Here is a 215,826-nt window from a genome sequence, read left to right as displayed (position 1 = left end):
CCATTATTACAATCGAATCAGGCTGCACAGTCACAATGGCTACCGAACTCCGGTGGACATGGAAGCCCTGGCGGCATGAAAAAGGGTAAAACCCTATAACCGTGTCCAGTATCGTTTGACCAGATCAGGTCGGCTCCCTCTCCCATTGGGAGAGGGCTGGGGTGAGGGAAAGGGGCCAACACCGTTACAACTGATAGTTCTTCAACTCCCGCGCAATCACCATCCGCTGAATCTCGCTCGATCCTTCATATATCTGGGTAATCCGCGCATCACGGTAGTACTTCTCGACTGGGTAATCCTCCAGATACCCATACCCGCCATGAATCTGAATCGCCGACGAACACACCTTCTCGGCCATTTCCGAGGCAAACAGCTTGGCCTGCGACGCTTCTGACAAACACGGTTTACCCGCCGTGCGCAGCCGCGCCGCATGCAGGATCATCAAGCGCGCCGCGTTGATTTGCATGTGCATGTCGGCCAGCAGGTTGGCGATGCTCTGATGTTCGTTGATCGGTTTGCCGAACTGGATGCGATCGCGCGAATACACCAACGCCGCCTCAAACGCCGCCCGAGCAATACCCAGAGCCTGCGCGGCGATGCCGATGCGTCCGCCTTCAAGATTGGACAGGGCAATCGCCAGGCCTTTGCCGCGCTCGCCGAGCAGATTGGCCTCGGGAATGCAGCAGTTGTTCAGCGTCACCGCGCAGGTGTCGGAGGCGCGGATGCCCATCTTGTGTTCAGTGCGATCAACGATAAAACCCGCAGTATCGGTCGGTACCAAAAACGCCGAAATACCTTTCTTGCCCAGATCCGGGTCAGTCACGGCAAAGACGATCGCCAGCTTCGCCCGTTTGCCGTTGCTGACAAATTGCTTGGCGCCGTTGATCACCCATTGACCGTCACGCAGTTCGGCGCGGGTGCGCAGGTTGTGGGCTTCGGAACCGGCCTGCGGTTCGGTCAGGCAGAAGCAGCCGATGGTTTGCCCACTGGCCAGATCCGCCAGCCAGGTCTGTTTCTGTGCTTCGCTGCCGTAATTGAGTACCGGGCCGCAGCCCACCGAGTTGTGGATGCTCATGAAGGCGCCGGTCGCGCCGTCACCGGCAGAAATCTCTTCCACGGCCAATGCATAAGCGACGTAATCGACGTAAGTACCGCCCCATTCTTCAGGCACCACCATGCCAAGCAAACCGAGCTCACCCATCTTCGCAACGAGCGCATCGTCGATCCAGCCAGCCTTTTCCCAGGCCTGCGCGTGCGGCGCGATTTCACCACGGGCGAAGTCCCGGGCCATGTCGCGGATCATCACTTGTTCTTCAGTCAGTTCGAGATCGTGCATGGCTCAGCTCCCGCTCTCAGGAAAACCGTGGAAGAAACTCGCGACATGCGCAGCGTCCAGCGCAGCGAGGGTCGGCGGGTTCCAGCGAGGTGTCTTGTCTTTATCGATCAGCAGGGCGCGTACGCCTTCGATCAGGTCGCCGCGGGCGAACCACTGGCGATCCAGATGCAACTCCAGTGCGAAGCACTGTTCCAGGCTCAAGTGCCGGCCGCGACGGAGCATTTCCAGGGTCACGGCCATGGCCAGCGGCGAACGGGTTTCCAGTAGATCAGCCGTGGTGGTCGCCCATTCGTGGCTGTCGGCGACGGTCACCGCGCGTAACTGCTCGACCATGCTCGGTACGTCCGGCAGGGCGAAGAAATGGTCGATGGCCGGGCGCAAAGCCTCAAGTGGCGCATCGGGCAAGGTTTGCACGGCGTGTTTGGCCAGCAGGTTTTGCAGTGCTTTGAGCGGCGTGTCCTGCCATTCCATCTGATCGAGTTTTTCGTCGAGCAGCGCCAGTTTGCTGCTGTCCAGATACCAGTCGGCCAAGCCGCAATACAGCGCATCGGCCGCGCGGATCTGCACACCGCTGACGCCGAGATAAATCCCCAGTTCACCGGGAATGCGCGGCAGGAAATAACTACCACCGACGTCCGGGAAATAACCGATCGCCACCTCCGGCATCGCCAGTCGGCTCTTCTCGGTGACCACGCGCAGATCGGCGCCTTGCACCAGGCCCATGCCGCCCCCGAGGACGAATCCGTCCATCAGCGCCAGTACTGGTTTGCGGTAGTGATGAATCGTCAGGTCGAGGGCGTATTCCTCGACGAAGAAATCTTCGTGCAGCGTGTCGCCGCTTTTGAAACTGTCGTATAGGGATCGGATATCGCCACCGGCGCAGAAGGCTTTTTCACCGGCACCGCGCAGGACAACGGCGTGGACATTGGTGTCAGTTGCCCACGCATCGAGCTGCTGTTGTAGCAAACGCACCATGTCGAGGGTAATGGCGTTGAGGCCGGCGGGGCGATTGAGGGTCAGGTGACCGATATGATTGCGAACGTCGGCCAGCACTTCGTTTTGCGTGGCATCCATGGACGGTGTCCGCTGGGATGAAGCCTGAGCTGTCATCAGTAACTCCCTGCTTTTATTGTCTTTATTCGAGAAGCTCGCGCGCGAGCGTTACCGGATCGTAACAGTGCAAATTTGCCGTGTACAACCGGGATATTCGCAGGGGGAGTTTGCGTTTTTACCTTGGTCGAAAATGTGCGCGCTCATGTAGGAGCTGCCGCAGGCTGCGATCTGTTGACCGTTAAAAAGCAAGATCAAAAGATCGCAGCCTGCGGCAGCTCCTACACAGAGTCAGCGGAAGGTTTGGGTAATGCTGCGGCGCTTGGCGTGCAGTTCGCTGGCATGGATCAGTTGTTCGAGATCCTCGGGGGTGATGTCGATGAAGGCTTCCATATCGGCCAACGCGAGTTTGAGGTCTTCTGCGGTGATTGCCTGACTGTCGACCGGGGCAACCATCGGCGCTGGTTCAGCGGGGCGTTTCGGGTAACGGATACGGGTCAGGTTGTTGTAGGCCAAGGCACTGAGCAGCATGCACGCCGCGCCGAGCATCACCGGTTCCATGGCTTTCCAGTCCATCGCGATGGTCGCTGGATCGGCCAATACGAGCGTCAATGCCAACGCCCCGGCCGGCGGATGCAGGCAACGCAGCCAGCACATCAGAATCAGCGCCATGCCCGCCGCCAGGCAGGCGCTGCCCAGAGTTCGGCCGAGCACGTGAGCCACCAGCAACGCCACAACGCCGGCACACAAATAACCACCGAGAATCGACCAGGGCTGGGCGAGGGCGCCGGATGACACGGCGAACAGCAACACCGCCGATGCCCCCAGCGGGCCAATCAGGTGATAGGCGACGTCGTGACCGAACACCTGCGCGCACAACCACACGCTGAACAATGTGCCCAATGCCATGCCGATGGCGGCGCGGCTCCATTCGGTCGGGCGGGTATTGATGGCGGCGGGCAACCAGCGAGCGAGCATGTAAATCCGATCCTTGCAGCAAATTCGAGGCAAAAAAAAGGACTTGTCCGGCATATCCGGAAAGCCCTCGAAGTGTTCCAACATTGGGGGAGGAACGTGCACAGTGTGCCGGGCAAACTCGATGCTGACAAATTCATATTAATGAAGATTTAGTGCATTAATTTTGCATTGAAGCGACGCGACGGCCACTGACGAAGCACAAGTAGCCGCCCACAGCCGCCAGTGCGCTCAAGGCATAAAACATGCTCGGCGCCGGTGTGTGCATCAGCAGAAATCCGCACATGACTGGACTGGCCGCACCACCCAACGCCGCCAGATTCTGCGCGCCGTAGTAGCTGCCGCGCAGTTCTTCCGGGGCGAGGGTGTCGACGAACAAAAAGTCGGCCGGGTAAATGATCATCTCGCCCAAGGTGAAGATAAACATCGCCACGCACCAGCCGAGCAGACTGTCGGCCAGACTGAAACCGATCAGCCCGACGATGAACAACGCAGTGCCGCCGGCAATCCAGTGACGCAGGTGTTCTCGGCTGAGCAGGCGGCCGATCTGGTACTGCAACAGGATCACCGTGATTGCATTGCAGGCGAGCAGGGCGGCCATGGTCTCCAGCGTCTGTTGCTGGGTGTGGGTGACCAGCAGGTATTGCGACAGGTACAGGGTGAAACGCCCGTGCACCAGCGTGCTGAGCAGGCAGCCCAGGGTAAACAGGATCATCGTGCGGTCGTTTTTCAGGATGATCAGGGTTTTCAGAAAGCTGGGTGGCGCAGCGACTGGAGCGATCTGGCTGGCTTCCCGGGCGGCGCCGAGCAGCAAAAATATGCTGCCGATGGCAATCGCACCGGCAACGATGAAGGGCGCCGAAGGCTGCACCCCGGCAATCACCACGCCGATCATCGGGCCGACCGCATAGCCGATATTGGTCAATGTGTAGTTGAGGGAAAACGCCTTGACCCGCTGGCCCACCGGCAGGTTTTCACTGAGGATGGCTTTGGCGCAGATGAGGAACAGCGCCGACGCCGTTTCGCTGATGATCAGCACCAGGGTGACCAGATACAGGTTCTGCGCGAAGGTCAGCAGGATAAGGCCGATGCCGCTGGAGAGCATGGTCAGGATCAGCAACCGGCGCTTGTCCAGCCGATCGATGATGTAGCCGCCATACAGCGACAGCAACGTGGCGCTGAACACCGCAATGCCCAACAGCAGACCGACATCCTGCGGGTTGAGTTTGAGCTTGTTGCTGAGGAACAGGGTCAGCAGCGGGCTGATCAGGGCGCGGCTGATAACGACGGTCAGCGAACTGATCATCAACCGGCGGATGAGGCGCGAGTAGGTGGCCACGAAGGGTCAATGTCCTTATTTCAAATGCTGGGCGGGCGTACGCCATCCTTACCGGGCAGTCACCACCGGTCAAGCCGCCACACCACAATTCCTGTGGGAGCCGTTGTACCAGATACATCAATGTTGACTGACACTCCGCCTTCGCGAGCAGGCTCGCTCCCACAAGGATCTTCATTGCTTTCAAATCAGGCGCAGGCGCATGGCGCAGCGCCGCTCTGGGGGAAATCCGCAGACGATTTCGGCTTGCAGCGCATCGCGTAAATGGCGTTCGGCTTTTACATTCGCCAACTCGACAAACCCCATCCTCTGATAAAACGGTGCATTCCATGGCAGATCGCGAAAGGTGGTCAATGTCACTGAGTTCAACTGCATCGCGCGCGCTTGTTCAATGACTGCCGCAACCAGTGCGCGACCGATGCCTTGTCCTTGAAAAGCCTGACTGACGGATAGCTCCTCAATGTGCAGGTGCTGATCAATGTCGACAGCACGAACAAATCCAGTCAGTTGCCCACCGCTATGTTCAGCAACCCACACGTACGCCTGTTCGATGGCCAGCAGATGTTGGCCAGCATCGGGCACCTCGGCATCAGCCAGCCACGCCAATGGCGGATCAAGACGAAACAATTGCGCTGCCGAATGCTCGATCGCGGGGAGGGCTTGCGCGTCAGCAAGGCTGGCGCGGCGTACGTCGAAGGTCATGTTGAGGCGCATCCTGCCGGTCGAGAGCTGGACAGGTTACGGTTTCAGCCACAGCAATACATAGTCGTTTTTGTCGAAACGCCCACTCAACACTGGCTGCGCGCTTTCCAGCGGCGTGCCCTTGAGGGATGCCAGATCACTGCGGTCCATCATCAGCCACGCCGGGCCTTTGATCGCCTCCAGTTGCTGGATCGAGTCACTGAACTGCGGTTGCAGATCCTGCGGGAGATTGACCATGAACTTGATCGCTTTCGCGTCCCTGCCCATGCCGTGCAGCACCAGTGGTGCGGGGTTATGCTGGATCTGAGCGAAGACCTCGCGGCTGAACGTTTGCGTGTCGTACAGACGCCGTTCCACCGGCTCGAACACCGCCGCGTACACCGTCCACAGCGCCAACACGGCACACAACGCCAGCACTTCGGCTCGCCAACGCGGGACCAACAATCGCGACAACGCCAACAGCTGCAGCACGCCCAACGCGATCAAAACAATCGAAACCTCACCCAATTGCTCGGGAAACCGCTGTCGGGCGATCAGCAACACCACCATCAACAAGCCCGGCGTGACCAGCCACACACCCAGCATCAACCCGCGCAACCAACGAAATACCCAACCATGCGCCACCTGAAACGGATACGCCGCAATGATCGCGGCCATGGGCAACATCGGCAGCAAATACCGCGCCTTCTTCGCCTGGGGAATCGACAAGCCGACCATCACAATCAGTCCGGCTGCCGCGCAATACTGCACCAGGCGTAACGCCGGGCCACGCTGCTGTGGTTTGCTCAGCCAGGCCGCCGCCAACACCAGCAATGCCAACGGGTAGGCGAGGGCATAGTTACCAAAGGAGCTAGTGAAGTAATACAGCGAACCGCTGACGCCTTCGCTGCCGTCCATGCGCCCCATGAACTGCATGCGGATCACGTCCTGCAAAAACACCGGCCCACCGCTGACCTGCGCTAGCCATAACAACAACCCGACACACGCGGCCAGCAACAGCGAAGCCAACACACCGAACACCAAGAGTCGCGACCATTGCCGGTTGAACAGGTAATAACTGCAGAGCATGCCGGTCGGCACCACCAGACCAATCGGCCCGCGAATGCCGAAACCGAGCAATAGCAAAACGAAGATCAGCGGCCAGTGACGCCTGCCGCCAAAATGATCATGGGCATACCCCAGATAGAACACCGCGAACGCCACCGCCGCGAGCATCAAATCCTGCGACACCGCGCGCACTTCGGTGACAAAGCCACTGGTGAGCATCAGCCACGCAATACTGATCAACGCCCAGCGCCGCGAGTACGGCGCCAGCAGTCGATACATCAGTGTCACGATCAGTGCGCCGGCGATCGCACTCGGCGCCCACGCGGTCAACGCATTCACCGCACCGAACGGCAACGACAGCAGCCAGATAAACAGCGTCGAAACTGCTGAATAATCCGCGTACGGCTGACCATAAGTCGTCGGAAACAGCGTCGGCCCATGGCGCAGCATTTCCTGCGCGAACAACACAAACCGCGAATCGAAACCAATCGGGGCCTGCCCGAAGACCCCGGCGATGAACAATAAAAACGCCAGCAGCCCTGCGATCAGCGACTGCCGGCGAATCTCAGGCGACAGCGTAATCAAGCGACGTCGGACGCGTGCGGCCACTGTTGCAGCGGAATCGGCAGTTTTCGCGATTCACCACGGCCCATCGGGAAGTAATGGAAACCGTTGCGCGCCAGACGCTCGGCGTCGTACAGGTTGCGCCCGTCGAAGATCACCGGGGTGTTGAGGCGTTGCTTGATCAGGTCGAAGTCAGGCGCCTTGAACTGCTGCCATTCGGTGCAGATGATCAGTGCGTCGGCGCCGGGCAACACCGATTCGGGCGTGCCCATCAGCATCAGCTTCGACTCGTCCGGGTAGAGGTTCTGGGTTTCCTGCATGGCTTCCGGGTCGAAGGCGCGCACGCTGGCACCGGCGGCCCAGAGTTCTTCCAGCAGGACCCGGCTCGGCGCGTCGCGCATGTCATCGGTGTTGGGTTTGAATGCCAGCCCCCACAGGGCAAAGGTCTTGCCACGCAGATCGCCGCGGTAGAACGCGTTGATACGCTCGAACAGTTTGTGTTTCTGGCGCTGATTGATCGCCTCGACCGCTTGCAGCAAGTCGCTGGAGCAATGCGCTTCTTCGGCACTGTGGATCAGCGCGCGCATGTCTTTGGGAAAGCACGAACCGCCATAGCCGCAGCCCGGGTAGATAAAGTGGTAACCGATGCGCGTGTCGGCACCGATGCCCTGGCGTACCGATTCGATGTCGGCGCCCAAGTGCTCGGCCAGTTCGGCGATCTGGTTGATGAAGCTGATCTTGGTCGCCAGCATGCAGTTGGCGGCATACTTGGTCAGCTCGGCGCTGCGCAGGTCCATAAACATGATGCGGTCATGGTTGCGGTTGAACGGCGAGTACAGATCGCGCATCACGTCGCGCACGTCATCACCGTCGCAGCCGATGACGATACGGTCCGGGCGTCGGCAGTCGGCAACCGCCGAGCCTTCCTTGAGAAATTCCGGGTTGGAGACGATATCGAACTGCAGCAGGCGGCCGACCTTGATCAAAGCCTTTTCGATGTGCGTGCGCAGCGTATCGCCGGTGCCCACCGGCACCGTGGATTTCTCGACGATGATCAACGGCTGCTCACGATGGCGGGCAATCGCATCACCTACCGACAGCACATAACGCAGATCGGCCGAGCCGTCCTCACGCGACGGCGTACCGACGGCAATGAACGCCACCCGAGCGTGCTGCACGGCAAGTTGTTCATCGGTGGTGAATTGCAGGCGTTTCGAATCCAGACCTTCACGTACCAGGCTGGCCAGCCCCGGTTCGAAAATGCTCACGTGACCCTGGCGCAACAGGTCGACCTTCTTCTGGTCGACGTCCATGCACACGACATCATGGCCGACTTCGGCCAACACAGCCGCTTGCACCAGACCGACATAACCGCTGCCAAATACTGTGATTTTCATGGAGCACTCCTGAATTCGGGCGCACGAGCCGGACGAGTGTTGATGGTGATGACCCCGAGCATGACCAACGCCACGCCCAGTGATTTAGTGAAACTGAAGGATTCGTTGAACAGCGGCAGACTGGCCGCCAGCAGGTACACCAGCGCATAGCTGATGCTCAGCAGCGAGTAAGCGCGGCCCAGCGGCAGATCGCGCAGGGCGGCGAGCCAGCAGAGCATCGACAGGGCGTAGGCAAAAATCGCCGCAACGACCACAGCCAATGCACGCAGGTCGAGGCTGTCGACGTGCAGCCATTGTTCCGGCACGGGCAGGCGGGTCATGCTCCAGCGCATGCCCAGTTGCGCAGCGCTGACGAGAAACACGCTGCCCAACGCGAAGGTGATGCCACGGCGCGGGTTCATGATTGTTGCCCCAACAAAACCACGCCGCCGATCACCAACGCCACGCCAAGCCAATCCTGGCGGTCGATGGGCTCACGGAAGACAAAGCGCGCGATCAGGGTGATCAGCACGAAGTTGAGGCTGAGCATCGGATAGGCAATGCCGACTTCCAGCCGCTGCAACACCAGCAGCCAGACCAACAGGCCCGAGCCGAGGGCGAGCAGGGCCAGCCATAACCACGGCGAGCGCAGTTTGGCGGTCAGCGAAGAATCGCCCCCGCGCCAACTCTCCACGGCGTACTTCTGCGCAATCTGCCCCAGACAAGTCAGCAGGCACGCAGCCAGCAGCAGCAACAGGCTCATGACGCCTCCTTGGGCAGGATCATGATCACCAGGTTGCCCTGCTCATAACGGACGCCGTCCTTAGGCAATCTATCGATTTCGTCCAGTTCGTCCTGCCCCTTGACGCGCATCACCACGCCGACTGAACCGCTGCGGCGCGCCTCGCGCATCCACTGTTGTACGTGTTCGGGATCGACCCGCTGTTGGATGCCGTCAGGATAGGCAAGGCCATATTTCAATTCGCCTATCGTGTTGTACAACGCCACTTGCGGGGTTTTCAGGCGCCAGGCCAGTGCGGACGCGGCACCGAGATCGTTGCTCAGCAGGTGGGTGGTCTGCGCCAGTTCCGTGACGTGATGCTTGATGAACTGATCCGGCATCTTGTTGGCGACCACCGACTTCGGCAGCGCTGCCGGCAACACTGCGATCAGCAACAGGCTGCCCAGCGCCGGTGCTGCCCAGCATTGCAGCGGCAGAAAGGCTTGCAGCAGGTTGGCGATGATCCAGCCGATCAGCGCGATAAACACCAGCACCATGCTGTGCAGTTCGTGGTCGTAGACCGGTTTGGTCAGTTGCAGATAGACCAGCGCGATCAACGTGACGATGCCCAGCAACAGATTCAGCACACCGTTGATGCTCAGCGCCAGACCTTGCTCCAGACGCAAACGATCGGCCAGCGCATGACCGAGCAGCAACGCCATCGGCAGCAGGCACGGCAGGATGTAGGTCGGCAATTTGCCGTTGCTCAGGCTGAAAAACAGCAGCGGCATCAGCAGCCACAGCAGCAAAAACACGACGTTGGGCTGAGCGCGGGTTTGCCAGGCTTGCTTGAACGCCGTCGGTAGCAATCCCGCCCACGGCAAACTGAACGCCACCAGCAGCGGCAGATAGAACCACCACGGCGCATCGTGTTGCGCGTCATCACCGGCAAAGCGACGAATGTGTTCGTGCCAGAAGAAGAACCGCCAGTAGTCCGGCTCCTGTGCATGCACCGAAAGCACCCACGGCAGGCTGACGAGGATCGCCACGGCAATCGCCACCGGGCCGAACATCAGCAGTTCACGCCAGCGTTTTTGCCAGAGCATCCATGGCAGGGCGATCAACACCGGCAGTAGCCAGGCGAGGAATCCCTTGGTCATGAAACCCATGCCGCAGGCCAGGCCCAATAGTGCCCAGGCCGCCATGCGCTTGCCGCTGGTGTGGCTGTCGAGGGCAAACCACAGCGCCACCAGACTCAGGTTGACCCAAAAGGTGAATTGCGGATCGAGGTTGGCGTAACCGGCCTGCCCGGCGACGATGGTGAAACTCATGTAGAGCAGGGCGCAGACGAAGCTTTTGCGCGGTTCGTTCCACAAACGCCGGGCGAGCAGATAGCACAGCAGCACGCTCAGGCCGGTGCTCAGCGCCGACACAAAGCGCACGCCGAACAGGTTCTGCCCAAACAATTCCTGCCCCAGCGCGATCATCCAGTAACCGGCAATCGGCTTCTCGAAATAGCGCAGGCTCATGAAGTGCGGCGACACCCAGTTGCCGCTCAGCAGCATGTCCTGACTGATCTGCGCGTAACGGGTTTCGTCGGGAATCCACAAACCATGCGTGCTCAGCGGCAGCAGATAGGCCAGCAAGCAAATGACCAGCAACAACAGTGGCAGCGTCCAGCGTTTAGTCATGCGCCTTGCACTCCCAGCCAGCCTTCACGGCCGTCGAGGGCGCCGCGTTGCACACGGCCCACGGGCAAGGTGTTGAAGAACTCGGGCAACAAATCGCCCAGCGGTTTGAACGCGATGTTGCGCTGACGTGCAGCGGCCAGCAATTGACGAAAATCCTCAGCCATCAGAATCCCTTCCACTTCGGCATGAATGGTGTAGACGTTGAGCTGTTGCGGGCGGAAGTGATCGAGAATGAAACTGTTGAAGTCGCGCGCTGCGACGATGGGGCCAACGATTTCGTCGAAAGTCGGCAGGTCCACGGGAATCTGTGGAGTACCCGGCGTACCGTCGGCCAGCAACGGGCGAAACAGGCGTTGCCCACGGCAATCGCTGTTGTAGCGAAAGCCGAAGGCTTGCTTGGCTTCGATCACGCGTTCATCCGCACGCCAACCGGCGGCGGCCGAACACTCGACTTTTTCGCCGAGAATGTCGCTCAAGGTGTCGACGCCCTGACGGATCTGCTCGATCAGTTGCGCATTGCTCCAGCGCCCGGCGTTGGCCTGCCAGCCGTGGTGATCCCAGGCATGCAGACCGACTTCATGACCGGCATCGCGCGCCTGACGCATCAGGTGCCCGAGGTCACGGCCAATCGGTTTGCCCGGCCACGCGGTGCCGGCCAGTAGAATGTCCCAGCCATACAGGCCGGCGGCATTGGAGCGGAGCATTTTCCAGAGGAACTGCGGGCGGATCAGGCGCCACAGATGCCGGCCCATGTTGTCGGGGCCGACACTGAAGAAAAACGTCGCCTTGATCTGCGCCTCGTCGAGCATTTCCAGCAAGCGCGGCACCCCTTCACGGGTGCCGCGAAAGGTGTCGACGTCGATGCGTAGACCGGCCTGCATCAACGCTTGTCCGCTTGTTCGAGCATGGCTTCACGCAAGAAGAAATCCAGCGTATTGCCGATGGTCTCGCGCATTTCCACGGTCGGCGTCCAGTCAAGCAGGCGCTTGGCGTTGGCGATGCTGGGCTTGCGGTGCTCGACGTCCTGGTAACCGGCGCCGTAGAACGCCTTGCTCTCGACGTCGCGGAAACCGGCGAACGGCGGGAAGTTGTCGCGCAGCGGATGCGCTTCAAACTGACGCAGCAACTCTTCGCCCAACTGACGGATGCTGGCTTCGTTGTCCGGGTTACCGATGTTGATGATCTGGCCGTTGCAGACGTCGTTGTCGTTATCGATGATCCGCGCCAGTGCCTCGACGCCGTCAGCAATATCGGTGAAGCAGCGTTTCTGCTCGCCGCCGTCGAACAGGCGAATTGGCGTGCCTTCAACCAGATTGAGGATCAACTGAGTGATGGCGCGGGAGCTGCCTATGCGTGCCGAATCCAGGCGGTCGAGACGCGGGCCCATCCAGTTGAACGGGCGGAACAGGGTGAAATTCAGACCCTTGGCGCCGTAGGCCCAGATCACCCGATCCAGCAGTTGTTTGGACACCGAGTAGATCCAGCGCTGCTTGTTGATCGGGCCGACCACCAGATTGGAAGTGTCTTCGTCGAAATGCTTGTCCTGGCACATGCCATAGACTTCCGAGGTCGACGGGAAGATCACGCGCTTGTTGTACTTGACGCAGTAGCGCACCAGTTTCAGGTTTTCTTCGAAGTCGAGTTCGAACACGCGCAGCGGGTTGCGGGTGTATTCGATCGGCGTGGCGATGGCCACCAGCGGCAGGACCACGTCGCACTTCTTGATGTGGTACTCGATCCACTCGGAGTGAATGCTGATGTCGCCTTCGACGTAGTGGAAGTGCGGATGACTGCGCAGACGGTCGATGGCATCGGAACCGATGTCCAGGCCATAGACTTCGTAGCGGTCATCGCGCAGCAGACGCTCGGACAAGTGATTGCCAATGAAGCCGTTGACGCCAAGGATCAGCACGCGAGTGCGACGCGGTGCGCGGCCGGATTCAGCTCCGCGCAACAGCGAGCCGTCGACCAGACCGAGTTCGTTGGCCAGTTGCGGGCCACTGAGGAACAGGCCGTTGTCGTTGCGTTGGCCGGAGAGGATCACCAGCGAATCTTCACCACAAGCAATGCGCAGGGGATCAACGCTGATTACGCGGCCGGGGGCCTGGCCGTCGTTGCCCTTGACGACTTCGGCGCTCCAGACGATGAGTTTGTGCTCACCGACCGCGCAGAAAGCGCCCGGATACGGTTGGGTCACCGCGCGAACCAGGTTGAACAATTGCTCGGCAGGTTTCGCCCAGAGCAGTTTGCCGTCCGCTGCGGTGCGACGACCAAACACGGTGGCTTTGGATTCGTCCTGCGCGGTTTCGCTGGTCTTGCCTTGCAGCATCGCCGGCAGCGTGTCGCGCAGCAGATCGGTGGCGGCGATGCGCAACTTGCCGTGCAGGCTCAAAGCGGTGTCGCTGCGTTCGATGGCCACGCGCTGTTGGGCAACAATGGCGCCGGCATCGGCACGTTTGACCATGCGGTGCAAGGTGACGCCGGTTTCGCTTTCGCCATTGACCAGCACCCAGTTCGCCGGGGCGCGGCCGCGGTAGCTCGGCAACAGCGAGCCGTGCAGGTTGAACGCGCCTTTTTTGGCCACGGCCAGCAACGACTCGCTCAGCAGGTTGCGGTAGTAGAAGGAGAAGATGTACTCAGGGGCGAGTTTGGCAATCCGTTCGATCCACAACGGATGGTTGACGTCTTCCGGCGCGTGCACCGGGATGCCTTTGTTGGCACAAAGTTGCGCAACCGATCCGTAGAACGCGTTCTCTTTCGGGTCATCGGCGTGAGTGAATACCGCTGCAATGTCATAGCCGCTGTCGAGCAGCGTTTGAATGCCGGCGCAGCCAATATCGTGATAAGCGAAGACAAGAGTTTTTGCGCTCATGAGAGAACCTGATCATTGGAGGAGGAGAGACCGTCGACGGTGATGGCGCGCGGCGGCATGGCGGGTTGGCCGCGCAAGACTTTTTCAACGAAGAAACGCGGGCGGGCGCGCACGTCGCTGTACATGCGCCCGAGGTATTCACCGAGCAGGCCCATGCCGATGAACTGGCCACCGGTGAACACAAACAGCACGGCGAACAGTACGAACATGCCGTCACCGGCCCAGCCGGCACCGAACGCCAGGCGCATGACGATCAACGCGAAGGCAAACAGCAATCCAAGCCCGGCCATGGTGAAACCGACGATGCTCAGCAGGCGCAAAGGTGTGGTGGTCATGCAGGTGATCAGGTCGAACATCAGATTGATCAAACGCATCGGGCTGTACTTCGAATCGCCGTGCTCACGCTCGGCGTGGGCGACGACAATTTCGGTGGTGTGGCGGGCGAAACTGTTGGCCAGAATCGGAATGAAGGTGCTGCGTTCACGGCAGGCGAGCATCGCGTCGATGATCGTCCGCCGGTAAGCGCGGAGCATGCAGCCGTAGTCGCTCATGGCGACTCCCGTAGAGCGCTGCACGGCGAGGTTGATCAGCTTCGACGGATAGCGGCGCAGGGCCGAATCCTGACGGTTGCCGCGCACGGTGCCGACCACGTCGTAACCCTTTTCCGCTTCAGCAACCAGCCGGGGGATTTCTTCCGGCGGGTTCTGCAGGTCGGCGTCGAGGGTGATGACCACATCGCCTTTGCACTGCTCGAAACCGGCCATGATTGCTGCGTGCTGGCCGTAGTTGCGGTTGAGGATGACCGCCACGAACGGGCTGTCCTCACGGGTTGCGGCTTCTTCCAGCATATTCGCGGACTCGTCACGGCTGCCGTCGTCGACGAGGACGATTTCATAGTCGTGACGCAGCATCCGGCAGGCCGCCTCGGTGCGGCGCAGCAGTTGCGGCAGGCTGTCCTGTTCGTTGTAGACCGGGATAACGATCGACACACAGCGGATCGGATAGGGTTTCACGGGCGTTTGTCCATAAGAGTGGCGATGGCACCGACCACGCGATCAAGGTCTTGATCGCTCATGTCGGGAAACAACGGAATCGAGCACAGCCGCGCCGAGTTCCACTCGGTGTCGGGTAGGTAGAGGTCGGGATCACGCTGGCGGTACCAGGTGTGCAAGTGGGTGGCGATGAAATGGATACCGGTGCCGATGCCTTGGTCCTGCAAACCTTGCATGAAGGCTTCGCGGTCGATGCCGCAGCGCTCGCTGTCGATGCGCAGGATGAACAGGTGCCAGGCGTGGGTTTGTGCGTAAGCGGGCAGGGCCAGCGGTTGCACCGGCAGGCCTTCGAGTTTTTGCCGGTAGGCGGCGGCCAGTTCCGTGCGGCGGGCGTTGATTGCGTCCAGACGCTCCAGTTGCACCAGCGCAATCGCGGCGTTGATGTCGGCGAGGTTGTATTTGAACCCCGGCTCCATCACTTGCGCCTGCGGCTTGCGGCCACCGGTCAGGCGATCGTAGGCGTCGACGCCCAGACCATGGAACTTGAGCATGCGCACGCGGCTGGCCAAGGCTTCGTCGTCGGTGACGAACATCGCGCCTTCGGCACAGGTCATGTTCTTGATCGCATGGAAGGAGAAAATCGCCGTGCCCTGCGCGCCGACGTGACGCCCCTTGTAGCGGGTGCCGGCAGCGTGCGCGGCGTCTTCGATCACCGCGATGCCGTGCTTGTCGGCCAGCGCATACAGCGGATCGAGATCAAACGCGGCGCCGGCGTAATGCACGGGAATGATTGCTTTGGTGCGTGGGGTAATGGCGGCTTCGATGCGCGCGGCGTCGGTCATCAAGGTGTCGCGATCAACGTCAACGAACACCGGTGTGGCGCCGAGCAGCGAGATCATGTTGGCGGTCGACACCCAGGTCTGCGACGGGGTGATGACTTCGTCACCCGGGCCAATGCCCAAGGCCAGCAAGGTAATGTGCATGCCGCCGGTGGCCGAGGAAAGTGCCACTGCATGCTTGCAGCCGACATAGTCGGCAAACTGTTCTTCCAGTGCCTGGCTTTTAGGGCCTGTAGTAATCCAGCCCGAACGCAGTACTTGTTCAACTGCGGCTATTTCTTCATCGCCGATACTCGGCCGGGAAAACGGCAGAAACGCTTGACTCATAAGAACCTCGGGGCGACAGCCATCCTTCAGCCGATTGTCTGAAAAACACGGAATTTCAAAGGGTTGAGATACCGGCCGGGGAATGCCTGATTGACTTTTAAGTCCACGGACGGCAGGGTTGCAGGCCTTTCGGGGCAACCTGTTGTAACTAAGGTTATGCGCGTTTTTGTCAAAGGAACATGAAAAAACGGTCGGCGATTCGTCTATCTGTAAGCCATACAGCCACCGTTCAGACTTCTTCCGTTCATCGGCTCTTTTAATCGAAAAGTCCTACGGAAGAGTCGCTCTTTATATAAGTTTGTTTGCACTTTTAAGTTGTTTTGTTGAACTGTTTTCTATTCAAGGCCGTTTCGTTTGATTGACTTGTCGAGTACTGCATCCATCCCGTCGAACACTAATCCGCTGACGCTTTATCTGGCGCGACTGGCGCCTTCCAGCCAACTGACCATGCGTTATGTCTTGCAGGACGCTGCGGACCGCCTCGGTTTCGAAGACGTGGATATCGAAGAAATTCCCTGGCACGGGCTGCAACCGGAAGACGTCGTGGCACTGGTCGCCGCGTTGCGCGCCGACGGCTATGCACCGAATACCTCGTCGCTGTATGTGAATGCCGTGCGCGGGGTGATGAATGAAGCCTGGCGCATGAGCCTGATCAGTCAGGATCACTTGTTGAAGATGCGTTCGGTCAAAGCCATTGCCGGCACGCGCCTGTCGCAGGGGCGCAACTTGAAGCGCACTTTGATCCACGAACTGATGGAAGTGTGCGCCGCCGATCCACGCCCGCAAGGGCTGCGCGATGCGGCGGTGATTGCGTTGTTGTACGGCACCGGCATGCGTAAATCGGAGTCGGTGGATCTGGACTTGAATCAGGTCGACTTCACCGAGCGCAGCCTGACCGTCACCGGCAAAGGCAATAAGCAACTGATCAAGTACGCACCGGCCTGGGCGTTCGCCAAACTCGATGCATGGCTGGAACTGCGCCGTTCAGAACTCAAGGAAGGCGAGACTGACGATGCCTTTCTGTTCAATCGCATCCGTCGCGGCAGCCATATCACCCGCGAGCGCATCACCAAACACGCGATCTATTACATCGCCCGTCAGCGTGGCACGCAGGTCGGGGTGAAGATCATGCCGCACGATTTCCGCCGTTCGTTTATCACGCGGGTGATCGAGGAGCATGATTTGTCGATTGCGCAGAAGCTCGCACACCACAGCAACATCCAGACCACCGCCAACTACGATGTGCGTGATGACAACGAGCGGCGGCGTGCGGTGGATCGTTTCGATCTGTAGGCCCCGTCAGGACGGCGAAGGGCAGGTGCGCGCGTTGCCGGTGGCCGCCCGACTGATCTGCTCGGCCAAGCGTTTGACGTTGTGCTGCTGGGCGCCCACCAGATCATCGATGGTCGGGCCGGACGGTGTTTGTAGGGTCGAACGGCAGGTCAGCAAGCCATTGTCAGTGGCGCCGTCGGGACGCAAGCGCCATTTCGCGTCGATCAGGCCGTACTGACCGGGGATCGAGTCGAAGCGTTGCACTTCGATGCGCACCGAAACGTTGCCTTGGCCACTGCTATTGCTCAATTGATCGGCCAGTGCACCGCGCAATTCATCTGCCAATGTCGCCCCCCACCAATCGGTTTCCAGAATCGCCAGGCCGCTGTTGCCCTGGCGGATAACGATTTGTGCACGGTCGACCTGCGGCGGCACGCTCAGCGCTTCAATCGGAATCTGCGCGCCGGTCCGGGTGTTGGCGATCTGCACCGGCGTCAGGGTGTGAAAGCTGATCGGGTCGCTGCGGCACGCGCCCAGCAGCATGAAGGCAGCGAGCACGGTGATCTTCAGCGGTAAAGCCATTGGGTTAGCTCCTGTGCTCAATTGCGCGGTGGTCCTTTCAGATCCAGTGGCGCGGCGTTATCGGGGCGACCGCGAATCAGCGACTCAGGATGCCGGCCGAGGTAATCCGACAGCTCCCGCAGCGAACGCGACATACGCCCGAGTTCGTCGAGGGTTTCCGTGAGTTTCTCGCGTTGCGGCGAATCTTCGGCCAGGGTCGAGCTGGCGGACTGCAAGGTCTTGCTGACGTCGGCCAGAGTGCTCTGCACGCCCGGCAGAGTCTTGGCGTTGAACTGGGTCAGGCCTTTGCGCAGCTCGACCAGATTGCTGTCGAGGTTGCTGGCGATGCGATCGACCGGCAACTTGTTGAGCTTGTCGACCACGGCTTCGAGTTTTTCCTGCAGCTGTTCGAGGCTGCCGGGCACGGTTGGAATCACCACCGGGCGCGCCGTGGGGTCAAAGGCAACTTTTTCGGCTTTCGGGAAGAAGTCCAGCGCCACGTACAGTTGCCCCGTCAGCAGGTTGCCACTGCGGGCCTGGGCGCGCAGGCCATTGTCGATGAAGGTGCCCATCAGACGAATGCCGGCGGCCTCATCGTTGGGATCATGCTTGAACGCGGTGAGCATTTTTCCGTAAGCCATGCCCAAACGTTGCGGGTAAATAACGATGCCGACGTTAAGCGGGAAGCTGCGTTTTTTCGCGTCGAAATCCAGATTGATCGCCACCACCCGACCGATTTCCATGCCGAGGAATTCCACCGGTGCGCCGACCTTCAAGCCGCGCAGGGATTGGTCGAAACGCAGACTCAGGTATTGCGCCTTGCCATTGGGCGGGGCGAGGGCGGTGGTCTGGTCGGCGAACAGTTCGAAGTCTTTGTCATCGGCGGCGGCGACGTCGTTGGGGCTGTAATCCGGGGCGCGAAAAGCGATGCCGCCCACCAGCATGGAGGACAGGGATTCGGTTTTCACCTGAAAACCGTTGGCGCCGACGCTGACGTCGATGCCACTGGCGTTCCAGAATCGGGTGTTTTCGGTGACGAACGCATCGTTGGGCGCGTGAATGAATACTTCGATGTTCACGCCTTTACCGTCAGGCGCCAGCTCGTAGGTGACGACCTGGCCGACAGGGATCTTGCGGTAATAAACCGGTGAACCGATGTCCAGCGAACCGAGATCCTGGGTGTGCAACATGAAACGCTTGCCCGGCTCGCCGTAGGTGATCGGTGGCGGGTTTTCCAGACCTTTGAAGTTCTTCGCGCGGGAATTGGACTGGCCGATGTCGGCACCGATGTAGTCGCCAGACAGCAGCGTGTCGATGCCTGACACACCGCCTGCGCCGATACGTGGGCGCACTACCCAGAATTGCGAGTCTTCGCGAGTGAAGGTTTCGGCCTGTTTGGCCAGTTTGATCGTCGCGTTGACGCTTTTCTGGTCGTCGCTCAACTCGACGTCGGTGACTTGGCCAATGACCACGTTGCGGTATTTGACTTCGGTCTTATTGGCCGTCAGACCACTGCCGGTCTTGAAGGTGACCACGATGGTCGGCCCCTCCTGCATGATGTTGTGCACCACCAGCGAAATGCCCACGAGCACCGCCACGATCGGCACGATCCAGACGAGTGAGATGCCGAACCGGCGGGTTTTGACGGGGGCTTGGCCTGGCGCTCGCGGCTCGTCGGTGGCTGACGACTTCATCCATGTCTCCTCAATTGAATGGGCACTGAGCGTCAGGAACGCAAAAGCACCTCATCAATATAGAAGTGCTTGGCGATAGAGCAAATGCGAATAGCTCACCTGCGCTTGATGATCGTTCCCATGCTCTGCGTGGGAATGCCTCAACGGACGCTCTGCGTCCAGTGACGCGGAGCGTCACGGGCTGCGTTCCCACGCAGAGCGTGGGAACGATCAGATCGCGACAGCGCTGCTTGTGCTGTCAGCCGAGCATTTCCCGCAGGCGATACCAGAACATCCCCAGTGCCAGCAGTGGCGAACGCAGGGCCGGGCCGCCGGGGAAGGTCATGTGCGGCACGCCGCTGAACACATCCATGCCTTGGCTGTGGCCGGCATGAATCGTCTCGCCAAGCAGTTTCGCGCACCAGTGGGTGACGTTCAGACCATGGCCGGAATAGCCCTGCGCATAGAAAACGTTCGGGTGCTGTTTGAGCCGGCCGACCTGTGGGAAACGATTGGCGGTGATGCCGATCTTGCCGCCCCACTGGTAATCGATGCGCACGTCGGCCAGTTGCGGGAAGACCTTGAGCATCTTCGGCCGCATATAAGCGGCGATGTCCGCCGGATCGCGCCCCGAATAGTGACAGGCACCGCCGAACAGCAAGCGCCGATCGGCCGAGAGCCGGTAGTAATCGAGGCCGACTTTCTGGTCGCACACCGCCAGATTGTGCGGGATCAGTTGCGCGGCGCGCGCCTCGGACAACGGTTCGGTGGCGATGATGTAACTGCCGGCCGGCAGCACCTTGCCACTGAGTTGTTGTTCGAGTTCGTCCAGATGTGCGTTGCAGCCCAGCACCAGACTGCCGGCGCGCACTGAGCCCTTGGCGCAACGCACCTGAACGGTCGAACCGTGGATGATTTCCAGCACTTCACTCTGCTCGAAAATCCGCACGCCAAGCGACGCTGCCAGCCGCGCTTCGACTTGCACCAGATCCAGCGGGTGCAGGTGCCCGGAACCCATGTCGACCAGCCCACCGGCATAAATGTCGGAGTTGACCACCTGCTGGCGGATCTGCTCCGGGCCGATCAGCCGGGTTTCGTGGGCGTAACCGAGTTCGGCGAGATCGAGCAATTCATCCTTGAAGGCAGCGAACTGCGCCGTGGTGTTGGCCAGATCGCAGAAGCCCCAGCGCAGATCACATTCGATGCCGTTGTCGCCGATGCGCTGACGCACCAGTTCCACTGAATCGATGCCGGCGCGCTGCAAATAACGCACGCCTTCCTGACCGACATATTTGGCGAAGCCTTCGACCTCATGACCGATCCCGCGAATCAACTGACCGCCATTGCGTCCGCTGGCGCCCCAGCCGATGCGCCGGGCTTCGATCAAGATCACCGACAGCCCGCGCTGGGCCAGTTCGATCGCGGTGTTGACCCCGGTGAACCCGCCGCCGATCACGCAGACATCGGCGCTCAGATCACCTTCCAGTTGCGGATAAGGTGTAGTCGCCCGAGCGGAGGCTGCGTAATAGGAACGGGCGTGTTCTTGGGTGTACTGATTCATTTGTTCGACTTCACTTTGCTCCAGGAGCGGGTCATCAGACGCATGATCGCTTGAGGCGGGGTGGTAGAGATGTAGAGTTTGTCGAGGACTTCTTGAGGTGGATACACCTCAGGATTGTTGACCAGCTCCGGATCCATGTATTGCTTGGCCGACGGGTTCGGGTTGGCGTAACCGACGGACGCACTGACCTTGGCAATCACCTGCGGATCGAGCAGGTAATTAATGAAGGCGTGGGCTTCTTTGGTGTTGCTCGCATCGGCCGGAATCGCCAACAGATCGAACCAGAGGTTGGCGCCTTCCTTTGGAATCGCATAGGCGATGTTCACGCCGTTCTTGGCTTCCTTGGCGCGGTTGGCCGCCTGGAACACGTCGCCGGAATAACCGAACGCCACACAGATATCGCCGTTGGCCAGGTCCGACACGTATTTCGAGGAATGGAAATAGGTGATGTACGGGCGGATGCTCAGCAGTTTCGCTTCAGCCTTTTTATAGTCTTCGGGGTTTTCGCTGCGCGGGTCCATGCCCATGTAATTGAGCACGGCAGGGAAGACCTCGTCTGCGGAATCCATCATCGACACGCCACACTGGGTGAGTTTCTTCAGGTTCTCGGGTTCGAACAGCACCGCCCAGGAATCGATGTGGTCGATGCCCAGCACCTGTTTGACCTTGTCGACGTTGTAGCCGATGCCGTTCGTACCCCACAGGTACGGCACCGAGTGCTCGTTGCCCGGGTCGTTTTTCTGTAGCAGTTCGAGCAGTTTCGGGTCGAGGTTCTTGAAGTTCGGCAACTGCGAGCGATCAAGTTTGAGAAATGCGCCGGCCTTTACCTGACGCGCGAGGAAGTGGTTGGAGGGTACGACCACGTCGTAACCGGTACGACCGGCGAGCAGTTTGCCTTCGAGGGTTTCGTTGGAGTCGAAAACGTCGTAGATCACCTTGATCCCGGTTTGGCTCTGGAAGTCGGCGAGGGTGGTTTCGCCGATGTAGTCGGTCCAGTTGTAGACGCTGACCTGAGGTTGGGCTTGGGCTTCGATGCTGCACATCAAGGCCAGAGCGGCGGGAACCAGGGTTTTCAATAGACGCATATCTACACCTCTAATTTTTTGGATTTTTCAGGTGGTTCTTTGCTGTTTGAGCTGCCGCCATCGCGAGCAGGCTCACTCCTAAATTTTGGAATGCATTCCCCCTGTAGGAGTGAGCCTGCTCGCGATAGCGGTGGTACAGACAACGAAGGTCTTAAACGCTGAGCATCAGGAACTCACGCTCCCACGAGCTGATCACGCGCTTGAAGTTTTCATGCTCGGCACGTTTCACCGCGACATAGCCACGGACGAACTTGTCGCCAAGGTATTGCGCTACGGCTTCGCATTCTTCCATCTGCGTCAGCGCTTCCTCGATGGTGATCGGCAGGCGCAGATTGCGGCGTTCGTAAGCGCGGCCCTGGACCGCAGCGCTCGGCGCGATGCCTTCGACCATGCCGATGTAACCGCAGAGCAGGCTCGCGGCAATCGCCAGGTACGGGTTGGCATCGGCGCCCGGCAAGCGGTTTTCCACGCGCATGGCTTCCGGACTGGAAGTCGGCACACGCAAACCGACGGTGCGGTTTTCTTCGCCCCATTCGACGTTGACCGGTGCAGAAGTGTCCGGCAGGAAGCGGCGGAACGAGTTGACGTTGGGCGCGAACATCGGCAGCACTTTCGGGATGTACTTCTGCAAACCGCCGATGTAATGCAGGAACAGCTCGCTCATCTGCCCGTCTTCATTGGCGAAAATCGGTTTGCCAGTGGCGATGTCCACCACGCTCTGGTGGATGTGCATGGCGCTGCCCGGCTCATCGCCGATCGGCTTGGCCATGAAGGTCGCGGCGACGTTGTGCTTGAGCGCGGCCTCTCGCATGGTGCGTTTGAACACGGTGATCTGGTCGGCCAGATCGAGGGCGTCGCCGTGACGGAAGTTGATTTCCATCTGCGCCGGGCCGTCTTCGTGGATCAGCGTGTCCAGATCCAGTCCTTGCAGTTCGCACCAGTCATAGACGTCTTCGAACAACGGATCGAATTCGTTGGCAGCATCAATGGAGAACGACTGCCGACCGCTTTCTGCACGGCCCGAGCGGCCCAATGGTGCCTTGAGCGGCAAGTCCGGGTCTTCGCAGCGTTGGGTCAGGTAGAACTCCATTTCCGGCGCAACAATGGGCTTCCAGCCTTTATCGGTGTACAGCTGCAGGACTTTTTTCAGCACGTTGCGCGGCGACAGTTCGATCGGGTTGCCGAACTTGTCGAAGGTATCGTGAATGACGATGGCGGTCGGCTCGATCGCCCATGGAATCACGTAGACCGCGTCAGCCACGGGCTTGCAGACCATATCGATATCGGCAGGATCGAGCAGGTCGTAGTAGATGTCGTCGTCGACAAAATCCCCGGTTACCGTTTGCAGCAGCACACTTTCCGGCAGACGCATGCCTCGCTCATGCAGGAACTTGTTGGTCGGTGCGATCTTGCCGCGGGCAATGCCGGTCAAGTCGCTGACCACACATTCGACTTCGGTAATCTTGTGATCTTTCAGCCACGTGAACAGCTGATCGAAAGGGGCATTCATAAAGACCTCGTTATTGGTTTTATAGACGCCGGGGAGGGCGGGTTTCATCTTCCGCCCCTTCCCCTGTGGCGCGTTGACGACTATCTTGGGCGAGCCTTGCAGTTCCATCTATCCACTTTAAGCAGCACCAAAGCGCACCAAAAGAGTGCGCAAGGTCACCCCATGACAACGTGCAATCCGCTCCAGGTTCAAGCATTCAACACCGCCGATGTGGCTGAGCAAGTCCGCGCCACACCGGGCTGGGTCCAGCATTACCAACAGATGTCGCCGGGTCATTTCGCCGGGCAGATCCGCTATCTGGATCTGCAGGGTGTCGAGGTCTACGAAGAGCAGATGAACACCCGGGTCGAGCAGAATTTCAGTGCGCCATCGGGTGCTTTGGCGTTCTGTTTTGATCGAAGTGACAACGCGCTGTACCTGCTCAATGAAGACAGCCGCAACATCTGGATCACCCCGGAGAACTATCAGGAAATCGCCGTCGTGTTCGGCCCGGAGTTTGTCCGTCAGCACGGTCTGAATGTGGCGAAACTCGAAGGCTTGTTCATGACGCAACTCAATTGCGGGCAGAACGCCTTGTTCAGTCGCTGGTTAAGCTCGATTCTCACAAAGTTGTCGCAAGCTATTGATCCGCTTGATAAAGATGCGCTGACACAGCAGCTGCTGGAAGACTGTCTGTTCATCCTCGACAACGCTCATACAAGTCTTGATCGCGGTGGGTTACAGCGGCGCACCGAAGAGCGAATGATCATGAAACGGGTGGGAGAGTGGGCGGCGGATTCGCCGGAAGACACCGTCAATCTGCTCGAACTGTCGCACGTTGCGGGCGTGCCACTGCGCCAGTTGCAACAAGCCTTCAAGGCCTACACCGGCATGACGCCAAGTCACTGGCTGCGCCTTCGCCGATTGAACAGTGCACACCGCGAATTGCTCAAGCGCCGGCCCACGGAAACTACAGTTGCCGAGGTGGCGATGCAGTGGTCGTTCTGGCATTTGGGAAGGTTTTCCAGCAGTTACCGGGCGTTGTTCAAGGAGTTGCCGAGCGAGACCTTGAAGCGCTCATGAAAGCCGTCTTGGATAAAAAGGCTTTGTCTCGGCGCGCAAGTTAAATAGAATCACTCTCATTTGAAACTGACTTCGCGCAGGACTCTTGAGATGACTGAAGCAGCGACGCCATCGCCGCAGCACCTGCACGAACTGTATCGCGACCATCGAGGCTGGCTGGAAACCTGGCTGCGGCGGCGCATGGGCAACGCGTGGGATGCGGCGGACCTGAGTCAGGACACCTTCCTGCGCGTACTCTGCAGTGCGCAACCGATCGCCGACATGCGCGAGCCGCGCGCGTATTTGCTGACGGTGGGCAAACGCCTGCTGAGCAATTTCTACACCCGCCGCAGTCTGGAAAAGGCCTATCTCGAAGCCCTCGCGCAGTTGCCCGAAGAATGCGTGCCGTCGCCCGAGCAGCGTTGGCTGCTGCTGGAAACCTTGCAAGCGCTGGACGAGTTACTCGATGGTTTGCCGCGAGCGGTGCGTCGGGCCTTTCTCCTGAGTCAGCTCGAAGGCCTCGGTTACCGTGAAATCGCCGAACGTTTGCAGGTTTCTGAACGCAGTATAAAACGTTACATGGCAATGGCTTACGAGCATTGTTTGATGTTGGATCTATGATGCGTGTCGCACCCAACACCGAAGCGCGTGAAGTGGCGCGAGCCGCCGCACAGTGGTTGGCATTGCTCGAATCCGGCGAGGCCAGTGAAGCCGATCACGTGCGACTGAAGCACTGGCGCGACAGCGATAGCCGCCATGAAAACGCCTGGCAGAAGATTCAATTGCTGCGCCAGCGCTTTTCCAGTCTGCCGACAGAATTGGCCATGGCCACACTCGATCGCCCGGATCTGGCGCGGCGTGCAGCATTGAAAAGGGCGCTGGGGCTGGCGGCTTTGGTGCCTGCGGCGTGGCTGATCAGTCGCCAGTTGCCGCTCGACGTCTGGCGCGCGGATTTGCAGACTTCCACCGGAGAGCACACGCGAACACGGCTGGCCGACGGCAGCACCTTGCAGCTGAACACCGCCAGCGCGGTGAACGTCGTTCTGGCCAGCCGTCAGTTGACGTTGGTGCGCGGCGAAATGGCGCTCAACGTTCCGGGTAGCACGGCATTGACGGTCAACGCGCCGTACGGTCGGATCATTGTCAGCCGCAGCGAAGTCTGCGTGCGCCTCAACGAACGTGATTGCACCGTGTCGGTGGTCAGTGGTTCGGTGCAATTGCAGCCGTTGCACGGGCCGGCGCTGCAGTTGAACGCCGGGCAACTGGTCAATTTGCAGACCTCCGGCGCCGGACCGGTCACGTTGTTCGACGCCAAAATGCCGGGTTGGCGTGACGGTGTGTTGATGGCGCAAAACCAGCCGTTGGGGGATTTCCTGCGCGAGTTGAGCCGATATCGCTCGGGGCTTCTGCGCTGGGAGCCAGCACTTGAAAGTCTGCGTGTCACCGGCAGTTTCCGTCTCGACGACACCGATAAAGTGCTGGCCCTGCTGGCGGCGAGCCTGCCATTGGAGGTCCATTCGCGCACGCGTTTCTGGGTAACGCTGGCGCCGCGAAAAAATATCGTCTGAAGCCTGTCCCTTTTTTTCGCCTCACCGGTCATTGCAGGTAAGTGAACAAAATCGAGAGCTTCTTCCAATGCCCGCAGTATTCCCAAGTCGTTTGCGTCCGTTGTTGCAGTTGAGCCTCCTGGTGAGCCTGAGTGCCAGCCCGGTGTTGATTCAATCCAGTTGGGCCGATGACGCCGCTCGGCGCAGTTATCAGGTGCCGGCCGGCAGCCTCAGTGCAGCGTTGACAAGATTTGCCGGTTTGGCCGGGGTCAATCTGTCGGTCGATCCGGCGTTGGTCAGCGGGCGCAATAGCAATGGTTTGTCCGGTGAGTTTGGCGTGGAGGAGGGGTTCGCTCGCTTGTTGCTGGGTTCCGGTCTGCAACTGCAAACGCTGGGCGAGCAGGCCTACACACTGATTCCAGCCGCCGAGGGCAGCAGCCTGCAACTGGCGCCGACGTCGATTCTCGGTGCCACCGGTTCCAGCGATGCCGATGTGTTTGCCGGCGGCCAAGTCGCGCGGCGTGGCTCGCAGGGTTTGCTGGGGTCGAAAGACTTCATGGAAACCCCATTCAGCATGACCACCTACACCAGCGAAGCCGTGAAAAACCAGCAGGCACGCACGCTGGGCGATCTGATCGCCAGCGACCCTTCGGTGCGTGCAACCAACCCGGCCGGTGGCCGCTACGAGCAGTTCACCATCCGTGGTTTCAGCCTGTTCAACAGCGACGTGGCGTACAACGGGCTCTATGGCGTGCTGCCGACGTACACCATTGACATGGAAATGGCCGATCGCGTCGACATCCTCAAAGGCCCGAGCCAACTCATTAACGGCATCTCGCCACGGGGTAGCGTGGGCGGAGGCATCAATGTGGTGCCTAAGCGTGCCACCGACAAACCGATCACTTCGCTGACGGCTAATTATGCGTCGAACAATCAGGTCGGCGGCGCAGTGGATGTCGGCCGGCGGTTTGGTGAGGACAATCAGTTCGGCCTGCGCTTCAACGGCGTCAAGCAGTCTGGTGATACCGAGTGGGATCATCAAAGTGTCGACCGTGACATGGCCGTGCTCGGCCTGGATTTTCGCGGTGAGCGCTTGCGACTTTCGACCGATATCGGCCATACCGAGCGCGATACCGACGCGCCGCAGGAGCGCGTGCAGGTCGCGGCCAATGCCAAGGTTCCGAGCGCGAATAGCGTGCATCGCAATTACGCGCAACCGTGGACTCAGGCGAAAACCGAGGACACCTTCGGCACGCTCAACGCCGAGTTCGACGTCAATGATTCGGTGATGCTGTACGGCGGCGTCGGCGCGCGCAAAAGTAATCATGACTTCTTGCGCCACGCCGTTTCCGTGACCAACGATGCCGGTGATTTCAGCGTGCAACCGCGTGATTTTACCCGCGACGAGAATGTCCGGACCGCCACGGCAGGCGTGCGCAACTGGTTCCATACCGGGCCAGTGAGCCATGAGGTCAATCTCGCGGCCAGCTACTTTTACATGGATTTCGAGAATGGCGGCGCGCGTTATGCGGCCGGGCGCAGCAATCTGTATGACCCGGTGGAAATCGCCAAACCCGGTACGCCGACACGCAATGACGCCAAGGTCTACACGGAAAACCGCTTCAGCGGCGTGGCGTTGTCCGACACCTTGGGTTTTTTCGACGATCGATTGCTGCTGACCCTCGGCGCTCGCTGGCAGCGCGTGAAAGTTGATGATTGGAGCGATGACGTCAAAGGTGACACCGCTTACGACGAAGAAAAGGTTTCGCCCTCGGGCGGCATTCTGTTCAAGGCGACTGACAAGCTGTCGCTGTACGCCAACTACATGGAAGGCCTGAGCCAGGGCAAAATCGCGCCGTCGACTTCCATCAACGAAGACGAAATCTTCCCGCCGTTTATCAGCCGTCAGGTTGAAGTCGGTGCCAAGTACGATGCCGGCGCCTACGCGCTGACCGCTGCGGTATTTCGTATCAAGCAACCGGCGTACGAAACCAACGCCACCACGCGAGTCTTCGGCCCCAATGGCAAGCGTGAGAACAATGGCGTGGAGCTGAGTGTGTTCGGCGAACCGCTCAAAGGCTTCCGTTTGCTTGGCGGCGTGATGTACATCGACAGCGAATTGACCAAGACCACCAATGGCACCTTCGACGGCAATCGCGCGCCGGCGACGCCGAAATACAACGTCAATCTGGGCGCCGAGTGGGACGTGCCGACGGTGCAAGGGCTGACGCTGACAACCCGTGGCATCTATTCCAGTTCGCAGTACCTGGATCAGTCCAACGAGAAGGAAATCGATTCCTGGGAGCGCTTCGATGTGGGCACGCGCTATGCGTTCAAGGTTGACGACAAAACCATCACCTTGCGCGGGAATATCGAGAACGTGCTGGACAAGCGTTATTGGAGTTCGGCAGGGGCGTCCGATGACAGTGAACCGGGATTGACGTTGTCGACACCGAGAACCTATCTGCTTTCAGCGACGGTCGATTTCTGATTCCACTCGTCAAATCAAAAGCAATCGGGAGTGCTATCAGCGAGCTGACCCACTCTTACAGTGATGTCCTGACCACCAAGGGACAGTCAACGCGCTGAGTTCCCGATAGCTCAAGGGTTTCGATCAGATGCCGCGCAGCCTGGCGACCAATCTCGTAGTACGGCAGTTGCACGGTAGTCAGCGGCGGGATGAACAACTCGGCAATGCCGATCATGTTGTCGTAGCCGAGCACGGCGACATCGTCGGGAATTTTCAGGCCACGCCCCAACAACAGCTGATAGGCACAAAAGGCAATGCGGTCGTTGCCACAGATCAAAATATCGAATTGGGGACGACCATCAATGACATGCCGGTCGAGGATAGCGGCTGTTTCACTGTAGGCATCATGATCGGATAGGTCGTATTGCAGGAGCGTGTCAGGCGCCAGACCGAATGCCTGACAGGCACGCTGCAGGCCTTTCTGTCGCAGCCCCCATGCCAGACTCTGTTTCGGCAGATTGATACACAGAGGACGCTTGTAGCCGAGGCTCAATGCGTGGTGCACGGCGCGATACTGGCCCATTTCGTCGTCGGGTACATAGCTGACGAGGCGGCTGTCATCTGCCAGACAATTGGCGAGCACCAGCGGCTTGCTCTTCAAGCGCTCGGGAATGCTGACCTGGCGAAACCCCATGGCGCTGAAGATCAGACCGTCCGGACGGTGCGACAGCATCAGGTCGATGTTCTGGTCGGTGGGCGGGTTGCTTAGCAGGTTGAGGATAAAGACATTCCAGCCGGCCTGTTGCGCGGTCTGCTCAATGGACAGCAGCAACTCGACCGCGAAGGGCGTGGTCGCAGTGTCCAGCGCGAACACACCGATGGTGCGCGACTGCAGGTTGTCACCGCGCATCTTGCGCGCTGACAGGCTGGGTACGAATTGCAGTTCATCAATGGCACGACGCACCCGTAGAAGGGTTTCGGGGCTCAGTTTTTCCGGAGTATTGAGCGCTCGAGACACCGTCATCAGGGACACGCCGGCCAGCTGTGCAACGTCTTTCACTGAAGTCATGCGAAGTGCGGCCGGTCAGGTTGACGCAGAATCATGACACAGGGCCCGGGCTTCTCGCGACCCGAATGACGCCGCTCATGACCATGCAGAACCGAGCGGCCATGCCTTGGCAATCGAGACGCGTCCGCCATTCCCGCTTGCCACCAGCTTCACGCCCAGACTGTCGGAACGCGGATAGAGGCGACTGCTGAGACTGAAGCGGCCGTTTTCGTCGAATACCTCGATGGATGAGCGATCAAGAAACACGCGCAGTTCCAAGCGCTCTTGTGTCGGGTCTATCGCCACGCTGCGCTGGCCTGTGACTTGCGCACCCGAGCGGCTGCGATCAAGCACCAGACGCTGCAGTGATGCATCGTAATAGAGCAGGGTTTCTTCACGGCCATCGTCGCTGCAGCGCAAGGCGACTCCCAAGTGGCCGTCAGTGCAGCCGAGCAGATCCAGATGCACATGGATTTCGAGCATGTCGCCGTTTACCTCCGGCACCCAGCGGGCTCCCGACGCTTCCCACCACGGCGTACCCGGCAATTGCGCCATTCGCAGCGCGCTGAGCTCGCGTGCCGGATATACGCAAAGGCGATCGGCGCACAGCTCCAGTTCGCGTGGCAATCCGAGCATGCCGCACCAGTGATGGGCCTGGCTCGGCATCGGGCTTTCCCACATGTCCAGCCACGCCCATACGAGGCGCCGACCATCGGCGGCCAACAGCGTTTGCGCCGCATAGAAATCGTGGCCGTTATCCAGCTCGATAAAAGGCCCGCCCGTGAAGTGCCACTGGTTATCGAGCTGGCCCACTCGATAACCGGTCTGGTATTTGTTGAGCCGGTCATAACCGTCGGCTTGCATGCCTTGTGGGGAGTACAGCAGCACATCGTGTCCATTCAGGCGAAACAGGTCCGGGCATTCCCACATATAGCCATCGCCCTCGCTGCCGGCGGACACATAGTCGAGGAATTCCCAGACGTGCAGATCCATGGAGCGGTACAACGGCAGCAGCGGCTTGTCGCCCAGACGTGCGCCGGCAATCAGGTACCAATAACCATCGTCCTGCCAGACCTTGGGGTCACGAAAGTGCATGATGCTGTCTTGCGGCGCGCTGTCGATCACCGCGCCGTGTTTGACGAAGCGGATGCCGTCGTTGCTGGTGGCCAGGCACTGGACCTGTTTGATCAAGCGCTCATCACCCACTTCGCCCAGCCAGGTGTGCCCGGTGTAGATCAGCGCCAGGGTATCGCCACAGACCACGGCGCTACCGGAAAAACAGCCGTCGCGGTCGCAATCATCGCCGGGTGCCAGTGCAATGGGCAGGTGCTGCCAGTGCACCAGATCGGCACTCTTGGCGTGGCCCCAATACATCGGCCCCCATTTCGCATCGAAGGGATGATGCTGATAGAAAACGTGATACTCGCCACGGAAGTACACGACCCCGTTCGGGTCGTTCATCCAGCCGGCCGGCGGGGCAATATGATAACCGGGTCGATAATCCTCAATGACGCGGGACTGGCTGTCAGCCAGGGCACGCTGTGCAAGGTCAAGGGTCGAAGACATGGGATCGCTCTGGGTATTCAAAGACAAGGTCATAGGGCGCGTGCTCGGATTGAGCGTAGAGAGAGGTCATCCGCCACGGATTCAATGGCGTGCGGGTGGCGCTTCAATGCCGTGCCGTCGGCGTCGAACAGGTGGATCTTGTCGGTGTCCAGTTGCAGTTCGACCCGATCGCCTGTCTGCCATCCGGCGTTGACTTCACAACGACAGATCAGTGGCTCGTCCTGCCCGGTATCGAGGTGCACATAGGTTTCACTGCCGAGGTATTCGACCCCGGTCACGACGACGCCAGCCGCTCCCGGCGCCGCTTTGAGCGACAGGTGTTCCGGGCGAACGCCCAGGCTCAGCGAGGCGTCTGCCGCCAGGTTCGAACTGTCGAAGGGCAGGGTGGTCATCCCCAAAACAGTTGCATCGACCAGGCTGGTTTCTCCCGGCGCCTGCAAGCGTGCCGGCAGGAAATTCATTCTCGGCGAACCGAGAAAACCGGCGACAAAGCGGCTGGCCGGGCGCTCATAGAGTTCGCGTGGTGAGCCGACCTGCTCTATATGGCCGCCATTGAGCACGACAATTTTGTCGGCGAGGGTCATCGCTTCCACCTGATCGTGAGTGACGTAGATCATGGTCGAGCGCAATCGGTCATGCAGTCGGGCGATTTCGTTGCGCATCTGCACCCGCAAGGAGGCATCCAGGTTGGACAGCGGCTCATCGAACAACAGAATGTCCGGCTCGCGCGCCATGGCCCTGCCCATGGCCACACGTTGACGCTGGCCTCCAGACAGTTCTTTTGGCTTGCGTTGCAGCAGTTTGTCCAATTGCAGGATTTGCGCAGTTTTCAGCACCCGCTCGCGCAGGCTGCTCTTTTCAGTCTTGGCCAGTTTGAGACCGAAACTTATGTTGTCGTAGACGCTCATGTGTGGGTACAGCGCATAAGACTGAAAGACCATGCCGACGCCACGTTCGCGCGGCTCCAGGTCGTTGACCCGGCGCCCGTCGATCAGCAGGTCGCCGGCGCAGATCGAATCCAGTCCGGCGATCAGCCGCAGCAGCGTCGACTTTCCGCAGCCCGAAGGACCGACGAACACCACGAATTCACCCGCAGCGATCTCCAGGTTGATGTCGCGAAGAATCCGCGCGCCGCCCAATTGTTTGTTGACGTTGTCCAGTTTCAATTTCATCACGATGCGGTTCCTTGTCTTTATTGGGCATCAACCCTTTAACGCGCCGGCAGTGAGACCGGAAACGATTCGGCGCTGGAAGATCAGCACCAGAATCACCAGTGGGACGGTGACCAACACCGAGGCAGCCATCAACAAGCCCCAAGGCAATTCATGGGGGCTGCCGCCGGAAATCAAGGCGATGGCAACCGGCACCGTGCGTTGGCTGTCGGTGAGGGTGAACGTCAGGGCAAACAGAAACTCGTTCCACGCCGCGATGAAGGCCAGCAAACCGGTGGTGACCAGGGCGGGCCAGAGTAGCGGCAACAGCACGCGGGTCAGCGTCACCCACGGGGACGCACCATCCATGATTGCCGCTTCCTCCAGTTCATGGGGGAGTTGCCCCATGAACGTGGTCAGCACCCAGACGGTGAAGGGCAGGGTGAAAATCGTGTAGCTGAGGATCAACGCCCACGAGGTGTTGTACAGACCCAAGGCGCGGATCACTTCGAACAGTCCCGACAGCACCGCGACCTGAGGAAACATCGACACGCCAAGGACCATCATCAACACCGTGCCACGCCCACGGAATTTCACCCGGCCCAAGGCATAGGCAGCGGTCAGGCTGAGGAACAGCGCCAGTGTCACCACGCACAGCGCAACCACCAGCGAATTACCGATCGCTCGCAGGAATGAGTCCTGGTGGAGGACCGCCGCGTAATTGGAGAAGTCAGGATTTTCGATCCAGTAACTCACTTCGAACAAGGCGCTGGAGGGCTTCAGCGACGTTACGATGGCGTAGTAGAACGGGAAAACCGCATACAGCAGCAAAACCCCGATCAGGCACCAGAATCCGAGGCGCAACAGCGCTTTTTTCAGCAGGCGCGGGTTCATGTGCGGACCTCCAGTTGACGGCGTCCGAGGTAGAGATAAAGCATGGCGATCACCGCGACCACGAGAAACAACAGCGTCGACGCCGCGCTGCCGTAACCGACGTCCTGGAACTCCACCAAGTGCTGGCGGGCATACACCGACATGCTCATGGTGCTCGACGAGTTCGAGGTCAGCACATAGATGACGTCGAATACCCGCAGGGAATCGAGGATGCGGAAGATCGCCGCCACCAGCAGTGCAGGCATCAACAGTGGCAGCGTGACGCGCCAGAACACTTTCAGCGGATGAATGCCATCGACCCGAGCCGCTTCGTAGCAATCGCTCGGCAACATCTGCAAAGCCGCCAGCATCAGCAGCGTGACGAAGGGCACGGTCTTCCAGACGTCAACAATGATCACCGCCCACATCGACAGGTCGGCATCTGCCGTCCAGGCCAGAGGAGCGTCAATCAGACCGAGGCTGAGCATCAGGTGATTGATGATGCCGAACTGGTCGTTGAGCATCCATGACCAGATCTTCGCCGAGACAATCGTCGGAATCGCCCACGGAATCAGAATCAACGCCCGCACCAGCGAACGGCCGGTGAACTTGATGTTCAGCAGCAACGCCACCAACAGCCCCAGGATGACTTCCAGTCCCACCGAGACCACCGTGAAATACAACGTGTTGCGCACCGCATTCCACCACTGTGGATCGACGAGGATGCCCGACCAGCCGGAACCGCTGAACAGCAGATAATTGCTCAAGCCGATGAAGGTTGCGCCACCGCTGTCCGCCAGGCTGGCGTCGGTCAGGCTGAACCAGAATGTGCGCAGCAGCGGCCAGGCTGCCACCAAGGCCAGGCAGACCAGCATTGGCGTCAGAAACAGCCAGGCAGCGCGCACCCGGCGACGTTGTACAGGCGTTTCCCTCGTGAGCAGCAGCTCGTCAAAGGGGGCATGGGTCGTAGAGACAGACATGGTGATTTCCTTCCTTGTGGCTTACCAGTTCCGGCGTTTGATGCGCGTGAGTTCGCTTTCCAGTTCGGCGAGTGCCTGATCGACCGGCAACTCGCCGGCCAGCACGCCATGCACCCGATCGAAGAACGCATTGGAGACCCGTGGATAGCGATCGGCAGTAATGGCGGCGGGGCGCATGACCCCAGCGTTGAGAATGCTGTGCAGCTGAGCGTAATAAGGCATGGCCGCGAGCAACTCGGGATCTTGATACAGCGACTCGATCACCGGGTTATAGCCGCCTTTCAGCGCTCGACGTTTTTGCTCTTGGGCACTGCTCAGGTAGCTCACCAACTCGGCGGCAAGTTTGGGATGAGCGCTGTAACGCGAGACCGCCAGGCCCCAGCCACCGAGGGTGGAGGCATGCTCGCCGGTCTCGCCGCCGCGGGGCAGGGGAGCGACGCCGACCTTGTCTTTTACGGCACTGTCCTGGCTTTGCACCAGGGCCCAGACATAAGGCCAGTTACGCATGAACAGCGCATTGCCCGACTGGAATACGCCACGTCCTTCTTCCTCGGTGTAATTCAGCACGCCACGCGGTGAGATATCTCCGACCCAGCTTTTCGCCAGGGTCAGCGCCGCTCTTGAGGCCTGACTGTTGACCACGATGTCGCCGCGTTGATTGATCAGTCCGCCTTGCGGCTGGCTGCTGATCCACTCCAGCGCATTACACGTCAGCCCTTCGTAGGCGCGCCCCTGAAAGATGTAACCCCAGGCATTGGCGTTCCCGGCGTTGCGTTCAGCCTGTTGCACATCCCTGGCAGTAGCGGTCATTTCCTCCCACGTCTGAGGAACCTGTTTGTTGTATTTCTCAAGCAAGTCTTTGCGGTAATACAGCAGCCCCGAGTCGGTGAACCACGGCATCGTCACCAGCCGTCCGTTGACCGTGGCGTTATCGATCTGCGCCTGGAAGTAGCCTTGGGTCGCGTTGGCGGGAAGCGCCTCACGCAGATCCATCAAGTGTTTGGCCAGCATCCCCGGCCAGACCATGTCGATTTGAATGATGTCGATGTCGGCGGACTGCGCACTGAGGATCTGCTGGTAGAACGACAACCTCTCGGTTGCCGAGTTAGGCGTGGAGACCACCTCGACGTTGTTGCCAGTCTGTTTCGACCATGTATCGACGGCTTCCTTGCACAGCTGCAACTCCGCACCCACCGCACCGCAAGAGATCGTCAGATCGGTTGCGTTCGACACGGATGGCAGTGCGGCAGACAGGGTGATCAATGCAACTGGCAGGAGCGATTTCAGGTGTTTCATCGAGCGTCCTTTATTTTTGTTTTTAGAAAAGTTAACGTTAACATCGCCAAATGTAGCAGCGTATTTGCGAGGAGGCATCCTTTTTTTGTCGTTTGTGACAACTCGCGACTCACGCAAAAAAGGCAACTGCGGCAACCAAAAAATAAAAACAAAACAGGGAATCAACATGCAGAAAGGATCAAGCTGGCTACTGGTCGGCGTGCTCGGCACATCGGCAGCGGCTTCTCAGGCCGCGACGCTGGAAGAGCGCATGGCCGCACTTGAAGCGCGTGCCAGCGCAGCGGAAAAGCGTGCAGCCACGGCCGAACAGCAGACCCAGGCACTTGCCCGGGAATTGCAGCAGATCAAATTCGCGACGCCTCCCTCGCAGTCCGTCGCGGCTAACGCAACAGCCATTTCGGCACCTGCTCTGGACACCCGACTGGCAAAACTCGAAGCCCGTCAGCAAAGCCTGGACAAGGAGGGCAGTACCGGGAACCTCACCGATGGATTCAGCTTCAACGGCTATGCGCGCTCCGGATTGCTGGTTGACGAGGGGCTGGGTGGCGGGCGTGGCGGCCCTTATACAACGCCGGCCGGTTCGGTGGGCGGGGCAGTCGGGCGACTCGGTAACGAGGACGACACCTACATGCGTATCGACCTGTCGAAAGAGGTCTATGCGCAAAACGGTACCCGTTCCAAATTCACCGTCTCCATCGCCGACGGTGTGGAAAGCTCCAATGACTGGACGGCCGACGAAAGCAAACTCAACGTACGCCAGGTGTTCGCCACGCTCGACCATGTCGCTGCATTCAAAGGCAATTCAGTCTTCGAGAACGCTACGCTGTGGGCAGGCAAGCGATTCGATAGAGATAATTTCGATATCCACTGGCTGGACTCGGACGTCGTTTACCTGGCCGGCACCGGCGGTGGAATTTACGATGTGCAGATGAACAAGCATTGGCGCTCGAATTACTCGTTGATTGGGCGTAGCTACGGGGATTTCAGTCAGGGCGGTATCAATGCCGATGTGGAAAGCTACATCCTGACCTCCAACCAGTTCTTCGAGGATGGCCAGTGGCAGTGGATGTACAACGCCATCGGCGCCAAGAAAAACGATTTTGGCACCCGCACCAATAAAGCCGGTTTGACGCCTGCGGATTCCGGTTTGCACAGCATGTTGGCCAACCATCAGAAAAGCTTTTTCGGCAGGGAAGGCTTCTTCAAAACGGCGCTGCTCTATGGGCAAGGCCTGGGGGCAGAGGTCAAGAACGTCGGCTCGGATGGTGAACTGATCGACGACGCCCGCGCGCTGCGTCTGGCACTTTACGGTGAGACACCGCTGACCTCTGACTGGCGCATCGGGCCCAGCTTGCTGGCTGAACAGAGCAAGGATAGATACGTCAAAGGTGACGACTACCGCTGGCTGACCCTCAACGTGCGCTTGGCCAACAAAATCAACAGCAACTTCGAAATGGCCTACGAAATGAGCTGGCAAACCATGAACCTCGACCCCAAAGGCTATCTCCAACGTAATGCGGTCGATGGTAACTTCTGGAAATTCACGGTCGCCCCGACATTCAAACTCGACGTCGGCGATCTACTCTCGCGTCCGGAGTTGCGAGTGTTCGCCAGCTACATGAACTGGTCTTCGGATCTGGACAGGTTCAGTACTAACGACTCCTTTGGCATGTCCGACTTCCAGGCGGGAGGGGTGTGGCAATACGGTATCCAGATGGAAACCTGGTTTTAATTGTTGAACGCACTTGCGATAGTGCAGTGCTGGAGCGGCAAAGGATGCTCCAGGCTAATGATGTCGTTTCTTCCCAGGATGGATGATTACCCAATGCTCAAGTTCAATGCTCATCTCGGCTTCCAATTCAATGAATTGCCTTTTCTACAACGCATCGAAGCCGCCGCAGCCGCCGGTTTCCGGGCAGTGGAGTTCCCGTCACCGTACGAATTCGACGCCAGTCTGCTTGCCGACCATCTAGCCCAATACAGTTTGCCGTTGATTCAGTTCGCCGCCCCGGCTGGCGTGACCAAAGGCATCGCCGCGTTACAGGGCAGGGGAGAGGAGTTTCGTGACGGGTTGCTCCAGGCCGCCCGCTACGCAAAGACCTTGGCGTGTGCGGATGTCCACATCATGTCGGGCGTTACCACGCAGAATGACGCTGAGCGAACCTACGCGGGCAACCTGGAATATGCGGTCAAGTACTTGGAAGACCAGGGGCTGCGGCCGCTGATCGAAGTGATCAGCGCGGAGGCGATGCCGGGCTATTACATGTCTGACTTCAGCAAGGCACAACAGGTACTGGAGACCTTCCCGAGTGTCGGGCTGATTCTTGATCTTTACCATGCGCAGCTTTTGACCGGAGATGCAGCCGATGTGCTGGCGCGTTTCTATGACAGAACCGTGCATGTGCAAATAGCCGATTGCCCGGGTCGTCACGAGCCGGGAACGGGGAGTATCGACTTTGCTGCCTTGTTCGCGGCGCTGGAGCAGCGCGGCTACGCAGGATGGATCGGATGTGAATACCGTCCTTCTGGAACTACCGTTGAGAGTCTTGACTGGTTTAAGCAGCTGAGTGCTTAGGTTCCAGAGGAAAGCCCTTGAGTCGCTGATATAGGGAAAATCGCCGCCATCAAATTCAGAAGCCCTTGATGGCCGAGCGAGAAGAACTCATCGATATCAGCTCCGTTGCGAGCGCTTCTTTCATAGACGATCAGATGGACTCAACAAAATAACAGTAGCGATTTTAGCGCGCATAGTTGATGGTTATTACACGCCGTAACTATTTCGCGTCGCCACTTAGCATCGACACTCAGGGGCAGGGTTAGTGAGAGGTCTAGCGTCGTATATATAAGGCTATTATCGAGCTTCTGAAGTGCCTGGAAATACATTTTGATTGTTGCGCCTGCCAATTCAGAGACGGAACGAGCAAGCCACAACTTCATTAGGTGTATCAATTCTCCGTCAAAGGAACTGAAATCAAACTCTAGGAACTCACCATTAACCTCAAAGGACCATGCGTTTTCCTCGGGATTTCTTATGGTTTTCCAGCAGTCTGCAAAATCATCCCAATAACGGATTACAGAGGGCAGGGGAGGCAGGGGAGCCAACGCCTCTAGCAGTTTTGCGTTACCAAGAAAGCCCGACTGACTCCGCTGCATGCGTTGCTCCTTCATCTGTCCCTTTAGGAGCGCAGATGGCTGACATGGACGTCAAATGCATGGTTCCAAATGGTGGCTAAGCGATCCTCAAAAAAAGCTCGTGCGTACCGTCGTGGCATATCCGAGGTGCGGGCCCAGCCAAAAAAAGCTCGCAGTCTCTGGATTGCCATCTCGAGGTCGTCGCCATTTTCTACAAATTGATGAAGCCTGACAGTCGCACACGTATGCCTCATATCGTGCGGTGTAATGCGGCCGGCCCCGCGATACTGCTGAAGTGTTTGGCGCGCTTCAGTGGTGAGCTCACCTGTGATGGTGACAAAAATACCATTGACCTGGCGTAATGATAGTGGATTGCCTTCCAGCGAGGAAAATAAGTAGCTGTGTCGGGTCGAGGGTCGGTAGCTCTCGACAAAGGTCCTGATGAGGCTGGCCAACGCTGGCGGCACAGGCAGCTGCCGGGCGGCATTGTTGTTTTTTAGGCTGGGCTGTTCTTGGCGCGGATCACGCTGATACGGATTGTCGCCGACGTTCAGCCAGTTCACAGTTTCTACGGTCGGGGTGAAGCGTTTTTCGCTTTTTAATGCATCCATAGGCAGCACGAGGGTTTCACCGCGGCGTAATCCAAGATGCAACATGAGTAGGCACAATACGTAATTGCGCCAGCGTAACGTACTGTTTCTAAAGGGATTGCGAACCGAGTACGGATCAATGATCTGGTAAAACTCATCCAGCACTGGGCTTGGCAACGCTCGGACAATTTCTGCCGGCGGCGCGGGCGCCATACCCAGCTAGTCAAACAGTTTCTCCAGACGCTCCAGGCGCATGCTCAGCAGCCAAAGCATGTCAGTATCGGCATGACTTTTCACCAGACGCTGAACACAACTTTTGACGAAAACGTAGGCCACACGCCAGTTGGGATGGTAGTTGGCGGCAGTCTGGGCACCATGATTTCTGGCTGTGATAAAAAACGTCTCAAGACAGGCTTCAAGCTCATCGAATTTGAGCTCCGCAATCAAGCAATCAAGGCAGTCAGCCTGGTACAGCCGTCTGGCCGACTGGTACAGCTGTTCGATCACGGACAATTGGGTTCGTAGTGTGGACGGCGCCAAGCTCGCACCGTCCAGTGCAGACCAGACTGTCGACCAATAGCGTGGTCGTCCACGGTCATCGGTCAACAACCAACCAACGAGTCCGGAGGGCACGGAAATGTCTTTCAAATGAACAACAGGCATAAGCGCAACAGCTGAAGCTGCTCCTTATGGTAGGAAGCGTTGCAGTTGAGCCTAGGTAATTTCCTGTGTAACGCAACACACACGAACATGCTCGTCTTACGTGTAATGTATATTATGTTAAATCATATCAATTGACCCATACAAAGACAGTAAGTCCCGCTAAACCATGAACACCGAATCTCATCGCAGCGATCGTATCGGCTGGCTGCGCGCCGCCGTTCTGGGAGTATCACTGTTCCGGGCTTGGTTTAGAAAGCCTCCGCTTGAGCAACATCAACAAACGTCCGCTTCAAATGGATTAACTTAACCTGAACCTCGCTGACCCAAGGATTCCTCATGCCTGCCGAAGTGGATGTCGCGATTATTGGCGGTGGCCAGTCCGCACTCGCCGTGGCTTACTTCCTGCGCCGTACCGGGCGTTCCTTTGTGATTATTGATGCCGAAGCAGCACCGGGTGGCGCGTGGCGACATGGCTGGGATTCCCTGCGACTGTTTTCACCGTCGACCTGGAGCTCCATCGCCGGTTGGATGATGCCTCCGGTCACTGACGGTTACCCCAGTCGCGACGACGTAGTCGACTACCTGCGTCAGTATGAGCAACGCTACCAATTTCCTGTCGAACGGCCCTACTGGGTCAACGCTATTGAACGTCGGGGCAATCACCTCAACGTAAAAGCCCAAGGTCGCAGTTGGCTGGCCCGCACCGTGGTCAGCGCGACCGGCACCTGGCGCCATCCTTACCTGCCGCATTACCCCGGCAGCGAAACCTTTACCGGCCAGCAATTGCATTCGGCCCACTACGTTAACGCCAAACCGTTTGCCGGAAAAAAAGTCCTGGTGGTAGGTGGTGGCAATTCCGGTGCACAGATCCTCGCTGAAGTCTCGCAAGTGGCCGATGCCACCTGGGTCACTCCGCAGCCGCCAGAGTTTCTTGCCGATGACGTTGATGGACGCGTGCTCTTCGAACGCGCCACCGAGCGCTGGAAAGCGCAGCTGGCCGGCATGGTCATTGAAAACCCGGTTGGCGGCTTGGGCGATATCGTGATGGTGCCGCCAGTTGTCGAGGCTCGGGAGCGCGGCGTGTTGCACGCGGTTCGGCCGTTCCTGCGCTTCACCGAGACCGGCGTGACTTGGGCTGATGGCTCACAAACGCCGGTCGACGCGGTGATCTGGTGCACCGGCTTCCGCCCTGCCCTCGGCTATCTGGAATCACTGGGCGTGTGCTCCGCCGACGGGCGCGTGGCTGTCAAAGGTACGCATTCGATTCAGGAACCGCGTTTGTGGCTGGTGGGTTATGGCGACTGGACTGGCGCCGCTTCAGCGACACTGATCGGCGTGACCCGAACGGCGCGCAGTACCGTTGAGGAAATTGAGCGTTTTTTGCTGGACCAGTGAATCGGCGCACCGCAGCTAAGGCAACGCTGATTGACATCAATATCAACGTCCTTTAGCAGCACTTCTGTGCGGGAGACGCAATTTGCGAAGCACACGAGGCTTTGTGGCTATAGCTACTCTAACCTCATTTCCGCCATTCCATTAGTGCATCCCTGCTCCTTGCTGATACTCCCGCGGCGTGCAGCCAAACTCCCGCCGAAACACCGTGTGCAGATACTGCGCAGATTTAAACCCACAACTGCGCGCAACGTCGGCAATCACTGAATCTGCATCTTTAAGGCCGCTAGTCGCCGCTGCCAATTTGAAACGCAAAATCTCGTCATGCACGCTACAGCCTCGCTCAGCACGAAAATGCGCTTCAAGTGACGAACGCGAAACACCAACATAAGCCGCCACCTGCGCCGTTTTAATGCCTTGGCAAGCATATTGGCGGATGAACAGCAGCGCCTGCATGACGTAGGGATTACCCAATGGCTGGTGCAAACTCGACACCTGCACGTTCACAGCATCCGGCGGGATCAGGATCTGCGTACCGGTAGATGGCATGCCGTGCAGCATCTGGTGGAGCAGTTGCGCGGCGGTACGGCCCATGGTTTCCGTGCCCTGAATAACCGAGCTCAGCGGCACTCGGGTCAGGCTGCGGGTCAGCGGATCATTGTCGATGCCGATCAGTGCCACCTGCTCCGGCACGGCAATGCCAGCGGTCAGGCAGGCTTGCAGCAACTGGCGCGCGCGGGCGTCGCTGACGGCGATGATGCCGATGGGTTTGGGCAGGCTTTGCAGCCAGGCGATCAACTGTTCGACGGCGCTGTCCCACAGCGGTGCGCTGGTGCCCATGCCGCGATAGATTTCGCCGTGCAGGCCGTCGCGCTTCATTAGTTTGCGAAAGGCTTTTTCCCGCTCCTGCGCCCAGCGATTGGCTTGCGCTTCCGGCAGGCTGAAGCAGGCAAAGCGCTGCAGTCCCGCCTCGATCAGATGCTTGTAGGCCAGCGTCATCAGCGCGTTGTTATCGGTGGCGACGTAGGGAATCGCTTTCGGGTAGGCGCGTTTGTCCTCGTACGAGCCCCCTACCGCCACCACCGGCATCTGGATATCGGCCAGCGCCTCGCCAATCAGCGGATCGTCGAAATCGGCAATGATCCCGTCACCCTGCCAGCGCTCGATGCCTTTCAAACGACAGAGAAAGTCCTCTTCGAGAAACAGGTCCCAGGAGGCGCGGGTGCTGCTCAGGTAGTTGCCGATGCCGCTGATGATCCCACGGTCGTAGATCTTGCTGCCGTTGAACAACAGAGCGATGCGGTGAACAGGCGGTACGGTTTTCATTGTTTTTATGCTTGTCCCGGGCCCCTTTTTACAGAGGCGATTGGCACAGACTAGGCGCCTGGGCGACGAAGCTCAATACGCAAAATCGCACTCGGTGTTGATGTTTTTCATAATCAGCAGGGTCAGGGCCGTTGCTAGTATCGAGACACCGCCAAGAACAACAAGGACAAGGTCCATGCAGTATTTCCCCGATGTCGATGCGATTCGCTTCGAAGGTCCAGACAGCGATTCTCCCCTATCCTTTCGTCACTACGACGCCGACAAACTCATCCTCGGCAAACCCATGCGCGAACACCTGCGAATGGCCGCCTGTTACTGGCACACGTTCGTCTGGCCGGGTTCCGATGTGTTCGGCGCGGGGACGTTCAAGCGCCCTTGGCAACACGCCGGCGACCCGATGGAACTGGCCATCGGCAAAGCGGCAGCCGCTTTCGAATTTTTCTCCAAACTGGGTATCGACTATTACTGCTTCCATGACACCGATGTCGCCCCGGAAGGTCAGTCTTTAAGGGAGTACCGCAACCACTTCGCGCAAATGGTCGATCACCTCGAGCAACACCAGGAAGCCAGCGGCATCAAGCTGCTGTGGGGCACCGCCAACTGCTTCAGCAACCCGCGTTTCGCTGCCGGCGCCGCGAGCAACCCGGATCCGGAAGTGTTCGCCTGCGCCGCAGCGCAAGTGTTCAGCGCCATGAACGCGACCCATCGCCTTAAAGGCGCCAACTACGTGTTGTGGGGCGGCCGCGAAGGCTACGAAACCCTGCTCAACACGGACTTGAAGCGTGAACGCGAACAGCTGGGCCGCTTTATGCGCATGGTGGTCGAGCACAAGCACAAGATCGGTTTCACCGGCGACCTGCTGATCGAGCCCAAACCGCAGGAGCCGACCAAACACCAATACGATTACGACAGCGCCACCGTGTTCGGCTTTCTCCAGCAGTTCGGGCTGGAGCACGAAATCAAGGTCAACATCGAGGCCAACCACGCGACCCTGGCCGGGCATAGTTTCCATCACGAGATCGCGACGGCCGTCTCACTGGGAATTTTCGGCAGCATCGACGCCAACCGCGGTGATCCGCAAAACGGTTGGGACACCGACCAGTTCCCCAACAGCGTCGAAGAAATGACCCTGGCCACCTATGAAATCCTTAAGGCCGGCGGCTTCAAGAATGGCGGGTTCAACTTCGACTCCAAGGTTCGCCGGCAAAGCCTTGATCAGATTGATCTGTTCCATGGCCATGTCGGTGCCATGGACGTTCTCGCCCTGTCTCTGGAGCGCGCAGCGGCCATGGTGCACAACGACGAGCTGCAACGGCTCAAGGATCAACGCTACGCCGGTTGGCAGCAGCCGTTCGGCCAGGCGGTGATGGCGGGTGACTTCAACCTTGAGTCGTTGGCTGAGCACGCGTTCACCAACGAGTTGAACCCGCAAGCCGTCAGCGGCCGCCAGGAAAGGCTCGAGAACATCGTCAACCGGTTTATCTATCGCTGATCACACGGGGAATCTGCGGGCGCATCGACGCGGTGACATTTCTACGACAATTCTGTTTCTGCGGCGTCTGCGGATTCTCTACAGTTTTACCAGCCCGATACTCATCGTCAGGCCGTGTCTTTCCAACAACAATAAAAGGACGCCCCACTATGAAGAACGTAAAACGCACGCTATTGGCCACTGCCCTGGCCTTGCTGTCTCTGCCGGTGCTGGCTGACGCTGCCCACCCGAAAATCGGTTTCTCCATTGATGACCTGCGCTTGGAACGCTGGTCGCGTGACCGTGACTACTTCGTTGCGGCAGCAGAAAAAATGGACGCCAAGGTCTTCGTACAGTCGGCCGATGCCAACGAGCAGAAACAGATTTCCCAGATCGAAAACCTGATTTCTCGGGGTGTCGATGTCATCGTCATCGTGCCGTTCAACGCCACAGTGCTGACCAACGCGGTGGCCGAAGCGAAGAAAGCCGGAATCAAAGTCGTGTCCTATGATCGGCTGATTCTCAACGCTGATGTCGACGCCTACATTTCCTTCGATAACGAAAAGGTCGGCGAGATGCAGGCCAGCGGTGTGCTGAAAGCGGCGCCCAAGGGTAATTACTTTTTGCTCGGTGGTGCGCCCACCGACAACAACGCCAAAATCCTCCGCGAAGGCCAGATGAAAGTGCTGCAACCGGCCATCGACAAGGGCGATATCAAGATCGTCGGCCAGCAGTGGGTGAAGGAATGGAACCCGACCGAAGCGCTGAGCATTGTTGAAAACGCCCTGACCCGCAACGACAACAAAATCGACGGCATCGTCGCTTCCAACGACGCCACGGCCGGCGGAGCCATTCAGGCACTGGCGGCGCAGCAACTGGCCGGCAAGGTGCCGATTTCCGGACAGGATGCTGACCTTGCCGCAGTCAAACGTGTGATCGCCGGCACGCAAACCATGACCGTGTACAAGCCACTGAAACTCATCGCCACCGAAGCGGCGAAGCTCTCGGTACAACTGGCACGCAACGAAAAACCCGCCTTCAGTTCGCAGTACGACAACGGCAGCAAAAAGGTCGACACCATCCTGCTCACGCCAACCCCGCTGACCAAGGACAACATCGACCTGCTCGAACAGGACGGCTTCTACACCAAGGCGCAAATCGCCGGGAAGTGATCTCCGGTAATGCGAAAACCCTTGTGGGAGCGAGCCTGCTCGCGAAGGCGTTGTGTCAGTCAACGAAGCATTGTCTGAACCGACGCTTTCGCGAGCAAGCTCACTCCCACAGGTTTCGTGGTGTGTGAGTCTTTGATATACGAGCCCTGTCCATGTCCGACTATCTGCTGCAAATGAACGGCATCGTCAAAACCTTCGGCGGTGTCAAAGCCCTCAACGGCATCGACATCAAGGTCAGGCCCGGCGAGTGCGTTGGCCTGTGCGGCGAGAATGGCGCCGGCAAATCCACGCTGATGAAAATCCTTTCGGCGGTCTACCCCCACGGCACCTGGGACGGTGAAATCCTCTGGGACGGGCAACCGCTCAGGGCGCAATCGATCAGTGAAACGGAAGCCGCCGGTATCGTCATCATTCACCAGGAGCTGACGCTGGTGCCCGACCTGTCGGTGGCCGAAAACATTTTCATGGGCCATGAACTGACGCTGCCCGGCGGACGCATGAATTACCCGGCGATGATCCACCGCGCCGAAGCGCTGATGCGCGAATTGAAAGTCCCCGACATGAACGTAGCGCTGCCGGTGTCGCAGTACGGCGGCGGCTATCAGCAACTGGTGGAAATCGCCAAGGCCCTCAATAAAAAGGCCCGACTGCTGATCCTCGACGAGCCTTCATCAGCCTTGAGCCGTTCGGAAATCGAGGTATTGCTGGACATCATCCGCGACCTCAAAGCCAAAGGCGTTGCCTGCGTCTACATCTCGCACAAGCTCGATGAAGTGGCTGCTGTGTGCGACACCATTTCGGTGATCCGCGACGGCAAACACATCGCTACCACCGCCATGGCCGACATGGACATTGCGCAGATCATCACGCAGATGGTCGGCCGCGAAATGAGCAACCTCTACCCCAGTGAGCCGCACGACATCGGCGAAGTGATTTTCGAGGCCCGCCACATCACCTGCTACGACGTCGACAATCCCAAGCGCAAACGGGTCGACGATATTTCCTTCGTGCTCAAGCGCGGCGAAATCCTCGGCATTGCCGGGCTGGTCGGTGCCGGGCGTACCGAACTGGTGACCGCACTGTACGGCGCTTACCCCGGTCGCCACGAGGGCGAAGTCTGGCTCGATGGCCAACCCATCGATACCCGCACGCCGCTCAAGTCCATCCGTGCCGGCCTGTGCTTGGTGCCGGAGGACCGCAAGCGCCAAGGCATCATTCCGGATCTGGGCGTCGGCCAGAACATCACCCTCGCCGTGCTGGACAACTACTCAAAACTGACCCGCATTGATGCCGAAGCCGAACTGGGCAGCATCGATCGGGAAATCTCGCGCCTGCATCTCAAAACCGCCAGCCCGTTCCTGCCGATCACCAGCCTGTCGGGTGGCAATCAACAAAAAGCCGTGCTGGCGAAGATGCTGCTGGCCAAACCCCGGGTGTTGATTCTCGACGAGCCGACCCGAGGCGTGGACGTCGGCGCCAAATACGAAATCTACAAGTTGATGGGCGCGCTGGCCGCCGCCGGCGTGTCGATCATCATGGTCTCGTCGGAACTGGCCGAAGTGCTCGGCGTGTCCGACCGCGTGCTGGTGATCGGCGAAGGCCAGTTGCGTGGCGACTTCGTCAACCATGAACTGACGCAAGAACAAGTGCTCGCCGCCGCCCTCAGCCAGCCTGGCAGCCATAACAATAACGATCGGAAGTCCGCGTAAATGAATCAGGTCAAACAACTGTTCACCCGCTACAAAATGCTCGCGCTGGTGTTTGCCGTGGTGCTGATCTGGCTGTTCTTCAGCTGGCAGACCGAGGGCGGATTCCTCACCCCGCGCAACCTCTCCAATCTGCTGCGGCAGATGTCGATTACCGGCATTCTTGCCTGCGGCATGGTGCTGGTGATCATCAGCGGCGAGATCGATTTGTCAGTCGGTTCATTGCTCGGCCTGCTCGGTGGTCTCGCGGCGATTCTCGATGGGGTCTATCACATTCCGCTGCTGGCGAATCTGAGTCTGGTCGCCCTCTGCGGGCTGATGATCGGCCTCGCCAACGGCTACATGACGGCTTACCTGCGCATTCCCTCATTCATTGTCGGTCTCGGCGGCATGCTGGCTTTTCGCGGGATTTTGCTGGGGATTACCGGCGGCACGACCATCGCGCCGGTATCGCCGGAGCTGGTCTACATTGGCCAGGGTTACCTGCCCCACGCGATCGGCACTGGTCTGGGTATTTTGCTGTTCGCGCTGACCGTATTCCTCACCTGGAAACAACGACGCAATCGCGCCCTGCACGGTCTCGCGGCGCATTCTTTGGTGCGTGACGTCGTCCGCGTGTTGGTGATCGGTGCCGTGCTGGCCGGCTTCGTGCAGACGCTGAACAGCTACGACGGCATTCCAGTGCCGGTCCTGTTGCTGCTGATTTTGCTGGGTGTGTTCAGCTACGTCACCAGTCAGACCGTGTTCGGCCGGCGCGTGTATGCCGTGGGCAGCAATATGGAAGCGACGCGTCTGTCCGGGATCAATGTGCAGGCGGTGAAGCTGTGGATCTTCGGGATCATGGGCGTGATGTGCGCCCTCGCCGGCGTGGTCAATACCGCGCGCCTGGCCGCCGGTTCACCTTCGGCCGGCAGCATGGGCGAACTCGACGCCATCGCCGCGTGCTTTATCGGCGGTACTTCCATGCGCGGCGGTTCCGGCACGGTGTACGGCGCCCTCCTCGGTGCGCTGGTTATCACCAGTCTGGACAACGGCATGTCGATGCTCGACGTCGACAGCTACTGGCAGATGGTCGTCAAGGGCAGCATTTTGGTGTTGGCGGTTTGGGTGGACGTGAGTACGCGAACCGGGCGCCGTTGAGCCGCAGGAATTACGCTGCGGGCGTGGTCGCGGGCGCCGGGCCGAGAATTTCCATCAGGAAATCGATAAACACATTGATCCGGCTGGAGCCACGGTGATTGGGTAAATACAACGCGTTGATGCACGTGCTGGCACTGCCGGGATTGACCTCGTACTGCTCAAGCAAGCGGGTCAGCCGGCCGGCTGCTACGTCGTCGCGTACCAGCCAATCAGCCAGCAGCGTCACCCCGCCGCCACCGATGGCAGCTTCACGCAGGATGTCGGCGTTGTTGCTTTGCAGGCGCCCGTGGACATTGAGCTGAATGGGCGCGTCTTCATTCTGAAAGGTCCAGTGCTGGTGGGTGCCGCCGTAATCGAAACGCAGGCATTGGTGCTCAAGCAAATCCCGTGGATGACAGAGCGCCGCGCTACGCGCCAGATACGCCGGACTGGCTACCACCCAGCGTTCGAACTGCCCCACGCGTTTGCTGACGATGTCTTCACTGACCACCGACGATCCCAACCGCACCGAAACATCGATCTGCTCGCTGAGCAGGTCGCTGACCTGATCGCTCAGCGACAGACTGATCTCCAGACCCGGATGCCGCTCCAGCAAACGACTCAAATGCGGAGCAATCAGGCGTCGCCCGAACTCCACCGGCACGCTGATGCGCAGACGGCCCTGCGCTTCGGCGCCACGATCGGCGACGACGGCATCGGCTTCGTCGATCGCGTCGAGAATCGCCACGGCTTTTTCGAAATAGGTCTGGCCGGCAACGGTCACGCTGGTGTTGCGCGTGGTGCGATTGAGCAGGCTCGCGCCCAACTCGTGCTCCAGCCCGGCCACTTGCCGTGTCACTGACGACGTGGATATCCCGAGTTTGCGCGCTGCCGAGGAATAGCCCCCGCAGCGCACGGTTTCCACAAACATCTTCAGTGCCAGCAACTTGTCCATAAGCGGGGTCCGGTCGATAGGGAACGCGGATGATTGTGCATCACTGTTCCCCCGACGTCTTGTACCGCCGTGCTTGAACACACTTGCCGGCTGTTCAGTCATCGGCCTTGCGGCTCAGGAACAACCCGAGCGCCAGCGCTGGCAGCAGCGCCACCGCGACGGCGGACAGGTTCCAGCCGAAATGCTCGTACAGCGGACTGGCGACCAGTGAGCCCAGCGCGCCGCCGACGAAAATGCTGGTCATGTACACCGCATTCAGGCGCGCACGGCTGTGGGGATCGAGGGCGTACACCTCACGCTGGCCGAGCACCATGTTCAATTGCACAGCGAAATCCAGCAGCACCGCGCACACCACCAGCCAGACATAGCCGCTGCCCGGGAGTGCGGCGATCAACAGCGAAACCGGCGCCAGCAACAATGCGACCAGCGTACCGCGCCGACCATGCCCGGCATCGGCCAGACGCCCGGCAATCGGCGCGGCAACGGCACCCACCGCACCAACCAGCGCGAAGATCGCAACTTGTGCCTGAGTGAAGCCGTGGTGACGCATCAGTTCAATCGGTGCGAGGGTCCAGAACAGACTGAAACTGGCAAACAGTAAACCCTGATACAGCGAGCGCTGACGCAACAGCGGATAGCGTCGGGCCAAGGCAAACACCGAACCAATCAGCGCAGCATAAGAGGCCTTATGCGTCGGCAGTCGACGCGGCAGTGCCACAGCGGTAATCAGAGCGATGACGGCCATCAGGGCTGATGCGCTGTAAAACACCCCGCGCCAGCCGAACACTTCAACCAGCAGGCTCGACAGTGGCCGTGACAACAGAATGCCCAGCAGCAGGCCGCTCATGATATTGCCGACGACGCGGCCACGGCTGGCTTCGGGCGCCAGGTGTGCCGCCAGCGGCACAAGGATCTGCACGGCCACCGAGGTCAGACCGATTAGCAAAGACAACACCAGGAACAGTGACGGCGAATGGGTCAGTCCGGCGCACAACAGCGTGACGCTCGCCGCCAGGGTGAAACCAACCACCAGCCGGCGGTTTTCCATCAGGTCGGCCAGTGGCACCAGCAGCAATAGGCCCAGCGCGTAACCAAACTGCGTCAGCGAAACGATCAGGCTGGCATTGGCGCTGGACAGACCAATCTGCGGTGCAATCAGCTCGACGATTGGCTGCGCGTAATAAAGATTGGCCACGACCGCGCCACAGCAGAATGCCAGGAACGCGACCATCAGGCCGGACAGTGAAGTTGGCTGTTCGGCGCTGGCCGCAACGGCCGGATTGCCCGTGAGCATGATGACACCTCATTGAGTTCAGGAAAGTGCGGCCAAGGCTACTGACCTGTGGCGATACGCAGAATCCACGCGGCGGGCAACGCTGTGATGCGTCCGGCGCAACGGCGCAGGCGTTGCTTCTCGCGCAACGCGCTGTTGCGTGCGCCGCTGATTCTCCGACGCTGGTGGTTTCTCTACGCTTTGGCCTCTGGCGCTGTCGTCCCATGCGGCGCCCTTCCCCGGCCATCACAAGGAGCGTTTCCATGACCCGCAGCCCATCCGTCCTGTCATCGCCTGCCGCGTTTTTTCCTGTGCCATGAACAGCTCATTTCTGAAGTCCAGAACGCTATGGATCAGCGTTGCAGTCGCCGCCGTGCTCGGCCTGATCGGCGCCGTTTGGCTGATGTGGCGCCCGGCGATTGCGCCAATCGAGCGCCCGACAATGTTCGATACTGCGCAGTTGCAACGCGGTGCGCGGGTGGTCGAGGCCGGCGATTGTGCGGTGTGCCATACCCGCCCCGGCGGTGAATATCTGGCCGGCGGACTGCCGCTGGTAACGCCGTTCGGCACGCTGTACAGCACCAACATCACCCCGGATGTAGAGACCGGTATCGGCCAATGGTCACTGCCGGCCTTCGAGCGGGCGATGCGTCAGGGCATTGCTCGCGATGGTCACTTGCTCTATCCGGCGTTCCCCTACGTGCACTACCGGCGCATGAGCGCAGCAGATATCGCCGACGCTTATGCCTACTTGATGAGCGGCCCCGCCGTGCACGCGCCGGCCGAGCAGAACCAGATGAATTTTCCGATGAACATTCGCCCGCTGGTGTCGTTCTGGAACCTGCTGTTCCTGCACGGTGAGCCACTGACGCCGCTGGCGGGACGTACCGAGGCATGGAATCGCGGGCGTTATCTGGTCGACGGCCCGGGGCACTGCGCCGGCTGCCATTCGCCGCTGAACCTGATCGGCGCGGAAAAATCCTCGGAGTATTTGCAGGGCGGCATCGTCGATGGCTGGCAAGCGCCCGCGCTGGTCGGCATGGGCCAGCGCGGCAACCCGTGGCGTCGTGAGCAACTGGTGGGCTATCTGCGCGCCGAGATCGTCGATGGCCACGGCACACCAGCCGGGCCGATGCGTCCGGTCAGCTTGAGTCTGGCCCGCTTGCCCGCCAGTGAAGCCGAGGCGATTGCCGAATACCTGCTCAGTCTGGAAAACCCGCGTTCGCTGACAGGGACGACGCCGAAGACGCCTGCCAGTGAAGCGGCAGACCACTCGACCGGCGCCCTGCTCTTCAGCAGCGCCTGCGCCGGTTGCCATGGCCCGGCGGCACCGATGCGCACCCTCGATGGTCGCCCGGGCCTGCAAAATACCTCGGCACTGCAAGCGGCCAGTTCGCGCAACTTCCTCAAAACCGTACTTGAAGGCTTGCCCGCCACACCCGGATCGCCCGGCCCGCTGATGCCTGCGTTCGCCGCCAGCCTCGACAACGCGAAACTCGGCGCACTGGCCGCGTATCTGCGTCAGCAAGCCAGCCCCGATCAGCCGTGGACCGACCTCTCTTCCACTATTGAAGCGTTACGTCAGGAGACGAAATGAGCCAGATCACCCTCAACGTCAACGGAGCCGCGCAACCGCTTGAGCTGGAGCCGGACATGCCGCTGCTGTATGCGCTGCGCAATCACTTGAACCTCAACGGTGCCAAATACGGCTGCGGTCTCGGGCAATGCGGTGCCTGCACGGTGATCGTCGATGATCAACCGGTGTTCGCCTGCCTGACACCCTGCGCCGGCCTCGAAGGCAAAAAAATCCGCACCGTGGAAAGCCTCGGCAGCGCGGAAAAACCTGGCCCTCTGCAAGCGGCGTTCATCGAGAAACAGGCCGCGCAATGCGGCTACTGCATTGCCGGCATGCTGATGCGCGCGCAGGCGTTGCTTGAGCACAATCGACACCCGGATGAGGCAACCATTCGCGAGCACATGGCCGGCAATCTGTGCCGCTGCGGTACGCACTTGCGGATCATCGAGGCGATCAAACAGGTGGCCGGGGACAACGGGAGCCTGACATGAGTGAGTCGAATGAATTGAACCCGAGCCGACGCGCGTTCTTGCGCGGTGGCGCGTTGCTGGTGGCATTCACCCTACTGCCGGTGGCGCGACGTGTGTTGGCGGATACCGAAGTCGATACGCTCGGCACCGTGGTTCTCGCGCCCGACCTCCCCGGAAGCCTGCGCACCAACCCGTTTCTCGACGCCTGGATCCGCATCGGCGCCGATGGCATTACCGTTTACACCGGCAAGGTCGAACTGGGTACCGGGGTGAAAACCGCGTTGCTGCAAATCGCCGCCGAGCGTTTGCAGGTGCCGGCCACCTCCATCAACTTGCTCACCGCCGACACCGCGCTAACACCCAACGAAGGCTACACCGCCGGCAGCCACAGCATTTTCGACAGCGGTACCGCGTTGTATAACGCCGCCGCGCAGGTGCGCGAAATGCTCGTCAATGCCGCCGCGCGTAGTTGGCAGGTTGATGAGGCGCTGCTGAGCACCCGCGACGGTGTGATCGAAGGCCCGGCTGGTCAGCGGATGAGTTACGCCGACGCGGTCAAACATGTCGATGTGCATCAATATGCCAAGGCTCAATCACCGGCGATGGCCGCCGCTGATTTCAAACTGATCGGCCATTCGTTGCCGCGCCTCGACATCCCGGCGAAGGTCAGCGGTGGCGCAGCATTCGTCCAGGACATGCGCCTGCCGAGGATGCTGCATGCGCGGGTGATCCGCCCGCCTCGTCCGGGCTGCACGCTGCAAGCATTCGATACGGCGTCCATCGAGGCGCTGGCTGGGGTGGTCAAGGTGATCCGCGACGGCAACTATCTGGCGGTGGTCGCCGGTGATGAGTGGCAAGCGATCAAAGCCATGCGCCGTGCCAGCGAAGTCGCGCAATGGAGCGGCGGTGAGGCGATTCCCGAGGCGGCCGAGATTCATGGTCTGCTCAAACGTCTGCCCTCACGGCGCTATCCGATCAGCAATAGCGGCACGCCGAGCGGCGCGGCTGACACGCGTTTTCAGGCGCGGGTCACCAAGCAGTATTTGATGCATGGCTCGATCGGCCCGTCTTGCGCACTGGCCTGGTTCAAGGACGGCGTTCTCACCGTGTGGACCCACACCCAAGGCGTTTACCCGCTGCGCGCAGGGATTGCCGAAATGCTCGGCCTGCCACCTGAGCGGGTGCGCTGTATTCATACCGAAGGCTCAGGGTGTTACGGCCACAACGGCGCAGATGATGCTGCCGCCGATGCAGCATTGATTGCCCTGCGCGTGCCCGGTACGCCGGTGCGCGTGCAATGGATGCGCGAACAGGAAAATCTTTGGGAGCCCTATAGCTCGGCGATGGTTACTGAAGTCGACGCAGGCCTCAGCCACGGCCGCTTGCAGGACTGGGCCTACGACCTCTGGACCACGCCGCACAACGAACGCATCGTCAACGCCGGGCGTCTGCTGCCGGCACGCTTGCTCGCGCGGCCTTTCGCCTCGGCGCCCTCCGTGCCGATCGCCCAGCCCGAAGGCGATGGTGATCGCAACGCGGTGCCGCTGTACGAGTTGAACTCGACGCGCATCAACATGACCTTCGTCACCGAAATGCCCTTTCGTACCTCGGCCATGCGTTCGCTGGGCGCGCACATCAACATCTTCGCCATCGAGGCGAGTATCGACGAACTGGCGATCAGGGCCGGCATCGACGCGGTCGCCTTGCGTCTGGCCCATCTCAGCGATCCGCGTGCTCGCGCGGTCGTAGAGCGTGTGCGTGATGAGATCGGTTGGCCGCAAAAAAGCAGCGAGCCCGGCGCCGGTATCGGTTTCGCCTTTGCCCGCTACAAAAACATCATGGGTTACTGCGCCATTGCGGTGAAACTTCGGGTGCATCCGCAGACCGGCGAGATCCGTATCGATCACGTGGTGACGGCGGTTGACGTCGGCCAGATCGTCAGCCCCGACGGCCTGCGCAATCAGGTCGAGGGCGGCATCGTGCAGTCCGCGAGCTGGACCCTGTACGAAAAAGTCGCTTACGACGCGGGGGGCATTCGCAGCTACGACTGGAGCGGTTATCCGATTCTGCGCTTCACGCAACTGCCGAAAAAAGTCGACGTGCACTTGCTCGACCAACCGGGAGAACCCTTCCTCGGTGCCGCTGAAATCGTCCAGGGGCCGATGGCCGCGGCCCTGGGCAACGCCGTCGCCAACGCCACCGGCCGGCGCTGGCTGAACCTGCCGCTGACGCGATCCAACCAACCTGCCTGAGCCACGCCCGTGTTCATCGCTGATGAGCACGGGCGCCATTGCGTTGCGCGCAAAACAGCGTAGCGCCGGTCGTCGATTATCAGCCCCGCTGAGCGCGGTTAAGTTAGCGGCACTGGTTCGCGGCGCCGCTGCCGCGCTTGAATTCCTTCAATTGAAATCTGGAGCTACCCATGACCCGTCGTCTGTTCCAACCCCTCGCACTCGGTCCTTATACGCTCGCCCACCGCGTGGCAATGGCGCCGTTGACGCGCTCACGCGCCGGCCAACCGGGCGATGTGCCGACACCGATGAACGCCGAGTATTACCGCCAGCGGGCCAGTGCGGCGCTGATCATCACCGAGGCCACGCAAATCTCCCGGCAGGCTCAGGGTTACGCCTGGACGCCGGGCATCTACAGCCCTGAGCAAGTTGAGGCGTGGCGTGACGTCAGCGCGGCGGTGCATGAGGCCGGCGGGTTGATCTTCATGCAACTGTGGCACGTCGGTCGGGTTTCCCATCCGAGCTTTCAACCCGATGCCGGCCTGCCGGTTGCGCCCAGCGCGCTGCCGGTGCCGGGCAAGACGTTTATCGTCGACGAAAACGGTAACGGTGTCTGGGGCGATGTGCCGGTGCCGCGCGCATTGGAAACCGCGGAAATCGCCGGCATCGTCGAGGACTACCGCGTGGCCGCGCGCAACGCCTTGCAGGCGGGCATGGACGGCGTGGAAATCCATGCCGGCAACGGTTACCTGCTCGATCAGTTTCTTAACAGCAACAGCAATCAGCGTGACGATGCCTATGGCGGCAGCGTGGAAAATCGCGCGCGGTTTCTGCTGGAAGTGGTTGCGGCCGTCGCCGAAGAAGTCGGCGCCGAACGGGTCGGCGTGCGCCTAACGCCGATGGGGCGCTTCATGGGCATGGGTGATGACACTCCGGAGGCGACCTTCGGCCACCTCGTCGAGGCGCTCAACCAATGGAATCTGGCCTACCTGCATCTGGTCGAGCCAGCGATGGTCGGAACAGTCAAAGATGAGAACTTCGATCCGCGCTGGGACGCGATCATTGCCCAGTTGCGCAAAACGTGGAACGGCGTGCTGATCCTCGCGGGCGGCTACGATGCGCAATCTGCCGAACAGGCACTGATTGCCGATCGTGCCGACATCATTGCGTTTGGCCGCCCGTTCCTGGCCAACCCCGACTTGCCGCGTCGGCTGCACGATGGCCTGGCGCTCAACGCGCCGGATCCGAGCAGCTTCTTTGGCGGGGATCAGCGTGGGTACATCGATTATCCATTTCATGCCTGAACAAATGCAGACCCGCATCTCATGAATGTGTAAATCCCTGGAAGCAGGGGCCGATGCGCCCCTGCCCTATCAAGTCATACGATCTCTACATTTAATCAAATAGGTAAAAATCCACCATAACGCTGAACTTATGCGTAGCTGTGCGCTTTCAGGTCTATTGCCCGACGTCGCCGAATGCGATAAAACGGGCTAGTTGTACGACAACCTAATAAAAACCAAGTCGTTCGAACGGCTAACAATCCTGAGATCTGCCATGCCTCGCCCTGCCGCTACGCAAACCGTACCGCCGCCCTACCCTCGTTATCTCGCGGTAATCATTCTGTTGTGCATGGGCTGTGCGTTTGCCGGCAATCATGTGGCGGCGCGAGTCGCCTTTGATGATGGCGCGGGTGTGCTGCTGGCGATTTTAATGCGTTCCGGCGGGACCTTGCTGGTGCTCGCCATCCTGGTGCTGTGGCAGAGACAAAGCCTGCGCTTGCCGGCGGGTGCCTGGCGCTGGCAACTGTTGCTGGGGCTGCTGATCACTGCGCAGAGTCTGTGCCTCTACTCTGCTGTCGCACGGGTGCCGGTGGCGCTTGCCCTGCTGGTGGCGAACGTATTCCCCATTCTGCTGGCATTGCTCACCTGGGCACTGGGTGGCCCGCGACCGAGCGCACGTACCGCGACGTTGATGGGTTTGATTCTACTGGGCCTGGTGTTTGTGCTGGATGTCCCCGGGCGTCTCTCGACCACGACGGACGTCAGTGCGCAATGGCTGACCGGCGTCGCGCTCGCATTCTGCGCCGCCAGCGTGTTCGCCTGCGCGCTGTGGATCACCGACCACAAGTTGTCTCAGGTACGTGGCTCGGTACGCAGTCTGCTGACCATTTTCATCGTGTTCAGCAGCGTCAACCTGGCAGGGCTGACGGGCGCCCTTCCCGGCGGATTGAACCTGCCCGCGACCTCGACCGGATGGCTGGCCCTCGCCACGTTGGTGGTGCTATACGGCACAGGTTTTATCGTCCTGTTCATTTCCGTGCCTCGCCTCGACATGCCGCGCAATGCGCCGGTCATGAACATCGAGCCATTGGCAACGCTGCTGATGGGCTGGATTGTGCTGGACCAAATGCTCAGCAAAGGACAGATTCTCGGCGGGGTGATTGTGGTCATGGGCATCGTTTTGCTGACGTACCGTAAATCAGTGGTCAAGGCTGAGGTTAAAGCCAGTGCGTGACGGTTTCTCTCCAGTGGTCAGGTTCGTGATTAACCCAAAGCCGTATCGAGAAACATCATCACCCCAAAACCGAGCATCAGCCCCAACGTGGCCGGGGTCTCATGCCCGTTGCGATGGGTCTCGGGAATGACCTCATGGGACACCACAAAAATCATCGCCCCGCCTGCCAGACCGAGCGCAATGGGATATCCCAGCGCAAAGCTGCTGGAAATACCCAGTCCGACAACTGCGCCAATCGGTTCCATCAACCCCGAACCCACCGCAATCAGCGCGGCGCGCAGTGCGGAGATGCCGGTTACGCGTAATGCCAGGGCGACTGCCAGACCTTCGGGAATGTCTTGAATGGCGATGGCAGTCGTCAGCGGCAATCCCACCTTCATATCGCCGTTGGCAAAGCTCACGCCAATGGCCATGCCTTCCGGCAGGTTATGCAGTGTGATTGCCAGGACGAACAACCAGACACGATTGATGCGCTGCGCGTCCGGCCCTCGGCGTCCGCTTTTCTCGTGTTCGTGAGGCACGAAACGATCAAGACCGACCATCAGCGCGACGCCCAATCCCAATCCTGCAACGACGACGCAGGCTGCGAGCAACGGGTTACCGCAAAGCGCGTGAGCCGCTTCTATACCGGGCAGAATCAGCGAAAACGAACTGGCGGCCAGCATCATCCCGGCGGCAAAGCCGAGCATGATGTCTTGGGTTCGGGCGGTGATGTCTCGTAACGCGATCGCTACCACAGCACCGATTGCCGTCGCAGCGAAGCCGGTCATGCCACCGATAAAGGCGAAGTACAGATTCTGTTTGTTGGCCCCGACGAAGGCGCCATACCCGCTGATCAGCAGGAAGATTGTCACCCCGATCAGAATTGACCAGAAGACGCGCCCGCCCCATCCAGACCTTAAGAAACGAGCGAACCAGGAGCGTGCTGGTGCGGCTGATGAGGTCAACGGCTCGGGCATGGGAACTCCTGTTTTGTTGATTCGATCTTTCAGCGGATGCGGATAACCAACGTACATGACCTCAATGGTAATCGTCTCCAGCGACTGCGCGCAGGTAGGCGACGTCTGCTTGCCTTCGCAGGTCGCGCCACTCGTCCCAACTGAGTATGCCCAAGCGATCCATTTCATCCGACTGGCGCAGCAGTTCGTCGTGATAGGCGTCTGGGCAGTCCATTCGCAATTCAAGGTTTTCCAGTGCACGTTGCCAGGCCGCCAAAAGCGAGTAGTTTGGTTTCTTGTGCGAATGTCAGTTGATTCTTGAACGCGTTCATTTCGCCCACCCCGAACATTTCCCGGTTGAGCGACTGATTTCGGGTTAGGTTCAAAATGTCTGCAGAAAAGCGGATGACTGAAAGCTTTCTGCTGACGTGGCCACTAACCAGTCCAGCTCATGGATGGGGGTTACGGTATGTGGCAATCGCCCCGCCACTCAATTCAGTGGTCGGGGCGATGCGATTTGTTGCGTCAAGGCGTTATCAGGAAGCATCAATCCAGATGGTTTTGATTTCAGTGTATTGATCGTGCGCCCAGATCGACTTGTCGCGCCCGCCGAACCCCGACTCCTTGTAGCCGCCGAATGGCGTAGAGGCATCGCCTTCACCGAAGCAATTCACCGTGACAATCCCGGCACGGATGCCGCGCGAGAGTTTCAGTGCATGGCGCAGGTTGCCGGTGTAAGCCGATGCTGCCAGGCCGTAGGCCGTGTCGTTGGCCAGCTCAATCGCTTCGTCAACGGTCTGGAACGTGGTGACGCTCAGTACCGGGCCAAAAATCTCTTCCTGGAACAAACGGCTATCGCGACTCACGCCGTCAACGATAGTCGGTTCGACGAAAATATTCTGGCGGGTTTTGCCGCCCACCAGCACATGCAGGTTTTCGTCGCGGGCCACGTCAAGGTAGGAGCGCACCTTGTCGAAATGCGCTTTGCTGATCATCGAACCCAGGCGGTTTTCAGGATCCAGTGGATCACCCATTTTCCAGTCACCCAAATGAACCTGCACACGCTGCAGCAGTTCATCCTTGACGTCGGCGTGGACGATCAGGCGCGAAGAGGCCGAGCAGTTTTCACCCATATTCCAGAACGCGCCGTTCACCACGTGCTGAGCGACGAGGTCGATGTCTTCGACATCATTCATCACCACGGCAGGGTTCTTGCCGCCACATTCCAGCACGATGCGTTTGAGGTTCGATTCGCTGGAATATTTCAGGAACAGCCGCCCGGTGTCGGTTGAGCCGGTGAAGCTGACCATGGCCACATCCGCGTGACGCCCCAGCGGTTCGCCCGCCTCTTTCCCTCCCCCGGGCACGACGTTGAACACACCGGCGGGAATCCCCGCCTGATGCGCCAGTTCGGCGACGCGCAAAGTGCTCAAGGTAGTTTCCTTAGCCGGTTTGACCACGATCGAACAGCCCGCGGCCAGCGACGGGCCGATTTTCCAGGCGAGCATCAGCAGCGGGAAGTTCCACGGCAACACCAAGCCGACAACGCCAATCGGTTCACGCACAACCATGGTCACCGCACCCGAGCCGACCGGCGCCGTAGCATCGTAGATCTTGTCGATCAGCTCGGCATGCCAACGCAACGTATGAATCGTTTCCGGCACGTCGATGTTCTGGCATTCGCGAATCGGCTTGCCACTGTCCAGGCTTTCGAGCACCGCCAGTTCATGGGCGTTGTCTTCCAGTAACTGGGCAAAGCGCTGCAATACCGATTTGCGTGCGGACGGCGCCAGTGAATGCCAGCGTGCGTCATCGAAGGCTTCCTTCGCAGCGGCGACGGCGGCATCGACGTCGTCGGCATCGCACGCGGCGATCTCGGTCAATACCTGTTCGGTGGCCGGGTTGGTCGTGGTGAATGTCTTGCCCGATCTGGAGGCGCAGAACTGGCCGTTGATGAACGCTTGGTTGCGAAATTCGAGTTTCGCAGCCAGTTCGAGGTATTGCTCTTTGCTCAGCAGGTCTGCCATTTCAAGCCTCCTCGACGATACGCGCGACGTTTTTCTGCAGGGTTTTGATCACGCTTTCCAGCGCTAGCTTCTCGGAAGGCTCCAGCGGTTGCAGTGGCGCCCGCACACCGCCGGCACGCAGGCCACTGAGTTCGCTACCGTGTTTGATCGACTGCACGAACTTGCCGCTCTCGAGGAAATCCATCAACGGCAGCATCGCCGACATGATCCGCCGGCCTTTATCGAAGTTCTTCTCCAGTACACAGGCTTCGTAGAGCGCGATGTGTTCGCGCGGGATGAAGTTCGAGCCGGCGCATACCCAGCTACGCGCGCCCCAGGCGAAAAACTCCAGCGCCTGATCATCCCAGCCACAGGACAACTGGATCGACGGATGGGCGTGAGCCAGACGGTGCAGGCGACTCATCTCGCCCGAACTTTCCTTGATCGCGGCGATGTTCTTGCAGCCAGCGATGGCTTCGAAAAACTCGTCGCCCATCGCCACGCCCATCCGCGACGGATAGTTGTAAAGCATGATCGGCAGCCCGGCCGCCTTGTCCACGGCGAGCACATGGGCGGCAATTTCCTTTTGCGTCGGCAAGGCATACGGTGGCGAACCGACCAAAATGGCGTCCGCTTCGAGTGACTTGGCTTTTTCGGCGAAGTACACCGAGTCTTCGGTACGAATGCCGCCAGTGCCGATGACCAGAGGCAAACGTCCGCGGATCACGTCTTTGGCGCGCTCGGCGACGGCCACGCGTTCCTCGGCGGTGTGCGCGTAATACTCGCCGGTGGAGCCGCCAATAACGATGCCGTGAACCTTGGACTCGATCAGATATTCGAGCACGTCGGAGAACGCCGAATAGTCGATCTGGCCATCAGCGGACAACGGGGTAATGGCAGGGGTAAAAATTCCGTCAAAGTTCATAGCGTTTTCTCCAGTGGTTCAATGTTCAATCCGTGCACCCGACGGCATGCCGGGCAGACCTTGGTTATTGGCGGTGCAAGCCTTCAGGACGGCAGCGGAGCGACGAGGCTGCAGCGACCGGCCAACGCAGACTCAGCTTTCTCTCCCGGCGCGGTACTGCCCCCACTTGAGGTTCATGTTCACCCCAAGCGAAAGGAACGGTTCTGGCGGGTTGCTGTTGGGCCCCGGCGCCTGCAGCAGGAAGTCAATCAGTGGGTCACGCTGCCCCGCCAGCCAGTCAGCAAGCAACTTGCCGGTGACGGTTCCGCGCGTGACACCCAGACCGTTGCATCCGAGCGCGCCATAAACATTGGGCGCCAGTTCACCGAAGAAGCCGTTGTGGTTGCGCGACATGGCCAAGGCGCCGCCCCAGGTGTAGTCGAACGTCACCTCCGGCAACATCGGGAAACGCTGATCGAATGAAGCCTTGTGCCGGCGCACGAAACGTTCGTTGTATTTGCTGTTGCTGCGGCCATCCGGGTTGAAGGTGAAACTGTTGCGGATCAGCAGGCGGTTATCCGGGGTACGCCGCACCGTAGTGCCGAAGGGATCGGCTGGAATGGCGCCCCAGAACGGTTTGCCGCCCAGGCGCGCCTGTTCCTCTTCGGTCAGCGGTCGCGTGATGCTGGCGTAGGTGTAGATCGGCAACATCCGCCCTTGCAGGAAACCGAAACGCATGCCGAACGAGTTGTTCGCCAGAATCAGCTTGTCGGCGGTGATGCTGCCGTGGGCATGTTTGAGGAGCGTCTTGTTACCGTATTCCACTTCCAGAATCGGCGTGCGCTCATACAGCGTGACGTTCGATGGCAAGTTGTCGGCGAGGCCTTTCACCAGTCCGGACGGTTGCAGTAGCACCGCACCCGGGGTGAACAATGCCTGGCGGTAAAACCGCGTGCCCAAATGTTCGGGCAACTCATCGGCATCAATCATCTGAAAAGGCTGATCGAGTTTTTCCAGGCCCCGGCGATAGGCATCGAGTACGGCGATACCGCGGTTCTCTACCGCCGCCTGATATTTGCCGCAGGCTTTCATCTGACAGTCGATGCGGTATTGGTCAACCAGCTCGCGAAGTATCGATTGGCCGGCCAGATTGAGTTTCAAACTGGTGCGTGCCAGTGCGATGTCACCGATGTAATCCTCAGCGCCAATATCATGGGGAAGATCAATGGCAAAACCGGCATTACGCCCCGACGGGCCCAGTCCGACTTCCTGAGCTTCGATAAGCACCACTTCATCGTCGGGAAAATTCAACGCCAGTTGCCGCGCGCACGCCAGTCCCGTGAAGCCGGCACCGATGATCACCCAGCGGGCGGAACGGTGCCCACGGTGAGCCGGCTCGGGACTGCGTGGCTTGCTCAAATGAAACCAGCCACAACTATCATCATCGGCGGGTAATGAACTGACTTTCATAGTGTTAAACCGTTAATCGTTGAAGTTGCAAAACGCACGCAGCACAAAGCAAACGCACGCAATGGCGTTGATCCGGAAACTTGCAAAACTGGCACTTACACAAACAGTGACGATTGACTGTTTGTTTTAAAAATTCGCCGCCACGGCATAACGTCCGCTACTGGCATAGTCGTTGGCGTAGTAGTAATCCCTGAAGGTCATGGGCGGTAAGCCAAACAGATCCTTGAAGCGTTTATAGAAGTGCGGATAGCTGACAAACCCGGTGGCCAGTGCCACATCCGTCAACGAACGATCACTTTGCACAATCAGTTGCCGGGCCCGAGTCAAACGCAGTTCCAGGTAGTATCGATTGGGTGCGGCATTGAGATAGCGGGCAAACCTTCTTTCCAATTGCCGGCGAGACACGCCAACCTGGCTGGCGATTGCGTCAATTTCCAACGGTTCCTCAATGTTTTTTTCCATCAAGTCGAGCGCGATGTTCAAAGGCTTGGGAATCGCTGAACAGCGCAGACTGTCGGCAGTCTTCGGTTGAAGATGTCCAGACTGGTGAACCCTTTTTATTTCATCAACCAATGGCGCATCGTTGTGCGCACCCAGTTCCTGCATGATCGCCAAGGTCATATCCAGCGCTGAATGAGCGTTGGCGCAAGTGGCCCGGCGCTGTGTGCAAATAAACTCGCGAGTCGATACCTTCAACTGCGGGAAATATTCATGGAGCAGACCGCAGCTGTCGCTGTGACAAGCAAAGTCTCCAGTCTCGAGCAAACCGGCATCGGCCAGATAAAACGCGGCATTCCAGCAACCGGCAACGATCCCTTTGCCCGAGGACTTCTTCAGCACTCGGCGCAGCACTGGCTGCGCGGCAAGCCGCACGCGCTGGCCTCCGACGACAATCACTGCATCATGACTGAAGCCTTCCGCCACCAGTCTTTGCGAGGCCAGCGACACGCCGATATCACTTTCAACCAGCCCGCCCTGCAGTGAGTAGGTCGACACCTGGTAAATCGTTTCGCCATTGATCAGGTTTCCAGTGGCCAGGGCATCCATCGCCGTTGAAAGGGTCGTCAACGAAAAATGATCGAGCAGGATAAACGCCACCCGCACCACACGTTCATGGCCCGACATCACGGTGGATGGGCGAAAGCCGATGTTCTGTTGTTTCAACGGACTCTGGAACGTTTCCATCTTGCGTCACCCGCTCACCTTCACTGAAACGACAACTTTGGGGTGTGGCGACTGGCACCGCCCGCCGCCAAACCGTGGTCGAACCGATTACTTCGCTGCCGCCCGGGCGTCACTCAACCAACCGTCATAGGCTTGCTGGTTGGCCTTGATCCATTCCGCGGCATGACGCTTGATGTCAGCGAGCGACTTTTCACCGTTCTGCATGCGCAGGTTTTGCGCACTTTCAGCGGCTGTCGGGATGCTGACCTCAGAGAGGAATTTGCGCGCCACCGGGTTCTTCTCGGCGAACTCTTTGTTCATCACGGCATTGATCGTGTCCACCGGGAAACCGAGGTTCTTGCCATCATGGAAGGTGTCCTTGCTTTCCTTGCCATCCGGCAGCGAAGTGAAAGGCACCGGCAACCAGACCACGTCACGCCCTTCCACCAAAACACTGGCGATCCATTGCGGAACCCAAGTGAAAAACAGCACGGGTTTGCCTTGCTGGAAGCGCGCAATGGTGTCTGCCATCAACGCGAAGTACGAACCGCGGTTGTCGACCACGGTTGGGCCCAAGCCATAGGCTTTCATGTGGTGTTCGACCATGATCTCGCAGCCCCAACCCGGGTTGCAGCCTGTCAGGTCAGCCTTGCCGTCACCGTTGCTGTCAAAGAGTTTGGCGATTTCGGGTTTCTTCAAGTCCGACAGATCCTTGATCTGATAAGCCTCGGCCGTCTTCTTGTCGATCATGTAGCCCTGCAACACGCCTTTCATGACTTGCCCGACTTTGACCATCACGTCATCGCCGCCGGCCTTTTCATAAAACGCTTGGTGCAGGTGCTCCCATTCATGCACGGTGAAGTCCGCATCGCCGTAAGACAGTGCGAGAAACATCGCCGGGTAGTCGACTTCTTTTGGCTGTTTGACGTCGTAGCCCAACTCCTTGAGGCCGGCGATCACCACCTCACCACGAAAACGCTCTTCGGCGATGGTCGGGAAGATCGGCGTAATCGAAACGCCGGCACCGGGTTTGTTGGCGTCGGCCGCGTAGACCGCCGAGCACAACAAGGTGCCAAACACTGAAGCCACGAGGCTCGCAACCACGCTTTTCTTGAGATTTGTCAGTTTCATGTTTCACCACGCTTGGAATTTTTAATGGGGTGAGCAGGCCAACTCAATTCGTCACTGGACGTGCAACGTTCTTCTTTTTCTTCAGTTTCATGACCAGCCCCACAGGGCCGCTTTCATACCAGCGCTGACCGGAGGCCAGATCGCTGCTGCGCTCACCCATTGCCTGGGTCAGTCGGTCAAGGAATACCGCGAGCAGCACCAGCCCCGCGCCGCCGACGCTGGCCAGGCCCATGTCGAGGCGGCCGATGCCGCTCAACACCATCAAACCCAGACCGCCCACCGAAATCATCGAGGCGACCACCACCATCGACAGCGACAACATCAATGTCTGGTTGAGACCGGCCATCATCGTCGGCGCCGCCAACGGCAACTGCACCTTCATCAGCATTTGCGTAGCCGTGCAGCCAAACGCTCGAGCGGCTTCGACCTTGTCCGCCGGGACCTGACGAATACCAAGGTTGGTCAGCCGCACCAGCGGCGCGACGGAAAAGATGATGGTGACGATTACACCGGGTACGTTGCCGATACCAAAGAGCATCACCACCGGCACCAGGTAAACGAACGCCGGCAGTGTCTGCATCGCATCCAGCACCGGGCGGATGATCATTTCCGTGCGATCACTGCGTGCACACAAGATGCCCAGCGGTATGCCGATCACTGCGCAGAACAACAGCGACGTCAGCACCAGGGCCAGCGTGACCATCGCATCGCTCCACACACCGATCAGTCCAAGCCCGGTGAGGGTTGCGACGCTGAAGATCGCGATGCGCTTGCCGCCGATCTGCCAACTGATCAGCCCGGCAATGATGATGAACACCGTCGGCGGAACCGACAGCAGTCCCCACTGCACACCGTCGAGCACTTGATCGACCGGCCAACGGATCGAGCGAAACACTTCCCTGAAGTTATGCACCAGATATTTAAGGGCGGTCTCTACCCACAAACCCAAGGGAATATTTAAACTTTGGAAAGGATCTAGAAAGTTGAAGTCTGACATGGTGCTACCTCGCCCTCAGAAGCGGTAAATCAATTCTGATTATTCGCAGTTCAGCTATTACACAGACAGTTCAGAAGATGGCCTTGCGAAATCGAACCTTTATAAAGCCCAACTTCATCCACCACCGGCATGGGAGTTGCCGAGGCCGCAACCAGATGAAAGATGTCGCGAAGAGACGCTTCCGCTTTAATCGGCGTTTGCCCGCCCGGTATATAAGCGACATTGCAATCCTGTTGCGCGATATCACCCGCTTTCAGAATGCGACTGGTGTCGAAACCATTAAAGAAATCACGCACATATTTATTCACTGGGTTGCACAGAAGTTCACGCGGCGTGCCGATTTGCACCACGCGCCCGCCTTCCATGATCGCAATGCGGTGACCGATGCGAACCGCTTCTTCAATATCGTGGGAGATAAAAATGATGGTGCGATCCTGCTCGGCCTGCAGCTTGATCAGTTCGCCCTGCATCTCGCTGCGAATCATCGGATCAAGTGCCGAGAACGCTTCGTCCATCAGCAGAATGGCGGGATCATTGGCCAGCGCGCGGGCCAGGCCGACACGTTGCTGCATGCCGCCGGAGAGTTGGTGAGGAAAGCTGAACTCCTGCCCTGCCAGGCCAACCTGCTCCAGCGCGCCCATCGCGCGGCAATAGCGTTCTTTCTCGCTGACACCGCTGATTTCCAGACCGAAGCTAACGTTGTCGATGACGCTCATGTGCGGCATCAATGCAAACGACTGGAAGACCATGCCCATGTCTTTGCGACGAACCTGTAATAAGTCCTTGTCGCCCAGGCCGGTGATTTCCTTGCCATTGAGAAAGATCTGCCCGGACGTCGGCTCGATCAGCCGGTTGAACAATCGGACCATGGTCGATTTGCCCGAACCGGACAAACCCATGATCACGAAAATCTCACCGCGGCGAACAGAGAAGTTGGCATCAAAAACGCCAATCGCCTGACCGGTCTTTTTGAACACTTCAGCTTTTGTTGCACCTTCTTTAACCATTTTCATGGCAAGTGCTGGCTGCGTACCGAAGACTTTGAAAACATTCTTTACGCAGATGATCTCGTCGGAACTTGTCATACCTTGCCTCCTTCGCATCGTGCGTCTTTCGCATTAAGCGACAGGCAAACGAGCAAAAATAATTGTAAGCGGCAGCGGTAATGAATAGATGTCTTCACGACGGGCTTCCTTTTATTATTTTTGAGGTCCCAGGAAAAAGGGATGTTTCAAATCTATTAGCATCACCCCGCTTAATCCAACTACATTTACAGGGACAATTCGATAACGTCGGGTTATCGGTTGCGACGACAGCCATTGCCGAGTGCCGCGTCAGCACCATGAGCGACCGGGTCTATCCTCACAGCGACGCTCGCGTAGCCCTCCCCGCACGGTTCCGTTACCCTCCTCGCGCTTCGTTGGGGAGCTGTATCGTTAGGAGAGTGTACGAATGAGCAAGCATGTCGACCCTGACACCATCCTGCTGAAAATGCCGTCCTTGAGGGCTGTGAAGGCATTTGTCGCCGCGGCCAAATACGAAAGCTTTACCCGCGCGGCGGAGGCGCTGTGCGTTTCCCAAGCCGCGATCAGCCGGCAGATTCGTGAACTGGAAAGTTATCTGGGCGCGCAACTGTTTACCCGCGTCGGCCGGGCGGTGGAGCTGACGGCGGCCGGCGCGGTGTTCTTCGATGCCGCGCAACTGTCGTTCGTCAACATCGCGCAGGCCGCCGAACGCATCCGCAGCAGCCAGTCGACCAAGAAGGTCCTCACCGTCTGTTGCTCGCCGGCCTTTTCCGCACTGTGGCTGTCGAATCATCTGCAAGAGTTCTTCGCGCAGTGCCCGGATATCGAACTCAACCTGATCACCACGCAGAACTTTCTGACAATGGAACCCGGTGTGCAGCCGGACATCTTCATCACCAAGATTTCGCGCATCCGTGACGGTTATAGAAGCTATCCGTTGTGCCACGACGTGATTTATCCGGTGTGCACCCCGCAGTATCTGGAGAAACACCCGGAAATTTCGACGATCGAAGGCGTGCGCGATTCGGCATTGCTCAACCTGAGTCCCTATGGCCGCTCGCAAGTCGCCGAGCATGTCGACTGGGGCGTGTGGCTAGCGTTTCAGGCCATCGATATCGATGACCGTCCGCCGAACAGTCCGCAGATCTTCAATGCCAACGACTACAACCTGCTGATCAGCATGGTCCTGACCCATCAGGGCATTGCGTTGGGCTGGAATCACTTGGTCACGGGATTGGTGCAGCAAGGCCTGTTGGTGCGACCGATCGAGCAGCAGGTGCAATTGCGCAACAGCTGGCACTACCTGAGCTGTCGCGAAAGCTCCGAAAACGAAGACGAGTTGCGGCGTTTTCGTGAATGGATTCTGGCGAAGTTTCCCCGCCGTTAATCCGCACCGCACCGTCGTCGGATGATTTGGTTATCAATAGCCCGACGAAAATGTTGCTAGAGCGGCACCCTCCCCGTGGCTCATTGTTGAGTTGCGCCGGCCATGATCGGCCCGGCGCAACTCACAGGAAGGGATTGTTGAATGTCACTCTTCGAATTCTGTCGCGATTTTGATTTCCTCGATGCCCCGCTCAAGACTCGTGCAATCGTGCAGGACAGTCTGCTGGATATCGTCGGCGTCATGGCCGGCGCGGCCAGCAATGACACCAGCAGCGCCATGCGGCGTTTTGCCGAACAGCATTACCCGGCGGGCGCCTATAGCAGTCGCCTGATCTTTGCCGGGCAACGTGTCAACGTGCTCGGCGCAGCGTGGGCCGGAGGGTTCAGCGCTGACAGCCTCGACGCCCACGAAGGCCACTTCAAATCCAAGGGGCACGCCGGAGCGACCGTTGTTCCCGCCGTGCTTGCCCTCGCCGATGCGCTGCATCATCAAGGCCAGTCGATTAGCGGTCATGAGCTACTGACCGCCCTGTGCATCGGTTATGAAACGGCGCTGCGGGCCGGTTCCGCCTTGATGGCGACCTCGCCGACTTATCACGCATCCGGCGGTTTTTCCGCGCTGGGTTTGGTCTGTGCCGGAGCACGTTTGCTGGGTTTTGATGAGCCGACGTTTCGCCATTCCTTGGGCATCGCCGAGTACTTCAGCGCACGCTGCCCGATGATGCGCGTGGTGCAAGCGCCGACGATGCTGCGCGATGCCCACGGTGCAGGCGCATTTGCAGGTTTGAACGCCCTGCTCATGGCTCGGGAAGGCATCACCGGTGCACCGGCAGAATCGGTTGAAGACATCACCGTCGCCGAATACTGGAACGACATCGGTGCACGCTGGGAGATCGACAGTCAGTACTTCAAACCCTGGCCAGTTTGCCGCTGGGCACAACCGGCGCTGACCGCCATGCTCGAACTGCAGCGAGAAAACCCTCAGCTCGATGCGGACTCGATTGAAACCGTTTGCGTGGAAACGTTCTACGAGTCGATGTGTTTGCAGGGGCATACGCCGAGTGACGCCGATGAGGCGCAGTACGCCCTCGCCTTTCCGCTGGCCGCACTGATTGTGCGGGGCAAGGTCGGTCCGGAAGAAGTCACCGGGGCGGCGATTTTTGCCGAAGATATTCTGGCACTGAGCCGCCGTATCGAAGTCGTCGAAGCCGCCGATATCTCGGCCAGATTCCCAGCCGAAATCCTCTCCCGATTGACCATTACCCTGAAGAACGGCGGCGTGCTGGTGAGTCCGATCACTGCCGCGCGGGGCGACCCCGAAACGCCCCTCAGCGCTGAAGAGCTGAGCCAGAAATTTGATCTGTTCGCCAGCGGTCTCGGTGTAGAGCGCAGTGCCGAGGTGAAAACAGCGATCAAACACATTGCACAATCCAGCTGCGCCATTACGGTTCTGGAACCGATTTTTCACCCAGTGCTGGCACGCCAGTCAGACATCATCGATAACCCCAACGCATGAATTGCCCACAGCAAATGTCGTTTGTGATCGCTGTCCTGCGCCCTATAGGCTGAGGGCTATGTCGCCCCTGGGAGGATAATAATGAATAAAGAAAGCGTTTTTGACCTGATCGCACAGCGCAAACCCTGGCATTCGCTGCCGGGCGCCCTTTACAGCAATGAAAGCGTTTACCGTCAGGATCTTGAGCAGATCTGGCACAAGGACTGGATCTTCGCCGGCCACACCTTTGAAATCACCAAGCCGGGGCAGTATTTCACCCTGCAGATCGGTGACTACCCCGTTGCAGTGGTGCGCGGCAAAGACGGCGAGGTCCGGGCGTTCCATAACGCCTGCCGTCACCGTGGCGCAAAAATCTGCGAGGCCGATCACGGCAAAGTGGCGAAGATGGTTTGCCCGTATCACAAGTGGACGTACGAGCTGGATGGCAACCTGTTGTTCGCCGGCAACATGGGCCAGGATTTCGACAAATCCCAATACAGTCTGAAAAGCGTTCACTGCGAGATCGTCGATACCTACATTTATGTCTGCGTGGCCGCCAAGGCTCCTGATTTCGAAGGTTTCCGCAAAGCCGTCAGCCCTTTCATCGCGCCGCACTATCTTGAAAACTGCAAAGTAGCGTTCGAGTCGAACATCATCGAGAAAGGCAACTGGAAACTGGTCTTCGAAAACAATCGCGAGTGCTATCACTGCGACGGGTCGCACCCGGAGTTGCTGCATTCGTTCGTCGATAACCTGTCGGTGGGCGGCGTCAGTGGCGAAGATGATCCAGAGCTGTCGGCTTACTGGTCCAAGTGCGAGAGCGCCGGACTGCCAAGCCGTTTGGTGATGGATATCAATGGTCAGTTCCGCATGACCCGTATTCCGCTGTCATCCGGCGCCGTCAGCTACACCATGGATGGCAAACCTGCCGTTGCCGGGCGTCTGGACAAGACAACTGAAGCGGACATCGGCGCGCTGCTGTACTTCCACTACCCCTCCACCTGGAATCACTTCCTCGGTGACCATGCACTGAGCTTCCGGGTGTTGCCGATCAGCGCCACTGAAACTCTGGTCACCACCAAATGGCTGGTACCTGACAGCGCAGTGGAAGGCGTGGATTACGATCTCGAGCGCCTGACCAAAGTCTGGATTGCCACCAACGATCAGGACCGCACGCTGGTCGAAGGCACCCAGCGCGGTGTGACCTCGCCGTCGTACGAGCCGGGGCCTTATTCGGAAACCGCCGAGACTGGCGTTTGTCAGTTCGATGACTGGTATTGCGCGACCATGATGGATCGGCTCAAAGGCCCCATCCCTTTGAAGTCTGTTGGCTGATCCGTTCTCCTCACCAGTTCCATCCCTCTTCCCTTCAGCATCCCGACGGATGCTGGAAGGGACTCTTGTGTCTCGAAAAGCTGTTGTTCCGGTTCGTCGCCAAAAAAGCCGGGAGACACCGATAAGGATATCCGCATCAATGAACGCCTCGACATCATCCCTGGCAGCTTATGCAAACTACGGCGAGCGCGTGTCGACGCGCATCGTATTTTTGATCACCGGCATTGTCATGTCGGCTTGGGCGCCACTCGTTCCGTTGGTGAAAGCCCGTACCGGACTGGACGACGGCGGACTGGGCCTGTTGTTGCTGGGATTCGGTATCGGTTCGATCGTCGCCATGCCGTTTGCCGGTTATCTGACTGCACGTTTTGGCTGCAAACCGGTGATCATCTGCTCGACTGTCGCGTTGTGTTCGGTGCTGCCGATGCTGAGCCATCTGACGTGGCTGCCGGGGCTGGCGCTTGCCGTACTGGGGTTCGGCGCCAGCATGGGCATGCTCGATTGCGCGATCAATATCCAGTCGATCATTGTTGAAAAGCACAGCGGCGAAACCCTGCAATCCGGGTTCCACGGGCTTTACAGCGTCGGCGGTATCGCCGGGGCCGGGGCCATGACGGCGATGCTCAGCCTGGGACTGAATCCACTGCTGTCCGTGCTTTGCCTGGTGGCGATTATCCTCGCCGCGCTGTACAAGGCTGCGCCAAGTTTGTTGCCCTATGGCACCGAGAGAGACGGTCCGTTGTTGGCGATGCCACGGGGGATCGTGCTGCTATTGGGCGTCCTGTGTTTCATTGTTTTCCTTACGGAAGGCGCCATGCTCGACTGGAGCGCGGTTTTCCTTGCCTCGCAACGCGCAATGGAACCCAGCTACGCAGGCTTGGGTTATGCCAGCTTCGCGGCGGCGATGACGCTCGGGCGCCTGACCGGAGACGCCATCGTCAGCCGACTGGGTGGCGTTCGCGTGGTAGCGCTGGGCGGGGTCTGCGCGGCGGCGGGCATGCTGGTTTCGCTAGTATTCGATAGTTGGCAGGCGGCATTGCTGGGCTATGCCTTGGTCGGTATCGGATGCTCGAACATAGTCCCGGTGCTGTTTACGGCGGCGGGTCGACAACAGCGCATGCCCCAGCGCACCGCGATTCCGGCGATCATCTCGATGGGCTACGCCGGCATTCTCATGGGCCCAGCGTTCATCGGCATGGTTGCGCATCTCAGTACGCTGGTGGTCGCATTGGGTGGCTTGGTTTTCCTGTTGTTGTTTGTCAGTTACGCCGCGAGATTTTTGAAGGCCTGATGCGCCGGTCACAAGCCTTTGGAACATTGATCGGCTTGAAGGAAATCTTTTAGCGAAGCCTGATAAATGGCCAGTGGTCGTTTCTCGGGCTCAAACAGCGCAAACGGAATCATCACGAGATGGGAAACCGTTGTGGCGCTGACTGAGTAAGTTCTTTGCCTGCAAAAGCCGTTATCTTTATTCAGGGTGAAATCAAACTTGTACAGGTCTGGCCTTGTACACCAACTCGGAATCAAACCAAAACTCAACCCCGTCAAATACTCTTGTGTGCAAGCGCCACCCAATGAAAATTCCGAGACTTTGATTTCCAGTGCAGGGAGGCTCGAGGCTACAGGGCTGGAGCTGTGATCCTGTGCATGTGGAAACATGCTTTTTGTCTGCGCGTAGGCGTCTTTGCCAAGGCGACTGTTTTTCCAGGGAGAGTCTATTTCGTAGCTGAAGCTGGAGATGATTTCCTGGGTTGCGGTTCCAGCGTGTTCGTTGATTGTCGGCACGGTCGCATAGGAGGTACATCCTGAACACAGCATCGCAACACTGACGACAACACATCCATGAGTTATTAAGCGGCGCATTCTAAATTTCAGTCCCCACTATTGATCAGCCATTGCACTGGCGTTTTTCTGGCCTGCTTCGGCCAGCTTCTTTTGCACATAAAAAAGCATCAGCACCGAGTTTCTCTGAGCCTGCCGAGACTGTTGTTCGAACAACGCCACAAGCTCTTCTTCACGCTTGCACCCAGCATTGACATTGCCCTTTGCAAATTCGCAGGTACCGTATTGGCCCCAACCTTTGCGGGCTTCATCGGTGTTTCGCGCGGGGTAAACCCAATATGCGTTCCATGCACCGTCGACGACAGGTTTACCGGCCGCGTCTATCTGCTCTATCGCTTGCAAGGTTGCTGTGGCAGCGGCGTCCAGAAAACGTCGAGGGTTGGCATCGGCTTTATCCGCCTCATCACGAAGCGCCTGACACTGCACGTCAGACAAGTCGAACACTGGCAGCGCTTCAATGCTCTCGAACTCATCAAATGGATCGGAATGATTGCCCGGTAACTTTGCGTGGTAAGCCGGCACCACATGGCCGGGGACGCTCATGTCCTGTATGTAATGCAAAACCCTTCCTGCTTGCTCGTAGACCGCAACCGGGTCGGCATCAGGTTTCACCAGCAGCTCGTTCAGCTTCTTGATGCGTTTGTTGAAAATCGCGTCCAGATTGCGCTGGACCAACCAGAGTGGCTCAAGCTTTTCGTTGCGGTTGTAGAAATGCCAGTGGGTGATGCGTTGAAGGATCGTCAACGGGCTTGAGTCTTCTGCGTCCGTTCCATCAGCCAAGGCCTCGCCCAACTGCGCAGGAAGCTTTACTCCCGGGCAGCGCTGAAACGCCTGCGCCGCTTTCAGCGCGTAAGCCGAATGCAGCTCGGGGTTAAAGGCCATGGCCGGGGTTGAGGGGTTGAGCAGCAGTGATAAGCCCAGCACTGCCAAGTAACGGCTCGGGGCTGAACGGTCTACCGGGGTGGCTTCCATGCTGTTGCTCTCCATAAACCCGCGTGATTGGGGGAGACTTGCGTTGCGACGCTAATTTAGCATCCGGTAAGGGAGGCCGCTAAGGCCTGTTTCAGTGAGAGTTCTCGCGCACGCTGACCTTGATCGGTGTTGTCTGGGTTACGTCGCGCTGCCGGGTCGCATGCCAACACAGCAGCGAGCCCACCGTCACCAGCACGGCGCCCTGCCAGAACTGCATCTGCAAACTGACGCCAAGCCACACCGCAGCGAATGCTGACGACAGCACCGGCGCGGAGTAGGACGCGGTCGCCAGCAAGGTCAGGTTTCCCCGCAGGATGCCGATGTTCCAGAGAGCGTAGCCACCGGCCATGGCGATTCCCGCCGCCAGCAGTTCCAAAGAGTTTACCCAAGTGAATGGCGGAATCCGTTCGAGGCTGAGGTACCACTTCAACCACAACACGACGGACGTCAGCACGAAAAACAGCGCCACCAGATTCTGCCCACCGGCATAGCGACGCGTGACATTGCAATACAGGGCAAAGGTAATCGCACAGGTCAATGCAAGGCTGTAGCTCAGCGGGTTGGACTGAACATTGCGCACAATCCCCGGCAACGATAATCCCTCGCTACTGACGACCCACAAGATGCCGAAGATCGCCAGCGCGGAGCCTGGAATGATGAACCAGCGGGTCTTCTGTCCATTCATGACAATCGCCAGCACCACGGTCAGGCACGGCCACAGATAATTGACCACGCCCAGTTCGATGGCTTGATGCCGATCACTGGCGAAACCCAATGCCAACGACAGGCACACCTCATAAGCGACGAACAATGCGCTGCCGAGCAGCAGATAGAGCCTGGAAGTCGAGCGAATCCGCGGGCGGCCGAGGAACACCAGCAACAGCATGGCGCCCAGCGAATAGATCAACGCAGCGCCCCCCAACGGGCCGAAGTGCTCGCTGACGCCTCTGATCAATCCGGCAGCGGTACTCCACAAAACGATCGCCACCAAGCCACACACCGTGGCGGCCCGCTCACCCTTGATCAGCATCATGACTCCTGGCACAAAATGGCAAACCGACCGCACAGGCTAACCAGCGCAAGAGGATCAATAAAGGAACATTTTTGCCGTGCAAAGGATGAGCTGTCGTTATGACTCAGCCTTGATTGACCTGCGTCCAACTGTCGCAGCAAACAGCCATTGGAAAATTCCGCACAAGCCTTAGAATCCGCGCGCTCTTGCAGTCGCCGGATCTGGTGACCGAAACGTACCCAACCGCCCTGCCCGTCTGGCGGGCACTTGCACCACAACACACTTCGGCTTGGCAATCGCATGCGCAGCGGCGCACGTTGCGCTGTTCGTCCTCTAGAGGTTTTTATGTCTCCGCGTTTGCTGGCCATGGCGCTGGCGCCCCTGCTCGGGCTGTTCATTGTTGCGCTGGGCAACGGTTTCATGTCGTCGCTGACCACCCTTCGACTGGACGCTGCCGGTGCCTCGACCACGATGATCGGCATCGTTTCATCGGCCTACTTCATCGGCCTGACTTTGGGTGCCGTGTTCAATGACCGCTTGATTCTGCGCATCGGCCATATCCGCGCCTATGGCAGCTTTGCTTCGCTGATCGCCGTGACCATCCTGCTGCAGGGATTGTTTTACGACACCTGGGGCTGGTTCGCCCTGCGCCTGATCAACGGCTGGGCCACGGTCGGCGTGTTTCTGGTGATCGAAAGCTGGCTGCTGCTGGCGGGCGACGCGAAGATTCGCGGGCGCTTGCTCGCGTTGTACATGATCGTCCTGTATGGCGCCGGTGTTCTGGGTCAGGCAACGCTGGGAAAAATCACCGGGTTGAGCGACAGCGCACCGTTCATGGTCGCCGGCATGCTTGCCTCGTTGTCGGTGTTGCCGATCGTGATCCTGCCGCGCGTGTCGCCCTTGCTCGATCAGGTTGAACCGCTCAAGCCAAGGCAACTGTTGGGCGTGACGCCGACCGGGCTGGTCGGCTGTTTCGGTTCGGGTGTGACCATCGCGGCGATTTACACCTTGCTGCCGTTGTATCTGCAACGCAGCGGTCTGAATGTCGGTGAGGTCGGCAGCATGATGGCCTGGACGATCCTCGGCGCGATGCTCCTGCAATACCCGGTCGGACGCTGGTCTGATCGCAAGGATCGCTTGCAGGTGCTGACGATTCTGACAGTGGCGTGCACGGTGTTGTCGCTGTTGATCGTCCTGGTGCCGTTGTCCTCGACAATGCTCGCGGTGATGTTGTTTCTGCTCGGTGGCGGCGTATTCGCGCTGTACCCGGTTGCCGTCAGCCATGCTGCTGACCGTGCGCCTGCCGAAGCGTTGGTGCCGATGATTCAGGGCTTGCTGCTGATCAACTCACTGGGCTCGGCGATCAGCCCGATGATGATCTCGCCGGTGATGAACTCGTTCGGTGCCAATGGTTTGTTCTGGGTGTTTGCGCTGGTCAATCTGTGCATGGTTACCTTCTTCCTGTGGCGCCGTGGCAAACGCCCGGTTCCGGCCAATCCCGCGCCGTTTGCAGCGGCAGCCACGTTCTCGCCGACAGGTGCGGAGCTGCGGGTGACCGAAGATTTGCGTCAGGCGGTGCAGGAGCATCCGCCGATGGTGGATGCATTGAGCGGCGAGCCTTCGCCGCAATGTGAGACGCGCTAGGGGTTGCGCCAGTCTGCGCCAAGCGCAGGCTGGCTCGCAGCACTAGTCAGGTTCGTGGGTGATATCCACGAGCGGAATCGGCTCGATCGCCCAAGCGCGAATTTGACGACGTTCGGGGCTGGGTATCGCGCAAGCCTTGCGTCCGGTGAAGTTTCGAGCGAGGCGGTCTTCATCGATCCGCCAACCGCGCTGCTCCAGTGCCTGCACGTCTTTGCGAAAGGCGATCTGCAGCGCATCGGACTTCAACGAAACCTCCTGCTGAAAAGAGTCCGGCACACGTTCGGGCCTGACGTTTTTCAGCACGGCATGATCTTGTTCGAAGATACGGATATTGCTCGCAATGAACCTGCGATCCAGCAGCCGTGAGCGCAGGAACGTTCTGCCCATCATCCACCAGGTGCGCGTGCGATTGGCGTCAATCGGGACATGCGCCGAGACGATGTAGATCCGCCAGCCGTTCGGTAATTCAAGTTCCAGCGTTGTACACGGACCGGACAGGTGAAACCCCGGAACAGTCACCACACTGACAAACTCGGTGGAGGATTTACGCCGCAGCAGCCCTTTGCGTGCCGGCCTGCGCATAAGCATTTGCGCGCTGCCGCTCCACGCATCGCTGTCGACCTCGAACGATTCAATCTCGGGATGATCCGGATCACCGAAGGTTGAACCATGGACAAACGGTGCGTGCGCGAAGTCCAGACCGTTTTCAATAATCCGGTCCCAACTGGCCTGCCAGTCAAAGTGGCCCGAGACCACGCGGATGGCGGGATCGTCAACCCAGTCGAGCGTCGGCAACGGCGGACGCTCAGCCTCCGGCAGATCACCTAAAAATGCCCAGATCCAACCGTAGCGTTCAAGCGTCGGGTACGCATCGACGCGAGCCTTGGCGGGAATCCGCAGGTCGGGCTGCGCCGGTATCTGCGTGCAAACGCCGTCACCGCCAAACCGCCAGCCGTGATAGGGACACTGCACGCTGTTGCCGACCTTGCTGCCGGCGGACAGTGAGCCGCCGCGATGCACGCAAATATCCGACAGCACGTGAGCGACACCCGCGTCATCGCGGAACGCCACAAAAGGTTGTCCGAGCAATTGAACCGGCATCAATCCATCAGTCAACTGCGACGATGGGAGAACGACATACCAGAGGTTTGTGAGCATGGGGGGCGTGTGATCCGTCAGTACAGTTAGCTCAGATCAGAGAAACCTGAAATTCAAATTAAACCAGCGCCTGCACATCGACAATCAGCCAAGCACTTTATAGATCTCTGCAACTACCTGAGTCGTTGCGGCTTCGATGGTTCCTTCGTTACGGCACAACACCCAGCCGTTATCGACAACCGCCTGCTCGAACATCTCGCTACAGGTGACGTGCTCTGCGTGTTTCTGGATCACCGTGCCTCCCAGGCCTCGCGATCGTGCCGTCGCCCTCGCCCATGAAATATCCGGCGCGGTGACAACGCCGACATGCAGATCCGGCACGCGCACGCCTCGCTCGATGTTCAACTGCAGAATCTCGGCAAACGGCACGCTATGGCGAAATGCGGCATCCGACGGATACCAGCGGTCGATCAGGATGATGCTGTTCAATGGCTGTTTGGGCAGTACCTCCCGGGAAATCCAGCGACGGCTATCCGCAAGGCGCTGACACACCGCCCACTCCAGATCCCGCGAGGGATGTCTGGCGAGTTGATTGACCAAGGCCATGGTTTCGCCGCGGTACGGATCGCTTTTTTTCTCGCAGAGCCGAATGACTTTGTGCTTGTCTGCCCGTAGTGCGGCGGTGACGGCCTCCAGCAGTGTGGTTTTGCCGGTGCCCTTGGGCCCGTCCAGAGAAATAAACAGCGGCAGCTTCATGGTTCACGCAACGATTGAGACAGTGCTGAGCACTCTAACCTCATTTGCGTAATTCAATGAGCTGTTCCCTGCCCTTTGCCTACACTTGCTTGCCAATGATGTTTAGCCCTCTGCCAAAGGAGTCACCATGTCCAAGCTCTATCCGAGCATCGATCCCGAGGGATTGGTCGAGTATTCCGTGGTCTACACCGACCGCTCGCTCAATCACATGTCGCAGTCCTTTCAAGGCGTGATGAGGAACATTTCCACGACCCTGAAACAGGTCTACAACGCCGAAGCGGTAGCGGTGGTTCCGGGCAGCGGCACATTCGGCATGGAAGCGGTGGCGCGGCAGTTCGCCACCGGCCAGCAGTGCCTGGTGATACGCAACGGCTGGTTCAGTTATCGCTGGAGCCAGATCCTTGATATGGGCAATATTCCGGCGGCCACCACGGTGCTCAAAGCCCGACCGGTCGAGACGGGGCGCCAGGCAGCCTACGCCCCGCCACCGCTGGACGAAGTGCTGGCGGCCATCGCGGCGCAGAAGCCGAAAGTGGTCTTCGCCCCCCACGTTGAAACTTCATCCGGGATCCTCCTGCCCGACGAGTACCTGCGAGCCGTTGGCGACGCCGTGCATGCGGTGGGTGGTCTGTTTGTGCTGGACTGCATCGCCTCCGGCACGATTTGGGTGGATATGCACAAATGCGCCGTCGACCTGCTGATCAGCGCCCCGCAGAAAGGCTGGAGCGCCTCCCCTTGCTGTGCCCTGGTAATGTTCAGTGCTGGGGCGCTCGAGCGTATCGAACACACGCAAAGCAGCAGCTTCGCCTGCGACCTGAAAAAGTGGCTGCAAATCATGCGGGCCTACGAACAGGGCGGACATGCCTATCACGCGACGATGCCCAGCGATTCACTCGCGCGGTTCAACGACGTGATGAAAGAGACACAAGCGTACGGGTTCGACAAGGTTCGCGATGAACAACAGGCGCTGGGTGATCGGGTGCGTGCGTTGTTGACCGGCAGAGGTTTCAAAAGCGTCGCCGCAGAAGGCTTTCAGGCCCCAGGTGTGGTGGTGAGTTACACCGATGATGCCGACATCAAGAGCGGAAAGAAATTTGCCCAGCACGGCCTGCAGATCGCCGCCGGCGTGCCACTGCAATGCGATGAGCCGGCCGACTTCCAGACCTTTCGCCTCGGGCTGTTCGGACTGGAGAAGCTACAGAATGTCGAACGCACGGTCAGCCTGCTGGAGCAGGCACTGGATGAGGTGATGGTTGACTAAAAGCTGTCCTTGCCCGCAGGACACGACGTTATCGCTTGCCAATTCTAAGGTGGAGGCCATTATGCTTACTGGCTTCCACTGCTACCTACGCCCATTGGCGTCGCGCAACGAACAACTTGTACGATGTCTTATCACGAGGTATTACTACGTCTCCCACATAAAAATAAAACCACGGAGATCGCTACATGGACTCATCCCTGTCCGCTCGACCTGAAAGCCCTGACCGAGCGCAAGGCAACACCCGCCGCAGCTTCCTGAAAAAATCCCTCGCCGTTTCCGCCACGCTCGCCACCGTCGGCAGCACCGCACTGACGCGGATCGCCGAGGCCGCCGAACCCTTGAGTCAGCGCTACCCAGATCCGCTGATTCACATCCTCGACGACAGCTTCCTTGAGCTGCGTATTTTCAACGCCAGTGTCGAAAAACTTGCCACCGGTATGCGCTGGGCCGAAGGACCGGTCTGGGTCGGTGATGGCCGCTATTTGTTGGTCAGCGACATTCCCAATAATCGCATCATGCGCTGGGACGAAATCACCGACACCTTCACCGTGTACCGCGAACATTCGAATTTTTCCAACGGCATGTGCCGGGATCGCCAAGGGCGGCTGATTGTCTGCGAAGGCTCCACCACCACCAGCGAAGGTCGGCGCGTCACGCGCACCGAAGCCAATGGCACGATCACCGTGCTGGCCGACAGCTTCGACGGCAAACCCTTCAACTCGCCCAACGACATCGTCTGCAAAAGTGACGGATCGATCTGGTTCACCGACCCGCCCTTCCAGACCAGCAACAACTACGAGGGCCACAAAATCACCCCGAGCCAACCCCACGCCGTGTACCGCATCGACGGCGAAACTAAAAAAGTTACGCGGGTCATCGACGACCTCAACGGCCCCAACGGCCTGTGCTTTTCTCCCGATGAGAAAACACTGTACGTCGTTGAAGGTCGCGCCAAGCCCAATCGCCTGATCTGGGCTATCGCGGTGAAGGACGATGGCACACTCGGCGAACGCCGCAAGCACATCGAAGGGCTGGACTATGCCGCGATCGACGGCATCAAATGCGACGAAGCCGGCAACCTGTGGTGCGGCTGGGGCGGCAATGGTGATCCCAAGGCCGACCTGGAAAAACTCGACGGCGTGCGCGTGTTCAATCCGCAGGGCAAGGCCATCGGGCACATTTCCCTGCCAGAGCGCTGCCCGAATTTGTGCTTTGGGGGGCGCGAAGGCAATCGGTTGTTCATGGCCAGTAGTCACTCGATCTATTCGCTGTTTGTGAATACTCGCGGGACTACGTTTGCGTTGTAAAAGCGCGGTTCGTCTCGCGATGGATTCGTGAGAATTGCCGCGCATCCGAGAATGCGCGGCATTCAAGCTCGTTTACCGTCCCCGCCTCGCTGGACCTTGTGACGCGGACAGCAGTTTACGACCAGAAGCCTTTATGCGGTGCAGCCGCCTCCCCCTCCAGCATCGGCCCCACCACACTGACCTTACGCTGCCCCTTGGCGAACACCTCGCGGCACGGAAGCGAGAACGTCGGGTTCTCCGGATGATCCCCCGTCAATCCCAGCAAGGCATGCTCCGACAACGCATAAACCACTCGCCCGATTCCGGTCCAATACACCGCGCCGGCGCACATGCAGCAAGGTTCGGCGCTGGTGTACAGCGTGCACAGTTCCAGCTCTTGCGGTGACAGCAATTTTGCCGCCGCCGCTGCCGCCACCAACTCCGCATGTTGAGTCGGATCGCCTTCCGGTGGCATCGAATTGTTCCCCGCTTCGACAATCACCTTGCCGTTGCGGTCGGCCACCAATGCCGCGAACGGATGGCGACCACGTTGTTTCGATGCCTCGGACAAGGCGATGGTCTGGCGCAACAACGCCAGATCCAGATCGCTGACGCCAGCCGGGATGAGCTGAGTGAATTGATTCATGGGTAACTCCTGGGCAGTGGAAAACAAAAGGTCAGTCGGCCAGTTCAGCGCCGAGGGTTTCGGTCGATTTTTTTTCGTTGTTGAGCAGGATGTTGAGGGCGATGGCGGTGATCGCTCCGAGGAAAATCCCGCTGTCGAGCACCAGTTTCAACGTCGGACCGACGTGTTCGAACAGCGCCGGAAAGGACATCGGCAGCACCCCGACACTCACCGAAACCGCAACGATGATGCCGTTGCGCGTCCCCTCGAATTGCACCCGTGACAGTTCTTGAATGCCCGCCACCGTGGTCATGCCGAACATCACGATCGCGCAGCCACCGAGCACTGGCGTCGGCACGGCGGCGATCAACGCGCCGAGTTTGGGGAACAGGCCCATCAGCACCATGATTGCCCCGGCGGCGGCCACGACGAAGCGGCTTTTCACGTTGGAAAGCGCGATCAAACCGGTGTTCTGAGTGAAGGCGTTGTAGGGAAAGCTGTTGAACAAACCGCCGAGCATGGTCGACAAGCCGTCGGCGCGAAACGCGTTGCCGAGGGTTTGTTGCGTGGTCGGTTTGCCGGTCAATTTACCGATCGCCAGACAGTTGCCGGTGGTCTCGGCCATGATCACCAGCATCGCCAGGGTCATGATCAGAATCGGCACCGGCGCGAATTCCGGCGCGCCGAATGCCATCGGCGCGCTCAGCTCAAACCACGCCGCTTCGCTGACCCGATTGAAGTGAGTCATGCCGCAAGCCGCTGCGATCAGACTGCCGACAAACAAGCCGATGAGCACGCTGAGGTTGCCGAGGAAGCCCTTGCATTTGGCGTAGATCACCAGCGTCACGCTGACCGTGGCCAAGCCCAGTAACAGGTTGGCGGGATTGCCAAAATCCGCCGCGTCGGGATTGCCGCCGCCCAGCCAGATCGCCGCCGCCGGCATCAGCGAGATGCCGATAATGGTGATCAGGCTGCCAATCACCACCGGCGGGAAAAACCGTAGCAAGCGGCTGAACACTGGCGCTAGCGCAATGGTGATAAAGCCCGCGGCAATCACCGCCCCGAAGATCTGGCTGAGGCCGAATTCCTTGCCGATCATGATCATCGGCGCCAAGGCAATGAACGAGCAGCCCTGAATCAGCGGCAGGCGCGCGCCGAATTTCCAGAAACCGAGAGTTTGAATCAGCGTCGCCACACCCGAGGTCAACAGGTTGGCGTTGATCAGCAACACCACCTGCGCCGAGGTCAGCCCCATCGCACTGCCGAGAATCAGCGGCACCGCCACCGCTCCCGCGTACATCACCAGAACATGCTGCAAGCCAAACGTGAACAACTGTCGCAGTGGCAAAACCTCGTCCACCGGATGAATGCGTTGTGGGGTCATTTCACACGCTCCTGAAGGTGCGGCATCTGTTGAGATCGCGGGCATGCTCAGGGGCGTTTGAAAGTCGGATCCGCCCCGGAGATCGTTTGACGCGGGGCCATAGTTGAACGTTTATTGCGATGAACAAAATTAGCAACCATCGCTTTTTTCGATGGCACGAATCTGGCATTGGTTATCTGCTTTAAACCCCCATCCTCGACCCGGGAGTCCACCGCTTGCGCTTCTCACTCGATCAACTGCTGATGTTCGTCCAAGTGGTCAAAAGCGGATCGTTTTCCGCCGCCGGGCGCAAACTGGGCAAGACTCAATCGACCATCAGCGCGGCGATTGCCAACCTCGAAACCGACCTTGGGGTCGACCTGTTCGACCGCACTAACCGCAGCCCCGCTCTGACTGCCAGCGGCCACAAGCTGCTGGTGCAGGCCGAAGCCGTGCTTGAACGCTGCATGACCTTCGAAGCCCACGCCGATTGCCTTTCGGACAACGTCGAAACCAGCCTGACGCTCGCCATTGAAACGCCGTACGGGCCAATCATGCCGGTGCTCAAAGCCTTCGAAGCCGCGTTCCCCTTTGTCGACCTGATCATCCGCCATCCGGTTTACGGCGACGTTAGCGAACTGGTCAGCAGCGGCGAAGCGGTACTCGGTGTGGCGTTCTCACAGCCCGGCTATCCCAAGGAGCTGGCGTTTCAGCAACTGGGCAAACTGATCATGCTGCACGTCTGCCACCCCGAGCACCCATTGGCGCAACTCGACAACGTCACGTTCGACGACCTGCACGTCCATCGCCGCCTGGCCTTCAGCGCCCACGCAAGCAAACTGCCGAGCAGCGAATACCTGCGCTCGACCCAGTTGTGGCAAGCGGAAAGCTATCTGGCGTTACTGGAAATGGTCCGCGCCGGGCTCGGCTGGGCCACCCTGCCCCGGCAGCTCGTTCAACGCGAACTGGCCAAGGGTGAACTGGTGGAACTGCAGCTCTCGGCGTATCCGCATACCGACTGGCAGATTGGTGTGGATTTGCTCTGGGCGCGGCAACGGCCGCTGGGTAAAGCCGAGCGGTGGCTGAAGGAGAAATTGCAGGGCAACAAGGTGTATGAGCTGGATCGCAATGGGCAGATCACCACGCTTTGACGTGGGGACAACAAGGCCCGCCAAAGCGGGCCTCGATTGCAGGCGTTGTCACTACGCCAGTCTGACTGTTTCAGTCTGAACCTTGTGCTCAGGGCGGATCTTGAACCAGATGGAATACATCGCCGGCAGGAACACCAGCGTCATGATGGTGCCGACGAATGTGCCGCCAATCAGGGTGTAAGCCAGCGTGCCCCAGAACACCGAGTGTGTCAGGGGAATGAAAGCCAGGATGGCCGCCAGTGCCGTCAGCAGGACCGGTCGCGCACGTTGCACCGTGGCTTCGACCACAGCGTGGAACGGGTCCAGTCCTTCCAGCGTGTTGTGATGGATCTGCCCGATCAGAATCAGCGTATTGCGCATCAGGATTCCCGACAGCGCAATCAACCCGACCAGCGCATTGATGCCAAACGGCTGATTGAAGATCAGCAGCGTCGGCACCACTCCAATCAAGCCTAACGGCGAGGTGAGGAAGACCATGATCATCGCCGCGATCGAACGCACCTGCACCATGATGATCAGCAACGTCATGGCGATCATGATCGGCAGCAGGGGCAAGATTGCCTTGCCCGCTTTGCAGGACTCCTCGATGGCACCCGCCTGCTCGATCCGGTAACCGGAAGGCAGTGTTTCGATGATCGGCTGCAACTCCTTGAGGATCGCACCCGACACATCCGGAGGCTGCAAACCTTCGGCAATGTCGCCACGCACGGTGATGGTTGGCGTGCGGTCACGGCGTCGCAGAATAGGATCCTCCATGCGCACATCGACCTCGCCGATCTGCGACAAAGGGATGCGTTGTCCCGCCGCGCCGACCAGGGTGAAACCTTTGATTTGCGCCGGGTCGAGCCTGATATTGCCCGCCGCACGCCCGACGACTTGCACAGAACGAATATCCTCGCGAACCGCCGTTATCGGTACTCCGCTCAGCAGGAACTGCAGTTGCTGGGCAACCGCATTCGAGGTCAGCCCCACTGCTTGCAGGCGGTCCTGATCGAGACTGAAATGCAAGGTCGGGGTCAGCGGTCCCCAGTCAGTGTTCACTGTTCTCATCATCGGGCTGTCTTTCAGCACGCCGCGAACCTGCTCGGCGATATCGCGTAGCTTCGCCGGATCAGGCCCCATCACCCGGTAGGCAACCGGGAACGGCGAATAAGGACCAAAGACAATTTGCGTGGCCCTGACACGGGCCTCCGGCGCTAGGCCTTCGGCAACTGCTTCGCGCAGCCGTAACTTGAGGGTTTCGCGTGCTTCCTGACTGTCCGTGAGCACCACGATTTTGGCAAAAGAAGGATCGGGCAGTTCTGGCGCCATCGCCAGGAAGAAACGTGGCGCACCCTGGCCGATATAGGCGGTGACGATTTTGGCCTCATCCTGCTTTTGCAACCAGGCTTCGACCTTGGCGGCCGTGGCGCTGGTCTGCTCGATCGAAGTGCCGTAGGGCATCTGCACCTCGATCATCACCTCGGGGCGGTCAGAGGTCGGAAAAAACTGCTTCTTCACCAGCCCCATGCCTGGAACCGCAACGAAAAACAGCGTGACCACCGTACCTGCCACCAGCCATTTGCGAGCAATCACCGCGGTCAGCAGCCGGCGGAAACGGTTGTAATTCGGCGTATTGTAGATCGCCGCGTGGCCACCTTCGACCTTCTTGATGTCCGGCAACAACTTCACGCCCAGATACGGGGTGAACGCCACCGCGACAACCCAGGACGCGATCAGCGCGATGCCGACAATCCAGAACATGTTGCTGGTGTACTCACCGGCAGTCGACTGCGCGAAACCGTTGGGCAAAAAGCCGATTGCCGTCACCAACGTACCGGACAGCATCGGCGCCGCCGTGTGGCTCCAGGCATACGCGGACGCTTTGATGCGGTCGTAGCCTTCCTCCATTTTCACCACCATCATTTCAATGGCGATGATCGCGTCATCGACCAACAGCCCGAGCGCGAGAATCAATGACCCGAGGGTAATGCGATCAAAGTTCTTGCCGGTGGCGGCCATCACCACGAACACGATCGCTAGGGTCAACGGCACAGCGGCAGCGACCACCACCCCGACCCGCCAGCCCATACTCAGAAAGCACACGAGCATGACCACCAGCAGCGCGACAAAAAACTTGACCATGAACTCGCCGACAGCGGAGTCGATATTGACCGCCTGGTCGGTGACTTTGGCGAGGGTCATGCCCAATGGCATTTCCGCATTAATCCGCGCGGTCTCCGCATCCAGCGCCTTACCCAGATCGAGACCGTTCCAGCCCTCGCGCATCACCACACCCAGTAGCAGCGCGTCTTCGCCGTTATTGCGCACAACAAAAGTCGCCGGGTCTTCGTAACCGCGTTCAACCGTGGCCACATCAGAGAGCTTGAGTGTCCGGCCCTGCACGGAGACCGGCGTATCGCGAATTTTCTGCACCTTGTCGAAAGCACCGTCGAGACGCAGAAACACCTGCGGCCCACTGGTTTCGATGGAGCCGGCAGGCGTCAGCACGTTCTGACTGTTCAGCGCGGCGAAGATGTCCTGCGGTGACAGGCCGAGGGTCGCCAAGCGGTCATGGGAAAATGAAACGTAGATGCGCTCGGCTTGCTCACCGATGATGTTGACCTTCTTCACCCCCGGCACATGCAGCAGACGCTGGCGCATGGCTTCGGCATCACGCACCAGTAAGCGCTGCGGCTCGCCCTTGGCTTTCAAGGCGAACAGCGCGAAGGTCACGTCGGAAAACTCATCGTTGACCATCGGCCCGATAACACCGGCCGGCAGCCTGATGGCTTCATCGTCGAGCTTCTTGCGTGCTTGATAGAACTCTTCCTGCACTTGCGACGGCGGCGTGCTGTCGAGCAACGACACCATCGTGAACGCCAGTCCAGGGCGAGTGTAGGTTTCCGAGCGGTCGTACCACTTGAGTTCTTGCAGGCGCTTTTCAAGGGGTTCGGCGACCTGATCCTGCATCTCTTGCGCAGTCGCACCGGGCCACGCGGTAATGACCGTCATCTGTTTGACCGTAAACGGTGGATCCTCCGCACGTCCCAGTTGAAAGAACGACAACGTCCCCGCAACGGCAATCAGAAAGATCAGGAACACGGTGATCGCCCGCTCACGAACCGCGATGGCCGAAAGGTTGAAGCGCCCCTGGCTCATGGGCGACTCCCGGCAACGCTGGCTTCGCTCTGCTGTGGCAATCGCACCTCTTCGCCATCGCGCAGCAGATGGGCGCCCAACGCTACAACCTGCTCACCGGCAGTGAGGTCGCCGGCGATGCGCGCCGAATCATCGCTCAACCCCAGCACCTTAACCGCTCGCCAAGCCACCTTTGCCGGTGTTCCGGTGATCACCCACACACCGGGTCCTTTGCCCGGGTCGTAAATCGCGGCGATGGGGACTTGTAACGCCTGTGTCTGTGTGGCGCCCTCGGCAATGCTGAGGGTGACAGTCGCACCGATCGGCGCATTGGCCAGCGGCCCCTCAAGCACATAGCGCGCTTCGAATGTGCGCGTCGTGCGGTCCGCGGAGTCCGAAAGCAGCCGCAGTTTTGCCGTCACCGCCGCTGAATTGACCCCGTAGAGGCTGGCTTGTGCGGTGGAACCGGCTGCCGGACGCAACGTTTCGGGCAGATGCACGATGGCTTCGCGCTGACCTGCGCGCGCCAGTCGAACCACCGGTTGTCCCGGGCTTACGACTTGTCCAGGTTCAGCGAGTGTTTCCACTACCACGCCGTCCGCATCAGCAACCAGCAACGCATAACCTGAAGCGTTACTCGCTACGTCCGCTTGCGCCTGCGCGGCGTTGAGCTGCGCCTTTGCAGTCTCCGCAGCGGCTCTGTACTGGTCGTAGGCTGATGCCGAAATGGCGCCAACGCCGACCAGTTTGCGATAGCGAGCCTCGTCGTCGGCTGTCTGTTTGGCGCTGGCGCGAGCCGCTATGACCGCCGCCTGCTGCGCCCGCGCTTGCAGTCCAAGGTCGATCGGGTCAAGACGCATCAGCGGCTGCCCTCGCTTGACGACCTCCCCCGTATCAACCAGACGTTCGAGCACTTTGCCCGACACGCGAAAACCCAAGTCGCCCTGAACGCGCGCCGCGACCACTCCGGTGAAAGAACGAGCGACATCGGGTGACGCTTGAACCGCAGCGGATCTGACAAGCGGCGCCTGGGTACGGGGATCTGCAACGCTGGAAGATTCGCCGCAGGCGCTCAGGGCGAGAGGCAGCAAGCATGCGGCAATGGGGAAAGGTCGGAGCCGGCGCATAGATTCCCTTACTGAGGAATAGGATGATCATCATATTCTCAGCCTTGTGACCAACATCGTCAATGGTCACAACCTGAGAAATAACTGCATCCTGGCCATCAGCAACATCGGACTACGGATCGACTGACGGGCCTGACTCGCTATTGCTAGGTCACCTGGCATCTAGACTTGTATGTAGCCATATCACTCATATGACCAACTCCGATAATGGTCACTTCCAGTTGAATGTATAGCTCTCCCGCCGCTCATGTGCAGGGAACAGGAACCATGATAAGAGGATGTCGCCTTGAATTGACTCGCCTGAAAATTCTGCTCAGGGAAGGGTCAAGGCATGAGGCTGCGCAGGATGAGATTGGTGGTCAGCGTGGGCGCTTGTTCGATCAGATCCAGATTGTGTTGCAACAGCAGCGGGTTGACGAAAGGTCGCAACGCCAGATTGATCGCCTCGACCGTCTCGTCCAGCGGCGTCTTGCGCTCGAACTCCCCCGCTTCTCGACCATGGCGCACGATATCGAGGATAAAACCCTTGATCTGCGCTTCATACACTTGCGCACTGTTCCAGCGCTCCGAAGCGGAAAACGCCGCGATGTCGTATAGCTTGCGGTCGTTGAAGAACAGGTCCACGCCGGTGGCAATCACGGTTTTGACCAATCTGCGCAAACGCTCGGTCGCTGAAACCTCTTCGGTATTAACCGCTTGTTCGACTGCTGCAGCGATCTGGCCCAAGCAGTTGGCGCAAATGGCCTCGCCAATCGCCTGCTTGGAATCAAAGAACTTATAGATGTAGGCCTTGGAAAAACCGATGGCCTTGGCCAGGTCGGAAACCGTGGTTTTACCGTAGCCGTATTGGCTGAAGTGCTCATTGGCCGCGGCGACAATCTGGTCACGAATGTCGTGTTCGGCGGGGCCGCGAGTGCTCGGCGAGGAGGTAGATAGGGATGGCTGATTCATGGGGGCAGCTTACTCATCCTCTCGAATACTGACAACTCGCCGAGCATTGTTGAACGTGTTACACCACGGCGGCTTCAACCGTTCTGGAGCGCCACGCAAAAGCCAACACCATCAGCAACCCCAGGCCCGCCATTGCCGCGCCGGCCAAGGAGATCGCCGGATAACCCAGCCCGCTGCTGATCACCGCGCCGCCCAGCGCCGCACCAATCGCATTGCCGAAGTTGAAGGCGCCGATGTTCACCGCCGAGGCCAGATTGGGCGCGTCCTTCGCCGCTTCCATCACACGCATCTGCAGCGGCGGCACCAGGGCGAAGCTGGCAATACCCCAGATCAGAATGGCCACGGCGGCCGGCAGCGGCCAGCGCATCAGTACGGTGAACGCCAACAAGACCACAATCAGCACGCTCAACGAGACGATCAGGGTGCGATCTATCGAGCGGTCAGCAGCCTTGCCGCCCCACATGTTGCCCAGTGTCAAACCGACACCGTAAAGCATCAGCATGGCGGTGATGAAGGCGGTGGACGCATGGGTCTCGCTGCTGAGGATCGGTGCGATGTAGGTGAAGACGGTAAACATTGCACTCGAGCCGACGACGGTCAGGGCCAGCGCGGCCAGCACCGGGACGCGCCCCAATACGCGGATTTCCGCCATGACACCGACGCTTTGCGGCGCCCGCACGTTGGGCAAGGCGAACCACAACGCGACCATCGTCACCACGCCGAGGCCGGTAATCCCCCAGAAAGCCGTACGCCAACCGAACAGTTCGCCAAACCAGGCGGCCAGCGGCACACCGCCGATGGTCGCCAGCGTCAGGCCCATGAACATCGCCGCAACTGCTCCGGCACGTTTCTCCGGGGCGACCAGGGTGGCGGCGACGACTGAGCCAACGCCAAAAAACGCACCGTGGTTCAAGGAAGTCACGACCCTGGCAACCATGAGGCTGTAGTAATCGGTGGCCAACGCTGACATCAGGTTACCCAGGGTGAAAATCGCCATGAGCCCGATCAGCAGATAGCGCCGGGGAATCTTGCCGGTGGTCAGAGTCATCAGTGGTGCGCCGAGCAATACGCCCAACGCATATGCACTGACCAGCAAACCGGCAGCGGGAATGGAAACACCCAGATCCGCAGCGATACCCGGCAACATGCCCATGGGGGCGAACTCTGTAACGCCGATGCCGAAAGCACCGATGGCGAGTGCAACAAGTGGTGGATTGATACGCATGGAAAACTCCTTATCTATGCCGCCAATGCTACGATCCCGTCTTTTCAGGCGGTAGATAGCATTTTTGGCAATCACCTTTGCGTAGGAGGCACAAGTGGTGGATTTCAACGGCAGGTCAGGTGAAATGAGCGTGTTCACCACCGTGGCGCAGGAAGGCAGTCTGTCGGCTGCCGCGCGTACACTGGGCCTGACACCTTCGGCAGTCAGCAGGATCATTGCGCGCACCGAGCAACGGCTTGGCACTCGCCTGCTGTTGCGCACCACCCGAGCAATTACCTTCACGGCCGAGGGCGAAGCGTTCCTGCGCGGCGCCCGGCGTATCCTCGCCGACATGGACGAGGTCGAAGAAGCCATCGCCGACCAGGGCGTGCCCAAGGGGCGATTGCGGGTCAGTGCCGCCCTTGGTCATGGACGCCTGGCCATCGTGCCCTTGGTCGCAGCCTTCAGCGCCCGTTACCCGAACATCGTCGTCGACCTAACCCTCGGCGACGAAGTGGTCGACATTCTCGGCGGGCAGGCCGACGTCGCGGTGCGCTTCGGCCATCTGCCCGACAGCCCGCTGACCGCACGCAGGATCGGCACCACCGGCCAGGTCGCGGTGGCATCGCCCGAGTATCTGCAGCGCCACGGAGTCCCGCAGGAACCGGAAGACCTGCTCCAGCACAACTGCCTGCGCTTCAATTTCAAGCGTGCCGAACCCAACTGGCCATTCATCCGCGATGGCAAAGCGTTTTCCCTGAAGGTCAGCGGCAACATCGAATGCAGCAGCGGCGAGGCGCTGGCACAATTCGCGCGAGTGGGCGCCGGCATTGCCCGTATCGGAGAGTTCAGCGTGAGTGAGGATCTGCAGCGTGGCGACCTGATTGCGCTGTTGCAAGACTGGAACCCGGGGGATCAGGAACCGATTCATGCGGTGTTCGTCGGTGGCGCGGCGATGCCGGCGCGGGTGCGCTTGTTCGTGGACTTCTTGCTGGAGAATCATCGGATGTCAGCGCAGGTATAAGCTGATATTTGCGCAGTTGTATTGCGGATAATTCGGCGCGTGCGAATGACATCCCAAACACAAGGTGCGGAACAAGGAAGTCACCCTTTGAGTACATTTCGAAAGTATCTTTGCCTGGACTTGTTACTTTGGATCTACCTCGGCTGCTGGAATACGACGCTACCGCTGATTATCGTGCAGCGAGGAAGTCTGCTGGAGCTGGCGGCATACGAAACAGCGCTCGCGCTCGCGGCGATCATTTCAATGTTGTGCCTCGCGCCGCGGGCTGAATCGATGCGCCGCAGTACGGCGCTTAAGGTCGGCTGTTTTGCGCTATTGATTGCGAGTGTCTTGCGATACTTTTTTGCCACAAACTGGTATTCGCTTGATGCGCTGATACTGATCGATGTGATCGCTGCATCAGCATTTGGAATGATCCAGCCTCTTTTGGGCATCTATCCTGCGGAGACTGTTGATAAACATCGTGCGGAGGCTGCATTTCGCGTCCGGCGCATCGTTGTTACTGTCGGCCGGGTTGCTGGACCTTTGTTGGCGGGTATCGTAATTACGGTTTATTCACTGGAAATCTCGCTGCTATTCGTGTCGATAGTGGGATTACTCATTGTGGTTTTAGCCATGGCGTTACCGGTGAGTGCAGCCCCTTCCCTGCAACCCGGAAAATCATCAGCCGATCTTGTTAATGACATGCTCTTGGGGCTTAAACTCAAATGCGTTCTACCGCCAGAACAATTTTTGACGTTTTCCGGATTACTGCTTGGTCTGGCCGTTACCGCGACCGTACCGATGCTGGTGCCAGCGCTCATACACACCCGGGGTCTAGCTGAAGGTAGCGTTGGCCTGTTCAATGCGGTATTCGCGGGTGGAGCCGTTGCAGGCTTGTTCTTTTTAAGCCCGCTGATTACCAAAAAGGAAAATCAGCGCGACAAGTATCTTGGATGTTGGGCCCTATTAACGTTTGCACTCTGTGCCGCGACGCAAGCCGACGAAATCTGGCAGTTGAGTACTTGCCTGTTTTTCGCCGGGGCAGCGAGTGCATGCATTACGATGGTCGGAATGGACAAGAGGCTCATGTCGATCCCATCCGGCGTACGCGTACGACTAATGGCATCCACGTTAGTGATCAGTCAGCTAGGAAGTTCGGTTTCATTCATGATGACGGGCGCCATCATGTCCAGATCCGGCGCAACCAGTTTGATGTGGCTTTATCTCGGGGTATTTCTGATTATCGTCATGTATTCCGTGCGATCAAAAAAGATATGGCACTTCCTGGAAGATGACGCCGAGTCAGAGCTGTATTACGCGAAAAACCATCCGAAACTGGCTGCGATCATGAGTCCATGAAATTCGGTTGAGATATTGCTCACTCAAGGCGTCGATGTCCTGGAGAAGTCACTCAAGGTACTCAGCCCTGGCGACCAACTGATTCCATTTCTGGGCCAACGACCGGGCAATTCGCACGGGAGCCAGGGTTGTCCCAGTGTTCATTATCCGGCGTGGAGGAATTGATTCCACAAGCGACCTTTGTGCGAATGCATAAAAAAGGGCGCCTTTTCAGACGCCCTCTTTATTTACAGTGGGTGTTGCAGAGAAATAGCGGATCAGTGTGATTTCTTTGCTGTCGACGCTCCAGCTTTGCTCAACCCTTTCGAATTGTGATCCCCTGGTGTCGTGTCGGAGATGGCAGTCGCTTTGGTCACGCCGCGCGTATCTTTGGAATGGGCGACGCCTGAAGTCGTTGAGCCGTGACCGCTGTCACCATTGCGATCACTGCCATAGTGGTTCCCGCTTTCGCCATGGTCGCGTACGGCTTTGCCGGCATGATCACTACTGAGCCCATTGCCACGGCCGTTGCTATTGGCACTTCCGTGATCTGAACCGCTATGACCGCCACCCGTACCGCCGCCATGGCCACCGCCGTTACCACCACCATTGCCGCCGCCGTTGCCACCACCGCCGCCATTGCCACCACCACCACCACCACCGTCCTTCGCGTAGGCAGAGTTCATGACAGAGATGTCAGCAGGGAGTAATGGGGCGGCTGCAAGCATCATGGCGCAGGACATGACAGCAAGGAGACTCTTATTCTTCAAAAGCATGATTGCTTCCATAGGGTTGATTTCGCGAAAGTTAAGACGCAATCCGCCCCTTATGGTTCAAGTCCTGCGACAGACGGAAGTCACTGTGCAGGCCCGATTCTGGGGGCAGCGAGTATGACTTGAGCAGGGCTCGCAGGACGTTCTCGATCTCTAAGCCCCTGCAGTGTTTTGACGGCTCATAGAACCCCTCCCGGCAAGAAGGGTCTGCTCTCCTATGACCTCTCAGGAATACGTCCCATGTCCGCGCAACACAACCTTGTCATCCTCGCTCGGGGAGGCTACGCCGCCCGGGGAATGCTGTATTTGATCATCGGTATCTTCGCGTTGCTCGCAGCTCATGACTCGACCAAACCAAAGGACAGCCACAAGAGTCTGGAGGCGTTGCTAAGCCAGCCATTCGGCTATTTTCTGGTGGGACTTGTTGTGGCGGGACTGCTGTCATTCGCCGCCTGGCGTGTCCTGCAGGCAGCGCGTGATGTTGATCATCACGGCAAACAACTCAAAGGTCTGGTGATTCGCACAGGGCTGTTTGTCGGAGGCTTGGTCAACGGTGCTCTGGCGTTCTTCGCATTGGGCCTGCTCATCAGCGGGATTAAAAGCTCGGGCAATTCCGCAGGACAAACCAAAGACTGGCTGGCGCATCTGCTGTCCTGGGAACATTCGAACTGGCTGGTGTACCTGATCGCCCTCGTTCCGCTTGGGGTCGGCATTGCTCACATCTTCAAAGGATGGAAAGCGTCGTTCGAGAAGTATTTCGAGGCCGACGAGGATGTCATGCGCTACGTCCGCCCGGTCTCCCGTTTTGGTCTGATAGCGCGCGGAGTGGTGTTTATCGAGATTGCATTGCTTCTGGCAGTCAGCGGCTCCACCTATCAAGCCATGGATCCACCTGGAATGAAGGAAGCGCTCGATGCGCTGCAGAATCTGCCCGCTGGCTGGCTGATCTTGATGGTGATGGCGTTGGGGCTGATTGCCTTCTCGGTCTACAGTTTGTCGGAAGCTTTCTGGCGCAAGATCAATATGGATGTGCCGGGCGTAGCGAGAACGTAGGGTGTAACGCCTTTGGCGATGATCACCCCGGACTAGTCGAGACGCCGATTGCCAGACTATTGACCGAACCTTTCCCCCGAAAACAGCGTCCGAGCTAAGGCGTTAACGCTTACCGCTCGCCACGAGGTTTCCGTTTGAAAGCTGCCATCGTCAGAAAATACCGTTTGATCATCAAGACCCTGGGCTATGTCGGCTGGGCGTTGTTCTGGCTGCTGCTCTGGGACATCGCCGTCACCGTCGACTTCATGCTGTTCCTCAACGCCAAACTGAATCTGCCATTGATGCCCCTGACGTTATTGGGTTCGGCATTGATCGTGCTGATCAGTTTTCGCAACAGCAGTGCTTACAACCGCTGGTGGGAAGCACGCACGTTGTGGGGTTCGATGATCAACAATTCACGCAGCTTCGCCCGCCAGGTGCTGACGCTGCTGGATGATCCCGATGGCGAGGTCAATCCGGTCAAGTCGACCCTGTTGCGCCGCCACGTCGCTTATGTGAATTGCCTCGCCGCGCATCTGCAAGGCCAGCCTTGCCCTGAGGAAGTCCGCGCGTTTATTCCCGCCGATGAGTTTGCCCGCAGCGGCACGACCAACAACTTTGCCAATGACATCCTCACCGGTTCCGCGACTTTGCTTGCACGGGAATACAAGGCCGGACGTCTGGACAGCATTCGCCTGGCGCGGCTGGAATCGACGCTGGTGGATTTGTCCAACAGTCAGGGCGGCATGGAGCGGATTGCCAATACACCGCTGCCCTACCCTTATGTGTATTTTCCACGGCTGTTTATTTCGCTGTTCTGCCTGATCGTCCCGGTCGGACTGGTGGAATCGTTGGGCTGGTTCACGCCGCTGGCCTCGACCGTGGTGGGTTTTATGCTGCTGGCCATCGAACGCATCGGCACCGACCTGCAAAGTCCGTTTCGCCACAGCGAGCATCAGATTCAGATGGAAGCGCTGTGTGAAACCATCGAAAAAAACCTGCAGTCGATGCAGCGTGATTCCTTGGGCGATGTGCGCAGGTTTGAAGAGATCGCTTGAGGATGTCGGGAGCCGTCAGCATTTCTGGCGGCTCCCGACGGCGTCAGAACGCCGGCACCACATCACCGTGATAACGCTCAAGAATGAACTGCTTCACTTGCGGTGAGTTAAGCAATGCGCCGAGTTTCTGCACCGCCGGCGCGTTGGCCTTGTCGCGACGCACGTACAGATAATTGGCGTACGGCGATTCCGAACTTTCGATAAACAGCGCGTCTTTGTGCGGCACCAGTTTGGCTTCCAGCGCGTAGTTGGCGTTGATCAACGCCATGTCGACCTGATTCAACACCCGCGGCAGCATAGCCGCTTCGAGCTCCTGGAACTTCAGATGCTTGGGATTGCTGACGATATCCAGGCGCGTGGCCATGATGTTGTCAGGATCCTTCAGGGTGATCAGGCCTTGTTTGGCGATCAGCAGCAGCGCCCGACCGGAGTTGGTCGGGTCGTTGGGAATGGCAATGGTCGCGCCATCCTTGAGTTCGCTGATGTTTTTGATCTTCTTCGAGTAGGCACCGAACGGTTCGATGTGCACGGCGACGATCGGCACTTGGTCGCTGCTCGGGCGGTCTTTTTTGTAGGCCTCGTAATACGGTTTGCTCTGGAAGTAATTGGCGTCGAGCAAGCCTTCATCGGTCTGCCGGTCGGGTTGAATGTAGTCGGAGAAGACTTTGACATCCAGCGTCACCCCTTCCTTGGCCAGTTCCGGCTTCAAGAACTCCAGAATCTCGGCGTGGGGCACAGGCACCACGGCGATTTTCAGGGTTTCGGCATAGGCATTGCCCATGGCGGCGACCAGCAGTGCTACGGAGAGCGCGACGCGTTTCACGATAGTTTTCCTTCGAAGCGTTTTAGGGAGAAAGAGGACAGATCCAGGTCGCTCGAGCCGCGCATGCACCACTGGGCAAATGCTTCGCCGAGCGCGGCGGAATGTTTGAAGCCGTGCCCGGAGCACGCAGAGACGAACAGGGTGTGTTGCAGCGACGGATGCTCGTCGATGATGAAATGCCGGTCTGGCGTCACGGTGTAGGCGCAAACCGCAGTCTTGAGCACTTTAGAGGTCACACCAGCGATGCGCTCGTGGACCTGGTGTTCGTACATATCCTGCGCTTCGGCCGCTGAAACCGTGCGGTCAATGGCCTGCGCTGACGTTGAGGTGTGGTACTGCGCGGTGGCGATTTTCATGCTGCTTTCGCCGGGTAGCGCGGGAAAGCCGTAGTTGATTTTGTCGTCACCGCGACCGTGGGTGAAGATGAACGTCGGTGAGTGGCCGACCAGTCCGGCGTTCTCTTCCAGCTCGAACCAGAACAGCTTCTGCCGGTAAACGCTGAGCAGATTCTGATAGGGCTCACCGAGCAACTCGCCGTTCCAGTTGCCCGCGCTGATCACCAGCTTATTGGCAAACAGCGTGCGCCGGTCCGTGGTGACCGTGACACCCTCCTCGTTCGAGCTGATCCCGGTGACAGTCTCGCCTTTGTAGAGTGTCGCTCCGTGTTGCTCGGCCAATTTGAGCTGAACATCGATGCAGCGCTCGGGGCGCACGAAGCCTCCGCCCGGTTCAAAATAGCCGATGGCCGAGTCGTGCACGTTGGCGAATTGTGGGAAGCGCTGGCGAATCTGTTCGGCGGACAGGACTTCGTGCTCAATGCCGTAAGTCTGCGCTAGGCCGATGGTGCGCAGGGTGAAGTCGGTCGAATCTTCAGGATCGAACTCGGCGCTCGACGTCAGCACCAGCAAACCCGACTGCTCGAACAAAGACTCGCCGGTCAGGGCCTCCAGCTCACGCCAGATGCGATGAGAATTGCGCACGATCGGCACATATTGCGCGCCCTCGCCGACCGAAAGCCGAGTGATTCGAGTATCGCCATGGCTGGAACCGAGGTTGTGCGGCGGGTGATGACGATCAATACCAACAACGTTCACCCCCGCTTTCGCCAGCTGATAAACCGTTGCTGCGCCCATCGCTCCCAAGCCCAGAACCACCACCTCACATCGCTCGGACATAAATAGCCACCTATCAAAAAGGCGCAAGTTGAGCGGTAAACCGTGGCGAATTCCAAGATTAAAAAAGCATATCCATATAGCTCGATGCGCCCATCAACCGCTCTGGGACGGGCTAACGGGCGGTTATTCGTCGCATTTACAACCCGGTGAAAATGAATTGCGCCTGAGGGCGCGGCATCCGATACCTGTCACAACTTACAATCAATCTGACAGAACAGCTATTTTTGTGCGCATTTCGACAGACATTTCCACATCTGAGTCCCCGGCAGGCGCGAGTCAAAACGGCGAACTACGCTTCACGTTGAAATTTGTGATTTAACTAGGTAGTTACCTAACTATATAATGCGCGCCTCATTTCAACGGGACACTCAACGTGAAGCAGAGTCAACGCCTCTCGGGCATATCAAAATTCATTCTGATCGGGCTGGGCGTCGTCATCGCCCTGCTCGGCTTGGCGCTGGCTGCGGGCGGCGTGAAGTTGGTCAGCCTGGGAGGCTCGTGGTACTTCCTGGTGGGTGGCTTGGTCATGGCCGTTTCCGGTCTGCTGATCGCGCGCTTCAAGCCTGCCGGCGCGTGGCTGTTTGCCGCGTTCCTGGTCGGAACTGCGATCTGGGCGGTGAGCGATGCCGGGCTGGTGTTCTGGCCGGTGTTCTCGCGCCTGTTCATGTTCAGTGTGATCGGCCTGGTCGTGGCGCTGGTTTATCCGCTGCTCAAGCGTGCCAACGGTGGCGTTGCCGGTCGCGGCGCTTACGCCGTGGCTGCGGTGCTGGCGGTCGGCGTGGTTGTGGCGGCCGGCAACATGTTCGTCGCCCATCCAACCGTGGCAGCAACCGGCACTGGCCCGGGCCTGACTCCGGTCGAGTCGGACAAGGCGCAGAAAGACTGGGCGCACTACGGTAATACCGAAGGTGGCAGCCGCTTCGCTGCGCTGGACCAGATCAACCGCAGCAACGTCGACAAGCTGAAAGTCGCGTGGACCTACCACACCGGTGACGTCGCCGAGAGCGATGGCAACGGCGCCGAAGACCAGCTCACCCCGCTGCAGGTCGGCAACAAGGTGTTCATCTGCACCCCGCACAACAACCTGATTGCCCTCGATGCCGACACCGGTAAAGAGCTGTGGAAGAACGCGATCAACGCTCAGTCGAAAGTCTGGCAGCGTTGCCGTGGCATGGCCTATTTCGACGCCACCAAAGCGATTGCTCAGCCGAGCAACTCGTCGATCATCGAAGCCAAGCCTGCGCCGGCCGCCAACTGCCAGCGTCGTCTGCTGACCAACACCATTGATGCCCGTTTGATCGCGGTCGATGCTGACACTGGCGAGTTCTGCCAGGGTTTCGGCAACAACGGTCAGGTAGATCTGAAGGCTGGCCTGGGTGATGTCCCGGACAGCTACTATCAGCTGTCGTCCGCGCCGCTGATGGCCGGTACCACTGTGGTAGTTGGCGGTCGCGTAGCTGACAACGTGCAAACCGACATGCCCGGCGGCGTGATCCGTGGTTTCGACGTGATGACCGGCGCCATGCGCTGGGCGTTCGACCCGGGTAACCCGCAGGATAAAAACGCACCGGCCGACGGCAGCACTTATGTGCGCAGCACGCCGAACAGCTGGGCGCCGATGTCCTACGACCCGGCGACCAACACCGTGTTCCTGCCGATGGGCAGCTCGTCGACCGACATCTATGGTGTCGAGCGCAGCAAACTCGATCACACCTACGGCGCGTCGATCCTCGCGCTGGACGCCACGACTGGCGCTGAACGCTGGGTATTCCAGACCGTGCACAACGATCTCTGGGACTTCGACCTGCCGATGCAGCCGAGCCTGATCGACTTCACCAAAGACGGCAAAACCGTTCCGGCGCTGGTCATCGGCACCAAGGCCGGGCAGATTTACGTGCTCGACCGTGCAACCGGCAAACCGCTGACCGACGTGAAAGAAGTGCCGGTCAAAGCGGCGAACATCCCGAACGAACCGTACTCGCCTACTCAGCCGAAATCGGTAGGCATGCCAGAAATCGGTGCTCAGCACCTGACCGAATCGGACATGTGGGGCGCCACTCCGTACGATCAGTTGCTCTGCCGCATCGACTTCAAAGGCATGCGTTACGACGGTCTGTACACCGCACCGGGTACCGATAAATCGCTGAGCTTCCCGGGTTCGCTGGGTGGCATGAACTGGGGCAGCATTTCCACTGACCCGGTGCACGGTTTCATCTTCGTCAACGACATGCGTCTGGGCCTGTGGATTCAGATGATCCCGTCGCAGAACAAAGGCCAGGCCGCTGGCGGTGGCGAAGCGCTGAACACTGGTATGGGCGCCGTTCCGCTGAAAGGCACGCCTTACGCGGTGAACAAAAACCGCTTCCTGTCGGTAGCCGGCATTCCTTGCCAGGCACCGCCGTTCGGTACGCTGACCGCGATCGACATGAAGACCCAGAAAATCGCCTGGCAGGTTCCGGTCGGCACTGTTGAAGACACCGGTCCACTGGGCATCCGCATGCACCTGCCGATCAAGATCGGTCTGCCAACCCTCGGCGGCACCCTGTCGACCCAAGGTGGTTTGATCTTCATCGCCGGCACTCAGGACTTCTACCTGCGTGCGTTCAACAGCGGCAACGGTGAAGAAGTCTGGAAAGCACGTCTGCCGGTCGGCAGTCAGGGCGGCCCGATGACCTATGTTTCGCCGAAAACCGGCAAGCAATACATCGTCATCACCGCCGGTGGTGCGCGTCAGTCGACCGATCGCGGCGACTACGTGATGGCTTACGCCCTGCCGTAAACCACTGCGTCCACGTTAAACGCGGACGCTTGCTTTGAGCGCGGCACCTTCGGGTGCCGCGCTGCTTTCCCCCCTATTGCTCAAGTTTTCTGCAGGAAGATTTACATGCTATCGGCTGTTCGTTTTTCGCGTTCCGACCTGTTCAAAGGCCTGTTGCTGGGCGTCGCATGCACCACCACCCTCCCCGCGCTGGCCGACAACGATTCCGATCTGTTGACCCGCAGCACTCTCACCGGTGACTGGGGTGGATTGCGTCACCAGATGGATGAACAAGGCATCAAGTTCACCGGCGATTACAGCGGTGAAATGGCATACAACGCCGACGGCGGTTTGCATCGCTCGGCGCGCTACTCGCAGAACATCAAACTCGGCGTGCAGTTCGATCTGAGCAAACTGTACGGCGTCGACAATGCCGGCAAGGTCCAGTTGACCATCAACGACCGCCGCGGCAACAGCGCTTCGGAAGACCTCGTCGGCAACCGTCTGCCGATTCAGGAAAACTACGGCGGCCTGTACACGCGACTGACCGAACTGAGTTACGAGCGCAGCCTGTTTACCCCGGCGCTCAACGTGAAGCTCGGTTACATGGCCATGGGCAACGACCTCGGTGGCCTCGACAGCGGCATTCTGTGCAACTTCATGAACGCCGGTTTCTGCGGCCATCCGCTGAACATGTCCGGCGGTAGCGGCTGGACCAACTACCCCAACGCCCACCTCGGTGTGCGGGTGAAATACGACCTGTCGTCCTCGTGGCAACTGCGCGTGGCCGCGTTCAACGTCGATCCGGAAAGTAACGGCAACTCCAGTCGCGCCTGGCACCTTGGGCCAAAACACACCACCGGCACCGTGGTGCCGATCGAGTTGGTGTACAAGCACGCGGGTGATCTGCCTGGCGAATACAAGCTCGGCTACTACTACGACAGCTCTGATGTAAAACGCATTGGCAGCGACGACGAAGTGTCCGGTCGTGGCGGTCATTACCTGCTGGTCGATCAAGCCGTGTGGCGCTCGCCGACCTCCGAAGGCCGCAGCCTGCATGCCTTCGGCCAATACTCGGCGGCCAGCGAAGCGGCTTCGCCGTTCAGCAAGTGGTATGGCACCGGGGTGGTTTTGTACAAACCATTCGAAGGTCGCCCGCGTGACACCGTCGCCCTGGGTTACGGACGCGCCGTGCCAAACCCGCGCAGCCGTGACGTGCTGCAAGACGCTGCATTGAACAACGGCACAGCGTTCCCGAACCTGGACAGCGCCGAGCAATTGATCGAACTCGGCTACGGATATCAGGCAACGCCTTGGCTGACCCTGCGCCCGAATGTGCAGTACATCATCGAGCCGGGCGCGTTCTCCGGGCAGGACATCGACAATGCATTGGTGTTTGGCTTGCAGGTGAAAGCGGCGCTCTGACTTTCCGATTACAGGCGATAAAAAACCCGGTTCGAATGCCGGGTTTTTTATTGTCTTCAAGATCACTTTTTCTTTTTAGCCGGCTTGTCAGCCTTCTTCGAATCTTTGGCGTTCTCAGGCTTGCTATCGGCTTTCTTGGCAGATTTCTTCGGCTCGGCGTCTTTCTTCTTGTCTTTCTTGTCCTTGTCGGAGGACTTTGAAAGCGCCGAAGCCGCTGCTGATTTCTTCGCAGGTGACGACTTTTTGTCCTTCAAATCCTTGCTGGCTTTCGAAGCGTCAGCTTTGTCTTTGCTTTTCTTTTCGTCTTTAGCCACGTTGACCACCTCTCGGAGTGTGCCGGTATTGGCACATCGCCTGTGCGATTGATCACAAGCTAATCATTAGGCGAGCAGGTCCTTCAGCGGTTCAGATTATTTTCAGGCGTTCGAAACAGGCCAAATGAAGGCAGCGCCGGCGATTGCCAGCGCCACCTTTAACAACGGCCCGTTACTCAGGCCTTGTTGCCAGCCTCCTGAAGTGCCTTTTCAGCATTGAATCCGTCGAAGTTTTCGAACACGCCCATAAAGCCCGGCACGGTCACCTCTCGCGCCCAGTCGCGCTGCAGTTCGCAGTACATCTGCACCCGGCTGATCAGCTTCGCACCTGCCTGTTCCATTCTGCGCAACGCCGCCTCGTGCGCGGCCGGCGACGTGCCGCCCACCGCATCGATCGGCACATAAACCTCATAGCCTTCCTGGATCGCGTCGAGCACCGGGAAGGTCAGACAGGCTTCAGTCCACAGCGCGGTCATGATCAGTTTCTTGCGCCCGAGCGCTTTGACTGCCTGCTTGAACTCGGTGTCCTCCCAACTGTTGATCGACGTGCGGTCATAGGTGGGCAGATGGCCGAGCACCGCTTGCAACTCTTGAATCGGCGGTTTGTTGCGCCCGGTCGCGACATTCACGGTCGAGTGGATGATCGGCAGGTTGTAGTTGACTGCCGCCTTCGCAACGCTGGTGATGTTGAAGACCAGTTCATCGCGAGGCATCGAGCGGATCGAAGACACCTGAACCGGTTGATAGTCGATGATGATCAACGCTGAATTCTCGGGCGTCAGCAGTTGATCGGTGTGGGGGTTGCGGATTGCTTCGCTTGCCATTTGCAGGTCCTTTTGTCTGGGTAACGCACGTGGGTGAATCGGCCGGAGCCCGTGCGGTTTGTGATTCCAGAACGCACGCGAGTGACGCCGTGCCTGGAAAACCCATTGTGCTGTTCCCCTATTCGCGGCAGTAGTAGCATCCCGAGGCGAACTGTGTCGCGCCAAGGGGAACGCAAAAATGGATATCGAAGAACTGCAAACCTTCGTCGAAGTAGCGGATGCCGGAGGTATTTCACAGGCTGCGCTGCGGCTCGGGGTCTCGAAATCAATCGTCAGCCGCCGGCTGGCCCGGCTTGAAGCAGAACTGGGCGTGCAACTGCTGGCACGCTCGACGCGCGGCGCATCGCTCACCGAGGCCGGCGCGACGTTCCGCGATTACGCCGCCCGAGTCTGCAGCGAAATCGATATCGCCAGGGAAACCATCCTGCCCGCTGGCGCCCTGCGTGGCCGCCTGCGAGTAGCAGTGCCATTGTCGTTCGGGCCGACGCACTTCGCCCCGGTGCTGGCGGAAATGGCTCGCCGTCACCCTCAGTTGCACATGCAGACCTGCTACAGCGATCGCTTCGTTGACCTGATTACCGAGGGCTACGATTGCGCCATTCGCGTGGGTTATCTGCAGGACTCCAACTTGATCGCAAGGCGTATCGGCCCGGTCTACACCAAGCTCGTCGCCAGCCCGGACTACATCAAAGCCCACGGCGCCCCCGAAACCCCGGACGAACTGCAAGCCCATCAGGCTCTCATGCAAGGCACCGAAGCCTGGCAATTCATGGCGGCTGACAAGGTCATCACCGTTCGCCCGCAAGGACGCTTCAAGGCTGACAATGGCACTGCGCTCGCTGCGGCCGCAGTTGCCGGTCTCGGCGTCGCCTACTTGCCCGATTGCCTCACCCACGAGCACATCGCCACGGGTGCACTCGTGCCGATCATGACCAACCATCCACCGCCCCCCGCCGGTGCCTACCTCCTCCGCGCGCCAGGCCCCCATCCCGCGCGCAAGATCCGCGTGCTCACCGAACTGCTGATCGAGTACTTCGGCGAATCTCCGCACCTCGCGGTGCAGCCGCTGTCACATCACGATGAAGCGCCGGCGTTTAACTGAAGAAAGCTGAAGCCATGAAAGGAGAATTGAGGTGCCGCAACGCCTGCAACAGCCAACGCGTCGGACTGCATTTATCGCAGACACCACAGCGCTGATCCTGTTTTTCACCACCACCGGCATCATCAATGAACGTTTGATTGCCGGCATGACGTGGGATCAGGTTCTCCAGGCGCGCCTGCTGGGCGCGGTGCTGATGATTCCAGTCGCGCGACCTTACGGCCTATGGCGCGATTGGGTGATGACGCGAGCCAGTGAGGGTCGGTTGTCCAGAGTGCTCTGGGACAGTGTTGCCCTCGTCAGTTTTCAGGTGCCTATCTATGCGGCGATCATTGCCTTCAGTGGTGCATCAGGAGCCGGCCTGCTGCGTGGCACGCTTGGCGCGGCGGTGATGATGCTCGTGCTGGGGCGACCTTATGGGGCGTTTCTTAACGGCGTGCGCAAGCTGTTTGGCCTGCCGCCGGGCGGGGACAGGCCGATGTCATTGAAGGAGTAGTCGGGGTTACCTCACCAGAACCGGGTTCAACGCTGCTGGCGTTCGCCAGGTTACGTCAGCCCAAGCCCCACCGCCGGGCGCCAGCAGCTGACGCAGTTGCGGCTCGTCAAACGCTTCGCCCAGCGAGTCGACGCGAAACGTCGCGACCCATTGCTTGCGCCCCGACTGATAGGCCTTGCCGAAATCTTCCCAACTGTCGAAACAGTCCTGCGCCCGCTGCGCATTGAGCAGCAGCACGCGCCAGGCAAGGTCAGGCTCGAGCCAACGCATAAGCAGCGCACACCGGACCAGAAACGTCACCCGCACGCAGGCAAAAGCCATGGCCGCACGCGGGTCATCGGTGGCTGTCAGCGCCTGCAAATCGAGGCCAAACCACTGCTGATCGAGCGTCGCACTGAAGTGCGCCCGCACCGCCTCGTCATTGCTGTTGCTGCGGATCCCGGCCTGGTGCAGCAACGCTGCCCGCAGGATCGTCTGCGATTGCTCGGTGAAGTGATCGCACGCCGGGGAGTAGAAACCCTCGACGGCCATCGCATCGACCATGGGCCGGGCCAGCAGCAGCGACCAGTGTTTGCGCGGGCTGAACAATGAGGCGCCGCGAGGTCTGAACGCTCGCCACAACAACCAGCTTGAAACAACCACTGTGATAAGCAAAAACATGTCGGTTTCCTTACCTTGCCCGCGCCTGCCAGGCCTGGATTTCCTCCACCAGCCGCGAGGACATGTCCGGCCACGGCACACCTTCGGTCAGGTACTGCGGGTCATTCGGCTGATGCTCAATGCGCTTGCTGAAAATATGCCGGGTCGCGTACCTGACCGATACCGCTTGCGGGGCCACCTGCAAGAACTGCTGCGGCTGACGTCCGGCCACCAGCCATTCGACCATGGCCGAAGGCGCATCGAGGCGCTCGTACAATTGCGGATAGCGGGCCACCAGCCGAGTCTGGGCGGTCGGGTCGTTGACCTCTTCGATGCGCAGCCAGCCCGCGTCGGTGCGCACAATGCCGATGGCGATGCAGTCGGCGGGCGTCTGCTCGTCGGTGTCCAGGGCATTCAGACACTGAAGCAGGTCCGGGTAATAACGCTCGACCGGCGGCCGGTTCTGCTTGCCCTTGACCTGCTCGACAGTCAACGTACCGTCGTCCTGGACGATCAGGCTGATAGTAATGTGCGGCTGGCCTTGGCCGTCGCGCAGACTGAACACGCGCATGCGCTGCTCTTCCACTGCTTCGGCGTAGCGTTCACCGTAGCCGCCGGTCAAGGCGCGGCGATCGGCAAACTGGCCCAGGCAGTGGCGCATCACGTAACTTTCAAAGGCCATTTCCGCACGCAGCAAATCACTCTCGGGCCGCAGCTCCTGCAATACGTGCTCAGCGGTGGTCACTCGCGTGAGCAACGCCTCAGGCTGGCTCTGACACCAGCCCTGCTCGACCCGCGCAGCCATTTGCGCATGCTCCTTTTGCCACAGCGCCAGTGCCTGCGGGCAGTTGATCCGGTCAAGCTTGCCTGCCAGCGCGGTGCCCTGACGCGAGGTCAGGAACTCCACCAGCAAGGTCTCCTCGGCCAGCAGCGGCGATTGCTGCGGATCGACCCAGACCAACGGCGCGAACGCCTGCTGCGAAGCTTTGCCGGCGTCGCTTAAATGTTTGGCCACCCAGGACGGCGGCTCGGCGCCCAATGCCTCGACAGCCTGCTCTAACGTCAGGATGCGCCGCGCAGGTTCGAAGTTACCGACCAGATGACGATAGAAATGGTTGAGCAACCATTTGCTCACCTCTGGCGCATCTCCGCGAGCCTTACTGCGCTCGGCAATGCCGCGCTTGAGTTGATCGGCATTGAGCGCGTTGCGCGGGGCGTAACCGGACTGGCGCTGCGCAGGTGTCACTTCCATATCTGCCACCAAGCCTTGCCGGCCGATTTTGCCGGCGCCTGCAGTTCGGCGATGAACTGGCGAAACTTTTCATTGTTGCCCTGATCCACCTGGCTGTTCGGATCACTGCGCAGGATCGCGCGCTGGTAATAGGCCACGGCCTCTTCTTTGCGCCCGAGTCCCTTGAGCACATCACCGGCACAGCCCAGCAGGGTTGGTTCGTCGCCTTCGTTGATGAGCTGCGCGTAACGCAACCACAGGCTGGTGGCCGCCTCCGGCAGGCAGTACGACAGGTAAAAGGCAATTTTCATCCGTGCGAACAGCGGCGAATACTCCAGCTCTTTGTCGCTGATTTCGCGCTCTTCCTGCCATTTGAGAATGCGCTCCAGCCAGACCGGAATCTCGCGTTCGCGGTCCAGCCAGTACAGGGCGCGGGTGACGTCCTGTATGTATTCTTCTGGATCGTGACGGCTATAGCCGTAGTCGGCCGCGTAGTGCCAAAGCTGTTCGGCGGCGTCGGCGATGCCCTGGTTATCCTTCAGTTCGATGCGGTTGCGGAGGATGCCCTGATAATGTTCGGCGAACGAGCTGGCGGCGATGCCGCGGGTATGCAACTCAAGGGCCTGCTCAACGAGTTGTTCGTTGTAGCAGCGGTAATTGATCGCGAGGTTGTTGCACAGCATCGAGTACAGGTGCGCGCAGGCATCGAAGCGATGTCCGCGGCCGCTGGCGAAGCATTGCTCCATACGGGCCTGGCCGAGTTCATAGGCAAGTTTTTGGACTTCGCGCAGCCGCCACCAGGTCGGCTCGGCCTCCTCGCTCGTGAGATCCTCGACATGCGTTTCGACCAGGTCCTCGAGGGCATTCGCGAACTGGTAGTAGTACATGCCAGCGGCCATGGGCGGCAAAGGCTGGCGCAGGGCATCGGCAATGCCGTGCACATCGGCGTGGGCACTGAACAGGCTGAAGACGCTGCGGTTGTCCTGCATAGCGCCGGCCGAGACGGCCTCGCGCAGCATCGTCAGTTGAGTGTTGGCGTCGATGCGACCGGCCTGATGTTCGCGCACCGCCATCAGGCGGGTAATCCATGGGTGGTTCGGCGAGCGGCGTTCGGTCTCTGCCAGCGCTTGGTCGAAAACGTTGTCGATTTGTTCAAGGTCATTGCGCGCAGCATGTAGAGCATCGAGCAACGGGCCCAGCGACGGTGTCGACTCGTCACGCCACGGCAGGCCGGAAAGGAACTGCTCCAGCACCGTTTGATCGTCACAGGCACGCATCACGCACAACGGCCACCACGCGGACTGATCCTCGGCATCAAGCAGGCGATCGTGGACCCAATAGGCCGTGCCCGGCCACAATTCGCCGCGCATTTCATAGATTTCCATGAACGCACGTTGCCCGGCCTCTTCGATCTGGCCGTTTTCCAGCAGCCAGGGCAGATGGAAATCAACGAAGTTGTCACCGCCGCTGGATTCCAGGCTCAGGGTTGCCACTTCACAGATTGCCAATGCGCCGGCCAGGTTGCCCTGAGCCTGCAGGGAGCGCGCGGCCAGACGCGCCAGACGCACTTCCCATTCCCGGCGCTGGGGCAGCGACAATTCGGCGATCAAGCGCACCACCGGTTGCTCGAACATCGCCAGACGCAATGGCACGATTTCGATCAGCGCATTGCCCAGCCACAGCCAGTCGTTAGCGTCGACGTCCTGCTCTTCGTCAGCGGTGCGCAATGCGGCAATTGCCGCCAGCGCGGCTTCGCGCGCCTCTTCCTCACGTTCATGGTTGGCCAGCACCTGCGCCCGGCGCCGGTACTGATCAGCATCGTCCCAGGCCCGCAGGGCGTGACGGTCCGGGTTGACCTGGGCCAAGGTGTGACGCACCTCGATAGCCTTGAGGGCGACGTCGACGGTGGCGTGCTGCAGATCATCGAAAATGCGGTAGCGCCGGTACTGCTCGATATCGAACGGCAGGGGCTCGTGGGTCAATTGCTGGAGGGTGTCGAGCGTCAGCAACAGGCCCTGCTCGTCTTTGAGGTAGTTGCCCAGTCGCAGCTGGTAAATCAGCAGATTGACCTTGAGCTCGTTGCGCGCGTCGTCAGGCGTAATCTCGATCAGTGCCTGTCCGTCGTCGGCCAATACCGCTTTGGCCCTGTCAGCATCACCGGCGTTGACCCACAGCCCGTGCAGACGGCCAATCGACTCCAGCGAGGCCGCCCTGAGCGGCTGGGCGCGCAACTGGTCCAGCAGATAGTCGGCACCGTGTTCCTCATGCTCGACCTCAAGACGATCCATCAATTGATCCAGCTGGATGCCGGACAGCACGGTACTGTTTTGCGTCATTGTGAACTCCATTTGCGAATGACTGTGCATCGCCCGATGCATCCTGCGTCGGCGCCCTCGAGTGGGCAGCGGGGACTCGTTTACGTCTGCCAGTGACCGGCAAAATGACGACAAGGATCGGGTAATACAGCGAGGTGGCGCACGCTACCAGTTGGCGTTTGAAAAACCAAGTGTGCGGGTGGGGCGCAATCAGTGATTGGAGTGCAAACAGTGGACGGGCACGATATCACTGGTTTGACAGCTCACTGCAAACGCTCCTTCGATCAGGACCATTGAGATCAGGCTGTACCTCATCGATTGAGGACCTGCCCTACCTGTCAAACGTTTTTCGCGGTCATGTACTGGCTGAAATTGTTGATGTGGTCGTCAAGGTTATCCTCAAGCATCATCCGGTACTGCTCACAGAAATACTTCAACATCGCTTCGCGAGCCTGTGCCATTTCTTCGCCCGACTTGAAACTGCGCGCGCTCACCCAGGCGTTGAATCGAGTGGTGCCGAACATCATCGACGCGCTGACTTTGCCAAGGTTTTCGAACACTTTCAGCTGCTCGTTCGACAGGTTTATATGCGCATCGGCGCGATCGTAGAATGCATCATCGGTCGTATCGGTCATTGCTGATTACCTGTCTGTCAGTGTCGGGAAATTGCGTAATTGGAACACTTCCCGCTTTGGCTCGCTACGCCCCAAGAGTGCTGACAAGCACGTCAGTGGCCTGTATCACTGTGTGCTCCCCATCCAATATTCCACGCCCGGGCGCCAATCCATGAATACCTTCCAAGCCGCAAATGGCCATCTGATGATTGAATTAGGCGACTTGTCTGATGCCGACTGGAAGGCGCTGGAGCGCAAACTGGTGAATGTCTGGGGGTTTCGCTGCAAACGTCACCACTGTTGACGCCCTCGTGACGATCCCGTCACTCACAAATACCACCGATACTCCCGCGCACCAATCTCCTGCATAAACGCCAAATGATCCTGCCGTTTGTTCTCGCAATACACATCGACAAACTCCGCGCCTAATCCCTCACGCAATTGCGGCTGATGCTGCATCGCACGCACGGCTTCGAACATCTCCTTGGGGAAATCGATCCCGCTGTTGCGGTCTTCATTCAGCGGTACGATCGGTTCTTTACCCGACTCCAGCCCGTGTTCAAGCCCCACCAGAATCGCCGCCAACACCAGATACGGATTGGCATCCGCGCCCGCCAGCCGATATTCAACGCGCAAATTCTTCGCGTCCGACTCCGGAATGCGCAGGCACGCATCGCGATCCTCAAAGCCCCAACTGGCTTTGGTCGCGGTGTTCACCGTGCCGCCTAAACGGCGCATCGCATTCTGGTTCGGCGCAAAGATCGGCATGCTGTGCGGCAGCAGTTCCAGGCATCCAGCGATTGCATGGCGTAGCGGCTGCTGCTCATTCGCGGCTAGCAGATTATTGCCCGCCGAATCGTAGAGGCTGACATGCACATGCATGCCACTGCCCGGATGCTGCAAGTACGGCTTGGCCATGAAACTGGCGCGGTAGCCGTGTTTAAGCGCAACGCCCCGCGTGCTGCGGCAGAACAACGCCGCCCAGTCGGCGGCACGTAAACCGTCATCGAGATGGCCGAAGTTGATTTCAAACTGACCGGGGCCAAGTTCAGCGGTGATCACCGTGGCATCGATACCCTGCGACCGCGTCGCTTCGACCATTTCATCCAGCACCGGCGCGAAGCGTGAGAGGCGTTCGATGTGCAGGTTCGGTTGATCATCGGCGTCGTCAGTCAGGTCGTCGCGGGGGAATTGCGGCAGACCGTCGCGCAGCTTTTTATCGAACAGGTAGAACTCCAGCTCGAAGGCCACCACCGGATGAATGCCTTTGCGCGCGAGACGCTTGAGCACCTGTGCGAGGACTTCACGGGGTTCGAACTCGATCGGCTTTTCGGTGCCGTCCGAAGTGATCAGCATCTGCCCCAGCGGCTGCGCTTCCCATGTCACCGGTTTCAGTGTGCCCGGCACCAGACGGCGCACGGCATCCGGGTCGCCGTCGTTGAAGCAGTAATCGCCGATCGGGAACAAGCCACCCTGCACGCCCAGCAATACGCAGTTCTGCGGCAGTTTCAGCACACTGCCCGCCGCGACTTTTTCGAGCATGTCGACCGGATAGCGTTTGCCATAAAAGTGCCCCGGAATGTCCAGGCAAATCAGGTCGACATAACGCACTTCGGGGTAGCGTTGGCGAAAGGCACGCACTTCGGCGAGCAGGTCAGCGCAGACAGCGTCCATCGTGTTCATCCTTTTTTGTGATCAGGTGTAGACCCAGAGCACGCGAGTCAGCTGCTCGGTGAGGTTGCCGTAACGGCAACGGGTATGACTGTCGAATTGAAAGCTGTCGCCGGCCTTCAATGTGACGGGTTCTTCGTCGTCGCCCAGCCACAGCGTCAGTTCGCCTTCGAGGACGTAACCGCCCTGCTCCGAGCTGTCTGTCAGATGGCGATCACCGCTGCTGGCGCCGGCTTCCAGATGACTTTCGAGCATGGAGAACGAGGCGCGAATCTGCGGCGACACCAGAATGTCGGTGATGCCATTGGCGTAATACAGCGTGCGGCGCTCGTCCGGGCGCGTGACCCACGGCAACTCTTTAGGCTTGGGCAGGCTGTAGAAGTAAGTGGTCGGCACGCCGAAGGTTTCACTGATCGCGGTGAGATCCGCCACGGTTGGCCGCGACAAGCCGCGCTCGACCTGCGAGAGGAAACCCACCGAACGGCCGATCTTGTCGGCCAGTTCCTTCAGGGTCCATTTCTTGTGCTTGCGCAGGTCGTGGATGAGGATCGCCAGCGCGGCGATTTCTTCTTGCTTGTTCATGCCATGGATTCCGAAAAAGGTCTCATCAAATACTGTCGCGCAGGCGATACCAGGCTTTGCCAATCGCCTCCAGCGGTGCCGCGAAATGTTTGCCACCGGGGAAACGGCCATTACTCAGGCCCTGGTACAACGCCAGTTCATCGGCATCACCGAGAATCGCATCGGACACCGCACGCGCGGCGGCCAATGTCGGCAGAACGCCGTGGCCCGAGTAGCCTTGCAGCCAATATCGACTGCCCGCGCCGCCGACATCGGGTGTGCGGTTCATCGTCAGGTCGATATGCCCACCCCAGGCAAACTCGATGCCGACGCCCTTGAGCTGCGGGAATACCCGCTCAAGAAACGGTCGGGTCGCTGCCGCGATGTCCTTGGGCATGCCACCGAGATACGTGCAGCCGCCACCGAACAACAAACGGTTATCCGGCGTGCGCCTGAAGTAATCGAGGACGAACTGGTTGTCGGTCACGCAGACATTGCGCGGCAACAGCGCGGTGGCCTGCTCGGATGTCAGTGGTGCGGTGGCCACTTGGTAGGTGCCCACCGGCAGAATGCAACTGGACAGTTGCGGGTCGAGTTCATCGAGGTAAGCGTTGCACGCCAGCACCAGCACATCGGCGCGCACCGCACCGCGCTCGGTGTTGACGCGGAAACCGTCGCGCTGCTCCTGATAACTCAACGCTTTGCTTTGTTCATGGATACGCCCGCCGGCTCGCTCGATAGCGTCCGCCAGGCCCAGCGCCAGTTTCAGTGGATTGAGGTGCGCGCCCTCAGGGTCGTAAAGCCCGGCCTGATAGCGATCGGTGGCCACCCATTCCGGCAGTTGTTCACGGGGAATGAACTGCAACCCATCGTGGCCCCATTTGTGGCTAGCCTCGTGTTGCCATTCGCTGAGCAGACTGACCCGCCGTGGCATCACCGACGTCCACAAATGCCCGGGACGATAGTCGCAATCGAAACCATGCCGCCCGGGCAAGTCGCGTAATTCCCCGGCGGCCCAGCGCATGCCATCCCAAAGCCGTCTGGCCCGTTCATGGCCCAACGCAGCTTCCAGCGGCGGCATGTCACATGACCAACCAAGAATCGCCTGCCCGCCGTTACGCCCCGACGCGGCCCACGCCACGCGACTGGCTTCGAGCACCACCACGCGTTTGCCGGCCAACGCCAGACGCAACGCCGTGTGCAAGCCACTGAAACCGGCACCGATGATCACCACGTCAGCGTCATGCTGGCCTTCCAGCACAGCGCGGTTGCTCAGAATATCCGCGCAACTATGGGCGTAATAGCTGTCGACGTGCTGGCTGGATTGCTGAAACATGCGCGACCTCATGAAATTATCTTTTTATAATTTCATGAAAATCTACAGAATAAATTTCACGCCAGCAACTATCCGTTACGCGGCAACTCAACCCGCGCCAGCAATCCTTGGCCGCTACGGTTGCTCAACGTCAGTTCTCCGCCCTGCTCGCGCACAATCGCCCGCGCCGCCGACAGCCCCAAGCCTACGCCCCCGGTGTCGCGGTTGCGCGAAGCCTCCAGGCGAAAGAACGGATCGAACACCTGTTCCAACGCCGCTTCGGGGATACCGGGGCCTTCGTCGCTGACCTCGATACAGATCGAATACTCATCACACTTCAATGCAATGCCCGGACGCTGCGCATACTTCAGCGCATTCTCCAGCAGATTGACGATCACCCGTTTGATCCCCAGCGGTCGCCCTTCGTACACCAGATGCGCCGGGCCATCGAAATCGACATTGATGTGCTGATCGCGGTAGTCGTCGACGATGGTTTGCAGCAGCTCCGACAGATCGAATGCCGTGGTCTGCTCGCGGTGCGTGTCTTCGCGGAAGAACGCCAGCGCGGCGTTGATCATCGACTGCATCTCTTCAACGTCGCGAATCAATTTGCCCTGATGATCGAGGTCTTCCATGAACTCACTGCGCAAACGCATGCGTGTCAGCGGTGCGCGCAGGTCGTGGGAAATTGACGCGAGCATGTGCGTGCGCTCGGCGATGAAGTGCTGGATCTGTGCCTGCATGGTGTTGAAGGCGATGATCGCCTGACGAATTTCGTCGGGGCCTTCGAGTTTGATCGGCGGTGCGCGCAGGTCAGTGCCGAAGCGTCTGGCGGCACGCGTGAAACGCTGCAACGGATTGGCCAGTTGCCGGGTGGCGACCCAGGCGACGAGCAATGTGGCAATCAGTCCCAACGCGATGACGATCACAATACGCACGCCAAATTCCAGCCCCCAACTGCGCTCCGGCGGGATAAATGACAACCAACTGCCATCGACCAATTGCAAGACGGCGGCGTAATGCGCCTGGGGACTGCCATTCGGCCAGTCGCCTGGGCTGAACACCTCGATTTTTCGATCATTGCCCAGCAGTTGCTGCAGCACCGGCACCCTGCTCGCTGGCAGGCGAAGGCCGTCATTGGGCAGATCGAAATCCGCGCGCTGTGCTTGCCACGACACGTGCAGCATGGCGCTGCTCGCGGCGGCGGCCAGTTGCGGGCGCAGGTTGGCCGGGGCCGCTTCGATCACCCGCGAGGTCGCGGCAATCTGCTCCAGCAGGCCGGTGCGTTCAATCGGTGGCCGCGCCCAGATGCCGGCGACTTGCACGAACAGCGCATTCAACGCCAGTGACGCGACCATCGCCGCCACGATGGTCAGGGCGATGTGCCGGCGCAGGGTGTCGCCGCGCAACAGTCGGCGGATCATCAGCGGCTGACCTTGGCAGTGAACAGATAACCGCCGTTGCGCACCGTACGAATCAGGTCCGGGCGCTTGCTGTCCGGTTCGATCTTGCGGCGCAGGCGGCTGACTTGCACATCGATGCTGCGATCAAAGGCGTCATGGCCGTGGCCGTGGGTCAGGTCGATCAACTGTTCGCGGGTGAGAATGCGCTGCGGGTGATCGAGGAAGACCACCAGCAAATCGAACTCGCCGCCGGACAGCGGAATCATCACGTTTTCCGGCGAGCGCAATTCGCGACAGGTGATGTCCAGATGCCAACCGGCGAAACCGATCACCGGGCGTGAAGGCTCGACCGGGCTGCGCTGTTCGCCAGCGCGGCGCTGCAAGGCACGTATGCGAGCGAGCAATTCCTGCGGGGCGAAAGGCTTGGTCAGGTAATCGTCGGCGCCCAACTCCAGACCGACAATGCGATCGCTCAGCTCGGCCATGGCCGTGAGCATGATGATCGGAATGCCCAGCTGCGCGCGCACCTTTTGGCACAGACTCAGGCCGCTTTCGCCGGGCATCATCAGGTCAAGAATGACCGTGTCCGGACGGTTCTGCGCGATCGCCGCCCACATGGCCTCGCCGTGCGGCGCCACGTCGACTTCATAGGCGTGCTGCACGAAGAACTTCTTCAGCAGCGCGAGAATTTCCACGTCATCGTCGACGAACAGCAGTCTGCTCACAGTTACAGAATCCATGCACCAAAAAAAGCCAATCTAAAGCCATTTCGCCGCCCGGGTCATTTATTTCAATCGAGCAACATTTCTACCCGCCAGACATCAAGCGGACATTCTCTGGCAAAACCTCGCGGGCATTCTGCGGCCATTCCAATCCAGGGGGTTCGCATGAAGCTATTGAACGACAACCATTGCGCCGGGGGGCACAACAGCAATCGTCCCTTGATCCTCAGCCAGCGCACCGCGGCGCTCGGCCCTGATACGCCGATCGTGTTTCAGGAGTCTTGCCTGAGCGTGTCCAGCGATCAGAGCCGGATCGTCTTGCGCCGCTACTTCGAGCAATTCAGCCCGACCAATGCGCACTGGGTCGAATACGTCCACAGCATTGCCGCCGCCGACTTGATCCAATGGATCATGAGCCACGGCCAGTTGCACATCGAATGCTCGGATAGCATCGCCACGCAACCTCACAAGGAAACCCGTTAATGACCCGCACGCATTCGCTGTCGCTGGCCCTCGCCACCACCCTGAGCCTGTCGGCCTGCAGCAGTAACAAGGTCGAACACAGCGGTTTTCTGCATGACTACAGCGTGTTGAGCGAGCGCCAGTCACCGTCCGGTCAGCCTGTATTGGCGTGGGTCAGCCCGGCCCTCGCCCGGGGTCGATACACGCAGGTTTATCTGGCGCCGAGTCAATTTTACCCGAGCGCCGAGCCGACTCTGCGGATTCCGCTGAGCACATTGTCTGGGGTCACCGACTACTACGACGCCGCGCTCAGGCTGGAGTTGGGCAAGGTCATGCATCTGGTCAATCAACCGGGACCGAATACGCTGGTGGTGCGCCCCGCCATCACCCAAGTGGCGACCAGCACTCAGGGTTTGCGCTTTTATGAGTGGCTGCCCGTCACCCTCGTCGCTGCGGGCGTAAGCACGGCGACCGGTATCCGTGATCAGGACAGTCAGGTCGCTACCGAGGTGTCGTTCGAGGACGGTTCGACCGGCGAAGTGATTGCCGAAGTTATACGCAAAGGCACTGGTGTGCCGCTGGAGAACGACAAACAGGTGCTGACTGCCGACGACGTCAAAGTGGTGCTGGATGGCTGGGCCAGCGACCTCGGTAAATCCTACGCAACCCTGCGCCGGTAACCACATTCCCCTGTAGGAGCTGCCGAAGGCTGCGATCTTGTTGGGACGCGGAGCTTCCCCGGCTGCATTCCCACGCAGAGCGTGGGAACGATCAATCGCAGCCTTCGGCAGCTCCTACACAGGTGCGTCAGGAAAAAAAGCGCCGAGCAGTGAATTATTTCGTGTCCTCATGTATCTGAGCCAAAGAGTACGCGCCATCAAAAAGATGGCATCTACGCGGCACGATGGATCAGCAAAGAGAAGACCCGGATGAAATCACGCAAGAAAACCGTCAAGCCGATCGGCCTGAACGACATCACCATTGTCGACGACGCCAAGATGCGCAAGGCGATCACCGCCGCCGCACTGGGCAATGCCATGGAATGGTTCGACTTTGGTGTCTATGGCTTCGTCGCCTATGTGCTCGGCAAAGTGTTCTTCCCCGGCGCCGACCCCGGCACGCAAATGATCGCCGCGCTGGCGACCTTCTCGGTGCCCTTCCTGATCCGGCCGCTGGGTGGCTTGTTCTTTGGCGCTCTGGGCGACAAGTACGGACGACAGAAAGTCCTCGCCGCGACCATCGTGATCATGTCGCTGAGCACCTTTGCCATCGGCCTGATTCCGTCCTATGCCTCGATCGGCATCTGGGCACCGATCCTGCTGTTGCTGGCGAAAATGGCTCAGGGTTTCTCGGTTGGTGGCGAATACACAGGCGCTTCGATCTTCGTCGCCGAATATGCGCCGGACCGTAAACGCGGGTTCCTCGGCAGTTGGCTGGACTTCGGCTCGATTGCCGGTTTCGTCCTCGGTGCCGGGGTGGTGGTGTTGATCTCGACGACGCTGGGCGAAGCCAAGTTCGAGGAATGGGGCTGGCGCCTGCCGTTCTTCCTCGCCCTGCCGCTGGGCATGATCGGCCTCTACCTGCGTCACGCCCTGGAAGAAACCCCGGCATTCCAGCAGCACGTCGAAAAGCTTGAGCAAGGCGATCGCGAAGGCCTCGCCGGCGGCCCGAAAGTCTCGTTCAAGGAGGTCGCGACCAAGCACTGGCGCAGCCTGATGACCTGCATCGGCGTGGTGGCGGTGACCAACGTTACCTACTACATGCTGCTCACCTACATGCCGAGTTACCTGTCGCACAACCTGCACTACAGCGAAAACCGGGGCGTGTTGATCATCATCGCGATCATGGTCGGCATGCTCTTCGTGCAGCCGGCAATCGGCTTTATCAGCGACAAGATTGGCCGCAAACCCTTCATCGTTGTCGGCAGCATCGGCCTGTTCATTCTGGCGATCCCGGCGTTTATGTTGATCAACAGCGGCAAGATCGGGTTGATCTTCGCCGGCCTGCTGATGCTGGCCGTGTTGCTGAACTTCTTTATCGGCGTCATGGCCTCGACCCTACCGGCGATGTTCCCCACGCACATTCGCTACAGCGCGCTGGCAGCGGCTTTCAACGTTTCAGTGCTGATTGCCGGTCTGACGCCGACCGTGGTCGCGTGGCTGGTCGAGAGCACCAACGATCTGTACATGCCGGCGTATTACCTGATGGTCATCGCCGTGGTCGGTCTGGCCACCGGCGTGACGATGAAGGAAACCGCCAACAAGCCGTTGCGTGGCGCTGCGCCGGCCGCCTCCGACCTTGAAGAAGCGAAGGAACTGCTGCAAGAACACCACGACAACATCGAGCAGAAAATCGAAGACATCGACGCCGAAATCGCCGCACTGGAAGCCAAGCGCAAGGAACTGGTGCAGCAGCACCCGCGGATTAACTGATTCCGCGCAACCACCGCAAACCCGGCACTGGCCGGGTTTGTGCCATCTGCAGCACGGGCGCCGCGGCGCTCATCCCTTTTTTATCAGCTAGCCTTGAATCCGGTCGCACGTCATTCAAGGAGCCCGGCCGCACACGTCATTAGCACCGACCTGTCGTGGCTGACCCTGGCCACCGGCTTGCGCCGTGGCGGTCGTGGCATGCTCGCGCAGATGCAGCCGTGGGTGCCGAAAGCCTGATCACGGCGCGTTGACCACCACATACGTCACATCACTGCCCTGATACTGCGGCTGGTACCAGGTCGAGCCGCACTGCATGTAGGCGACGTTGTAGCGAATCACCTGCACACAACTGCTGGGCATTTGCGCCGGGGTAAAGATCGCTCCCACCACCGCTGCCGTGACCGCCACGGTAGCTGTCACTGCCGCCGCCGTCGCTACCGGATGGTAGTGATCGTCGTAGCCATAACGGCCATGGCCGTCGACATCAATATCGACATCGCGACTGTTGTCGATGTTGACGTTGCGGTTGCCGTTGTTGACGTACCTGCGATTGCCGACGTTGTTGCCGGCGTTGACCCGATTGCCCGAATTGACCCGATTACCGGCATTCACGTGATTGGCGCGTTGCGGCGCATTGATCCGCTGCGCCCGTTGCGCGTTCGGCGCCGGCGCGCGGTTGACGTTGGCGCGGGCATGGCCCTGAGCGCGTTGCCCCCGGGCATCGGCTTCGGCGACATAACCGGCGGTCAGCAGCGTGGCAGCGGCCAGCGATAACAACAGACTCCACGTTATCGACTTGTTCATCTCACTGCCCTCCCTGATCACTGGCTTTTTTAAACGCAATCGCCACATCGCCTTTCCCCGGTTTGAAGGTGAATTGCGTGTCCGGAATGGTCGGCTTGAGGTTCCACTGATACACCGCGCTGTACTCGGGAAAGCTCTTATCGTCGGTGGTGGTGATCACCAGTTTGCACGGCAAGGGTTTGTCGGAGCGGGTCAGCCACAACTGCCAGTCAATACCTTCCTGGCGAAACGCCAAATGGTCGCAGAGCTGGCCCTTGATGACCGACGGCCCTACGTACAGCGCGGCTTTCAAGGCATCGATCTGCGCCTGATCACTGCCGAACAGAAACAGGTCCTCCATCGGCACCTGCACACCGTAGTAGCTCTCGACCTTGTGCAGGGTTTCCGCGACGGTGGCCGGCGCATCAACGGTGGTGTAGTACTTCAGGTACGGCGAATACTGGGTGAGCTTCTTGCCGTTATAGAAGAACTCGCGAGTGCGCACATCGCCTTCGCTTTTCGCATACAGGCGATCATGGCCGACCACTTTCAGGGTGTTGGCGGACTCGGTCTTGATCTTCTGCCCGGACTCCAGAACCGTGTCGCGCGAGACTTGGGCATCGACCTGAAATTTCGGCAGGCTGCGCAGGTAATTGCCCATGTCGATCAACTTGTCGACCACTTGCGGATTGATCAACGGCGCATCGTCCGTGGCCTCGGCAGTGGGCGCAGGCGGCGGGTCTTCAGCGCGGGCTCCCGGCGCGAGCACCAGCGTGAACATCAGGCAGACAATACTGGCTGGGGCTTTCATCGGTTGCGCTCCTGTCCCTGCGTTGGGCGTTGCGCCGCATGGGCGACTGACTGACCAGCCTAGACCTCACCCTTGCTGTGCGCCAATACGCACAGACACACCGCGCATTGATGGCAATAGGCTGTTATCGCGCCCCGTTGCAAGTCCCTGAAGTTCGCTGGAAAAGCGTAAGAAACGTCCTACGCTGAATTTGTCCGTCGCCCGGCGTCGGTACTCATTGGATGGATTCAGCAGGCAGTACGAGGCCGATCATGCAAGGTTCACGCAATGGATTGTCCGGCGCCCATTGGCGCCCGCAACGTCAGTCACTGGCGTTGGAACCGAGAATTCTGTTCGACGGCGCCGCCGCTTCGGCGGCCGCCGATCAACATCACAGCGATCCCGCCGCGCCACCGGCCGCCGTGGACGCCCAGGTTCCTCACAGCACGCCCACCGAGGGCCGCGCCAGCGAGCCAGCACCCTCTGCTGCACGCAGTTTGCTGGTGATCGACAGCCGCATTGAAAACCGCGATCAACTGGTCGCGCAGTTGCCGGGTAATGTCACCGCGATTGTGGTGAATGTCGGCGAAGACGGTCTGGCGGCGATCTCTGCGGCGTTGGCGCAACTGGGCAAGGTCGATTCGATCCAGATCATGTCCCACGGCGCCTCCGGGCAGTTCACCCTGGGCAACCGCACGGTCAGTTCGGACAACATCGACTCGCTGGGCAAGACCCTCGGACAATGGCGCAACAACCTGACCCAAGGCGCGGACATTCAGCTCTACGGTTGCGATGTCGGCGCCGGTGCGGCCGGGCAAACCCTGGTCAGCGAACTGGCACGCTGGACCGGCGCCGATGTCGGCGCCTCCAGCAATGACACCGGCAGCAGCAAGGCCGGCGGCGACTGGACCCTGGAAACCCGCGTCGGTGACCTCGACAAGAGCATCGCCATCAGCAGCCTCGCGATGGCGCATTTCGACGGATTGCTGGCCGATGCCGCGCCGACCGCGACGGTGTCCACCGGCGGCAGCGATGTACTGCTTGGCGACCGTTTCACGTTTACCGTGAACTTCAGCAACACCTCGACCCAGGTGGGTTACGCGCCATTCATCAACCTGGCGATGCCGGTCACCGGCAAGGATGGCGACGACGGCGTCAATTTCATTTCGGCCACCTACCTTGGGCAAAACCTCATCAGTCACGTGGTGACCTTCGATGCCAATGGCAACGCCACGCATCCACTGGCCAAAGACGCCAACGGCAACTTCCTGATCATCAACGCCGCCACCTACGGCATGCGCGCCGGCGACAAACTGGTGGTGATCGAGTTGCCTTTCGCCAGCGTCACCAACCAGCAACCGGTGATTGGCGTGCAGATCACCGCCAGCCTGAGCAATCTGGCCGACACGGCGTTTTCCAATGGCAGCCCCGACCTGACCATCCGCGCCAGTGGCGGCTTCGAATTCGGCAATGACGCGCTGGACAACCCGACCAACGATCCGAGCCTGATCCAGGCCGGCACTGCGGCTTTCGTCGTGCACCCGACGGTGATTACCGTCAGCGAAACGATCAATACCCCGGAAGGCGAAACCGCCACCGGCCCCAACTACGTGCGCACGCTGACCCTGTCGGCGACGCCCGCGCCGGGCCAGACGTTGAGCAACGTCGTCGTCACCCAACCCCTGCCCGACAACATCCAGGTCAACTCGATCACCCCCGGCGCTGGCGGTCGGCTGACCTCGATCACCCTGCACGACGGCACCGTGGTAACCAATGCTGCGCAAATCGCTGTGCTGATTGCGGCCAACGACGTCTACATCAATTCGTTCACCGTGGAGTACGCCAGCCTCACCGGCAAGACCGACACCGTGGTCGCGTTCTACGTGCCGGAAGTCGACGCCAACGGTCAACCGGTGATCAACCCGGTCACCGGCGACGCGGTGACCGTGACCCTGGGCCCGCCGACGGCTTCGGGGCAATGGGTGCCACTCGATCCTCGCGACGTCACCGCACCGAACACCACCATCGATTTCAGCGGCACCGGCCAGAGCACACAGTTCATCGCCAAATCGATCACGCTGCTGAAAACCGCAACGATGCAGAACGACATCGGCCACAGCGGCATCAGCCCCGGCGACACCCTGCAATACACCCTGAACCTGGCGATTTCCGACTACTTTGCCTTCGGCAAGGACTTCTTCAACGAAGGCCAACTGGTCATCCGCGACCAACTCAGCGATGGCCAGACCCTCAGCGGCACGCCGACCCTGACGGTGACGATCAACGGTGTCGCGCAGACCATCACCCTGGTCACCAGCGTGGTGAACAATGCCGACGGCAGCACCTCGATGGTGTTCGATATCGCCCAGTCGCTGCGCAATGCGTTCAACAACATTCGCGGCTGGCTCAATGGCGACCTGGCCTTCGACGACACGTTGCAGGGCGCCGTGGTCGCGGTGTTGAGCTATTCGGCCATCGTCGGCCAGACCTACAAGCCGCCTTCAGGCAACCCGCACCCGGACATCAACGAAGGTGACGAACTGGGCAACACCGCCACGGTAGACGGCACGCTGTTGGTCGATCGCTTCAACCTGACGGGCGAGAGCGAAACCGATGGTTCCACCACCACCAGCGTGATCCCTACCAGCAACGTCGATATCAATCTGGTCGAGGTCAATAACGGCGCACCGCCGGGCAACGGTGAACTGCGCCCCGGCGATGAAGTGACCTTCGAGCTGAGCTACGACTTGATCACCGGCGACTACGAGCAGTTCAAACTCACCGCGTACCTGCCGCTGCCGCTGTTCAATGTCAGCGGGATCACCTGGGGCTCGGGCAGTGATGTCGGCCAGTGGCAACTGGGCGCGGGCAATACCAATGCCGGCGGTGTGGTCAGCGTCACCAGCGCCGACGGCAACTCGGTGGTGTTCGATTTCGGCAGTTTTGCCACCAACACCACCACCGGCAGCCGCATCGTCATTCGCTTCACGGTCCGGGTCGGCGATCAGCCATTTGCCGACCAGCGCTCGCTCGACGTCCTCGCACAATCGAGCCAGCAGACCACCCTCACCGACCGCACGCTGATTTCCTCCGACGTTGTCGCGATCGTGTCGGTCGCCGAGCCGGTGCTCAATATCAAGCACGGCGTGGTGTCCGGTTCCAACGGCACGGTGACCGGCACCAGCGGCAGCTGGAATCCGCCGGGCATCACCGGCAAGCCGTTCAATGGCAACGTCACCGACCTGTCGGCGGTCGACGGCAACATCAGCAATATCGACGGCGCCGACCGTTTGCGCCTGGTCACGGCGATTGAAAACAGCGGTGGTGGCGGCGCATTTGACGTCAGCACCAGCATCACCCTGCCCTCTGGCTTGAGCTTTGTCGGCGGCAGCCTGGCGGCGGCCAACCTGCAGATTTATCGCGGCGACGGCACGCTGCTGGTGTTGGGCACCGACTACAGCGTCAGCGGCAACCAGATCACCTTTCTTGATGCGGGTGGCCAGGCCAGTCTGTTGGCCGGGCGCAGCGGCACGGCGGCCGATACCAGCGGCGCCAACGTCGTGGTAATCAGCTATGACGTCGTGGTCAGCGCAACCATTGAGGCCAGTCGCAGCCTGCAATCCACCGCGACCCTGAGCAATTACGCCAGCGTCAACGGCGGTACCGATTTCACCCCGACCGACCTCACCGATCTGGCCAGCCAGCAGATTGCCGCGCCGGTCATCAGCAAAGTCTTTGCCGACGGCACACTGGACAATGGCGACTCCAGCGCCAGCCACACCAATGGCAGCGATCTGGTGGTCGGCGAAAGCATGCGCTACGACATTGTCATCACCCTGCCCGAAGGCACCACACAAAACCTGCGCATCGAAGACCTGATTCCGCCGGGCATGCGCCTGGACACCAGTTTCAACGGTGGCCTTGGCTACCAGATCATCACCACCCGCGCCGGCAGTGGCGCGCTCGGCGCCGATTTCGCCGGCAGCGTGCTGGTCGGTGGTTTCGCCGGGATCGGCGGTACATTGGGCAGCGACGGGGTCGATGGACGCTGGACTTTCAGCGTTTCCAGCGTTTCGGCGGACAACCAGACCGGCAACAACACCTTCGTGATTCGTCTGCAACTGGTGGCCAACAACGTCATTGCCAATCAGGCCAACGTCTCGCTGCAGAACAATGCACAGTTGGTTTACAACGACCCGGATGGCGACACGCCGAACGGTGCGGTCACGCTGGATCGCAACGTTGCCCTGAGCGGTGGCCAACCCACCGTGACCCTGCGCGAACCGACCTTGCAGATCAATCAGGTGATCACCTCGACCTCGGGCCTGGGCGGTTATGACCAGGGCGACACGGTGACTTTCAATATCACCATCACTAACGGCAATGGCAGCACCGATTTCAGTGCGTTCGACATCAGTTTCCTCGACACCCTGCCGACCCAGCTCAGCAACGTCACGCTGGTCGGCGTGCTGTATCAGAACGGCGCCACCAACAACGGCGGGGTTGCCTTCGAAATCGTCGGCGGCCAGTTGCGCACCGCCAGCGGCGCCAATATCGACATCGCCAAGGGCGGCAGCATCGTTTTGCAACTGCGCGGCATCGTCAACGCCAGCGCCGCAGCGTTATCTAACATCGCCAACGTCGCCAGCGTGCAATGGACCAGCCTCGACGGCGGCAATGCCGGCGAACGTACCGGCGTTGATGGCGTGCTCAATGGCGGCACGCTCAACGATTACCGTAACCTGTCGACTTTGTTGATTCCTGTGGCTCAGGCCATCGAAATATCCCGTGTCGGTGGCCTGCCGGACACGGCGGCGCCGAACCCGACCTCCGCAACCGTCGAACAAGTCACCGTCGGCGAAGTGATTCGCTACCGCGTGGTGGTGCTGGTGCCCGAAGGCAACAACCCCAACTATCAGGTGCAAATCACCCTGGCCAACGGCTTGCAGTTCATCTCCCCGGATGCGCTGGTCAATGCCCTGCGCATTGCGTTCATTTCCAACGGCGGGCTGACCAGCGACGCCAACCTGATCGTCGGCGGCACGCTGAATATCGACGGCAACGAAAACAGCCCCGAGGCCCTGCCGATCACCGCCGACCTGTCAGGTCTGGCGCCGCAAGGCATCTTCGACCCCAGCCGGCTGACCGTCGTCACCAACCCCGATGGCAGCCAGGTTGTGACGTTCAACCTCGGCAACGTGGTCAACGGCAATGGCAACGACGACGATCTGGAAGGCATCTCGATCGAGTTCAACGTGCGTGTGACCAACATCGCCGCCAACATTGCCGGCGCGCAACTGGCGGTAACCGCACAGGAAATCGTCAACGGTGCCGGGCGTGCGGTCAGTGACACGGTGTTTGAACGGGTGGTCGAGCCGAGCTTCAGCGGCCTCGACAAGCAGATTGTCGCGTTCAACCCAAACCCTGCCGGCAGCACCGGCAACGCGACGGTGCAACTGAGCTTTACCCAGAACGGCGGCCTGCCGGCGTTCGATGCGCGCGTCAGCGACGGCTTTGCCGGCGGCAGCAATTACACCCTGCTCAGCGTCAGTATCAATGGCGTGAGTTACGGCCCGGGCAACCTGCCGGCGGGAATCAGCTTCAGCACCAGCGGCGGTTTGAGCGTCAACTTCGATCAACTGAATGTCGGCGCGCAGATTCAGGTGCGCTACTCGGTCGACTTGCCGAACTCGACGATTATCGCCAGCAGCAACGCGACACTGACCTGGAGCAGCCTGCCCGAAGACTTCACCAGTTGGGGCGGCAACAGCGTCGGGGTCGATGGTACCGCCACCGGCGAGCGCGACGGCAGCGCCGTCGGCCCGAACCAGTACATTTTGCGCGACACCGCCGGGCTTGGCGTGATCACCGGCACCTTGTGGAACGACACCGCCAGCCCGACCGCCAGCGCCACACCGGACGGCGCCGGTCTGGCCGGGCAAATAGTGACCCTGACCTGGGCCGGCGCCGACGGCCGCCTCGACACTACTGCCGACAACCTGCAATTCACCACCACGACCGATGCCAACGGCCAGTACCGCTTCGGCGTGTTGCCGCTGGGCGTGTTCCGTATCGATGTGCCCGCAGGGTTGGTCAGTTACCCGCAACCGGTGGGCGATCTGCGCGTGCGCGTCGACAGCGATGCCGGCACTCTCGGCCAGATCACAATCACGTTGGGCGATGCCGACACGCAAAGCGCCAACGCCGGTTACGTCGAACAGAACGACGCGCCGGTCAACACCCTCCCCGGCACGCAAAACGGCCTGGAAGACGTGGTGCTGAATATCGGCGGCATCAGCGTTGCCGATGTCGATGCCAGCCGTGATCCGAACGTCAACGACCGCGCCATCAGCGTCATTCTCACGGTCACTCACGGGACACTGTTCCTCGGCGCGACAGTGCCGGGCGTCACGATCAGCGGGGCCAATACTGCGAGCATGACCTTGACCGGCAACCTCGCCGATATCAATACCGCGCTGGCCAGCCTGCGTTATCTGGGCAATGCCAACTTCAACGGCACCGACACCCTGACCGTGCTCAGCAACGATCGTGGCAACTACGGCGATGCCGATGGCGACGGTATTCCCGGCACGGCCGCCGATGCGCTGACCGACACCGACACCCTGCAAATCGTCCTCGCCGCCGTCAATGACAACCCGGTCGGTGTCAACGACAGCGCCACGGCACTGGAGGCAGGCGGCAGCAACAACGCTTCCGCTGGTATCGACCCACGCGGCAATGTGCTGAGCAATGACACCGACGTCGACATCGCCACCAACGCCGACCAACTGCACGTGGTTTCGGTCGGCCCCGGCGCCGGCATTCAGACGCCGGTGCTCGGTGTCACCGTGATCAATGGCCTGTACGGTCAGTTGGTGATTGGCAGCAACGGTTCGTACCAATATGTCGTCGATAACAACAATGCGGCCGTGCAGGCCTTGCGCGTGTCGGGCCAGACCTTGCAGGACAACTTCAATTATGTGCTCGCGGACCTTGCCGGTGAGACTTCGACGGCCACGCTGACTGTCACCTTGCAGGGCGCCAACGATACGCCGCAGGGCATCGACGATGACGGCGTGGCCGTCGAGGCCGGCGGTGTCAACAACGGCACACCGGGCAGCGATGCCACCGGCAATGTGTTGACCAATGATCAGGACGTCGACAGCGCCGCCAATGGCGAAACCCGCACCGTGACCGGCATCCGCCCGGTGGCCGAGGCCGGTTCTGGCAACTTCACGGCTGTCAGCGGCGCTACGGCGATTGCCGGGCTCTACGGTACGTTGACCATCAATCCCGACGGCACTTACAGCTATGTGGTCAACAACAGCAACGCCACGGTTCAGCGGCTCAGCGCCGGCCAACAATTGGTCGAGTTCTTCAGCTATCGGCTGACCGATACCGGTGGGCTCGACGATGTCGCGCAACTGCGCATCGTCATTCAGGGCGCCAATGACAACCCGGTTGCCAGCGATGATGCGGCGTCGGCACAAGCCGCGTCGAGCAATGGCGCAGCCTCGGAAAGCAATCCGAGCGGCAACGTGATTCAGTTCCCCAGCCGCCCCGGACCGATCACCCAACCCGGCGGCAACGGCGTCGATCAGGACGTCGATGCCAATGACCAGCCGAGCAGCCAGTTGCTGGTCAATGGCGTGATCAACAAAAGCGAAGCCAGTTACAACCCGGCCGTCGACGTGCTGAGCGGTGTGGCCACCGGCACCACCTCAGCCAACGGCACCTTGGTGACAGGCCTTTACGGCACCTTGCGCATTGGCGCCGATGGCTCGTTCTTCTATGACGTCGACAGTACCAATGCAGCGGTCCAGGCCTTGGCGCCAGGGCAGACATTGACCGAGTTCTTCACCTACCGCGTGACCGACACCTCCGGCCTGACCGACACCGCGCAACTGGTGATTACCGTCCACGGCGTCAACGATCCACCCGTGGCGCAAAACGTCATCGCCGTTGCCACCGAAGCCGGCGGGATCAACAACCTGACGCCGGGCGTCAACCCTTCGGGCGACGTCACGGCCAACGATACCGACCCCGATGGCGACCCGTTGACGGTCACGCTGATCAAGTCCGGCGCGAGCGGCGACCCGGGCACACCGATTGCGGTGAATCTCGGCGGCACGGTGATTGCCGGGCTGTACGGCACGCTGACGATTTTCCCCGACGGCAGCTACGTCTATGAAGTCGACAACAGCAACCCTGACGTTCAAGCCTTGCGCCGCAGCGCCGATCTGCTTTCCGAGCGCTTCACCTACACCGTCAGCGATGGCGTCGGTGCTACACCGCAAACCGACACCGCGGAAATCATCGTGCTGATCCGCGGGCAGAACGACAACCCGCTGGCCAGCGATGATTCCGGCGTGGCTATCGAGGCCGGAGGCCTGAACAACAGCCAGCCCGGTCAGGACCCGACAGGTAACGTGCTGGACAACGACACTGACGTCGACGGCGGCGAAATCCCCGGCGATCTGCCCAATTACGACTATGGCGAGACCCGCGCGGTGTCCTCGGTGCGCACTGGCAGCGAAGCCGGAACCGGTAACGCTGGCGTTCTCGGCACCGAATTGCGTGGCACTTATGGCTGGTTGACGCTGAATGCCGACGGCAGCTACAGCTATCGCCTCGACAACAGCATGGCCGCCGTGCAGGCCTTGCGCGCCGGCAATACGTTGCTCGATGCGTTCAGCTACGAGGTGATCGACGCCGCCGGCGCCGGTGATCGTGCGACGTTGAACATCACGATTCAGGGACGCAACGACACCCCGGTCGCGCAGAACGACAGCAATACCGCGGTTGAGGCCGGCGGCTTGAACAACGCCACGCCAGGCACCAATCCGAGCGGCAACGTGCTGAGCAATGACAGCGATGTCGACGGCAACGGCGAAGTGCTCAGTGTCATCGGGGTCAATCAAGGCTCGTCGGTGGGCCTGATCGGCAGCGGGTTCAATGGCACCTACGGCGTTCTCACCCTGAATGCCGATGGCAGCTACAGCTATGTGGTCGACAACCTCAATCCGCTGGTCCAGGCGCTGCGCAATAATGCCGACACCCTCACCGAAACCTTTACCTATCAGATCCGCGACCTGGCCGGCGCCACCAGCAGCGCGACGCTGACCATAACCGTGCGCGGGGCCAACGACAACCCGATCGCCAGCAACGACAGTGCCGTGGCGGTCGAGGCCGGCGGAACGTTCAACGGCACGCCCGGGGTCAACCCAAGCGGCAATGTGCTGAACAACGACAACGATGTCGATGCCAACGACGCCAAACTGGTCACCGGCATCCGCACGGGCAGCGAAGCGGCCGGCGGTGCCTTCACCACCGTTGCCGGCGCACAGACCTTCAACGGTTTGTACGGCACGCTGACCGTCAACACCAACGGCACTTACAGCTACGTGGTCAACAACAACCTCGCCGCCGTGCAGGCGCTGAAAGTCGGCGATTCGCTGGTGGAAACCTTCACCTATCGCCTGCGCGACATCGCCGGGGCCACCGACACTGCGCAACTGAGCATTCGCATCGACGGCGCCTGGGATGCGCCGGTCGCGGCCAACGATACCGTGCTGGCCGTGGCGGACAACGGCAAGGGCAATGGCGTGAACCCAAGCGGCAACGTGCTGCCCAATGACACCGACGTCGACCAGGGTGACAGCAAGACCGTTACCGGCATTCGTTTCGGCACGGAAGACGCCGGCGGCAGTCTGGCCGGGGTCACGGCTGGCACCGACAACAGCAACGGCACGCTGATCAACGGACTCTACGGGCAGTTGATCATAGGCGCCGATGGCAGCTTCACCTACAACCTCGATTCGAACAATGCGGCGGTGCTGGCTTTGGGGCCGCTGCAATTTCTCAATGAGCGCTTTACCTATCAGGTCAGCGACCGTGGCGGGCAGAACGATCTGGCGGAAATCCACATCATCATTCGCGGGCGCAACATTCCACCGGTGGCCAACACCGACACAGCGACGGCGATCGAGGCCGGTGGCAGCAACAACGATCAACCCGGTCTCAACCCCGGCGGCAATGTGCTGGACAACGACACCGATGCCGAAAGCGATCCGCTGTCGGTGATCGGCATTCACACCGGCACCGTCAACGCTATCGGCGCGGTCGGCAGCGTCGGCACCTCGTTGCGCGGTTTGTATGGCGACTTGCTGATCAATGCCGACGGCAGCTACACCTACACCGTCGACAACAACCTTGCTGCCGTACAGGCCTTGCGTCAGAGCGGCCAGACCCTGAATGAAGTGTTCACCTACACCATCGTCGATCGCTGGGGCGACACCAGTACCGCCGAATTGCGCATCACCGTCGATGGCCGTAACGACACACCAGTCGCCACCGATGACAGCGCCACGGCGATCGAAGCCGGAGGCGTCAACAACGGCACGCCGGGCAGCAACGCCACCGGCAACGTGCTGGACAACGATACGGATGTCGACAGCGTCGCCAATGGCGAAGGCAAACAGGTGCAAAGCGTCAGCAATCAGGCCGGCCAGTCAACCGGTGCCGGACAGGTGTTGATCGGTCTCTACGGGCAACTGACGCTGAATGCCGATGGCAGTTACACCTACGTCATCGACAACAACAATCCCGTGGTGCAGGCCTTGCGCACTGCGGGCGAAACCCTCAGCGAAACCTTCACCTATCGCATGCTCGACGCGGCGGGCGCGACCTCGGACGCACGGCTGACGGTGGTCATTCAGGGCGCCAACGACGCACCGGTCGCGCAGAATGACAGCGGGTTTGCCAGCGATCAGTCCCCTGCCCCGCAAACCACCGGCAACGTGCTGCCCAACGATGGCGACATCGACGGCAATGACAGTCTGGTAGTGGTCGGCGTACGCACCGGTGCAGAAGCCGGTTCCGGCACGGAGGGCGTGATTGGCCAGCCGATCATTGGCTTGTACGGAACACTGGTACTGAACGCCGACGGCAGTTACACCTACACCATCGATCAGAACAACCCTTCCGTACTCGCCGCCGCCGGCCTCGGGCAGATTCTGCGCGACGTGTTCACCTACACGATCAACGACCGTGCCGGCGCCAGCGATCAGGCCGAACTGGTGATCACCCTCGACATCGCCACGCCGTTCATACCGGCACCCGGCGGCAATAACTTCGAGCGTGATCCGAACACTTTGAACCGCAACTTGCTGATTCCTGATCCACAGCCGGCAATCTTCGTCACCCCGGTGGTCGAGCGCGCCGCTGAAATCTCCGAACTCTCGGCCTGGGGCGTCGATGGCAGCAACCTGCGACTGGCGGCGGTCGGCGAGTTCACCAGCGAATCAGTGGGCAATGGTCTGGGCCTGGTGCCGGGGCAATTCGTCGCGCAAGCGGTGCGTACCAGTCGCCTCGAAAGCGAACTGGACCTGCTGTGGATTCAGGGGCGTCAGGGCCGTACCGGTTTGAGCGCCGATGGCTTGTTGAGCGACCCGTCGCTGTTCACCTTGAACCCGGCCGACCTGACACACAGCCCGGCACACGCAGAAAAGCCTCATGAAAAACCACGGGCCAAGGGCTTCAGCGCGCAATTGCGCGATGCAGCGCAACGGCGCACGCCACGGTAAAGCGGTCGACCTGAAGAAAAATTCGAAGAATGCAAAGGAATGAACATGCGCCTACACGCGAACCGGCTTCTCAGTACCGCCATCGCTTCTGCACTGTTGCTCAGTGCTTGCTCATCAACGGAGCCGAAACCCTCCACCGACGAAGAAAACCGTCAACGCATCATCGCCGACCAGTCACGCATGTATTCCGGTCAGGAGCCGGTCACCGCGCCGATCACCTTTTACGAAGCCGCCGCGCGGGGCCTGAAATACAACCTCGACTACCGTCTCAAACTCATGGAAAGCGCGCTTGCCTCGGACCTGCGCGATGTTTCCAGCCATGAAATGCTCCCGCGTCTGGTTGCCTCGGCCGGTTATGCCGGGCGTGACAATGATTCCGGCGGCACCTCGATCGGCATCGAAGACCGTCAGGTCAGCTTGCGTCCATCGACCTCCGAAGAACGCTATCGCGAAGTCTACGGTCTGGGTTTGAGCTGGAGTCTGCTGGATTTTGGCGTCGCGTATTACCGTACCCAGCAGAAATCCGACCAGATCCTCATGGCCGAAGAGCGCCGGCGCAAAGTCGCGCAGAACGTGCTGCAGGACGTGCGCAATGCCTATTGGCGGGCGCTCGGCGCCCAGCGTTTGATGCCGGAAGTCGACAAACTGCTGATGCGCACCCACACCGCACTGACCTCGGCCCGCCAGGCGGAAACCCGTGGCCTGCTGCCGCGTCAGGAAATCCTCGCCTATCAGCGCGCGCTGCTCGATTCGATCTACTTGCTGACCGTGCGCCGCCAGGATCTGGAGTTCGCTCAAGCCGAGCTATCGGCGCTGATGTCGCTGCCGCCGGGTTCGAAAATGATCCTCGCCGACATGCCCGACCCGCCGCTGCCGGAAGTGCGCCAGAGCATGGCGCGGCTGGAACAGCTGTCGTTGGAAAATCGCCCGGAAATCATGGAAGAGTGGTACCGCAAACGCGTCAATCAAAAGGATCTGGAGATCGCCAAGGCGCAGCTATGGCCGAACGTCAGCGTCGATTTCGGCTACAAGTACGATTCCAACAAATACCTCTACAACAACGACTGGATGAGCACCGGTCTGCAAGTGTCGATGAACCTGATTCGTCTGCTGCAACTGCCGTCGTTGAACGCGGCGGAAAAATCCCAGAGCGAAACCGACGACACCCGGCGCGTGGCGCTGTCGATGGCGATTCTCACCCAAGTGCGGGTCGGCACCCTGCGCTATCAACTGGCGCGGCAGGAGGTCGAGTTTGCCGAAGACAGCCTGCGCGTCGATCGCAGCCTGCTCGATTATGCGCAAGCGGCGAAAACCGGTGCGTTGGGCTCGGAACTGGAAGTGATTCGCTCCGAGGGACGTTATCTGCTCTCGCGTTATCAGCGTGAAGCGGCGTTCTCCAGTGCGCAGGCCGCATGGGGGCGGATGTACAACTCGGTCGGGCTGGACGTGCTGCCCAAGGAAATCTCGCAACACGACATCAAGACCCTGGCCCGGGAAATCCAGCGCACCTTGAACGAACAAGAACAACAACGTCTGCTCGCTGCCACTTCGCAAGGAACGCCGAATGCGCAAAATCGCCCTTGAGTGCCGTTTCGGGGCCCTGTTGTTGGCCAGTCTGATCGTCCCTGCCCACGCTGAAGAAACGACTTCGGCACCCACACTGGAAAGCGCCAGTGCGATTCGCGTGTTGCTCGCCGCCGAACTGGAAACCACCCTGTCCAGCCAAATGGCCGGCACCTTGGGCGAACTGAAAGCCGGGTTCGGCGAACAGGTCGCCAAGGCCCAATTGCTAGCCCGCTTCAACTGCAATGAAGCCGAAGCGCGCGCGAAAGTCGCGGCGGCGGAGCTGGCCATGGCCAAACAGAACCTGCAGGCCAAACAACAACTGCGCCAGCTCAACGCGGTGGGCGATATCGAAGTGTCGATGGCCAACACCGAAGTGCAAAAGGCCGACGGCGCGCGGGCCATGGGCGCGGCGCAAAGCAGTTACTGCCAGGTGCTCGCACCGTTTTCCGGGCGTGTGGCCAAGGTTTACGTCAAGCCTTACCAAACGGTTACGGCCGGCACGCCGCTGTTCGATCTGGTCAGTGACGGTGCACTGAAGGTGCGCCTGAACGTACCGTCCAACCTGCTGAAAACCCTCAAGCCCGGCCTGCCGCTGCAGGTCAGCATCCATGAAACCGGCAAGACCTATCCGGCCCATGTCAGCGGCATCAACTCACGCGTCGATGCAGTAGCGCAAACCGTTGAACTGGAAGCGAAGCTCGACAACAAGTACCCCGACTTGATGGCCGGCATGAGCGGCACCGCGCAGTTCGAGCAAGACGCGCGCCCATGAGCATGAACGAGCCGTTGCCTCACCCTCACCTGCTGCTCGAACTCGATGCGCTGCGTGATAAAGCCATGGCCGCTGACTCGCTGAACAGCCTGGCGTTCAGCATGGCCAACGACCTGTACCCGCTGCTGCCCTTTCATCAGGCGCTGGTGTTCGCCCAGCGTGAGTCATCGCTGGAGCTGTTGAACGTCTCGGGGCTGTCACGGCCCAGCGAAGACTCGCCCTATCTGGTGTGGCTGCGCCGTGCCAGTCGCTGGGTCGCGGCGCAAGTACCCGATGCAGAGCCGGTGTGGCTGTCCCAGGACAGCGCCAGTCCACCGCTGGACATCGCCGAAGGCTGGAACGAATGGTGGCCGTCGGGGCTGTGGTGCGTGCCAGTGCAGGATCGCGACAATCAACGGTTGGGCTTATTGCTGCTGTTGCTGGAGCAGGAACCGCCGGCGCTGTTGTGGCACCACCTCAAGGGGCTGGTCAGCACCTGGGCCTATTGTTGGTCAGCGCTGACCCGGCGCAAGGGCTTGCGGCGCTGGCGGCCCAATCGCAAACAACTGCTGCTGGTGTTGATCGTGCTCGCGGCCCTGCTGCTGTTGCCGGTGCGGCAAACGGCTTTGGCGCCGACTGAAATCGTTTCGCGGCAGGCGCAGATCATCAGCTCACCGATTGATGGCGTGATCGAAAAGATACAGGTTCGACCCAATCAACCGGTGGAGGCTGGAACACCTCTGTTTGCGCTGGACGAAACCACCCTGCGCAGCCGCGCTGAAGTGCTCGGCAAAGAGGTCGCGGTGGCAGATGCCGAGTTGCAGGCAGCCAGCCAAAGGGCCTTCGATAACCCGCAGAGCAAAAGCGAACTGACCTTGCTCGCCGGTCGCGCGCAGCAACGCCGGGCTGAGTTGGCCGCGGTGCAGGCGCAACTGAAACGTACACAAGTGTTGTCGCCAAAGGCCGGCGTCGCGGTGTTCAGCGACCCCAATGACTGGCTGGGCAAACCGGTGGTGACCGGCGAGCGCATCCTGCAAGTGGCTGACCCGACGCAACCGGCCATGCTGATTCAACTGGCCGTGGCCGATGCCATCGCCCTGGAACCGGGCGCCGAGGTCACGCTGTTTCTCACCGCCTATCCGCTGACGCCCCTCAAGGGGCAGATTCTGGAAACCAGTTATCAGGCGCGGCCCAGCGATGAGGGTGTGGTCGCCTACCGCTTGCTCGCCAGCATTGAGGGCGCCCCCGAACATGCGCGCCTCGGCCTGCACGGCACGGCGAAGCTTTACGGCGGGCGGGTCATGCTCGGTTATTACTTGCTGCGCCGGCCGCTGGCGACGCTACGCGCCTGGAGTGGCTGGTAATGCTCGACCCGGCAGATCTGCCGGTGCCGCCGCTGCGCGAAGACTTGCGCCTGAGCGAAGCGGCCCATGGCAGCAACGGCGAACCGGCGTGGGTGATTCAGGACACGGTGATCAACCGTTTCTACCGCATCGGCTGGCTGGAATTCGAGTGCCTGCTGCGCTGGGGCCAGTCGCCGCGTCAGATCAGCGAGCAGATCGCCGAAGGCACCGCGCTGAAACCGGATGTCGAGCAAGTCCTCGATTTTCGCCAGTTCCTTGAACAGCATCAGTTGCTGCGCGCCGGTCCCGCTGCGCTTGAACGGCTCAAGAACAAAAGCGCAGAAGGCAGTTGGCTGACCTGGCGCTGGTGGCTGCACCATTACTTGTTTTTCCGCATACCGCTTCTGCGCCCGCAACAGCCGTTGCAATACCTGGCGCGAGCGCTGGGTTGGCTGTTTCATCCGCTCACCGGAATTATCGTGCTGAGTCTGAGCCTGCTTGGGATCATTCTGGTGTTGCAGCAGTGGGATGTGTTCACCAGCGCGGTGGTCGAGTCGTTTTCCACCGAGGGCCTGTTCAGTTTTGCCCTGGCGCTGATCGTCGCGAAAACCCTGCATGAACTCGGCCATGCCTTGGTCGCGACCCGGCTCGGTTTGCGCGTCGGGCACATGGGCATTGCGTTTGTGGTGATGTGGCCGATGCTCTACACCGACACCGGCGAGAGCTGGAAACTCAGCCGTTCACGGCAACGTCTGGCGATCGCTTCGGCGGGAATCGTGACCGAGTTGTCGCTGGCCGGACTGTCGACGCTGGGCTGGGCGTTGTGTGATCCCGGCGCATTGCGCAATGCCCTGCTCTATCTGGCAACCACCAGTTGGCTGTTATCACTGGCGCTGAACGCCAGTCCGTTCATGCGCTTTGACGGCTACTTCATCCTTTCCGATTTGCTCGACTTTCCCAACCTGCATGAACGCGCTTCGGCGCTGGCGCGCGTCACCCTGCGGCGCAATCTGTTGGGCTTGCAGGAAGACTGGCCGGAAACGTTTCCGAGCGGTCAGCGGCGTTTGCTGGTGACCTTCGCAATCATCACCTGGGTTTATCGGCTGGTGCTGTTTCTGGGGATCGCGCTGGCGGTCTATCTGTTTTTCTTCAAGCTCTTGGGGATTTTCCTGTTCATGGTCGAACTGTCGTGGTTTATCGCCCTGCCCGTGATGCGCGAGCTGGGCCACTGGTGGAAAAACCGCGCGGCGATTCCGAGCCGGCGCAAAGTGGCGTTTTACGCGATGCTGCTGTTGATTCTGCTGGGTTTGGCGATGCCATGGCGCACGCAGATCGATGCGGTCGGCGTGGCCCGCGCCGAGCACCAGTTGCGCGTGTATGCGCCCTACCCGGCGCGCTTGCAATCGATTCACCCGCACGGCCCGGTCAAGGCTGGGGAAACCCTGGTTGCCCTGGACGAGCCGGACATCGCCTCGCGCCTGCAATCCAGCGAAGCCAATGCGCGCAGCTATGAGGCGCGGCTGTCCGGGTTGATCGCCGATCCCGGCGGCCTGGCCGAAGACGCCGTGACTCGCCAGCGCCTCAATGTGCAATTCGAAGAAGCCCGCGCCGCCCGCTCGGAAATCGCCCGGCTGAACCTGCAAACGCCGTTTGCCGGGGTTTGGCTGGACGTCAATCCTGACTGGAAAGCCGGGCAATGGGTCGGCCGTCAGGAGTCGCTGGGTATGCTGATTGATCCGCGCAGTTGGCAGGTCGATGCTTATGTCGCGCAGGATCAGGTGCACCGCATGGCTACCGGAGATCACGTGCGTTTCTATGCCGATGGCCAGACCACTCCGCTGTCTGGCCGGGTCGTGCAGATCGGCAGCACCCGCGCCAGTCAGCTATCGCACCGCATGTTGTCGTCACGCTTTGGCGGGCCCGTGCCGACGACCAATGCCGAACATGCGCTGATCCCGAGCAACGCGCTGTTTCAGGTGTTGATTCAGCTCGATGAGCCGTTGCCGAGCCTGCGCGAAACCCGCGGGCACCTGAAGATTGAGGGTGAGCGGCGCAGTTGGCTCGCCGACGGCGCGACTCATGTGCTGGCGGTATTGATGCGCGAAAGTGGTTTCTGACAATCCGCTCTAGCCAGCAACCACGAAGATGATAATCGGCCCGCACACCGCCAGCAGCACATTGGAAATCGCATAGCACACGGTGAAACCGATTACCGGAGTATTACTCCCCGACTGCTCGATGATCTTGTTCATCGATGCCGCTTCCGTCTGCGCGCCGGCCAAGGCACCGAACAGGATCATCGGGTGCAAGCGCAGCACATAGCGACCGAAATACAACGCCACCAGTGGCGGCAAAATCGTCACCACTGCGCCGGACAGCAGCAATGCCAGCCCCTGCTCTTTCATTGCGGCAAACGCCGCCGGCCCGGCAAGCAAACCCACTACAGCACCAAACGCCGTCAGGCCAAACTCGGAAAACGCCCATTGCGCTGCGGGCGGCAGCGCGCCGATTTCCGGGTGGCGCGAGTTGTACCAGCCAATCACCAGCGCGGCGACCAACACCCCGCCGCCAATGCCCAGTTCCACCGGGATCATGCCGACATGGGTCGAGAGCAATCCCAGCAGTGAGCCGAGGACCATGCCCAGGGTGTGCATGGCGATATCGCTTTTGTAGTTGTTCTTGCGGATCCGCCCCAGGCGTTTGGCAATCGCCTCGACACTGGCAGTGCGCCCGGTCAGCGTCAGCACGTCGCCTCGGCGCAGCACCGTGTTGGGCAGCAGCGGCAGCTCGTAGCCCTGGCGGGAGATGGTGTTGACGAAACAGCCCAGGCGTCCATCACTGGCCAGCCGGGTTTTCGCTGCATGGATAGTCTTGCCGGCAAACTCGGCTGAAGTCAGGACGATGTCCACTTCGCGGGTGGGGAATGACAAGGACTCGGGGTGGTCGATTTCCGGCCCGACCCAGTGACTCAGCGTACCGACGGCATCACGCAAGGCATACACGCCAAGGACATCGCCGGCCATGAGAACGAAACTTTCATCACGCTCGATGATTTGCCCGGCCCGCACCACGCGCTCAACCGTCAATGAGTCATGCAGTTTTTCAAAATCGATGATGCGCTGGCCATCCGCCTGGCCATTGCTCGCCACTTGGTGAGCCCGCACGACGATGCGCGTGTAGGGCACGGTGATCGCCTCTTCTTCCTTGGCGATGCCCAGTTCCAGCTCCAGTTCACGCGCCGATTCGCGCAGATTCACCCCGAGCAGTTTCGGCGCGATGCTGCCGACAAACACGATCAAGCCGATGGTGCCGAACAGATAGGTGATGGCATACGCGATTGCCATGTGGCTGTTGAGTTGCGCCTTGGCCGCCGCATCAATCGTCAGTTGATTGATCGCGCTGGTCGCGGTGCCCATGATCGCCGTGTCGGTCAGCGCACCGGCACCGAGGCCTGCGGTGAACCCGGCGTCGAAATCGAACAGCGAGTACATCAGTAGAATCGCCCCCAACGCAGTGGCGCACAGCACCACCGAGAGCAGCACCAGTTTCAGTGTGCCGCGATTGAGGCTGCCGAAAAACTCCGGGCCACTCTTGAACCCGACGGCGTAGATGAACATCACGAAAAACACTGACTTCAGGCCCGCCGGCACTTCCAGACCGATCTGCCCGATCAGCAAACCCATCAACAGCGCACCGGCCACCGAGCCGAGGTGGAAGCTGCCGATGTGAATCCGGCCGACGAACACGCCCAGGGCAATCGCCAGGAACACCGCGATTTCCGGGTCGGTGCGCAAGGCGTGCAGGATGAATTCGAGCATGGGGCGAACTCCTTTGAGCGGCGGTCACTGATCCTTCGGTTCTTGCGCAGGTGCTGTGTACCACTTTTCTCGCGGCACCCACTTTTCGCTCTGCGGATCGCCCAGATAGTGCGGCGACATGATCTGCACACCGTATTCGTTGAACACGTCCTGGATATTGGCGTGGAGCATGCTCAGCAGCACCGCACGCGGGCGCGGCTGGCTTGGGATCGCTTGCGCGACCAGCCGGTATTCCGGGTAAAAATCCGACAACGCGGTCTGGAATACCTGCGCCGCAGGATCTTCGAGAATCCCCGGCGTACGCTTCGCCGCTTCCAGCAGCATCGCTTCGACCTGACGCCACGGCGTGTCGTAGCCGATGGTCACCACCGTATCCACCACATAACCGGGACCTTGCACGGTGCGCGAGTAGTTTTTGGTGACCGTGCCGGTGATCATCGAATTGGGTAGCGTCAGCACTTCCCCCAGCCCGGTGCGAATGCGCGTGGTGAACATGCCCAGTTCGGTGACCGTGCCTTCGTACTCGCCGATTTTGACGAACTCACCCGGACGCAAGGTGCGCGTGTAAGTGAGGATCAAACCGGCGGCGGCCTGCCCGACCACACTGGTCGCGCCGAGGGAAATCATCAGGCCGATCAGCACCGACAAGCCTTTGAACGCATCGGTACCGGCACCCGGCAGATACGGATAGGCCATCGCCAGAGCAAACAACCAGACCGCCAGCGCCGTCAGGCGTTGGGTCGGTTGCAGGGTTTCGTGATTGAGCCAGCTGAATGTTCCCGGCGTAGCCATGCGCCGCAGGATGCGTCGGGTGAACGCGGTGACGCCACGGGCGATAAAGAATATCGCCAGGGCTACGCCCAGTCCGGGAATCGCATCGACGATGCCTTGCAACAAATACCCGGCCAGCTCGAACAGATAGTTATTGAGGCTTTCGCCCCATGGCCGCGTGTAGGGAAAGCGCGACAGGACGAAACCCAGCCATTCATAGGTCAACAGCAAAATCAGCAGCCAGCGCAGCAGCAACAGCAGACGGCTGACCAGCGGATACAGGAAGTTGGAGTCGATCAGTTGCACCCGCCCGACCTTCAGTGCCTGAGTGTGGCGATCCATCAGTTCGGGGAGTTTTGCCAGCAGTTTGCGGCGCAAATACACCAGGCCCCAAAGCAGCGCAAGGTAAATCAGCGTGGCCACGGCAGCCAGTGCCAACGAGCGCAGAATCAAGTCGAGACTGCGCGCTTCGCGGGTTTCATTGACCACTTGGCGGAGTTTTTCCGCCGCGCCCTCGGCAGCCTGTTGCACCGATGAATAGGCCAGCGTGTCGATGTCCTTGGGCGCGACGATGAAGGCGCGTTTAGAACCGATCAGCACCAGATAGCTGTTCTGGATCGGATCAATGCTGACGTTGAGGTCCTCGCCTTCATCCAGCGCCTCACTGATGACCATTTTCGCCCGTTTGACCCGCGAGGCCGGCGCTTCGCCGAGGATGGTGGCGCGAAACAGCATGATGCTGCGATTGGCGACCTTCAGCTCTACTGCTTCATCCGCCGGTTTTGCCGCCTCATCAGCCGCCCAGCCGAGCCCGCTCCAGAGCGCCGCGAACAGCACTATCCATACCGCCAGCAGCCTGCTTCGCATGCGCCTGTTTCCTTACGCCCAAGTGTCAGAGAGGGATACGTAAGGCAGCGTAGTTGAGCGATGAACGGTTGTCAGATTCCCGCGCACCGATAAATGTCACGGCAGATTTTCTTTGCGCTGGCTCTCCAGAAGCTCGGTGACATCGGCCGGTTGATACACCCAGCCGATGAACAACTCATAACCGACCGCCAAAATCACCGGGCCGATGAACAGACCAATAATACCGCTGGTGACCATGCCCCCGAGCGCACCGATCAGCACCACCGGCATCGGCACCGCAACGCCGCGTCCCAGCAACATCGGCTTGAGCACATTGTCGGAAAGCCCGGCAATCGCCATCCACACCGCAAAGATAATCGTGCTGGCGCTGACCCCGTCCTGCGCGAAGACATAAATCACGATGGGCAGCGTGATCAGCAGCACCGGCAATTGGGTGATGCCCAACAGCAACACCATCAAGGCGAGAATACCGGCCGCCGGTACACCCATGACCACCAGCGCCACGCCGACCAGCAGCATCTGAATAAACGCGATGCCGACTACGCCCTGCGCCACGGCGCGGATGGTTGCCGTGCACAGTTCGGCGATTTGCGGGCCACGCACCGGACCGGAAATGCGTGTGGTGATGGCCACTGCCGTGCGATGCCCGCGCTCGCCGTGGGTCATGACCAATCCGGCGATGATCAGCGCAATCACAAACACCACGATCCCGGCACCGACGCCAGCGGCTTGATGCAATAACACTTTGCCCCAGTTGGACAGGTGCGGTGCCAGCTCCTTGAACGCCCAGCTCAAGTCTTGCGAGGCGTGTTGCCAGATGCCGTAAACCGGCGCACCGATCAGCGGCCAGTTCTCGACGCTGGCCGGTGGTGGCGGGATCTCGAACTGGCCTGCCTCCATCGTGTGCATGCCGACTTTCACCGAATCGGCAACGGAAGCCCCGAGCAGGCTCAGCGGCACCATCAAAATCAGCAACCCCAGCAGCACCAGCAAGATCGCCGCCCAACCGTAGCGGTTGCCTAGCTTTGCGCCGAGCTTCTGATTGAGTGGATACAGGGTGATCGCGAGGATCAGCGCCCACAGCATGACATTCAGAAACGGATGAAAGATGTCGTAGCAGAACAACACCAGAATGGTGATCAGACCCGCGCGTATCAGTACGTCCAGCAGTGCTCTGGAACTGTGAAAGGTGATCAGCGGTTTGTCTTCCATGTCGGCGCTCCTGAGTGGGCCATCGATGAACCGCTGTGAGCCTAGTTCACATCCGGCTCATCGTCTCGACTGGTGCGCACGCCAAATCGCGACTAAACCTGAAGGCTGATCTGCATTGATAAGGAATTCGCGATGAAGTCGACGCACTCACTGATCATTCTTGCGCTGGCAGGCACTGGCGGTCAGGCACTGGCGGGCGGTATTGATCTGTATGAAGCGGGTCAGGAAGGCGCGGGACTGGCGAATGCCGGCTCGGCGGCGCTGGCCACTGACCCGAGCGTGTTGATGAGTAACCCGGCCGGCATTGCTGCACTCAAGGGCACGCAAATCAGCTTGACCGGTCAGGCCATATTTGGCGGCCTGGGTTTTGATCGCGACAGTGACAACGACTTTTCCGGCAACGAGGGCGGCAATCCGCTGCCGATCCTGCCGGGCAGCAGTTTCTTTATCAGCCATGAGCTCAATGATCGCGCCAGTATCGGCTTCGGTATGTACGGCAACTTCGGCCTGAGCGTGAAATACGACGATGACTGGGCCGGCCGCTACTTCAGCCAGGAATCGACATTGATCGGCATTTCGATGCAGCCGACCTTCGCCTACAAGATCACCGACGATCTTTCGATGGGCATCGGACCGCGTCTGGTCTATGGCTACTACTACACAAAAATGGCCATCGACAATAACGCCTTCCTGCCGGGTACGCCGTTTCAGGAGGATGGCAAGTTGCAGTACAAGGACACCGACATCGGCACCGGGATCAACCTCGGCCTGCGCTATCAGTTAAATGAACGCACCACTGTCGGCCTGGCTTACACCAGCAAGGTCAAACTTGAGTTCAAGGACTCACCTTCCGTGCATGGCATTCGCAATCCGCTGCTCAATCTGGCGCTGTCGCGGCTGGACGTCGACGACCTGGAAATCGACATGAACATCCCGCAGACCGCGACCCTGAGCATTGCCCATCAGTTGAACGAACAGTGGACGCTGCTGAGTTCGGTGAACTGGCAGGACTGGAGCGACTTTGCCGACATCGGCGTGTCGGTGGATACGGCGGCAGGCGACGTTTCACGTTCGGTCGACCGCAAGTATCAGGACACCTGGCACCTGTCGATCGGCGCACAGAACCAGATCAGCCCGAAACTGCGCTGGAACATGGGCGTGGGTTACGACAGCTCCGCCGTGAAGGACAAGGATCGCACCGTCGACAACCCGATGAACGAGACCTGGCGGCTGGCGACCGGGCTGAGCTACAAACTGGCCGAAGACACCGACCTCAACCTCAATTACACGCTGGTCTGGCTGGGTGACATGGATGTGCAACAGACCAAACGCAATGGGCAGACGCTGTCGGGGAGTTATCCCAATAGCGCGCTGCACATTGTTGGCGGTGGCGTGACGTGGCGATTTTGATCGGGGCGCTCAGCGCTCCAGCATGCCGTGACACAACAGGTTCAAAACCCCGCGCATGTGCAAGGCATGCGCGGCCCTGTCCGGGATTTCCTGCGTTGCCAACCGAATGAACGCCATGTTCGCGTATTGGTTGAACAGGGTTGCCACCACGTCAAGATCGATCGATTCGCGCACTTTTCCCGCTTGCTGGAAATGCAAAAGCAGCGCTTTGGTCTCTTCGATCACGGCCGCGTTCCATGGACTCATCGCCTCGGCCAGCTCACCGGTCAGTAGAAACGGCGCCAGTTCCCGCCACAACGAAGCCGGCATTGCCTGTAGCTGGTAATCGGTCATCAACCCTTCGAACTCGCACAGCGCCTCCAGGGGATCGCTGTCCTCGTCCAGATTGGCCCGCGCCTCGCGCATGGCTTGCTCGTCGGGTTGCTTGAGCAAGGCCAGCAGAATCTCCTGCTTGCCGCCGAAGTAATTCACCACAGTCGGTGCGGAAACGCCCGCCTGCACGGCGATCTGGTCCAGCGTGGTGGCCGCAAAGCCATTGCGCTTGAACAACTCGAGCGCCGCCTCGGCAATCACCTGCCGGCGTTGTTCCTTCTGCCGCTCTCTGAGTCCGCTCATGTTGCCTCTGATGATCCTTGCCAATGGCTCTCAGCCTACGGAGATCTTTTTTCACCGACAAATATTTTCTTTACAAAAATATTTTTAGATGACAAAACTTTGTCCGTGCAGCGCTGCGACGAACGCACTCACTTGCCCTTTGCTCTGGAGATCCGCCATGTCCGCCGAATTCGATTCGACCCGCAGTACCCGCGATTACCAAGCCGCTGACGCCGCTCACCACATCCACGCGTTCGTCGACCAGAAGGCCCTCAACGAGGAAGGCCCGCGGGTGATGGTCAGCGGCGATCGGCTGGCGTTGTGGGACAACGACGGCAAGCGTTACCTGGACGGCATGTCCGGCCTGTGGTGCACCAACCTCGGTTACGGGCGCAAGGATCTCGCCGCTGCCGCCACCGCGCAGCTGGAACAACTGCCCTACTACAACATGTTCTTCCACACCACTCACCCGGCGGTGATCGAGCTCTCCGAACTGCTCTTCAGCCTGCTGCCCAAGCACTACAGCCACGCGATCTACACCAACTCCGGCTCCGAAGCCAACGAAGTGCTGATCCGCACCGTGCGCAAGTTCTGGCAGGTGATGGGCCAACCCGAGAAGAAAATCATGATCGGCCGCTGGAATGGCTACCACGGCTCGACCCTGGCTGCGACGGCGCTGGGCGGGATGAAATTCATGCACGAAATGGGCGGCAGCATTCCCAATGTCGCGCACATCGATGAGCCGTACTGGTTCGCCCATGAAGGCAACCTCAGCCCGGAAGAATTTGGCTTGCGCGCGGCGCGACAACTGGAAGAGAAGATTCTCGAACTGGGCGCCGACAAGGTGGCGGCGTTCGTCGCCGAACCGTTTCAGGGTGCGGGCGGCATGATCATTCCGCCAGCGACGTACTGGCCGGAGATCCAGCGCATCTGCCGTCAGTACGATGTGTTGCTGTGTGCGGACGAAGTGATTGGCGGTTTCGGCCGCACCGGTGAATGGTTCGCGCATCAGACATTCGGGTTCGAGCCCGACACCCTGTCGATCGCCAAGGGCCTGACCTCCGGTTACATCCCCATGGGCGGCTTGATTCTGTCGCGACGCATGGCTGAAGCATTGGTCGAGAAAGGTGGCGTGTTTGCCCATGGCCTGACCTATTCCGGCCACCCGGTGGCGGCCGCTGTGGCGATTGCCAACCTCAAGGCCTTGCGTGATGAGGGAGTGGTCACTCAGGTGAAAACCGACACCGGCCCGTACCTGCAAAACTGCCTGCGCGAAGTGTTTGGCAATCACCCGTTGGTGGGTGAGATTCAGGGGGTTGGTCTGGTGGCGGCGGTGCAATTCGCTGAGGACAAGGCCACCCGCAAGCGCTTTGCCAATGAAAACGATATCGCCTGGCGTTGCCGCACGATTGGTTTTGAGGAAGGGCTGATCATTCGGTCGACACTGGGGCGGATGATCATGGCGCCGGCGCTGGTCGCCACGCGCACGGAGCTGGATGAGCTGATCGACAAAACGCGGATTGCGGTGGATCGGACGGCGCGGGAGTACGGGGTGCTGTGATCGTCTGAGGACGTACCTGTCTTCTGGGAACGCAACAAATCCCTGTGGGAGCTGGCTTGCCAGCGATGGCGATAGTTCAGACACTTCATTATCGAATGGGCTGGCCCCATCGCTGGCAAGCCAGCTCCCACATGGATCTACAGCGGACACGAATTCTGCATACCCCGCAGCCCCCTGTAGGAGTGAGCCTGCTCGCGATGGCGTCGGTCGGGTTGAAAACAGGCAAGAGATCAATCCCGCCGATTACTCCGCGCGCCGCTTGGTGTTAAATAGGCGCCAGTCTTAACCTTGTCGCTTATAGCTGTGCAACGAGAACCGATATGAACACCCATTCCAGGAAAAACACCCAAATTCAAACAGCGGTGAGCGCATGATCGAAGTCACCGAGGTTTCCATTGCCCAACTGCGTGCCGCCCTTGAGTCCGGGCAGACCACCGCAGTCGAGCTGGTCCAGGCCTATCTGGCCCGTATCGACGCCTACGACGGTGCCGACACAGCAACGGCGCTGAATGCCGTAGTCGTGCGCAACCCTGAAGCGTTGAACGAGGCACGCGCGTCCGATGCCCGTCGCGCCAAAGGCGAAACCCTCGGCCCGCTCGACGGCATTCCTTACACCGCCAAGGACAGCTATCTGGTCAAGGGCCTGACCGCCGCGTCCGGCAGCCCGGCCTTCGCTGATCTGGTTGCCTATCGCGATGCCTTCACCATCGAACGCCTGCGTGCGGCCGGGGCAATTTGCCTGGGCAAGACCAACATGCCACCGATGGCCAATGGCGGCATGCAACGCGGCGTCTACGGTCGCGCTGAAAGTCCTTACAACGCCGATTACCTGACCGCGCCGTTTGCCTCCGGCTCGTCGAACGGTGCCGGCACCGCCACTGCTGCGAGTTTCGCTGCATTCGGTCTGGCTGAAGAAACCTGGTCGAGCGGGCGTGGCCCGGCGTCGAACAATGGCTTGTGCGCCTACACTCCGTCGCGCGGGGTGATCTCGGTGCGCGGCAACTGGCCGTTGACGCCGACCATGGACGTGGTCGTGCCTTACGCACGGACCATGGCTGACCTGCTTGAAGTCCTCGACATCGTCGTCGCCGAAGACCCAGACACCCGTGGCGACCTCTGGCGCCTGCAACCGTGGGTGCCGATCCCCAGCGTCAGCGAGGTGCGCCCCGCCGCTTACGCCGATCTGGCGGCCGACGCCAAAGCGCTGGCCGGCAAACGTTTCGCCGTACCGCGCATGTTCATCAATGCCGACCCTGAAGCCGGCACCAGCGAAGCACCGGGCATCGGCGGCCCGACCGGCCAGCGCATCAATACCCGTGAGTCGGTGATCGAGTTGTGGAAACAGGCGCGTCAGGCACTCGAAGCTGCCGGTGCCGAAGTCATCGAAACCGATTTCCCGCTGGTCTCCAACTGCGAAGGCGATCGTCCCGGCGCGCCAACCGTGTTCACCCGTGGTCTGGTCTCCAAGGAGTTCCTTCACCATGAGTTGTGGGACCTGACTGCATGGGCGTTCGACGACTTCCTGCAAGCCAACGGCGACCCGAAACTCAATCGTCTGGTTGACGTCGACGGGCCGAAAATCTTCCCGCACGACCCGGGCACCCTGCCCAACCGTGAAGGCGATCTGGCTGCCGGCATGGACGAATACGTGCGCATGGCCGAGCGCGGCATCACGCCGTGGAATGCAATCCCCACCGTACCCGACGGCCTGCGCGGCCTGGAACAGACTCGGCGCATCGACCTCGAAGACTGGATGGACACACTGGGCCTCGACGCCGTGCTGTTCCCGACGGTTGCTGATGTCGGCCCGGCGGACGCCGATGTAAACCCTGAGTCGGCCGACATTGCCTGGAGCAACGGTATCTGGGTGGCCAACGGCAACCTTGCAATCCGCCACCTCGGCGTACCGACCGTGACCGTGCCGATGGGCGTGATGGCCGACATCGGCATGCCGGTCGGCCTGACCTTCGCCGGCCGCGCCTACGACGACTCGAACCTGCTGCGCCTGGCTGCAGCGTTTGAATCGACCGGCAGCAAACGCCAGATCCCGCCACGTACGCCGCCATTGTCGTAACGCGCTTAAAACTGTAGGAGCGAGCCTGCTCGCGATGGCGGTGTGTCAGCCTGAATAAACTTGACTGACACGCCGCCATCGCTGGCAAGCCAGCTCCCACAGGTTTCAGCTCCAGTCACAAAATCCTCATTCGACCCAAATCCCTGTAGGAGCAAGCTCGCTCCCACATTTTTTGTGTGATGCCAAGATCGGTGGGTACACCATAGATCCCTGTGGGAGCTGGCTTGCCAGCGATGGCGTCAGCGCATTCACAACCTGATGACCTGACAGCCACAGCAATTCAGCACATCCGCTCAATCCCCCTCCCCGCAATCCCTCGATCATTCAGGCCATCTTAATTGCCGCTGGCCACCGACCATGATCGACCGCGCCCCTTCACGCCTCACCCTCCTCGCGCTGCTCTGCGGTCTGAACTCAACCGCCCACGCCAGCGGTTTTTTCGACGATGCCAAAAGCGAAGTGCTCACCCGTAACTTCTACCTGAGCAACGACTATCGCTCGCCCTCACCCTCCGGTAAAAACTATAAACAAGAATGGGCTCAAGGCTTTATCGGCACTTTCTCATCCGGTTTCACACTTGGAACGATCGGTTTCGGCATCGATGCCCACGCCTTCGCCGGGCTGAAACTGGACGGTGGCAAAGGGCATTCCGGGACCGGTCTGCTGCCGGTCGACAGCGAAGGTCGCAGCGAAAATGACTACTCCAGCGCGGGCGGCGCACTCAAGCTGAAAACCTCGCGCACCACCCTCGCCTTCGGTGAAATGACCGTCGAAACCCCGGTGTTCGACACTTCCGACAAACGCTTGCAACCGGAGTACGCCACCGGTTTTCTGCTCAACAGCGCCGAGTTCGATCACCTTAATCTGGTGGCCGGGCATTTCACCGCGTTCAAGAATCAGGACAGTTCATCCGGCAAAGGCGATTTCTACGGCTATGGCGCCAATACCGAGGCTGGCGGGATCAGCTTTCTCGGCGCCGACCTGTTCAGCGATAGCCCCATCGGCGGCGCGCTGTATGCCTCGGAACTCAGCGACACCTGGCGTCAGTACTACGGCAACCTGCACTTCAAACAGTCCGGCGTGCTGCTCGACGCCAACCTCTACCACACCCGCGATACCGGCCGAGCACTGGCCGGCGCGATCGACAACACCTCGTTCAGCCTGTCCGGCAAATACACCTTCGGCCCGCACGCGGTGATGCTTGGCTGGCAAAAGATCAATGGCGACACGCCGTTCGACTTCGTCGGTGGCGACTCGATCTACCTCGCCAACTCGATCAAATACGCCGATTTCAACGGCGCCAACGAACGCTCCTGGCAGGCGCGTTACGACCTCGACCTCGGCGCCTTCGGCATCCCCGGCCTGAACTTCATGACCCGCTACGTCAGCGGCAGCCACATCGATGGCACCCATGCGCCAAAGGGCGGCGCCTACAACCCGTTCGATGCTGACAGCGGAAACTACCAGCCACAGCAAGGCGCTGGCGGCAAGCATTGGGAGCGCGATATCGATTTGAAATACGTCGTGCAATCGGGCGCGGCAAAGGACCTGTCGGTGCAGGTCTCGCATGTCTCGCACCGGGCCAACGAGGCGCAGGCGGGTGATGATATCGACCGGATCTATGTCGTAATCCAGTACCCGCTGGGCTTCTGACTCAACACGAATCAGGGCCAGACCACGTTGCGTTTTTTGGATCAAAAGATCGCAGCCTTCTGCGCGCCTACAGATCTCCGTCCAGGCGCGCAGAAGGCTGCGATCCTTTGCTTTTGAAATACCTGCAAATAACAATATTTCTCGTTTGACACTAAATCCCCGCCCTCCCCCTCGTCTTTGAACAAACGGAATTTTTCCCTCAAAGACAAGGAGTCGGCTGCGATGTTCGCGCCCATTACCCGTTCCATGACCCTCACCCTCGGCCTGTGCAGCGCTGCATTCAGCGCCGATCTGCTGGCTGAAACCGAAGCCGAAAAACCGCCGCAGCCCACTGACACAGCGCTTGAGCTGGCCGCGACCAATGTCAGTGCGCAAGGTCTGGGCACCACCACCGAGAACACCGAGTCCTATACCACCGGCGCCATGAGCACGGCGACGCGCCTGAACCTGTCGATCAAGGAAACCCCGCAATCGGTCTCGGTGATCACCCGTCAGCAGATGGATGATTTCAAACTCGGTACATTGTCCGAGGCCATGCGCCAGACCACGGGCATTGTGGTGCAGCATCTGGATTCGGATCGGGTCAGTTATTCGTCGCGCGGTTATGCGATCAATAATTTCCAGATCGACGGGATGCTCAACACCTTTGATCGCATGAAGTCGGACTCCGACACCATCATCTACAACCGTATCGAGGTGGTGCGCGGTGCCACGGGCCTGACCACGGGGGCCGGTGATCCATCGGCGACCATCAACATGGTGCGCAAGCGTCCGACCGCGCAGTGGCAGGCGCTGGCCGGAGTCAGTGGCGGCAGCTATGACAATTATTACAGCTACGTAGATGTCGGCGGGCCGCTGGCGTTCGACGGGCGCTTGCGCGGGCGTACGGTGTTGGCCTATCGCGACAACCAATCGATCAAGGACAAATACGCGCTGCAACGCGAGGTCGGTTATGGCGTGCTTGAGTCGGATCTGAGCGATTCCACCGTGCTGGCGGTCGGTTACGACTATCAGAACAAGCATGTGCAAGGCTCGTCGTGGGGCACCGTGCCTTACTGGAATGCCGATGGCAGCAAGGCAGGTCTCGGCCGTTCGACCAACATGGCGACGTCGTGGAGTTCCTGGCCGCTGCAGGACAAAACCGCGTTTGCCACCCTCGATCAGCAACTGGCCGGCGGCTGGCGCCTGAAAGCTGCGTACACCCACCGCGACAGCGCGAGCGACGGCAAGGTGTATTACGGCGGTGGCGGTTTCCCCGAGGCCGACCGCAGCGGCATGCTCGCTTACACCTCGCACATGATCGGCACGCAGAAAATGCAGGCGTATGACTTCAATGTCTCCGGCCCCTACTCGCTGCTCGGCCGTGAGCACGAAATGATGTTCGGCTATGGCGAGGCCGAACGCCGCTCGAACTCGCCGTACACCATTGCCGGCGCACAACCCAGCGATTACGGAAAAATCCGCGACTGGAAGTACATGGGCGATATCGCCAAATTCAGCGACACCGTCACCGACCTCACCGGCTCCAAGGACAATACCCGACAGAAAGCCGGCTACATCGCCACACGCCTGAGCCTGGCTGATGATCTGCACGCCGTGCTCGGCAGCCGATACGGCAGCTGGGAAGCGTCCAGCACCAGCAACCGTTACGACGCCAGCCGGCAACTGACCAAGGTCGATTACACCAGCCAGAAACAGAACGACGTCTGGACGCCTTACGCCGGCCTGCTGTACGACTTGACCCCGGAGTACACGGCATACGTGAGTTACACCGACATCTTCAAACCCCAGGGCAACCGCGACAAGAACCGCAAATACATCGACCCCGTTGTCGGCAAAAACTATGAAGTGGGCGTCAAGGGCAGTTTGCTCGAGGAACGCCTGAACCTGTCCACGGCGCTGTTCTGGAGCAAGCAGGACAACGTCGCCGAACTCGACAACTCGGCCCCGGCAGATCCGGTGACCCGTGAGCAGTTCTACAAATCCGGCGGCAAGGGCAACAAGGTCAACGGCTTTGAGGCTGAAGTATCCGGCGAAATCCTGCAGGGCTGGAACATGACCGCCGGTTACACCTATACCCACTCGGTCGACGGCGCCAGCGAGCGCACCAACACCAGTGAGCCGATGAATCTGTTGCGCGTCTCCACCGCGTACCGTTTACCGGGCGAATGGCAGGCGCTGACCGTAGGCGGTGCGGTGAACTGGCAGAGCGATGTGTATGGCACGTCGAGCCGACCGGTCGGCGGCGACACTCAGGAGGCGCGCATCAACCAGCGCGCTTACACCGTGGTCAACCTGATGTCGCGCTACGCGTTCGATCGCCACCTGTCGGCGTCGCTGAACGTCAACAACCTGTTCGACAAAAAGTATTACGACAATGTCGGCTTCTATAACGGTGTGTACTGGGGTGACCCGCGCACCGTCACCCTGAGTCTCGACTGGAAGCTCTGACCCCCGCCTATCGGGCGCAGCGCACCTACGCTTGATGTGCGCCGCGTCTGTCTGATATCGCCTCGCAACATGCTGCAAAACCTACACTGAACGGGCGTTAACCCGGTGTTAATTCATGCCACCCAGACTCTCTTCCGAGATCTGCTTCATGGACGAACGGCTCCCACTTGTTCAGTAGGAGGCACCATGAAAATCATCACCGTAATCCTTGCCGGGCTGTTTGCCCTGGGTTCTGCCAGCGTCTTTGCCGAGGGCGGCGCTGAGCGTATGCGTTATTACTACGACAACTTCCCGGTTCACCACGCCCAGAGCGCGCAGCAGAGCGACGCCAACGCGAAAGAAATTCGCGTTCCCGCCGACCAGACTGCGCAAGTGACCGAGTCCTATCGCGACTGAGATTGACCGAGCAACCGATGGACCTTCCGTGGCTCCGCTCTGGCCCGGGAGAAGACAGTTTGGCGCCCTGATTGGGGCGCCTTTTTTTATGGGCATTGAGTGGGGTGTTCGACCTTATGCTGTCGCGAGTTCGCAGATTGGGTTGGGTCAGCAAGATCCACCCCCCTCACCCCAGCCCTCTCCCCAAAGGGGCGAGGGGGAAAGGGAGCCGATTTTCATGCTTTTCAAAACCTACGTTCGGCTCGATGTTTCAGGTCGGCGTACCTTGCCCAAACACCTCGGTCAGTCCCCTCGCCCTCTGGGCGGTCCGACGTTTCGGGAGGGTTAGGGTGAGGGTGAGGGTGAGGGGCTTCTAGGCTTGGAGGTTTTTGATCCAGAACAGCATCTGCCCATGATCCGGGTCGAACATGCCCGGCGCGAAGCCGAACTTGCGGTAAGAACCCTGAGCCACAGCGTTGCCTTCCAGAACTTCAAGGGTGATTTTGCAGCAACCGCGCTGGCGAGAGATCTCCTCGACTTTCTGCAGCATTTTCTGGCTCAGACCGAGGCCGCGGAATTTGCCCACCACCGCCACGTCATGGACATTGACCAACGGTTTGCAGGCAAACGTGGAGAACCCTTCAAAGCAATTCACCAGCCCCGCCGGCTCGCCCCCGACAAAGGCCAGCACGCTGAACGCATGCGGGCGTCGGGCCAGCTCTTCGGGGAGCCGACGCAACAGGTCAGGGTCGAGCGAATGACCGCCGCCCATCGGGTCTTCTGCGTAATGATTGAGCACGATACCGATGGCCTCGGCGTGCGTTGGATTGCTGTAGCTGGCTTGAAGCACAAGAATCTCTGCGGAATCCATTTCCATCCCCGAACACACAAAAGCCCCGGCGCGCAAAGTGCGCACTGAAAGGCTGTCTGACCTTAGCGCGGGGGTGATCGAGCGGGCAACCCGCAAATGCAAAAGATCAAAAGATCAAAAGATCAAAAGATCAAAAGATCAAAAGATCAAAAGATCAAAAGATCAAAAGATCAAAAGATCAAAAGATCAAAAGATCAAAAGATCAAAAGATCGCAGCCTTCGGCAGCTCCTACAGATAATTGGGTGTAGGAGCTGCCGGAGGCTGCGATCTTTGGCTTTTTCAGCGGCCCCAGATCAACTCTTCAGTCCAGCCCAGTTCGGCGAAGTCTTCGGCACGCAGGCCGCTCTCGCCGGCACAGAAAAACTCATCCAGTTGCGGCGGCTTGACCACTGTGTCGCTGAGCATCGCATGCACCTGGCCTCGGTGATGAATCTGGTGTTCAAACAGGTGCGACAGCATGCGCAAACGGCTGTCGTGCTGCGGCGTGTCGCGGGCAATGGTGACAATCCGGGCCAGATCGTCATCGCGCAGTTGCTCGCAATAAGCAATCAGCCGCCGATCAACGTGAGCCTGCTCTTCACGCAACTGCGCGCCCTCGGTAAACGGCTCATCCGCATTGAAAAACACGTAGCAGTCGGGATGCGGCTCAGCCCCGCGCAACTCGCGTTCCAGTGCGTCAACGTAGAACCAATCGCAGGTGAGGATGTGATTGAGAGTCAGGCGAATGCTCGGGAAGAAACTCGCCCGGGGGGCGGCCAGATCTGCCGCACCGAGCTGGCGCCAGGCCTTGGCCAGACGATGATTGGCCCAGGCATTCTGGTAGGCCATGGTCAGCAAATGATGGGAAAGCGGTTGGCTCATGTCGGCGCCCTCTTCACTCACGTTTCGGCAAAGCGCTGCAGTTGCATCTCCTGCAGGCGACTGAGGGTGCGGCGGAACGGGAATTCCAGATAACCCTCGGTGTACAGCGCGTCCATTGGCACTTGCGCCTCGATGTACAGCGGCACTTTGCGGTCATAGCACTCGTCGACCAGCGCGATGAAACGCCGCACACCGTCATCGTGAACCGACAATTGCGGCAGCTCGCGATCACCGGCCACCACCCGCTGCGCGCCATCTTCGGTGCCGCGCGCGATGCGCCCTTCACGTTTCTGTGCGCTGAGGTTAGGCACCTCGCTCAACAGAATAGCCGTGTAGCGATCGCACAGCGCGATGAAATCCATGGCGGCGAACGGCTGCTCGCAAAGATCCGCATAGCGACACCACAACACCGATTCGCTGGCCTGCACGACGTTCAACTGACGATGACCGACCGACACGGGTTCGGTGCTGGCTGGCTGTCCGGCGGTCAACGCCTGAAAGACTTCGTCCAGCGCGCTGACCGGCGACGTGATCACAAAGTAGCGTTGCAGGCCGGCCCCTGGATGCAAGCGGTGATCCTCGGCGCCATTCACCGCCACCACCTGCATATGCGCCTTGATCGCGGCAATTGCCGGTACGAAGCGATCGCGGTTGAAGCCATCGGCGTACAGATCATCCGGCGGCAGATTGGAGGTGCAAACGATGACCACGCCTTCGTCGAACATCACCTGAAACAGCCGACCGAGAATGATCGCGTCGCCGATGTCGTTGACGAACAGCTCATCGAAGCACAGCACCCGCACCTCCGCCGCCAGCTCTTTGGCCAGCGCGCGCAACGGATCGGCAATCCCGGTCAACTGGAACGAGCGCTGATGCACCCAGCCCATGAAGTGATGAAAGTGTTGGCGTCGCGCCGGCACCCGCAGACTCTGATAGAACTGATCCATCAGCCAGGTCTTGCCGCGCCCGACCGGCCCCCACAGGTAAACGCCGGTGACCGAACGGACACCGGCGTGCAGGGCTTCATGGCATTTTTGCAGCGCCCAGACCGCGTGTTCCTGGGCTTCGTCCTGGACAAAGCCCTTGTGTTGAACGGCGTGTTGCCAGGCGCTGAGGGGAGTGTCGAAAGTCATGCGCGGCAGTATGCCACGATGCTTACAGGGAAATATCCAGGCGGGCGATTTTGCCCTGTTCGTTCAAGCGAAACGTATAGCGTAACTGGGCCGGGCTGCCGGGGAATGTCCCGGAAATCAGCCCGTGTACCAGCACCTTGCCGGTGCGCTGCTGGACGTCGAGCACTTCGACCCGTGGCTGATAGCGTTGCCCGGTGTCTTGCATCCATTGCGCGATGGCTTGCGGGCCGACCTGATGCTGGCCCTCGTCGAACACGTTGGCATCCTCGGCAAAAAAACTGCCGACCCGCGAGGTGTCGCGTGCGTTGGCCGCATCGATATACGCAGCGATCGCCGGGGCCAGTGTAGAGACAGGATGTGACATGGTTGCAGCTCCTTTTTTTGTTTGGTTCTGCGAGCATCCTAAAACAGCGTTGCGTCAGTTTTTGTCAGGAGTGAAGCGCCCGCTTTCATCCAGTTGCATCTGCTCGCGCCAAGTGCGCAAAAGGTCGCTGCGCCGTCCCGGATAACTGTCGCCCTGACGGCTGGCGGCGCCGATCCGGTCAGTGCGAAATGTACGGTAGGCGCCGCGCAATTCGCACCACGCAACGATGATCCGCACCTCATTGAGGAAGCCCAGCGCCAAGGGCCAGATCAGCCGCTGACTGGGCACCTGTTGCGCGTCGGCGTAATCGATGTGCAGTTTGGCCTGATCGCGGATAGCGTGGCGGAACACGTTCAACGGCACGGCGTTTTGTGGAAAACCATAACCCGGCGGGCCCGGCATCACGGTTGGATTACGCAGCGCTTCCTGCGCTTGTGGATCGAGCACTGCGGCAATTTTGGCCAGCGCATCCGCCGCTGCTTTGCCGAGGACTTCATCACCGCGCTGATCGACATAACGCAAGCCGAGGACGATGGCTTCGGTCTCATCGGCGTTGAGCATCAGCGGTGGCAGAAACAGGCCGCTGCGCAGCACATAACCGATCCCGGCTTCACCATGGATCGGCGCGCCGAGGGCGGTCAGCTCAGCAATATCGCGATAGAGCGTGCGCTCGGACACTTCCAGCTCGGCGGCCAGCGTTGCCGCCGTCACCGGGCGCTTTTTGCCGCGCAGCACTTGCAGCAAAGTCAAAAGACGAGTGGTACGCGACACGATGGTCAGGCTCAGCAGGGAAAGTGATCGCAGCTTAGCAGAGGCTAGTGTCAGAAAATGGCAGGAGCCTTTGCTGAAAATGTGGGAGCGAGCTTGCTCGCGAAAGCGGCGGATCCGTCGACAAAGATGTCGGCTGAAAAATGACGCCTTCGCGAGCAGGCTCGCTCCCACAGGGGTACGCAGTGTTGCGTCAAATATCGACCTTGTGTCGAGCGGCGTATAGGCAGAGCATTTCCATCGCCAGTGTGGCGGCGGCCAGTGAGGTGACGTCGGCGTGATCGTAAGCCGGGGCAACTTCCACCACGTCCATGCCGACCAGATTGATCCCGCGCAAACCACCGAGAATTTCCAGCGCTTGCACGGTGCTCAAACCGCCGCAGACAGGCGTCCCGGTGCCGGGAGCGAACGCCGGATCGAGGCAATCAATGTCGAACGTCAGGTACACCGGGTTATCGCCGACCCGGGCGCGGATCGCTTCGACAATCGCTTCGCAGCCACGGCGATGCACCTGTCGAGCATCCAGCACCTGAAACCCCATGTGATCGTCATTGGTCGTGCGCAAACCGATCTGCACCGAACGTGCCGGATCGACCAGACCTTCGCGCGCCGCGTGCCAGAACATGGTGCCGTGATCGACGCGTTTACCCTCTTCATCCGGCCAGGTGTCGCTGTGCGCATCGAAATGAATCAGCGACAGCGCGCCGTGCTTGCGCGCATGGGCCTTGAGCAGCGGATAGCTGATGAAGTGATCACCACCAAATGTGAGCATGGCGCTGCCGGCGTTGAGAATCTGTTCGGCGTGGGCTTCGATGCGTTCCGGGACGGTGTGTGGCGAGCCGTAATCGAAATTGCAGTCGCCGTAATCAATCACCGCCAGATGATCGAACGGGTCAAACGTCCACGGCCAGTGGCGCTCCCAGGCAATCCCGGTGGAAGCCGCGCGAATCCCCCGTGGCCCGAAACGTGCGCCGGGGCGGTTGCTGGTGGCCGTGTCGAACGGCACGCCGCTGACCGCGACATCGACGCCGCGCAGGTCACGGCTGTAGCGCCGGCGCATGAAACTGGTGATGCCGGCGTAAGTGCTTTCGGCGGCGGTGCCATAAAGTCTGTCACGGGTCAGGGCCTGATCGTTTTGCATGGGCACATCCATCGTGGTGCTCCTGTTGTTATTGATGGCTACGGAAAGTGGTCCACAGACGCGTGCGCTGACGCATGTCCTTGAGGCTCATGCTGCGATCGGCATACAGCCGCGCGCGCACCTCGCTGGGTGGGTAGATGTCGGGATCGTTGCGCACGGCGTCATCCACCAATGGCGTCGCGGCCTGGTTGGCGGTGGCAAAAAACAGCGTGTTGGTCAGCTCGGCCAGCGAGTCCGGCCGCAGCATGAATTCGATGAACGCCCGCGCGGCTTTGGGGTGCGGCGCGTCTTTGGGGATGGCCAGATTGTCTTGCCACACCAGCGTGCCTTCTTTGGGAATGCGATACGCCACTTCGAAGGGTTTATTGGCCTTGTGTGCCTGATCAGCGGCCATGCTTGCGTCGCCGTTGTAGGTCAGCGCAAGGCACACGTTGCCGCTGGCCAGGTCATTGATCTGCCGGCCAGTGGCGACGTAGAGCACCGACGGTTGGAGTTTGTGCAACAACGCTTCGGCGGCGGCCAGATCGTTCTTGTCCGTGCTGTAGGGATCTTTACCCAGGTAATGCAGGGCCAGACCAATGACCTCCTGCGGCGAATCGAGGATCGCGATGCCGCAGTCTTTCAGCTTGCTGGCGTTCTCGGGTTTGAACAGCAGATCGAGGCTGTTGAGCGGCACATCGGGCAAGCGCTGCTTCACTGCCTCGACGTTCATCCCCAGACCCAAGGTGCCCCAGGTGTACGGCACGCCGTAGCGATTGCCGGGGTCGACGGCGGACATTTTTTCCAGCAGGTCCGGATCAAGATTGGCGTAGCCCTTGAGGCCGTCGTGGGGGATTTCTCTCAGCGCGCCGGCCGCGAGTCCTCGCGCCAGAACGCTGGACGACGGCACCACCACGTCATAGCCGCTACCACCGGTGAGCAACTTGGTCTCCAGCACCTCGGAGGTGTCGAAGGTGTCGTAACGCACATGGATACCGGTTTCCTGCTCGAACCGTTGCAGGGTTTGCGGTGGCACGTAATCGGCCCAGCTGTACAGATTTAGCGTTTTGTCCTCGGCCTGCGCCTGAAGAGCCACGGACAACAGCAGCGCGGAGAAACACAGCTTGAACACGGGAGCCATGACGAACACCTGACCGGAGGAAGTGGTTGCAGAATGCGCGGTCCGATACATTAGAAAAATAGCCGAATAATTATCCTGACTTTATTCCGGAGTAATGTGATGTTGGGTCAACTGCACGACGTCGATTTGCAACTGTTGCGCCTGTTCGTGCGGGTGGTCGAGTGCGGTGGTTTCAGCGCGGCTCAAGGTGATCTGGGCCTGAGCCAGTCAAGCATCAGTCAGCAAATGGCCAAACTGGAAACCCGTCTCGGCTATCGTCTGTGCAGTCGCGGCAAGGGCGGTTTCAGCGTCACGCCCAAGGGCGAGCAGTTGCTGATTGCTGTGCGCACGTTGTTTGAATCGATTGAAACCTTCCGCCATCAATCCAACGGCGTCGCCGGGCGTTTGATCGGCGAAGTGCGCTTGGGGATCTCCGAGTCGGTCGATCAGTCGGTGTTGCAGCGGGTGGCGGTGGCGATCCGCCGCTTTCGCGAGCGTGATGAATCTGTACGCATCGAATTGATCAGTGCCATGCCCGGCGAAATGGAACGCCTGCTGTTGCAACAGCGACTGGATCTGGCGATCGGTTATTTTTCGCAAGTGCAAAGTGCCTTCGACTATCGCCAGTTGTTTAGCGAAACCCAGCATTTGTACTGTGCTGCCGGCCATCCGTTGTTTACCGATGCAGCGCCGAGTGATGCAGCCTTGCAGGCCTGTGACCGAGTCGATCACCCCTATCGGTTTTTGCGCAGTGACGAACCGTTTCAGGGCAAGGTCTGCTCGGCGCGGTCGGAACAGGTCGAGGGTACGCTGACGTTTATTTTGTCGGGTAAACATGTCGGCTATCTGCCGGATCACTATGCGCGCAGTTGGCAAGCCAAGGGCCTGCTGCGGCCAATCCGCGAGGGCGAGTTGAGTTTCGAGGTGGCGTTTCATCTGGCCCGACATCGGGCGCAGGTGCCGGGGGATGCGCAAAAGGCGTTTGAAGAAGATCTGCTCGCAGCCTTCTCCTGATACATCTCGCTGTAGGAGCTGCCGCAGGCTGCGATCTTTTGATCTTAAAAGATCGCAGCCTCGTTTCACTCGACAGCTCCTACATAGCTGTCTACCGCTAGCGGCCAATAAAACCTGACCTTTCAGGCAGTTATTGCTCGTTGCCCTCGCCGCCCTCTTCCGGCATCCTGCGCCTCCATTTTCTGACCCGGCCCCGCCTCGCGGCGCGCAAAACACCATGACCGCCTCTGAAAAAGCCCCGCGCAACAACGACCTGATCTATGGTCTCAACGACCGCCCGCACCTGACTGCCACCGTGTTTGCCGCGCTGCAACACGTGCTGGCGAGCTTCGTCGGCATCATCACTCCGACTTTGATCATGGGCGGCGCCCTCGGTCTGCACAGTGAAATCCCCTACCTGATCAGCATGGCGCTGTTCGTTTCCGGCCTCGGCACCTTCGTCCAGGCCAAGCGCTTCGGCCCGGTCGGTTCGGGATTGTTGTGCCTGCAAGGCACCAGTTTTTCCTTTATCAGCGTGATTCTCAGTGCCGGGTTCATGGTCAAGGCGCGCGGTGGTGGCACCGATGAAATTCTCTCGACGATCTTCGGCGTGTGCTTTTTCGCAGCCTTCATCGAAGTGGTGCTGAGCCAGTTCATCGGCAAACTGCGCATGCTGATCACCCCGGTGGTCACCGGCACCATCATCACGCTGATGGGCCTGTCGCTGATCAAAGTGGCCATGACCGACATTGCCGGCGGTTTCGGCGCGCCGGATCTGGGGGCGGCCAGCCATATCTTTCTGGCAGCGCTGGTGATCGGCACCATCGTCGTGCTGAACCGCGTCGACGTGCCGTTTCTGCGCCTGGGCGCGATCGTTATCGGCCTGACGCTGGGCTATGTGGTTGCGTGGCTGATGGGCACGGTGGATTTCGCCTCGATGCCCGAGGTGCCGCTGGTCAGCGTGCCGTTGCCGTTCAAGTACGGTTTCAACTTCGACTGGGTGGCGTTCGTGCCGGTGGCGGTGATTTTCCTCGTGTCGCCGCTGGAAGCTGCCGGTGATCTGACCGCCAACTCGATGATCTCGCGACAACCGGTCAAAGGCCCGCTGTACATCCGCCGAATCAAGTCCGGCCTGCTCGCCGACGGCCTCAACTCGGCCATGGCGGCGGTGTTCAACAGCATGCCGATGGTGACCTTCGCGCAGAACAACGGCGTGATTCAGCTCACCGGCGTGGCCAGCCGCTACGTCGCCTTCTTCATTGCCGGTTTGCTGGTACTGCTGGGGCTGTTCCCGATGATCGGCGCGGTGCTGCAACTGATGCCGAAACCGGTACTGGGTGGCGCCGAACTGGTGATGTTCGGCACCGTCGCGGTGGCCGGCATCAAGATCCTCGCCGAGGCTGGCCTGCATCGGCGCAACATGCTGATCGTGGCGATTTCGCTGGGCATGGGTCTGGGTATCGCTGCCGTGCCAGAAGTCCTGCGTGAGCTGCCGCAAGCGCTGCGCAACATCTTCGAATCGCCGATCACCGTCGGTGCGTTGTGCGCTATCGTGCTGAACATCTTTCTGCCGGAAGAATTCATCGAGCTGGAAGAAGACGATTTCGACCCGGAAGCTTCTATCCTTCAGGTCATGGAAAACCCGGACATGCCGGCCAAAGGTGAACCTGCCCCGGTGGCGGCTGTCGCACAGTTGAACCGCTAACGTCTGGCCTTTGAGAGAAAGGGCTGAGCCGGTGACGGTTCAGCCCTTTTTTGTTGAGAGACCGTTTATGCGCCGTTTCCAAGCCGTCATGCTGTCACTGCTTCTGCTGTCCCTCAGCGCCTGTGCGCTTTTCCCCAACCGTGATCCGGTGAACATCAACGTGGTCGGCCTCGAACCGTTGCCGAGCCAGGATCTGGAAGTGCGTTTCGCCATCAAGATTCGCGTACAGAACCCCAATGAGACGGCCATCGACTACAACGGCATTGCGCTGGATCTGGAGGTCAACGGCCATTCGCTGGCCTCCGGCGTGAGCGATCAGAGCGGTTCGATCCCGCGTTTTTCCGAAACCATCGTCACAGTCCCCGTCAGCATCTCGGCGTTCTCGGTGCTGCGCCAGACTCTTGGCCTGAGCCAGACGCAATCCCTCGATAACCTGCCCTATGTGCTGCGCGGCAAGCTTGCCGGCGGTCTGTTTGGCACCATGCGCTTTGTCGACAGCGGCAAGCTCAGCCTGCCCAAGGCCACTGCCGCTACCTGGTAAAAATGCGCTAGCCTGCTTCGTTCCTGAAAGACACGCATGGAGGCTGCAGGTTTATGGAAGACATACCGACGCTGTACACCGAACGACTGATCCTGCGCCCATTGCAACTGGCCGATGCCGAAGCCGTGCAGCGCGAATTTCCGCATTGGGACGTGGTGCGTTATCTGAACGCGGCCGTGCCATGGCCGTATCCGGAGGACGGTGCCCTCGCCTATCTGCGCGACATTGCCTTGCCAGCGGTGGCGGCAGGCAAGGAGTGGCATTGGACGATTCGCCTCAAGGCCGCACCCGAACAGTTGATCGGCAATATCAGCCTGATGGATCAGGCGGACAACCATCGCGGCTTCTGGCTGGCGCCGGCGTGGCAAGGTCAGGGCTTGATGACTGAAGCCTGTGCGGTGGTGACCGATTACTGGTTCAACGCTCTGCAACGCCCGCTGATGCGCGTGCCGAAAGCAGCGCCGAACATCGGCTCACGCAGAATCTCGGAGCGCGCGGGAATGCGTTTGATTCGGACCGATGAAGACGATTTCGTCGCTGGGCGTTTCCCTCGGGAGCTTTGGGAGATCACCCGCGAAGAATGGTAGCAACGCCACTGATTTCCAAGACACACTACCGATCCATTGTAGGAGCTGCCGAAGGCTGCGATCTTTTGCTTTTGTTTTTTAAGATCAAGATCAAGATCAAAAGATCGCAGCCTTCGGCAGCTCCTACAGGGGTTACCAAGGCAGTGGGTTAGGTGTGGAAGCGCACCCCGGGTTTGGCGCGTTCATCTACTGACAGCTCAAACACATCCGGCCGCGCATAGTGGCCGACCACATCGTAGTCATAGCGCGCACGCACCAGTTCATCGGTGTCGATTTCAGCCGTGAGCAAGCCCGCCTCACCGCGCAACGGCCCCGCCAGCACGTCGCCCATCGGCCCGACAATCACGCTGCCGCCGGCAATCAAAGGTCGATCCGCCGGCCAGTTGGCAATCTCGACACCCAACGCCTGAGGCGATGCCTGCACCTGGCACGCACTGACCACAAAGCAGCGGCCTTCATGGGCGATGTGACGCATGCTGACCTGCCACATTTCACGCTCGTCCACGGTCGGTGCACACCACACTTCAATGCCTTTGGCGTACATCGCCGTGCGCAGCAGCGGCATCATGTTTTCCCAGCACACCACGGCGCCGAGCTTGCCCACCTGGGTGTCGAACACCGGCAAAGTCGAGCCGTCGCCCTTGCCCCAGATCAACCGTTCGGTGCCGGTTGGCATCAGTTTGCGGTGTTTGCCGACGAGGCCGTCCTGCGGGTCGAAATACAGCGCCGTGCAATACAGCGTGCTGCCAGAGCGTTCAATCACGCCGATCACCAGATTGGCCCCGGTGCGCGCCGACAGACCGGCCAGCGCTTGCGTCTCGGCCCCCGGCACATCGATCGCATTGGCAAAATAACGGGCGTAGGCTTCACGCCCCTCAGGCAGGCGATAACCCAATTGTGTGCCGAAACCCTCGCCTTTCGGATAACCGCCCAGCAGCGCTTCCGGCATCACTACCAGCGCCGCGCCGGATTCGCTGATCGCGCCTTCCCAACTCAAAATCTGTTCCAGAGTGGCAGCTTTGCCGTCGGGCAATGCGCCGATTTGCAGCGCGGCAACAATCGATTTGGCCATTACGGGGACTCCTTCAGGTTCAGTGGTTGCCGATTCTGCGGCGCCACGCGATCATGAATAAAGCCCAAATTGCTGCTTAATGATATGAGCCAAATGAATATCGCCACGGTCGACCTCAATCTGCTGAAAGTCTTTGAAGCCTTGCATGAAGAATCCAGCGCCAGCCGCGCGGCGTTGCGTCTGGGCGTCACGCAATCGGCCGTCAGCGCGGCGTTGCGCCGGTTGCGTGAGGTTTACGGCGATCAATTGTTCGTGCGCACCGGGCGTGGGCTGGCCCCGACGCTCAAAGCCAATCAATTGAAACCGGTGGTCAGCGACGCGCTGAACAAATGCCGACAAAGTCTGGCGATGGTCGACCCGACGGCCAATCTATACGATGGCCGCTCGGTCACGGTGGGGCTGTCGGACGACTTCGAGATTGCCTACGGCCGTCGCCTGATCGAGGAAATCGCCCGCATCGCACCGAAGCTGCGGGTAATCTTCCGACAGACGCATAGCCAGATCGTCGCCCGCGCGCTGATGGAACGCAGCATCGATCTGGCGATTACTGCCGGTGGCTTTGCCGAGCGCTTGCTCAGCCGTCAGGTATTGGGCGAAGGTGGATATGCGTGCCTGGTCGATCCGGCGAGCCTTGCGCCTGGTCAGCAACAGATTGATCTTGAGGCGTTCGTTGCCCGCGAGCACATTCTGGTGTCGTCCGGCGGGTTTATCGGGATTACCGATGAGGGGTTGGCGGCGCTGGGACTGAGCCGGCGAGTGTGCGCCTCGACCACACATTTCGCCGCGCTGCCGTATCTGCTCAAGGGCAGCCGGGCGGTGGCGACGATTCCGACGCATGCCGCCGAGAGCATCGCCGCACTCAGCGGTCTGGCGCTGCTGCCCTGCCCGCTGAAGTTGCCGCGTTATCCGATCGAACTGGGCTGGCGCACCAGCACGCAGATCGATCCGGTGGTGGTCAAAGTGCGTGAAGCGATTGCCACGACGTTCAGTTGAAGCGTTACTTGTTGGCGGCCATCAGGCGATTGACTTCACTGCGTACCATGTTGGCGAACTCCGGCGGCGACATGCCGTCCAGTTCCGCGCGGACCCACTCGGCCCATTTGCCTTTGCGCTTGCCGCGCTCGCCGAACAAACGCGCGGCTTCGCCTTTGGCTTTGCCCAGATTGTTCTGCCAGAGTTCGAACAGACGGGATTTCTCGTCTTCCAGCGCAGCGCGCTCTGCAAGGGATTTGTCGGCCAGATTGAAACTCATGGGGAATTATCCTGCTGCGTAAAATGGCGACATCTTACACGCTCGACGGAAATCTCCCGCGCAGGTTTTTATTTCTGACCTAAATTCAGTGCAACTTTTCAGCAAGCGCCACACTCCATTGATCACTGTCCATTCAACTGCAAGGAGTCACCCAATGGCCCGCAAATCCGCCGTGCAAGCCGCCGAAGACCAAATCAAGGATCAGGCCTTCAGCGAACTTCAGGCTCTGATTCAAGAGTCCGACAAACTGCTCAAGAGCAGCGCCTCACTGGTCGGCGAAGAAGCGGAAACGCTGCGCGGACAAATCGCCCTGAAACTGCAACAGGCGCTGGATTCCGTGTCGAGCGTGCGTGATCGCACCAAACCAGCGGTCGATGCCACCGAAAGCTACATCGGCGGGCACCCGTGGCAGACCGTGGCGATCTCCGCCGGTTTCGGCCTGGTGGTCGGCTTGCTGCTCGGCCGTCGCTGAGTCAAACGCGCACGAAAAAGGCGAACCCACTGGGTTCGCCTTTTTTATGCCTGCCGTTTTTTTTCTGTTCAGATCCTGAATTCAGCTCGGTATTCCACGTCGGCGTACCTCGACCATTCACCTCGTTCAGTCCCCTCTCCCCCCGGGAGAGGGCTAGGGTGAGGGGCCTTGGCTCTTTGCTCACTCCCCCGCCAGTTCGCGCAACTGCGCCAGCGTCTGCGCGTCCAGTACAATGCCCTCAGCCAACGACTTACTGCGTTGCCAATGCCGACGATCCCCCGGCAAACGCTTGAGCCCGACACTGTGCATCTGGCGCACCAGTTCGCCACTGCGTTCGGCAAAACCCTGCCCGGCGGCTTTGCTCGGGTCGATGACAATCAGCAACTGCCCGGTCCACGGCGTTTTCGCCCCGGGATGATTGGACCAGTCGAACTCGAAGGAAAAATTCCCCCCGGTCAGCGCTGCGGCCAGCAACTCGACCATCATCGACAGCGCCGAACCCTTATGACCACCGAACGGCAACAACGCCCCGCCCTCAAGAATCGCCTTGGGATCCTGAGTCGGCTGACCGAGGCTGTCCACGCCCATCCCGGCCGGCAGCCGCTCACCTTTGCGCGCAGCGATCTGCACGTCGCCATGGGCGATCGCGCTGGTGGCCAGGTCGAAGACAATCGGCGCGGCGCCGGCCCGTGGCGCGGCGAACGCAATCGGGTTGGTGCCGAACAGTGGCCGGTCGGCGCCATGGGGCACCACGCAGGTCATGCTGTTGACCACACTGAGCGCCACCAGACCTTCATCGGCGAAAGGTTCGACATCCGGCCACAGTGCGGCGAAGTGGTGAGAGTTGCGAATCGCCAACACGGCAATCCCGGCGTTTCGCGCCTTCTCCACCAGCAGCGGCCGGGCGGCAGCCAGTGCCGGTTGGGCGAAACCGTTGCCGGCATCGACACGGACAAATCCCGAGGCGACATCTTCGACGTGCGGCACCGCGTGCCCGTTGACCCAGCCGCTGGCCAACGTCGAGACATAACCGGGAATGCGAAACACGCCATGGCTGTGAGCGCCGTCGCGCTCGGCCCCGGCGCAGTTGGCGGCCAGCACTTGCGCGACGTCGGCGGAGGTGCCGTGGCGCAGGAAAATCGTTTCAAGCAGTTGCGTCAGCGCTTCGAGAGATAACGAGGACGCGACAGCAGAGGACACATGATCGTGTGGCGCAGACATCTGAAGCTCCAGAATGATTATTGGAGGGAACAACAGCGTACGGACGACTTGCTCGTCGATTAACCACGGCGGAGCTGTCGGCTGTCAACCCTTCGATCATTCGGGAGTGATTGACGCCCTTCCCTGCACATTTCAGCTCGGCACGTGCGGTAACTATGTACCGCCTGCGCGCTGAACTGCGTACCTATTCTTGAGCCCCCGCCCAAGGCGCCTGCATTCAGAGCTCAATGATGTCTAGCCCCACTGCACCTTTATTGTTCCCCGACATTCTTAAATCCCCAGGCCTGCATGAGGGCTTCCGTCTGGCCCACGGTCTGAACAGCAAAGATTTCTCTTGGCTCGCTCATGTGCAACTGGCAACCCATGCGCTGCGCAGCGAACAAACCCCGCCGATGCTGGCCGAACGCATTCTGTTAAACGCCGACAAGCAATTGGCTGTGCCGCTGGCCGGCAGTTTTATTCTCAGCGCCGGGCCGGATGACAAGGGCGTGTTTCTCTATACCCCCTACGATGGCCTGAAAAAATACAGCGATCACAAGGTGCTGACCGAAGCCTTGCAAGCGCGCCTCGACAACGCTGACGAAAAGGATGATCTGCTTGCCTTTCTCACCGTGTCGCTGCGCAAGGAATTGGTGGAGAAACGCAGCTTTACCCTGACCCGTGAAACGATCGAAGGCGATGTATTTGACGATCAAAAAGCCGCGATCAGCCAATCTCAGGAAACCTGCGGGCGCGACCAGCTGGATGAACTCAAACGCCTGCCTTCGCTGACCACCCTGCTGGAAAAGATTCTCGATGAACTGCTCGAACCTCACTTTGCCGGTTTGCAGCAGTCGCGCACCCGGGTCAGTTTTTTCGCTGACACCGCCCCACTCTCCGGGGATGTCAGGCAATGGGTCGATTCGCTATCGCTGAGTGAAGCGCTACTGCTGTACTTCCGCCGTCATGGCTGGCCGCGTGGTCAGACAGCTGAATTTTCCCATCCCGCCCGCGCAACCCGGCCTGCTGACCAGATCGCGTGGGCAGAAGCGATCAAATCCGCGGCGGGAAAACTGACCATGCTGTTGTTTCGGCAACTCGAGGCCTACTGGAATGCCGCCTCATTCGAGGGCTCGCCCAGACGCGCATTCTTCAGCCAGACACTGCAGGATCAGGTGCGTGCGGATTTGATGATCAAGCGCGAAACGGAAATCCTCTCTGCCGCTGAGTTCGACGCATTGCACTGCTTGATTCGGGAACCGAATGTCGCTTTCCAGCGACCCACCTTCGAAACCGTGTGCTTGCGCGAGGAGAGCACCTATGTCGAGTTGGCCGGCTCGCTGATGATCAACCATGACAAGGCCTATCTCTACACCCCCACGCAAGGCTTTCAGGTTCTGACCGACTACGCCGATCTGAAACAGACGTTGACCGCCAAACTCAATGCCGCCGGACATGAGGACGAGCTGTACGGCCTCATGAGTATGGAGGAGCGCAATCGCTATCTTGGTTTCACCAACGCCCAGGTGTCCGGTGAAAACATCGGCGGCGAGATCATTGCGACGCTGTTTGAGGCAATCCTCACCAAACAGCGCCAGAACGTTGAATACGTCTTGCAACTCTTTCGCCAAAGCGAGCGCACGACTGACATCCATGCGCTTTTCGACAAGGCGCTGGATGTCCGCGCACTGATTCACGAGCGTCTGCTCAAGCTTGACGTCAACGAACGCTGGAGCACCCGCCCGCTGTTTTCCAGCGCACCACCCTCCTCACTCGTGCAGGCCGACAAGGCTGGGCAATTGGCGACAAAGCTGGAACGCACCCTGGATAATCTCACCAGCCACTTCAAAAATCAGCCGATCACGAGCAGCACTGAACAACGCGCCTTTCTCGAAGATATTCGATGGAAACTGGCGCAGGCTTTCGAGGACGGCGTGCGTGGAGAGGCACAGATGAGAAACCTCAGCGGGTCCTGGCTGCCGGCCGAGCGAACACTAGTCGAAACCGTGTTCGACGCAAAACATGCAACACGCATGGATCGCCAGTCCCTCAATGGCTTCCGGCCGGATGCATGGTCGCTCACCCTCACCCGCACGGGCCAAAGTGAAGTGATGTCGCTCGCCCACTGCGTACTCCTGACCGAACGCGGAGGCATGGATGTCAAGCATTCCGGGCGTGCCATCCTGTGGACCCCCGCCATGGGCCTGGAATCGTTCGACGACATCGCCATTGCGCAAAAGCAAATGCAACGACGGCTCGACGACAACAACCAGAATCAGACGCTGCTGGAAAACCTGCCACCGAAGCAACGCCAACTCGATCAGCCATACACTCTGGGTACCTTCCAACTGATTGAAGGCGATGTGTTGAACGACCGCATGCAGTCGGCCATTGAACATTTCCTCGACCATTGCGAGCTATTACGCGCTTGCATCAAGGACAAGGACACACTCGCAAACTTCCTGAGTCAGATGAAAAATACCGTCATCGATACCAACTTGCGCCGGGCCATTGAACTCGCGCGGGCCATCGTCCGCCGGCTCGACTATCCAGACTGGTTACGCATGGCCCCGGTCACCGAACAACACACGCAACTCGCCCTGCTGGATGAACTGCGGCGCAGCTTTATCGATGGCAAGGATTTTCTCGAAGGCGTCCCTGCCTTAGCTACCTATGTCGAGCAGACGCTGAAGACCCTGCTCGACGCCAGATTCCCGAACAATGGACTCAAACCCCAGGAGATCCAGATCACACCGAATCTGACGCTGGCCGGCCCTGCGTGCAATCTTCTCGATTTTGCCTTGCATCACTACAACATCGTGCAGGGCACCGGGTTCAAGGTTGCCTCGAACACAGCCACCGCGTTACCGAAGCACCTCAATCAGACTGCCGTGCAGCAACTGCTGCAATCCCTCGATATCACCACCACCTACACGCAGAAAGTGACGCAAGCGCTGTCAGCTGACAGTGCCTCGGCACGCACCAGCAAAGCGCGCTTTTTACGTCAATTGCCCTGGCAGTTGATGCAGCACGCGCACTCGCTGAAGTTGCAGCAACAGCTGTCAGAAAGCGGCTACGACTACATTTGCCAGGTTCTGGACATGCCGGACGGGGTGGCGCGTGCCACAGTCAAGGACGCCCACGCCATTGTCTGCCCGCTGTTATTGAACAAAACCACGGGCGCCGCTTTTGTCGAGGCCCTCGGACTTTATGTGATCGGGCCGGGTGCAGGACAAACAGGTCCACGGGTGCTCTACGCGCCTTACTCCAAATACGTTTTTCGCGAATTCGATAATGAAGCGCAGTTGATTGATGCGTTGAATACACCGGGGCACTTCCAGGATCTGATCATTCGACGTTTGCCCTCAGCGCAACAGGCAGGCTTCAGGAATCTATTGAAAACAACGATCGGCAAACCGACTGAAATCAAGCTGCAAAGCACTGCCATTAACGGCAATCTACTGGAGCGATTGCACAAGGACACGCTCAGCCTGTTGCCGCAGTTGCTCAGTTGCCAGCCGCAGATCAATGCGCAATCCGACTGGGAAGCGGCGAAGTTTCTATTCAGCCACGGTGTCCGTCTGGTCCCCCATCTGTTGCCGGGGAAACTCGCTTCTTTGTTTTTTCTCTGGAAGAGTTACAAGGACTTCAAAGAGTCTGCCGAAGACCTGCAGGAGCACCATTGGGCGAACGCCCTGAAAAGCTTCATTGCAGGAGCGATCTCCCTGTTCAGTCTGGGTCGTTTATCCTGGGAAACAGAGGTGGAAGAGGAAACAGCCGAATTTGCCACTGAAACGCAGGCGCCTGGATCGACGGCTGCCGCAAGCGGCGCGACGACAACGGTAAAAGCCGCCGCTCGCTGGGCAAAAGTCGCACCCGTTACGGCCTCTCGCATTAATCTGCAACGCTTTGAAACCACCACCGCTCTCGAGAAGCTGAAGCTTGAGGACAATAAACTTGTTTATAGGGATTCGTCGACGGCACAAAAATATGCGGCGATTGCCGGCAAGGTCTATCCGGTGATCCAGTCTGAAAAAACCTGGTATTTGCAGGTAAAGGACGGCGGGCAAGGGCCGGCGCTTGAACAGAAGAACTCGAGACTTGTAATTGCCGGCGCCGACAAGTCGGCTCGTCGTTGCCGGTCCAAACAACGCAACAGCGTGCAAACCGACATCGAGCGCAGCCGCTCAATAATGATGCACATCCAGGCCAAAGGGATGGCACAAATCAACCGCCGCTATCCCGCCAGAGCCTTCGTGATTCAGCAAGCTGTCGGTCGGGCGAGAGACTATGCGCTGAATTGCCTGCACAACTTCGTCATAAATCGCGACAACCTGGGTGGCACTCGAGTTGAAACATTACTCAAACACTTTTTCGAAGTTTCGCAAATCACACCCAGGCTACTCAGAAAAATCGAACAGGTGATCATTCCCCTTTGCCGTGAGTTAACTGATCCAAAAGATGACTTGCTCTATACGGAACGCTTTTTCGCGGGCCTGAATGCGCGGTATGGCGACGATACGGTTGCATTTGTTTTCAAGGAAGACAAACGAAAGGTCGTCCACTTCACCGAACTCTTTTTTAATCCGGGGCTGCATGCCTACACCGCTTTTCTGCCGCCCAGGTTCAATATTGACTCTCATGCTCGCGCGATCACGCTGATCCATGAACTTTCGCATTTAGTCTGCGACAGCGACGATTTCGAATCCGTAGAGGCGATGGGGCCATTTCCCCAACTTATCGATACATCAACCGCAAACGGACTACGTCTCAAAGCTGATATTGATCGGCTGCGTAAGTCCTTTTCCCGCTCCACCCCATTTTCGCAGTTGTTCGCAGAGAAGAGTACGAAGGGTGTGTGGGTGGGTCTGGATCAGTTGCCGGAGCGCGCTAATGAGTACAAAAAAATTCTCAGTCTGACAAAAACCCAAAACCTCGCAGATGCACGTAAAGCCTTTCGCAGTGCGGTTTCTGATGAAGCACGCGTTGATGTGATGCTGGCCAACGCCGACTCGATCGCGTTGCTCATCAGCGAAATGGGCCGGGAACTGGACCCGCTTCCGGTCCCCATACCTTTACCGGCGCCAACTTCAAGTCAGACAGGATCCTCATCTGCTTCGCCTTGACGACTGGAACAAAAAAATACGCCGGCTAGAAGCCGGCGCATTTTCACACGTTGCATTCGGGTTGGTTAATCCTTCTGATCACGCAACACATTGCCCGACGCCCCGTCGATACGGAACTCGTAGACAACGCCATCAGCTTTGCGCCCCTCGCCTTTCCAGTAGCCGTTGTTGTCGGCCTCGATCTCATAGACCTCGACATAACCGGCCTTGGTCTTGACGATCTCGATGGCTTTTTCGATGGTGATCCAGCCAGCGCCCGGCCGATCGGCCAACGCTGCGCCAGCGCTGAGCAAACTGGCGGTGGCAATCAACGCTGCGATTGTCTTTTTGATCATTTTTTCACTCCATTTGTGGATAGTGTTCATTAGCGTCCTGCTTTTTGGGTGCCGGAGCGAAAAATAAGTTCCACTTTGATGGGTAAATGCCATGACGGATGTTCTCGGTCACTTCCCGACAAGGTTAGAATGTGCGAAATCAGGACGAGTCAATGACCCAAGACACCCTCTCGGAAGCCGAATACGATGCGATCACTGATGCCGCCGCGCATTGGTGCATGCGTGTGCACGCCGCCGACTGCACAGACGGCGAGCGTCTCGCATTCAAGCAATGGCACGACGCACATCCACTGCATGCCTTCGAATATGAAGCCATGCTGGAAATCTGGGACGTGGCTGAACACTTGCCTCGCCCGGAATCGGCGTCATTCGTGCCAGCGCCTCGACCTTCGCGCGCATGGCGTCAATTCGCTGTTGCCGCCGGTGTCTGTGCACTCGCCCTGCCACTGGCCGCTTACACTGGCTGGAACCTGGGCTGGCTGCCCGACAGCTATGAACATTTCGCCGCCACCGATAATGTCCGGCAGGTCACGCTGAGTGATGGCAGCCAGATCGAACTGAACCTGAACACCGACCTGACCTTCAGCAATTACAAGGACGAACGCCGGGTCACCCTGAAAAAAGGTGAAGCGTTCTTTACGGTCAGTCACGACATGGCCCACCCGTTTGTCGTCCGCGCAGGCGAAGGCAAGATTCGAGTCACGGGAACACGGTTCAACGTCTGGATGTATCAGGATCAAGTGCGCGTGAACCTGATCGAAGGTTCGGTGCTGGTCACCAGCAATCGTTCATTACCGGGCGATGGCTTGCGCCTTGGCCCGTCGATGCAGGCACGTTACAAACAAGGCGACTACATGCCACAGATCAGCCAGACCTACGCCAGCGACACGTCACTGGCGTGGCGCAATGGCAAACTGGTGCTGGATAACCTGGCGTTGAGCGAAGCACTGCCACTGATCAACCGTTATCTGAGCAATCCACTCGAACTGGCTGATAACAGCACCGGTTCGATTCGCGTGGGTGGCATCTACAACATCAAAGAGCTGAACAACCTCGCCAACAGCCTGCCCAAGGTGCTGCCGGTCTACCTGAGCCGTAACAAGGAAGGTAACCCGGTGATCAACTCGATACCGCAACAGCCGCCAAAAAGCTGAAGGCCGCCCCCCTTGCAGGATGCGGCCTTCAGGCTCGATGCAATGAACGCTTGTACTTATTGAGCGGCGACTTTCCCCACCTTGTCCAACGTCGCGCGAACAGTCTGCAGCTGATACTGCGGATCAGCCTGAATCTGCTGTTCGGTGAACGGCAGCACACTCCACTGCTTCTTCGAGAACGCCTCGGTCTGATCCCGCGAATACTTCGATGCCGGATCGCTGGACAGCGAGAACGCCAGTAGCCCTTGGGCGTGCGGGCCTTTGTCGTCAAAGGTCACGACTTGCAGGTAGCTGGTGCCACTGACCACTTCGAGTTTGCCGTCCTCACGAGGCACGCTCTGGATGGCGTTGTAGATCCCGAGAGCAGCCGGCCCGCCGTGAATCGGCGTCTGTTGCCCGCCACTGCTGACCACCTGGATATCACCCCAGCGGGTTTGCGGCGTGAGGCCCATTTTTGTACTCGATTCGACCGACGCCAACATGGCCGCACGCAACGCCTTGGCCACCGCTGGCTGCTCGACTGCCAGGCCACGCGGAGTGTGTTGCGCATCCTTGGGATCGAACGCCACGCGCCAGACATCCGGCGAAGCCTGCAATGCCTGCATGATGTTCTGGAAGTGCACCAGGCCCACGCCCGAATCAAGATTGGCGCGGCCATCCCAGGCCTTGAGGCTGACGCAAACCGGTTTGAGAGCCTGAGCGTCGGCGCCGAGGTCAGCGGCACAGAACTTCAACAGATCCGGCACCACCTGCGTTGCCAGATACACCTGGTCGTCCATCACCATTTGCTGCAGATCCTTCACCGCCAACGGCCCTTTCTTGCTCAGTGTGCTCAAACGCTCCAGAGCAAACCGGGCGCGCAAGCCCAGCGGCTGGCCATCCTGACTGATCAACGGCGAGAATCCGGTGAGCGGCTGCGCCGGGTTGGCCAGCCATGCCGAGTCATTGGAGTGCTGGACAAAGTCCTTGCGCAGCAGTTGCGGCAGTTGGCTGGAGGCATAAATGCCTTTCTGCGCCGCTTGCGGGTCGATGTCCCACGCGCAGGCACTGTTGGAGCCGTCCAGCACGATCATTTGTGTGCCGATACGCGGGTCGCTGCACTTGGCCAGTTTCTCGGCGTTGACGTTCGGCACCACCGACAGGTTCATGTACAGCGTCTGGCCTTTGTCATCGACGGCCAGGGTGTTGACCCACGGAATCCCCTGAATCTTGTGCACCGAATCCTGCAGTTCTTGCAGCGTCTTCGCCTGATTCATCGTGTACCACTGGTTCAACACCCGATCATTGTCGAGGTTGGCGTCGCGCAGGCTATAAGCGAACTGATTGTCCCAGTCGAGCTTGCCCGGCCATTGCACAATCGGCCCGAATTGCGAGCTGTAGACATCACGCGAGACCGGAACCACCTGCCCGTCGGCCTGTTTCACCTGCACGGTGACGGTCTGCTTGTTCAACGGCAGGGATTTGCCATCGAGCAGATAGCGTGTGGAATCCTTCGGATCGAGTTGCAAACGATACAAGGTGAAGTGTTTCGACGAATCGACCGTGTGCGTCCAGGCCAGGTGCTGATTGAAACCGATATTGATCATCGGCAGGCCCGGCAATGCTGCGCCCATGACGTCGAGTTTGCCGGGAATGGTCAGGTGCATCTGATAGAAGCGCATGCCGCCGACCCAAGGAAAGTGCGGGTTAGCCAGCAACATCCCGCGGCCATTGACCGAGCGTTCACTGCCCACTGCGACGGCGTTACTGCCACGGTCCAGGGCGAAGCGCTGCTGACGTGCGTCAGCAAACTGATAGGCCTGCACGTTTTGTTCGATTGCGGCGCTCGCATGCGGCGGTGTAGCACCGGCCAGGGCCTCGGCGAACTGGCCGACACCGCCCTCGACCAACAGACGGCGGGTCAGCTTCACCAGATCTTCCGGTGCAATCTCTCGCACCCACTCACCCTGACACTGTTGCGGCAAGCCTTGCGGACGGCGCTCGGCCAGATAACGGTTGTAGCCGGCGGCATAGCCCTCGACCAGATCACGCACCTGCGCAGGTTGCGCCTGCCAGAAAGCCTTGACTGCTTCAGGCGTATTGAGCCAGGTAAAAAACACGTCGCTGACGCGGTTTTCGCGTTGCTCGACGGTGAACTGATCCGGACCGAAGTAACGGGAACGCTGGCCATTGACCGTCACGATCTCGTTGGCCAGCAGGCAAAGATTGTCCTGGGCATAGGCATAGCCAATGCCAAAACCCAGCCCGCGCTCGTCTTGCGCGCGGATATGCGGCACGCCAAAAGCAGTGCGGCGAATATCGGCGCTGACGTCCGTGGCCGGGCTGAACGCATGGGCCGAACCACTCAAGCCAAAAACCACGCCGGCCAAGGTCAGTCCGGTTAACTGTCTGGAAATTATCACGCTCGCTCCTGATCGACATGCCAAAGAGCGGATCTGACGCTGACGCGGACCCGCCCTGGAAACACCCACGCGTCCACGCGCAATGAGCCTGTCGAAGAAACGAAGCCGAAGAAAAAAATTTAGGCTCGCCGCGTAATCCCCGAAAGCACAATCAAAAGCCCCTCACCCTAGCCCTCCCGAAACGTCGGACCGCCCAGAGGGAGAGGGAACTGACCGAGGTGATTGGTAGAGGTACGCCGACATGAAATACCGAGCCGCACTCAAATTCGCAAGCAAATCAAAAGCCCCACCCACCCCGCTTCTCACCACTCAACAGGATGAGCGTTAGCTCGGCTGCAGCTCTTGATCTTGCCGTGCTGGCCCCTTCGGCAGGCTGAGTGGAGGGATTTATCCGGGGGTGGGAGCGCAGCGACCGTTCGACGAAGTCGAACACATCGAGAGGAGGTGCAGCGAAGCAAACCGTAGGCGATGCCCCCGGATAGATCCCGCAACGAAGGCACCCGAGCCACGGCGAGGGCCGAACGCCGGGGCCCAGACCTTTGGTTCCTTTGGGGCGTTTGCCAAAGGGACTCGCTGTAAGAGCGAAACCGCCAGCCGCAACACCCAAAACATCGGATATTCACCCAAAACCCCAAGAGCATGGTCGGCCCAAAGGCCGCCAAGCCCAAAGCGATCTCAAGCCAGAATCACAAGAAAAAGACAAACCCCCAACAAATTTTCTACATCTTTTCTTTCATGATTTGTCGTGCTGATACGTCTTGTTTAAAGAGCGCAAAAAAACCTTTCCCGATCAGGCTCTGAAAAGGAGTAATCGCATGTACAACTCGCAACTACCAACGGACGGTAGCCAGGCCCCCAAAGGAGCTTCCATGAGCCCACACGCGAGCGATTTCGGGCAACGCGTCGAGCGTCACGGCAACGAACGCATCCGTTTGCTGCTGAAAAGTTTCGGGCTGCGCACCAGCCTGATTCGTCTGAAAGTCATTGATGCCCTGCTGGTCGCCGCACAAAGCGAGCGGCGTCTGGGTGTGCGCGGCGTCCACAGCCAATTGCTGGATCTGGATATCCCGCTGTCCTTTCTCAGTGTGCGCGAAGTGCTCAAGCGTCTATGCGCCGAAGGGGTGATCACCTTCAATGAAGACAAGAGCTACAGCCTGCATCCACAGGCTGCGGCAGTCCTCAACAACGATTGATGCGTGCGGCAAAAGCCGTCAAGGCTTGACCTTGCGGCGCATGACGCCGTTGATCACCACCACGATCACTGCCACACCGATGGCGACGAACTGGAACGTCTTTTCCGAAATCATTCCTTGGTTTTGCAGCCAGGACAGGCCGAGCATGATCGCCAGGACCGACACGGCGATCAGAATCGAATAAATCAAGCGTTGCTTGTGGGTCATTGCGGCTTCCTGAAACGGTGAAATGTATCCGGTTTGTATCCGCTTGCATGCCATGCACATACCGTTCTACGGGGATGCGCCGCTGCAATCGGGGTCTCATGTTACAGCCGATGAAGAGTTTTGGCTTCATGACGGCGTAACCATGAGGAATTTTCAAAATGCTGCGTCGAATCACCTGGCTGATTCCCGTTCTTGCCCTGCTGACCCTGAGTGGCTGCATCATCTTCCCCCACGGCGGCTGGCATGACGATCACCACCGTTATTACCAGGGTGGCCCTGGTTATTACCAACATCGCTAGAACAGGATTGTTCGCCCTGCCCGCTTGCCCATGAACAGATTGAGGCAGGAACTCAACAAGCCCGATCAACTTCAAACAAAGCCCGCCCTGTTGCGGGCTTTTCTGTTTTTGCCGACGGCGGCTGCCGCGCAGTTGAAACTCACCTGATACGCAAAGCGGACTGGCTAAACAAGTTGCAAGCATTTGAAATCTAATGTCGCAGCAAAAGAATAGGTCACTCCCGCCTCTGCAACTAGTCTCTGGCAACTTTCTTCTACTCTCTAACAGGGACGTTTATGCAGAGAACACTTATAAGAATCGGGCCGCGACAAGTACTAGGGTTTTGTTTGGCGCTGAGCGCTTTTGAACTTCTGACGTATATGGCAAGTGACTTGATCATGCCAGCCATGTTGGCCGTGACAACAGAACTTCAGGCCGACGTCAGACATGTTCCCCATGCGTTCAATCTGTATCTGATTGGCGGAGTCTGCCTGCAATGGCTGATTGGGCCGCTGTCCGATCAATGGGGCCGGCGGCGGGTACTGTTGATCGGCTGCGCATTGTTTGCAATCGCCTGCGCAAGTGCATTTGCCACCCAGCGCATTGAAATCTTCAATCTGCTGCGACTGTTGCAAGGCATGGGCCTGGGTTTCGTGGTCGCGGTCAGTTATCCCGCCCTTCAGGAAGTATTCTGCGAGGCCGATGCGGTGCGTTTGATGGCGCTGCTCGGCAATATCGCCCTGCTTTCACCGCTGCTGGGGCCGCTACTGGGTATTGTCTTGCTGCAATGGCTATCCTGGCGCGAGCTGTTTCTGGGCCTGGGTTTTGCCGCATCAATGGTCTGGCTGGGGCTTTTCGTCTGCATGCCGGAAACGGTCGGGGTCACTCGCGGCGATGGGCAAGTACAAGCCGCCGTGCCTTTTTCCTGGCGCCAGACCGGTCAACGCTACCGAGCTCTCTTGAGTAATCGTCGCTTCCTCGCTGCCAGTCTCGCACTGGGGCTCATGAGCCTGCCGCTGATCGCCTGGATCGGCCTGGCACCATTGCTGCTGATGCAGCTGCTCGAGCTGATGCCGCTGGAATATGCCTTGTGGCAGATTCCGGTTTTTTCCGCCGTCATCACTGGCAATCTGATCCTCGACCGCTTGCTGGTTACGCATTCTTTATCCCGGTTGATCCGGTTGGCGCTCTGGCCTTTTTGTCTCGGCCTTGTGGCGTTGATTGCCTGCGCGCTGTCAGGTGCCGGACTGGGCGCAGTGGTTGCCAGTCTGGCGCTGTACGCAGTCGGGCTGGGAATGAGCAACGCTGCGCTGTATCGGCTGGCGCTGTTTGCCAGCGACGACAGCAAGGGGTTGGTTTCGGCGCTGGCCGGCATGATTTCGATTGCTGTGATGGGGCTCGGCGGCTCACTGATTGCCGCCATCGGCGGTGGCGCCCGCCTCGACCTCTTCGCACTCTGCGCCGCCCTCAGCGGCCTGATGTGCCTGCCCCTGTTGCACGGTTTGTTGCAACGCACACCTCCCGACTCCTCCACTGCTCAATAACGGACTATTGAATGAATCACTTCCCCGCCAGCGATGCGCTTTGCGCATTGCCACACCCCTATTGCCCGGATTCCGTGCCAGCAGGCCTGTTTGATCAGGCCATGACCGAGATCAGTCGTTTTCATTGCCAGCACACGCCCGGCTACGAACATTGGCTGAACGCCAACGGCCTCGACGTGAAGGATCTGGACAGCCTCGATGACTGGTCCCGGCTACCGCCGATTCTGGCCAATTTTTTCAAGCAGCAACTGTTACTCAGCCCCACCGGGGAGGATGCCCTGGAACTGACATCGTCCGGCACCAGCGGCCAAAAAAGCCGCATGCGCTATGACCCGCGCAGTCTGTCGGCCGCGCAGTTCATGGTTGAACGAATCTTTAGTCATTACGGTTGGCATTCAGCGGATACGCCGTGCAATTACCTGCTGCTGAGCTACGAACCGCGGGGCGCGATCACCCTGGGGACGTCCTACACCGACCAATTCCTCTGCCGCTTTGCGCCCGTCAACCGCGTTGTCTACGCCTTGCGCTGCAACGGCGATGGCCACCAGTTCGATGTGTTCGGGGTCATCGCGGCCCTGCAAGCGTTCGCCGAAGAAGGCCTGCCCGTGCGCATTTTCGGCTTCCCGGCGTTTCTTTGGCAGACCTTGCAGCAGATGCAGGCCACCGGCGTGCCTGCGCTGAAACTGCCGAGTGCTTCACTGGTGTTTTTCGGCGGGGGCTGGAAAACCCGATCCAGCGAGGAAGTTCCAAAACAACAACTGTATGGGCGCATCGCCCGGCAACTGGGCATCGAAGTTTCGCAGTGCCGCGACGGTTACGGCGCGGTCGAACATGCGGTGCCGTATATCGAATGTGCCCGGCATCATTTTCATGTCCCCGTTTACGCCAAGGCTTACGTGCGCAATCCGCAGGACTTTTCCATCCAGCCTTACGGTCAGCAGGGCTTGCTGGGATTCGTCTCGCCCTACATCTCGTCCAGCCCGGCGCACGCGGTGGTGATGAGCGATCTGGCGACGCTGCATCCCGGGTCGAGTTGTGATTGCGGCCTCGCCAGTGACTGGTTCGAACTGCAGGGTCGCGCAGGCACCACGGCCGGTAGAAGCTGTGCGATGGCCGCGTCCGAATTGCTGGGAGGACACTGACATGTACCTGATCAACGGAGAACTGCACGCAGATGTCGACCTCGATAACGCACTGGCACTGGTGCAGCAGACATTGCCGCAACGACTGAGTACACCGCTGGACTGCGCCACCGTACTGACTGCCGCCGCACATTTTGCAGGGCAATTGCACAACGCCGAGCTGCCGCTGGACGATGAACAACGCCAGGTGCTGATCGACTTCTGTCAGCCGCACGCCCTGCAACACAAGCTTGAACGTGAACTGGGCGATCAGGCTGAATCGCTGCGACGTGTCGATTATCAGCATTCGCGCTTTGAGCGCTGGAGTCCGCTGGGATTGGTGGTCCACGTCACGCCAGCCAACGCGCCGCTGCTGGCGTGCTGCGCGCTGATTGAAAGTCTCTTGGCCGGCAACATCAACTGGCTACGGCCCAGCAGCAGTGACCAAGGCCTGACGGCGCGCCTGTTGCACGCGCTGGTGCAATGCGACCCCAGCGGTGAGTTGCGCCATTACGTCGCGGTGTTACCGGTGGCGACCGCGCAGATCGGCCGTTTGTGCAAAATGGCCAACGGCGTTTCGGCGTGGGGTGGCGAAGCGGCGCTGCAGGCGATCCACCAACAGTTGCCGCCCGGATGTCGCTGGATCGACTGGGGGCACCGCATCAGTTTTGCCTACCTGACGCCGCAAGCGGCCTCGCCACAGGCACTGGACGCACTGGTCGATGAGGTCTGCCGACTGGATCAGCAAGCCTGCTCCAGCCCGCAATGGTTGTTGGTCGATAGCGACGACCCCGCTGTTCTACAAGCAATCGGCAACGAATTGGCCAAGGCGTTCGAGCGCCGCGCCGGACAATGGCCGGCACTGATCCCGACGGTTCAAGAAGCCAGCGAAATCACCACCCGCACCCTGATGACACGTCTGAGCCAGAGTTTTTCCGCAGTGACGGCGCAGGTCTGGAGCGCACCGGGATGGCGAGTGATCTGGAGCCATGATCAGTTGCTTGCGCCCTCGCCGCTGTTTCGCACGGTGCTGCTCAAACCCCTGCCGCGTGCGCGACTGACGCAAAACCTGCTGCCTTGGCGCAACGTTTTACAGAGCTGCGCACTGATGTGCGACGAAGCGCAGATCGGTGCATTGTCGCGAACATTGATTGCCGCCGGCGTCAGCCGAATTGCGCCCATTGATGCAATCCATGATGGCTACGATGGCGAACCCCACGACGGCGTCTATGCACTACAACGTCTGAGTCGGCGGGTGTCGGTCAGCGTCGCACCGACGCAGTTGCCCACCCACATGACCCTCGACCGTCCAGCTTGCAAGCCGACGCTGGCGGGCCTGGCGATCACCGACAAAGCAGCGTTTATCGCGCGGCCGACGACAGCAGCGGCGCAACTGTTTTTCCGCTCTGGCGGCAGCAGCGGCACACCGGCGCTGGCGGGATACAGCTACCGCGATTTTCAACGGCAAATACGCGCAACGGCCGACGGGTTGTTTGCGGCGGGTCTCGATCCGAGCCGCGACAAGGTGATGAACCTGTTCTTCAGTGGCGGTTTGTACGGCGGCTTCTTCAGCTTTGCCAAAGTGCTGGAAACATTGGGGGCCAGCCACCTGCCAATGGGTGCTCCCGCCGACGATGACTACGGCGATATTGCACAAGTCATCATCGAACAACAGGTCACCGTACTGATCGGCATGCCCAGCTCCCTGCATCGCTTGTTCCTCAACGAACAGCAGCGTCTGAGCCGTTATGGCGCCATCGAAAAAGTCTTTCTCGGCGGTGAACACATCAGTGAGCAGTGCCGCGAACTGTTGCAGCGCTGTGGCGTTGCCAGCATCCGCTCGGCGGTGTACGGCAGTGTCGATGCCGGCCCCTGCGGACATGCCTGCGCCGCGACCGGTGATGGCGTGTTTCATCTGATGGACGCGATCCAGCATCTGGAAATCGTCGCGCTGGAGGAGGACGTGCCTGTCGTTGGCAATGAAATCGGCCGTTTACTGTTCACTTCCAAAGCCCGCGAAGGTCAGCAGGTACAGCGTTATGACGTCGGCGACACAGGGCGCTGGTTGCCCGGCGATTGCGCGTGCGGGCTGAGTTCCCCGCGGTTCGAGCTGCTGCAACGGCACGGCAGGCTGCTGCGTATCGGTAGCGATTTCATCTGCCTGAACGAACTCGGCAGACACCTGCAAGCACCGTTTCAGTTGCACCTCGATCACGCCCCTGACGGCCTCGAACGCCTGCTGGTTCGCAGCCCCGCTGCCCCCGCCGACATCCTCCTCCGACTGGAAGGCTACGCGACGCTGACGAGCCTTGTGCGAGCCGGGCTGCTCACGGTGCAAACGCAAACCTGCGAGACGCAACAGTTCGACAGAAACAGGCATAGCGGAAAGATACCGGCAGTGGTCGACGCTCGCCGCTGAAAGTCCAACTTCGTCCATGACCAGAACAATTAAAGAGCCCCCCATGAACACAACACTTGAACTGAGCAAGTTGCTCGCCTTCGCCCGCGAACACTCAACGTATTACGCCAGACATTGGCAAGACCTTGCGCCGCAGATCAGCACACTGGATCAACTTCCGCCGATTGATCCGCAACAATACTGGGCCAGCAGCAATAACCTCGATCAATGGCCAGTACTGACTTCAACGGTTGAACGCGCACTCGTGTTCAAGACCGGTGGAACCACCAGCGCGGGTAAACTTTCGGTATTCACCCGTGAGGAGTGGCAGACACTTGTGCGCGACTTCGGTCGCCATCTGGCGAGCCAACTCAATCCGGGAGACCGGGTTGCAAATCTGTTTTTTGTCGGCGATCTGTATGCCAGTTTCATCTTTATCCACGACGCGTTGGCACACGAAACGTCAGGTATTACCGAATACCCATTCACCGGCGACGTCGACTTTACACTGCTGACTGACTCTATCCGCCAGCACCGAATCAATGTGCTGGCCGGCGTGCCTGCGCAATTGCTGACGTTCGCCAGCGTGCTGGAGCGCCAGGGGCAAACCTTGGCCGAGGTCGAAAGCGTGCTTTACGGCGGCGAGAGCCTGTTCGCCGGGCAATTGCAGATGTTGCACCGAGTGTTCCCCAACGCACGGATCGCTTCCATCGGCTACGCCAGTGTCGACGCGGGGTTCATCGGCGCCACAAGCCGCGATTGTGCCTTGGGCGAACACCGCATGCTCGCCAGCCACAGCGTGCTGGAAATTATCGATGAACACACCGGTGAAGTGATTGAAGAATGCGATCGCACCGGACGCCTGCTGATCACCAACCTCACCCGCCGGCTTATGCCATTGATCCGCTATCCCGTGGGTGATCTCGCCTGCTGGCGAGAGCCGGCCACGGCGAGCATGCGCAAGTTTGCCTTGATGGGTCGCAGCATGAGCAGTCAGCGCGTACGGGTCAGCAGCCTGACCCTGCTGATCGACGACATCGACACTATCATTCAGCGCAACACGGTCAGCGACGACTGGCAACTGGTGATCAGCCAATCGGCAAACGTCGATATCGTGTGTCTGAAATGGGTGCCCGAAGCGTTGAAACCCGAAACGACTCAGGCCAGCACAGCTTTGCACAACGCCTTGATCGAGCGTTATCCGCTGATCGCACAACTCTGCGCTGATGGCCAGCTTGAGCTGCAGGTCGCCTATTGCACAGCCGATGAGCTCGCTCGTCACCCGCGCTCCGGCAAACGCCAACGCGTCGTCGACCTTCGCGACTACGCCGCCCCACGTCCGGAGCAACGCCCATGGACAACGTGACGCTGCGCAGCTATCGCCGCTCCGATGCCGGAGCCGTCAGCCGTTTGTTCCGGGAAATCTATGGCGACCATTACGTACAGCCACACGTGTATTTGCCGTTGATGATCAACCAGAACCATGGCGATGGGAGATGGCATTCACTGGTGGCGGAATCCGGAAAAAAAATCCTCGGCCACGCCACGTTGTGCAGAAACGCGGGATCGCATACGGCAGAACTGGCGTTGAGCGTGGTCCATCCGTCGACCCGCGGGCAGAACATCGCCACCCAGTTGGGCATTCGATTGTTGATCCATGCGCAGGCGCTGGGATGCCATGGTGTAACCATCAAACAGGTGACGCAGCACGCCTATACCCAACGCATGGCTGACCGGCTCGGCTTTTGCAGCAGTGGGTTATTGCTCGACTATGTGCCCTCGCCGTTTGGCGAAGCACTGCCGGAGTCGATTGTCATCGGCTACACCCCTATCGATGGCTACCGCCGCCCGCTCCCGGCATTGCCGTGGCCACAAAGCTGTCGCGAATTCATGGAGCATTTGTGCGAGGTACACGGGGTGCAGGAAAAAGAAGCAACTTGGGTGGGGCCGCCGATGCAGATCGAACACGCTTTCGGGCGTTATGACGTGGTGCTGAAGAAACTCGACGCCGGCTTGCTTCAACAGCTACGACGACTGCCTGAACACTGGATGGTCTCGATCAGACTCAGGCTGGCAACCGGTTTCGCCAGCGCCGTGGACAGCCTCTCGGCAATGGGCTTCGTCTTCACCGGGATTGCCCCGAATGAACGGGGCGCTGGATGGTTGGCGTTGTTTCATCGGGGCTATTGCGCCCGATCGCTGGAGCTGCGCTGCCCACACCTGCAACGACTGCATAATCAGGCTCAACAACACGTCGCAGCACGCTGAAGCGAGGCGTTGCCGGGTTCTTGCACATCAACCAGCCCGTTCAAGCGCTGAGCGGGCTAAACGGTCAGCCTCAAGCTTTGGCTTTGACACCTTCATCGACCGGTTTCGCGGCGTTGCCTTCACCGTAGGTCTTGAGGTTCTGCAGAACATAGATCGCTTTCTTGAACTCTGGAATCAGACTCTGGCCGTAAGCGTTGCCATTGAGGCCATTGTTCTGAATGGCGTCGAGCTGGGTCGCGAAATACTCCAGGGCGTTGAATTTGGCATCGATATCTTTGGTCACGCCAAAACGGTCGAACTTGTCACCGGCGTTCTTCAAGGTAAACGAAGTGATCTCTGAGATCAGCCCGCGGCTGCGCAGCATCTCGCTCAGATTTCCCAATTGTTTTACCGAAACATTCGCAGGATCAAAGCCCTTGATGGCCTTGCGCATGCCCTGCTTGTCCATTTCAGCGGTATTCAGCGCGGTGGGATTGGTGCCGACCTTGGTCAGCATCTGCTGCACTTTGATGCTCTGGGCCACTTGTTTTTTCGCGCCGGTGTTACGAACCATAACGCCTGCTTTGCTCTCCCAGCCGCCGACAATACCGATCGTCATGAGAAGACTCCCTGTGAAATGAACATAAAAAAAATATCCGTGTTGAACGGCATTAATGGGCGCGAGTATCGGCGGGCGAACTGATGGCACCAACCTCTTTCTGCACTTTTTTACAATTCTCGTACATTCTCGATACAAAAGCGCAACGCGCCGCAAAACCTGACCCAGAGCTGTCATCACAATGAAATGAAAATGGCTTTTTCAACCAGTCGCAGGCGATGACCAGCGCTTGTGTATCGAACCCGATACCGACCAGTCATCGGCGCCCAGTTTTTTTAGGACGCAAGTACCTAAAGCTTCCCGTCGCAACGACGATACGCTGTGAATACCCGCACTGTTTTATCCCTGCCCCTAATAAGAAACGCTGCTCAAGGACCGGTCTCCATGCCCGCATTCCGCACTATTCAGGCTCGCTACACGCTGTTTCTGGTTCTGTTCATCCTGCTGTTGTCGGTGTTGACCGTGGTCGGCATCAGCCAACTCGTCGCCCCCAAGCTGCGTCATACAGAAGAACAAGTCGTCCTCAACCGCATTGCCGAAGTCGCCGAGCAGATTCAGGGCGAGTTGAACAAAGTGCAGGCGCAACAGCGCAGCATCACCCAGACCATCCCGCTGCTCGACAGCGCCGCCATCGACACAGTGCTGCCAGGTCTGGTCGATCAGTACGCAGAGCTGAAGGTATTCGGCGGCGGGATCTGGCCTTTGCCGGGGCAACGTGAAGCCGGGCGCAACAAATTCAGCACGTTCTGGCACCGCGATGCCTCGGGCAAACTGGCGGTGAATACATTCTGGAACAGTGACGCAGCCCCCAACTATTACGACCAGAGCTGGTACAAGGGCGGCATGGCCACACCGCGTGGCCAATGCGCCTGGGCGGCGGCTTACAAGGATGACGCCAGCGCCGAGCCGCGCACCAACTGCGCCATGGCCATCCAGAAAAACGGTAGCGCGTGGGGCGTGTCGACCATTGACGTCACCCTCGGCTTCTTCAACGATCTGGTGGCGCGCAAGGAAAAAGACCTCAACGCCGAAATGCTGATCATTGAGGCCGACGGCAAGATCATCAGTAACAGCTCGCGCATCAGTGGCCCGATCGTGCTGAAGAACATCAGCGAACTGGCCGGCACGTCGACCTTCGCCAGCCAGGTCAAAGCCGCGTTGCAGAACCGCGATCAGGCGCAGCGCATCGAGTTCGATAACAACGGCGAAGCCAGCACCTTCTTCATGCGCCCGATTGAAGGCACGCCGTGGTTCCTCGCCAGCGCCCTGCCAACGAAAATGCTCACGGCCCAGCGTGATGACGTTCTCAGCACCCTGAGCCTGTTGCAGATTCCGCTGGTGATTCTGCTGGTGCTGCTGCAGGTCTACGCGATTCGCCAATTGGTGCAGCGCATGAAAGCGTTGAAAGCCAACATCGATTTGCTCTCCAGCGGCGATGCGGACCTGACCCGGCGCATTACCATTCGCGCTGAAGATGAACTCGGCGCCATCGGTCACTCGGTCAACACTTTTATTGCCTACCTGCAAAACATGATCGGCGAAGTTACCCAAGCCACCGGCGCCATGGCATCGAGCCTCGACAACCTGCAACGCACCTCGGCGCACACCAGCCAGATCCTGCTGCGTCATGCCTCGGAAACCGATCAGACCGTTACCGCTATCACCGAGATGAGTTCGACAGCAGAAAGCGTTGCGCAGAATGCCGCCGAAACTGCCGCGTTCACCCAGCGCGCCAACGAAAACGCCGACCGTTCCCGCGTGGTCGTGGGCGAAGCGACCAACAGCGTGGTGGCGCTGATCGATGAAGTGGCCAGTGCCACACACAAAGTTGAAAACATGCAGCAGGACGCTCAGCGCATCACTGAAATCCTCGGGGTGATCGGTGCGATTGCCGGGCAGACCAACCTGTTGGCGCTCAACGCCGCAATCGAAGCAGCGCGCGCCGGTGAACAGGGCCGCGGGTTTGCCGTGGTTGCCGATGAAGTCCGCGCCCTCGCCGCGCGCACGCAGGCCAGCACCTCGGAAATCAACGAGATGTTGACGCGCCTGACGCAAGGCGTGAGCTCGTCGGTCAGCGCCATGGAAAACACCCAGGCCAGTTGCCAGTCGGCTGCCGACGCCACTGCAAGGGTCAATTCCGGTCTGGATGAAATGGCCGGTTCGGTCAGCCACATCAACAGCCTCAGCACGCAGATCGCCACTGCCGCCGAGCAGCAAAGCGCCGTGACCGAAGAGATCAACCGCAGCATGGTGCAGATCCGTCACATGGTCGATGAGCTGGTGCAGAGCGGCAAAGCCAGCGAACTGAATACCCATCAGTTACTCGAAGCCAACAGCCGGGTGAGCGCGATCATGGGGCGCTTCAAAGTCCGCTGATTCATGCAGGAATTTCTGCAAACCAGATAACCCCTGTGGGAGCGAGCCTGCTCGCGAAAGCGTCCTTTCAGTCACTGCATCCAGTGCCTGACACACTGCCTTCGTGAGCAGGCTCGCTCCCACAAGGTTCGACGGTGTTCACACAATTGCCACCTGACAACTTTGTCATCTCGCGCTCAGCAACCTGTCAGCCTTGATCTACGATCATCCTGCCAGCCCGTCTCGCAACAACTGGAAACATTGCGTTGATGCCAGGCGGCAAAAACCGGTCAAAATGCGTTCTTTTCTGATCGTCACCCGAGCCGAGAATCCGCTATGCGTACCCACCTGCGTCTGGTCGCCCTGAGCGCCCTGTTCATTACCTCCCTGGCGCAAGCCGCCGATCTGATCCCCATCGAAGTCCATCGTGACGCCAATTGCGGCTGCTGCAAAAAATGGATCAGCCACCTCGAAGCCAACGGTTTCAAGGTCGAAGACCACGTCGAAAGCGACATGAGCAGCTTCAAGCAACAACATGGCGTACCGCCGCGCCTGGCGTCGTGCCACACCGCAATCATCAACGGCAAATTCGTCGAGGGTCATGTGCCGGCAGAACAAGTGCTGGCCCTGAGCAAGCGTGACGACCTGCTCGGCGTCGCCGCACCGGGTATGCCGATGGGTTCGCCGGGCATGGAAATGGACGGCATGAGCGATGCTTATCAGGTTATCGGCCTGAAGAAGAATGGCGCTGACGTCGTCGTGGCGGACTACCCGGCCCATTGATCGGCGCCGCCTACTTCGGGCTGTTCTTTGCCGCGTTCGGTGCAGCGACCCTGTTGCCGCTGCAGTCCGAGGCATTGCTGGTCGGTTTGATCGTCAGCGAACGCTACTGGCTGTGGGGTCTGCTCGCCGTGGCGACGCTGGGCAACGTACTCGGTTCGCTGGTCAACTGGTGGCTGGGCCGTGGCATCGAGCGCTTTCAGAATCGGCGCTGGTTTCCGGTCAGCCCCGCGCACATGGCCCGGGCGCGCAAACACTATGAGCGTTACGGCCACTGGTCGTTGCTGCTGAGCTGGTTGCCGATCGTTGGCGATCCGCTGACACTGATTGCCGGCGTCATGCGTGAACCGCTCGGGCGGTTTTTATTGATCGTTACCCTGGCCAAAGCTGCACGCTATGGTGTGCTGGCCTTGCTGACGCTGGGCTGGCTGGGTTGAACGATCAGGCGCAGTGATTGCCTGTGTTTAACGTCGGCATAATCCAGTCATTCCAGCATCGGCCGATTTCAAACGGAGTTTGACCTTATGTCTGTCATGTTTTCCCGTTGGCTACCCGGCCTGTTTCTTTGCGCCGCCCTGCCCCTGTCGGCACAGGCCGCAACGCCAAGCGAAGCCGCGCCGGAAGGCCCGGCCTATGGCCCGGAGCTGCAAGGCTTCGAATACCCTTACACGCTTAAACACTTTGCCTTTCAGTCCCAGGGTAAATCCCTGCAGATGGGTTACATGGACGTCGCCGCTCACGGCAAGGCCAATGGCCGCACCGTGGTGCTGATGCATGGCAAGAATTTTTGCGCAGCCACCTGGGACAGTTCGATCAAGGCCTTGAGCGAGTCCGGTTACCGGGTGATCGCGCCGGATCAGATCGGCTTCTGCACCTCGAGCAAACCCGACAATTATCAGTACAGCTTCCAGCAACTGGCGACCAACACTCAGCAGTTGCTCAAAGCGCTGGGCATTCAAAAAGCCACCCTGCTCGGCCACTCCACCGGCGGCATGCTCGCCACCCGGTACGCCTTGCTGTTTCCCGAGCAGGTCGAGCAACTGGCACTGGTCAACCCGATCGGTCTGGAAGACTGGAAGGCCCTCGGCGTGCCCTATCGCACCGTGGATCAGTGGTATCAGCGCGAGCTGAAAGTCAGCGCCCAGGGCATTCGCGACTATGAACGCACCACCTATTACGACGGCCGCTGGAAACCGGAATTCGACCGTTGGGTAGACATGCTCGCCGGCCTGAGCAAAGGCCCGGGCAAGACGCAAGTGGCGTGGAACTCGGCGCTGATTTACGACATGATTTTCACCCAGCCGGTGTACTACGAGTTCAAGGACTTGAAGATGCCGACCCTGCTGCTGATCGGCACCTCAGACACCACAGCCATCGGCAAGGACCTCGCACCGCCTGAGGTGAAGGCGAAAATCGGCCACTATGAGGTGCTTGGCAAACAGGTTGCCAAGCTGATCCCGCAGTCGACGCTGGTGGAATTTCCCGGCATGGGCCACGCGCCACAAATGGAAGAACCGGCGCAGTTCCACAAGGCCCTGCTCGACTGGCTGAATACATCCAATCCCGTGCGTTGATGAGGTAAGGCTGATGGCGGTGCAGATTGCAGTGATCGATGACTGGCAGGACGTGGCCCGCGACGTGGTCGACTGGTCAGTGCTCGATAGCCTCGGTGAAGTGACCTTTGAACACGATTACCCGGCCGACAACGCCACACTGGCCGAACGGCTGGGCCGCTACGAGGTGATTTGCGTGATGCGCGAGCGCACGCGGTTCGACGAAGACTTGCTCAAGCGTTTGCCCAATCTCAAGTTGCTGGTCACCGGCGGCATGCGCAACGCAGCGCTGGATATGCAAGCGGCCGCCAGGCTGGGGATCAAGGTCTGCGGCACCGACAGTTACAAGCACGCCGCCCCGGAGTTGACCTGGGCGCTGATCATGGCGGCCACGCGCAATCTGGTGAATGAGGCGAATGCCCTGCGCGCCGGTCATTGGCAGCAAGGACTGGGCGGCGATCTGCATGGCAAGACCCTCGGCATTCTCGGTCTCGGCAGTATTGGCCAGCGCGTTGCGCAGTTCGGTCAGGTGTTCGGCATGCGGGTCATCGCCTGGAGCGAAAACCTCACAGCCGAACGGGCGCAGCAGGTTGGCGTGACCTACGTGAACAAGCAGGAACTGTTCGAGCAGGCCGATGTGTTGTCGGTGCATCTGGTGCTCAGCGAGCGCACTCGCGGGCTGGTCGATGCGCAGGCGCTGGGCTGGATGAAGCCGACGGCGCTGCTGGTCAACACCGCGCGCGGGCCGATTGTCGATGAAGCGGCGCTGATCAAGGCCTTGCAGAAACAGCACATCGCCGGGGCAGCGCTGGATGTGTTCGAACACGAGCCGTTGCCGGACATGCACCCGTTTCGCACACTCGACAATGTCTTGGCGACTCCGCATGTGGGGTATGTCAGTCGGCAGAACTATGAACAGTTCTTTTCGCAGATGATCGAGGATATTCAGGGATGGGCGGCTGGTAATCCAATTCGTGCGTTAAATTAACCCCCACTGTAGGAGCTGCCGAAGGCTGCGATCTTTTGATCTTCGCTTTTAAACGCAAAATCAAAAGATCGCAGCCTTCGGCAGCTCCTACAGGTGTTGTCTGTGTCAGCCGATCAACAAACTGCCCGCACCACAACAGTGCAACCGCCCTTCCCGCTAGCACAAAATCGTGACCGTCCAGTCACCGTTTTGGCCCTCCCTCGCAGAAAAACCTGCACTTCGTCGGTGCGTTTGCTTCTCAAAAGCAAGGTTGGTGCTGACAGCCAACCGATTGTCGAACAATTTACCCATTTGCTCTGGCCCGCTCTAGGATCTGGCCTAGACTGACTTTCGCGGGGTAAAACCGACCAGTCACATTGCCGAAAAAAAGTCGAAACTTTTGCGCGCGGCGACAGGTCATCAGAAAGACAGGGCCAAAGCGACTGGTGCAATCCTTGCAACGGCCCAATCACCCATTCTGCTTGCGCGTGTTGGGTAGCGTTTGCTCACCGATGCGTGGCGCGTTTGCGCCCGGCCACAGGACTTGGCCATGGACATCGCTTGTTCAAGACAAGAATCAGATCAACGAGACGGGAGATTCATATGATCAGTGCGGCATTGGATATTCAGGGAGAGCGTGCTCAGCAGGCGGTTGGTGAATCGAGCACCGTCAGTGTTCCCGGCAGCCGACAGATCAACGTCCCCGGCACCAAAACGCTGACTCCAGTAGCGAGCCAGAACCCCAACAAGAAAAAAGTGTTGTTTGTTACCTCGGAAATTGCCGATCTGGTCAAGACCGGCGGCCTGGGTGACGTGTCTGCCGCCCTGCCCCGCGCCATGGCTCATCTGCACGATGTGCGGGTGTTGATCCCCGGCTACCCGCAAGTGATGCACAGCGAGAACCCGATCCACATCATCGGCGAACTTGGCGGCCATGCCGCGCTACCACCGTGCAAGATCGGCCGCATGGACATGCCGGACGGTCTGGTGATCTACGTGTTGATCTGCCCCGAATTGTACGAGCGCGAAGGCTCGCCCTACGGCGCCAACAACGGCCGCGACTGGCCAGACAACCACATTCGTTTCGCCCGTTTGGGTCTGGCTGCTGCCGACATCGCCGCCAACCTTGCACAAATTCACTGGTGCCCGGATCTGGTGCATGCCCATGACTGGCCGGCCGGTCTCGCCCCGGCCTATATGCACTGGCGCGGGCAGCGCACGCCGACCCTGTTCACCATTCACAACCTCGCCTATCAAGGCGTGACCAGCCTCGGCTCCTGCCCCGAGCTGGGTATTCCCACCCATGCCCTGCAACAGGAAGGCATGGAATTCTACGGCAAGATGTCATTCCTCAAGGCCGGCATGGCGTATTCGAGCCATATCACCACGGTCAGCGCCACTTACGCGCAAGAAATCACCACCCCGGATTTCGGCTGCGGCCTCGACGGCTTTCTCGCCGCCAAGACCCAGCAAGGTTTACTTAGCGGCATCCCCAACGGCATCGACGAGAGCTGGGACGCCGCCACCGATCCGCACCTGTTCGCGCCGTTTGCCATTGGTGACTGGGAAGGTAAAGCGGTCAACGCTGCGCATGTGCGTGAATTATTTGAATTGAATGACTCAGAAGGCCCGCTGTTCGCCGTGGTGTCGCGACTGGTCTATCAAAAAGGTCTGGACCTGACGATCGCGGTATCCGAGTACATCGTAAAAAACGGTGGCCAGATCGCCATTATCGGTCGCGGCGAACCTGAAGAAGAACAAGCCATGCGCGAACTGGCCCTGCGCTTCCCAGGCCAGATCGGCGTGCGCATCGGCTTCAACGAAACCGACGCCCGACGCATGTTTGCCGGCAGCGATTTCCTGCTGATGCCTTCGCGTTACGAGCCTTGCGGTTTGAGCCAGATGTATGCCCAGCGCTTCGGCTCGCTGCCGGTCGCACGCAATACCGGCGGGTTGGCCGACACCATTGAAAACGGCGTCACCGGTTTTCTCTTCGACGAATCCACCGCTGAAAGCTATCAGGAAGCCCTGAGCCGCGCGTTCAAGGTGTTCGCCTTCCCCGAACTGCTCAATGCCATGCGTTGCCGGGCGATGGCTGCGCCGTTCAACTGGTGCAAAGCGGTCGAACCGTACGCCGAACTCTACGAACAACTGGTCGCCAAGGCGCTGGGTAAAGCTCACCATAAATAACCAGGGAGGTTCACCACGATGCCGTTACGGTCTACTGAAACCTGGCCCCACGGCGCGATCATGCTGGACGCCGAACACACGCAATTTGCGCTATGGGCGCCGGATGCGTTTTACGTGAGTGTCGAACTTGAAAGCGGCCAGTCGCTGCCGATGCTGCCTCAGGTAGACGGCTGGTTTGTGATCAAGGCCCGCTGTCCGGCGGGCACGCGTTACCGCTATAACATCGACGGCGAACTGGAGGTGCCCGACCCGGCCTCCAGGGCACAGGACGGCGACCTTGACCGCCACAGTGTGGTGGTCGATCCGCTGGCCTATCAATGGCGACACACGGCCTGGCACGGTCGGCCATGGAGCGAAGCGGTGATCTACGAGTTGCACGTCGGTGCGTTCGGGGGTTTCGCTGAAGTCGAACAACATCTGGCGCGGCTTGCAGGCTTGGGCATCACCGCCATCGAACTGATGCCGCTGGCGCAATTCCCCGGCGAACGCAATTGGGGCTACGACGGTGTTTTGCCCTACGCCCCGCAAGCCTCCTACGGCACGCCGGAACAACTCAAACACCTGATCGACAGCGCCCACGGTCATGGTCTGGCGGTGATTCTCGACGTGGTTTACAACCACTTCGGCCCCGACGGCAATTACCTGCATCGTTACGCCAAAGGCTTTTTCCGCGAAGACAAACACACGCCATGGGGTGCAGCGATCGATTTTCGCCGCGACGAAGTGCGCGAGTTTTTCATCGAAAACGCCTTGATGTGGTTGCTCGAATACCGCTTCGACGGTCTGCGCCTGGACGCGGTGCATGCCATCGAAGACCCGGATTTCCTCACCGAGATGGCCCAGCGTATCCGCGCGCAGATCGACCCGAGCCGGTATGTCTGGCTAACTGTGGAAAACGAACTCAACCAGTCGAGCCTGCTCGAATACGACTACGACGCGCAGTGGAATGACGACGGTCATAACGCCTTGCACGTCCTGCTCACCGGCGAAACCGACGCCTATTACGCCGACTACGCCGCGCAACCCACCGAACAATTGGTGCGCTGCCTGAGTCAGGGGTTTGTCTTTCAGGGACACATCACCCGCCATGGCGAGCCGCGCGGCGAGCCTAGCGAACACCTGCCGTCCACGGCGTTTGTGCTGTTCCTGCAAAACCACGACCAGATCGGCAACCGCGCGTTCGGCGAACGCCTGCATCATCTGGCCGATCCGCGCGCCGTGCAGGCAGCGACCGTATTGTTGCTGCTGTCGCCGATGATTCCGCTGATGTTCATGGGCGATGAGTTTGCCGCCGAGCAGCCATTCCTGTTTTTCACCAGTCACCACGGCGAACTGGCCGAGTTGGTGCGTGAGGGCCGGCGCAATGAATTTGCCGCATTCAGCGCCTTTGCCGACCCGCACAAACGTGAGCAGATTCCCGATCCGAATGGCGAAAAAACTTTCCACGCCTCACAGCCAAGGTTGATCGGCAACGGCAGCGCAAAACAGCAGGAAACCCTCGCGCTGTACCAAAAGCTCCTGCAATTTCGCCATCAATACATCATTCCCCATCTGTCCGGCACTCAGGCCCTCGGCGCCCATATGCTCGGTTACGGCGCGGTCAGCGCACGCTGGCGGCTGGGCAATGGCAGCGAGCTGCGAATTGACCTGAACCTCAGCGACACGCCAGTGGTCAACCCTCCACAGACCGAGGCCGTGTGGTTGTTTCAGCAGCCATCCACCGCCGATCTGTCGGAATCGGGCGAACTGCCCGCGTATTGCGCGCTTGTCAGCCTCACGGCCGCAACCCCTTTGCAACCTCTGGATGGAGAGCGCCTATGAGCGATGCGCAACTGGAAATTCTTGCCAGCCGAGCCGGCCTTGCCGTCGACTGGATCGACGCCAACGGCCGCCCGCAAAAAGTCGCCCCGGCGGTGCTGCGCAATGTCCTGATCGGCCTCGGCCACCCGGCCAGCACGGCGCAGGAAATCGACGCCAGCCTGTTGGAACTGCAAGCCGTTCAACAAGACCGCCACCTGCCGCCGCTGTTGACCGCCGATGTCGGGGTCGGCGTGGATCTGGCGCGGTACTTCGCGCCGGAGACGCCGTGTGAAATCCACCTTGAAGACGGCTCGCGGCTGAACCTGAAACTCGACTCTGAAGCGATACTGCCGGGACTGATCCCGGTCGGCTATCAACAGGTGCACATCAGCGATCAGTATTTCACCCTGGCCGTGGCCCCGGAGCGCTGCTTCAGCGTCGGCGATGCGGTGGATAATCCGATTCCCCGCGTCTGGGGCCTGAGTGCGCAGTTGTATGCCTTGCGCCGCGCCGGCGACGGCGGTTTCGGCGATACCCAAGCACTGGAAGATCTGGTCCGCGTGGCCGGTGAGCGCGGCGCCGATGCCCTGGCGATCAGCCCGCTGCACGCCATGTTCAGCGCCGATACCGGGCGCTACAGCCCTTATTCGCCATCCAGTCGGTTGTTCCTCAATTCTCTGTACGCGGCACCCGGGGCCATTCTTGGTGAGCGCGCCTTGCGTGATGCGATCGACGCGGCCGGCCTGGCCGAGCAGTTCGCGCAACTGGAAGACCTGACACTGATCGACTGGCCGAGCGCCGCCGACGCCAAGCAAAAACTCTTGCAAGCGTTGTACGAAGGTTTCATCGCTGGTGACCACCCGCTGCACCCGGACTTCGCCAGTTTCCGCCACGCCGGTGGCGAAGCACTGGAAAATCACTGCCGTTTCGAAGCTATTCAGGAAATGCGCGCCGCCCGTGGCGAAAACCTCGACTGGCGGCAATGGCCAGAACACTGGCACGACCCACGCGGTGCAGCGCTCGAAGCGTTTGCCGAAGAATACGCCGAACGCATTGGCTATTTCGCTTTTTGCCAATGGCTGATCCACCGTTGCCTGGAACGTGCGCAAACCGCCGCCCGCAGCGCCGGCATGGGCATTGGCCTGATCGCCGATCTGGCGGTGGGCGCCGACGGTGCTGGCAGTCAGGCCTGGAGTTTTCAGGATGAACTGCTCGCCTCGCTGACCGTGGGCGCACCGCCGGACATTCTCAATCGCTCGGGCCAGGGTTGGGGCATTTCCGCGTTCTCCCCCGAGGGCCTGATCCGCAATGGTTTTCGCGCCTTCATCGACATGCTGCGCGCCAACTTCGCCCACGCCGGCGGCCTGCGCATCGACCATGTCATGGGCCTGCAACGCTTGTGGGTGATCCCCAACGGCGCCGTACCTGCCGATGGCGCCTATCTGTATTACCCGGTCGACGACTTGCTGCGATTACTGACCCTTGAATCCCATCGCCATCAAGCGATTGTCCTGGGTGAAGACCTCGGCACCGTGCCCGATGGCCTGCGTGAAAAGCTTATCGCCCGCTCGATGCTCGGCATGCGCGTGCTGCTGTTCGAGCAGGACAACACTTATTTCAAGCCGATTCTCGACTGGCCGGACAACGCATTGGCCACCACCAGCACCCACGACCTGCCGACGCTCAACGGCTGGTGGCATGGCCGCGATATCGACTGGAATGCGCGCTTGGGGTTTGTCGATGCCAACGGTGAAATCGAATGGCGCCAGCACCGCCAGCGTGAACGCGAAGGTTTGCGCAGCGCCTTGAGTCAGGACCCGCAGAATTTTCGCGAGGAATCCCACGAGGCCGATCAAGTGGTCGATGCCGCGGTGCGTTTCCTCGGACACACCCGTGCCCCTCTGGTGCTGTTGCCGCTGGAAGATGCGCTAGGCATCAACGAACAAGCGAATCTGCCGGGCACCATCGACACCCATCCAAACTGGTCACGGCGCTTGCCCGGCACCAGTGAGGCGCTGCTCGATGGCGCGGATGCGGCGCGACGTCTGGAACTACTCGCGTGCGCGCGTCTTCAGGCTGCCGAGCGTGACCAATGAATCAAGCGCTTATCCAGCCCCTGCGCGCAACACTGCGCCTGCAATTTCATAAGGGTTTTACCCTTGAACAAGCCGTGCCACTGGTGCCGTACTTCGCCCGGCTCGGCATCAGCCATATTTACGCCTCACCGTTGCTCGCGGCGCGGGCCGGTTCCATGCACGGCTACGACGTGGTCGACCCGACCCAGGTCAACCCGGAACTCGGTGGCGAAGCGGCGTTACGGCGCTTGGTCAGCGCCCTGCGTAAACACAACATGGGCCTGATCCTCGACATCGTCTCCAATCACATGGCCGTCGGTGGCAACGACAACCCGTGGTGGCTCGACTTGCTGGAATGGGGGCGACTGAGCCCTTACGGCGAGTTCTTCGACATTCAATGGCACTCGCCGGACCCGTTGATGGAAGGCCAATTGCTGCTACCGTTTCTTGGCAGCGATTACGGTGTGGCCTTGCAGGAAGGCACGCTGAAACTGCAGTTCAATGCGCAGACAGGCAGTTTCCATGTCGAGCATTACGACCATCACTTCCCGATCTGCCCGAACGATTACGGTGAATTGCTCAGGTCCGAGGAAACGTTGAAGGCGCTGGCCGATCGCTTCAGTTCCCTCAGCTATCAGACCGATGCCCATTCGCTGGCGATTCCGCTGAAAGAAGAATTGCGCCAGTTGGCGATTGATCCGCAGATCCTCGAAGCGATCCAGAACAACCTGAAGCATTACGATTCGAGCAGCGAAGAAGGCTTCGACAAACTGCATCAGTTGCTGGAACGCCAAAGCTATCGCCTGGCGAGCTGGCGTACGGCGGCAGATGACATCAACTGGCGGCGTTTTTTCGACATTAACGAACTCGGCGGTTTGCGCGTCGAACGTCCGGCGGTATTCGAAGCCACCCACGGTAAAATCTTTCAGTTGATCGCCGAAGGCTTGGTCGACGGTTTGCGCATCGACCACATCGACGGCCTCGCCGATCCGCGTGGTTACTGCCGCAAACTGCGCCGCCGGGTTGATCTGCTGGCACCGGGCAGGCATTTGCCGATCTACGTCGAGAAGATCCTCGGCGCCGGCGAAACCCTGCACCGCGACTGGGCGGTGGACGGCACCACCGGTTACGAGTTCATGAATCAGCTGTCATTGCTGCAACATGACCCGGACGGCGAACACGTGCTCGGTGACCTCTGGCAACGGCGCACCGAGCGCCCCGCCGCGTTCATCGAAGAGGCACAACTGGCGCGTCAGCAGATCCTCAACGGCTCGCTGGCCAGTGATTGCGAAAGCGTCGCCCAGGCCCTGCTGCAGGTCGCCCGCGATGACCTGATGACTCGCGACTTGACCCTCGGTGCGATCCGCCGGGTGTTGCAAGCGCTGATCGTGCACTTCCCGGTCTATCGCACTTACATCAGTGCGATGGGTCGCTCCGAGCAGGACGAGGTGTTTTTCCAGCAGGCCATGGACGGGGCCCGGCAAACGCTGAGCGAAGCCGATTGGCCGGTGCTCGACTGCGTTGCCGCTTGGCTAGGTGGCACGCCATGGCGGCGCAAACCGCGTGGTCGCTCGCGCAAGATCCTCAAGCATGCCTGCGTACGCTTTCAGCAACTGACTTCACCGGCAGCCGCGAAAGCCGTTGAGGACACCGCGCTGTATCGCTCGGCGGTGCTGCTGTCACGCAATGACGTCGGCTACAACACCGAGCAGTTCAGCGCCCCGCTCAGCGACTTTCATGCGGTCAATCAGCAACGGCTGGACGAGTTCCCCGACAACTTGCTGGCCACCGCGACCCACGATCACAAACGCGGCGAAGACACCCGCGCGCGTCTGGCCGTGCTCAGTGAACGCAGCCATTGGTACGCCGAGCAGATCGAACTGTGGCGCGCCCTCGCCCGGCCCGTCCGGGTTGACGAGCAGATGCCGTCGAGCGGTGATGAACTGATCCTCTATCAAGCGTTACTGGGCAGTTGGCCGCTGCAACTGCGCGATGACGATCAGGCCGGGTTCGCCGATTACGCCAAACGCATCTGGCAATGGCAACAGAAAGCCCTGCGTGAAGCCAAGTTGCAAAGCAGTTGGAGTGCGCCTAACGAAGCCTATGAAAACGCCGCGCAGGCATTCACCGAAAAACTCCTCACCGGTGAAGAAGGCGAGCTGCTGCGCGCCGCACTAAGCAAGACCGTCAACAGCATCGCCGCTGCCGGCGCCCTCAATGGCTTGGCGCAAACCTTGCTGCGCATGACCGTGCCGGGGGTGCCGGATTTGTATCAGGGTAATGAGTTCTGGGACTTCAGCCTGGTCGATCCGGACAATCGCCGGCCGGTGGATTATGCCGCTCGTGAACACACCTTGCAGGAGCCATTGCCACCTGTGGAGTTGTTGGCGAACTGGCGTGACGGGCGCATCAAGCAAGCCTTGATCGCCCAGGTGTTGAACCTGCGTGTCGAGCATGCCGAGCTGTTCCGCCGTGGCCGCTACCAGGCCCTGGAAGTGCTCGGCAGTCAGGCGCACAACGTGCTCGCGTTTGCCCGTGAGTACGAGGGCAAGCAGGCCATCGTGATCGTGCCGATCCGTTGCGCAAACCTGCTGGAAAACGGTGCTGTACCTCAAGTCGATGCGCTGCGCTGGGGCGACACGCGGGTGGTTCTACCGTTCGCCGCCTCTGAAACAAACCTGAAGGGACTTTTTTCAAGCAGCGCAGTCACAAAAAACAGGGAGCTGAATATCAGCGACGCGCTGGGGGATGTCCCGGTCAATCTCTTTATCCAACACTTAACACAAGCATGAGTTCAGTTCAGGAGCATTGCGATGAGTACCGACGATAAACGCATTCGCGAATTCGCCTATCAAATATGGGAATCGGAAGGCAAGCCTGAAGGGCACGAGGAGCGCCATTGGGAAATGGCGCGCAAGCTCGCTGAAGCCGAAGCGCTGGCGCCGAAGAAACCGCCAAAAGCCGCTGGCAGCAAAGCCGCGGGCAAGACTAGTGAGACCAAGGCCCCAGCCGCCAAGCCAAAACCTGCGGCCAAAGCCAAACCGGCCAGCGCTGCAAAAGTGATTCCCCCGGGTGAAAAGCCCGCTGAGAAAAAGCCTCGGGCGCCGAAGAAGCCTTCGGCGATCTGACGCTTTAACGACGATTGAACTGAATGACCGTGTGGCGGGTTCGCTCGCCACCGAGGACGCGCTCGTCCTCAAGAAACCCACCAATCCCCTGTAGGAGTGAGCCTGCTCGCGATAGCGATCTGACATTCAACATCGATGTCGCCTGATAGACCGCTATCGCGAGCAGGCTCACTCCTACAGGGGGATGTGCAAGCCCAGAAATTACCCGTTTTGCAGGAGCAATCATGACCCGTCCAAAGAATGCCGAACCCACCGCGCACGCCGAGCCGTCGAGAATCCGTGAAGGCCTGCCCTTCCCGCTCGGTGCGACCTGGGATGGTCTGGGGGTGAACTTTGCTCTGTTTTCCGCCAACGCCACCAAGGTCGAACTGTGCATCTTCGACGATGCCGGCGAAGTCGAACTCGAACGCATCGAACTGCCGGAATACACCGACGAGATCTACCACGGCTACCTGCCCGATGCGCACCCGGGGCTGATTTACGGCTACCGCGTCTACGGCCCTTACGACCCGGCCAACGGTCATCGTTTCAACCACAACAAACTGCTCATCGACCCGTACGCCAAGCAATTGGTCGGCGAACTGAAATGGTCGGAAGCGCTGTTCGGCTACACCATCGGCCACCCTGACGCCGACCTCAGTTTCGATGAGCGCGACAGCGCGCCGTTCGTGCCCAAGTGCAAAGTCATCGACCCGGCGCACACCTGGGGCAACGACCATCGCGTCAGCGTGCCGTGGGACAAAACCATCATTTACGAAACCCACGTGCGCGGCATCAGCATGCGTCACCCTTCGGTGCCGGAGAACGTACGCGGCACCTTCGCCGGGCTGATGGTCGACGATGTGCTCGAACATATTCGCAAGCTCGGCGTGTCCACCGTCGAGTTGCTGCCGATTCACGCCTTCGTCAATGACCAGCATCTACTGCACAAAGGCATGACCAACTACTGGGGCTACAACAGCATCGCCTTCTTCGCCCCGGACCCGCGTTATCTGGCCAGCGGCAAGATCGCCGAGTTCAAGGAGATGGTTGCGCACCTGCACGAAGCCAATCTCGAAGTGATTCTCGACGTGGTCTACAACCACACCGCCGAGGGCAACGAGCAAGGTCCGACCCTGTCGATGCGCGGCATCGACAACGCCTCGTACTACCGTTTGATGCCGGACGACAAGCGCTTCTATATCAACGATTCCGGCACCGGCAACACGCTGGACCTGAGCCATCCGTGCGTGCTGCAAATGGTCACCGACTCGCTGCGTTACTGGGCCAGCGAGATGCACGTCGACGGCTTCCGTTTCGACCTGGCGACTATTCTCGGCCGCTATCACGATGGTTTCGACGAGCGTCACAGCTTCCTCGTCGCTTGCCGTCAGGACCCGGTGCTGCGTCAGGTCAAAATGATCGCCGAGCCGTGGGACTGCGGCCCCGGTGGCTATCAGGTGGGCAACTTCCCGCCGGGCTGGGTCGAATGGAACGACAAGTTCCGCGACACCGTGCGCGCGTTCTGGAAAGGTGACGACGGCCAGGTTGCCGACTTCGCCAGTCGCATGACCGCCTCCGGCGAGATGTTCAACCAGCGCGGACGGCGGCCGTACTCGTCGGTGAATTTCATCACCGCCCACGACGGCTTCACCCTCAATGATCTGGTGTCGTACAACGACAAGCACAACGAAGCCAACGACGAAAACAATCAGGACGGCAGCAACAACAACCTGTCGTGGAACCACGGTGTCGAAGGCCCGACCGACGATCCCGAAATCAATGCCCTGCGCCATCGGCAGATGCGCAATTTCTTCGCCACCCTGCTGCTCGCCCAAGGCACGCCGATGATCGTCGCCGGTGATGAATTCGCCCGTACCCAGGACGGCAACAACAACGCTTATTGCCAGGACAGCGAGATCGGTTGGGTCAACTGGGACCTGAGCGAGGACGGCAAGGCGTTGCTGAAATTCGTCAAGCGCCTGATCAAGTTGCGTCTAGCTTATCCGATCCTGCGTCGCGGCCGCTTCCTGGTTGGTGAGTACAACGAGGACATCGGCGTCAAGGACGTCACCTGGCTGGCACCCGACGCTACCGAGATGACCACCGAGCATTGGCACGATGCGCACAACCGCTGCCTGGGCATGTTGCTCGACGGCCGCGCGCAGGAAACCGGGATTCGCCGCAAGGGTGCGGATGCGACGCTGCTGCTGGTGGTCAACGCCCACCACGACATCGTCAATTTCACCTTGCCGGAAGTGCCGGAAGGCAGCTTCTGGACTTGCATGATCGACACCAATCAGCCGTCGATTCGCGGTCAGGAACGCTTCGATTTCGGCCACGAATACTCGGTCACCGGGCGCTCGCTGCTGCTGTTCGAACTGCAACGTGATGAAGAAGACTGATATGGACCTGCACCGTTATCTCGCCCGGCGTCCGGCGGATTATCCGCACACCGTAGCGCTCGGCAATTGTCTGCGGGCGCTGGTCGAGGCCGGGCTGGATCGTTTGCCGTTGCCGGGCAGTGGCCGCACGCTGGAACGTTTTCAGTGTCTGGCGGAGGTCGCTGGGCATGACCTCGGTTTGTGCAAACTGTTCGAAGGCCATACCGACGCACTGGCGATCATCGAGCAATTGGGCGGTTCGCCGACACCGGGCAGTACGTGGGGCATGTGGGCGGCGGAACCGCCGCAGGCGCGGGTCAAGGTCAGCCCGGCCGGGCACATGGTCGCGCTGCACGGGCGCAAGGCGTGGTGCTCCGGGGCAGCCGTGCTCAGCCACGCCTTGCTCACCGCGTGGGATGCCGATGACCAGCAACAACTGGTGGCCGTCGCCCTCGACCAACCGGGCGTGACCGTCACCGAGCAAGGCTGGCAAGCCGTGGGCATGGCCGCCACTGGCAGCGTGGAGGTGCTGTTCGACGGCGCCGAAGCACAGGCCATCGGCAATCCCGGCGACTATCTGCAACGACCGGGTTTCTGGCAAGGCGGGATCGGTATTGCGGCGTGCTGGTACGGCGCCGCAAGGCAAATTGCCGAAGCGTTGCGCGCACAGTGTGAGCAACGCCCGGAGCCGCACGCCCTCGCCCATCTCGGCGCGGTCGACAGTGCCTTGCAGGCGGCCGCCGATGTCCTGCGTTTCAGCGCCCTGCACATCGATGCACACCCCGAGGACAACGCCGAACTGCTCGCTCGTCGTGCCCGCGCGGTGGTCGAGCAGTCGGCGGAACAGGTGCAGCGAGAGGTCGGTCGCGCCCTCGGCGCCGGGCCGTTTTGCAAGGATCGGCACTTTGCCCGGCTCAGCGCCGACCTGCCGGTGTTCCTGCGTCAGAGTCACGCCGAACGTGATCTGGCTGCGCTCGGGAAAATGGTTGCCGGGCAATCCGCGGAGGCATGGGCGCTATGAAAACCAATCCGATTGTCGGTCAGGGTACGAGCCTGCATCAATGGCAGGCTTCGCGGCATCTGGCGGAACTGGACAGCATCGACATCTTTAGTCTGGTGCCACCCGGCGCACGGGCGGTGATTATCGCGCCGCACCCGGACGACGAAGTGCTGGGTTGTGGCGGTTTGCTGCAATTGCTCGCGGCGGCTGGACGGCCTCTGCAGCTGATTTCAGTCACCGACGGCAGCGCCAGTCACCCCGGATCCAGTCGTTGGCCGGTCGAACATCTGAGCGTGGTGCGCCCGCAGGAGTCTGCCGAAGCGTTACGCCGCCTCGGTTTGCCGATGCATCGCGTGAAGTGGCTGCGCGGTGGCTTCAGCGACACCCAGGTGGCCGCTCAGGAAGCAGAGCTGGTCAATTTCATCGAGCGTCATCTGCGCCCCGATGACGTGCTGTTCACCACGTGGAGTGAAGACGGTCATTGCGACCACGAAGCCGTCGGCCGCGCCAGTGCCGAAGCTGCCCGCCGCGTCGGTGCGAGTTGCCATGAACTGCCGGTGTGGACCTGGCACTGGGCAACCCCGGAAGACGCCTTTGTCCCGTGGCAACGCGCACGCAAGATTCTCCTGACGCCGGCGCAAGTTGCGCGCAAGCGCCACGCGGTACATGCCTTCGCCAGTCAACTGGAGGGCGATCCTGACGCCGGACTCGGTCCGGTGCTCGCGCCGTATGTGCTCGATCGCCTCCTACAGCCCTTCGAAGTGGTGTTTCTATGAGTGTCGAAGATCGCTACTTCGATGGCCTGTTTGCCGGCAACGACGACCCGTGGGCGTTCCGTGAGCGCTGGTACGAGCAGCGCAAACGCGCGATCACTCTCGCTGCCCTGCCGCGTCCGCACTACCGGGCAATCTTCGAACCGGGCTGCGCCAACGGCGAGTTGAGTGCCGAACTGGCCAGCCGCTGTGATCGCCTGCTGTGCTGCGACACCGCCAGTGCGGCGGTGACCTTGGCGCGCACGCGTTTGAGTCTGTTCGATCATGCCGAAGTGCGGCAAAACCGTCTTCCCGGCGACTGGCCGGAGGAAAAATTCGACCTGATCGTATTTAGCGAGATCGGCTACTACCTCGATGGCGAAGATCTGACAGAAGTGATCCGTCGGGCCAGTGATTGCCTGACTGCCGACGGCCAGTTCCTCGCCTGTCACTGGCGTCCGCCCATCGATGGCTGCCCGCTGAACGCGCGGCAGGTTCATGACCTGATCCACGAAAAATTGCATCTGCCGCGAGTGGCGCTGCATCAGGAAGCGGATTTTATCCTTGAGGTGTGGAGCCGCGAGCCGCGCTCGGTGGCGGCACTGGAGGGATTGCGATGATCGGCATTCTGATCCCGGCGCACAACGAGGAAGACTTGCTCGACGAATGCCTGGGCGCGGCGATGCGCGCCAGCCGCCACGGTTTGCTGGCGGGCGAAAAGGTTGAAGTGTTGGTGGTACTCGACAGCTGCACCGACCGCTCGGCGCAGATTGTCAGCCGCTATCCGGTGCTGAGCCTGCACATCGATGCGCGCAATGTCGGCCAGGCCCGGGCGGCGGGTGCACAGCTGTTGCTGGAACGCGGCGCACGCTGGATCTCCTGCTCGGACGCCGACAGTCGGGTCGCCGACGACTGGCTGGTCGCCCAGCTGGGGTTGGGGGCCGACGCGGTATGCGGTACCGTCACCGTCGAACGCTGGCACGAGTCGTTCGATGCCGCGGCGCAAATCCGCTACCACCGGCATTACCGGGCCTGCGATGGTCACCGGCATATCCACGGTGCCAATCTGGGCATCAGCGCCGACGCCTATCGCTGGGCCGGAGGCTTTAAACCGTTGGCCTGCGATGAAGATGTGCAGTTGGTACGGGAGCTGGAACGGGACGGTGCCAACATCGCCTGGAGTCATCGCCCGCAAGTCCTCACCAGCGCGCGATTCGACAGCCGTGCGCGCGATGGCTTTGGTGACTATCTGCGAAATCTGGCACAGATGGAGCAAAAAAAAGCGGATCAGATTGATCTGTGACGCGACGGATCTGGCTTCATGAGCAATACTCTGCTGCGCGGCAATCCAGGGTTCGGAGCGTCGCACGGCATTCAACCAGCCTTCACGGGTCGGTGGCGTCTGGCAATCACTGCCACGCACACGACTGAGGGCGAGACAACACAAGGACGTCAGACCATGAAAACGTTATCCCTCAGCGACAGCAGCCTGCCGGCGCAAATATGGAACAGCGCCGCACAACTGGACAACATTCCCGTCATCAATACTCGCAGCCTGGTGCCCGATGGTGCCCGCGCCGTGGTCATCGCGCCGCATCCCGGCGATGAAGTGGTCACCTGCGGCGGACTGCTGCAATTACTGTCCAGCCTCGGTCATCCGCTGCAACTGCTCTCGATCACTGACGGCAGTGCCAGCCACCCCGGCTCGCGGCAGTGGTCGGAAAAACGCCTGAGCGTATTTCGCCCACAGGAAAGCGTCGAAGCCCTGCGCCGCCTCGGCCTGCCAATGCACAGCCTGAAATGGGTGCGTGGCGGCTTCACCGATAACGCCCTGTGCGACCAGCAGGCGCAAGTGACCGAGTTCATCGGCCGCTACCTGCGCCCCGGCGACGTGGTGTTCAGCACCTGGCGCGGCGATGGCAACGACGACCACGAAGCGGTGGGCCGGGCCAGTGCGCAAGCGGCTGGCCAGGCCGGTGCGATCTTCCATGATGTACCGGTCTGGGCCTGGCACTGGCCCGAACGCGACCAGCAACTGATCCCTTGGGAGCGCGCGCGCAAACTGCGCCTCGACACCTGGACCGTCGCGCGCAAGAGCCACGCCACCCACGCCTACGCCAGCCAGCTCAACGGCGAACCGGCGATCGGCATTGCGCCGATGCTGCCGCCGGTGATTCTCGAAAGAATGCGCCTGCCCTATGAAATCGTGTTTGTCTGAATCTCTGATTCCCTGTGGGAGCGAGCTTGCTCGCGAAGAGGCCGTCACATTCACAATATTCGTATCGACTGGAACGACGCCTTCGCTAGCAAGCTCGCTCCCACAGGGTTTGATGTGCAATCGAAATTATCCATAAGGAACTGCCGCACCTCCCCATCAGTCGCATGAATAAGCGGCCCGCAATCCAGAGGAGTGAACGTGTCCAGCGATCCCAAGCGTCATATTGTCGACGCGCCCGGCATTCATCGTCTCAGGGTACTGACGGTCAACACCCACAAGGGCTTCACCGCGCTCAACCGGCGCTTCATCCTGCCGGAACTGCGCGAAGCGGTGCGTAGCACCTCGGCCGACCTGGTGTTTCTGCAGGAAGTGGTGGGTGAACACGAGCGGCATTCGAGCCGTTACAACGAATGGCCGCAAACTTCGCAATACGAGTTTCTCGCCGACAGCATGTGGAGCGATTTCGCCTACGGGCGCAACGCCGTCTACCCCGACGGCCATCATGGTAATGCGCTGCTGTCGAAATACCCGATCCGTGAGTACCGCAACCTTGATGTGTCGATCACCGGGCCCGAACGCCGTGGCCTGCTGCATTGTGTGCTCGACGTACCGGGGCACGCTGAGGTCCACGCGATCTGCGTGCATTTGAGTCTGCTCGAAAGCCATCGGCAATTGCAGTTGCAACTGCTCTGCCAGTTGCTCGAATCCCTGCCCGATGACGCTCCGGTGATCATTGCCGGCGATTTCAACGACTGGCAGCTTCAGGGCAATGTCGCCCTCGCCCGTCGCGACTATCTGCACGAAGCGTTCGAGCGCCATCACGGGCGCCCGGCCAAGACCTATCCGGCACGCTTTCCGCTGTTGCGGCTGGACCGGATCTACCTGCGCAATGCCAGCAGTCATGACCCACAGATCCTCGGTAACAAGCCGTGGACGCATCTGTCCGATCATCTGCCGCTGGCCGTCGAAGTGCACCTGTAGCCGCAATAGTGACAGTAATGCAGGACACAATAAGGCAGCTCGTTCGTTGGTTGAAAGATACCGACAGACCTTCTGTCGGTAACTGAATGCCCCTGACGCGAGGCTTATACCGCGTTTATCCATGCAAACAACCACTTAGTTATGTGCAGAAAAACAAACGCTTGCAAAGCCCGTTTTACCACTACCGCTCATCGTTCAATTTCTTGACGGGCGCGCTCGACTCTTCTTATCTCTACCTTACTACCCCCGGAATCACCACCCGGGACGAGCCTTCGGACACTCGCAAAATCGAGCGGTCAGGGCTCGCCCCGCTCCATTCGGTCGCCCCTCGTTCGGGGTAGGAGAGACGCCACACAGAGAGAATGCATGCGCCTGCAAGGTAGACCTCCATGAGAACTTCAATCAGCCCACACGAGATCAAAATCACTTTCTGCACAGTGTCGAGTTCTATCTTGCTGTGCTCATCCATGGAGGCGCAGGCCGGTTCTGCGGCGGATGAAACCACACCGTGGTATCGCGCGGATGTGCCCGTAATGACCTTGCCTGCCACCGTCATCACCCCCGGACCGCAACGCTTCAGCCCACGGCCCGATCTGCAGGGCACACGCTTGATTACCGAAGACCTCGCACCGTCCGCCTGGGATGAGTTGTACGGCAGAAGCGCCCGGCAGGCGCAAACCGATGTGCTGTCATCAGGCTACGCGATGCCCGGCAGCGGCGACTTCAAAGGGCCAGCCGTATTGACCGTGAAAGGGAGCAGCCATACCCAGACCATCGGCCTGATCGGCGGCGTCAACCAGATTCAAGCCAATGGCAACGGCGTGCTCACCAGTCGCGCGTTGGCCGATCCGAACAGTGACACCCTCAATCTGCAAGGCCAGAGCCTCGGTGCTTATTACAGCCTCACCGGTGCGCAAGGCTGGCACGTTGATCTGTCGGCCAGCGGTGGCCGGGTCAGTGGTTTCAGTCGCAACGGCCAAGGCGCCAGGCAAGCCACCGAAGGCAGCGCAATGACCTTCTCGGTGGAAGGCGGTTTTCCGATAGGGCTGAGTGACAACTGGGTGGTCGAACCGCAGGCGCAATTGATCAATCAACGCATCACCCTCGACACGCCGTACGCAGGCTCGGGCAATGCTTCTTCCACCGATCTGACAGCGTGGAGCGGTCGCGTCGGTGCACGTTTGAAAGGCAGTTACGATTTGAATGGCTTGCCGGTCGAACCTTATGTGCGCACCAACCTGTGGCACACCGTCTACACCGGCAGCACGGTGACGCTGGATCAGGTCGACAAGATCAGCAGCAGCCGCAAGTCATCCACCGTTGAGTTGGGATTGGGTCTGGTGGCGCGGGTGACGCCGGCGGTGAGTCTGTACGTGAGTGCGGATTACAGCAGTGATGTCGATGACAATGATTTGAACGGGATCATTGGCAGCCTTGGGGTGCGGATGCGTTGGTAGCGTTTGGCCTGGCGGCGATAGTGTTTGTGCTGACGCCATCGCGAGCAGGTTCACTCCTACAAGGGAACGCATTCCAAGTGTAGGAGTGAGCCTGCTCGCGAAGGCAGCGACGCGGTCTCGGATCAGCCCTCTGGCTTGAGGATCAACACCGCCAGCGGCGGCAGATTCAGTTCCAGCGACAATGACTGGCCATGGCTCGGCACTTCCTCGGTAAACGCCCCGCCGCCATTGCCGTAATTGGAACCGGCATAGGTGTCGGCATCGCTATTGAGCAATTCTGCCCAGCGCCCGGCAAACGGCACGCCGACGCGATAAGCCTGACGTGGCACCGGCGTGAAGTTGGCCACCACCAGCACCGGTTTACCGTCCTTGCTCCAGCGCAACCACGCATACACGCTGTTGATCGCATCATCACCGATCAACCACTGGAAGCCCTGCGGCGCGTCGTCCTGATCGTGCAGTGCCGGTTCTTCGCGATACAGTCGATTGAGATCGCCAACCAGTTTCTGCACGCCTTTGTGTTCGGAGTACTGCAGCAGATACCAGTCCAGTTGCTGATCGTGATTCCACTCGCGCCACTGGCCAAACTCGCAGCCCATGAACAACAGCTTCTTGCCCGGGTGGGTCCACATGAAGCTCAGATAGGCACGCAGGTTGGCGAATTTCTGCCAGCGGTCACCGGGCATCTTGTCGATCAGCGAATGCTTGCCGTGCACCACTTCGTCGTGGGAGATCGGCAGGATGAAACGCTCGGACCAGGCGTAGACCAGACCAAAACTCAACTCGTTGTGATGATGGGCGCGGTAGACCGGATCCTGCTGAATGTAATGCAGCGAATCGTGCATCCAGCCCATGTTCCATTTGTAGGCGAAACCCAAACCGCCCTGCTGCGTGCTTTGACTGACACCGGGCCACGCGGTGGACTCTTCGGCGATCACCAGCGCGCCCGGCGCTTCCAGTTCGACCACATCGTTCAAATGCCGGAGGAAGTCGATGGCCTCCAGATTTTCCCGGCCGCCATGGCGGTTGGGTACCCATTCGCCCGCCTTGCGCGAATAGTCGCGGTACAACATCGACGCCACCGCATCGACACGCAAGCCGTCGATATGGAAATGCTTCAACCAGTGCAGCCCCGAGGCCAGCATGTAGCCGTGCACCTCGGTGCGCCCGAGGTTGTAGATCAGCGTGTCCCAGTCCTGATGGAAGCCTTCCAGCGGGTTGCCGTACTCGTACAGTGCGGTGCCGTCGAACTGCGCCAGACCGTGGGTATCGGTAGGGAAATGCGCCGGTACCCAGTCGAGAATCACACCGATCTCGGCCCGGTGGCAGGCGTCGACGAATTCGGCAAACTGCGCCGGCGTGCCATAACGCGCGCTCGGTGCAAATTGCGAGAGCAACTGATAACCCCAAGAACCACCAAACGGGTGCTCCATGATTGGCATCAGCTCGATATGAGTGAAACCCAGTTCTTTCACATACGGAATCAGCCGTTCGGCCAGTTCCGGCCAGGTGTACTGACGGGCCACTTCGCCCAGATCATCCAGCTCACATTGCCAGGAACCGGCGTGCAGTTCATAGATCGACAGCGGCGCCGAGTGTTTCTGGCGGTCACGACGGCTGCTCATCCAGTCCTGATCCTGCCAGTCGATTTGCAGCGGCTCGGCGACTTTCGAAGCGGTGTCCGGCGGCAGGCTGGTGGCCAGCGCCATCGGGTCGGCCTTGAGCGGCAGAATGCCGTGGGCACCGAGAATCTCGTATTTGTACAACTCGCCCGCTTGCAGGCGCGGGATGAACAACTCCCAGACCCCGGACGGATGACGCAGGCGCATTGGATGCCGACGGCCGTCCCAGACGTTGAAATCGCCAACCACCGACACGCGTCGGGCATTCGGCGCCCACACGGCGAAACGCACACCGTCGACGCCATCAACGGTTTTCAGTTGCGCGCCGAGGCACGCACTGAGGTCACGGTGATTACCCTCGGCAAACAGATACAAATCCATTTCACCGAGTAACTGGCCGAAGCTGTACGGATCCTCGGCAACCTGCTCGCCGCCGGCCCAACGCGTGCGCAGCTGATACGGCCGCGCCTGATCGAAATGGCCGACAAACAACCCCGGCGTTTCGGTCTGTTCCAACGGACCGCGTTCTTCACCGCTGTCCTTGTCCAGCACCACGACACTCAACGCACCCGGTAGATAAGCGCGAATGAACTGCCCGCCAGCGCCATCGCCGTGCGGGCCAAGAATGGAAAAAGGGTCGTGATGTTCAGCGCGCACCAAGGCGTCGATATCTTTCGCCGAGGGCAGCAATGTTTCTTTGACCGCACCCTGTTCCTTGTTCGAGAAACTCATGACTACTCTCCACCAAGATCGGAAAAGGGTTTAAGCCCCGTCAATAACCCATACAAACCGTGCAACGGCACGGGCAGCCACGTGGGGCGATTTTCGGCTTCATAGGCCACTTCATAGGCCGCCTTCTCCAGGCCGAACAACGCCAGCGCGGCGTCGGCACCTTCAGGATCTTGCCAAGCATGATCAAGACTAGCTGCCGCACGGCGATATGCCTGAACAAATGCCTCACGGGCCTCATGCAGATATCGCTCGGCGACCAGACGCCGCGCGGTTTCAGACTCAGCGCTGTGGTCAACGTTGTGCACGTTGATGGTCATCGCCGCCGCATAATCGAACGAGCGCAGCACGCCGCTGACATCCTTGTACGGACTGTGTTTGCCACGACGCTCGCTCAATGGCCGCGCCGGTTCACCCTCGAAGTCGATCAGGTAGGCATCGCCCTTGATCACCAGCACCTGGCCCAAATGCAGATCACCGTGGACGCGAATGCGTAAACCGCCGACGGCTTTTTTCGCCAGATCCTGCACATGCGTGAGGATGGTTTTCTTCTCGTCGATGAGACGTTTGACCAGTTTCTGATCCGCCGCATTGAGTTCGCCCTGATGCTGCTTGAGCAGTTTCAAGGCGTGCTCGACCTGCGCCACGACATCCTTGCCCGTAGCCTGCATATCCTTGACCGTCGACACCTGCGGGGCGAAGTCGGGATTGTCGGTAGGCTCGGCAAGCATTTGATGCATTTCGCCCAGACGCTGACCGAGCATGCCGGCAAAATCCTTCAACTCGCCGAGGGCGTTGTAATGCTGTTCCTGCTCGGACATGGCATCGGCCAGCTCATCACGCAGCGCCCGTTCGAGGTTGTTCTGCGTCCACTCCCAGGCATCGCCCTGATTGCTCAGGTAGCCTTGGGCGATCATCAACAGGTTGTCTTCGCCCTGGGCATCGCGGCGAATCACCGAGCCGAGCAGCGGAGAGATATTGGCAAATCCGGCCTCGGTCAGGTAAGCGCTCATCTCCAGTTCCGGGTGTACGCCAGAAGCGACTTTACGTATCAGCTTGAGCACCAGGCTGTTGCCGATCACCACCGAACTGTTCGATTGCTCGGCGGACAGATAACGCACTTCCGATTCGGCACCGAGGCCGAGTTTTTCCAGATGCGGCGTCGGCGCAAAGCGGATTTCGCCCTCGCTCGACTCAAGTACGGCGTTGTTCTGCATGCCTTGCAGCACTGCACGAACAAATGCTTCAAGACTGAACGCGTCGGTGATCAGACCAACCTGTCGTACACGGCGTACACGGGACAAGGCCAATTGCTGCGGCAACGCCGGGCCGACCTGATCCTCGGAAATGAAACCGAACGGCAGTTGATAACGACTGGTCTGCCCACCGCTGGTGACTTCAATTTCGCTGAGCAGCACCGGATGCTGCGCATCGCCGAAACGCACGCCATAAGCCAGATGTACTTTTTCGATGGCGGCGTCCTTGCCGGCGAACCAGCGGCGGTTCTGCAGCCAGCTCGGCAGAATGCTTTGCTCCAGCGTCGTCCGCGACGGCGCTTCGAGCAGTTCTTCCATGCGTTTTTTCAACACCAGTGTGGTGAAGTCCGGCAGGCTTTGCGCCGGTTCCACGTGCCAACTCGGCATCTGATTTTCTGCCGCCAGCGCGAACCAGTAGAAACCGTACGGGGCCAGGGTCAGGAGGAAATTCAACTGGCCAATCGGCGGGAACGCGTTACCGCCGAGCATCTCCACCGGCACCATGCCGACGTAGGCCGACAGATCCAGCTCCACCGCTTGCGCACTGCGCGAAACGTTGGCCACGCACAGAATAATTTCGTGCTTGCCATCGGCATCGGTGAATTCGCGGGTGTAGGCCAGTACACGGCGGTTGTTCGGTGAGAGCATTTTCAACGAGCCACGGCCGAACGCCTTGGACTGCTTGCGCACCGCGAGCAGACGGCGGGTCCAGTTCAGCAGCGAGTGCGGATCGCCAGACTGGGTTTCGACGTTGACCGACAGATAGCCATATTGCGGGTCCATGATCGGCGGCAGCACCAGACTCGCTGGGTCGGCGCGGGAGAAGCCGCCGTTACGGTCGATCGACCATTGCATCGGCGTACGCACACCGTCGCGGTCGCCGAGGTAGATGTTGTCGCCCATGCCGATCTCGTCACCGTAATACAGGGTCGGCGTGCCCGGCATCGACAGCAGCAGGCTGTTGAGCAATTCGATGCGACGGCGATCACGCTCCATCAATGGTGCCAAACGACGGCGGATGCCGAGGTTGATCCGCGCGCGACGGTCAGCCGCGTAGTAATTCCACAGATAGTCACGTTCTTTGTCGGTGACCATTTCCAGCGTCAGTTCATCGTGGTTGCGCAGGAAGATCGCCCATTGGCAATTGGCGGGAATTTCCGGGGTCTGGCGCAGAATATCGGTGATCGGGAAGCGATCTTCCTGGGCCAGCGCCATGTACATGCGCGGCATCAACGGGAAGTGAAACGCCATGTGGCATTCGTCACCGTTTAGGCCTGCGGCATCGGTGTCGCCGAAGTACAGCTGCGTGTCTTCCGGCCATTGATTGGCCTCGGCGAGCAACATGCGGTCGGGATAATTGGCGTCGATCTCGGCGCGGATCTGCTTGAGGACGTCGTGGGTTTCGGGCAGGTTTTCGTTGTTGGTGCCGTCGCGCTCGATCAGGTATGGGATCGCGTCGAGGCGCAGGCCGTCGATGCCCATGTCCAGCCAGTAGCGCATGACCGAGAGCACGGCTTTCATCACTTGCGGGTTGTCGAAATTCAGATCCGGCTGGTGCGAATAGAAACGGTGCCAGAAGTACTGGCCGGCAACCGGGTCCCAGGTCCAGTTGGATTTTTCCGTGTCGAGGAAAATGATCCGCGTGCCGTCGTATTTCTGATCGTCATCCGACCACACATAGAAATCCCGCGCCGCCGAGCCGGGCTTGGCCTTGCGCGCACGCTGGAACCACGGGTGCTGATCCGAGGTGTGGTTGATGACCAGCTCGGTAATCACCCGCAAGCCGCGCTTGTGCGCTTCGGCGATAAAACGCTTGGCATCGGCCATGGTCCCGTAATCGCTGTGCACGCCGCGGTATTCGGCGATGTCGTAGCCGTCATCGCGACGTGGCGAGGGGTAGAACGGCAATAGCCAGATGGTATTGACGCCGAGGTCGGCGATGTAATCGAGTTTGGCGATCAGGCCGGGAAAGTCGCCGATCCCGTCATTGTTGGAGTCGAAAAACGATTTGACGTGAACTTGATAGATCACCGCGTCCTTGTACCAGAGCGGGTCTTTGATAAAGGTGGCTGCCTTGGGTTTCTTCGCCATGTGAAACTCCTGAAAAATTCGTTTCTGCACAGAATCTGATTGTGCTGATCCCCCTGTAGGAGCTGCCGAAGGCTGCGATCTTTTGATCTTGCTTTTAAAAGATCGCAGCCTTCGGCAGCTCCTACAGGGGTTTGGGCAATGCTTAGGTGGCAGTGATTCGCCAAATGCCGAATGGCTGGTAAGCCGGGTCCAGGCGCATGAACTGGTATTTGCCATGCCAGTCCCAGCGATGCCCGTTCATCAAGTCTTCGCCGTGTGTCGTTGCGTCATCGGGCAGGCCCATTTCCCACAATGGCAGTTCGAAATTCGCCTCCTGCACGTTGTGCGGATCGAGGCTGACCGCGACCAGAATGAAATTGCTGCCGTCGAAGCTGCGCTTGCCGAAATACAGAATGTTGTCGTTCCAGGCGTTGTAGACCTTCAGGCCCAGATGCGTGTGCAGCGCCGGGTTCTGCCGGCGGATACGGTTGAGTTGGGCGATCTCGGCAATGATGTTGCCGGGCGCTGTGAAGTCGCGGACGCGGATCTCGTACTTCTCCGAGTCGAGGTATTCTTCTTTGCCCGGCACCGGAGCCGATTCGCACAGTTCGAACCCCGAATACATCCCCCACAAGCCCGAGCCCATGGTTGCCAGCGCCGCACGAATCAAAAATCCCGGACGCCCGGATTCGTGGAGGAACGCCGGGTTGATGTCTGGCGTGTTGACGAAGAAGTTCGGCCGGTAGCATTCGCGCCACGGCGATTCATTCAGCTCAGTGAAATAGGTCGCCAGCTCAGCCTTGCTGTTGCGCCAAGTGAAGTAGGTGTAGCTCTGGGTGTAACCGACCTTGCCCAGCCGCGCCATCATCGCTGGCGTGGTGAAGGCTTCGGCGAGGAAGATCACTTCCGGGTACAGCGCCCGCACATCAGCGATCAGCCATTGCCAGAACGGCAACGGTTTGGTGTGCGGATTGTCGACGCGAAAGATCTTCACGCCCTCCTCGACCCAACCGATGACGATATCGCGCAACTCGACCCACAGGCTCGGAATCGCGTCCGGCGCATAGAAGTCGACGTTGACGATGTCCTGATATTTCTTCGGCGGGTTTTCCGCGTATTTGATCGTGCCGTCGGGACGCCAGTTGAACCAGCCCGGATGCTGTTTGAGCCACGGGTGATCCTGGGAACACTGAATGGCAAAATCGAGGGCGATTTCCAGGCCGTGATCGGCGGCAGCGGCCACCAGTCGGCGGAAGTCTTCGCGGGTGCCGAGTTGCGAGTGAATGGCCTCGTGGCCGCCCTCCTCACTGCCGATGGCATAAGGACTGCCCGGATCATCGGGGCCGGCGGTCAGGGCGTTGTTGCGGCCCTTGCGATGGGCTCGGCCAATCGGATGGATCGGCGTGAAATACAGCACGTCGAAACCCATGTCCTGAATCATCGGCAAACGCGCGTGCACGTCATTGAAGGTGCCGTGACGGTGGGGATCATCGGTGATCGAGCGCGGAAACAGTTCATACCAACTGGCAAATTCGGCCAGGTCGCGTTCGACGTCCACCGGGAATTCCGGACTGACGCTCAGATAGGCGCGATGATCGGCCTCAGCCATCAATTGCGCACTGCGCGAGTGCAGGAATAGCGCAACCTGCTCGGTTTCGAGCAACCCGGACAATTCGTGGTGCAACGCGGCGAGCTGTTCGCTCAGTTGGCCTTCGCTGCGTTCGGCGGCCTGTTGCACCATCGTGCGGCCTTCTTGCAACTCGAGCGAAACGGGTACGGCGGCGTTGTGTTTCTTCTCCAGTTCATATTGGAAACTGGCGAAATGGTCGATCCACGCTTCGATACAGTAGAGGAAACGCCCTTGGTGCTCAGGGCGGAACTGGCCTTGCCAGCCATTGTTGCCCTGATCAGCCATGACCTCGGTCTGCCAGGTCTCCTCGCCTTCCTCGCGCCAGCGAATGCGCACGGCGAGTTTGTCGTGACCGTCGGCAAACACTTTGCTGGTGACCACAATTTCACGGCCGGCAATCGACTTCACGGCGAACTGCCCGCCATCGAGTGTCGGCATGGTGTTTTCAATGGCAATTCGCGGCAGCAGCAAGGCCTGCGACAGCGGCATGTGCGGGTTGTAGCTTAATTCAGAAGGTTTTTCAGCCGTCATTGAGCATCTCTCCTTAACGCCCCAAGGACGCTCTTGTGCCGGGTCAGTGTTCGCAACGCTGCGCCTGCCCCGCAATGAACTCACTTAGGTTCCGAGCGACCGGCGCCGGGAAAAGTTCAGATGAAATTGCCGTGTCAGAAAAGCGGATCGAATTCGCCAAGAGGTGGTCAATCCACTTAAGCACTTCTCACGCCATGTGCCACACGGAGGTCATCAGATGAACATCCCGATCCCGGCCGAAACGCCTGATCCGAACATCGACAAACCCACTCTTCCC

169 protein-coding genes and 3 pseudogenes (1 of these 172 only partly in view) are annotated in these 215,826 nt (G+C 59.8%); 84 read left to right on the top strand and 88 right to left on the bottom strand.

What is annotated here, in order from left to right; translation table 11 throughout:
• Window positions 1-184 precede the first annotated feature (184 nt).
• The 14 genes from CKW38_RS06070 to arnB all read right to left on the bottom strand — a co-directional run bounded on the left by CKW38_RS06070 (window position 185) and on the right by arnB (window position 15,828).
• Window positions 185-1,336, bottom strand: a complete 1,152-nt coding sequence (locus tag CKW38_RS06070) for an acyl-CoA dehydrogenase family protein (protein WP_095112190.1) — start codon at window positions 1,334-1,336, stop codon at window positions 185-187.
• A gap of 3 nt (window positions 1,337-1,339) precedes the next feature.
• Window positions 1,340-2,446 carry an enoyl-CoA hydratase/isomerase family protein gene (locus CKW38_RS06065; protein WP_095112189.1) on the bottom strand — a complete coding sequence of 369 codons (1,107 nt, stop codon included), beginning with the start codon at window positions 2,444-2,446 and terminating at the stop codon, window positions 1,340-1,342.
• A 231-nt stretch (window positions 2,447-2,677) separates the two neighbouring features.
• Complete coding sequence (locus CKW38_RS06060) at window positions 2,678-3,364, bottom strand: HPP family protein (protein WP_007910169.1); 687 nt, start codon at window positions 3,362-3,364, stop codon at window positions 2,678-2,680.
• 157 nt (window positions 3,365-3,521) lie between these two features.
• Complete coding sequence (locus tag CKW38_RS06055; protein WP_095112188.1) at window positions 3,522-4,700, bottom strand: MFS transporter; 1,179 nt, start codon at window positions 4,698-4,700, stop codon at window positions 3,522-3,524.
• 180 nt (window positions 4,701-4,880) lie between these two features.
• Window positions 4,881-5,399, bottom strand: coding sequence for a GNAT family N-acetyltransferase (locus tag CKW38_RS06050; protein ID WP_007910174.1), 519 nt, complete (start codon window positions 5,397-5,399; stop codon window positions 4,881-4,883).
• Between the two features lie 36 nt (window positions 5,400-5,435).
• Complete coding sequence (locus tag CKW38_RS06045; protein WP_095112187.1) at window positions 5,436-7,031, bottom strand: glycosyltransferase family 39 protein; 1,596 nt, start codon at window positions 7,029-7,031, stop codon at window positions 5,436-5,438.
• Entirely contained in the window at window positions 7,028-8,407 is a 1,380-nt protein-coding gene (locus tag CKW38_RS06040) for a UDP-glucose/GDP-mannose dehydrogenase family protein (RefSeq protein ID WP_095112186.1), read from the bottom strand. Before CKW38_RS06040 ends, CKW38_RS06045 begins: the two co-directional genes overlap by 4 nt.
• On the bottom strand, window positions 8,404-8,808 hold the full coding sequence (arnF, locus tag CKW38_RS06035) for a 4-amino-4-deoxy-L-arabinose-phosphoundecaprenol flippase subunit ArnF (RefSeq protein WP_095112185.1): 405 nt from the start codon (window positions 8,806-8,808) through the stop codon (window positions 8,404-8,406). Before arnF ends, CKW38_RS06040 begins: the two co-directional genes overlap by 4 nt.
• Window positions 8,805-9,149 carry a 4-amino-4-deoxy-L-arabinose-phosphoundecaprenol flippase subunit ArnE gene (gene arnE, locus CKW38_RS06030; RefSeq protein WP_095112184.1) on the bottom strand — a complete coding sequence of 115 codons (345 nt, stop codon included), beginning with the start codon at window positions 9,147-9,149 and terminating at the stop codon, window positions 8,805-8,807. The genes arnF and arnE overlap by 4 nt, the downstream gene beginning before the upstream one ends.
• Complete coding sequence (gene arnT / locus CKW38_RS06025) at window positions 9,146-10,798, bottom strand: lipid IV(A) 4-amino-4-deoxy-L-arabinosyltransferase (RefSeq protein WP_095112183.1); 1,653 nt, start codon at window positions 10,796-10,798, stop codon at window positions 9,146-9,148. The genes arnE and arnT overlap by 4 nt, the downstream gene beginning before the upstream one ends.
• Window positions 10,795-11,679 carry a 4-deoxy-4-formamido-L-arabinose-phosphoundecaprenol deformylase gene (gene arnD, locus CKW38_RS06020; protein ID WP_095112182.1) on the bottom strand — a complete coding sequence of 295 codons (885 nt, stop codon included), beginning with the start codon at window positions 11,677-11,679 and terminating at the stop codon, window positions 10,795-10,797. Before arnD ends, arnT begins: the two co-directional genes overlap by 4 nt.
• Window positions 11,679-13,670: a bifunctional UDP-4-amino-4-deoxy-L-arabinose formyltransferase/UDP-glucuronic acid oxidase ArnA gene (gene arnA / locus CKW38_RS06015; protein ID WP_095112181.1), complete on the bottom strand. Its 1,992-nt coding sequence runs from the start codon at window positions 13,668-13,670 to the stop codon at window positions 11,679-11,681. The genes arnD and arnA overlap by 1 nt, the downstream gene beginning before the upstream one ends.
• On the bottom strand, window positions 13,667-14,683 hold the full coding sequence (arnC, locus tag CKW38_RS06010; RefSeq protein WP_095112180.1) for an undecaprenyl-phosphate 4-deoxy-4-formamido-L-arabinose transferase: 1,017 nt from the start codon (window positions 14,681-14,683) through the stop codon (window positions 13,667-13,669). The genes arnA and arnC overlap by 4 nt, the downstream gene beginning before the upstream one ends.
• Window positions 14,680-15,828, bottom strand: a complete 1,149-nt coding sequence (arnB, locus tag CKW38_RS06005; protein ID WP_095112179.1) for a UDP-4-amino-4-deoxy-L-arabinose aminotransferase — start codon at window positions 15,826-15,828, stop codon at window positions 14,680-14,682. Before arnB ends, arnC begins: the two co-directional genes overlap by 4 nt.
• 447 nt (window positions 15,829-16,275) lie before the next feature.
• On the opposite strand from arnB, the gene xerC reads away from it, so the two are divergent.
• Window positions 16,276-17,121: a tyrosine recombinase XerC gene (gene xerC / locus CKW38_RS06000; RefSeq protein ID WP_256588345.1), complete on the top strand. Its 846-nt coding sequence runs from the start codon at window positions 16,276-16,278 to the stop codon at window positions 17,119-17,121.
• 6 nt (window positions 17,122-17,127) lie between these two features.
• Here the strand turns inward: xerC and CKW38_RS05995 are convergent, their stop codons facing one another.
• The 5 genes from CKW38_RS05995 to CKW38_RS05975 form a co-directional block, all read right to left on the bottom strand.
• Complete coding sequence (locus CKW38_RS05995) at window positions 17,128-17,682, bottom strand: membrane integrity-associated transporter subunit PqiC (RefSeq protein ID WP_007910197.1); 555 nt, start codon at window positions 17,680-17,682, stop codon at window positions 17,128-17,130.
• Between the two features lie 17 nt (window positions 17,683-17,699).
• Complete coding sequence (locus CKW38_RS05990; protein ID WP_095112178.1) at window positions 17,700-19,355, bottom strand: intermembrane transport protein PqiB; 1,656 nt, start codon at window positions 19,353-19,355, stop codon at window positions 17,700-17,702.
• Window positions 19,356-19,593: 238 nt separating this feature from the next.
• Window positions 19,594-20,895 (bottom strand): FAD-binding oxidoreductase, encoded by a 1,302-nt coding sequence (locus CKW38_RS05985; protein WP_095112177.1) that lies wholly within the window; start codon window positions 20,893-20,895, stop codon window positions 19,594-19,596.
• Entirely contained in the window at window positions 20,892-21,980 is a 1,089-nt protein-coding gene (locus tag CKW38_RS05980; protein WP_095112176.1) for a polyamine ABC transporter substrate-binding protein, read from the bottom strand. Before CKW38_RS05980 ends, CKW38_RS05985 begins: the two co-directional genes overlap by 4 nt.
• A gap of 151 nt (window positions 21,981-22,131) precedes the next feature.
• Window positions 22,132-23,490, bottom strand: a complete 1,359-nt coding sequence (locus tag CKW38_RS05975; RefSeq protein WP_042704900.1) for a glutamine synthetase family protein — start codon at window positions 23,488-23,490, stop codon at window positions 22,132-22,134.
• A gap of 162 nt (window positions 23,491-23,652) precedes the next feature.
• Between CKW38_RS05975 and CKW38_RS05970 the strand changes: the two genes are divergently transcribed.
• From CKW38_RS05970 to CKW38_RS05955, 4 genes are all read left to right on the top strand, one after another.
• Window positions 23,653-24,552, top strand: a complete 900-nt coding sequence (locus CKW38_RS05970) for a helix-turn-helix domain-containing protein (protein ID WP_007910202.1) — start codon at window positions 23,653-23,655, stop codon at window positions 24,550-24,552.
• 90 nt (window positions 24,553-24,642) lie between these two features.
• The gene (locus tag CKW38_RS05965) at window positions 24,643-25,152 is read left to right on the top strand and encodes a sigma-70 family RNA polymerase sigma factor (protein ID WP_038361341.1); all 510 of its coding nucleotides are present in this window, start codon (window positions 24,643-24,645) and stop codon (window positions 25,150-25,152) included.
• Window positions 25,152-26,099: a FecR domain-containing protein gene (locus CKW38_RS05960; RefSeq protein WP_095112175.1), complete on the top strand. Its 948-nt coding sequence runs from the start codon at window positions 25,152-25,154 to the stop codon at window positions 26,097-26,099. The genes CKW38_RS05965 and CKW38_RS05960 overlap by 1 nt, the downstream gene beginning before the upstream one ends.
• Window positions 26,100-26,166: 67 nt before the next feature.
• Window positions 26,167-28,569, top strand: coding sequence for a TonB-dependent siderophore receptor (locus CKW38_RS05955; RefSeq protein WP_095112174.1), 2,403 nt, complete (start codon window positions 26,167-26,169; stop codon window positions 28,567-28,569).
• A gap of 55 nt (window positions 28,570-28,624) precedes the next feature.
• Here the strand turns inward: CKW38_RS05955 and CKW38_RS05950 are convergent, their stop codons facing one another.
• The 6 genes from CKW38_RS05950 to CKW38_RS05925 form a co-directional block, all read right to left on the bottom strand.
• Window positions 28,625-29,617, bottom strand: a complete 993-nt coding sequence (locus CKW38_RS05950; RefSeq protein ID WP_007910211.1) for a LacI family DNA-binding transcriptional regulator — start codon at window positions 29,615-29,617, stop codon at window positions 28,625-28,627.
• Between the two features lie 75 nt (window positions 29,618-29,692).
• On the bottom strand, window positions 29,693-31,195 hold the full coding sequence (locus CKW38_RS05945) for a glycoside hydrolase family 32 protein (RefSeq protein WP_095112173.1): 1,503 nt from the start codon (window positions 31,193-31,195) through the stop codon (window positions 29,693-29,695).
• Entirely contained in the window at window positions 31,192-32,337 is a 1,146-nt protein-coding gene (locus CKW38_RS05940; protein WP_176472291.1) for an ABC transporter ATP-binding protein, read from the bottom strand. The genes CKW38_RS05945 and CKW38_RS05940 overlap by 4 nt, the downstream gene beginning before the upstream one ends.
• A 27-nt stretch (window positions 32,338-32,364) precedes the next feature.
• Window positions 32,365-33,207: a carbohydrate ABC transporter permease gene (locus CKW38_RS05935; protein WP_095112171.1), complete on the bottom strand. Its 843-nt coding sequence runs from the start codon at window positions 33,205-33,207 to the stop codon at window positions 32,365-32,367.
• Window positions 33,204-34,166: a carbohydrate ABC transporter permease gene (locus CKW38_RS05930; RefSeq protein WP_095112170.1), complete on the bottom strand. Its 963-nt coding sequence runs from the start codon at window positions 34,164-34,166 to the stop codon at window positions 33,204-33,206. The genes CKW38_RS05935 and CKW38_RS05930 overlap by 4 nt, the downstream gene beginning before the upstream one ends.
• A gap of 21 nt (window positions 34,167-34,187) precedes the next feature.
• A complete protein-coding gene (locus CKW38_RS05925; protein ID WP_095112169.1) occupies window positions 34,188-35,462 on the bottom strand; it encodes an ABC transporter substrate-binding protein in 1,275 nt (424 codons plus the stop codon).
• 166 nt (window positions 35,463-35,628) lie between these two features.
• Here CKW38_RS05925 and CKW38_RS05920 point away from each other — a divergent pair, with 166 nt between their 5' ends.
• Together CKW38_RS05920 and CKW38_RS05915 are read left to right on the top strand one after the other, a co-directional pair.
• Window positions 35,629-37,194 (top strand): carbohydrate porin, encoded by a 1,566-nt coding sequence (locus tag CKW38_RS05920; protein WP_095112168.1) that lies wholly within the window; start codon window positions 35,629-35,631, stop codon window positions 37,192-37,194.
• A gap of 93 nt (window positions 37,195-37,287) precedes the next feature.
• Window positions 37,288-38,037: a hydroxypyruvate isomerase family protein gene (locus CKW38_RS05915; RefSeq protein ID WP_095112206.1), complete on the top strand. Its 750-nt coding sequence runs from the start codon at window positions 37,288-37,290 to the stop codon at window positions 38,035-38,037.
• A gap of 140 nt (window positions 38,038-38,177) precedes the next feature.
• Here CKW38_RS05915 and CKW38_RS05910 read toward each other — a convergent pair whose 3' ends face one another.
• Genes CKW38_RS05910 through CKW38_RS30150 form a run of 3 tightly spaced genes read right to left on the bottom strand, consistent with a single transcriptional unit; the run spans window position 38,178 to window position 39,697 of the window.
• Window positions 38,178-38,615, bottom strand: coding sequence for a hypothetical protein (locus tag CKW38_RS05910; protein ID WP_256588343.1), 438 nt, complete (start codon window positions 38,613-38,615; stop codon window positions 38,178-38,180).
• Window positions 38,616-38,638: 23 nt separating this feature from the next.
• Window positions 38,639-39,397, bottom strand: coding sequence for a tyrosine-type recombinase/integrase (locus CKW38_RS30155; protein ID WP_176472290.1), 759 nt, complete (start codon window positions 39,395-39,397; stop codon window positions 38,639-38,641).
• 6 nt (window positions 39,398-39,403) lie between these two features.
• A complete protein-coding gene (locus CKW38_RS30150; protein ID WP_176472289.1) occupies window positions 39,404-39,697 on the bottom strand; it encodes a hypothetical protein in 294 nt (97 codons plus the stop codon).
• 486 nt (window positions 39,698-40,183) lie between these two features.
• Between CKW38_RS30150 and CKW38_RS05900 the strand changes: the two genes are divergently transcribed.
• Complete coding sequence (locus tag CKW38_RS05900) at window positions 40,184-41,242, top strand: ArsO family NAD(P)H-dependent flavin-containing monooxygenase (protein ID WP_095112167.1); 1,059 nt, start codon at window positions 40,184-40,186, stop codon at window positions 41,240-41,242.
• 141 nt (window positions 41,243-41,383) lie between these two features.
• Here CKW38_RS05900 and CKW38_RS05895 read toward each other — a convergent pair whose 3' ends face one another.
• Entirely contained in the window at window positions 41,384-42,565 is a 1,182-nt protein-coding gene (locus CKW38_RS05895) for a XylR family transcriptional regulator (protein WP_095112166.1), read from the bottom strand.
• A 175-nt stretch (window positions 42,566-42,740) separates the two neighbouring features.
• On the opposite strand from CKW38_RS05895, the gene xylA reads away from it, so the two are divergent.
• From xylA to CKW38_RS05875, 4 genes are all read left to right on the top strand, one after another.
• Window positions 42,741-44,057: a xylose isomerase gene (xylA, locus tag CKW38_RS05890; RefSeq protein ID WP_095112165.1), complete on the top strand. Its 1,317-nt coding sequence runs from the start codon at window positions 42,741-42,743 to the stop codon at window positions 44,055-44,057.
• Between the two features lie 149 nt (window positions 44,058-44,206).
• Window positions 44,207-45,208 carry a D-xylose ABC transporter substrate-binding protein gene (gene xylF, locus CKW38_RS05885; protein WP_095112164.1) on the top strand — a complete coding sequence of 334 codons (1,002 nt, stop codon included), beginning with the start codon at window positions 44,207-44,209 and terminating at the stop codon, window positions 45,206-45,208.
• A gap of 152 nt (window positions 45,209-45,360) precedes the next feature.
• Window positions 45,361-46,917, top strand: coding sequence for a D-xylose ABC transporter ATP-binding protein (xylG, locus tag CKW38_RS05880; protein WP_095112163.1), 1,557 nt, complete (start codon window positions 45,361-45,363; stop codon window positions 46,915-46,917).
• Complete coding sequence (locus tag CKW38_RS05875) at window positions 46,918-48,054, top strand: sugar ABC transporter permease (protein WP_095112162.1); 1,137 nt, start codon at window positions 46,918-46,920, stop codon at window positions 48,052-48,054.
• A 10-nt stretch (window positions 48,055-48,064) separates the two neighbouring features.
• Here the strand turns inward: CKW38_RS05875 and CKW38_RS05870 are convergent, their stop codons facing one another.
• Entirely contained in the window at window positions 48,065-48,988 is a 924-nt protein-coding gene (locus tag CKW38_RS05870) for a LysR family transcriptional regulator (protein WP_095112161.1), read from the bottom strand.
• Between the two features lie 94 nt (window positions 48,989-49,082).
• Entirely contained in the window at window positions 49,083-50,282 is a 1,200-nt protein-coding gene (locus CKW38_RS05865; RefSeq protein ID WP_095112160.1) for an MFS transporter, read from the bottom strand.
• A 295-nt stretch (window positions 50,283-50,577) separates the two neighbouring features.
• Here CKW38_RS05865 and CKW38_RS05860 point away from each other — a divergent pair, with 295 nt between their 5' ends.
• From CKW38_RS05860 to CKW38_RS05840, 5 genes are all read left to right on the top strand, one after another.
• Window positions 50,578-51,858 carry a c-type cytochrome gene (locus tag CKW38_RS05860; RefSeq protein ID WP_095112159.1) on the top strand — a complete coding sequence of 427 codons (1,281 nt, stop codon included), beginning with the start codon at window positions 50,578-50,580 and terminating at the stop codon, window positions 51,856-51,858.
• On the top strand, window positions 51,855-52,328 hold the full coding sequence (locus CKW38_RS05855; protein WP_095112158.1) for a (2Fe-2S)-binding protein: 474 nt from the start codon (window positions 51,855-51,857) through the stop codon (window positions 52,326-52,328). Before CKW38_RS05860 ends, CKW38_RS05855 begins: the two co-directional genes overlap by 4 nt.
• On the top strand, window positions 52,325-54,559 hold the full coding sequence (locus CKW38_RS05850) for a molybdopterin cofactor-binding domain-containing protein (protein ID WP_095112157.1): 2,235 nt from the start codon (window positions 52,325-52,327) through the stop codon (window positions 54,557-54,559). Before CKW38_RS05855 ends, CKW38_RS05850 begins: the two co-directional genes overlap by 4 nt.
• Window positions 54,560-54,729: 170 nt before the next feature.
• Window positions 54,730-55,842: an alkene reductase gene (locus tag CKW38_RS05845; RefSeq protein ID WP_095112156.1), complete on the top strand. Its 1,113-nt coding sequence runs from the start codon at window positions 54,730-54,732 to the stop codon at window positions 55,840-55,842.
• A gap of 253 nt (window positions 55,843-56,095) precedes the next feature.
• Window positions 56,096-57,055: a DMT family transporter gene (locus tag CKW38_RS05840; protein WP_095112155.1), complete on the top strand. Its 960-nt coding sequence runs from the start codon at window positions 56,096-56,098 to the stop codon at window positions 57,053-57,055.
• A 29-nt stretch (window positions 57,056-57,084) separates the two neighbouring features.
• Here the strand turns inward: CKW38_RS05840 and CKW38_RS05835 are convergent, their stop codons facing one another.
• The 9 genes and pseudogenes from CKW38_RS05835 to CKW38_RS05795 form a co-directional block, all read right to left on the bottom strand.
• Entirely contained in the window at window positions 57,085-58,014 is a 930-nt protein-coding gene (locus CKW38_RS05835) for a ZIP family metal transporter (protein ID WP_095112154.1), read from the bottom strand.
• A gap of 61 nt (window positions 58,015-58,075) precedes the next feature.
• Window positions 58,076-58,325 (bottom strand): annotated as a pseudogene (locus CKW38_RS30345) (hypothetical protein).
• Window positions 58,326-58,529: 204 nt separating this feature from the next.
• Window positions 58,530-60,020: an aldehyde dehydrogenase gene (locus CKW38_RS05825; RefSeq protein WP_095112153.1), complete on the bottom strand. Its 1,491-nt coding sequence runs from the start codon at window positions 60,018-60,020 to the stop codon at window positions 58,530-58,532.
• Window position 60,021: 1 nt separating this feature from the next.
• On the bottom strand, window positions 60,022-60,924 hold the full coding sequence (locus tag CKW38_RS05820) for a dihydrodipicolinate synthase family protein (protein WP_095112152.1): 903 nt from the start codon (window positions 60,922-60,924) through the stop codon (window positions 60,022-60,024).
• 132 nt (window positions 60,925-61,056) lie between these two features.
• Entirely contained in the window at window positions 61,057-62,373 is a 1,317-nt protein-coding gene (locus tag CKW38_RS05815) for an FAD-binding oxidoreductase (protein ID WP_095112151.1), read from the bottom strand.
• Between the two features lie 126 nt (window positions 62,374-62,499).
• Window positions 62,500-63,558, bottom strand: a complete 1,059-nt coding sequence (locus CKW38_RS05810; protein WP_095112150.1) for a GlxA family transcriptional regulator — start codon at window positions 63,556-63,558, stop codon at window positions 62,500-62,502.
• Between the two features lie 87 nt (window positions 63,559-63,645).
• Window positions 63,646-64,668 (bottom strand): glycine betaine/L-proline ABC transporter substrate-binding protein ProX, encoded by a 1,023-nt coding sequence (proX, locus tag CKW38_RS05805; RefSeq protein ID WP_163004748.1) that lies wholly within the window; start codon window positions 64,666-64,668, stop codon window positions 63,646-63,648.
• Window positions 64,669-64,711: 43 nt separating this feature from the next.
• Window positions 64,712-65,665, bottom strand: a complete 954-nt coding sequence (gene proW, locus CKW38_RS05800) for a glycine betaine/L-proline ABC transporter permease ProW (RefSeq protein ID WP_095112149.1) — start codon at window positions 65,663-65,665, stop codon at window positions 64,712-64,714.
• Window positions 65,666-65,715: 50 nt separating this feature from the next.
• Window positions 65,716-66,750, bottom strand: coding sequence for a glycine betaine/L-proline ABC transporter ATP-binding protein (locus CKW38_RS05795; RefSeq protein ID WP_095112148.1), 1,035 nt, complete (start codon window positions 66,748-66,750; stop codon window positions 65,716-65,718).
• A gap of 367 nt (window positions 66,751-67,117) precedes the next feature.
• Between CKW38_RS05795 and CKW38_RS05790 the strand changes: the two genes are divergently transcribed.
• From CKW38_RS05790 to CKW38_RS05775, 4 genes are all read left to right on the top strand, one after another.
• The gene (locus CKW38_RS05790; protein ID WP_007913217.1) at window positions 67,118-68,077 is read left to right on the top strand and encodes a LysR family transcriptional regulator; all 960 of its coding nucleotides are present in this window, start codon (window positions 67,118-67,120) and stop codon (window positions 68,075-68,077) included.
• A gap of 141 nt (window positions 68,078-68,218) precedes the next feature.
• The gene (locus CKW38_RS05785; protein ID WP_095112147.1) at window positions 68,219-69,592 is read left to right on the top strand and encodes an MmgE/PrpD family protein; all 1,374 of its coding nucleotides are present in this window, start codon (window positions 68,219-68,221) and stop codon (window positions 69,590-69,592) included.
• Window positions 69,593-69,670: 78 nt separating this feature from the next.
• Complete coding sequence (locus tag CKW38_RS05780; RefSeq protein WP_176472299.1) at window positions 69,671-70,906, top strand: aromatic ring-hydroxylating dioxygenase subunit alpha; 1,236 nt, start codon at window positions 69,671-69,673, stop codon at window positions 70,904-70,906.
• Window positions 70,907-71,045: 139 nt separating this feature from the next.
• Window positions 71,046-72,197, top strand: a complete 1,152-nt coding sequence (locus CKW38_RS05775) for an MFS transporter (protein WP_095112145.1) — start codon at window positions 71,046-71,048, stop codon at window positions 72,195-72,197.
• 8 nt (window positions 72,198-72,205) lie between these two features.
• Here the strand turns inward: CKW38_RS05775 and CKW38_RS05770 are convergent, their stop codons facing one another.
• The 3 genes from CKW38_RS05770 to yddG form a co-directional block, all read right to left on the bottom strand.
• Window positions 72,206-72,769, bottom strand: a complete 564-nt coding sequence (locus CKW38_RS05770) for a hypothetical protein (RefSeq protein ID WP_095112144.1) — start codon at window positions 72,767-72,769, stop codon at window positions 72,206-72,208.
• Between the two features lie 18 nt (window positions 72,770-72,787).
• Window positions 72,788-73,720 carry a hypothetical protein gene (locus CKW38_RS05765; protein ID WP_095112143.1) on the bottom strand — a complete coding sequence of 311 codons (933 nt, stop codon included), beginning with the start codon at window positions 73,718-73,720 and terminating at the stop codon, window positions 72,788-72,790.
• A gap of 91 nt (window positions 73,721-73,811) precedes the next feature.
• Window positions 73,812-74,750, bottom strand: coding sequence for an aromatic amino acid DMT transporter YddG (gene yddG, locus CKW38_RS05760; RefSeq protein ID WP_095112142.1), 939 nt, complete (start codon window positions 74,748-74,750; stop codon window positions 73,812-73,814).
• Between the two features lie 327 nt (window positions 74,751-75,077).
• On the opposite strand from yddG, the gene CKW38_RS05755 reads away from it, so the two are divergent.
• Window positions 75,078-76,376 (top strand): MFS transporter, encoded by a 1,299-nt coding sequence (locus tag CKW38_RS05755; RefSeq protein WP_077572882.1) that lies wholly within the window; start codon window positions 75,078-75,080, stop codon window positions 76,374-76,376.
• A gap of 42 nt (window positions 76,377-76,418) precedes the next feature.
• On the opposite strand, the gene CKW38_RS05750 is transcribed toward CKW38_RS05755, so the two are convergent.
• Both CKW38_RS05750 and CKW38_RS05745 read right to left on the bottom strand, forming a co-directional pair.
• The gene (locus CKW38_RS05750) at window positions 76,419-77,534 is read right to left on the bottom strand and encodes an aromatic ring-hydroxylating dioxygenase subunit alpha (protein WP_095112141.1); all 1,116 of its coding nucleotides are present in this window, start codon (window positions 77,532-77,534) and stop codon (window positions 76,419-76,421) included.
• An 84-nt stretch (window positions 77,535-77,618) separates the two neighbouring features.
• Complete coding sequence (locus CKW38_RS05745) at window positions 77,619-78,230, bottom strand: dTMP kinase (protein ID WP_095112140.1); 612 nt, start codon at window positions 78,228-78,230, stop codon at window positions 77,619-77,621.
• Between the two features lie 127 nt (window positions 78,231-78,357).
• Between CKW38_RS05745 and CKW38_RS05740 the strand changes: the two genes are divergently transcribed.
• Together CKW38_RS05740 and CKW38_RS05735 are read left to right on the top strand one after the other, a co-directional pair.
• Window positions 78,358-79,491 (top strand): aminotransferase class V-fold PLP-dependent enzyme, encoded by a 1,134-nt coding sequence (locus tag CKW38_RS05740; RefSeq protein ID WP_095112139.1) that lies wholly within the window; start codon window positions 78,358-78,360, stop codon window positions 79,489-79,491.
• A gap of 185 nt (window positions 79,492-79,676) precedes the next feature.
• Complete coding sequence (locus CKW38_RS05735; protein WP_095112138.1) at window positions 79,677-80,798, top strand: SMP-30/gluconolactonase/LRE family protein; 1,122 nt, start codon at window positions 79,677-79,679, stop codon at window positions 80,796-80,798.
• A 115-nt stretch (window positions 80,799-80,913) separates the two neighbouring features.
• On the opposite strand, the gene CKW38_RS05730 is transcribed toward CKW38_RS05735, so the two are convergent.
• Both CKW38_RS05730 and CKW38_RS05725 read right to left on the bottom strand, forming a co-directional pair.
• Entirely contained in the window at window positions 80,914-81,423 is a 510-nt protein-coding gene (locus tag CKW38_RS05730; protein WP_095112137.1) for a nucleoside deaminase, read from the bottom strand.
• A 31-nt stretch (window positions 81,424-81,454) separates the two neighbouring features.
• Window positions 81,455-82,786, bottom strand: a complete 1,332-nt coding sequence (locus tag CKW38_RS05725; RefSeq protein ID WP_095112136.1) for a nucleobase:cation symporter-2 family protein — start codon at window positions 82,784-82,786, stop codon at window positions 81,455-81,457.
• 215 nt (window positions 82,787-83,001) lie between these two features.
• Between CKW38_RS05725 and CKW38_RS05720 the strand changes: the two genes are divergently transcribed.
• Entirely contained in the window at window positions 83,002-83,916 is a 915-nt protein-coding gene (locus CKW38_RS05720) for a LysR family transcriptional regulator (protein ID WP_007913252.1), read from the top strand.
• Between the two features lie 51 nt (window positions 83,917-83,967).
• Here the strand turns inward: CKW38_RS05720 and CKW38_RS05715 are convergent, their stop codons facing one another.
• The 4 genes from CKW38_RS05715 to CKW38_RS05700 all read right to left on the bottom strand — a co-directional run bounded on the left by CKW38_RS05715 (window position 83,968) and on the right by CKW38_RS05700 (window position 90,339).
• Entirely contained in the window at window positions 83,968-87,057 is a 3,090-nt protein-coding gene (locus CKW38_RS05715; RefSeq protein WP_095112135.1) for an efflux RND transporter permease subunit, read from the bottom strand.
• Window positions 87,054-88,163: an efflux RND transporter periplasmic adaptor subunit gene (locus CKW38_RS05710; protein WP_095112134.1), complete on the bottom strand. Its 1,110-nt coding sequence runs from the start codon at window positions 88,161-88,163 to the stop codon at window positions 87,054-87,056. Before CKW38_RS05710 ends, CKW38_RS05715 begins: the two co-directional genes overlap by 4 nt.
• A gap of 324 nt (window positions 88,164-88,487) precedes the next feature.
• Window positions 88,488-89,114 (bottom strand): TetR/AcrR family transcriptional regulator, encoded by a 627-nt coding sequence (locus tag CKW38_RS05705; RefSeq protein WP_095112133.1) that lies wholly within the window; start codon window positions 89,112-89,114, stop codon window positions 88,488-88,490.
• 58 nt (window positions 89,115-89,172) lie between these two features.
• A complete protein-coding gene (locus CKW38_RS05700) occupies window positions 89,173-90,339 on the bottom strand; it encodes an MFS transporter (RefSeq protein WP_095112132.1) in 1,167 nt (388 codons plus the stop codon).
• Between the two features lie 97 nt (window positions 90,340-90,436).
• Here CKW38_RS05700 and CKW38_RS05695 point away from each other — a divergent pair, with 97 nt between their 5' ends.
• Window positions 90,437-91,342: a LysR family transcriptional regulator gene (locus tag CKW38_RS05695; protein ID WP_095112204.1), complete on the top strand. Its 906-nt coding sequence runs from the start codon at window positions 90,437-90,439 to the stop codon at window positions 91,340-91,342.
• Window positions 91,343-91,429: 87 nt separating this feature from the next.
• Window positions 91,430-92,683, top strand: a complete 1,254-nt coding sequence (locus tag CKW38_RS05690; protein ID WP_095112131.1) for an MFS transporter — start codon at window positions 91,430-91,432, stop codon at window positions 92,681-92,683.
• Window positions 92,684-92,940: 257 nt separating this feature from the next.
• Here the strand turns inward: CKW38_RS05690 and CKW38_RS30145 are convergent, their stop codons facing one another.
• Window positions 92,941-93,438: a hypothetical protein gene (locus tag CKW38_RS30145; RefSeq protein ID WP_176472288.1), complete on the bottom strand. Its 498-nt coding sequence runs from the start codon at window positions 93,436-93,438 to the stop codon at window positions 92,941-92,943.
• A gap of 237 nt (window positions 93,439-93,675) precedes the next feature.
• On the opposite strand from CKW38_RS30145, the gene CKW38_RS05675 reads away from it, so the two are divergent.
• Window positions 93,676-94,488, top strand: coding sequence for a DUF1206 domain-containing protein (locus CKW38_RS05675; RefSeq protein ID WP_095112129.1), 813 nt, complete (start codon window positions 93,676-93,678; stop codon window positions 94,486-94,488).
• Between the two features lie 134 nt (window positions 94,489-94,622).
• The gene (locus tag CKW38_RS05670) at window positions 94,623-95,525 is read left to right on the top strand and encodes a bestrophin family protein (RefSeq protein WP_007913263.1); all 903 of its coding nucleotides are present in this window, start codon (window positions 94,623-94,625) and stop codon (window positions 95,523-95,525) included.
• Window positions 95,526-95,568: 43 nt separating this feature from the next.
• Here the strand turns inward: CKW38_RS05670 and CKW38_RS05665 are convergent, their stop codons facing one another.
• Both CKW38_RS05665 and solA read right to left on the bottom strand, forming a co-directional pair.
• On the bottom strand, window positions 95,569-96,348 hold the full coding sequence (locus tag CKW38_RS05665) for a MetQ/NlpA family ABC transporter substrate-binding protein (RefSeq protein WP_095112128.1): 780 nt from the start codon (window positions 96,346-96,348) through the stop codon (window positions 95,569-95,571).
• The gene (gene solA, locus CKW38_RS05660; protein ID WP_095112127.1) at window positions 96,345-97,523 is read right to left on the bottom strand and encodes an N-methyl-L-tryptophan oxidase; all 1,179 of its coding nucleotides are present in this window, start codon (window positions 97,521-97,523) and stop codon (window positions 96,345-96,347) included. The genes CKW38_RS05665 and solA overlap by 4 nt, the downstream gene beginning before the upstream one ends.
• 373 nt (window positions 97,524-97,896) lie before the next feature.
• Between solA and CKW38_RS05655 the strand changes: the two genes are divergently transcribed.
• Together CKW38_RS05655 and CKW38_RS05650 are read left to right on the top strand one after the other, a co-directional pair.
• On the top strand, window positions 97,897-100,302 hold the full coding sequence (locus CKW38_RS05655; protein WP_095112126.1) for a glucose/quinate/shikimate family membrane-bound PQQ-dependent dehydrogenase: 2,406 nt from the start codon (window positions 97,897-97,899) through the stop codon (window positions 100,300-100,302).
• A 105-nt stretch (window positions 100,303-100,407) separates the two neighbouring features.
• Window positions 100,408-101,706: a carbohydrate porin gene (locus CKW38_RS05650; RefSeq protein WP_095112125.1), complete on the top strand. Its 1,299-nt coding sequence runs from the start codon at window positions 100,408-100,410 to the stop codon at window positions 101,704-101,706.
• Between the two features lie 62 nt (window positions 101,707-101,768).
• Here CKW38_RS05650 and CKW38_RS05645 read toward each other — a convergent pair whose 3' ends face one another.
• Window positions 101,769-102,020 (bottom strand): hypothetical protein, encoded by a 252-nt coding sequence (locus CKW38_RS05645; protein ID WP_095112203.1) that lies wholly within the window; start codon window positions 102,018-102,020, stop codon window positions 101,769-101,771.
• A gap of 176 nt (window positions 102,021-102,196) precedes the next feature.
• On the bottom strand, window positions 102,197-102,844 hold the full coding sequence (locus CKW38_RS05640) for a hydrolase (protein ID WP_095112124.1): 648 nt from the start codon (window positions 102,842-102,844) through the stop codon (window positions 102,197-102,199).
• 178 nt (window positions 102,845-103,022) lie between these two features.
• On the opposite strand from CKW38_RS05640, the gene CKW38_RS05635 reads away from it, so the two are divergent.
• Both CKW38_RS05635 and alaE read left to right on the top strand, forming a co-directional pair.
• A complete protein-coding gene (locus tag CKW38_RS05635; RefSeq protein ID WP_095112123.1) occupies window positions 103,023-103,946 on the top strand; it encodes a LysR family transcriptional regulator in 924 nt (307 codons plus the stop codon).
• Window positions 103,947-103,977: 31 nt separating this feature from the next.
• Complete coding sequence (alaE, locus tag CKW38_RS05630) at window positions 103,978-104,439, top strand: L-alanine exporter AlaE (RefSeq protein ID WP_095112122.1); 462 nt, start codon at window positions 103,978-103,980, stop codon at window positions 104,437-104,439.
• A 6-nt stretch (window positions 104,440-104,445) separates the two neighbouring features.
• Here alaE and CKW38_RS05625 read toward each other — a convergent pair whose 3' ends face one another.
• The 4 genes from CKW38_RS05625 to CKW38_RS05610 all read right to left on the bottom strand — a co-directional run bounded on the left by CKW38_RS05625 (window position 104,446) and on the right by CKW38_RS05610 (window position 109,259).
• Window positions 104,446-105,099 (bottom strand): DUF1266 domain-containing protein, encoded by a 654-nt coding sequence (locus CKW38_RS05625; RefSeq protein ID WP_007913282.1) that lies wholly within the window; start codon window positions 105,097-105,099, stop codon window positions 104,446-104,448.
• A 10-nt stretch (window positions 105,100-105,109) separates the two neighbouring features.
• Entirely contained in the window at window positions 105,110-106,330 is a 1,221-nt protein-coding gene (locus CKW38_RS05620; protein WP_095112121.1) for a hypothetical protein, read from the bottom strand.
• Entirely contained in the window at window positions 106,321-108,645 is a 2,325-nt protein-coding gene (locus tag CKW38_RS05615; protein ID WP_095112120.1) for a hypothetical protein, read from the bottom strand. Before CKW38_RS05615 ends, CKW38_RS05620 begins: the two co-directional genes overlap by 10 nt.
• A gap of 317 nt (window positions 108,646-108,962) precedes the next feature.
• Window positions 108,963-109,259, bottom strand: a complete 297-nt coding sequence (locus CKW38_RS05610) for a DUF3144 domain-containing protein (RefSeq protein ID WP_007913288.1) — start codon at window positions 109,257-109,259, stop codon at window positions 108,963-108,965.
• Between the two features lie 151 nt (window positions 109,260-109,410).
• Here CKW38_RS05610 and CKW38_RS30340 point away from each other — a divergent pair, with 151 nt between their 5' ends.
• Window positions 109,411-109,542: a hypothetical protein gene (locus tag CKW38_RS30340; RefSeq protein WP_256588341.1), complete on the top strand. Its 132-nt coding sequence runs from the start codon at window positions 109,411-109,413 to the stop codon at window positions 109,540-109,542.
• Window positions 109,543-109,565: 23 nt separating this feature from the next.
• On the opposite strand, the gene CKW38_RS05605 is transcribed toward CKW38_RS30340, so the two are convergent.
• The 5 genes from CKW38_RS05605 to CKW38_RS05585 all read right to left on the bottom strand — a co-directional run bounded on the left by CKW38_RS05605 (window position 109,566) and on the right by CKW38_RS05585 (window position 114,928).
• Window positions 109,566-110,912, bottom strand: a complete 1,347-nt coding sequence (locus CKW38_RS05605; RefSeq protein ID WP_095112119.1) for a glutamine synthetase family protein — start codon at window positions 110,910-110,912, stop codon at window positions 109,566-109,568.
• Between the two features lie 21 nt (window positions 110,913-110,933).
• Window positions 110,934-111,491: a helix-turn-helix domain-containing protein gene (locus CKW38_RS05600; RefSeq protein WP_095112118.1), complete on the bottom strand. Its 558-nt coding sequence runs from the start codon at window positions 111,489-111,491 to the stop codon at window positions 110,934-110,936.
• 25 nt (window positions 111,492-111,516) lie between these two features.
• Entirely contained in the window at window positions 111,517-112,806 is a 1,290-nt protein-coding gene (locus CKW38_RS05595; protein ID WP_095112117.1) for an FAD-binding oxidoreductase, read from the bottom strand.
• A 68-nt stretch (window positions 112,807-112,874) separates the two neighbouring features.
• Window positions 112,875-114,209, bottom strand: coding sequence for an ATP-binding protein (locus CKW38_RS05590; RefSeq protein WP_095112116.1), 1,335 nt, complete (start codon window positions 114,207-114,209; stop codon window positions 112,875-112,877).
• Complete coding sequence (locus CKW38_RS05585) at window positions 114,209-114,928, bottom strand: response regulator (protein WP_095112115.1); 720 nt, start codon at window positions 114,926-114,928, stop codon at window positions 114,209-114,211. Before CKW38_RS05585 ends, CKW38_RS05590 begins: the two co-directional genes overlap by 1 nt.
• Window positions 114,929-115,075: 147 nt before the next feature.
• Between CKW38_RS05585 and CKW38_RS05580 the strand changes: the two genes are divergently transcribed.
• The 4 genes from CKW38_RS05580 (at window position 115,076) to CKW38_RS30140 (ending at window position 118,041) form a co-directional block, all read left to right on the top strand.
• Entirely contained in the window at window positions 115,076-115,393 is a 318-nt protein-coding gene (locus tag CKW38_RS05580) for a hypothetical protein (protein WP_007913297.1), read from the top strand.
• On the top strand, window positions 115,393-116,052 hold the full coding sequence (locus tag CKW38_RS05575; RefSeq protein WP_095112114.1) for a DUF3313 domain-containing protein: 660 nt from the start codon (window positions 115,393-115,395) through the stop codon (window positions 116,050-116,052). The genes CKW38_RS05580 and CKW38_RS05575 overlap by 1 nt, the downstream gene beginning before the upstream one ends.
• Before the next feature lie 249 nt (window positions 116,053-116,301).
• On the top strand, window positions 116,302-117,804 hold the full coding sequence (gene proP / locus CKW38_RS05570) for a glycine betaine/L-proline transporter ProP (protein WP_038361543.1): 1,503 nt from the start codon (window positions 116,302-116,304) through the stop codon (window positions 117,802-117,804).
• A gap of 93 nt (window positions 117,805-117,897) precedes the next feature.
• A complete protein-coding gene (locus CKW38_RS30140; protein ID WP_176472278.1) occupies window positions 117,898-118,041 on the top strand; it encodes a hypothetical protein in 144 nt (47 codons plus the stop codon).
• Here the strand turns inward: CKW38_RS30140 and CKW38_RS05565 are convergent, their stop codons facing one another.
• Both CKW38_RS05565 and CKW38_RS05560 read right to left on the bottom strand, forming a co-directional pair.
• The gene (locus CKW38_RS05565) at window positions 118,042-118,608 is read right to left on the bottom strand and encodes a hypothetical protein (RefSeq protein WP_095112113.1); all 567 of its coding nucleotides are present in this window, start codon (window positions 118,606-118,608) and stop codon (window positions 118,042-118,044) included.
• 1 nt (window position 118,609) lies between these two features.
• Window positions 118,610-119,398, bottom strand: a complete 789-nt coding sequence (locus CKW38_RS05560) for a DUF2092 domain-containing protein (protein ID WP_095112112.1) — start codon at window positions 119,396-119,398, stop codon at window positions 118,610-118,612.
• Window positions 119,399-119,649: 251 nt separating this feature from the next.
• Between CKW38_RS05560 and CKW38_RS05555 the strand changes: the two genes are divergently transcribed.
• From CKW38_RS05555 to CKW38_RS05535, 5 genes are read left to right on the top strand one after another with little or no spacing between them, the layout of a single operon-like run.
• Window positions 119,650-130,962 carry a VCBS domain-containing protein gene (locus tag CKW38_RS05555; protein ID WP_095112111.1) on the top strand — a complete coding sequence of 3,771 codons (11,313 nt, stop codon included), beginning with the start codon at window positions 119,650-119,652 and terminating at the stop codon, window positions 130,960-130,962.
• A 45-nt stretch (window positions 130,963-131,007) separates the two neighbouring features.
• Window positions 131,008-132,546 (top strand): TolC family protein, encoded by a 1,539-nt coding sequence (locus CKW38_RS05550; RefSeq protein WP_095112110.1) that lies wholly within the window; start codon window positions 131,008-131,010, stop codon window positions 132,544-132,546.
• Entirely contained in the window at window positions 132,527-133,300 is a 774-nt protein-coding gene (locus tag CKW38_RS05545; protein WP_007913315.1) for an efflux RND transporter periplasmic adaptor subunit, read from the top strand. The genes CKW38_RS05550 and CKW38_RS05545 overlap by 20 nt, the downstream gene beginning before the upstream one ends.
• Entirely contained in the window at window positions 133,297-134,643 is a 1,347-nt protein-coding gene (locus CKW38_RS05540; RefSeq protein ID WP_176472286.1) for an efflux RND transporter periplasmic adaptor subunit, read from the top strand. Before CKW38_RS05545 ends, CKW38_RS05540 begins: the two co-directional genes overlap by 4 nt.
• Window positions 134,643-136,739, top strand: a complete 2,097-nt coding sequence (locus CKW38_RS05535) for an HlyD family efflux transporter periplasmic adaptor subunit (RefSeq protein WP_095112109.1) — start codon at window positions 134,643-134,645, stop codon at window positions 136,737-136,739. The genes CKW38_RS05540 and CKW38_RS05535 overlap by 1 nt, the downstream gene beginning before the upstream one ends.
• A 9-nt stretch (window positions 136,740-136,748) precedes the next feature.
• Here the strand turns inward: CKW38_RS05535 and aspT are convergent, their stop codons facing one another.
• The 3 genes from aspT to CKW38_RS05520 all read right to left on the bottom strand — a co-directional run bounded on the left by aspT (window position 136,749) and on the right by CKW38_RS05520 (window position 141,290).
• The gene (aspT, locus tag CKW38_RS05530) at window positions 136,749-138,440 is read right to left on the bottom strand and encodes an aspartate-alanine antiporter (RefSeq protein ID WP_007913321.1); all 1,692 of its coding nucleotides are present in this window, start codon (window positions 138,438-138,440) and stop codon (window positions 136,749-136,751) included.
• 24 nt (window positions 138,441-138,464) lie between these two features.
• Entirely contained in the window at window positions 138,465-140,078 is a 1,614-nt protein-coding gene (locus CKW38_RS05525; RefSeq protein WP_095112108.1) for a mechanosensitive ion channel family protein, read from the bottom strand.
• Between the two features lie 96 nt (window positions 140,079-140,174).
• Window positions 140,175-141,290 (bottom strand): AI-2E family transporter, encoded by a 1,116-nt coding sequence (locus CKW38_RS05520; protein WP_007913325.1) that lies wholly within the window; start codon window positions 141,288-141,290, stop codon window positions 140,175-140,177.
• 132 nt (window positions 141,291-141,422) lie between these two features.
• Here CKW38_RS05520 and CKW38_RS05515 point away from each other — a divergent pair, with 132 nt between their 5' ends.
• Window positions 141,423-142,700 (top strand): OmpP1/FadL family transporter, encoded by a 1,278-nt coding sequence (locus CKW38_RS05515; protein WP_095112107.1) that lies wholly within the window; start codon window positions 141,423-141,425, stop codon window positions 142,698-142,700.
• 9 nt (window positions 142,701-142,709) lie between these two features.
• On the opposite strand, the gene CKW38_RS05510 is transcribed toward CKW38_RS05515, so the two are convergent.
• Window positions 142,710-143,315 (bottom strand): TetR/AcrR family transcriptional regulator, encoded by a 606-nt coding sequence (locus CKW38_RS05510; RefSeq protein ID WP_095112106.1) that lies wholly within the window; start codon window positions 143,313-143,315, stop codon window positions 142,710-142,712.
• A gap of 157 nt (window positions 143,316-143,472) precedes the next feature.
• Between CKW38_RS05510 and CKW38_RS05505 the strand changes: the two genes are divergently transcribed.
• From CKW38_RS05505 to CKW38_RS05480, 5 genes are all read left to right on the top strand, one after another.
• Entirely contained in the window at window positions 143,473-144,855 is a 1,383-nt protein-coding gene (locus CKW38_RS05505; protein ID WP_095112105.1) for an aspartate aminotransferase family protein, read from the top strand.
• A 370-nt stretch (window positions 144,856-145,225) separates the two neighbouring features.
• Complete coding sequence (locus CKW38_RS05500) at window positions 145,226-146,929, top strand: amidase (protein ID WP_095112104.1); 1,704 nt, start codon at window positions 145,226-145,228, stop codon at window positions 146,927-146,929.
• 357 nt (window positions 146,930-147,286) lie between these two features.
• Window positions 147,287-148,582 carry an OprD family porin gene (locus CKW38_RS05495; RefSeq protein WP_095112103.1) on the top strand — a complete coding sequence of 432 codons (1,296 nt, stop codon included), beginning with the start codon at window positions 147,287-147,289 and terminating at the stop codon, window positions 148,580-148,582.
• A 222-nt stretch (window positions 148,583-148,804) separates the two neighbouring features.
• The gene (locus CKW38_RS05485; protein WP_095112101.1) at window positions 148,805-151,033 is read left to right on the top strand and encodes a TonB-dependent siderophore receptor; all 2,229 of its coding nucleotides are present in this window, start codon (window positions 148,805-148,807) and stop codon (window positions 151,031-151,033) included.
• Between the two features lie 186 nt (window positions 151,034-151,219).
• Window positions 151,220-151,429, top strand: a complete 210-nt coding sequence (locus tag CKW38_RS05480; RefSeq protein WP_007913338.1) for a hypothetical protein — start codon at window positions 151,220-151,222, stop codon at window positions 151,427-151,429.
• A gap of 352 nt (window positions 151,430-151,781) precedes the next feature.
• Here the strand turns inward: CKW38_RS05480 and CKW38_RS05475 are convergent, their stop codons facing one another.
• The 7 genes from CKW38_RS05475 to CKW38_RS05445 all read right to left on the bottom strand — a co-directional run bounded on the left by CKW38_RS05475 (window position 151,782) and on the right by CKW38_RS05445 (window position 157,667).
• Window positions 151,782-152,279 (bottom strand): GNAT family N-acetyltransferase, encoded by a 498-nt coding sequence (locus tag CKW38_RS05475; RefSeq protein ID WP_007913340.1) that lies wholly within the window; start codon window positions 152,277-152,279, stop codon window positions 151,782-151,784.
• Window positions 152,280-152,559: 280 nt separating this feature from the next.
• Entirely contained in the window at window positions 152,560-153,141 is a 582-nt protein-coding gene (locus CKW38_RS05470) for a DinB family protein (protein ID WP_095112202.1), read from the bottom strand.
• A gap of 17 nt (window positions 153,142-153,158) precedes the next feature.
• Entirely contained in the window at window positions 153,159-154,274 is a 1,116-nt protein-coding gene (gene zapE, locus CKW38_RS05465) for a cell division protein ZapE (RefSeq protein WP_095112100.1), read from the bottom strand.
• Window positions 154,275-154,296: 22 nt separating this feature from the next.
• Window positions 154,297-154,638, bottom strand: a complete 342-nt coding sequence (locus CKW38_RS05460) for a nuclear transport factor 2 family protein (protein ID WP_007917392.1) — start codon at window positions 154,636-154,638, stop codon at window positions 154,297-154,299.
• A gap of 54 nt (window positions 154,639-154,692) precedes the next feature.
• A complete protein-coding gene (locus CKW38_RS05455; protein WP_095112099.1) occupies window positions 154,693-155,409 on the bottom strand; it encodes a YafY family protein in 717 nt (238 codons plus the stop codon).
• 190 nt (window positions 155,410-155,599) lie between these two features.
• A complete protein-coding gene (gene speB, locus CKW38_RS05450) occupies window positions 155,600-156,559 on the bottom strand; it encodes an agmatinase (RefSeq protein ID WP_095112098.1) in 960 nt (319 codons plus the stop codon).
• 16 nt (window positions 156,560-156,575) lie between these two features.
• Entirely contained in the window at window positions 156,576-157,667 is a 1,092-nt protein-coding gene (locus CKW38_RS05445) for a polyamine ABC transporter substrate-binding protein (protein WP_095112201.1), read from the bottom strand.
• Window positions 157,668-157,766: 99 nt separating this feature from the next.
• On the opposite strand from CKW38_RS05445, the gene CKW38_RS05440 reads away from it, so the two are divergent.
• From CKW38_RS05440 to CKW38_RS05425, 4 genes are all read left to right on the top strand, one after another.
• Window positions 157,767-158,660, top strand: coding sequence for a LysR family transcriptional regulator (locus tag CKW38_RS05440; protein ID WP_007917400.1), 894 nt, complete (start codon window positions 157,767-157,769; stop codon window positions 158,658-158,660).
• A 217-nt stretch (window positions 158,661-158,877) separates the two neighbouring features.
• Window positions 158,878-160,344, top strand: coding sequence for a nucleobase:cation symporter-2 family protein (locus tag CKW38_RS05435; protein WP_095112097.1), 1,467 nt, complete (start codon window positions 158,878-158,880; stop codon window positions 160,342-160,344).
• A gap of 67 nt (window positions 160,345-160,411) precedes the next feature.
• Window positions 160,412-160,885: an LEA type 2 family protein gene (locus CKW38_RS05430; RefSeq protein WP_095112096.1), complete on the top strand. Its 474-nt coding sequence runs from the start codon at window positions 160,412-160,414 to the stop codon at window positions 160,883-160,885.
• 53 nt (window positions 160,886-160,938) lie between these two features.
• The gene (locus CKW38_RS05425; protein WP_095112095.1) at window positions 160,939-161,472 is read left to right on the top strand and encodes a GNAT family N-acetyltransferase; all 534 of its coding nucleotides are present in this window, start codon (window positions 160,939-160,941) and stop codon (window positions 161,470-161,472) included.
• A 148-nt stretch (window positions 161,473-161,620) separates the two neighbouring features.
• Here the strand turns inward: CKW38_RS05425 and CKW38_RS05420 are convergent, their stop codons facing one another.
• A complete protein-coding gene (locus CKW38_RS05420) occupies window positions 161,621-162,544 on the bottom strand; it encodes a carbon-nitrogen hydrolase family protein (RefSeq protein WP_095112094.1) in 924 nt (307 codons plus the stop codon).
• Window positions 162,545-162,628: 84 nt separating this feature from the next.
• On the opposite strand from CKW38_RS05420, the gene CKW38_RS05415 reads away from it, so the two are divergent.
• Window positions 162,629-163,537 (top strand): LysR family transcriptional regulator, encoded by a 909-nt coding sequence (locus tag CKW38_RS05415; protein WP_095112093.1) that lies wholly within the window; start codon window positions 162,629-162,631, stop codon window positions 163,535-163,537.
• Between the two features lie 4 nt (window positions 163,538-163,541).
• Here the strand turns inward: CKW38_RS05415 and CKW38_RS05410 are convergent, their stop codons facing one another.
• Entirely contained in the window at window positions 163,542-163,796 is a 255-nt protein-coding gene (locus CKW38_RS05410) for a hypothetical protein (protein WP_007917411.1), read from the bottom strand.
• 154 nt (window positions 163,797-163,950) lie between these two features.
• Between CKW38_RS05410 and CKW38_RS05405 the strand changes: the two genes are divergently transcribed.
• On the top strand, window positions 163,951-164,268 hold the full coding sequence (locus CKW38_RS05405) for a YqjD family protein (RefSeq protein WP_007917413.1): 318 nt from the start codon (window positions 163,951-163,953) through the stop codon (window positions 164,266-164,268).
• Between the two features lie 180 nt (window positions 164,269-164,448).
• Here the strand turns inward: CKW38_RS05405 and CKW38_RS05400 are convergent, their stop codons facing one another.
• Window positions 164,449-165,489, bottom strand: a complete 1,041-nt coding sequence (locus CKW38_RS05400) for an Ldh family oxidoreductase (protein ID WP_095112092.1) — start codon at window positions 165,487-165,489, stop codon at window positions 164,449-164,451.
• Window positions 165,490-165,719: 230 nt separating this feature from the next.
• On the opposite strand from CKW38_RS05400, the gene CKW38_RS05395 reads away from it, so the two are divergent.
• Window positions 165,720-170,594, top strand: a complete 4,875-nt coding sequence (locus CKW38_RS05395) for a dermonecrotic toxin domain-containing protein (protein WP_095112091.1) — start codon at window positions 165,720-165,722, stop codon at window positions 170,592-170,594.
• A 65-nt stretch (window positions 170,595-170,659) separates the two neighbouring features.
• Here the strand turns inward: CKW38_RS05395 and CKW38_RS05390 are convergent, their stop codons facing one another.
• Window positions 170,660-170,929, bottom strand: coding sequence for a PepSY domain-containing protein (locus tag CKW38_RS05390; RefSeq protein WP_042705002.1), 270 nt, complete (start codon window positions 170,927-170,929; stop codon window positions 170,660-170,662).
• Between the two features lie 152 nt (window positions 170,930-171,081).
• Between CKW38_RS05390 and CKW38_RS05385 the strand changes: the two genes are divergently transcribed.
• Window positions 171,082-172,083, top strand: a complete 1,002-nt coding sequence (locus CKW38_RS05385) for a FecR family protein (protein WP_095112090.1) — start codon at window positions 171,082-171,084, stop codon at window positions 172,081-172,083.
• Between the two features lie 56 nt (window positions 172,084-172,139).
• On the opposite strand, the gene CKW38_RS05380 is transcribed toward CKW38_RS05385, so the two are convergent.
• Window positions 172,140-174,485: an acylase gene (locus tag CKW38_RS05380; RefSeq protein WP_095112089.1), complete on the bottom strand. Its 2,346-nt coding sequence runs from the start codon at window positions 174,483-174,485 to the stop codon at window positions 172,140-172,142.
• A gap of 815 nt (window positions 174,486-175,300) precedes the next feature.
• On the opposite strand from CKW38_RS05380, the gene CKW38_RS05375 reads away from it, so the two are divergent.
• Window positions 175,301-175,678 carry a hypothetical protein gene (locus CKW38_RS05375; protein WP_007918105.1) on the top strand — a complete coding sequence of 126 codons (378 nt, stop codon included), beginning with the start codon at window positions 175,301-175,303 and terminating at the stop codon, window positions 175,676-175,678.
• Between the two features lie 18 nt (window positions 175,679-175,696).
• On the opposite strand, the gene CKW38_RS05370 is transcribed toward CKW38_RS05375, so the two are convergent.
• Window positions 175,697-175,885 (bottom strand): hypothetical protein, encoded by a 189-nt coding sequence (locus tag CKW38_RS05370; protein ID WP_007918108.1) that lies wholly within the window; start codon window positions 175,883-175,885, stop codon window positions 175,697-175,699.
• Between the two features lie 158 nt (window positions 175,886-176,043).
• Between CKW38_RS05370 and CKW38_RS30135 the strand changes: the two genes are divergently transcribed.
• The 6 genes from CKW38_RS30135 to CKW38_RS05345 all read left to right on the top strand — a co-directional run bounded on the left by CKW38_RS30135 (window position 176,044) and on the right by CKW38_RS05345 (window position 183,494).
• Entirely contained in the window at window positions 176,044-176,184 is a 141-nt protein-coding gene (locus CKW38_RS30135) for a hypothetical protein (protein ID WP_007918111.1), read from the top strand.
• Window positions 176,185-176,459: 275 nt separating this feature from the next.
• Entirely contained in the window at window positions 176,460-177,707 is a 1,248-nt protein-coding gene (locus CKW38_RS05365; protein ID WP_095112088.1) for an MdfA family multidrug efflux MFS transporter, read from the top strand.
• 11 nt (window positions 177,708-177,718) lie between these two features.
• Window positions 177,719-178,849 carry an acyl-protein synthase gene (locus CKW38_RS05360; RefSeq protein ID WP_095112087.1) on the top strand — a complete coding sequence of 377 codons (1,131 nt, stop codon included), beginning with the start codon at window positions 177,719-177,721 and terminating at the stop codon, window positions 178,847-178,849.
• Between the two features lies 1 nt (window position 178,850).
• Window positions 178,851-181,247 carry an acyl-CoA reductase gene (locus tag CKW38_RS05355; protein ID WP_095112086.1) on the top strand — a complete coding sequence of 799 codons (2,397 nt, stop codon included), beginning with the start codon at window positions 178,851-178,853 and terminating at the stop codon, window positions 181,245-181,247.
• 43 nt (window positions 181,248-181,290) lie between these two features.
• The gene (locus tag CKW38_RS05350) at window positions 181,291-182,592 is read left to right on the top strand and encodes a phenylacetate--CoA ligase family protein (protein ID WP_095112085.1); all 1,302 of its coding nucleotides are present in this window, start codon (window positions 181,291-181,293) and stop codon (window positions 182,590-182,592) included.
• Window positions 182,580-183,494, top strand: coding sequence for a GNAT family N-acetyltransferase (locus tag CKW38_RS05345; RefSeq protein WP_095112084.1), 915 nt, complete (start codon window positions 182,580-182,582; stop codon window positions 183,492-183,494). The genes CKW38_RS05350 and CKW38_RS05345 overlap by 13 nt, the downstream gene beginning before the upstream one ends.
• A 70-nt stretch (window positions 183,495-183,564) precedes the next feature.
• On the opposite strand, the gene CKW38_RS05340 is transcribed toward CKW38_RS05345, so the two are convergent.
• Window positions 183,565-184,092, bottom strand: a complete 528-nt coding sequence (locus CKW38_RS05340; RefSeq protein ID WP_007918129.1) for a hypothetical protein — start codon at window positions 184,090-184,092, stop codon at window positions 183,565-183,567.
• A 384-nt stretch (window positions 184,093-184,476) separates the two neighbouring features.
• On the opposite strand from CKW38_RS05340, the pseudogene CKW38_RS30595 reads away from it, so the two are divergent.
• The 19 genes and pseudogenes from CKW38_RS30595 to CKW38_RS05250 all read left to right on the top strand — a co-directional run.
• Window positions 184,477-185,607: pseudogene (locus CKW38_RS30595) on the top strand (cache domain-containing protein); the annotation flags it as partial.
• A gap of 333 nt (window positions 185,608-185,940) precedes the next feature.
• Window positions 185,941-186,468 (top strand): annotated as a pseudogene (locus CKW38_RS30590) (methyl-accepting chemotaxis protein); the annotation flags it as partial.
• Between the two features lie 315 nt (window positions 186,469-186,783).
• Window positions 186,784-187,230, top strand: a complete 447-nt coding sequence (locus CKW38_RS05330; RefSeq protein WP_095112082.1) for a DUF411 domain-containing protein — start codon at window positions 186,784-186,786, stop codon at window positions 187,228-187,230.
• Complete coding sequence (locus CKW38_RS05325; protein WP_095112200.1) at window positions 187,230-187,664, top strand: YqaA family protein; 435 nt, start codon at window positions 187,230-187,232, stop codon at window positions 187,662-187,664. Before CKW38_RS05330 ends, CKW38_RS05325 begins: the two co-directional genes overlap by 1 nt.
• Before the next feature lie 87 nt (window positions 187,665-187,751).
• On the top strand, window positions 187,752-188,801 hold the full coding sequence (locus CKW38_RS05320) for an alpha/beta fold hydrolase (RefSeq protein WP_007918137.1): 1,050 nt from the start codon (window positions 187,752-187,754) through the stop codon (window positions 188,799-188,801).
• 13 nt (window positions 188,802-188,814) lie between these two features.
• On the top strand, window positions 188,815-189,768 hold the full coding sequence (locus CKW38_RS05315; protein WP_095112081.1) for a D-2-hydroxyacid dehydrogenase family protein: 954 nt from the start codon (window positions 188,815-188,817) through the stop codon (window positions 189,766-189,768).
• A gap of 582 nt (window positions 189,769-190,350) precedes the next feature.
• Window positions 190,351-191,937, top strand: coding sequence for a glycogen synthase GlgA (gene glgA / locus CKW38_RS05310; protein ID WP_007918141.1), 1,587 nt, complete (start codon window positions 190,351-190,353; stop codon window positions 191,935-191,937).
• A gap of 18 nt (window positions 191,938-191,955) precedes the next feature.
• On the top strand, window positions 191,956-193,758 hold the full coding sequence (gene treZ, locus CKW38_RS05305) for a malto-oligosyltrehalose trehalohydrolase (RefSeq protein ID WP_095112080.1): 1,803 nt from the start codon (window positions 191,956-191,958) through the stop codon (window positions 193,756-193,758).
• On the top strand, window positions 193,755-195,833 hold the full coding sequence (gene malQ, locus CKW38_RS05300) for a 4-alpha-glucanotransferase (RefSeq protein WP_095112079.1): 2,079 nt from the start codon (window positions 193,755-193,757) through the stop codon (window positions 195,831-195,833). The genes treZ and malQ overlap by 4 nt, the downstream gene beginning before the upstream one ends.
• The gene (locus tag CKW38_RS05295; protein WP_095112078.1) at window positions 195,830-198,604 is read left to right on the top strand and encodes a malto-oligosyltrehalose synthase; all 2,775 of its coding nucleotides are present in this window, start codon (window positions 195,830-195,832) and stop codon (window positions 198,602-198,604) included. Before malQ ends, CKW38_RS05295 begins: the two co-directional genes overlap by 4 nt.
• Window positions 198,605-198,625: 21 nt before the next feature.
• Window positions 198,626-198,940: a DUF2934 domain-containing protein gene (locus CKW38_RS05290; RefSeq protein ID WP_095112077.1), complete on the top strand. Its 315-nt coding sequence runs from the start codon at window positions 198,626-198,628 to the stop codon at window positions 198,938-198,940.
• Window positions 198,941-199,164: 224 nt separating this feature from the next.
• Window positions 199,165-201,324 (top strand): glycogen debranching protein GlgX, encoded by a 2,160-nt coding sequence (glgX, locus tag CKW38_RS05285; protein ID WP_007918157.1) that lies wholly within the window; start codon window positions 199,165-199,167, stop codon window positions 201,322-201,324.
• A gap of 1 nt (window position 201,325) precedes the next feature.
• Window positions 201,326-202,324, top strand: a complete 999-nt coding sequence (locus tag CKW38_RS05280) for an acyl-CoA dehydrogenase family protein (protein WP_007918164.1) — start codon at window positions 201,326-201,328, stop codon at window positions 202,322-202,324.
• Window positions 202,321-203,079, top strand: coding sequence for a PIG-L deacetylase family protein (locus tag CKW38_RS05275; protein ID WP_095112076.1), 759 nt, complete (start codon window positions 202,321-202,323; stop codon window positions 203,077-203,079). Before CKW38_RS05280 ends, CKW38_RS05275 begins: the two co-directional genes overlap by 4 nt.
• Window positions 203,076-203,675, top strand: a complete 600-nt coding sequence (locus tag CKW38_RS05270; protein ID WP_095112075.1) for an SAM-dependent methyltransferase — start codon at window positions 203,076-203,078, stop codon at window positions 203,673-203,675. The genes CKW38_RS05275 and CKW38_RS05270 overlap by 4 nt, the downstream gene beginning before the upstream one ends.
• Entirely contained in the window at window positions 203,672-204,358 is a 687-nt protein-coding gene (locus tag CKW38_RS05265) for a glycosyltransferase family 2 protein (RefSeq protein WP_095112074.1), read from the top strand. Before CKW38_RS05270 ends, CKW38_RS05265 begins: the two co-directional genes overlap by 4 nt.
• A 156-nt stretch (window positions 204,359-204,514) precedes the next feature.
• Complete coding sequence (locus CKW38_RS05260; protein ID WP_095112073.1) at window positions 204,515-205,273, top strand: PIG-L deacetylase family protein; 759 nt, start codon at window positions 204,515-204,517, stop codon at window positions 205,271-205,273.
• Between the two features lie 198 nt (window positions 205,274-205,471).
• On the top strand, window positions 205,472-206,254 hold the full coding sequence (locus tag CKW38_RS05255) for an endonuclease/exonuclease/phosphatase family protein (protein WP_095112072.1): 783 nt from the start codon (window positions 205,472-205,474) through the stop codon (window positions 206,252-206,254).
• A 389-nt stretch (window positions 206,255-206,643) separates the two neighbouring features.
• Window positions 206,644-207,711 carry an autotransporter outer membrane beta-barrel domain-containing protein gene (locus CKW38_RS05250; RefSeq protein WP_095112071.1) on the top strand — a complete coding sequence of 356 codons (1,068 nt, stop codon included), beginning with the start codon at window positions 206,644-206,646 and terminating at the stop codon, window positions 207,709-207,711.
• A 122-nt stretch (window positions 207,712-207,833) separates the two neighbouring features.
• Here the strand turns inward: CKW38_RS05250 and glgB are convergent, their stop codons facing one another.
• The 3 genes from glgB to CKW38_RS05235 form a co-directional block, all read right to left on the bottom strand.
• A complete protein-coding gene (gene glgB / locus CKW38_RS05245) occupies window positions 207,834-210,065 on the bottom strand; it encodes a 1,4-alpha-glucan branching protein GlgB (RefSeq protein ID WP_007919177.1) in 2,232 nt (743 codons plus the stop codon).
• 2 nt (window positions 210,066-210,067) lie between these two features.
• Window positions 210,068-213,409: a maltose alpha-D-glucosyltransferase gene (treS, locus tag CKW38_RS05240; protein WP_095112070.1), complete on the bottom strand. Its 3,342-nt coding sequence runs from the start codon at window positions 213,407-213,409 to the stop codon at window positions 210,068-210,070.
• Between the two features lie 142 nt (window positions 213,410-213,551).
• Window positions 213,552-215,549 carry an alpha-1,4-glucan--maltose-1-phosphate maltosyltransferase gene (locus tag CKW38_RS05235; protein ID WP_095112069.1) on the bottom strand — a complete coding sequence of 666 codons (1,998 nt, stop codon included), beginning with the start codon at window positions 215,547-215,549 and terminating at the stop codon, window positions 213,552-213,554.
• Between the two features lie 217 nt (window positions 215,550-215,766).
• Here CKW38_RS05235 and CKW38_RS29520 point away from each other — a divergent pair, with 217 nt between their 5' ends.
• A protein-coding gene (locus CKW38_RS29520) for a hypothetical protein (RefSeq protein WP_003224520.1) crosses the window boundary here: on the top strand, window positions 215,767-215,826 show its beginning. Its footprint extends 99 nt past the window's final position; 60 of the gene's 159 nt are visible here — the first part of the coding sequence; the start codon lies at window positions 215,767-215,769; its stop codon lies beyond the right edge, outside the window.

The organism is Pseudomonas sp. Irchel 3H7, from assembly GCF_900187605.1.
Taxonomy (GTDB): Bacteria; Pseudomonadota; Gammaproteobacteria; order Pseudomonadales; family Pseudomonadaceae; genus Aquipseudomonas.
Note: the sequence above shows the minus strand (reverse complement) of the source record. Positions and strands in the feature narration are given on the sequence as shown.

What these genes read in the sequence shown, in the direction of transcription:
- CKW38_RS05430 (WP_095112096.1), top strand. Translation starts at nt 160,412, where the DNA reads ATGCGCCGTTTCCAAGCCGTCATGCTGTCACTGCTTCTGCTGTCCCTC.
- CKW38_RS05895 (WP_095112166.1), bottom strand. Translation starts at nt 42,565, where the DNA reads ATGAAAACCGTACCGCCTGTTCACCGCATCGCTCTGTTGTTCAACGGC.
- CKW38_RS05975 (WP_042704900.1), bottom strand. Translation starts at nt 23,490, where the DNA reads ATGAATGCCCCTTTCGATCAGCTGTTCACGTGGCTGAAAGATCACAAG.
- CKW38_RS05860 (WP_095112159.1), top strand. Translation starts at nt 50,578, where the DNA reads ATGAACAGCTCATTTCTGAAGTCCAGAACGCTATGGATCAGCGTTGCA.
- CKW38_RS30155 (WP_176472290.1), bottom strand. Translation starts at nt 39,397, where the DNA reads ATGGCGCCCGCGCCGCCGGCAGAAATTGTCCGAGCGTTGCCAAGCCCA.
- arnB (WP_095112179.1), bottom strand. Translation starts at nt 15,828, where the DNA reads ATGAGTCAAGCGTTTCTGCCGTTTTCCCGGCCGAGTATCGGCGATGAA.
- CKW38_RS05235 (WP_095112069.1), bottom strand. Translation starts at nt 215,549, where the DNA reads ATGACGGCTGAAAAACCTTCTGAATTAAGCTACAACCCGCACATGCCG.
- CKW38_RS05825 (WP_095112153.1), bottom strand. Translation starts at nt 60,020, where the DNA reads ATGGCAGACCTGCTGAGCAAAGAGCAATACCTCGAACTGGCTGCGAAA.
- CKW38_RS05990 (WP_095112178.1), bottom strand. Translation starts at nt 19,355, where the DNA reads ATGAAGTCGTCAGCCACCGACGAGCCGCGAGCGCCAGGCCAAGCCCCC.
- CKW38_RS05475 (WP_007913340.1), bottom strand. Translation starts at nt 152,279, where the DNA reads ATGGATTCCGCAGAGATTCTTGTGCTTCAAGCCAGCTACAGCAATCCA.
- CKW38_RS05950 (WP_007910211.1), bottom strand. Translation starts at nt 29,617, where the DNA reads ATGACTTCAGTGAAAGACGTTGCACAGCTGGCCGGCGTGTCCCTGATG.
- CKW38_RS05480 (WP_007913338.1), top strand. Translation starts at nt 151,220, where the DNA reads ATGAAAATCATCACCGTAATCCTTGCCGGGCTGTTTGCCCTGGGTTCT.
- xylF (WP_095112164.1), top strand. Translation starts at nt 44,207, where the DNA reads ATGAAGAACGTAAAACGCACGCTATTGGCCACTGCCCTGGCCTTGCTG.
- CKW38_RS05845 (WP_095112156.1), top strand. Translation starts at nt 54,730, where the DNA reads ATGACCCGTCGTCTGTTCCAACCCCTCGCACTCGGTCCTTATACGCTC.
- proX (WP_163004748.1), bottom strand. Translation starts at nt 64,668, where the DNA reads ATGAAACTGACAAATCTCAAGAAAAGCGTGGTTGCGAGCCTCGTGGCT.
- CKW38_RS05770 (WP_095112144.1), bottom strand. Translation starts at nt 72,769, where the DNA reads ATGCGCCGCTTAATAACTCATGGATGTGTTGTCGTCAGTGTTGCGATG.
- CKW38_RS05735 (WP_095112138.1), top strand. Translation starts at nt 79,677, where the DNA reads ATGGACTCATCCCTGTCCGCTCGACCTGAAAGCCCTGACCGAGCGCAA.
- CKW38_RS05750 (WP_095112141.1), bottom strand. Translation starts at nt 77,534, where the DNA reads ATGCTCACAAACCTCTGGTATGTCGTTCTCCCATCGTCGCAGTTGACT.
- CKW38_RS06050 (WP_007910174.1), bottom strand. Translation starts at nt 5,399, where the DNA reads ATGACCTTCGACGTACGCCGCGCCAGCCTTGCTGACGCGCAAGCCCTC.
- CKW38_RS05560 (WP_095112112.1), bottom strand. Translation starts at nt 119,398, where the DNA reads ATGAAAGCCCCAGCCAGTATTGTCTGCCTGATGTTCACGCTGGTGCTC.
- CKW38_RS05625 (WP_007913282.1), bottom strand. Translation starts at nt 105,099, where the DNA reads ATGTTTTTGCTTATCACAGTGGTTGTTTCAAGCTGGTTGTTGTGGCGA.
- CKW38_RS05280 (WP_007918164.1), top strand. Translation starts at nt 201,326, where the DNA reads ATGGACCTGCACCGTTATCTCGCCCGGCGTCCGGCGGATTATCCGCAC.
- CKW38_RS05420 (WP_095112094.1), bottom strand. Translation starts at nt 162,544, where the DNA reads ATGGCCAAATCGATTGTTGCCGCGCTGCAAATCGGCGCATTGCCCGAC.
- CKW38_RS05260 (WP_095112073.1), top strand. Translation starts at nt 204,515, where the DNA reads ATGAAAACGTTATCCCTCAGCGACAGCAGCCTGCCGGCGCAAATATGG.
- glgA (WP_007918141.1), top strand. Translation starts at nt 190,351, where the DNA reads ATGATCAGTGCGGCATTGGATATTCAGGGAGAGCGTGCTCAGCAGGCG.
- CKW38_RS05985 (WP_095112177.1), bottom strand. Translation starts at nt 20,895, where the DNA reads ATGAATCAGTACACCCAAGAACACGCCCGTTCCTATTACGCAGCCTCC.
- CKW38_RS05610 (WP_007913288.1), bottom strand. Translation starts at nt 109,259, where the DNA reads ATGACCGATACGACCGATGATGCATTCTACGATCGCGCCGATGCGCAT.
- CKW38_RS05520 (WP_007913325.1), bottom strand. Translation starts at nt 141,290, where the DNA reads ATGGAAGACAAACCGCTGATCACCTTTCACAGTTCCAGAGCACTGCTG.
- CKW38_RS05875 (WP_095112162.1), top strand. Translation starts at nt 46,918, where the DNA reads ATGAATCAGGTCAAACAACTGTTCACCCGCTACAAAATGCTCGCGCTG.
- CKW38_RS05745 (WP_095112140.1), bottom strand. Translation starts at nt 78,230, where the DNA reads ATGAAGCTGCCGCTGTTTATTTCTCTGGACGGGCCCAAGGGCACCGGC.
- CKW38_RS05945 (WP_095112173.1), bottom strand. Translation starts at nt 31,195, where the DNA reads ATGACCTTGTCTTTGAATACCCAGAGCGATCCCATGTCTTCGACCCTT.
- CKW38_RS05345 (WP_095112084.1), top strand. Translation starts at nt 182,580, where the DNA reads ATGGACAACGTGACGCTGCGCAGCTATCGCCGCTCCGATGCCGGAGCC.
- CKW38_RS05675 (WP_095112129.1), top strand. Translation starts at nt 93,676, where the DNA reads ATGTCCGCGCAACACAACCTTGTCATCCTCGCTCGGGGAGGCTACGCC.
- solA (WP_095112127.1), bottom strand. Translation starts at nt 97,523, where the DNA reads ATGTCCGAGCGATGTGAGGTGGTGGTTCTGGGCTTGGGAGCGATGGGC.
- CKW38_RS05705 (WP_095112133.1), bottom strand. Translation starts at nt 89,114, where the DNA reads ATGAATCAGCCATCCCTATCTACCTCCTCGCCGAGCACTCGCGGCCCC.
- CKW38_RS05350 (WP_095112085.1), top strand. Translation starts at nt 181,291, where the DNA reads ATGAACACAACACTTGAACTGAGCAAGTTGCTCGCCTTCGCCCGCGAA.
- CKW38_RS05910 (WP_256588343.1), bottom strand. Translation starts at nt 38,615, where the DNA reads ATGCAGCGGAGTCAGTCGGGCTTTCTTGGTAACGCAAAACTGCTAGAG.
- CKW38_RS05505 (WP_095112105.1), top strand. Translation starts at nt 143,473, where the DNA reads ATGTCCGCCGAATTCGATTCGACCCGCAGTACCCGCGATTACCAAGCC.
- xerC (WP_256588345.1), top strand. Translation starts at nt 16,276, where the DNA reads ATGCGTTATGTCTTGCAGGACGCTGCGGACCGCCTCGGTTTCGAAGAC.
- CKW38_RS05535 (WP_095112109.1), top strand. Translation starts at nt 134,643, where the DNA reads ATGCTCGACCCGGCAGATCTGCCGGTGCCGCCGCTGCGCGAAGACTTG.
- CKW38_RS05700 (WP_095112132.1), bottom strand. Translation starts at nt 90,339, where the DNA reads ATGCGTATCAATCCACCACTTGTTGCACTCGCCATCGGTGCTTTCGGC.
- CKW38_RS05920 (WP_095112168.1), top strand. Translation starts at nt 35,629, where the DNA reads ATGCAGAAAGGATCAAGCTGGCTACTGGTCGGCGTGCTCGGCACATCG.
- CKW38_RS05540 (WP_176472286.1), top strand. Translation starts at nt 133,297, where the DNA reads ATGAGCATGAACGAGCCGTTGCCTCACCCTCACCTGCTGCTCGAACTC.
- CKW38_RS05980 (WP_095112176.1), bottom strand. Translation starts at nt 21,980, where the DNA reads ATGCGTCTATTGAAAACCCTGGTTCCCGCCGCTCTGGCCTTGATGTGC.
- CKW38_RS05995 (WP_007910197.1), bottom strand. Translation starts at nt 17,682, where the DNA reads ATGGCTTTACCGCTGAAGATCACCGTGCTCGCTGCCTTCATGCTGCTG.
- speB (WP_095112098.1), bottom strand. Translation starts at nt 156,559, where the DNA reads ATGGATGTGCCCATGCAAAACGATCAGGCCCTGACCCGTGACAGACTT.
- CKW38_RS05425 (WP_095112095.1), top strand. Translation starts at nt 160,939, where the DNA reads ATGGAAGACATACCGACGCTGTACACCGAACGACTGATCCTGCGCCCA.
- CKW38_RS05515 (WP_095112107.1), top strand. Translation starts at nt 141,423, where the DNA reads ATGAAGTCGACGCACTCACTGATCATTCTTGCGCTGGCAGGCACTGGC.
- CKW38_RS05935 (WP_095112171.1), bottom strand. Translation starts at nt 33,207, where the DNA reads ATGAACCCGCGCCTGCTGAAAAAAGCGCTGTTGCGCCTCGGATTCTGG.
- treS (WP_095112070.1), bottom strand. Translation starts at nt 213,409, where the DNA reads ATGGCGAAGAAACCCAAGGCAGCCACCTTTATCAAAGACCCGCTCTGG.
- CKW38_RS05315 (WP_095112081.1), top strand. Translation starts at nt 188,815, where the DNA reads ATGGCGGTGCAGATTGCAGTGATCGATGACTGGCAGGACGTGGCCCGC.
- CKW38_RS06060 (WP_007910169.1), bottom strand. Translation starts at nt 3,364, where the DNA reads ATGCTCGCTCGCTGGTTGCCCGCCGCCATCAATACCCGCCCGACCGAA.
- CKW38_RS05365 (WP_095112088.1), top strand. Translation starts at nt 176,460, where the DNA reads ATGCAGAGAACACTTATAAGAATCGGGCCGCGACAAGTACTAGGGTTT.
- CKW38_RS05440 (WP_007917400.1), top strand. Translation starts at nt 157,767, where the DNA reads ATGTTGGGTCAACTGCACGACGTCGATTTGCAACTGTTGCGCCTGTTC.
- CKW38_RS05275 (WP_095112076.1), top strand. Translation starts at nt 202,321, where the DNA reads ATGAAAACCAATCCGATTGTCGGTCAGGGTACGAGCCTGCATCAATGG.
- CKW38_RS05385 (WP_095112090.1), top strand. Translation starts at nt 171,082, where the DNA reads ATGACCCAAGACACCCTCTCGGAAGCCGAATACGATGCGATCACTGAT.
- CKW38_RS05600 (WP_095112118.1), bottom strand. Translation starts at nt 111,491, where the DNA reads ATGAACAAGCAAGAAGAAATCGCCGCGCTGGCGATCCTCATCCACGAC.
- CKW38_RS05785 (WP_095112147.1), top strand. Translation starts at nt 68,219, where the DNA reads ATGTCACTCTTCGAATTCTGTCGCGATTTTGATTTCCTCGATGCCCCG.
- CKW38_RS30145 (WP_176472288.1), bottom strand. Translation starts at nt 93,438, where the DNA reads ATGCTTTTGAAGAATAAGAGTCTCCTTGCTGTCATGTCCTGCGCCATG.
- yddG (WP_095112142.1), bottom strand. Translation starts at nt 74,750, where the DNA reads ATGCTGATCAAGGGTGAGCGGGCCGCCACGGTGTGTGGCTTGGTGGCG.
- CKW38_RS05360 (WP_095112087.1), top strand. Translation starts at nt 177,719, where the DNA reads ATGAATCACTTCCCCGCCAGCGATGCGCTTTGCGCATTGCCACACCCC.
- CKW38_RS05395 (WP_095112091.1), top strand. Translation starts at nt 165,720, where the DNA reads ATGTCTAGCCCCACTGCACCTTTATTGTTCCCCGACATTCTTAAATCC.
- CKW38_RS05550 (WP_095112110.1), top strand. Translation starts at nt 131,008, where the DNA reads ATGCGCCTACACGCGAACCGGCTTCTCAGTACCGCCATCGCTTCTGCA.
- aspT (WP_007913321.1), bottom strand. Translation starts at nt 138,440, where the DNA reads ATGCTCGAATTCATCCTGCACGCCTTGCGCACCGACCCGGAAATCGCG.
- xylG (WP_095112163.1), top strand. Translation starts at nt 45,361, where the DNA reads ATGTCCGACTATCTGCTGCAAATGAACGGCATCGTCAAAACCTTCGGC.
- CKW38_RS05605 (WP_095112119.1), bottom strand. Translation starts at nt 110,912, where the DNA reads ATGGACGCTGTCTGCGCTGACCTGCTCGCCGAAGTGCGTGCCTTTCGC.
- CKW38_RS05415 (WP_095112093.1), top strand. Translation starts at nt 162,629, where the DNA reads ATGAGCCAAATGAATATCGCCACGGTCGACCTCAATCTGCTGAAAGTC.
- CKW38_RS05435 (WP_095112097.1), top strand. Translation starts at nt 158,878, where the DNA reads ATGACCGCCTCTGAAAAAGCCCCGCGCAACAACGACCTGATCTATGGT.
- CKW38_RS05640 (WP_095112124.1), bottom strand. Translation starts at nt 102,844, where the DNA reads ATGGCAAGCGAAGCAATCCGCAACCCCCACACCGATCAACTGCTGACG.
- CKW38_RS05930 (WP_095112170.1), bottom strand. Translation starts at nt 34,166, where the DNA reads ATGTCTGTCTCTACGACCCATGCCCCCTTTGACGAGCTGCTGCTCACG.
- CKW38_RS05790 (WP_007913217.1), top strand. Translation starts at nt 67,118, where the DNA reads ATGAGCAAGCATGTCGACCCTGACACCATCCTGCTGAAAATGCCGTCC.
- CKW38_RS05900 (WP_095112167.1), top strand. Translation starts at nt 40,184, where the DNA reads ATGCCTGCCGAAGTGGATGTCGCGATTATTGGCGGTGGCCAGTCCGCA.
- glgB (WP_007919177.1), bottom strand. Translation starts at nt 210,065, where the DNA reads ATGAGTTTCTCGAACAAGGAACAGGGTGCGGTCAAAGAAACATTGCTG.
- CKW38_RS05410 (WP_007917411.1), bottom strand. Translation starts at nt 163,796, where the DNA reads ATGAGTTTCAATCTGGCCGACAAATCCCTTGCAGAGCGCGCTGCGCTG.
- CKW38_RS05850 (WP_095112157.1), top strand. Translation starts at nt 52,325, where the DNA reads ATGAGTGAGTCGAATGAATTGAACCCGAGCCGACGCGCGTTCTTGCGC.
- CKW38_RS05405 (WP_007917413.1), top strand. Translation starts at nt 163,951, where the DNA reads ATGGCCCGCAAATCCGCCGTGCAAGCCGCCGAAGACCAAATCAAGGAT.
- CKW38_RS05485 (WP_095112101.1), top strand. Translation starts at nt 148,805, where the DNA reads ATGTTCGCGCCCATTACCCGTTCCATGACCCTCACCCTCGGCCTGTGC.
- CKW38_RS05740 (WP_095112139.1), top strand. Translation starts at nt 78,358, where the DNA reads ATGTCCAAGCTCTATCCGAGCATCGATCCCGAGGGATTGGTCGAGTAT.
- arnE (WP_095112184.1), bottom strand. Translation starts at nt 9,149, where the DNA reads ATGAGCCTGTTGCTGCTGCTGGCTGCGTGCCTGCTGACTTGTCTGGGG.
- CKW38_RS05815 (WP_095112151.1), bottom strand. Translation starts at nt 62,373, where the DNA reads ATGAAAGTCAGTTCATTACCCGCCGATGATGATAGTTGTGGCTGGTTT.
- CKW38_RS05445 (WP_095112201.1), bottom strand. Translation starts at nt 157,667, where the DNA reads ATGGCTCCCGTGTTCAAGCTGTGTTTCTCCGCGCTGCTGTTGTCCGTG.
- CKW38_RS05320 (WP_007918137.1), top strand. Translation starts at nt 187,752, where the DNA reads ATGTCTGTCATGTTTTCCCGTTGGCTACCCGGCCTGTTTCTTTGCGCC.
- CKW38_RS05370 (WP_007918108.1), bottom strand. Translation starts at nt 175,885, where the DNA reads ATGACCCACAAGCAACGCTTGATTTATTCGATTCTGATCGCCGTGTCG.
- CKW38_RS05555 (WP_095112111.1), top strand. Translation starts at nt 119,650, where the DNA reads ATGCAAGGTTCACGCAATGGATTGTCCGGCGCCCATTGGCGCCCGCAA.
- CKW38_RS05635 (WP_095112123.1), top strand. Translation starts at nt 103,023, where the DNA reads ATGGATATCGAAGAACTGCAAACCTTCGTCGAAGTAGCGGATGCCGGA.
- CKW38_RS06040 (WP_095112186.1), bottom strand. Translation starts at nt 8,407, where the DNA reads ATGAAAATCACAGTATTTGGCAGCGGTTATGTCGGTCTGGTGCAAGCG.
- CKW38_RS30340 (WP_256588341.1), top strand. Translation starts at nt 109,411, where the DNA reads ATGAATACCTTCCAAGCCGCAAATGGCCATCTGATGATTGAATTAGGC.
- CKW38_RS05595 (WP_095112117.1), bottom strand. Translation starts at nt 112,806, where the DNA reads ATGTTTCAGCAATCCAGCCAGCACGTCGACAGCTATTACGCCCATAGT.
- CKW38_RS05915 (WP_095112206.1), top strand. Translation starts at nt 37,288, where the DNA reads ATGCTCAAGTTCAATGCTCATCTCGGCTTCCAATTCAATGAATTGCCT.
- CKW38_RS05265 (WP_095112074.1), top strand. Translation starts at nt 203,672, where the DNA reads ATGATCGGCATTCTGATCCCGGCGCACAACGAGGAAGACTTGCTCGAC.
- zapE (WP_095112100.1), bottom strand. Translation starts at nt 154,274, where the DNA reads ATGACTTTCGACACTCCCCTCAGCGCCTGGCAACACGCCGTTCAACAC.
- CKW38_RS05565 (WP_095112113.1), bottom strand. Translation starts at nt 118,608, where the DNA reads ATGAACAAGTCGATAACGTGGAGTCTGTTGTTATCGCTGGCCGCTGCC.
- CKW38_RS05500 (WP_095112104.1), top strand. Translation starts at nt 145,226, where the DNA reads ATGATCGAAGTCACCGAGGTTTCCATTGCCCAACTGCGTGCCGCCCTT.
- proW (WP_095112149.1), bottom strand. Translation starts at nt 65,665, where the DNA reads ATGTCAGACTTCAACTTTCTAGATCCTTTCCAAAGTTTAAATATTCCC.
- CKW38_RS05730 (WP_095112137.1), bottom strand. Translation starts at nt 81,423, where the DNA reads ATGAATCAATTCACTCAGCTCATCCCGGCTGGCGTCAGCGATCTGGAT.
- CKW38_RS05620 (WP_095112121.1), bottom strand. Translation starts at nt 106,330, where the DNA reads ATGGAAGTGACACCTGCGCAGCGCCAGTCCGGTTACGCCCCGCGCAAC.
- arnD (WP_095112182.1), bottom strand. Translation starts at nt 11,679, where the DNA reads ATGCAGGCCGGTCTACGCATCGACGTCGACACCTTTCGCGGCACCCGT.
- CKW38_RS05855 (WP_095112158.1), top strand. Translation starts at nt 51,855, where the DNA reads ATGAGCCAGATCACCCTCAACGTCAACGGAGCCGCGCAACCGCTTGAG.
- proP (WP_038361543.1), top strand. Translation starts at nt 116,302, where the DNA reads ATGAAATCACGCAAGAAAACCGTCAAGCCGATCGGCCTGAACGACATC.
- CKW38_RS06065 (WP_095112189.1), bottom strand. Translation starts at nt 2,446, where the DNA reads ATGACAGCTCAGGCTTCATCCCAGCGGACACCGTCCATGGATGCCACG.
- CKW38_RS05270 (WP_095112075.1), top strand. Translation starts at nt 203,076, where the DNA reads ATGAGTGTCGAAGATCGCTACTTCGATGGCCTGTTTGCCGGCAACGAC.
- CKW38_RS05650 (WP_095112125.1), top strand. Translation starts at nt 100,408, where the DNA reads ATGCTATCGGCTGTTCGTTTTTCGCGTTCCGACCTGTTCAAAGGCCTG.
- CKW38_RS05575 (WP_095112114.1), top strand. Translation starts at nt 115,393, where the DNA reads ATGACCCGCACGCATTCGCTGTCGCTGGCCCTCGCCACCACCCTGAGC.
- CKW38_RS05965 (WP_038361341.1), top strand. Translation starts at nt 24,643, where the DNA reads ATGACTGAAGCAGCGACGCCATCGCCGCAGCACCTGCACGAACTGTAT.
- CKW38_RS05715 (WP_095112135.1), bottom strand. Translation starts at nt 87,057, where the DNA reads ATGAGCCAGGGGCGCTTCAACCTTTCGGCCATCGCGGTTCGTGAGCGG.
- CKW38_RS05330 (WP_095112082.1), top strand. Translation starts at nt 186,784, where the DNA reads ATGCGTACCCACCTGCGTCTGGTCGCCCTGAGCGCCCTGTTCATTACC.
- CKW38_RS05870 (WP_095112161.1), bottom strand. Translation starts at nt 48,988, where the DNA reads ATGGACAAGTTGCTGGCACTGAAGATGTTTGTGGAAACCGTGCGCTGC.
- CKW38_RS05765 (WP_095112143.1), bottom strand. Translation starts at nt 73,720, where the DNA reads ATGGAAGCCACCCCGGTAGACCGTTCAGCCCCGAGCCGTTACTTGGCA.
- CKW38_RS05340 (WP_007918129.1), bottom strand. Translation starts at nt 184,092, where the DNA reads ATGACGATCGGTATTGTCGGCGGCTGGGAGAGCAAAGCAGGCGTTATG.
- CKW38_RS05810 (WP_095112150.1), bottom strand. Translation starts at nt 63,558, where the DNA reads ATGGAAACGTTCCAGAGTCCGTTGAAACAACAGAACATCGGCTTTCGC.
- CKW38_RS05495 (WP_095112103.1), top strand. Translation starts at nt 147,287, where the DNA reads ATGATCGACCGCGCCCCTTCACGCCTCACCCTCCTCGCGCTGCTCTGC.
- CKW38_RS05970 (WP_007910202.1), top strand. Translation starts at nt 23,653, where the DNA reads ATGACAACGTGCAATCCGCTCCAGGTTCAAGCATTCAACACCGCCGAT.
- arnA (WP_095112181.1), bottom strand. Translation starts at nt 13,670, where the DNA reads ATGAGCGCAAAAACTCTTGTCTTCGCTTATCACGATATTGGCTGCGCC.
- CKW38_RS05580 (WP_007913297.1), top strand. Translation starts at nt 115,076, where the DNA reads ATGAAGCTATTGAACGACAACCATTGCGCCGGGGGGCACAACAGCAAT.
- CKW38_RS05775 (WP_095112145.1), top strand. Translation starts at nt 71,046, where the DNA reads ATGAACGCCTCGACATCATCCCTGGCAGCTTATGCAAACTACGGCGAG.
- CKW38_RS05835 (WP_095112154.1), bottom strand. Translation starts at nt 58,014, where the DNA reads ATGCCCGAGCCGTTGACCTCATCAGCCGCACCAGCACGCTCCTGGTTC.
- CKW38_RS05755 (WP_077572882.1), top strand. Translation starts at nt 75,078, where the DNA reads ATGTCTCCGCGTTTGCTGGCCATGGCGCTGGCGCCCCTGCTCGGGCTG.
- malQ (WP_095112079.1), top strand. Translation starts at nt 193,755, where the DNA reads ATGAGCGATGCGCAACTGGAAATTCTTGCCAGCCGAGCCGGCCTTGCC.
- CKW38_RS30135 (WP_007918111.1), top strand. Translation starts at nt 176,044, where the DNA reads ATGCTGCGTCGAATCACCTGGCTGATTCCCGTTCTTGCCCTGCTGACC.
- glgX (WP_007918157.1), top strand. Translation starts at nt 199,165, where the DNA reads ATGACCCGTCCAAAGAATGCCGAACCCACCGCGCACGCCGAGCCGTCG.
- CKW38_RS05725 (WP_095112136.1), bottom strand. Translation starts at nt 82,786, where the DNA reads ATGACCCCACAACGCATTCATCCGGTGGACGAGGTTTTGCCACTGCGA.
- CKW38_RS05510 (WP_095112106.1), bottom strand. Translation starts at nt 143,315, where the DNA reads ATGAGCGGACTCAGAGAGCGGCAGAAGGAACAACGCCGGCAGGTGATT.
- CKW38_RS05710 (WP_095112134.1), bottom strand. Translation starts at nt 88,163, where the DNA reads ATGCGCCGGCTCCGACCTTTCCCCATTGCCGCATGCTTGCTGCCTCTC.
- CKW38_RS05795 (WP_095112148.1), bottom strand. Translation starts at nt 66,750, where the DNA reads ATGACAAGTTCCGACGAGATCATCTGCGTAAAGAATGTTTTCAAAGTC.
- CKW38_RS05375 (WP_007918105.1), top strand. Translation starts at nt 175,301, where the DNA reads ATGTACAACTCGCAACTACCAACGGACGGTAGCCAGGCCCCCAAAGGA.
- xylA (WP_095112165.1), top strand. Translation starts at nt 42,741, where the DNA reads ATGCAGTATTTCCCCGATGTCGATGCGATTCGCTTCGAAGGTCCAGAC.
- CKW38_RS05585 (WP_095112115.1), bottom strand. Translation starts at nt 114,928, where the DNA reads ATGGATTCTGTAACTGTGAGCAGACTGCTGTTCGTCGACGATGACGTG.
- CKW38_RS05865 (WP_095112160.1), bottom strand. Translation starts at nt 50,282, where the DNA reads ATGCTCACGGGCAATCCGGCCGTTGCGGCCAGCGCCGAACAGCCAACT.
- CKW38_RS05925 (WP_095112169.1), bottom strand. Translation starts at nt 35,462, where the DNA reads ATGAAACACCTGAAATCGCTCCTGCCAGTTGCATTGATCACCCTGTCT.
- arnT (WP_095112183.1), bottom strand. Translation starts at nt 10,798, where the DNA reads ATGACTAAACGCTGGACGCTGCCACTGTTGTTGCTGGTCATTTGCTTG.
- CKW38_RS05525 (WP_095112108.1), bottom strand. Translation starts at nt 140,078, where the DNA reads ATGCGAAGCAGGCTGCTGGCGGTATGGATAGTGCTGTTCGCGGCGCTC.
- CKW38_RS06070 (WP_095112190.1), bottom strand. Translation starts at nt 1,336, where the DNA reads ATGCACGATCTCGAACTGACTGAAGAACAAGTGATGATCCGCGACATG.
- CKW38_RS05295 (WP_095112078.1), top strand. Translation starts at nt 195,830, where the DNA reads ATGAATCAAGCGCTTATCCAGCCCCTGCGCGCAACACTGCGCCTGCAA.
- CKW38_RS05615 (WP_095112120.1), bottom strand. Translation starts at nt 108,645, where the DNA reads ATGACGCAAAACAGTACCGTGCTGTCCGGCATCCAGCTGGATCAATTG.
- CKW38_RS05460 (WP_007917392.1), bottom strand. Translation starts at nt 154,638, where the DNA reads ATGTCACATCCTGTCTCTACACTGGCCCCGGCGATCGCTGCGTATATC.
- CKW38_RS05820 (WP_095112152.1), bottom strand. Translation starts at nt 60,924, where the DNA reads ATGAACTTTGACGGAATTTTTACCCCTGCCATTACCCCGTTGTCCGCT.
- CKW38_RS05955 (WP_095112174.1), top strand. Translation starts at nt 26,167, where the DNA reads ATGCCCGCAGTATTCCCAAGTCGTTTGCGTCCGTTGTTGCAGTTGAGC.
- CKW38_RS05390 (WP_042705002.1), bottom strand. Translation starts at nt 170,929, where the DNA reads ATGATCAAAAAGACAATCGCAGCGTTGATTGCCACCGCCAGTTTGCTC.
- CKW38_RS05470 (WP_095112202.1), bottom strand. Translation starts at nt 153,141, where the DNA reads ATGAGCCAACCGCTTTCCCATCATTTGCTGACCATGGCCTACCAGAAT.
- CKW38_RS05545 (WP_007913315.1), top strand. Translation starts at nt 132,527, where the DNA reads ATGCGCAAAATCGCCCTTGAGTGCCGTTTCGGGGCCCTGTTGTTGGCC.
- CKW38_RS05590 (WP_095112116.1), bottom strand. Translation starts at nt 114,209, where the DNA reads ATGATCCGCCGACTGTTGCGCGGCGACACCCTGCGCCGGCACATCGCC.
- CKW38_RS05355 (WP_095112086.1), top strand. Translation starts at nt 178,851, where the DNA reads ATGTACCTGATCAACGGAGAACTGCACGCAGATGTCGACCTCGATAAC.
- CKW38_RS05250 (WP_095112071.1), top strand. Translation starts at nt 206,644, where the DNA reads ATGAGAACTTCAATCAGCCCACACGAGATCAAAATCACTTTCTGCACA.
- treZ (WP_095112080.1), top strand. Translation starts at nt 191,956, where the DNA reads ATGCCGTTACGGTCTACTGAAACCTGGCCCCACGGCGCGATCATGCTG.
- CKW38_RS05290 (WP_095112077.1), top strand. Translation starts at nt 198,626, where the DNA reads ATGAGTACCGACGATAAACGCATTCGCGAATTCGCCTATCAAATATGG.
- CKW38_RS05400 (WP_095112092.1), bottom strand. Translation starts at nt 165,489, where the DNA reads ATGTCTGCGCCACACGATCATGTGTCCTCTGCTGTCGCGTCCTCGTTA.
- CKW38_RS05960 (WP_095112175.1), top strand. Translation starts at nt 25,152, where the DNA reads ATGCGTGTCGCACCCAACACCGAAGCGCGTGAAGTGGCGCGAGCCGCC.
- arnF (WP_095112185.1), bottom strand. Translation starts at nt 8,808, where the DNA reads ATGAACCCGCGCCGTGGCATCACCTTCGCGTTGGGCAGCGTGTTTCTC.
- CKW38_RS05840 (WP_095112155.1), top strand. Translation starts at nt 56,096, where the DNA reads ATGCCTCGCCCTGCCGCTACGCAAACCGTACCGCCGCCCTACCCTCGT.